The sequence below is a fragment of the Nocardioides jiangxiensis genome (assembly GCF_030580915.1).
Classification (GTDB): domain Bacteria; phylum Actinomycetota; class Actinomycetes; order Propionibacteriales; family Nocardioidaceae; genus Nocardioides; species Nocardioides jiangxiensis.
Map to the genome: position 1 here is coordinate 907,860 of NZ_JAUQTA010000001.1, position 226,354 is coordinate 1,134,213.

General features: G+C 70.8%; 207 protein-coding genes, 4 tRNA genes and 2 riboswitches (1 of these 213 running past the window's edge). Of the genes, 81 read left to right on the forward strand and 130 right to left on the reverse strand.

The window, feature by feature from the left end; translation table 11 throughout:
* The 6 genes from Q5722_RS04500 to Q5722_RS04525 all read right to left on the reverse strand — a co-directional run.
* A protein-coding gene (locus tag Q5722_RS04500; RefSeq protein WP_305027015.1) for an adenylate/guanylate cyclase domain-containing protein crosses the window boundary here: on the reverse strand, positions 1-153 show its beginning. 1,347 nt of this gene lie to the left of the window's left edge; 153 of the gene's 1,500 nt are visible here — the first part of the coding sequence; its start codon is at positions 151-153; the stop codon falls past the left edge of the window.
* A gap of 163 nt (positions 154-316) precedes the next feature.
* Positions 317-1,969 (reverse strand): M4 family metallopeptidase, encoded by a 1,653-nt coding sequence (locus Q5722_RS04505; protein WP_305027016.1) that lies wholly within the window; start codon positions 1,967-1,969, stop codon positions 317-319.
* 89 nt (positions 1,970-2,058) lie between these two features.
* Positions 2,059-2,778, reverse strand: coding sequence for a hypothetical protein (locus tag Q5722_RS04510; RefSeq protein WP_305027017.1), 720 nt, complete (start codon positions 2,776-2,778; stop codon positions 2,059-2,061).
* Positions 2,779-2,908: 130 nt separating this feature from the next.
* Complete coding sequence (locus tag Q5722_RS04515; protein ID WP_305027018.1) at positions 2,909-3,466, reverse strand: DUF6318 family protein; 558 nt, start codon at positions 3,464-3,466, stop codon at positions 2,909-2,911.
* A 109-nt stretch (positions 3,467-3,575) separates the two neighbouring features.
* Positions 3,576-4,847 carry an HNH endonuclease signature motif containing protein gene (locus Q5722_RS04520; protein WP_305027019.1) on the reverse strand — a complete coding sequence of 424 codons (1,272 nt, stop codon included), beginning with the start codon at positions 4,845-4,847 and terminating at the stop codon, positions 3,576-3,578.
* Between the two features lie 105 nt (positions 4,848-4,952).
* The gene (locus tag Q5722_RS04525) at positions 4,953-5,198 is read right to left on the reverse strand and encodes a hypothetical protein (RefSeq protein WP_305027020.1); all 246 of its coding nucleotides are present in this window, start codon (positions 5,196-5,198) and stop codon (positions 4,953-4,955) included.
* Between the two features lie 225 nt (positions 5,199-5,423).
* Between Q5722_RS04525 and Q5722_RS04530 the strand changes: the two genes are divergently transcribed.
* The 6 genes from Q5722_RS04530 (at position 5,424) to Q5722_RS04555 (ending at position 10,560) form a co-directional block, all read left to right on the forward strand.
* Positions 5,424-5,858 (forward strand): (deoxy)nucleoside triphosphate pyrophosphohydrolase, encoded by a 435-nt coding sequence (locus tag Q5722_RS04530; RefSeq protein WP_305027021.1) that lies wholly within the window; start codon positions 5,424-5,426, stop codon positions 5,856-5,858.
* A 254-nt stretch (positions 5,859-6,112) separates the two neighbouring features.
* Positions 6,113-6,658, forward strand: coding sequence for a TasA family protein (locus Q5722_RS04535; RefSeq protein WP_305027022.1), 546 nt, complete (start codon positions 6,113-6,115; stop codon positions 6,656-6,658).
* A 71-nt stretch (positions 6,659-6,729) separates the two neighbouring features.
* The gene (locus Q5722_RS04540; RefSeq protein WP_305027023.1) at positions 6,730-7,296 is read left to right on the forward strand and encodes a signal peptidase I; all 567 of its coding nucleotides are present in this window, start codon (positions 6,730-6,732) and stop codon (positions 7,294-7,296) included.
* Between the two features lie 44 nt (positions 7,297-7,340).
* The gene (locus tag Q5722_RS04545; RefSeq protein ID WP_305027024.1) at positions 7,341-9,131 is read left to right on the forward strand and encodes an Ig-like domain-containing protein; all 1,791 of its coding nucleotides are present in this window, start codon (positions 7,341-7,343) and stop codon (positions 9,129-9,131) included.
* A 35-nt stretch (positions 9,132-9,166) separates the two neighbouring features.
* On the forward strand, positions 9,167-9,859 hold the full coding sequence (locus Q5722_RS04550; RefSeq protein WP_305027025.1) for a response regulator transcription factor: 693 nt from the start codon (positions 9,167-9,169) through the stop codon (positions 9,857-9,859).
* A complete protein-coding gene (locus Q5722_RS04555) occupies positions 9,859-10,560 on the forward strand; it encodes a sensor histidine kinase (protein ID WP_305027026.1) in 702 nt (233 codons plus the stop codon). Before Q5722_RS04550 ends, Q5722_RS04555 begins: the two co-directional genes overlap by 1 nt.
* A gap of 3 nt (positions 10,561-10,563) precedes the next feature.
* Here the strand turns inward: Q5722_RS04555 and Q5722_RS04560 are convergent, their stop codons facing one another.
* From Q5722_RS04560 to nrdR, 3 genes are all read right to left on the reverse strand, one after another.
* Positions 10,564-11,304, reverse strand: a complete 741-nt coding sequence (locus Q5722_RS04560) for an esterase/lipase family protein (RefSeq protein ID WP_305027027.1) — start codon at positions 11,302-11,304, stop codon at positions 10,564-10,566.
* A gap of 65 nt (positions 11,305-11,369) precedes the next feature.
* On the reverse strand, positions 11,370-14,252 hold the full coding sequence (locus Q5722_RS04565; protein ID WP_305027028.1) for a vitamin B12-dependent ribonucleotide reductase: 2,883 nt from the start codon (positions 14,250-14,252) through the stop codon (positions 11,370-11,372).
* A 169-nt stretch (positions 14,253-14,421) separates the two neighbouring features.
* Positions 14,422-14,913: a transcriptional regulator NrdR gene (gene nrdR, locus Q5722_RS04570; protein WP_305027029.1), complete on the reverse strand. Its 492-nt coding sequence runs from the start codon at positions 14,911-14,913 to the stop codon at positions 14,422-14,424.
* Between the two features lie 346 nt (positions 14,914-15,259).
* On the opposite strand from nrdR, the gene Q5722_RS04575 reads away from it, so the two are divergent.
* From Q5722_RS04575 to Q5722_RS04600, 6 genes are all read left to right on the forward strand, one after another.
* Positions 15,260-15,607 carry a hypothetical protein gene (locus Q5722_RS04575; protein WP_305027030.1) on the forward strand — a complete coding sequence of 116 codons (348 nt, stop codon included), beginning with the start codon at positions 15,260-15,262 and terminating at the stop codon, positions 15,605-15,607.
* Between the two features lie 214 nt (positions 15,608-15,821).
* Positions 15,822-16,181, forward strand: a complete 360-nt coding sequence (locus Q5722_RS04580) for a LysM peptidoglycan-binding domain-containing protein (RefSeq protein WP_305027031.1) — start codon at positions 15,822-15,824, stop codon at positions 16,179-16,181.
* Between the two features lie 240 nt (positions 16,182-16,421).
* Positions 16,422-17,141, forward strand: coding sequence for a transcriptional repressor LexA (gene lexA, locus Q5722_RS04585; protein ID WP_305027032.1), 720 nt, complete (start codon positions 16,422-16,424; stop codon positions 17,139-17,141).
* A gap of 12 nt (positions 17,142-17,153) precedes the next feature.
* Entirely contained in the window at positions 17,154-18,059 is a 906-nt protein-coding gene (locus Q5722_RS04590) for a M15 family metallopeptidase (protein ID WP_305027033.1), read from the forward strand.
* Positions 18,060-18,112: 53 nt separating this feature from the next.
* Entirely contained in the window at positions 18,113-18,688 is a 576-nt protein-coding gene (locus tag Q5722_RS04595) for a hypothetical protein (RefSeq protein ID WP_305027034.1), read from the forward strand.
* Positions 18,689-18,724: 36 nt separating this feature from the next.
* On the forward strand, positions 18,725-20,035 hold the full coding sequence (locus Q5722_RS04600; RefSeq protein ID WP_305027035.1) for an oxygenase MpaB family protein: 1,311 nt from the start codon (positions 18,725-18,727) through the stop codon (positions 20,033-20,035).
* 139 nt (positions 20,036-20,174) lie between these two features.
* Here the strand turns inward: Q5722_RS04600 and Q5722_RS04605 are convergent, their stop codons facing one another.
* The 11 genes from Q5722_RS04605 to Q5722_RS04655 all read right to left on the reverse strand — a co-directional run bounded on the left by Q5722_RS04605 (position 20,175) and on the right by Q5722_RS04655 (position 32,537).
* Positions 20,175-22,157 carry an ATP-dependent DNA helicase gene (locus Q5722_RS04605; RefSeq protein ID WP_439652477.1) on the reverse strand — a complete coding sequence of 661 codons (1,983 nt, stop codon included), beginning with the start codon at positions 22,155-22,157 and terminating at the stop codon, positions 20,175-20,177.
* Positions 22,158-22,247: 90 nt separating this feature from the next.
* Positions 22,248-22,574, reverse strand: coding sequence for a hypothetical protein (locus Q5722_RS04610; protein ID WP_305027036.1), 327 nt, complete (start codon positions 22,572-22,574; stop codon positions 22,248-22,250).
* Positions 22,575-22,735: 161 nt separating this feature from the next.
* Positions 22,736-24,919: a putative Ig domain-containing protein gene (locus tag Q5722_RS04615; protein ID WP_305027037.1), complete on the reverse strand. Its 2,184-nt coding sequence runs from the start codon at positions 24,917-24,919 to the stop codon at positions 22,736-22,738.
* A 169-nt stretch (positions 24,920-25,088) separates the two neighbouring features.
* Positions 25,089-25,652, reverse strand: a complete 564-nt coding sequence (locus Q5722_RS04620; protein WP_305027038.1) for a LemA family protein — start codon at positions 25,650-25,652, stop codon at positions 25,089-25,091.
* 60 nt (positions 25,653-25,712) lie between these two features.
* Complete coding sequence (locus tag Q5722_RS04625; RefSeq protein WP_305027039.1) at positions 25,713-27,509, reverse strand: DUF2207 domain-containing protein; 1,797 nt, start codon at positions 27,507-27,509, stop codon at positions 25,713-25,715.
* A 78-nt stretch (positions 27,510-27,587) separates the two neighbouring features.
* Entirely contained in the window at positions 27,588-28,295 is a 708-nt protein-coding gene (locus Q5722_RS04630) for an SGNH/GDSL hydrolase family protein (protein ID WP_305027040.1), read from the reverse strand.
* A 57-nt stretch (positions 28,296-28,352) separates the two neighbouring features.
* A complete protein-coding gene (locus Q5722_RS04635) occupies positions 28,353-28,781 on the reverse strand; it encodes an SRPBCC family protein (protein WP_305027041.1) in 429 nt (142 codons plus the stop codon).
* Positions 28,782-28,830: 49 nt separating this feature from the next.
* Entirely contained in the window at positions 28,831-30,366 is a 1,536-nt protein-coding gene (gene hflX, locus Q5722_RS04640; RefSeq protein WP_439652478.1) for a GTPase HflX, read from the reverse strand.
* Between the two features lie 60 nt (positions 30,367-30,426).
* The gene (locus Q5722_RS04645; RefSeq protein WP_305027042.1) at positions 30,427-30,771 is read right to left on the reverse strand and encodes a transglycosylase family protein; all 345 of its coding nucleotides are present in this window, start codon (positions 30,769-30,771) and stop codon (positions 30,427-30,429) included.
* 3 nt (positions 30,772-30,774) lie between these two features.
* Positions 30,775-30,937: riboswitch (cyclic di-AMP (ydaO/yuaA leader) on the reverse strand.
* Positions 30,938-31,118: 181 nt separating this feature from the next.
* A complete protein-coding gene (gene dapF / locus Q5722_RS04650) occupies positions 31,119-31,961 on the reverse strand; it encodes a diaminopimelate epimerase (RefSeq protein ID WP_305027043.1) in 843 nt (280 codons plus the stop codon).
* A 33-nt stretch (positions 31,962-31,994) separates the two neighbouring features.
* Complete coding sequence (locus tag Q5722_RS04655) at positions 31,995-32,537, reverse strand: dihydrofolate reductase family protein (protein WP_305027044.1); 543 nt, start codon at positions 32,535-32,537, stop codon at positions 31,995-31,997.
* Between the two features lie 64 nt (positions 32,538-32,601).
* On the opposite strand from Q5722_RS04655, the gene Q5722_RS04660 reads away from it, so the two are divergent.
* Positions 32,602-33,408, forward strand: coding sequence for a LicD family protein (locus Q5722_RS04660; RefSeq protein WP_305027045.1), 807 nt, complete (start codon positions 32,602-32,604; stop codon positions 33,406-33,408).
* Here the strand turns inward: Q5722_RS04660 and miaA are convergent.
* Positions 33,400-34,314: a tRNA (adenosine(37)-N6)-dimethylallyltransferase MiaA gene (miaA, locus tag Q5722_RS04665; RefSeq protein ID WP_305027046.1), complete on the reverse strand. Its 915-nt coding sequence runs from the start codon at positions 34,312-34,314 to the stop codon at positions 33,400-33,402. The genes Q5722_RS04660 and miaA overlap by 9 nt on opposite strands.
* A 67-nt stretch (positions 34,315-34,381) precedes the next feature.
* On the opposite strand from miaA, the gene Q5722_RS04670 reads away from it, so the two are divergent.
* From Q5722_RS04670 to Q5722_RS04680, 3 genes are all read left to right on the forward strand, one after another.
* On the forward strand, positions 34,382-34,573 hold the full coding sequence (locus Q5722_RS04670) for an antitoxin (protein ID WP_305027047.1): 192 nt from the start codon (positions 34,382-34,384) through the stop codon (positions 34,571-34,573).
* 202 nt (positions 34,574-34,775) lie between these two features.
* Positions 34,776-35,201 carry a hypothetical protein gene (locus Q5722_RS04675; RefSeq protein WP_305027048.1) on the forward strand — a complete coding sequence of 142 codons (426 nt, stop codon included), beginning with the start codon at positions 34,776-34,778 and terminating at the stop codon, positions 35,199-35,201.
* A gap of 30 nt (positions 35,202-35,231) precedes the next feature.
* On the forward strand, positions 35,232-35,690 hold the full coding sequence (locus tag Q5722_RS04680) for an NUDIX domain-containing protein (protein WP_305027049.1): 459 nt from the start codon (positions 35,232-35,234) through the stop codon (positions 35,688-35,690).
* Here Q5722_RS04680 and Q5722_RS04685 read toward each other — a convergent pair.
* Positions 35,687-36,358, reverse strand: coding sequence for a hypothetical protein (locus tag Q5722_RS04685; RefSeq protein WP_305027050.1), 672 nt, complete (start codon positions 36,356-36,358; stop codon positions 35,687-35,689). The genes Q5722_RS04680 and Q5722_RS04685 overlap by 4 nt on opposite strands.
* Positions 36,359-36,407: 49 nt before the next feature.
* Between Q5722_RS04685 and Q5722_RS04690 the strand changes: the two genes are divergently transcribed.
* Together Q5722_RS04690 and Q5722_RS04695 are read left to right on the forward strand one after the other, a co-directional pair.
* Entirely contained in the window at positions 36,408-36,566 is a 159-nt protein-coding gene (locus tag Q5722_RS04690; protein WP_305027051.1) for a hypothetical protein, read from the forward strand.
* A 101-nt stretch (positions 36,567-36,667) separates the two neighbouring features.
* Positions 36,668-36,793 carry a hypothetical protein gene (locus Q5722_RS04695; RefSeq protein ID WP_305027052.1) on the forward strand — a complete coding sequence of 42 codons (126 nt, stop codon included), beginning with the start codon at positions 36,668-36,670 and terminating at the stop codon, positions 36,791-36,793.
* 69 nt (positions 36,794-36,862) lie between these two features.
* On the opposite strand, the gene Q5722_RS04700 is transcribed toward Q5722_RS04695, so the two are convergent.
* The 3 genes from Q5722_RS04700 to miaB form a co-directional block, all read right to left on the reverse strand.
* Complete coding sequence (locus Q5722_RS04700) at positions 36,863-37,549, reverse strand: hypothetical protein (protein ID WP_305027053.1); 687 nt, start codon at positions 37,547-37,549, stop codon at positions 36,863-36,865.
* Positions 37,550-37,678: 129 nt separating this feature from the next.
* Positions 37,679-37,873: a hypothetical protein gene (locus Q5722_RS04705; RefSeq protein ID WP_305027054.1), complete on the reverse strand. Its 195-nt coding sequence runs from the start codon at positions 37,871-37,873 to the stop codon at positions 37,679-37,681.
* 135 nt (positions 37,874-38,008) lie between these two features.
* Positions 38,009-39,514 carry a tRNA (N6-isopentenyl adenosine(37)-C2)-methylthiotransferase MiaB gene (miaB, locus tag Q5722_RS04710; RefSeq protein ID WP_305027055.1) on the reverse strand — a complete coding sequence of 502 codons (1,506 nt, stop codon included), beginning with the start codon at positions 39,512-39,514 and terminating at the stop codon, positions 38,009-38,011.
* A 150-nt stretch (positions 39,515-39,664) separates the two neighbouring features.
* Here miaB and Q5722_RS04715 point away from each other — a divergent pair, with 150 nt between their 5' ends.
* From Q5722_RS04715 to Q5722_RS04730, 4 genes are all read left to right on the forward strand, one after another.
* A complete protein-coding gene (locus Q5722_RS04715; RefSeq protein WP_305027056.1) occupies positions 39,665-40,441 on the forward strand; it encodes an amino acid ABC transporter ATP-binding protein in 777 nt (258 codons plus the stop codon).
* A 22-nt stretch (positions 40,442-40,463) separates the two neighbouring features.
* Entirely contained in the window at positions 40,464-41,342 is an 879-nt protein-coding gene (locus tag Q5722_RS04720; RefSeq protein ID WP_305027057.1) for a glutamate ABC transporter substrate-binding protein, read from the forward strand.
* 67 nt (positions 41,343-41,409) lie between these two features.
* A complete protein-coding gene (locus tag Q5722_RS04725; RefSeq protein WP_305027058.1) occupies positions 41,410-42,093 on the forward strand; it encodes an amino acid ABC transporter permease in 684 nt (227 codons plus the stop codon).
* On the forward strand, positions 42,090-42,938 hold the full coding sequence (locus tag Q5722_RS04730; protein ID WP_305027059.1) for an amino acid ABC transporter permease: 849 nt from the start codon (positions 42,090-42,092) through the stop codon (positions 42,936-42,938). Before Q5722_RS04725 ends, Q5722_RS04730 begins: the two co-directional genes overlap by 4 nt.
* Positions 42,939-43,007: 69 nt before the next feature.
* On the opposite strand, the gene Q5722_RS04735 is transcribed toward Q5722_RS04730, so the two are convergent.
* A complete protein-coding gene (locus tag Q5722_RS04735) occupies positions 43,008-43,346 on the reverse strand; it encodes a hypothetical protein (protein WP_305027060.1) in 339 nt (112 codons plus the stop codon).
* Positions 43,347-43,411: 65 nt separating this feature from the next.
* Complete coding sequence (locus Q5722_RS04740) at positions 43,412-43,873, reverse strand: hotdog fold domain-containing protein (protein WP_305027061.1); 462 nt, start codon at positions 43,871-43,873, stop codon at positions 43,412-43,414.
* 155 nt (positions 43,874-44,028) lie between these two features.
* Between Q5722_RS04740 and Q5722_RS04745 the strand changes: the two genes are divergently transcribed.
* Together Q5722_RS04745 and Q5722_RS04750 are read left to right on the forward strand one after the other, a co-directional pair.
* Complete coding sequence (locus Q5722_RS04745) at positions 44,029-44,985, forward strand: acyl-CoA desaturase (protein ID WP_305027062.1); 957 nt, start codon at positions 44,029-44,031, stop codon at positions 44,983-44,985.
* A gap of 58 nt (positions 44,986-45,043) precedes the next feature.
* Positions 45,044-45,529 carry a MarR family winged helix-turn-helix transcriptional regulator gene (locus Q5722_RS04750; RefSeq protein ID WP_305027063.1) on the forward strand — a complete coding sequence of 162 codons (486 nt, stop codon included), beginning with the start codon at positions 45,044-45,046 and terminating at the stop codon, positions 45,527-45,529.
* Between the two features lie 14 nt (positions 45,530-45,543).
* On the opposite strand, the gene Q5722_RS04755 is transcribed toward Q5722_RS04750, so the two are convergent.
* From Q5722_RS04755 to rsmI, 7 genes are all read right to left on the reverse strand, one after another.
* Positions 45,544-47,340, reverse strand: coding sequence for an ABC-F family ATP-binding cassette domain-containing protein (locus Q5722_RS04755; RefSeq protein ID WP_305027064.1), 1,797 nt, complete (start codon positions 47,338-47,340; stop codon positions 45,544-45,546).
* 12 nt (positions 47,341-47,352) lie between these two features.
* Positions 47,353-48,267, reverse strand: coding sequence for a 4-(cytidine 5'-diphospho)-2-C-methyl-D-erythritol kinase (locus tag Q5722_RS04760; RefSeq protein WP_305027065.1), 915 nt, complete (start codon positions 48,265-48,267; stop codon positions 47,353-47,355).
* Positions 48,260-49,162 (reverse strand): 16S rRNA (adenine(1518)-N(6)/adenine(1519)-N(6))-dimethyltransferase RsmA, encoded by a 903-nt coding sequence (gene rsmA / locus Q5722_RS04765; RefSeq protein WP_305027066.1) that lies wholly within the window; start codon positions 49,160-49,162, stop codon positions 48,260-48,262. Before rsmA ends, Q5722_RS04760 begins: the two co-directional genes overlap by 8 nt.
* Before the next feature lie 47 nt (positions 49,163-49,209).
* A complete protein-coding gene (locus Q5722_RS04770; RefSeq protein WP_305027067.1) occupies positions 49,210-50,325 on the reverse strand; it encodes a resuscitation-promoting factor in 1,116 nt (371 codons plus the stop codon).
* Positions 50,326-50,609: 284 nt separating this feature from the next.
* A complete protein-coding gene (locus Q5722_RS04775) occupies positions 50,610-51,500 on the reverse strand; it encodes a TatD family hydrolase (protein WP_305027068.1) in 891 nt (296 codons plus the stop codon).
* The gene (locus Q5722_RS04780; RefSeq protein WP_305027069.1) at positions 51,493-52,326 is read right to left on the reverse strand and encodes an alpha/beta fold hydrolase; all 834 of its coding nucleotides are present in this window, start codon (positions 52,324-52,326) and stop codon (positions 51,493-51,495) included. The genes Q5722_RS04775 and Q5722_RS04780 overlap by 8 nt, the downstream gene beginning before the upstream one ends.
* Before the next feature lie 37 nt (positions 52,327-52,363).
* The gene (gene rsmI, locus Q5722_RS04785; protein WP_305027070.1) at positions 52,364-53,200 is read right to left on the reverse strand and encodes a 16S rRNA (cytidine(1402)-2'-O)-methyltransferase; all 837 of its coding nucleotides are present in this window, start codon (positions 53,198-53,200) and stop codon (positions 52,364-52,366) included.
* A gap of 55 nt (positions 53,201-53,255) precedes the next feature.
* Between rsmI and Q5722_RS04790 the strand changes: the two genes are divergently transcribed.
* The 4 genes from Q5722_RS04790 (at position 53,256) to Q5722_RS04805 (ending at position 58,905) form a co-directional block, all read left to right on the forward strand.
* Positions 53,256-54,902, forward strand: coding sequence for a dolichyl-phosphate-mannose--protein mannosyltransferase (locus Q5722_RS04790; protein ID WP_305027071.1), 1,647 nt, complete (start codon positions 53,256-53,258; stop codon positions 54,900-54,902).
* A 70-nt stretch (positions 54,903-54,972) separates the two neighbouring features.
* Positions 54,973-55,662 (forward strand): hypothetical protein, encoded by a 690-nt coding sequence (locus Q5722_RS04795; protein WP_305027072.1) that lies wholly within the window; start codon positions 54,973-54,975, stop codon positions 55,660-55,662.
* 190 nt (positions 55,663-55,852) lie between these two features.
* On the forward strand, positions 55,853-57,433 hold the full coding sequence (locus Q5722_RS04800) for a choice-of-anchor G family protein (RefSeq protein ID WP_305027073.1): 1,581 nt from the start codon (positions 55,853-55,855) through the stop codon (positions 57,431-57,433).
* A gap of 83 nt (positions 57,434-57,516) precedes the next feature.
* A complete protein-coding gene (locus Q5722_RS04805; RefSeq protein WP_305027074.1) occupies positions 57,517-58,905 on the forward strand; it encodes a copper amine oxidase in 1,389 nt (462 codons plus the stop codon).
* 56 nt (positions 58,906-58,961) lie between these two features.
* Here the strand turns inward: Q5722_RS04805 and Q5722_RS04810 are convergent.
* The 7 genes from Q5722_RS04810 to Q5722_RS04840 all read right to left on the reverse strand — a co-directional run bounded on the left by Q5722_RS04810 (position 58,962) and on the right by Q5722_RS04840 (position 64,184).
* Positions 58,962-59,037 (reverse strand) — tRNA-Ala (locus Q5722_RS04810).
* Positions 59,038-59,127: 90 nt separating this feature from the next.
* A complete protein-coding gene (gene sepX / locus Q5722_RS04815) occupies positions 59,128-59,946 on the reverse strand; it encodes a divisome protein SepX/GlpR (RefSeq protein WP_305027075.1) in 819 nt (272 codons plus the stop codon).
* Between the two features lie 60 nt (positions 59,947-60,006).
* A complete protein-coding gene (locus tag Q5722_RS04820) occupies positions 60,007-60,612 on the reverse strand; it encodes a GNAT family N-acetyltransferase (RefSeq protein ID WP_305027076.1) in 606 nt (201 codons plus the stop codon).
* A 7-nt stretch (positions 60,613-60,619) separates the two neighbouring features.
* The gene (locus Q5722_RS04825) at positions 60,620-61,099 is read right to left on the reverse strand and encodes a MogA/MoaB family molybdenum cofactor biosynthesis protein (protein WP_305027077.1); all 480 of its coding nucleotides are present in this window, start codon (positions 61,097-61,099) and stop codon (positions 60,620-60,622) included.
* The gene (gene moaC / locus Q5722_RS04830) at positions 61,096-61,581 is read right to left on the reverse strand and encodes a cyclic pyranopterin monophosphate synthase MoaC (RefSeq protein ID WP_305027078.1); all 486 of its coding nucleotides are present in this window, start codon (positions 61,579-61,581) and stop codon (positions 61,096-61,098) included. Before moaC ends, Q5722_RS04825 begins: the two co-directional genes overlap by 4 nt.
* A complete protein-coding gene (gene glp / locus Q5722_RS04835; RefSeq protein WP_305027079.1) occupies positions 61,581-62,798 on the reverse strand; it encodes a molybdotransferase-like divisome protein Glp in 1,218 nt (405 codons plus the stop codon). The genes moaC and glp overlap by 1 nt, the downstream gene beginning before the upstream one ends.
* A gap of 3 nt (positions 62,799-62,801) precedes the next feature.
* Positions 62,802-64,184 (reverse strand): UTP--glucose-1-phosphate uridylyltransferase, encoded by a 1,383-nt coding sequence (locus Q5722_RS04840; protein ID WP_305027080.1) that lies wholly within the window; start codon positions 64,182-64,184, stop codon positions 62,802-62,804.
* A gap of 57 nt (positions 64,185-64,241) precedes the next feature.
* Between Q5722_RS04840 and Q5722_RS04845 the strand changes: the two genes are divergently transcribed.
* Complete coding sequence (locus Q5722_RS04845; RefSeq protein ID WP_305027081.1) at positions 64,242-64,826, forward strand: 5-formyltetrahydrofolate cyclo-ligase; 585 nt, start codon at positions 64,242-64,244, stop codon at positions 64,824-64,826.
* 91 nt (positions 64,827-64,917) lie between these two features.
* Here the strand turns inward: Q5722_RS04845 and Q5722_RS04850 are convergent, their stop codons facing one another.
* The 5 genes from Q5722_RS04850 to Q5722_RS04870 all read right to left on the reverse strand — a co-directional run bounded on the left by Q5722_RS04850 (position 64,918) and on the right by Q5722_RS04870 (position 67,767).
* Positions 64,918-65,148 carry an FmdB family zinc ribbon protein gene (locus tag Q5722_RS04850; RefSeq protein ID WP_305027082.1) on the reverse strand — a complete coding sequence of 77 codons (231 nt, stop codon included), beginning with the start codon at positions 65,146-65,148 and terminating at the stop codon, positions 64,918-64,920.
* 79 nt (positions 65,149-65,227) lie between these two features.
* Entirely contained in the window at positions 65,228-65,575 is a 348-nt protein-coding gene (locus Q5722_RS04855) for an MscL family protein (protein ID WP_305027083.1), read from the reverse strand.
* Positions 65,576-65,635: 60 nt separating this feature from the next.
* Positions 65,636-66,277, reverse strand: a complete 642-nt coding sequence (locus Q5722_RS04860; RefSeq protein WP_305027084.1) for an SAF domain-containing protein — start codon at positions 66,275-66,277, stop codon at positions 65,636-65,638.
* Positions 66,278-66,328: 51 nt separating this feature from the next.
* Complete coding sequence (locus Q5722_RS04865) at positions 66,329-66,577, reverse strand: hypothetical protein (protein ID WP_305027085.1); 249 nt, start codon at positions 66,575-66,577, stop codon at positions 66,329-66,331.
* Positions 66,574-67,767 (reverse strand): LCP family protein, encoded by a 1,194-nt coding sequence (locus Q5722_RS04870; protein ID WP_305027086.1) that lies wholly within the window; start codon positions 67,765-67,767, stop codon positions 66,574-66,576. The genes Q5722_RS04865 and Q5722_RS04870 overlap by 4 nt, the downstream gene beginning before the upstream one ends.
* A 188-nt stretch (positions 67,768-67,955) precedes the next feature.
* Between Q5722_RS04870 and Q5722_RS04875 the strand changes: the two genes are divergently transcribed.
* Both Q5722_RS04875 and Q5722_RS04880 read left to right on the forward strand, forming a co-directional pair.
* Positions 67,956-68,031 (forward strand) — tRNA-Arg (locus tag Q5722_RS04875).
* Between the two features lie 38 nt (positions 68,032-68,069).
* The gene (locus Q5722_RS04880) at positions 68,070-68,918 is read left to right on the forward strand and encodes a class I SAM-dependent methyltransferase (RefSeq protein ID WP_305027087.1); all 849 of its coding nucleotides are present in this window, start codon (positions 68,070-68,072) and stop codon (positions 68,916-68,918) included.
* A gap of 10 nt (positions 68,919-68,928) precedes the next feature.
* Here Q5722_RS04880 and Q5722_RS04885 read toward each other — a convergent pair whose 3' ends face one another.
* Positions 68,929-70,101 carry a saccharopine dehydrogenase family protein gene (locus Q5722_RS04885; RefSeq protein WP_305027088.1) on the reverse strand — a complete coding sequence of 391 codons (1,173 nt, stop codon included), beginning with the start codon at positions 70,099-70,101 and terminating at the stop codon, positions 68,929-68,931.
* Between the two features lie 66 nt (positions 70,102-70,167).
* Between Q5722_RS04885 and Q5722_RS04890 the strand changes: the two genes are divergently transcribed.
* Positions 70,168-72,096: a beta-propeller domain-containing protein gene (locus Q5722_RS04890; protein ID WP_305027089.1), complete on the forward strand. Its 1,929-nt coding sequence runs from the start codon at positions 70,168-70,170 to the stop codon at positions 72,094-72,096.
* Between the two features lie 65 nt (positions 72,097-72,161).
* Positions 72,162-72,431 carry a DUF2277 domain-containing protein gene (locus tag Q5722_RS04895; RefSeq protein ID WP_305027090.1) on the forward strand — a complete coding sequence of 90 codons (270 nt, stop codon included), beginning with the start codon at positions 72,162-72,164 and terminating at the stop codon, positions 72,429-72,431.
* Between the two features lie 6 nt (positions 72,432-72,437).
* Here Q5722_RS04895 and Q5722_RS04900 read toward each other — a convergent pair whose 3' ends face one another.
* Entirely contained in the window at positions 72,438-73,124 is a 687-nt protein-coding gene (locus Q5722_RS04900; RefSeq protein WP_305027091.1) for an iron-dependent transcriptional repressor DtxR, read from the reverse strand.
* 63 nt (positions 73,125-73,187) lie between these two features.
* Between Q5722_RS04900 and Q5722_RS04905 the strand changes: the two genes are divergently transcribed.
* Positions 73,188-74,804 carry a glycoside hydrolase family 13 protein gene (locus Q5722_RS04905; protein WP_305027092.1) on the forward strand — a complete coding sequence of 539 codons (1,617 nt, stop codon included), beginning with the start codon at positions 73,188-73,190 and terminating at the stop codon, positions 74,802-74,804.
* A gap of 248 nt (positions 74,805-75,052) precedes the next feature.
* Here the strand turns inward: Q5722_RS04905 and Q5722_RS04910 are convergent, their stop codons facing one another.
* The 4 genes from Q5722_RS04910 to pdxH all read right to left on the reverse strand — a co-directional run bounded on the left by Q5722_RS04910 (position 75,053) and on the right by pdxH (position 80,171).
* On the reverse strand, positions 75,053-77,083 hold the full coding sequence (locus Q5722_RS04910; protein WP_305027093.1) for an ABC transporter ATP-binding protein: 2,031 nt from the start codon (positions 77,081-77,083) through the stop codon (positions 75,053-75,055).
* The gene (locus tag Q5722_RS04915) at positions 77,083-78,816 is read right to left on the reverse strand and encodes an ABC transporter ATP-binding protein (RefSeq protein WP_305027094.1); all 1,734 of its coding nucleotides are present in this window, start codon (positions 78,814-78,816) and stop codon (positions 77,083-77,085) included. The genes Q5722_RS04910 and Q5722_RS04915 overlap by 1 nt, the downstream gene beginning before the upstream one ends.
* Position 78,817: 1 nt before the next feature.
* Complete coding sequence (locus Q5722_RS04920; protein ID WP_305027095.1) at positions 78,818-79,423, reverse strand: TetR/AcrR family transcriptional regulator; 606 nt, start codon at positions 79,421-79,423, stop codon at positions 78,818-78,820.
* A 103-nt stretch (positions 79,424-79,526) separates the two neighbouring features.
* Positions 79,527-80,171, reverse strand: a complete 645-nt coding sequence (gene pdxH / locus Q5722_RS04925; RefSeq protein ID WP_305027096.1) for a pyridoxamine 5'-phosphate oxidase — start codon at positions 80,169-80,171, stop codon at positions 79,527-79,529.
* A 163-nt stretch (positions 80,172-80,334) separates the two neighbouring features.
* Between pdxH and Q5722_RS04930 the strand changes: the two genes are divergently transcribed.
* A complete protein-coding gene (locus Q5722_RS04930; RefSeq protein ID WP_305027097.1) occupies positions 80,335-81,459 on the forward strand; it encodes a citrate synthase 2 in 1,125 nt (374 codons plus the stop codon).
* A 57-nt stretch (positions 81,460-81,516) separates the two neighbouring features.
* Here the strand turns inward: Q5722_RS04930 and Q5722_RS04935 are convergent, their stop codons facing one another.
* Positions 81,517-82,176: a DedA family protein gene (locus Q5722_RS04935; protein ID WP_305027098.1), complete on the reverse strand. Its 660-nt coding sequence runs from the start codon at positions 82,174-82,176 to the stop codon at positions 81,517-81,519.
* The gene (locus Q5722_RS04940; protein ID WP_305028335.1) at positions 82,173-82,646 is read right to left on the reverse strand and encodes a GNAT family N-acetyltransferase; all 474 of its coding nucleotides are present in this window, start codon (positions 82,644-82,646) and stop codon (positions 82,173-82,175) included. Before Q5722_RS04940 ends, Q5722_RS04935 begins: the two co-directional genes overlap by 4 nt.
* 72 nt (positions 82,647-82,718) lie before the next feature.
* On the opposite strand from Q5722_RS04940, the gene serC reads away from it, so the two are divergent.
* Positions 82,719-83,837 (forward strand): phosphoserine transaminase, encoded by a 1,119-nt coding sequence (gene serC / locus Q5722_RS04945; RefSeq protein WP_305027099.1) that lies wholly within the window; start codon positions 82,719-82,721, stop codon positions 83,835-83,837.
* 175 nt (positions 83,838-84,012) lie between these two features.
* On the opposite strand, the gene Q5722_RS04950 is transcribed toward serC, so the two are convergent.
* The 8 genes from Q5722_RS04950 to Q5722_RS04985 all read right to left on the reverse strand — a co-directional run bounded on the left by Q5722_RS04950 (position 84,013) and on the right by Q5722_RS04985 (position 93,717).
* Entirely contained in the window at positions 84,013-84,507 is a 495-nt protein-coding gene (locus tag Q5722_RS04950) for a macro domain-containing protein (RefSeq protein ID WP_305027100.1), read from the reverse strand.
* A gap of 8 nt (positions 84,508-84,515) precedes the next feature.
* Entirely contained in the window at positions 84,516-85,601 is a 1,086-nt protein-coding gene (locus tag Q5722_RS04955) for an alpha/beta fold hydrolase (RefSeq protein WP_305027101.1), read from the reverse strand.
* 56 nt (positions 85,602-85,657) lie between these two features.
* The gene (locus Q5722_RS04960) at positions 85,658-86,650 is read right to left on the reverse strand and encodes a DNA topoisomerase IB (RefSeq protein WP_305027102.1); all 993 of its coding nucleotides are present in this window, start codon (positions 86,648-86,650) and stop codon (positions 85,658-85,660) included.
* A gap of 9 nt (positions 86,651-86,659) precedes the next feature.
* Positions 86,660-87,643 carry a hypothetical protein gene (locus tag Q5722_RS04965; RefSeq protein ID WP_305027103.1) on the reverse strand — a complete coding sequence of 328 codons (984 nt, stop codon included), beginning with the start codon at positions 87,641-87,643 and terminating at the stop codon, positions 86,660-86,662.
* Positions 87,636-88,889 carry a class I SAM-dependent methyltransferase gene (locus tag Q5722_RS04970; protein WP_305027104.1) on the reverse strand — a complete coding sequence of 418 codons (1,254 nt, stop codon included), beginning with the start codon at positions 88,887-88,889 and terminating at the stop codon, positions 87,636-87,638. Before Q5722_RS04970 ends, Q5722_RS04965 begins: the two co-directional genes overlap by 8 nt.
* A 124-nt stretch (positions 88,890-89,013) precedes the next feature.
* On the reverse strand, positions 89,014-91,785 hold the full coding sequence (locus tag Q5722_RS04975; protein WP_305027105.1) for an FAD-binding and (Fe-S)-binding domain-containing protein: 2,772 nt from the start codon (positions 91,783-91,785) through the stop codon (positions 89,014-89,016).
* A complete protein-coding gene (locus tag Q5722_RS04980; protein ID WP_305027106.1) occupies positions 91,785-92,669 on the reverse strand; it encodes an NUDIX hydrolase in 885 nt (294 codons plus the stop codon). Before Q5722_RS04980 ends, Q5722_RS04975 begins: the two co-directional genes overlap by 1 nt.
* Positions 92,670-92,679: 10 nt before the next feature.
* Entirely contained in the window at positions 92,680-93,717 is a 1,038-nt protein-coding gene (locus Q5722_RS04985; protein WP_305027107.1) for an acyltransferase family protein, read from the reverse strand.
* A gap of 78 nt (positions 93,718-93,795) precedes the next feature.
* On the opposite strand from Q5722_RS04985, the gene Q5722_RS04990 reads away from it, so the two are divergent.
* Complete coding sequence (locus Q5722_RS04990; RefSeq protein WP_305027108.1) at positions 93,796-94,302, forward strand: hypothetical protein; 507 nt, start codon at positions 93,796-93,798, stop codon at positions 94,300-94,302.
* Between the two features lie 27 nt (positions 94,303-94,329).
* Here the strand turns inward: Q5722_RS04990 and Q5722_RS04995 are convergent, their stop codons facing one another.
* The 22 genes from Q5722_RS04995 to Q5722_RS05100 form a co-directional block, all read right to left on the reverse strand.
* Positions 94,330-94,836, reverse strand: a complete 507-nt coding sequence (locus Q5722_RS04995; protein WP_305027109.1) for a DUF4232 domain-containing protein — start codon at positions 94,834-94,836, stop codon at positions 94,330-94,332.
* Positions 94,837-94,940: 104 nt separating this feature from the next.
* Positions 94,941-98,795, reverse strand: a complete 3,855-nt coding sequence (locus Q5722_RS05000) for a DNA-directed RNA polymerase subunit beta' (protein WP_305027110.1) — start codon at positions 98,793-98,795, stop codon at positions 94,941-94,943.
* Positions 98,796-98,890: 95 nt separating this feature from the next.
* Positions 98,891-102,352 carry a DNA-directed RNA polymerase subunit beta gene (gene rpoB, locus Q5722_RS05005; protein WP_305027111.1) on the reverse strand — a complete coding sequence of 1,154 codons (3,462 nt, stop codon included), beginning with the start codon at positions 102,350-102,352 and terminating at the stop codon, positions 98,891-98,893.
* A gap of 189 nt (positions 102,353-102,541) precedes the next feature.
* Positions 102,542-103,405 carry a J domain-containing protein gene (locus Q5722_RS05010; RefSeq protein WP_305027112.1) on the reverse strand — a complete coding sequence of 288 codons (864 nt, stop codon included), beginning with the start codon at positions 103,403-103,405 and terminating at the stop codon, positions 102,542-102,544.
* Positions 103,402-103,962, reverse strand: coding sequence for a hypothetical protein (locus tag Q5722_RS05015; protein WP_305027113.1), 561 nt, complete (start codon positions 103,960-103,962; stop codon positions 103,402-103,404). Before Q5722_RS05015 ends, Q5722_RS05010 begins: the two co-directional genes overlap by 4 nt.
* Before the next feature lie 27 nt (positions 103,963-103,989).
* Complete coding sequence (locus Q5722_RS05020) at positions 103,990-105,273, reverse strand: MCE family protein (protein ID WP_305027114.1); 1,284 nt, start codon at positions 105,271-105,273, stop codon at positions 103,990-103,992.
* Positions 105,270-106,676 (reverse strand): MCE family protein, encoded by a 1,407-nt coding sequence (locus Q5722_RS05025; RefSeq protein WP_305027115.1) that lies wholly within the window; start codon positions 106,674-106,676, stop codon positions 105,270-105,272. Before Q5722_RS05025 ends, Q5722_RS05020 begins: the two co-directional genes overlap by 4 nt.
* Positions 106,673-107,797, reverse strand: a complete 1,125-nt coding sequence (locus Q5722_RS05030; RefSeq protein WP_305027116.1) for an MCE family protein — start codon at positions 107,795-107,797, stop codon at positions 106,673-106,675. Before Q5722_RS05030 ends, Q5722_RS05025 begins: the two co-directional genes overlap by 4 nt.
* Positions 107,794-108,780: an MCE family protein gene (locus Q5722_RS05035; RefSeq protein ID WP_305027117.1), complete on the reverse strand. Its 987-nt coding sequence runs from the start codon at positions 108,778-108,780 to the stop codon at positions 107,794-107,796. Before Q5722_RS05035 ends, Q5722_RS05030 begins: the two co-directional genes overlap by 4 nt.
* Positions 108,780-109,817 carry an MCE family protein gene (locus Q5722_RS05040; RefSeq protein WP_305027118.1) on the reverse strand — a complete coding sequence of 346 codons (1,038 nt, stop codon included), beginning with the start codon at positions 109,815-109,817 and terminating at the stop codon, positions 108,780-108,782. The genes Q5722_RS05035 and Q5722_RS05040 overlap by 1 nt, the downstream gene beginning before the upstream one ends.
* Complete coding sequence (locus Q5722_RS05045; protein WP_305027119.1) at positions 109,814-111,091, reverse strand: MCE family protein; 1,278 nt, start codon at positions 111,089-111,091, stop codon at positions 109,814-109,816. Before Q5722_RS05045 ends, Q5722_RS05040 begins: the two co-directional genes overlap by 4 nt.
* Before the next feature lie 3 nt (positions 111,092-111,094).
* Positions 111,095-111,922, reverse strand: coding sequence for an MlaE family ABC transporter permease (locus Q5722_RS05050; RefSeq protein WP_305027120.1), 828 nt, complete (start codon positions 111,920-111,922; stop codon positions 111,095-111,097).
* Positions 111,923-111,926: 4 nt separating this feature from the next.
* Complete coding sequence (locus Q5722_RS05055; protein WP_305027121.1) at positions 111,927-112,712, reverse strand: MlaE family ABC transporter permease; 786 nt, start codon at positions 112,710-112,712, stop codon at positions 111,927-111,929.
* A gap of 13 nt (positions 112,713-112,725) precedes the next feature.
* Positions 112,726-113,712, reverse strand: coding sequence for an ABC transporter ATP-binding protein (locus tag Q5722_RS05060; protein WP_305027122.1), 987 nt, complete (start codon positions 113,710-113,712; stop codon positions 112,726-112,728).
* 263 nt (positions 113,713-113,975) lie between these two features.
* The gene (gene rplL / locus Q5722_RS05065; RefSeq protein ID WP_305027123.1) at positions 113,976-114,365 is read right to left on the reverse strand and encodes a 50S ribosomal protein L7/L12; all 390 of its coding nucleotides are present in this window, start codon (positions 114,363-114,365) and stop codon (positions 113,976-113,978) included.
* Between the two features lie 80 nt (positions 114,366-114,445).
* Positions 114,446-115,096, reverse strand: coding sequence for a 50S ribosomal protein L10 (rplJ, locus tag Q5722_RS05070; RefSeq protein WP_305027124.1), 651 nt, complete (start codon positions 115,094-115,096; stop codon positions 114,446-114,448).
* Between the two features lie 241 nt (positions 115,097-115,337).
* The gene (locus Q5722_RS05075; RefSeq protein WP_305027125.1) at positions 115,338-116,177 is read right to left on the reverse strand and encodes an SCO4651 family lipoprotein; all 840 of its coding nucleotides are present in this window, start codon (positions 116,175-116,177) and stop codon (positions 115,338-115,340) included.
* Between the two features lie 93 nt (positions 116,178-116,270).
* The gene (gene rplA / locus Q5722_RS05080) at positions 116,271-116,984 is read right to left on the reverse strand and encodes a 50S ribosomal protein L1 (protein WP_305027126.1); all 714 of its coding nucleotides are present in this window, start codon (positions 116,982-116,984) and stop codon (positions 116,271-116,273) included.
* Between the two features lie 65 nt (positions 116,985-117,049).
* Positions 117,050-117,478, reverse strand: a complete 429-nt coding sequence (gene rplK / locus Q5722_RS05085) for a 50S ribosomal protein L11 (RefSeq protein WP_305027127.1) — start codon at positions 117,476-117,478, stop codon at positions 117,050-117,052.
* 111 nt (positions 117,479-117,589) lie between these two features.
* Positions 117,590-118,399 (reverse strand): transcription termination/antitermination protein NusG, encoded by an 810-nt coding sequence (gene nusG / locus Q5722_RS05090; RefSeq protein ID WP_305027128.1) that lies wholly within the window; start codon positions 118,397-118,399, stop codon positions 117,590-117,592.
* A gap of 60 nt (positions 118,400-118,459) precedes the next feature.
* The gene (gene secE / locus Q5722_RS05095; RefSeq protein ID WP_305027129.1) at positions 118,460-118,702 is read right to left on the reverse strand and encodes a preprotein translocase subunit SecE; all 243 of its coding nucleotides are present in this window, start codon (positions 118,700-118,702) and stop codon (positions 118,460-118,462) included.
* A 36-nt stretch (positions 118,703-118,738) separates the two neighbouring features.
* Positions 118,739-118,811, reverse strand: a tRNA-Trp gene (locus tag Q5722_RS05100).
* 196 nt (positions 118,812-119,007) lie between these two features.
* Between Q5722_RS05100 and Q5722_RS05105 the strand changes: the two genes are divergently transcribed.
* Both Q5722_RS05105 and Q5722_RS05110 read left to right on the forward strand, forming a co-directional pair.
* Positions 119,008-120,285: an aspartate aminotransferase type Ic gene (locus tag Q5722_RS05105; RefSeq protein ID WP_305027130.1), complete on the forward strand. Its 1,278-nt coding sequence runs from the start codon at positions 119,008-119,010 to the stop codon at positions 120,283-120,285.
* Positions 120,286-120,421: 136 nt separating this feature from the next.
* On the forward strand, positions 120,422-121,435 hold the full coding sequence (locus tag Q5722_RS05110) for an adenosine deaminase (RefSeq protein WP_305027131.1): 1,014 nt from the start codon (positions 120,422-120,424) through the stop codon (positions 121,433-121,435).
* 6 nt (positions 121,436-121,441) lie between these two features.
* On the opposite strand, the gene Q5722_RS05115 is transcribed toward Q5722_RS05110, so the two are convergent.
* The 4 genes from Q5722_RS05115 to Q5722_RS05130 all read right to left on the reverse strand — a co-directional run bounded on the left by Q5722_RS05115 (position 121,442) and on the right by Q5722_RS05130 (position 124,353).
* Positions 121,442-121,837 (reverse strand): cold-shock protein, encoded by a 396-nt coding sequence (locus Q5722_RS05115; protein WP_305027132.1) that lies wholly within the window; start codon positions 121,835-121,837, stop codon positions 121,442-121,444.
* A 74-nt stretch (positions 121,838-121,911) separates the two neighbouring features.
* Positions 121,912-122,559, reverse strand: coding sequence for an HAD family hydrolase (locus Q5722_RS05120; RefSeq protein ID WP_305027133.1), 648 nt, complete (start codon positions 122,557-122,559; stop codon positions 121,912-121,914).
* A complete protein-coding gene (locus tag Q5722_RS05125; protein ID WP_305027134.1) occupies positions 122,552-123,418 on the reverse strand; it encodes a DUF2705 family protein in 867 nt (288 codons plus the stop codon). The genes Q5722_RS05120 and Q5722_RS05125 overlap by 8 nt, the downstream gene beginning before the upstream one ends.
* Positions 123,415-124,353, reverse strand: coding sequence for an ATP-binding cassette domain-containing protein (locus Q5722_RS05130; RefSeq protein WP_305028336.1), 939 nt, complete (start codon positions 124,351-124,353; stop codon positions 123,415-123,417). The genes Q5722_RS05125 and Q5722_RS05130 overlap by 4 nt, the downstream gene beginning before the upstream one ends.
* Positions 124,354-124,480: 127 nt before the next feature.
* Between Q5722_RS05130 and Q5722_RS05135 the strand changes: the two genes are divergently transcribed.
* From Q5722_RS05135 to Q5722_RS05145, 3 genes are all read left to right on the forward strand, one after another.
* Complete coding sequence (locus Q5722_RS05135; RefSeq protein ID WP_305027135.1) at positions 124,481-126,424, forward strand: helicase-associated domain-containing protein; 1,944 nt, start codon at positions 124,481-124,483, stop codon at positions 126,422-126,424.
* A gap of 61 nt (positions 126,425-126,485) precedes the next feature.
* Positions 126,486-128,135, forward strand: a complete 1,650-nt coding sequence (locus tag Q5722_RS05140) for a DNA repair helicase XPB (protein ID WP_305027136.1) — start codon at positions 126,486-126,488, stop codon at positions 128,133-128,135.
* Positions 128,136-128,197: 62 nt separating this feature from the next.
* The gene (locus tag Q5722_RS05145) at positions 128,198-129,613 is read left to right on the forward strand and encodes a hypothetical protein (RefSeq protein ID WP_305027137.1); all 1,416 of its coding nucleotides are present in this window, start codon (positions 128,198-128,200) and stop codon (positions 129,611-129,613) included.
* Positions 129,614-129,639: 26 nt separating this feature from the next.
* Here Q5722_RS05145 and Q5722_RS05150 read toward each other — a convergent pair whose 3' ends face one another.
* Positions 129,640-130,365 (reverse strand): GntR family transcriptional regulator, encoded by a 726-nt coding sequence (locus tag Q5722_RS05150; protein WP_305027138.1) that lies wholly within the window; start codon positions 130,363-130,365, stop codon positions 129,640-129,642.
* A gap of 120 nt (positions 130,366-130,485) precedes the next feature.
* Between Q5722_RS05150 and Q5722_RS05155 the strand changes: the two genes are divergently transcribed.
* On the forward strand, positions 130,486-131,112 hold the full coding sequence (locus tag Q5722_RS05155) for an alpha-ketoglutarate-dependent dioxygenase AlkB (protein ID WP_305027139.1): 627 nt from the start codon (positions 130,486-130,488) through the stop codon (positions 131,110-131,112).
* 182 nt (positions 131,113-131,294) lie between these two features.
* On the opposite strand, the gene groL is transcribed toward Q5722_RS05155, so the two are convergent.
* A complete protein-coding gene (gene groL, locus Q5722_RS05160) occupies positions 131,295-132,920 on the reverse strand; it encodes a chaperonin GroEL (protein ID WP_305027140.1) in 1,626 nt (541 codons plus the stop codon).
* Between the two features lie 292 nt (positions 132,921-133,212).
* On the opposite strand from groL, the gene Q5722_RS05165 reads away from it, so the two are divergent.
* Positions 133,213-135,438, forward strand: coding sequence for a calcium-binding protein (locus Q5722_RS05165; protein WP_305027141.1), 2,226 nt, complete (start codon positions 133,213-133,215; stop codon positions 135,436-135,438).
* Between the two features lie 4 nt (positions 135,439-135,442).
* Here Q5722_RS05165 and Q5722_RS05170 read toward each other — a convergent pair whose 3' ends face one another.
* The 8 genes from Q5722_RS05170 to Q5722_RS05205 all read right to left on the reverse strand — a co-directional run bounded on the left by Q5722_RS05170 (position 135,443) and on the right by Q5722_RS05205 (position 142,275).
* Positions 135,443-136,273 carry an SGNH/GDSL hydrolase family protein gene (locus Q5722_RS05170; protein ID WP_305027142.1) on the reverse strand — a complete coding sequence of 277 codons (831 nt, stop codon included), beginning with the start codon at positions 136,271-136,273 and terminating at the stop codon, positions 135,443-135,445.
* 76 nt (positions 136,274-136,349) lie between these two features.
* A complete protein-coding gene (locus tag Q5722_RS05175; protein WP_305027143.1) occupies positions 136,350-137,351 on the reverse strand; it encodes a cytochrome d ubiquinol oxidase subunit II in 1,002 nt (333 codons plus the stop codon).
* Complete coding sequence (locus Q5722_RS05180; RefSeq protein ID WP_305027144.1) at positions 137,351-138,760, reverse strand: cytochrome ubiquinol oxidase subunit I; 1,410 nt, start codon at positions 138,758-138,760, stop codon at positions 137,351-137,353. The genes Q5722_RS05175 and Q5722_RS05180 overlap by 1 nt, the downstream gene beginning before the upstream one ends.
* Before the next feature lie 48 nt (positions 138,761-138,808).
* A complete protein-coding gene (locus Q5722_RS05185; protein ID WP_305027145.1) occupies positions 138,809-139,087 on the reverse strand; it encodes a MoaD/ThiS family protein in 279 nt (92 codons plus the stop codon).
* Between the two features lie 30 nt (positions 139,088-139,117).
* Positions 139,118-140,383 carry a threonine synthase gene (gene thrC / locus Q5722_RS05190; protein ID WP_305027146.1) on the reverse strand — a complete coding sequence of 422 codons (1,266 nt, stop codon included), beginning with the start codon at positions 140,381-140,383 and terminating at the stop codon, positions 139,118-139,120.
* A gap of 11 nt (positions 140,384-140,394) precedes the next feature.
* Positions 140,395-140,525, reverse strand: a riboswitch (SAM riboswitch).
* Between the two features lie 43 nt (positions 140,526-140,568).
* Complete coding sequence (gene otsB, locus Q5722_RS05195) at positions 140,569-141,423, reverse strand: trehalose-phosphatase (protein ID WP_305027147.1); 855 nt, start codon at positions 141,421-141,423, stop codon at positions 140,569-140,571.
* A 52-nt stretch (positions 141,424-141,475) separates the two neighbouring features.
* Positions 141,476-141,976, reverse strand: a complete 501-nt coding sequence (locus Q5722_RS05200; RefSeq protein WP_305027148.1) for a LytR C-terminal domain-containing protein — start codon at positions 141,974-141,976, stop codon at positions 141,476-141,478.
* A 2-nt stretch (positions 141,977-141,978) separates the two neighbouring features.
* Positions 141,979-142,275 (reverse strand): DUF3263 domain-containing protein, encoded by a 297-nt coding sequence (locus tag Q5722_RS05205; RefSeq protein WP_305027149.1) that lies wholly within the window; start codon positions 142,273-142,275, stop codon positions 141,979-141,981.
* A 227-nt stretch (positions 142,276-142,502) separates the two neighbouring features.
* Here Q5722_RS05205 and Q5722_RS05210 point away from each other — a divergent pair, with 227 nt between their 5' ends.
* The 3 genes from Q5722_RS05210 to Q5722_RS05220 are packed head-to-tail and all read left to right on the forward strand — an operon-like array spanning position 142,503 to position 145,395.
* Positions 142,503-142,907 (forward strand): Crp/Fnr family transcriptional regulator, encoded by a 405-nt coding sequence (locus tag Q5722_RS05210; protein WP_305027150.1) that lies wholly within the window; start codon positions 142,503-142,505, stop codon positions 142,905-142,907.
* Between the two features lie 3 nt (positions 142,908-142,910).
* Positions 142,911-143,918 (forward strand): adenylate/guanylate cyclase domain-containing protein, encoded by a 1,008-nt coding sequence (locus tag Q5722_RS05215; RefSeq protein ID WP_305027151.1) that lies wholly within the window; start codon positions 142,911-142,913, stop codon positions 143,916-143,918.
* Between the two features lie 31 nt (positions 143,919-143,949).
* On the forward strand, positions 143,950-145,395 hold the full coding sequence (locus tag Q5722_RS05220; protein ID WP_305027152.1) for an alpha,alpha-trehalose-phosphate synthase (UDP-forming): 1,446 nt from the start codon (positions 143,950-143,952) through the stop codon (positions 145,393-145,395).
* Positions 145,396-145,401: 6 nt separating this feature from the next.
* Here Q5722_RS05220 and Q5722_RS05225 read toward each other — a convergent pair whose 3' ends face one another.
* Complete coding sequence (locus Q5722_RS05225) at positions 145,402-146,955, reverse strand: FMN-binding glutamate synthase family protein (RefSeq protein ID WP_305027153.1); 1,554 nt, start codon at positions 146,953-146,955, stop codon at positions 145,402-145,404.
* Positions 146,956-147,014: 59 nt separating this feature from the next.
* On the opposite strand from Q5722_RS05225, the gene Q5722_RS05230 reads away from it, so the two are divergent.
* The 6 genes from Q5722_RS05230 to Q5722_RS05255 all read left to right on the forward strand — a co-directional run bounded on the left by Q5722_RS05230 (position 147,015) and on the right by Q5722_RS05255 (position 152,364).
* Positions 147,015-148,166, forward strand: coding sequence for an alpha/beta fold hydrolase (locus tag Q5722_RS05230; protein WP_305027154.1), 1,152 nt, complete (start codon positions 147,015-147,017; stop codon positions 148,164-148,166).
* A complete protein-coding gene (locus Q5722_RS05235; protein WP_305027155.1) occupies positions 148,163-148,711 on the forward strand; it encodes a hypothetical protein in 549 nt (182 codons plus the stop codon). Before Q5722_RS05230 ends, Q5722_RS05235 begins: the two co-directional genes overlap by 4 nt.
* Positions 148,712-148,796: 85 nt before the next feature.
* Positions 148,797-150,281, forward strand: coding sequence for a flavin monoamine oxidase family protein (locus Q5722_RS05240; RefSeq protein WP_305027156.1), 1,485 nt, complete (start codon positions 148,797-148,799; stop codon positions 150,279-150,281).
* Positions 150,282-150,324: 43 nt separating this feature from the next.
* Positions 150,325-151,005 (forward strand): uracil-DNA glycosylase, encoded by a 681-nt coding sequence (locus Q5722_RS05245; protein ID WP_305027157.1) that lies wholly within the window; start codon positions 150,325-150,327, stop codon positions 151,003-151,005.
* A gap of 103 nt (positions 151,006-151,108) precedes the next feature.
* Positions 151,109-151,495, forward strand: a complete 387-nt coding sequence (locus Q5722_RS05250; protein WP_305027158.1) for a hypothetical protein — start codon at positions 151,109-151,111, stop codon at positions 151,493-151,495.
* Positions 151,496-151,593: 98 nt separating this feature from the next.
* Entirely contained in the window at positions 151,594-152,364 is a 771-nt protein-coding gene (locus tag Q5722_RS05255) for a dioxygenase family protein (protein ID WP_305027159.1), read from the forward strand.
* Between the two features lie 64 nt (positions 152,365-152,428).
* Here the strand turns inward: Q5722_RS05255 and Q5722_RS05260 are convergent.
* Positions 152,429-152,501, reverse strand: a tRNA-Thr gene (locus Q5722_RS05260).
* A 49-nt stretch (positions 152,502-152,550) separates the two neighbouring features.
* Positions 152,551-154,227, reverse strand: coding sequence for an AMP-binding protein (locus Q5722_RS05265; RefSeq protein ID WP_305027160.1), 1,677 nt, complete (start codon positions 154,225-154,227; stop codon positions 152,551-152,553).
* 145 nt (positions 154,228-154,372) lie between these two features.
* Between Q5722_RS05265 and cysS the strand changes: the two genes are divergently transcribed.
* Complete coding sequence (cysS, locus tag Q5722_RS05270) at positions 154,373-155,773, forward strand: cysteine--tRNA ligase (RefSeq protein ID WP_305027161.1); 1,401 nt, start codon at positions 154,373-154,375, stop codon at positions 155,771-155,773.
* The gene (gene rlmB / locus Q5722_RS05275) at positions 155,773-156,726 is read left to right on the forward strand and encodes a 23S rRNA (guanosine(2251)-2'-O)-methyltransferase RlmB (RefSeq protein WP_305027162.1); all 954 of its coding nucleotides are present in this window, start codon (positions 155,773-155,775) and stop codon (positions 156,724-156,726) included. The genes cysS and rlmB overlap by 1 nt, the downstream gene beginning before the upstream one ends.
* A gap of 40 nt (positions 156,727-156,766) precedes the next feature.
* Here rlmB and Q5722_RS05280 read toward each other — a convergent pair whose 3' ends face one another.
* On the reverse strand, positions 156,767-158,119 hold the full coding sequence (locus Q5722_RS05280) for a C39 family peptidase (RefSeq protein WP_305027163.1): 1,353 nt from the start codon (positions 158,117-158,119) through the stop codon (positions 156,767-156,769).
* A 26-nt stretch (positions 158,120-158,145) separates the two neighbouring features.
* Positions 158,146-159,717: a molybdopterin-dependent oxidoreductase gene (locus tag Q5722_RS05285; RefSeq protein WP_305027164.1), complete on the reverse strand. Its 1,572-nt coding sequence runs from the start codon at positions 159,715-159,717 to the stop codon at positions 158,146-158,148.
* A 32-nt stretch (positions 159,718-159,749) separates the two neighbouring features.
* Between Q5722_RS05285 and ispF the strand changes: the two genes are divergently transcribed.
* Complete coding sequence (gene ispF, locus Q5722_RS05290) at positions 159,750-160,229, forward strand: 2-C-methyl-D-erythritol 2,4-cyclodiphosphate synthase (RefSeq protein WP_305027165.1); 480 nt, start codon at positions 159,750-159,752, stop codon at positions 160,227-160,229.
* A gap of 114 nt (positions 160,230-160,343) precedes the next feature.
* Here ispF and Q5722_RS05295 read toward each other — a convergent pair whose 3' ends face one another.
* The 9 genes from Q5722_RS05295 to Q5722_RS05335 form a co-directional block, all read right to left on the reverse strand.
* Entirely contained in the window at positions 160,344-161,036 is a 693-nt protein-coding gene (locus Q5722_RS05295; RefSeq protein WP_305027166.1) for a sirohydrochlorin chelatase, read from the reverse strand.
* Positions 161,033-162,178 (reverse strand): uroporphyrinogen-III synthase, encoded by a 1,146-nt coding sequence (locus Q5722_RS05300; protein WP_305027167.1) that lies wholly within the window; start codon positions 162,176-162,178, stop codon positions 161,033-161,035. The genes Q5722_RS05295 and Q5722_RS05300 overlap by 4 nt, the downstream gene beginning before the upstream one ends.
* A complete protein-coding gene (gene nirD, locus Q5722_RS05305) occupies positions 162,175-162,516 on the reverse strand; it encodes a nitrite reductase small subunit NirD (RefSeq protein WP_305027168.1) in 342 nt (113 codons plus the stop codon). Before nirD ends, Q5722_RS05300 begins: the two co-directional genes overlap by 4 nt.
* Positions 162,513-165,074: a nitrite reductase large subunit NirB gene (gene nirB / locus Q5722_RS05310; RefSeq protein ID WP_305027169.1), complete on the reverse strand. Its 2,562-nt coding sequence runs from the start codon at positions 165,072-165,074 to the stop codon at positions 162,513-162,515. Before nirB ends, nirD begins: the two co-directional genes overlap by 4 nt.
* A 163-nt stretch (positions 165,075-165,237) precedes the next feature.
* Positions 165,238-166,641, reverse strand: coding sequence for an FAD-dependent oxidoreductase (locus tag Q5722_RS05315; protein WP_305027170.1), 1,404 nt, complete (start codon positions 166,639-166,641; stop codon positions 165,238-165,240).
* Complete coding sequence (locus Q5722_RS05320) at positions 166,638-168,731, reverse strand: molybdopterin oxidoreductase family protein (RefSeq protein ID WP_305027171.1); 2,094 nt, start codon at positions 168,729-168,731, stop codon at positions 166,638-166,640. The genes Q5722_RS05315 and Q5722_RS05320 overlap by 4 nt, the downstream gene beginning before the upstream one ends.
* A gap of 59 nt (positions 168,732-168,790) precedes the next feature.
* Entirely contained in the window at positions 168,791-170,287 is a 1,497-nt protein-coding gene (locus Q5722_RS05325; RefSeq protein ID WP_305027172.1) for an MFS transporter, read from the reverse strand.
* Between the two features lie 201 nt (positions 170,288-170,488).
* Positions 170,489-172,063: an MFS transporter gene (locus Q5722_RS05330; protein ID WP_305027173.1), complete on the reverse strand. Its 1,575-nt coding sequence runs from the start codon at positions 172,061-172,063 to the stop codon at positions 170,489-170,491.
* A gap of 371 nt (positions 172,064-172,434) precedes the next feature.
* Positions 172,435-172,920 carry a CarD family transcriptional regulator gene (locus Q5722_RS05335; RefSeq protein ID WP_131585943.1) on the reverse strand — a complete coding sequence of 162 codons (486 nt, stop codon included), beginning with the start codon at positions 172,918-172,920 and terminating at the stop codon, positions 172,435-172,437.
* A gap of 236 nt (positions 172,921-173,156) precedes the next feature.
* Here Q5722_RS05335 and Q5722_RS05340 point away from each other — a divergent pair, with 236 nt between their 5' ends.
* From Q5722_RS05340 to Q5722_RS05350, 3 genes are read left to right on the forward strand one after another with little or no spacing between them, the layout of a single operon-like run.
* Positions 173,157-173,960: a UbiA prenyltransferase family protein gene (locus Q5722_RS05340; RefSeq protein ID WP_305027174.1), complete on the forward strand. Its 804-nt coding sequence runs from the start codon at positions 173,157-173,159 to the stop codon at positions 173,958-173,960.
* Positions 173,961-174,006: 46 nt separating this feature from the next.
* On the forward strand, positions 174,007-174,681 hold the full coding sequence (locus Q5722_RS05345; protein ID WP_305027175.1) for a hypothetical protein: 675 nt from the start codon (positions 174,007-174,009) through the stop codon (positions 174,679-174,681).
* Positions 174,681-175,418, forward strand: coding sequence for a phosphoglyceromutase (locus Q5722_RS05350; RefSeq protein ID WP_305027176.1), 738 nt, complete (start codon positions 174,681-174,683; stop codon positions 175,416-175,418). The genes Q5722_RS05345 and Q5722_RS05350 overlap by 1 nt, the downstream gene beginning before the upstream one ends.
* A gap of 117 nt (positions 175,419-175,535) precedes the next feature.
* Here the strand turns inward: Q5722_RS05350 and phoU are convergent, their stop codons facing one another.
* Entirely contained in the window at positions 175,536-176,177 is a 642-nt protein-coding gene (phoU, locus tag Q5722_RS05355; protein ID WP_305027177.1) for a phosphate signaling complex protein PhoU, read from the reverse strand.
* 119 nt (positions 176,178-176,296) lie between these two features.
* Between phoU and Q5722_RS05360 the strand changes: the two genes are divergently transcribed.
* Genes Q5722_RS05360 through Q5722_RS05370 form a run of 3 tightly spaced genes read left to right on the forward strand, consistent with a single transcriptional unit; the run spans position 176,297 to position 179,328 of the window.
* Positions 176,297-177,439 (forward strand): sensor histidine kinase, encoded by a 1,143-nt coding sequence (locus Q5722_RS05360; protein WP_305027178.1) that lies wholly within the window; start codon positions 176,297-176,299, stop codon positions 177,437-177,439.
* Positions 177,436-178,116 (forward strand): response regulator, encoded by a 681-nt coding sequence (locus Q5722_RS05365; protein WP_305027179.1) that lies wholly within the window; start codon positions 177,436-177,438, stop codon positions 178,114-178,116. Before Q5722_RS05360 ends, Q5722_RS05365 begins: the two co-directional genes overlap by 4 nt.
* A gap of 54 nt (positions 178,117-178,170) precedes the next feature.
* A complete protein-coding gene (locus Q5722_RS05370; protein WP_305027180.1) occupies positions 178,171-179,328 on the forward strand; it encodes an acyl-CoA dehydrogenase family protein in 1,158 nt (385 codons plus the stop codon).
* Between the two features lie 60 nt (positions 179,329-179,388).
* Here the strand turns inward: Q5722_RS05370 and Q5722_RS05375 are convergent, their stop codons facing one another.
* The 4 genes from Q5722_RS05375 to Q5722_RS05390 all read right to left on the reverse strand — a co-directional run bounded on the left by Q5722_RS05375 (position 179,389) and on the right by Q5722_RS05390 (position 184,833).
* A complete protein-coding gene (locus Q5722_RS05375; RefSeq protein ID WP_305027181.1) occupies positions 179,389-179,913 on the reverse strand; it encodes a type III secretion system chaperone family protein in 525 nt (174 codons plus the stop codon).
* Positions 179,910-181,166 (reverse strand): D-inositol-3-phosphate glycosyltransferase, encoded by a 1,257-nt coding sequence (gene mshA / locus Q5722_RS05380; protein ID WP_305027182.1) that lies wholly within the window; start codon positions 181,164-181,166, stop codon positions 179,910-179,912. The genes Q5722_RS05375 and mshA overlap by 4 nt, the downstream gene beginning before the upstream one ends.
* 146 nt (positions 181,167-181,312) lie before the next feature.
* A complete protein-coding gene (purU, locus tag Q5722_RS05385; RefSeq protein WP_305027183.1) occupies positions 181,313-182,158 on the reverse strand; it encodes a formyltetrahydrofolate deformylase in 846 nt (281 codons plus the stop codon).
* Positions 182,159-182,169: 11 nt separating this feature from the next.
* A complete protein-coding gene (locus Q5722_RS05390) occupies positions 182,170-184,833 on the reverse strand; it encodes an AMP-binding protein (RefSeq protein ID WP_305027184.1) in 2,664 nt (887 codons plus the stop codon).
* An 83-nt stretch (positions 184,834-184,916) separates the two neighbouring features.
* Here Q5722_RS05390 and Q5722_RS05395 point away from each other — a divergent pair, with 83 nt between their 5' ends.
* Positions 184,917-185,606 carry an aspartate/glutamate racemase family protein gene (locus tag Q5722_RS05395; protein ID WP_305027185.1) on the forward strand — a complete coding sequence of 230 codons (690 nt, stop codon included), beginning with the start codon at positions 184,917-184,919 and terminating at the stop codon, positions 185,604-185,606.
* A 79-nt stretch (positions 185,607-185,685) separates the two neighbouring features.
* Here the strand turns inward: Q5722_RS05395 and Q5722_RS14930 are convergent, their stop codons facing one another.
* A complete protein-coding gene (locus Q5722_RS14930; RefSeq protein WP_369415011.1) occupies positions 185,686-186,576 on the reverse strand; it encodes an RNase H family protein in 891 nt (296 codons plus the stop codon).
* A gap of 37 nt (positions 186,577-186,613) precedes the next feature.
* On the opposite strand from Q5722_RS14930, the gene Q5722_RS05410 reads away from it, so the two are divergent.
* From Q5722_RS05410 to Q5722_RS05440, 7 genes are all read left to right on the forward strand, one after another.
* A complete protein-coding gene (locus Q5722_RS05410) occupies positions 186,614-187,939 on the forward strand; it encodes an ABC1 kinase family protein (RefSeq protein ID WP_305027186.1) in 1,326 nt (441 codons plus the stop codon).
* A 138-nt stretch (positions 187,940-188,077) separates the two neighbouring features.
* Positions 188,078-189,967 (forward strand): translational GTPase TypA, encoded by a 1,890-nt coding sequence (gene typA, locus Q5722_RS05415; RefSeq protein ID WP_305027187.1) that lies wholly within the window; start codon positions 188,078-188,080, stop codon positions 189,965-189,967.
* Positions 189,968-190,204: 237 nt separating this feature from the next.
* Complete coding sequence (locus Q5722_RS05420) at positions 190,205-190,750, forward strand: RNA polymerase sigma factor (protein WP_305027188.1); 546 nt, start codon at positions 190,205-190,207, stop codon at positions 190,748-190,750.
* Entirely contained in the window at positions 190,747-191,406 is a 660-nt protein-coding gene (locus tag Q5722_RS05425; protein WP_305027189.1) for a superantigen-like protein SSL4, read from the forward strand. The genes Q5722_RS05420 and Q5722_RS05425 overlap by 4 nt, the downstream gene beginning before the upstream one ends.
* Before the next feature lie 224 nt (positions 191,407-191,630).
* On the forward strand, positions 191,631-192,905 hold the full coding sequence (locus Q5722_RS05430) for an acyltransferase family protein (protein WP_305027190.1): 1,275 nt from the start codon (positions 191,631-191,633) through the stop codon (positions 192,903-192,905).
* Positions 192,906-193,072: 167 nt separating this feature from the next.
* Complete coding sequence (locus Q5722_RS05435) at positions 193,073-194,296, forward strand: acyltransferase family protein (protein WP_305027191.1); 1,224 nt, start codon at positions 193,073-193,075, stop codon at positions 194,294-194,296.
* Between the two features lie 94 nt (positions 194,297-194,390).
* Complete coding sequence (locus tag Q5722_RS05440) at positions 194,391-195,152, forward strand: SDR family NAD(P)-dependent oxidoreductase (RefSeq protein ID WP_305027192.1); 762 nt, start codon at positions 194,391-194,393, stop codon at positions 195,150-195,152.
* A 154-nt stretch (positions 195,153-195,306) separates the two neighbouring features.
* Here the strand turns inward: Q5722_RS05440 and Q5722_RS05445 are convergent, their stop codons facing one another.
* Complete coding sequence (locus tag Q5722_RS05445) at positions 195,307-196,092, reverse strand: N-acetylmuramoyl-L-alanine amidase family protein (protein ID WP_305027193.1); 786 nt, start codon at positions 196,090-196,092, stop codon at positions 195,307-195,309.
* Positions 196,092-197,096 (reverse strand): UDP-glucose 4-epimerase GalE, encoded by a 1,005-nt coding sequence (galE, locus tag Q5722_RS05450; RefSeq protein WP_305027194.1) that lies wholly within the window; start codon positions 197,094-197,096, stop codon positions 196,092-196,094. The genes Q5722_RS05445 and galE overlap by 1 nt, the downstream gene beginning before the upstream one ends.
* A gap of 87 nt (positions 197,097-197,183) precedes the next feature.
* Here galE and Q5722_RS05455 point away from each other — a divergent pair, with 87 nt between their 5' ends.
* The 3 genes from Q5722_RS05455 to Q5722_RS05465 are packed head-to-tail and all read left to right on the forward strand — an operon-like array spanning position 197,184 to position 199,949.
* The gene (locus Q5722_RS05455; protein ID WP_305027195.1) at positions 197,184-198,170 is read left to right on the forward strand and encodes a GDP-mannose 4,6-dehydratase; all 987 of its coding nucleotides are present in this window, start codon (positions 197,184-197,186) and stop codon (positions 198,168-198,170) included.
* A gap of 1 nt (position 198,171) precedes the next feature.
* Positions 198,172-199,128 carry a GDP-mannose 4,6-dehydratase gene (locus Q5722_RS05460; protein ID WP_305027196.1) on the forward strand — a complete coding sequence of 319 codons (957 nt, stop codon included), beginning with the start codon at positions 198,172-198,174 and terminating at the stop codon, positions 199,126-199,128.
* Positions 199,125-199,949, forward strand: a complete 825-nt coding sequence (locus tag Q5722_RS05465; RefSeq protein ID WP_305027197.1) for a hypothetical protein — start codon at positions 199,125-199,127, stop codon at positions 199,947-199,949. The genes Q5722_RS05460 and Q5722_RS05465 overlap by 4 nt, the downstream gene beginning before the upstream one ends.
* A gap of 85 nt (positions 199,950-200,034) precedes the next feature.
* Here Q5722_RS05465 and Q5722_RS05470 read toward each other — a convergent pair whose 3' ends face one another.
* Both Q5722_RS05470 and Q5722_RS05475 read right to left on the reverse strand, forming a co-directional pair.
* Positions 200,035-200,529, reverse strand: coding sequence for a hypothetical protein (locus Q5722_RS05470; protein ID WP_305027198.1), 495 nt, complete (start codon positions 200,527-200,529; stop codon positions 200,035-200,037).
* 59 nt (positions 200,530-200,588) lie between these two features.
* Complete coding sequence (locus Q5722_RS05475; RefSeq protein WP_107698653.1) at positions 200,589-200,969, reverse strand: helix-turn-helix domain-containing protein; 381 nt, start codon at positions 200,967-200,969, stop codon at positions 200,589-200,591.
* 211 nt (positions 200,970-201,180) lie between these two features.
* Between Q5722_RS05475 and cysC the strand changes: the two genes are divergently transcribed.
* From cysC to Q5722_RS05490, 3 genes are read left to right on the forward strand one after another with little or no spacing between them, the layout of a single operon-like run.
* Positions 201,181-202,410, forward strand: a complete 1,230-nt coding sequence (cysC, locus tag Q5722_RS05480; RefSeq protein ID WP_305027199.1) for an adenylyl-sulfate kinase — start codon at positions 201,181-201,183, stop codon at positions 202,408-202,410.
* On the forward strand, positions 202,410-202,949 hold the full coding sequence (locus Q5722_RS05485; RefSeq protein WP_305027200.1) for an arsenate reductase/protein-tyrosine-phosphatase family protein: 540 nt from the start codon (positions 202,410-202,412) through the stop codon (positions 202,947-202,949). Before cysC ends, Q5722_RS05485 begins: the two co-directional genes overlap by 1 nt.
* Complete coding sequence (locus Q5722_RS05490) at positions 202,949-204,205, forward strand: LCP family protein (protein WP_305027201.1); 1,257 nt, start codon at positions 202,949-202,951, stop codon at positions 204,203-204,205. The genes Q5722_RS05485 and Q5722_RS05490 overlap by 1 nt, the downstream gene beginning before the upstream one ends.
* A 78-nt stretch (positions 204,206-204,283) precedes the next feature.
* On the opposite strand, the gene Q5722_RS05495 is transcribed toward Q5722_RS05490, so the two are convergent.
* Positions 204,284-205,273 carry a sulfite exporter TauE/SafE family protein gene (locus Q5722_RS05495; RefSeq protein ID WP_305027202.1) on the reverse strand — a complete coding sequence of 330 codons (990 nt, stop codon included), beginning with the start codon at positions 205,271-205,273 and terminating at the stop codon, positions 204,284-204,286.
* Between the two features lie 208 nt (positions 205,274-205,481).
* Here Q5722_RS05495 and cysD point away from each other — a divergent pair, with 208 nt between their 5' ends.
* From cysD to ppnP, 5 genes are all read left to right on the forward strand, one after another.
* The gene (cysD, locus tag Q5722_RS05500; RefSeq protein WP_305027203.1) at positions 205,482-206,396 is read left to right on the forward strand and encodes a sulfate adenylyltransferase subunit CysD; all 915 of its coding nucleotides are present in this window, start codon (positions 205,482-205,484) and stop codon (positions 206,394-206,396) included.
* Positions 206,396-207,664 carry a sulfate adenylyltransferase subunit 1 gene (locus Q5722_RS05505; RefSeq protein ID WP_305027204.1) on the forward strand — a complete coding sequence of 423 codons (1,269 nt, stop codon included), beginning with the start codon at positions 206,396-206,398 and terminating at the stop codon, positions 207,662-207,664. Before cysD ends, Q5722_RS05505 begins: the two co-directional genes overlap by 1 nt.
* Before the next feature lie 148 nt (positions 207,665-207,812).
* The gene (locus Q5722_RS05510) at positions 207,813-209,471 is read left to right on the forward strand and encodes an MDR family MFS transporter (protein ID WP_305027205.1); all 1,659 of its coding nucleotides are present in this window, start codon (positions 207,813-207,815) and stop codon (positions 209,469-209,471) included.
* Positions 209,472-209,484: 13 nt separating this feature from the next.
* Positions 209,485-209,760 (forward strand): Dabb family protein, encoded by a 276-nt coding sequence (locus Q5722_RS05515; protein ID WP_305027206.1) that lies wholly within the window; start codon positions 209,485-209,487, stop codon positions 209,758-209,760.
* 28 nt (positions 209,761-209,788) lie between these two features.
* Positions 209,789-210,100 carry a pyrimidine/purine nucleoside phosphorylase gene (gene ppnP / locus Q5722_RS05520; RefSeq protein WP_305027207.1) on the forward strand — a complete coding sequence of 104 codons (312 nt, stop codon included), beginning with the start codon at positions 209,789-209,791 and terminating at the stop codon, positions 210,098-210,100.
* 69 nt (positions 210,101-210,169) lie between these two features.
* Here ppnP and Q5722_RS05525 read toward each other — a convergent pair whose 3' ends face one another.
* The 7 genes from Q5722_RS05525 to Q5722_RS05555 form a co-directional block, all read right to left on the reverse strand.
* Positions 210,170-210,442 (reverse strand): hypothetical protein, encoded by a 273-nt coding sequence (locus tag Q5722_RS05525; RefSeq protein WP_305027208.1) that lies wholly within the window; start codon positions 210,440-210,442, stop codon positions 210,170-210,172.
* A 60-nt stretch (positions 210,443-210,502) separates the two neighbouring features.
* Positions 210,503-210,775, reverse strand: coding sequence for a WXG100 family type VII secretion target (locus Q5722_RS05530; protein ID WP_305027209.1), 273 nt, complete (start codon positions 210,773-210,775; stop codon positions 210,503-210,505).
* Between the two features lie 91 nt (positions 210,776-210,866).
* Entirely contained in the window at positions 210,867-215,225 is a 4,359-nt protein-coding gene (locus tag Q5722_RS05535) for a type VII secretion EssC family protein (RefSeq protein ID WP_305027210.1), read from the reverse strand.
* Positions 215,222-217,474 (reverse strand): transglutaminase-like domain-containing protein, encoded by a 2,253-nt coding sequence (locus Q5722_RS05540; protein ID WP_305027211.1) that lies wholly within the window; start codon positions 217,472-217,474, stop codon positions 215,222-215,224. The genes Q5722_RS05535 and Q5722_RS05540 overlap by 4 nt, the downstream gene beginning before the upstream one ends.
* 1 nt (position 217,475) lies before the next feature.
* A complete protein-coding gene (locus Q5722_RS05545; protein WP_305027212.1) occupies positions 217,476-218,795 on the reverse strand; it encodes a DUF58 domain-containing protein in 1,320 nt (439 codons plus the stop codon).
* A gap of 4 nt (positions 218,796-218,799) precedes the next feature.
* A complete protein-coding gene (locus tag Q5722_RS05550; RefSeq protein ID WP_305027213.1) occupies positions 218,800-219,768 on the reverse strand; it encodes an AAA family ATPase in 969 nt (322 codons plus the stop codon).
* A 54-nt stretch (positions 219,769-219,822) separates the two neighbouring features.
* The gene (locus Q5722_RS05555; protein WP_305027214.1) at positions 219,823-226,068 is read right to left on the reverse strand and encodes an Ig-like domain-containing protein; all 6,246 of its coding nucleotides are present in this window, start codon (positions 226,066-226,068) and stop codon (positions 219,823-219,825) included.
* Positions 226,069-226,354 lie beyond the last annotated feature (286 nt).

The window sequence follows — 226,354 nt, forward strand, 5'->3', positions numbered from 1 at the left end:
GAGCAGGTCGCCGATGCCGCGGTGCAGCGAGATGGCCCAGGCGATCATCCCGATGCCGATCACGAAGACCGGCCAGAAGAGCAGCTGGAAGATCAGGAGCCCGGCGTAGTGGGCCCGGTAGCGCGCCCAGAGCCACGGGGCCAGAAACTCCATGGATGCGATTGTGACGGGTCCATGTGACCGCTGTCACCTCGACGGAGGACCGCCGCCCGACCAGGCGACGGCGTCGTAGCCCGCGTGCCGGTGGACGCCGGATCGCCCGGGCGACCGGGCCGTGAGGCGGAGCCGGTCGCCCGGCCCCGCCTCGTCCCCCATGTCAGTGGACGCCGGAGGCGTCCCAGGCTGCTGCGACCGCACCGTGCTGGACGCTCGCCGGGCCGTAGAGGTCCGCGGCGGCGTCGAGCGTCGCGGTGCGCGCAGCGGCGTAGGTCGTGCCGGAGGTCATGTAGGTGGTCAGCGCGCGGTACCAGATCTGGTCGGCCTCATCGCGACCGATGCCGGCCACCTGCGTGCCATCGCAGCTCGGCGCGTCGTACGCGACGCCGTTGATGGTCCGCGCGCCGGTGCCCTCGGACAGCACGTAGAAGAAGTGGTTGGCGATACCCGAGGAGTAGTGGACGTCGAGGCTCTTCGCGGTCGAGGACCAGCAGGTCGCCGAGTGGCCGTCGGTCGCGGGGTCGTCCATCCGGCGCAGTGGCGTGGTGCCGTTGAGCGCGAACTGCTCGCCGATCAGATAGTCGCCGGGGTCGGACGGGTTGGCGGCGTGGAACTCGACCATCGTCCCGAAGATGTCCGACGTCGCCTCGTTGAGGCCTCCAGCCTCCCCCGAGTACGCCAGGCCGGCCGTGTGCTCCGTGACGCCGTGGGACATCTCGTGGCCGGCCACGTCGAGCGACACCAGCGGTCCGTACGTCGTGCCGTTGCCGTCGCCGTACGTCATGCGCGTGCCGTCCCAGAAGGCGTTGACGTAGTTCTTGCCGTAGTGGACCCGGTTGTAGGAGCCCGTGCCGTTGCCGAAGATCCCCTCGCGGCCGTGCACCTGCTCGTAGTAGTCCCATGTGGCATTCGTGCCGTACTGCGCGTCGACGGCCACCGTCTCCGCGCTACCGGTCGTGCCGTCGCCCCAGGACGTGTCCGTGCTGGGCAGCTGGGCCTCCCTGGCGCAGCCGACGCCGAGGTTGAGCAGGCCGCCGCAGAGCGCACCGTCCTGGGTGTTGGCGACCGTCACGGTGTAGGTGCCACCCCTGGTCGGGTCCTTCAGCACGTACGACGAGCCCGACTGCGACACCTGCAGCGGGACGTGGCCCGACCACAGCGACTCGCCGTCGCCGTCGATGGTCTCGATCCTCTCCTCGCGACGGAGTACGTCGCCGGTACGGGCGTCGACGTACGTCCGGAGGGAGCTGGGTGTGCCGTCGACGTACCTGCCGACGCTGGTGACCTCCCACGCGAGCCGCGGTGCCCCTCCGAGGGTGTCGACGACGAGCCGTGCACCGCGGGCGTCGAAGCCGCGGATCCGCGCCGTCGTGGCGTCACGGGCCTCCGCGGCGCGCTCGGCGTCGGCCTGCGGCACCGTCGGCACGACCGGGAGATCGAGGGGAGCGGCGAGCGTCTGACTGGTCCCCCGGTACGCCGCGCCAGGTCCCTCATGGACGACCAGGTCGCCTCCCCGGACCGGCAGGCCCTGGTAGGTGCGGTCGAGCCGCACATGGCGACTGCCGTCGGCATCGGCCTGGACGCGGCCCGCGACGAACCCGATGCCGTCGGAGAGCAACGCCGTGCGCGGGTGGCTCTCCAGCTGGTCGAGCGCGGCGGCGACGACGGCTCGCGCGCTCGCGGTCGGACCGCCGTCCCCGCCAGCAGCGGCGCGGGCGGGGCTCGCCGTGCCGCTGAAGGCGACTGAGGCGAGGGCGGCGGTGGCGAGGCCTACCGCGGCGGACGAACGGGACAGGGCACTGATCCGGTGCATCAAGGACTCCTGGTCTGCCGGCGGCCCGAGTGCCGCCGGTCCCCGCCACTCTGTCCCGGGGCCCTGGATGCGGCAACCCCGGACGCGGCTCAGTAGCCGTTGAGGACCGGCTCACCCTCGACGATCGTCAGGGTCGCGACCGGCCCCTGGCGGGTGACCGTCCCGTCGACCTCCTGCCAGGGGCCACTGCCGACCCGGTACTGCGCCGACCACGTGACCGTGACGCTGGGATGCACTGTCGCCGTGTGGCCGTAGATGTGGGTGATGTAGCCGTCGATGTCCGGGCTGCCGTTGCGCCACGCCTTGCCGGCCCAGTCGGTCGCCTGGCTGGTGCCGTCGCCGTGGTGCCACGTGAAGCCGGTGGGTCGGATGCGCAACTCGACCCGCTTGCCCAGCAGCGTCAGTGTCTTCGTGAAGGCCGTCGCCCGCGTGGAGAAGATCGTCTCGAGGCCGACGAGGGTCTTGCCGTTCGGCGGCTGGATGCGCAGGGCCGAGGTCGGCAGCGGCACACGGCGGAACGCCTGGAATACCAGTGAGGGGAGGCTCGGCTTGGCCGCCTGGGATGCAGTGGGGGTACAGGGCCCGCCGTACTCGAAGTCAGTGGTGCCGGCTTGGAAGGCGAAGACCGTCTGCAGCATGTAGCCGGTCGGCGAGTCAGCCAGAGGAACGCAGGACGTCACCGGCCGGCAGTCCGCGTCGATGTTGGCGGCCCCACACGCCGGCAGTGCTTGATCGTCTTTGATCGACGTCGAAGGACTCCCGGCGGGCTTGGCAACGGTTCCACCGCCGTAATCCTCCGCAGCAGCCACAAAGTCACCGTGGCCCGCCTCCACTGATGCCCCATCGTCGCCGAACGCAGTTGTCGTGCCAGCAATGAAGGCCCCGGGGAAGACCAGAAGCGGGAGCCATCGCTGGCCGCCCTGCCAAAAGGATGCGCGCCTACCCATCGAGTCGGTCCAGCCCCAGGAATTCAAATCCGCCCGACCAACGCGCGCCGGCGTAGAACAAGAACCTTTGACGCGGCTGTCGGTCGCTGGTGCGCTCCCTTCCGCTCATCACAGCTTGCGGAGCTTGCTCGACACGGACCGCGAACCGATAGAGCGGCGGCTCTGTCTTCGGATCAGCTTCAACTGCGCGGACAACCCAGCCACCACCGCGGAGTTGGCCGTCACCATAGATCGCTTCGATCTCCCTCTTGAGATTCGAACACGTCTTGCACTCCTTGACCGACACAGCCATGAAGGGTTCTGTGTCGCCGGTGTGCATGGCATAGGTGACGGCAGCGAACCAGTACTTCACAAACGCCTTCGCGCCGACGGCGTCATTGCGCCGCGCCAGGTCTGGCAGGACCGGCGCCACCGGGCCGGTCGGCGAGGAAGAGACCGTCGGGGTCGGCGCGTCCGACGAGGCAGAGGGCTTCGGGTCGTTGCCGCAGGCAGCGAGTCCGAGCACGAGCACCACCGCAACGGCGGGGGCGGTCAATCGATGAGGAGCCATGAAGGGCCGTCCTTGAGTCCCGAGAAGGCGCGCACCCACGGACCAGGGCGCGCAGCAGCACCGTAGGCCGACCCGCCCCACCTCGGGAAGTGCCTCTCCACAGCAGAGCTCAGCGCCGCAGCACCGCCCGTAGCCCTCCGCCGGGCAGCGCGGTCACCGCATACCGATCGTCGTGGACGACATGATGGTGGCGGGGGCAGATCAGGATGCCGCGAGCGAGATCGGTAGGCCCTCCGCTGGACCAGGGATCCAGATGGTGCGCCTCGCACCACTCCCCCGGCACGTCGCAGCCCTCGAAGCCGCAGGTCGACTGGCGGACCGCCATCGCCCGCCGCTGCGCCTTGCTGAACAACCGCCGCGAACGCCCCAGGTCGAGCACCTCGGAGCGTCCGCCCAGCACCACCGGCAGCACGCCTGCCTGGCACGCCAGGCGACGCACCTCGCCGACAGGGACCGGCTCGCCATCAGCCATGCCGATCCCGACACCAGCGAGGAGCTTCTCCCACTCGATCGTCACGACCACCTGCGTCGCGTCACCGCCGTGGATCGGCAGCCTTGCCGGGTCCGCCGCCTCCAGGAACGCCGCGAACGCCTCGCCCAGCACGCGGTCGTGCGGAAGCCGGCGACCGGTCACCGGGTCGAGGTACCGCGACGCACCCGACCCGGATCCGGCAGCAGCTTCGTGACGCGGGGAGGAAAACGCCTCGAGGCAGGTCCGCAACCGCTGAGCGACCGCGTCCGGCACCTGCCCACTGAACCGGGTCGCGCCGTTGCCCAGCGGCCGGAACGAGAGCCGCGACGCGGCCCGTGCCTTCTCCAGCTCGGCTTCGAGCTTGGCGCGCTCGGCGTCCTCGAACGCATCGGGATCGATCGCGGCCAGCACCCCGTCGCCGAGGCGTCGCAGCTCCTTCGGACTGAAGTCGGCACCCGCATCGAGCAGGTGGCCGAGCGCCTCCGCCCGGACCTCGGCCGAGACCTCGGCCCCCAGCGCATCGACAGCCCGGACGACGACGTCCGCATGCGCGACGGAGATCCGCCCCGCCCGCAGCGCCGCCACGACCTCCGGGAACCGTGCACCATCCGCTGCGAGGCGCTGCAGCACTCCGGTCACTCCGGCCGCCTCGTGCGACGCCGCCGCCAGCCAGGCACCCGCCGAGCGGGCACCGTGCTCGTCGGCCACGTCACCGGCCACGGCGAGCGTGTCGACCAGCAACCCGTCGACCGAACGCTTCACGTGCAGGAGCGTCAGCAGCAGGTCTTCCTTCTCGAGCACGCTGAGGAAGGTCGGGTCATTGCCCGCCACCTGCTTGAGCTGCTCGTCCAGCGCATGCGCCGCCGCCACCAACGGCGGCTCATGCGCGGACCCCGAGAAGAAGTCCATGGGACCATCGTCCTTCGAACATGTGTTCGATGTCAATGGGTGGTCCACACGTTTCCGCAGGTCAGAGAGGCTTTTCTGTGGACAGAAAGGGGGCTGGGGCCAGTCTCAGCGCAGGTCGTCTGGCGCGACCACGCGCAGCCCCACGTCGTTGGCGACGTGCACGGGCCACACCGGCGAGGCCGCCACGAGGGCGCCCACCCAGGCACGGTCAGCACTGCAGAGCGGAGCCGCTCCCGGCCGGCAGTGGAGCAAGGCCACCTCCACTCCCTCGAACGAACCGAACACGTGCCGGAGCCCGTCGACGGCCCCTTCGTCCGGCCGCACCGGCAGCTCGTCGATCTCGGTCACCATCAGCGCCCGGTCTCGCGGGAGTCAGCAGCACCCAGACCCGTGGTCGCCCGAAGCCGAGCTCGCCCATCAGCGCTCGCCAGTGACGCTCGAGACCGGCCTGGTCGCGGATCGGTGGCATCTGGTCGGGCGGCAGCAGCGTCGGTGTCTCCATGGTCCGACCCTGTGCCGACCCACAGCACGGCGCCACTGCGGCGGCGTACGACTGTGGACAACTAGCCTTCCCGCATGCCCACCCCCGAGCCGGTACGCCGCCACGTCGCCGTCGTCGGCGCCGTCATCGTCCGCGACGGGCTGGTCCTCTGTGCCCGGCGCGGTCCGGGCAGCCAGGCGGGGCTGTGGGAGTTCCCGGGCGGAAAGGTCGAGGCGGGCGAGAGCCCGACGGAGGCGCTGGCACGCGAGGTCCGCGAGGAGCTCGGCTGCGCCGTCACGGTCGGCGACGAGGTCACCACGACCACCCACGCCTACGAAGCGGTCACCGTCACCCTCACCACCTACTGGTGCTCCCTCGCGGCGACCCCGGACGCCACGCACGCGACCGTGCTCGAGCCGATTCCCCACGAGCACGCAGAGCTCGCCTGGCTCGCGCCGGCCGAGCTCGACCGCCTCGCCTGGGCGCCGGCCGACATCCCGGCGGTCGAGCTCGTCCGCACGCGCGCCTGACCCAGCGCAGAGGCCGCCACCGCCCGCCTCCGCAGGCGCTTCCACGTCCCTCCCCGTGACGGCCGTCTGGCCGATCGGACAGGTCGGAAGGCCCCCTGCCACCCGGGCCCAGGCCCTGTGCCGGCAGCCCGGAGTTCCCTGTTGCCGAACCGTTGCCCTCCTGTGGGATTCGGGTGGCGAACTCGTGGATCGCCCATTCATAGCGTGAGAACGCCAGCGCAGAAGAGCGCTCCACACCTGGGAGGGAAGCCCCAATGTCCAGCAGCAACCGCACCAAGATCCTCGTCCCCCTGGCCACCCTCGCGATCGCCGGTGGCATCGCGGTCGGCTCGGGTGCGACGTTCACGTCCACGACCGGCAACACGATCAGCGCCGTCACCGCCGGCACGCTGACGCAGACCAACTCGAAGGACGGCAGCGCGATCTTCTCGCTGACCAACATCAAGCCCGGCGACACCGTCAACGGCACCCTGACGCTCACGAACACCGGCTCCCTGCCGGCGAAGTTCAGCCTCACCGAGGTCTCCTCGGCCAACGGCTTCGGCGGCACCAGCGGCGCCGACCTGCAGCTCACGATCACCGACGTCACCAGCTCCACCACGGTGTACGACGGCACGTTCGGCGGCCTCGTCGACGGTGCCGCGCAGCAGCTCGGCACGTACGCCGCGGGCGACGCCCACCAGTACCGGTTCACCGTGAAGCTCGTCCAGGACGCCCCGAACGCCGACCAGGGCAAGACCGCCAACGCGACCTACCGCTGGGACGCCATCCAGCTCGACGGCGCCACCACCAACCAGTGATCCTCCGGAAGGGGGCCGCCCATCCCCCCCCTCGCGCCGCCCCCTTCCGGAAATCCTCCTCAGGAGCCCCGATGACGAACGCACTCCGCCGTCCGGCCGCCTGGCTCGGGGCGGTCGTCCTCCTCCTCGAGCTCGCCGCCGGCCTCTTCCTCGTGGCCCCGGCGCTGCTCGGCTACGACCGCTACGTCATCACGGGCGGCTCCATGACCGGAACGATCGACAAGTACTCGATCGTGTTCGAGAGGGAGGTCCCCGTCGGCGGGCTGGAGGTGGGCGACATCATCACCTACCTGCCGCCCGCCGGCTCCGGGACCGACTCCCTCGTGACGCACCGGATCATCTCGATCGGCACCTCGCCCGACGGACTCCGCGTCCTGCGCACGCAGGGCGACGCGAACCCCGATCCGGACCCCTGGAAGTTCGAGCTCGTGCAGCCTGCGGTCAATACCGTCGCCTGGCACGTGCCGTACGCCGGGTGGCCCCTCATCGCCCTCGCCGACCCACAGGTGCGCCGGTTCGTGATCGGCCTGCCCGCCGTGGCTGTCGCCCTCTTCGCGGCATGGGAGCTGGTGGGAGCCGTGCGTCGGTCCCGTGCAGGGGACGAGACCGACGCCCGACTCCCCCAGACCGCCGCCTGACCCACGCTCCACGTCGGAGCTGCGCCACTCCGAGGAGGAGACCCGTGTACCGCATCCTGGCCCTGTTCTCGCTGCTCAGCCTGCTGCTGGCGGCGACGCTCGGGATGCCGGCGACCTCGGGGGCGACGTACGTCGCGACCTCCTCCGCCACGGCCTCGGTGCAGGCCTCCTCCGACTGGACGCCGCCGACGGCGACGCTCGCTGACCCGGGTTCCCCGGTCAAGGACACGGTCACACTCACCGCGACCGCCTCCGACGGCGAGTCGGGCATCGCCAGCGTGGTCTTCGAGGCACTGCCCAACGGCGGCGCCTGGAGCACGCTCTGCACGGTCACCACGGCGCCGTACACGTGCAGCTGGAACACGAAGCTGGTCGCCGACGGCGGCTGGACGATCCGCGCCCGCGCGATGGACAACGCCGGCTACGCCTCCACGTGGTCTTCGGTCAGCACCGTCGTCGCCAACAACCTCCTCGTCGTGCTCGACAACCCGGGCGACACCCTGCGCGGCACCGTCCCGCTAGCGGCCCGCGTCTACAACTCGGGCGTCCTGTCGCTGACCACGCGCATCGAGTACTCCGTCGCCGGCGCCGACAACTGGAAGACGGCCTGCAGCGGGCTGGGCAGCACGCTCTCCTGCAGCTGGGCGTCGATCGGCGTCACCAGCCAGGACTACGACTTCCGTGCCGTCGCCGTCGTCGGCGTCACGACCTACGCCTCGGCCGTCTGGACCGACGTCACCGTCGACAACGTCGCACCGACGGTCACCATGACCGACCCCGGCACTCCCCTGCGCGGCACCGTCACGCTCGCCGCCACGGCCGCCGACGCCGGCTCGGGCCTGGCCTCGGTCACCTTCCAGTACGCCCTCTCCGGCAGCTCCACCTGGACGCCGGCGTGCACCTCGGGCGACACCGCCACCTGCCGATTCGCGACGACGGCGCTCGCCGACGCGACGTACTCCTTCCGGGCGGTGGCCGCCGACCTCGCGGGCAACACCGCCACCTCCGCCACGATCGCCAACCGGGTCGTCGACAACTCGGTCACGTCGGTCTCCGTCGAGGACCCGGGCGCCTTCCTCACCGGCACCGTCACGGTGAACGCCAACGCCTCCTCGACCGGCGGCATCGTGAACGTCGTCATCCAGCGGGCTCCGGCCGGCGGCTCGACCTGGACCGACCTGTGCACCGACACCACGTCGCCGTACTCCTGCAGCTGGAACACCACCGGTGTGGCGGACGGCCTCTACGACCTGCGGGCGGTGGCGCTCGACGGGCGCGGCGCCACGACGATCTCCAGCGTGGTCAGCAGCCGCCGCGTCGACAACAGCCCCTTCCGGGCCTACGACGTGCAGGCAGTCAACGGCGGCGCGTCGGCCGGCAAGCTCGACGCCGGCGACCAGCTCCAGCTGACCTACAGCAGCCTGCTGCAGACCACCTCGATCAGCGCTGGCTGGAACGGCAGCGCGCTCGCCGTGCAGCTGCGGCTCCGTGACGGCAACGTGCTCGGCCTGGGCAACAAGGGCGACACCCTCGACGTGCTGCGCAGCGGCAGCGTCCTGCCGCTCGGCTCGGTGAACCTGAAGGAGGAGTACGCCAAGTCCGGCAAGACGATCACCTTCAACGCGACCATGACCGCGGTCCAGGTGACCGTGAACGGCGCTCCGGCCACGCAGGTCGTGGTCACCCTCGGATCCGTCGCCAGCGGCACCGGCCTGCGCGGCGGCAACCCCTCCGCGATGGTGTGGACGCCATCGACCGCCGCGACCTCCGCCACCGGTGCGGCCTGCGCAGGCATGCCGGCGACGGAGACGGGAACGGTGGACCGTGACTTCTGACCCGTCGGGACCGTGTGCTCCCTATGCTTCTGCCCATGCCAGCCCGCCTGCTCGTGATGGAGGACGACGACGACGTCGCCGGTCCGCTCCTGCGTGCACTGGCCCGGGAGGGGCACGCGGTCGAGCGTGTGGCCTCCGGAGCCGAGGGGCTGTCGCGAGTTGCCGACGGTGACATCGACCTGGTCCTCCTCGACCTCGGCCTGCCCGACATGGACGGCCTCGAGGTCTGCCGGCTGCTGCGCTCCAGCGGCTACGACGGCGGTGTGCTCATGCTGACCGCCCGCTCCTCCGAGCTCGACCGCGTGGACGGCCTCGACGTCGGCGCCGACGACTACCTCGCCAAGCCCTTCGGGCTCGCCGAGCTCCATGCGCGCACCCGCGCGGTCCTCCGGCGTACGGCGAGGACGGCTGCTCCGGCTCCTGCCGCTCCCGTGAGCCCCGAAGGACTCCGCGTCGACCGCGAGGCCCGCCGCACCTGGGTCCGCGACCGCGAGCTGGTCCTGACCGGGAAGGAGTTCGACCTCCTCGCCCACCTCTGCGAGCGCCGCGGCACCGTCGTGACCCGCGAGGCCGTGATGGACGCGGTGTGGGACGAGAACTGGTTCGGCTCCACCAAGACCCTCGACGTGACCATGGCGCGCCTGCGGCAGAAGCTCGACGACGCGGGCCTCCCGGGCCTGATCACGACCGTGCGCGGCGTGGGCTTCCGGCTCGACGGGAACTCGTGATGGCCGCGTCCTCCGACGCGGAGCGTGTCGCCGAGCTCGACCGGCTCGACGCGCTCTCCCCCACCGGCGAGGACCTCCAGGAGCTCGTGGCCCTCGCGGCCCGCGTGCTCGGCGTGCCCAAGGTCGCGATCAACCTGATCAGCGCCGACGAGCAGCACCAGGTCGCCGCCCACGGGTTCGACCCCGCGATCTGTTCCCGCTCCGACTCGATGTGCGCGGCCGTGCTCGCGGAGCCGGCGCCGGTCGTCGTGCCCGATGCCCGCAGCGACGAGCGCTTCGCCGCCAACCCCTTCGTCACCGGCGAGATCGGCGAGGTGCGGTTCTACGCCTCGGCGCCGCTCGTCACTCTGCGCGGTGTCCACATCGGCCGGCTCTGCGCCTTCGACGACGTGCCCCACGAGGAGCTCGCCTCCCCCGAGATGCTCGCGGTGCTGGCCGACCGGGTCGTCGACCTGCTCGAGCTCCGCGCCCAGGCACGGGAGCTGGCCCGCACCCGCGCGCGGCTGACGTCGTTCGTCACCCAGGTCAACCACGACCTGCGCAACCCGCTGAGCGCCCTGCTGGCCAACGTCGAGCTGCTCGAGTCCGAGCCCGCCCTCGCCGAGGACGCGTCGCTGGAGGAGCTGGTGACCGGCGCCCGGCGTTCGGGTGAGCGGATCAGCACGCTGCTGGACGAGCTGACGCCTCCGCCGGGCGCGTAGGCGTCAGCAGCCTGCGGCGTACGCGTAGCAGCGGAGCTTCGGCTCCGCCTTCAGCATCGGCGCACCCGAGAGCGTCATCAGCGGCACCGGCGTGGTGACCAGCGACGGGATGCCGGTGAGCAGCGGCGCGAACGACACCACGTCCAGCGGGTTGATGCCCGGCATGTAGAGCCGCTTGCACACGCTCCTGTCGACGCGGGTCGCGACGGCCGGTCCGCTGTGGTCGAGCGCGTCCATGACGATGCCGTAGACGGCGGGCGACACCGTGCCCATCATGACGTGCTCGTAGGGGTCGCCCGCGCAGACCGAGTGCACCTCGATGTTGGCGATGCGTCCGGCGCCGGTGGTCAGGCCGCCCGACGCGTAGGGCATCACGACCTCGTCGAGCCGGGTGTAGATGTTCGTGTAGTCGATGCCCGCGAAGGTCTCCGCGCCCGAGTTGAGCGCCTTGATGAACGTCGAGTCGGCCTGCTGCTGCAACACCGCCGGCGTACACGTGGTGAGGCTGGCGACGCCGCAGACGGGCAGCGCCCTGGTGCCGTGGTTGGACGGCGCCATGCCGATGACCTCTGCCACCTTGGTGCGCACGTCGGGCCAGAACCGCAGCGCCCAGCGACCGCTCATCCCGCCCTGCGAGTGGCCGAGGATCGTCACCTTGCGACCGGTCTGCGCGTACATCGTGCGGATCGCGTAGACGATGTACTCCGCCGCCGTCTGGATGTCGCCGAAGGTGTGGAACGGCATCGGACCGACAATGCGCGGAGGCGCGCGGCGCTCCCTCACAGGAGCACCGCGCGCCTCGACGTACGTCAGCTGCAGCCGGAGGTGCTGCCGCAACCCTCGCAGACGTAGCACGAGCCAGCGGGGCGCATCTTCGTGCCACACGTGAAGCAGAGCGGCGAGTCGACGGCGGTGCCGGTGATGATCTCCAGCAGCTCGGCGGAGGTCTTCGCAGCGCGCTCCGGAGCAGCGGGCTCGACGACCTCAGCCTCGACCACGGTCTCCTTCTCGACGACGGCGGGGCGGTCGGCGATGGCCGGCTGCTCGACGGTCTTGAGGGAGTCCGCCTCGGAGATCTCGAGCGGCTCGTAGGAGCCGGTCTCGAGGTGGCGCTGGCGCTCCTCGGCCGAGTAGATGCCCAGGGCGGAGCGGGCGTCGAAGTCGAGGTAGTCCAGGGCCAGGCGGCGGAAGATGTAGTCCATGATCGACTGCGCCATGCGGACGTCGGCGTCGTCGGTCAGGCCGGCCGGCTCGAAGCGGAGGTTGGTGAACTTCGCGACGTAGGTCTCGAGCGGCACGCCGTACTGCAGGCCGATCGAGGTGGCGATCGAGAAGGCGTCCATGACACCGGCCAGGGTCGAGCCCTGCTTGCCGAGCTTGAGGAAGACCTCGCCGAGCGAGCCGTCCTCGTGGGCACCCGAGGTCATGTAGCCCTCGGCACCACCGACGGTGAACGACGTGGTTCGCGAGACGCGCGACTTCGGGAGGCGCTTGCGGGTCGGGGCGTAGACGACCTTCTCCACGACCTTCTCGACGACCTGGGCGTCGGCGTCAGCCGCAGCCTTGTCGGCGGCGTCCTTCTTGGCCTTGCCGCCACCGTCGGCCAGCGGCTGGCCGACCTTGCAGTTGTCGCGGTAGACGGCGGTCGCCTTGAGGCCGAGCTTCCAGGACTCCATGTAGACGTCCTCGATCTCCTCGACGGTCGCCGACTCCGGCAGGTTGACCGTCTTCGAGATCGCGCCGGAGAGGAACGGCTGGCAGGCCGCCATCATCCTCACGTGGCCCATCGGCTTCAGGGCGCGGGCACCCATCGCGGTGTCGAACACCTCGTAGTGCTCGGTCTTGAGGCCCGGGGCGTCGATGACGTGGCCGTGCTCGGCGATGTACTCGACGATCGCCTCGACGGTCTCCTCGTTGTAGCCGAGCTTCTTCAGCGCCCGCGGGATCGTCTGGTTGACGATCTGGAGCGAGCCGCCGCCGACGAGCTTCTTGAACTTGACCAGCGAGAAGTCCGGCTCGATGCCGGTCGTGTCGCAGTCCATCATGAAGCCGATGGTGCCGGTCGGCGCGAGCACCGAGGCCTGCGCGTTGCGGAAGCCGTTGGTCTTGCCCAGGTCGACGACCTTCTGCCACTCGGCCGTCGCGAGCTTGTGGACCTCGGCGTCGGCGATGTGCAGCGTGCGGACCTGGTCGTTGGCCGCCTGGTGCTTGCGCATGACGCGCTGGTGCGCCTCGGCGTTGCGGGCGTAGCCGTTGTACGGGCCGACGATCGCAGCGAGCTCCGCCGAGCGGCGGTACGACGTGCCGGTCATGAGCGACGTGATCGTCGCCGCCATGGAGCGACCGCCCTCGGAGTCGTAGCCGAGGCCCATCGCCATGAGCAGCGCGCCGAGGTTGGCGTAGCCGATGCCGAGCTGGCGGTAGTCGACCGTGGTCTTGCCGATCGCCTCGGTCGGGAAGTCGGCGAAGCAGATGGAGATGTCCATCGCGGTGATGATCACCTCGACGGCCTTCGCGAAGCGCTCGCCGTCGAAGGTGTCGTCGTCCTTGAGGAACTTCAGCAGGTTGAGCGACGCCAGGTTGCACGAGGAGTTGTCGAGCGACATGTACTCCGAGCACGGGTTGGACGCGGTGATGCGGCCGGTCTCGGGGTTGGTGTGCCAGTCGTTGATCGTGTCGTCGTACTGGATGCCCGGGTCGGCACAGGCCCACGCGGCCTCGGCGATCTTGCGCCACAGGGCGCGGGCGTCGACGGTCTCGATGACCTCGCCGGTGGAGCGCGAGCGGAGACCGAACTCCTTGCCCTCCTCCACGGCGCGCATGAACTCGTCGGACACGCGGACCGAGTTGTTGGCGTTCTGGTACTGGACCGAGGTGATGTCCTTGCCGCCGAGGTCCATGTCGAAGCCGGCGTCGCGCAGCGCGCGGATCTTGTCCTCCTCGCGCCACTTCGTCTCGACGAACTCCTCGATGTCCGGGTGGTCGACGTCGAGGACGACCATCTTGGCCGCACGACGCGTGGCGCCGCCCGACTTGATGGTGCCGGCAGACGCGTCGGCGCCACGCATGAAGGAGACCGGGCCGGAGGCGGTGCCGCCGGACTTCAGCAGCTCCTTGGAGGAGCGGATGCGGGAGAGGTTGAGGCCGGCGCCGGAGCCGCCCTTGAAGATGAAGCCCTCCTCCTTGTACCAGTTGAGGATCGAGTCCATCGAGTCGTCAACGGAGAGGATGAAGCACGCGGAGACCTGCTGCGGAGCGGTCGTGCCGACGTTGAACCAGACCGGGGAGTTGAAGGAGAAGTACTGGTTGACCAGCAGCCAGGTCAGCTCCTCCTCGAAGACCTTCACGTCGGCCTCGGAGGCGAAGTAGTGGAAGTCGCGGCCGGCGGCGACGTACTTGCTGACGACGCGGTCGATGAGCTGCTTGAGGCTCTGCTCGCGGTTGTCGGCGCCGACGGCACCGCGGAAGTACTTCGTGGTGACGATCGTCGAGGCGTTGACGGACCAGAAGTCCGGGAACTCCACGCCACGCTGCTCGAACACGGTCTCGCCGGTCTTCCAGTTGGTCTGGACGACGTCGCGACGCTCCCAGTTGATCGCGTCGTAGGGGTGCACACCCTCGGTGCTGAAGACGCGCTCCATCTTCAGGCCCTTCCCGGTTGCCTGCTGTGCGGCGGAAACCGTCTCGGTCATCGTCTCTCCATTTCCCATGATCTGCCGGCGTGATGCTTCTTGGCTGCTGCTGCGTACTGCTGGTGCTGCTGCGTACTGCTGGTGGTGCTGGTGCTGCTGGTGGTGCTGGTGCTGCGTCGTCTGGAGGCCCGGCAACAAGCTTCCCCACTCGATGCCGGGCCGGTCTGTGTCACCCGCTCGGGGTGAGGTCCTTCTCGAACGCCGGATCAGCGGCCGCCCTCTCCAGACGGAGGGCGTCGATCTCCTTGGCGAAGTCCTCGGCGGACTCGAACGCGCGGTAGACGCTCGCGAACCGGAGGTAGGCCACCTCGTCGAGCGCCCGTAGCGGGCCCAGGATCGCGAGGCCGACCTCGTGCGCCGGGAACTCCGCCTGGCCGCTGCAGCGCAGCGCGTCCTCGACGTCGTGGCCCAGGCGGGCGAGCTGGTCCTCGGTGACCGGACGGCCCTTGCAGGCCTTCCGGACACCGCTGATCGCCTTGTCGCGGTTGAACGGCTCGGTCGCGCCGGAGCGCTTGCTGACCATGAGCTGCATCTGCTCGACCGTCGAGAAGCGGCGGTCGCAGGCGGGGCAGACCCGGCGGCGGCGGATCGCGGCGCCGTCGTCAGCGACTCGGGAGTCGAGCACGCGGGTGTCGGTGTTGCGGCAGTGTGGACAGTGCATCGCTCGGCTCCCCTCGTCCGTCGTCTTCGCGCCTGGCGCCTGTGGATTGCTGTGGATAAAGGCGCCCTGGCTGTTGATGGCGCCGGTCACACCTGTTGACTACATGTGGAGAACCACAACGGTGTAACTACTAGATGTAGTGGTAACCGTACGTCGCGACCACCAGCGCCGCAAGCCGCCTCGTCGCCACGGGCGACGCGATCGGCGTGTCGGATGTGGTCCAGGTCGCAAAAGCGCAGGTCAGCACGGAAGAGCCGGTTTCCGGCGCCGAAATCGCAGCTCGGCGTGTCGGGCGTGTCGTCGATTGTTGGTCATGCGGAACGCCCTGCCGTGACAGAATCCCCGCGTGACGAACGGGTCGAAGCACGCAGGCAGCCGCAAGGCTTCCCGCCGGGCTCGCCCCCGCCGCTCGCTCGACACGCGCGTCGCGAAGTACGCCGTGGCCGTCACCCTGTGCGTCGTCGCCTGGGGCTACCTCGTGTGGGCCGCCATCGACTTCGGCGCGACCGCTCGCGGCGGCAACGGCGCCGCGTGGTTCTTCCTGCTGCTCGCCTGCATCGGCGCGGCCTCCTGTCTCTTCGCCGGCCTCATGCTCGGCGTCCGGCTGCTGACGGTGCTGGGCATCCTCGCCCCACCCGCCGGCTCCCCCGACGCCCCTGCGCGGCCCGCCGGCGGACGTCGCGCCGCGCGCTGATCCGACCGGCCGGCCGCGCCGAGCACGTGACGCAGGCCTCGAATCTTTTTTCGAACAGAGCCTTGCGTCATTCGAACACATGATCTAACTTCGATCACGTGTTCGATCGAACGTCTGATCGATCTCCCGACCGGAGCCGTTCCCCCGGTTGTGTCGGGGGCCCTGACTAGACATTCGCTCGTCACCCCGACCGACTCTTCCCCGGAGGTCCCCGATGAGCACGATCAGCTTCGCCCCCACGTTCGAGATCCGTCCCGCCCGCACCGGGCCGGCACCCGCAGGCCAGCTCCGGCTGACCCGCCGTGGCCGCCTCGTCGTCTTCATGGGCGCCGTGCTCGTCGTCTTCGCGCTCGCCTTCGTGATCATGGGCGGCTCGAGCGCCTCGACCGACGCGGGCGGCTCGCCGACCGCGACCGAGCGCATCGTCGTGGCCCCGGGGCAGACCCTCTGGGACATCGCGTCGGCGCACAGCGACGGCGACGTCCGCGCCACCGTCGACGCCATCGAGAAGCTCAACGCCCTCGATGGCGCGATGCTCTACGCCGGCCAGGAGCTCTACATCCCGGTCGACTGACACAGACTGCGGCCACCACTGGTGGGTGGCCGCCCAGGTTCCCGCGCGTCGCCTCGACCCCGGCGCGCGGGATGGGGAAGACGCGGGGCGGGCGCTGCAAGGGAAGGCAGCACCCGCCCCGCCTCACATTTCAGCCCACGTCGGGGCGACACGCGGTTCGAACACATGTTTGAAGCCGTGCGTGATCACGACTACGTTGGACCCATACCGACCAGCCCTCCACGACGTAAGGCGCAGACGATGGCGACTCCTCCTCGCAAGGTCACCGAGCTCCCCGACGGTCCTGCTGACGCGACCGGCCTGACGCCGCGGCAGCAGCGCATCCTCAACGTCATCCGCGACGCCCTCGAGGCGCGCGGCTACCCGCCCTCGATGCGCGAGATCGGCGACGCGGTCGGCCTGACGTCATCCAGCTCGGTGTCACACCAGCTCAAGGTGCTGGAGCAGAAGGGGTTCCTCAAGCGCGACCCCAACCGGCCGCGTGCCATCGAGGTCTTCCTGCCCGAGGTGCTCGCTGCCCGGCGTTCGATCGGCGCGGCCGAGGAGGTCTCCTACGACGAGACCGGCATCGGCGACTCGGTGCCGGCCGCGACCTACGTGCCGGTCGTGGGGCGCATCGCCGCCGGCGGCCCGATCCTGGCGGAGGAGCGCGTGGAGGACGTGTTCCCGCTGCCGAAGAGCCTGGTCGGCGACGGCACGCTCTTCCTGCTCGAGGTCTCCGGTGACTCGATGATCGACGCCGCCATCTGCTCCGGCGACTACGTCGTGATCCGCCAGCAGCCCACCGCCACCAACGGCGACATGGTCGCCGCGCTCCTCGACGGCGAGGCCACGGTCAAGACCTTCAAGAAGAAGGACGGCCAGGTCTGGCTGATGCCGCACAACGACGCCTACGACCCGATCGACGGCACGCACGCGTCGATCCTCGGCATCGTCACCGCGGTCCTGCGCCGCGTCTGACACGCTGGGGCCGTGACGCCCCGACGCTTCCTCACTGCCCTCGTCGCGACCTCGGTCCTGGCGGGGGCAGTGGCATGTGCACCACGCGACGACGCCACCCCTGGCCTCACCACGCACGCGTCGACGCCCAGCTCGACGGCCTCGGCCAGCTCCGACCTCGACGCCCTCGCCTCGTCGGCGGCGGCTGCGGCGTCATCCATCAACGCGCCCCTGCCCGGCACCGTGCCGCCCACCTGGCTCGGCACCCGCCCCCTCCCCCTCCGCGCCGACGGCTACGGCATGGTCCGGACGACACCGAAGGAGCTGCGCGAGCGACGCTTCACGCTGCCCGACACCGTGGCCGAGCTGCCCGGCTCCGGCTTCGCCGCGCGCATCGTCGCGCCCGCGCCGGCCGACGTCATCGCCCGCTCGACGTGGCAGCCCGGGTGCCCCGTCGGCAAGGAGGACCTGGCCTGGGTCCGCCTGACCTTCCGGGGCTTCGACGGCGCCCGCCACACCGGGGAGCTCCTGCTCAACCGGTCGGTGGCGGCGCCGGTGGCATCGGTGTTCCGGGAGCTGTGGCGGCAGCGCTTCCCGCTCGAGGAGATGCGGGTGACCACGCGGGCCGAGCTCGACGCCCCGCCGTACGGCGACGGCAACGACACCAGTGCCTTCGTCTGCCGTCCGGCGGTCGGGTCGAGCCGGTTCAGTGAGCACGCCTACGGCCTGGCCGTGGACGTGAACCCCTTCCAGAACCCCTACACGAAGGGCGACCTCGTCCTGCCCGAGCTGGCCGGCTCCTACGTCGACCGGGACCCGCTCCGGCCGGGGATGCTGACGCCTGGGGCGATCGCCGCGTTCGCCCGGATCGGGTGGGAGTGGGGTGGCGACTGGCACACGCTGAAGGACCGGCACCACTTCAGCCTCCACAACCGATGACTATTACTACCTAATGGTAGCAATGCGTCGCGAACCGGCGTAGAGTCGGCGCCATGGTCGACCAGCACACCTCCCCCGGCACCCCGGCCGAGTGGCATGCGCCCGAACCGGATCCGGCGGAGCTGACCCACGCCATCCACGAGGGACTGGGGCTGCTGGCACTGCCGATGGCGGTGCTGCTGATGTTCGGCGCGTGGTCTCCCACGGTCTTCGTGTGGGCACCTACCTCTCCGCTCGCAGCCGCCGTCACGGCCGCGGGGTTCCTCGCCGCCGCCGTGCTCGCGGTGGCGGGCCGCTCGGCCGGCCGCCGGGCCGTCGACCTCACCTCCGTCGTCGTGCTCGCCGGCCTTGTCGGACTGGCGGTGACCACCGCACTGCACCTGCGGGAGCTCGGCCGGATGGATCCCCTCGGCCCGCTGACCATCAGCCGCACCATCACGCTGGGCTGGGTGCCCGCGATGGTCGTCCTGCCCGTCGTGCTCGTGCGCTGCATCCGCACGGTGCGCAGGGCCGGCCTGCCACCACGCGGACCCTCCTGGCTGCTGCGCGTCGGCGGCACGGTCACGGCAGCACCGCTGCTCGGGCTGGCGCTCGCCAGCCTGGTCGACCCTGCGCGCACGGTCACCTAGCTCCCGTTCGAGGCCAGCCCGCTCGACGTACGCGCGATGGCGTCGATCCAGCTGGCGATCGCCGTCGGCATCGTCCACGCGATGTGGCGTGCGGCCCCGCGCGATCTCGGCGGTGCCCTCCTCGCCCTCGGCACGTACGTCGTCCTGGTCGCCGGCGCCACCGTCGTGTTCCGCGACGACCTGACGAGCGACAGGAACAGCCTGCTCGTGGGCGCGGCATGGCTCGCGCTCCTCGCGGGCGTCACCGTGGCCGGCTTACTCCTGCGGGTGACTGACCGAGACTTCCCCGAGGTCTTCGCCGCGCCGGAGCTCGCACCGGCGGCGGACCACGGCTTCTACGGGCCCGGCTCCGTCACCTGGAAGGTGTGGAGCTACCCGACCAGCCTCACGATCGGCTTCCAGCGCGCCGTCGTCATCGAGGAGCTCGACCCGCACCTGGTCGCCGCGGTCACGAAGACCCACGGCATCTACGACCGGCCCCGCACCCGCTACGACCGGACACTGCGCTACTTCGCGATGGTCGCGTTCGGCGACACCCGGTCGACGACCAAGGCCGCCGACGTCCTGGTGCGGATCCACGCCAAGGGGATCGGCATCGACCCGGTCACCGACACCCGCTACGACGCCAACGACCCAGACTCCCAGCTCTGGATCCTGGTGACGGCCTGGCACTCGATCCTCGCGGCGTACGAGCGCTACGGGCCGGGGCGGCTCTCGGCAGCCGACGAGGCTCAGTACTGGGCCGAGTGCGCGCGGGCGGCCGAGCTGCAGACCTGCGACCCCGACCAGGTGCCGCGCAGCCGCGACGAGGTCCGGGCGTACTTCGAGGCGATGCGCCCGCAGCTGATCGGCTCGGAGTACGCGCGCGACGCGATGCGCCACCTCCTCCAGGCGGAGGTGATGCTGCCCCCGATGTCGCGGCTGCTGTGGCCCCTCACCTTCGTCGTCACCCGTCTGCTGCGCCGCGGCACGCTGGCGACCATGCCCGTGTGGATGCGCGAGGTCGTCGACCTCCCCGTCAACAGGTACGCCGACGCGGCCGTGCGGCCACTCCTCTGCGTGATGTTCTGGGCGGTCAGCCTCAACACGGCGGTGCAGCTCCTGCTGCTGCGGATCCTCTCCCCCATGACGCTGCCGATCGCCGGACCGGTCCTGCGCAGGATCGAACCGCTCGAGGCCCGCACGATGACGCCCCGCGAGGCCCAGGCGGCGTACGGCTTCGAGCCGCCCGCGGCGGCGCACGCCGACTTCCGCGCCACGCAGGTACGCCGGGTCTTCACCGAGGGCGCGGCGCCGCAGGAAGACGGCATCCTCGAGTCGCAGCCGATCCTCGGCAACATCGACTGAGCGCGACCGAGCGCGACTGAGCGCGCCGAGACGAGGCTCGTGCCGGGCACGGGCCCCGTCTCGGCGCGGCACAAGCCCCGTCTCGGCGCGGCACGGGCCCCGTCTCGGCGCGGCACGGGCCCCGTCTCGGCGGGCAGGGTCAGCGGCCGGCGAGGCGCTTCAGGGCGCCGCGGACCATCTGCGGGTCCACGGTGGGCCACATGGGCGGAAGGGACGCCCGCAGGAAGCCGCCGTAGCGTGCCGTGGCCAGCCGCGGGTCCAGGACCGCGACGACGCCCCGGTCGCTCGAGGTGCGGATCAGGCGACCGGCACCCTGCGCCATCAGCAGCGCGGCATGGGTCGCCGCCACCGACATGAAGCCGTTGACACCCGCCTTGTCGGCAGCCTTCTGCCGCGCCGACATCAGTGGGTCGTCGGGGCGCGGGAACGGGATCCGGTCGATCAGCACCAGCGTGCACGTGTCGCCCGGGACGTCGAGTCCCTGCCACAGCGACAAGGTGCCGAAGAGCACGGTGTGGGGGTCCTCGACGAACTGCTTGGCGAGCTCCGGGAGCTGGGCATCACCCTGGGCGAGGGTGGTCAGGTGAGGCAGCCGCGTGCGCACCTCCTCCGCTGCGGCATCGGCCGCCCGCTTGGAGGAGAAGAGCCCCAGCGTGCGCCCGTCGGCGGCATCGATCAGCTCCACGATCTCGTCGAGGACCGCGGGCACCAGGCCGTCACGGCCCGGCTGCGGCAGGTGCCTGGCGACGTACAGGATGCCCTGCTTGCCGTAGTCGAACGGCGAGCCGACGTCGAAGCCGCGCCAGGGCTGGACTCCGTCACCGCGAGGCGGCGCCTCCGCGCCGTCGGCCACCCGCTCGGTCGGCTTGAGGCCGAGGGAGGACGCGACCACGCCGAAGTCGCCGCCCAGCATCAGCGTCGCGGAGGTGAAGACCACGGTCTTGTCCGCCAGCAGCTTGTCGCGGATCTGGCCCCAGACCTGCAACGGCGCCAGGCAGAGCTGCGGGCCTCCGTGCTGCGGGAGCCGGTCGTTGCGCCAGAGCACGTCCGACTCGAGGTCGGCCGCCATCCGCTCGGCCACGGCGAGGACGTCGCCGACCATCGCCTTCGCCTGCGTCCTGGCGGCATCGGCGTCGTCGCCCGCCTTCTCCTTCGGGAACGCCGAGACACACGCGCGCGCCGCGTCGCGCACCAGCGCCAGCGCATCAGCCAGCTCGACCGGCATCCGCTCGATGCGACCGGGAGCGAGCTCGGAGATCGCGTCCGCGAGGGCGTCGGCAGCATCGAGGAGCTCGTCCGCCTCGCGCCCGTCGACCTGGCGTGCAGCACGCCGGCCGGCCCGCTCGACATCGCCCGGCGCCAGTTCCGAGGACGCTGCCTGGGTCACCCGCGCAACGAGCTCGTGCGCCTCGTCGATCACCACCGCGTCGTACTCCGGGATCATCGGGATGCCCTCGATGGCGTCGATCGCGAGCAGGCTGTGGTTGGTGACCACCAGCTGCGACGAGGCGGCCTTCTCCTTGGCGCGCTCGGCGAAGCACTCCTCGCCGAAGGCGCACCTGGCCTTGCCCAGGCACTCGCGCGCACTGACGCTGACCTGCCGCCAGACCCGCTCGGTGTGGCGCGGCGCGTTGTCGCGTTCACCGGAGAGGCCGCGCTTGGCCTCGTCCTCGGCCCACTCGCGCAGCTCGATGACCTGCTCCCCCAGCGACCCGACGGGGGCCTCGACGAGCACGCCCTGGTCGTCCGGCACGCCCTCACGGATCCGGTGCAGGCAGGCGTAGTTGGAGCGGCCCTTGAGCACGGCGTAGGAGGTGTCGATGTCGCGGTGGTGGCCGATCGCGTCCATGAGGCGCGGGAGGTCGCGCTCGACCAGCTGGTGCTGCAGCGCCAGCGTCGCGGTCGCGATGACCACCCGGTCGCGGTGGAGCAGTGAGGGCACCAGGTAGCCGAGTGACTTGCCGGTGCCGGTGCCGGCCTGGACGAGCAGGTGCGTCTGGGACTCGAGCGCCTCCGAGACGGCCTCGGCCATGGCGACCTGCCCCGGGCGCTCGGCACCGCCGAGCGCGCTCACGGCCTCGGCGAGGACCTCGCGGACTCGGGAAGCGGGAGCGTCAGGCACCGGAGAAGCCTACGGGTCGGCACCGACATGCAGTCGCCCGCCCTCACCGGGCGCGCTCCGCGTGGAGGGCGCGCCCTTCCCTCGTCCCCGCTACTCGCCGAAGCAGGCCTCGCCGCTGTCGAGTCCCTTGCCGTCGCAGCCCTTCGCACCGGGTACGACGTAGCCCTGCATCGCCGGTGCGTTGTTGAACGACGTGATCGTCGTGCCGTCCGGGAAGACCACGGCGACGAAGCCGCCGTGCGGGAACTGGGCGCTCGGCACGAACGTGTCCGTGGCGATGTAGTACGTGCCGACCACGCCACCGCTGGTCGGGTCCTTCTGGGTCTGGATGCAGTCGTGGGCGGCAGCCGGTCCGGCTGCCAGGGCGACCGACGCGAGGGCACCGGCCGCGAGGCCGGCACAACGGATCAGGAACATGGCAACTCCTGGGAGGCGACGGGTCTGGACCCGACCACGCTCGTCCTCCGGACGGACGACGCGCCAGCACGGCGCGTCACCTCTGGGGCACGTGGCCCGCAGCGGCGGTGGACGCGACAGCGGCTGCTGGGGTTGACCACCCCAGCAGCCGCCGCCGTCGTTCAGGAGAGCGTCAGCGAGGTGTCGTCCACGACGAACGACGTCTGCAGCGAGAAGTCCTCCGACTCGTTGAAGGAGAGCGTCACCGTCTGCCCGGCGTACGCCGAGAGGTCGAAGCTGCGCTCGACGTAGCCGCCGCCCTTGTTGCGGTTGGAGTACGTCGCCAGCGTCGTCGAGCCGACCTTCACCGCGAGCTTGTCGTAGGTCGCCCAGGTGCTCTCGGCACTGTCGATGGAGAGCCAGAACTTCAGCGTCGCCTTGCAGCCGGCCGGGATCGTGACCTGCTGCGACAGCGTCTCCGTCGAGGTCCGGCCGTTGCCGCCGAGCCACGCGTCCCACGCCCCGGTGTGCGCCGGCTTGGTGGTGCTCGCCGTGATGACGCCCGTGCTGGCCGTCCACGGGGCCGCGCTGCCGGTCTCGAAGCCGGGGTTGCCGAGCTTCTGGCCGGTGCACGGGGTCGGCGCGGGCGCGACGTTCCAGGTGAAGGTGGCGGAGCCGGCGGCACCGGTGGAGTCCTTCGCCGTGACGGTGGTGCTCACGGCGCCGGCGGCGGTCGGCGTGCCGCTGACCAGGCCGGTGGCTGCGTTGAGCGAGAGGCCCGCGGGCAGGCCGGTGGCGGACCAGGTCAGCGTCTCAGCGGCGGCGGAGTCGGTGGCCCGGAGCTGGAGCGACGACGGGCTGCCGACGGTGGCAGCCTGGGCGCCCGGGTCGGTGACCGTCACGGTGTTGGCCGGCGGCGGCGTCACCGACGTCGTGGCACTGATCTGGTAGTTGCCGAGAGAGGCGTAGTCGCTGTACTGACCCCCCACCAGCGGGTCGCCGGTGCCGACGCCGTCGACCTCGGCGGTGTACGTCGCTCCTCCCGCCGGCAGGTTGCCGGTCCAGGTCGCGTCGAGACCGCTGGCCTGGGCGGTGGAGACCCGCGCGGCCGTGGGGTTCACCGTCGCGACGACGGCACCGGCCGCGTCCCGGATGGTCAGCTTCACGTCCAGGTCCGGCACGCCGTCGGCAGGCGTCACCGTGACCGTCGTGCTGCCCGAGCCGGTGACCGTGAAGTCGTCGACGTCGTCGCGCGTGGTGATGACGCCGTTGACCGGAGTGCCCGAGGCGAGCGCGGTCGCCGTGGCCGTGGTGTTGCCGTGGTCGTCCGCGCGCAGCGGCGCACCTCCGGCGATGATCGCGAGGTCGTCCTGCTGCTGGTTGGCGTCGGTGTACTCGCCCTTCGACCACTGGGTCACCGGCTGGTAGTAGCCGACGCCCATGATCGGGGCCCACGGGTTCGCGCCGGCGTAGTAGCCCTGCGTCGAGGTGCCGTCGTGGCTCAGGCCGAAGTTGTGCCCGACCTCGTGCGAGACGGCCTCGCCGACGGTCTTGCCGTCCGTGCCGACGCCGTTGGTGAAGACCCAGGCGGGCTGGTAGTAGCCGTGGTTGGCACCCGCGGTCGTGAAGACGTTGATGTACGCGACGCCGCCACAGCCGCAGCCGTCGTACACCGGGCCGCCCTTGGTGATCAGTGCCCGGGTGCCGAACACCTGGTCGGCGGAGTCGGTGCGGTCGATGGCCGCTGCACCGGGGTCGTGGGTGGTGACGTTGACGTCGAACGGCGCGTAGTCCTCGGCCACCGTCTGCCAGACCCGCTGGATCTGGGTGAGCTCGGCATCGGAGAAGCTGGTGTCGGCCGTCGCGTCGATCGAATAGGGCTCGGCGACGATGTCCGCGCCGTACTTCTGGTTCCACGCGGTGTTGGAGACGGTGTCGCCGGTGAAGTCGAGGTAGATCGTGCGGTTGGACCCGGGCTTCGACGCGAGATCGAACGTCTCCGCGAGCGGCCGGGGCGCGGTGGCCGAGGACACGGCTGCCTGCGCGGCCACCGGTGCCTTCTCCTCGACCATGTAGCGCATGCCGCAGGAGTCGAGCCACAGGTGGCTGTCCCGGGCCTCCCGGCTCAGCTGGGCCGTGGGGATGTGGTTGGCCGCCGCGGCCTTGCGGAGTGCGGCGGCGTCGCCGTGCGCCACGGCGGCCGCGGGCTGCGCGTGGTCCAGGACCTTCTCCGCACATCCCGCGCGTGCCGCGGCGCCGGTGGCACCGGCGGCGAACGCGCCACCCGAGGACAGCTGGACGGCCGAGGTCGCGGCGGTGACCGCGAGCAGCGACCCCACGGCGAGACGCCGTGTGAATGCAGACATGGTGAACCCTCCCGATAGGGGGCGGGCCCCTCTGACCCGCCCTCAGGGCGTCACCGGAGATCTCCCCGCCTCCCGAGACGCACTGCAATTCCTACCCGGCGGTAGCCAGTACGGCCATAGCCCCTTGGGGCTAGTACCCGTCTCACGGGTGCTGCAGGTTTCAACCAGGTCAGAACTGGACGGTCGGCGGAGCCTCCTGGCCCGCGGGGGCCTGGTAGAAGTCGCGCTTCGAGACGCCGGTGACACCCGCGAAGAAGGCCCAGGGCAGCGTCGCGATCGAGGTGTTGAGCGAGGCGGCGGCGTCGTTGTAGTACTGCCGCGCGAAGGAGAGCTTGTTCTCGGTGTCCGAGAGCTCGGCCTGCAGCTGCTGGAAGTTGGCCGAGGCCTTGAGGTCCGGGTACGACTCGGCCACGGCGATCAGGCGACCGAGCGCCTGGTTGAGGACCCCCTCGGCAGCTGCCTTGTCGGCGACCGAGCCGCCCTGCGCCGCCTTCTGCACCCCGGCCCGGGCAGCCGTCACCGCCTCGAGGACGCCGGCCTCGTGGGCGGCGTAGCCCTTGACCGTGTTGACCAGGTTGGGGATCAGGTCGGCGCGACGCGTGAGCTGGACGTCGATGCCACCCAGCGCCTCGTCGACCGCGACGTTCTGCGAGCGGAGCTTGTTGAAGCCGGTGACGAAGAAGGCCAGCAGCGCCAGCACGACGACGACCGCGATGATGATGCCGATGATCATGGAGTCCCCCTGGGATCGGTGTGAGTCAGTTCTACCAGTGACGTGCCGGCACAGCGGGGCTCACCAGGAGCCGCCGCCACCACCACCGCCACCGAAGCCGCCCCCACCGAAACCGCCACCGCCGCCGCTCGAACGGGCCTGGCTGGCCTGGTAGGCGCTGATCGAGGAGCTCACGGCGCTGTCGAAGCTGTCGAAGCTCCCCGAACCGAAGCCGCCGCCGTTGCCACCGACGTAGCCGCCGCCGTACCAGAGCGGCACCGGAGCAGCCGTGCCTGTCGCCGCCTCGTACTTGCGGGCCCACGCCTCCGCGCAGCCGAACGCGACCGCGAACGGCACGAACGCCGTGTACAGGTCCTTGCGCGCAGCGAAGTCGAAGCGCGACTCGGCGCTGTCGGTCGACAGCATGCGCCGGAAGCCGCCGGCCCGCGACCACGTGTCCCGGCCCGCCCGCGTCCGGTACGTCGTCGTCTCGGCGCGGACCAGTCCGACCGCGCCGATCACGAAGGCAGCCGACGGCCACGCGATGAGTCCGAACGCCGACGGCGCGACGAAGCCGGCCAGCAGCGTGACCAGGACAGCCAGGCCGAAGACCACGCGCAGCCACGGCACGTTGCGGGCCATCGAGAGGTTGCCGGACTCGATGCCCCACCGGCGCGCGGCCCCGGGCAGGGAGGAGACCAGGCCGGCCAGCTCCTGGCCTGCTCCCTTGTGACGGTCGACGTGGAAGCTGCCGCCGACGGAGGTGACGCCCAGTGCATGGCCCACCGTCCGGGAGATCTCGTCGAGCTCGGACCAGTCGCTCTCGGGCCGCTTGCCGACGACGGTCCAGGAGTTGTCCTCGTGGTGCTCGAGCTCCACGAAACCGCGTTCCCCGAGGTGAAGCAGGGTCGCGGAGAGGGCCGCCTTGGGCACGCGCTCGTTGGCGACGTACGCCGTCTGGACAGGGCCCAGCCCCGCCGGCGGCTCGAAGAGCACCGGGAAGCCCGGGTCGGACTCGCGGGTCGACCGCTCCACGAGGCGGCCGATGACGAGCGCGACGAGGCCGAGCAGGGCCAGGCCGATCGCCACCCACAGGTTGCGGCCGAGCACCACGTCCCAGCCGGGGCTCCACGGCAGCGTCGACCCGGCGGACGGCTTGGTGTCGAGCCGCGTGCTCAGGGTGACCGCCGTGTCCGGCGGGAGGGGGCCGACCTGCATGCGGACGGTGCTGCCGTCGGTCGTCACGTCGCATGCCACCAGCGCGACGTCGCAGCGCGCGTCGTGGGCGGCGGAGGGAAGGCTCACCGTGACCTCCGCCTTGCTGATCGGCATCCGCCAGCCGCCCGGCACGACGTCCCAGATGAGCTCCGAGCCGCGCGGGGTGCCCGACCAGCTGCCCTGGCCCGTGAAGGCACCGGGCGGTCGCAGCACGTCGTCGACGTCGTAGCTGATCACCCAGGTGTGGAGACCGGGCCGGAGCGTCGTGCCGGCGTCACCGATCTGGGCGACGCGGAAGCGCCGCCCCTGCTGCCACTGCAGGTCGACGGTCGCCGGAGCACCGTCCTGCGTGACCGCGATGTCGTGTGGCACGTTGCGCCGGTGCGGGTCAACGCCGTCGCCGACGTCCCAGAACCGGAAGATGCCGTGGCGACCGTCGGGCATGCTCACCTGCAGCGTCTCCACCGCGTGCAACGTGCCGCGACCATCGACGGTCAGCTCGACCTTGTAGTCCCTGATCGTGGCCGGGTCGTACGCCGAGCCGCCGCTGTCGGGCTGGCTGGCGATCACCGGCCAGGCGACGACCGCGCCGAAGGCGAGCAGCGACGCCAGGATCGTGAGCAGGCCGACCGACAGGTTGGAGAGGTTCTTCCCCCGCATGTCCGCGAGCATAACCACGCGCACCGACGTGCGGGGCGGGTCAGCCGAACCCCTCCAGGCGCCTCCTGGCACCCGCCCTCACAGCAGCGCCGCGACGGCCTTGCCGAACTCCTCGTGGCCCTGCTCCGTGAGATGGAGACGGTCGGGCAGGTAGGGCAGCTCGAGGTCGAGCACCGAGAGGTAGCGGACGTGGTCGCGCGCGGCCTCCTCGGACAGCACACGGTCGACCCGCGGCACCGCACCAGCCCGCGCCGGTGCAGCCACCGGGCCGACGACCACCACATCGCGCATCGGGATCCCTCGGTCGGCGAGGCGCGCGAGCACCCGTCGTACGCCGGAGCGGATGGCGTCGTCGGGACGGTCGTACTCGTTGAGGCCGCCCTCGAGGACCACCAGGTCGGGCTTCGCACCCGTGCGGAGCAGCGCCTGGTCGACCCGGTCGGCGTACGCGCGGCCCGCGCAGGGCGAGGCGCCGCGCGAGAAGCCCGACCCCGAGAAGCCGTCGACGTGGACCCGTCCGGGCAGGTAGCGCGGCCAGGACCGGCCGACGTGCTCCAGCCCGCGTCCGGCCGACCAGGAGTCACCGATGACGAGCACACGCTGCCCCGCGCCGGTGACGATCGCCGCACGCGTGGAGCGCGCCTCCGCGGCGCGTTGGCAGAAGCCACGGTGTCCGTGCGACCACGCCGCCCCCGCGACCACGAGGAAGCCGGACAGCACGACGACCACGACGGCGATGCGCAGCCGTGGCCCGACGGCGCCCACCCGTGGCCCGAGTCCGCTCACGCGGACAATGGTGCGGTCGGTGGTCCCCTCCCCGCAGGCGAACGGGGAAGAAAGGCATCAGCCCCGCTCGACGAGCTCCTTGAGGTTGCCCAGCACGGTCCGCCAGTTCTCCTGGGACGCCTGGGCCTCGTCGGCCGAGCGGTTGTTGTCCTGCTCGAGGTGCACGTGGGTCGTCGTGCCCTCCTCGGTGAGCTCGAACCTCAGCCGGTGATGGTTCTGCGGTTCGTCCGTGAGCCCGGAGAGCGGGCTGAAGTGCGTCATCTCGAGGAGCTGCTCGGGCTTGCAGGTGAGCACCGTGCCGTGGTCCTGGTAGGACCTGCCGTCGTACTCGCCGCTCCAGGTGATCGTGCTGCCCGGCTCCCACGAGGTGTCCACGCGCGCACCGAAGAAGTAGCGCGCGATGAGCTCCGGGTCGGTGAGCGCGTGCCAGACCTGCGCAGGCGAGGCGCTGATGTCGACGTCCGCTGTTGCTGTCTGTCCAGTCATGTCCGGCTCGTACCCGACGGGTCTGCCCGCAAACCGACTGGAGCGGCGCTCAGACGGCGTACGCCGCCAGCTCGCCGGCGAGGTCCTCGTTGGCCCGGCCGGTGACCAGGGTGCCGTCGGCGGTGTGCTCGAGCGTCGCGATCTCGCCGGCCCGGTGGATCCGGTCGACGAGGTCACCACGCGAGTAGGGCAGCAGCACCGCGAACTCGACGCCCGGCCGCGGCAGCTCCGCCTCGATCTGCGCGAGCGCCTCGGAGATGCCCTCCCCCGTCTTCGCGCTCACGACGACGCTGTGCGGCTCGCGACGACGCAGGCGGTCGATGACCAGCGGGTCGGCGGCATCGGCCTTGTTGATGACGATCAGCTCGGGGATCGCGCTGGCGCCCTCGATGTCGGCGAAGACCTCGCGCACCGACGCGATCTGCAGCTCGGGGTCGGGGTGGGACCCGTCGACCACGTGCAGGATCAGGTCGGCCTCACCGACCTCCTCCAGCGTCGAGCGGAACGCCTCGACCAGCTGGTGCGGCAGGTGCCGCACGAACCCGACCGTGTCGCTCATCGTGTACTCGCGACCGTCCGCCGTCGTCGTGCGCCGGGTGGTCGGGTCGAGGGTGGCGAAGAGCGCGTTCTCGACCAGGACGCCGGCGTCGGTGAGCCGGTTGAGCAGCGAGGACTTGCCGGCGTTGGTGTAGCCGGCGATGACCACACTCGGCACCTGGTTGCGGTGACGGCTCAGCCGCTTGGTCTCACGGGTGCCGGTCATCTCCTTGAGCTCGCGGCGGAGCTTGGCGATCTTGTCGTTGATCCGGCGGCGGTCCGACTCGATCTTGGTCTCACCGGGGCCACGGCCACCGATACCGGCACCGCCGGCCACCCGGCCACCGGCCTGGCGGGAGAGGTTGCCACCCCAGCCACGCAGGCGCTGCTTCATGTACTGCAGCTGGGCCAGCTCGACCTGCGCCTGCCCCTCCTTCGACTTCGCGTGCTGGGCGAAGATGTCGAGGATCAGCGCCGTCCGGTCGACGACCTTGACCTTCAGCTTGTCCTCGAGGTTGCGGAGCTGCGACGGCGCGAGCTCGCCGTCCATGATCACGGTGTCGGCACCGGTGACGTCGACGATCTCGCGCACCGCGTCGACCTTGCCGCGGCCGATGTACGTCGCCGGGTCCGGCTTCTGCCGCCGCTGGTAGACGTTGTCGAGGACCTCGGCACCGGCGGTCTCGGCGAGCAGCGCGAGCTCGGCCATCGCGTTCTCGGCGTCCTGCTCGGTGCCCTCGGTCCACACGCCGACGAGGACGACCCGCTCGAGCCGGAGCTGGCGGTACTCGACCTCGGTGATGTCCTCGAGCTCGGTGCGCAGGCCGGCGACACGGCGCAGCTGGTGGCGCGCGGCGAGGTCCATGTCGCCGGTCGAGAGCTCTTCGGGATCGGCGTCACGGAGCGACCGGTCGGCCGCGGGGTCATAGGCCGGGCCGTCGTCGTCTGCATAGCCCGACTCGTAGTCGTCTCCCCAGCCTTCGGTGGCCAGGAGGGCGTCGGAGAGGTCGACCTCAGGGGTTGCGTCGAAGGCGTCTGCGTTACTCATACGCCCTCAAGCGTAGGTCGCCGACGCCGCCGACGGCGAACGGGTTTCGTCAGCGCGGTGTCAGCGCAGGCCGGCGCGGTACGAGCAGCTGCCCCACGCACCCCAGCCCTGGCCGTTCTTGATCCGCTCGGCGACCTTGATCTGCTCGAGGCGGGTCGCCTTGTTCGGCCAGTAGTTGCCGGTCAGCCGCGGACCGCCGTACGCCTTCCAGGTGGAGCGCGAGATCTGGAGGCCGCCGTAGTAGCCGTTGCCGGTGTCGATGTGCCAGCGCTGACCGGACTCGCACTGGGCGAGTCGGTCCCACTGGGAGAGCGTGGCGGCGTCCGACGGGGCGGCGGTGGCGACACCCGCGGCGACGGGCACAGCGGTGAACACGAGGGCAGCGGCGAGCATGCGCATACGCATAGGAGTTCCTCCACGCGCCTGCGAAGTTAGCTGTCGGGCTCGGACTTGAAGGTGTCCGGCCGGCCCCATCGCCGGTGCCGGCTTCGCCCCGAGGAGCAGCCGCTGGTGCTGGCTGCCCCGGAGAACCTGGGTCCTCCGCTCCCGTCCGCGATCTGGTTGTCCTCACCGCGCGGACAGGACTAGGCGTGTCACGGCGAGCCACCCCGGTCATCCGGGGCAGCAAGGACGCTAGCCCGAGCAAGCAGGGCGGGGCTGCGACCGCCCTCACACGTACGACGTGGGCGTCCTCACGTCATTTGTCCGGTTCGGGCCGGCGGCCGCGGCAACCGGTGGACGCGGGCACAGCCTCAGAGCGACGACGTGCCCTCGGCGACGATCAGCGCGGGACCCGCGAGGAGCACGTGGTCGTCGGGGGTCCAGGTGAGCGTGAGCTCGCCGCCCGGGACATCGACGCGGTAGGTCACCGGGGCGTCCGTCGGGCGCACGCCGTCGGCGATCGCGGTGGCGACGAGCACGGCGCAGGCACCGGTGCCGCACGAGCGGGTCTCCCCCGCCCCACGCTCGTGCACCCGCATCGCGACGTGGCGCTCGGCGACCCGTTCGACGAACTCGATGTTGACGCCGTGGGGGTAGACCTCGTGGTCGTAGCCGGGCTCCTCGAGCAGCCGGCCCGCGTCGGCGAGGTCGTCGAGGAAGGCCACGGCGTGCGGGTTGCCCATGTCGACGTTCGTCGCGGGCCAGCCCTGGTGTCCGACGGTCACCGTCGAGCTGGGGCCGAGGGCAGGAGTTCCCATGTCGGTCGTGAACCGCTCACCCTCGCGCGTGACCGTCTTGATGCCGGCGCGCGTCGCGATGCGGACCGGCTGGTCGGCGGGTACGAGGCCCTCCTCGATGAGGTGCCGTGCGTAGACCCGGGTCGCGTTGCCGCACATCTCGGCGACGGACCCGTCGGCGTTGCGGTAGTCCATGAACCACTCCGCGTCCTGTGCCGCGACAGCCGGCTCGTGCGCCGCGAGGGCCTCGGTGCGGATCACCCGGACGACCCCGTCGGCGCCGATGCCGGCCCGTCGGTCGCAGAGGGCGACGACCCGCTCGGGCGCCAGCGCGCCGTGGATCGAGCCGTCGTGGTCGGGCAGCAGCACGAAGTCGTTCTCCGTGCCATGACCCTTGAGGAACCGGTAGCCGCTCACCGGCCCATGGTCCCACGGTGGGACCAGCGGGCCTCACCCGCCGCCGTCGGTGGCCACGGCGTAGCGGACGCAGGCGAAGTCACGGTTGCGCGCCACCTCGAGCAGCTCCAGCTCGACGCGCCGCGGTAGCAGCGGGTGACCGGCACCGAGGGTGACGGGCGCGAGCTGGACCCACACCTCGTCGAGCAGCCGGGCGTCGAAGAACTGGCCGACCAGGTCGCCGCCGCCGACCAGCCAGATCGTGCCCTCACCGGCGGCCTCGCGGGCCGCGCGGTGCACCTCCGTGACGGGGGCGTCGGTGAAGGTGACCCGCCCCGGCGGCTCGCCGAACTCGCGGTGCGTGAGCACCCAGGTCGGCTGCTCGTAGGGCCAGGCTCCGCCCACCTCGTCGAGGTGGTCGAGCAGCCACTGGTACGTCGACGCGCCCATCACCAGCGCTCCCACGCCCGCCGCGAAGGCCTCGTAGTGCATCGGGCCGGCCGGGTCGAGGGCGCGGGTGACCAGCCACGACAGGTCGTGGTCGGGAGTCGCGATGAAGCCGTCGAGGCTCGCGCCGGTGTAGTAGATCGTCGCCATGCGACCAGCGTCGCACCGGCCACCGACAGCCGTCTGCGCCACGGCACCGCCCTATCCTTGCGGGATGCAGACCGTCCCCGGCGCGTACGACGCCGAGCGCGCCCGGCTCGAGGCGATGCCCCTCGCCGACCGCGACGCGGCCTGGCTGCGGGAGCGCGTGCTGCTCGACGTCGCCCACCGCCAGCGGCCCCGCGAGGTGCTCGAGCAGCTCCGCACGCTCCGCAGCGAGCTCGACCCACCGGCGTACGCGGCCGTGCAGGCGGAGGTCGACGCACTGCTCGCCGGGGAGACGGTCACGATCCACGGCTACAACCCGCGTCTGGACGACCTCGAGGTCGACCAGTGGCAGCGCCTGGCCGAGGTCGGCGACGAGCTCGGACGACGCGGCTACACCTGGTTCGTCACCTCCGGGACCTTGCTCGGCATCGTCCGCCACGGCGGCTTCGTGCCGACCGACGACGACCTCGACATCGCGGTGCTGCTCGACGCCACCGACGACGCCTCCGCGGCCAAGGCGTGGCTGACCGCGCGGAGCGACCTCGCGGACCTGCTGCGCGTGCAGGACCACGAGCGGGGCGCGGAGCTCGACCTCGAGGGTCCGACGATCGATCTCTTCCCCGCCTGGATCGCCGCCGACGACCGGCTGCACGTCTGGCCGTGGTGTCGTGGCGAGGTGCCCGGGTCCGCCCTGCTGCCGCTCGAGCACGTGGCGGTCGGCGGGGTCACCGTGCCGGTCGCGGCCGACCCGGCCGCGCTGCTCGCCGTGAACTACGGCCCCGACTGGCAGATCCCCGACCCGCTCTTCGGCTTCGACTGGCCTCGGGCCCACCAGCGCTTCGCGGGCTGGAAGGCCGGCCTGCCCTCAGGCTGAGGCGACCGCGACCGCCCGCTCGACCAGGTCGGGCGCATCCCAGTCGAGCCAGGTCACCCGGGGGTCCTTGAGGAACCACTGGTCCTGCCGCCGGGCGAAGCGCCGCGTCGCGACCACGATCCGCTCCATCGCCTCCGCCTCGGTGAGGTCGCCGTCGATGAACGCCATCGTCTCCGGGTAGCCGATCGCCCGGCTCGCCGTGCGCGTCTCGGCGAGGCCGTCGGCCATCAGACCGCGCACCTCCTCGACCAGGCCCTGCTCCCACATCAGCCCGACGCGTCGTCCGATCCGGGGCAGGAGCGTCGGACGGTCGATCCGTACGCCGACCTGCAGCGCGCCGGGGACGGCGTACTCGAGGACCGGGAGGGAGGCGGAGAAGGGCCTCCCGGTCAGCTCGACGACCTCCAGCGCCCGCACGATGCGGCGCCCGTTGCTGGCGAGGATGCCGGCCGCGGCCTCGGGGTCGAGGCCGGCCAGACGTGCGTGGAGCGCGCCGGAGCCCATCTCCTCGAGCTCGGCCTCGAGGCGCGCCCGCAGCGCGGCGTCGGTGCCGGGGAACTCGAAGCGGTCGAGCACCGCCCGCGTGTAGAGGGCCGAGCCGCCGACGAGAACGGGCACCTTGCCCCGCGCCTGGATGTCGGCGATCGCGGCTCGCGCCAGCTGCTGGAAGTCCGCGACGCTCGCCACCTCGTGGATCTCCAGGAGGTCGATCAGGTGGTGCGGGACACCGCGACGCTCGCCCTCCGGCACCTTGGCGGTGCCGATGTCCATGCCGCGGTAGACCTGCATCGCGTCGGTGTTGACGATCTCGCCGTCGAGCCGCTCGGCGAGGTCGAGGGAGAGTGCGGTCTTGCCCGCGGCCGTCGGACCGACGACCGCGATCACGGGTGTTGCACTTTCCAGCATGGCGTTAGTGTTCCAAAAGCCACGGGGCCGCATCAGGCGGCGCCCACGTTCCTGAGGACGGCAGCACATGGGATTCAACCTCGACGACATCAAGGGCCAGGCCGAGAACGCCCTCTCCGAGCACGGCGACCAGGTCGGCGACGCGATCGACAAGGCGGTCGACTTCGTCGATGAGAAGACCGGCGGCAAGCTCGGCGACAAGGGCGACCTGATCGCCGACAAGGCCAAGGACGCCCTCGGCATCAACGACCAGGCCTGATCTCCGACAGGCTTCCCGGCGGCCCCGGACCAAGGTGGTCCGGGGCCGCCGTGGCGTTTCTCCGGCCCTGCGTCACCATCACCTGAAGGCTCCCTGAAATTGGAGACCGGTGGTTGACATTGTCGGTCGACCGGTTGTTTGAATGGCAGGGACGGCCGGGACCTACCCGGCCGCGGACCTCCATCTCGGGAGTGGTTCAACGATGTCCGACATCCAGAGCAACGCGTTCGACCAGGAGCAGGGCGAGTACGGCGAGCAGCAGTCCGCCGAGCAGGGCCAGTACGGCCAGGAGCAGTCCCAGCAGGGCGGCGCCGACCAGACGGACCAGTCCTACGGCGAGCAGTCGCAGGAGGCCGGCGGCTACGGGGAGCAGCCGTCGGCCGACCAGGGCGAGCAGGCGCCGTACAGCCAGGAGCAGGACGGCTTCGACGGTGCCGCACAGGATGCGTCCCCGCAGGGCGCCTTCGAGCAGGGCGCCTACGTGCAGGACGGCGAGGAGACCTACGGCGAGCAGCCGGCGGCCGACGAGGGTGACCAGGCCCAGTACGGGGACGAGGCGCCCGCCGAGTCGTCGTACGGCGAGCAGACCGGCGAGGCCCTGCAGCAGGCGGAGGGCCAGCAGTTCTGACGCACTGCGGACACCCCTAAGGTGGCGGGCATGACCGAGCGATTCGTGGTCGTGCCCGCCTCCTACGTCTACCTCCTGCGTCAAGGCGCCGCAGGCCCCGAGGTGCTGCTGCAGCTTCGCGGCGACGTCCCCTACATGGCCGGCCACTGGGCGGCCGCGGCCGCGGGCCACGTGGAGCGCGGGGAGACGGCGTACGACGCTGCCCGGCGCGAGGCGCTGGAGGAGCTCGCGATCACCGGGGTGGACCTGACGTTCGAGTTCGCGATGCAGCGCACCGCCAGCGGCGAGGCGATCGACGAGCGGATCGACTTCTTCTTCAGCGCCCGCTCGTGGCAGGGCGAGCCGACCGTCGTCGAGGCGGAGAAGTGCGCGGAGATCGGCTGGTTCCCGCTCGACGCGCTGCCGTCACCGATGGTGCCGCACGAGGCGCACGCGCTGGCGCACCTCGGCACCCCCGAGAAGTACCTGACGTTCGGCTTCGCCGGCTAGCGCCAGCGCTCGCGGGCCGACGGGACCCTGACGCCTTGCTGGTGCGGGCCGCCGACCAGGACCTCGTCACCGAAGGACCAGCCGTTGCGGACCGGCATGTAGGCACCCGACCAGAAGGTGCCCGGGTCGTACCAGTGCGCCTTGCGGTCGTTCTCGAGGATCCCCATGTCCTGGAGGACCATCGCCACGATCTCCGAGCAGAACGCAGCCGACGGCCGGATCGGTCGTCCGCGATGGCGCCGCGGGGCGTAGCCGTCGCGGCCCTTGAACCAGCGGGCGCCGGCCCGGAACATCGACGGGAACGGCACCCCCACGAGCCGGTCGACGGCCGCCAGGGCGGCGTCCTCCTGCGCGGCGCCGACGTCGGGCTGCAGCTGACGGAGCCAGACCTCCTGGCGGTAGTGGTCACGCCAGCGCGTGACGGCGCCGGCCAGGTCGTGCAGCTGGACGCCGCGATGGTTGCCACCGGTCCAGAGGTCCTGCTGCTTGCGGCTCCGCTCGGCGTGGAGCAGCAGCGGCGGGAGGTCCTCGATCACGATCGCCACACCGACGTGGTTGACGGGCGCGTTGGAGATCGTCCGGATCGCGCGGTCGGCGATCGTCCTGCCGCGGAAGAGGAGGAGATCACCCGTGCGCGCAGCCTCGGCGGCTTCGTGGATCTCCAGCATGGGAGCAGTCTGCCGTGCGGCCTCCGCCGGCCTGCCCTAGGGTGACGCCGTGACGTGGTGGAAGTTCGTCGGGCTGGCCGGCTTCTTCGGCACTCCCGAGGGCGCTGCCGCCGTCCGGCGCGCGCCTCGCCCACGTGGCGACTACACGCCGGCCGAGGTCACGGCCCGGCTGCACGAGCGCCTCGCGGAGTCCCGGGCGCAGGGCTGAGGCGTCTCCCCTTCGCGGGCCCCGTGCGCGACGCGACCGCACGCCTGGAGCCCTTCCGGCGCCTGCCCTTGCGCGGGACACTGGACGCGAGAGGAGACACCATGAACCCCACCGATCACCTGCCTGACGTGCACCACGACACCGAGCTCGAGATGGCCGAGGAGTCGAAGCCGGCGATCCAGGCCGAGCACGGTCCCGGGCTGGCGCCGATGATGGACGTGGAGTAGGCCCACCGGCCCCAGCGGAGACTTTTCGTCAGCATGTGACGAAAAGTCTCCGCCCAAGCGTCAGTCCCCTCACGCCGCACTGTCGCCGCGCAGGCGCAGCCCCTCGGGACAGCGCGGGCAACAACGGAACGGGCCCTGCCAGCCGCGGCTGCGATAGAGCCGGGCCAGCTTGATCGCCGTGACACACGGTCGGACGACGGCCTGTCCCCAGCCCAGCCTGACCGTCGTCTGCTCACCAACCGCCGCGTCGAGGTCCCGCTCGAAGTCCGTGTCACGATCGGCCGAGGTCGAGTGGCCCAGCCGTCCGTCGAGCTCGATGAGGAGCCGGAACGCCGGCAGCGCCGCGTCGCGGTAGACGACACGGGCAACCTCCGACGACAGCGACAGACCGCTCGTCACGTCGCGAACCTGCCGCAGGGCGCGCGGCAGCCCGTGCGCGCGCTCGACGTTGCGCAGGAACTCGATCTCGAGCACCGAAGCCGCACCCGACGCGGCATCGGACAGGACGCCGACGATGAGTTCTCGCCTCCGCAGGCGCGTCCGGTCCTCGGTCACGGCGAGCAGTCGTTGCGGAGTCGTACGTCGAGATCGGACCACCTCGCTCAGGATGCCCATCGCGGACAGGTCCGAGGCAGCGCCGGCTGCCGCGTCGATCGCCGCATGCTCGACGCGGACGCGTGGCGGCGAGAGGTTGGCCTGCACCAGCGCTACCCAGTCGTCACGCCGCTCGATGAGGATGCCCTCCTGCTCACGCACCCGCCTGTGCCCGGGGACGGCCACCCTGATGGGTGCAGCGTCATCGTGGTCCCGACGCCCCGGGCCATCGGCCACTCGAAGCGCGGAGGCTCCCGAGAGCGCAGCAGGCTGGGCGTACAGCACCGCCGCTCACGCGCGTTGGCGCCAGGTCCGCACGCCGGTGTGGTCGAGATAGACACCGGGGTGCAGTGTCACCCACTCGCGGCGGCGCAGACGCCGGCGGATCGTCGCGTCCGACTCGCCCGGCAGGAGCAGCACCTGCGCGCGGGCGACGACACCGTCGTGCAGGTCGAGAAGGTCCTCGAGCGGACTCAGCATCACCATGGGGTGACGATCCGTCGTCGGCGAGGGAGCCGCCACCGTCCACGGGCAGGCCTGTGGAGAGACAGCGGAGACTTCCGATCACATGCTGACGAGGAGTCTCCGTTGTCTGCTGCGTCCAGGTCCAGCGGGGAGAGGTCAGCTGCAGCCGGTCACCGGCGGCAGCGGTGCGGGTACGCCGACCGACGGCATGCCGAGACCGACACCGGGCGTCACCTCGGCCGGGGCGCCGTTGCGGCGGTCCCACGCGTCACCCGAGCGGGTACGCCGCAGCGCCAGGATGTCGCCGTCGGCCTCCAGGTAGTGCGGGGCACCCCGCGTGATGGTCACGGTGACCATGTCGCCCGGGCGGATCGCGCCCCGACCGTCGTCGAGCGCGGCCGGCACCGTGCCGTTGAAGTGCACGAGGCGGTTGTCGGGCGCGCGGCCCGACATGCGGCCGGTCGAGTCGTCGCGGCGTCCCTCGCCCGCGGCGACCATGATCTCGAGGGTGCGGCCTTCCTGGGCCTGGTTCTCCTCGAGGCCGATCCGCGTCTGGAGAGCGGTGAGGCGCTGGTAGCGGTCGGCGATCAGCGCGGGGTCGACCGACGGCAGGTCCGCTGCGGGAGTGCCGGGGCGCTTGGAGTACTGGAACGTGAAGGCGCCGGAGAAGCGCGACTCCTCGACGACCTTCAGGGTCTCGAGGAAGTCCTCCTCGGTCTCGCCGGGGAAGCCGACGATGATGTCGGTGGTGATGGCGGCGTCCGGGATGGCGGCGCGCACCTTCGCGATGATGTCGAGGAACTTCTGCTGGCGGTACGACCGCCGCATCTCCTTCAGCAGGCGCGAGGAGCCCGACTGCAGCGGCATGTGCAGCGACGGCATCACGTTGGGCGTCTCGGCCATCGCCTCGATGACGTCGTCGGTGAACTCCGCCGGGTGCGGCGAGGTGAAGCGCACCCGCTCGAGGCCCTCGATCTCGCCGCACGCGCGCAGCAGCTTGGAGAACGCCTGGCGGTCGCCGAACTCGACGCCGTACGCGTTGACGTTCTGGCCCAGGAGGGTCACCTCGGACACGCCCTCGGCGACGAGGGCCTCGATCTCGGCGAGGATCTCGCCGGGACGGCGGTCCTTCTCCTTGCCGCGCAGCGACGGGACGATGCAGAACGTGCAGGTGTTGTTGCACCCGACCGAGATCGAGACCCACGCGGCGTACGCCGAGTCGCGCTTGGTCGGCAGCGTGGAGGGGAAGACCTCGAGCGACTCGAGGATCTCGACCTGCGCCTCCTCCTGGACCCGCGCGCGCTCGAGGAGCGCCGGCAGCGAGCCGATGTTGTGGGTGCCGAAGACGACGTCGACCCACGGAGCCTTCTTGACGACCGTGTCGCGGTCCTTCTGCGCCATGCAGCCGCCGACGGCGATCTGCATGCCGGGCTTCTTCGCCTTGATCGGGGCGAGGTGGCCGAGGTTGCCGTACAGCTTGTTGTCGGCGTTCTCGCGGACCGCGCAGGTGTTGAAGACGACGACGTCCGCCTGCTCCCCCTCGGCGACCGGCACGTAGCCGGCGTCGACGAGCAGACCACCGAGACGCTCGGAGTCGTGGACGTTCATCTGGCAGCCGTACGTCTTGACCTCGTACGTGCGCGGGGAAGAAACCTCAGTCATGGCCGTCCAAGCGTACGGCGCAGCGGGGTGCCGCCCGAATCCGACGATGGGGACGAAGCCAGCAGGGGAGGTCACAGTTCGATAGCAGTCGCCTGGAAAGCATCACTCGCCTGTGGTCTGGACCACATGCGCAGGGCTAGGTTCCCAGACATGACAGCGCTCAGCTCGGAGGCGCCGGCGGCCGCTCAGGGCGAGCCGCTCGTCGTCCTCGACCACGTGGAGAAGTGGTACGGCGACCTGCACGTGCTGCAGGACGTCAACCTCAGCATCAAGCGCGGCGAGGTGGTCGTCGTGATCGGGCCGTCCGGCTCGGGCAAGTCGACCCTGTGTCGCACGATCAACCGTCTCGAGACGATCGGCAGCGGCACGATCACCCTCGACGGACGTGCCCTGCCCCAGGAGGGCAAGGCGCTGGCCCAGCTGCGGGCCGAGGTCGGCATGGTCTTCCAGAGCTTCAACCTCTTCGCCCACAAGACGATCCTCGAGAACGTCATGCTCGGCCCCGTCAAGGTGCGCAAGATGGCGAAGGCGGAGGCGGAGAAGATCGCGACCGAGCTGCTCGACCGCGTCGGCCTCGCCAAGCACGCCTCGAAGTACCCCTCGCAGCTCTCCGGCGGCCAGCAGCAGCGGGTGGCGATCGCCCGCGCGCTCGCCATGGAGCCGAAGGTGATGCTCTTCGACGAGCCGACCTCCGCACTCGACCCCGAGATGATCAAGGAGGTCCTCGACGTCATGGTCGACCTCGCCGGGCGGGGCATGACGATGGTGGTGGTCACCCACGAGATGGGCTTCGCCCGCACCGCCGCCGACCGGGTCGTCTTCATGGCCGACGGGCAGATCGTCGAGGAGGGCACTCCCGAGGAGTTCTTCACCCACGCGAAGTCCGAGCGCGCCCGCGACTTCCTCGGCCACATCCTCAAGCACTGACCACCAGAGAAGGGACAAGCAGATGCACCTCATGAAGACCAAGGCGGTGCTGGCCGCCTGCGGCCTCGCGCTCAGCATGGCCGCCTGTGGCAACGCCGGAGGCGGGGGCACCGGCAAGGACCTGGCGGGCAAGGACGTGAGCTGCGGCGACTTCACCGGCCGCGTCGCGGAGATCTGCAAGGCGGGCAAGATCACCATCGGCGTGAAGTTCGACCAGCCCGGCCTGGGCTTCAAGAGCGCCACCGCCGACGAGCCGGAGGGCTTCGACGTCGAGGTGGCCAAGATCCTGGCGGCCGACCTCGGCATCGACAGCAAGGACGTGAAGTGGGTCGAGACGATCTCGGACAACCGTGAGCCCTTCCTGCAGGCGGGCAAGGTCGACCTGGTCCTCGCGTCGTACTCGATCACGCCCGAGCGGCGGAAGGTCGTCGGGCAGGCGGGGCCGTACATGGTGACGGGCCAGCAGCTCCTGGTGCCCGCCGACAGCACCGTGAAGGACATCGCGGACCTCAAGGGCAAGGAGGTCTGCTCGGTCACCGGATCGACCTCGATCGACAAGATCAACGAGAAGGGCGCCAAGGGCGTCGGCTTCGAGAGCTACTCCGAGTGCGTCCAGAAGGTCCTCGACGGCACCGTGGAGGCCATGTCGACCGACGGCACGATCCTCGCTGGCTTCGCCGCGCAGAACGAGGGCCAGCTGAAGGTCGTCGGCGACCCCTTCTCCGAGGAGCGCATCGGCGTCGGCTACAGCAAGGACGCCCCGGAGATGTGCACGTTCATCACCGACTCGCTGAAGAAGGCGTTCGACGACGGCACGTGGGCCAAGGCGTTCGAGGACACCCTGGGGCCCTCGGGTGTGAAGACCCCCGACGCCCCCATGCTCGACACCTGCCAGTCCTGACCCCGAGACCGGGCGGCCTGCTCGCCGAGCGGGCCGCCCGGCTCCCGTCCACCCCAGGAGGTGACCGGTGGACTTCCTGACCAGCGGCTACGACGCCTACCTGGAGAGCTTCTTCTACACGCTGATGCTCTTCCTCGTCTCCGGCGTCCTCTCGCTCGTGCTCGGCACGGTCCTGGTGGCCTGCCGCGTCGGCCCGGTCGCGGTCCTGCGGGTCGTCGGCGGGTGGTACGTCACGATCGTGCGGAGCACGCCGCTCGTGGTCGTCTTCGCCCTCTTCCAGTTCGCGGCTCCGATGTTGGGCATCCGCTTCGGATGGGTGCAGGTGCACATCGGCACCTTCGACTTCACCTCGTTCTTCGCGGTCGCGGTGGTCTCCCTGACGCTCTACACCTCGACGTTCGTCTGCGAGGCACTGCGCTCCGGGATCAACTCGGTGCCGCTGGGACAGGCCGAGGCGGCCCGGGCGATCGGGCTCACCTTCGGCGGCACGATGTCGCAGGTGATCCTGCCGCAGGCGTTCCGGGCCTCGGTGCCGCCGTTGGCCAGTGCCCTCATCGCCCTGATCAAGAACACCTCGGTCGCCTACATCTTCGGCGTGGGCGAGGCCGTCGCCCAGATGCGGATCATGACCAACAACTACGCCTCGGAGCGTCCCGCCATCTTCCTCACGTACGCCGCGGGCTACATCGTGATCGTCTTCGTCTTCTCCTTCTTCGCCAACCGCCTCGAGAAGCACTGGAGGACCGCATGAGCGCGAGCGTCCTCTTCGACTCCCCCGGGCCGCGCACACGGGCCCGCCACCGCATCTACTCCGTGCTCGCGGCCCTCCTGCTCCTCCTCGCAGCAGCGTGGGTGATCAAGGGGCTCGACGAGCACGGTCAGTTCGCCTACGCGAAGTGGGAGGCGTTCGTGACGCCCTCCTACGTGCAGGCGCTGCTGGTCGACGGCCTGCTGAAGACGCTCGAGATGGCGGTCCTCGCGATCGCCGGCGCCGTCCTCCTCGGTGCGGCCCTCGGGCTCGGCAAGCTCTCCGAGCGCCGCTGGATCCGGTGGCCTGCGGCCGCGATCGTGGAGTTCTTCCGCGCGACGCCCGTGCTGCTGCTGATGATCTTCATCTGGTACCGCCTCGGCATCAACGAGGACAGCTCGGGCTTCCTGGCCGTCGTCCTCGCCCTCACGCTCTACAACGGGTCCGTCCTCGCGGAGGTGCTCCGCGCCGGCATCAACGCCGTCCCGAAGGGCCAGTCGGAGGCGGCGTACGCGATCGGCATGCGCAAGTCGCAGGTGATGTCGATCGTGGTCGTCCCGCAGGCCGTGAAGATCATGTTCCCCGCGATCATCGCCCAGTGCATCGTCGCGCTGAAGGACACCGCCCTCGGCACGGCCGTCCTCGCCCCCGGCCTGATGTACGTCGGCAAGGCGATCTACAACGAGCAGCACAACCAGGTGCCGACCGTGCTCGTGGTGGCGCTCCTCTACGTGACGGTCAACCTCCTGCTGCTGTGGCTCGCGACCTGGGCGCAGAAGAAGTACGTCGGCGAGAAGAAGCTCGTCGTCCCGATGGTGGGTGCCGCGGCGCCGGGCCGCCCCGCCTGACCGGCACACCCGCAGACGCAGCGAGGGCCGCGGAGCACTGCTCCGCGGCCCTCGCCGTACGTCAGGAGATCAGGACGTGAAGCCCTTGACCTTCTCGATCAGGCCTCCGGCGACGCCCTTGGCCTGGGCGGTGGCCTCCTCGGCGAAGGTCTTCGCCTTGGCGGTGGCCTCCTCGGCCAGAGTCTTCGCCTTGGCGAAGTTCTCCTCGGCCTGGGTCTTCGCCTTGCCGTAGGCCTCCTCGGCCTTGGCCTTGGCGACCTCGGCCGCCTCCTTCGCCTGGGCGAGGGCGGCGTCAGCCTGGGACTTGGCCTGGGCCAGCGCGGCGTCGGCCTGCGCCTTGGCCTTCGCCAGCGCCTCCTCGGCCTGCTGACGCGCCTTGTCTGCGGCGTTCGGGGTGGTCTCGCTCATGAGTTCCTCCTCGGGAACGGGAAACGGATACGCGCCTAGTGAAGCGGGGTCGCGTTACGAGCGGATTACTTCTTCTTGCTGCTGATCCACAGCTTGATGACGCCCTCGAAGCACACCGTGCCCGCCGTCGTGACGGCCTTCACGCGGACGTCGAGGTCGCCGTCGTTCTGCCACTGCTCGGGGTCGGTCTCGGCGATCACGGTGATGTCCGAGTCGGCCTTCGCGGTGTAGGCGATCGACATGCCCTTGGGGATCCAGCGCTTGTCGGAGGGCACGGTCACCTCGGCGAGGGCGCCCATGGCCATCTCCGCGCCGTTGCACAGTGCGATCGCGTGGACGGTGCCGATGTGGTTCTGCACCGAACGCCGCTTGGGCAGCTGCAGCTCGGCGTAGTTGGGACGCAGCTCCGTGACGGTCGCGTGGATCGTCGCGAAGTACGGCGCCTTCTGGGAGTACAGCGTCGAGAAGATCTTCTTGCCCATGGGCAGACCGTTGGTCTTGGCCCAGAGGGTTCCAAGTGCGCTCATGACGTGATTATTACCCGCCGGTAACCAACTTTGCATCACCCGTGAAGGGTTGTCTCGGACACATTGTCCACCTGTCTCCGTCACACGGGCCCGGGTTACCCTGACCACGCCGAGACGCCTCCCGGCGTACCCGACTGAGACACCCTGGAGACTCCGTGTCCCTCGCGACCGAGATCGACGACCTGCCCGCCAGCGCTACCCGCGGCGGCGAGACCCAGGGATGGGCCGAGCGCCTCGCCCTCACCCTGTTCATCGCGATCCCGCTGCTGGCGCTCGCCGTTGCGATCCCGGTTGCCTGGGGTGGCTGGCTGAGCTGGGTCGACGTGGCGATCGCGCTGCCGATGTACTTCCTGACCCTGCACGGCATCACCGTCGGCTACCACCGGCTCTTCACGCACAAGTCGTTCAAGCCCAACCGCGCCGTCAAGATCGCGCTGGCCGTCCTCGGCTCGATGGCGGTCGAGGGCCCGGTCGTGCGCTGGGTCGCCGACCACCGCAAGCACCACAAGTTCTCCGACCGCGACGGCGACCCGCACTCCCCCTGGAAGTACGGCGAGAGCCTCGGCGGCCTCGCCAAGGGCCTGTGGTGGGCACACATCGGCTGGCTCTTCGACGCCGAGCAGACCCCGCAGCGGCAGTACGCCCCCGACCTCATGAAGGACCGCGACATCGTCTGGATCTCCCGCAACTTCTGGGCGTTCACCGCGATCTCGCTCGCGATCCCGCCGGTGCTCGGCGGCCTTCTCACCTGGTCGTGGCAGGGCGCCGTGACGGCGTTCTTCTGGGGCACCGTCGTCCGGGTCGGCCTGCTGCACCACATGACCTGGGCGATCAACTCGATCTGCCACGCCGTCGGCGACCGCCCGTTCGTCTCGCGCGACCGGTCGGCCAACATCTGGTGGCTGGCGATCCCGTCGGGCGGTGAGTCCTGGCACAACCTGCACCACGCGGACCCGACCAGCGCCCGCCACGGCGTGCTGCGCGGCCAGCTCGACACGTCGGCCCGGACCATCTGGGTGCTGCAGAAGCTCGGCTGGGTCAGCGACGTGCGGTGGCCCTCGCGCGAGCGCATCGAGTCCAAGCTGGTGAAGAACCAGCCCGTCGCGGCCTGACGCACTCTCTCGACGTCAAGATTCTCGATCGCCCTCGGCATCTGGCAGGATGCTGACCATGCGGGACGAGGTCGACGAGCTGGTCGAGGCGTGGCAGCGCGAGCGTGCCGACCTCGACCTGACGCCCGTCGAGGTCTTCAGCCGCATCGGCCGCCTGGCCCGCCGCCTGGACCTGGCGCGACGTACGGCGTTCGCTGACCACGCGATCGAGTCCTGGGAGTTCGACGTCCTGGCCGCGCTCCGTCGAGCCGGCGGCGACTACGAGCTCTCCCCCGGCCGACTGATCCGGGAGACGCTGGTGACCAGCGGCACCATGACCAACCGCGTCGACCGCCTCGCGGCGCGTGGCCTGGTGGAGCGGCTGCCCGACCCCAACGACCGACGCGGCGTCCTCGTGCGCCTGACCCCGGAGGGCCGCGAGGCCGTCGACGGCGCGTTCGAGGCGCTCGTCGCCGCGGAGGCAGAGCTCCTCTCCGACCTGCCGGCCAAGGACAACAAGCAGCTCGCGACGCTCCTGCGGGCGCTCATGCAGCGCCTGGTCTGAGTCGCTCGCGAGCGTCAGCCGAGGATCTCGGCGGCCTCCAGCCACTCCAGCTCGAGCTCGTCAGCCTGGTCCTGCAGGGCGCCGAGCTCGGCAGCGAGCGCGCCGAGGCGGGCGTAGTCGTCGGCAGAGGCAGCCATCTCGGCCTCGAGGCGCCCCTTCTCGGCCGCGATCTTCGCCAGCTGCTTGTCGACGCGCTGCAGCACCTTCCGCGCCTCGCGCTCCTCCGCGCCGCCGGCACGTGCCTTGGCAGCCGCGGGGGCAGGATCAGCTGCCGACGAGGTGTTCGCGGCAGCGGCGGGCGCGTACGGCGCGGCGCGCAGCCCCGCCTCGCGCCGCTCGAGGTACTCCTCGATGCCGCGCGGCAGGTGCCGGATCTGGCCGTCGCCCATGAGGCCCCAGACCGTGTCGGTGACGCGCTCGAGGAAGTAGCGGTCGTGGGAGACCACGATCAGGGTGCCCGGCCAGCCGTCGAGGAAGTCCTCGAGGACGTTCAGCGTCTCGATGTCGAGGTCGTTGGTCGGCTCGTCCAGCAGCAGCACGTTGGGCTCGTCCAGCAGGGCACGCAGCAGCTCGAAGCGCCGTCGCTCGCCGCCCGACAGGTCGGCCACGCGCGCGGTCAGGCGGTCGCCGGTGAAGCCGAACCGCTCGAGCATGGACGTCGCCGAGATCTCGCCGTCTGCGGTCCGGGTCACCCGACGGACCCCCTCCACCGTGCCCAGCACGCGGGCGTCGGGCGGCAGGTCGTCGCGGGCGGACTGCGCGAGCTGGCGCAGCGCGATCGTCTTGCCGCGCTTCACCCGGCCGGCAGACGGCTCGAGCTCACCGGCGATCAGCCTGAGCACCGAGGACTTGCCCGCGCCGTTGACACCGACGATGCCGACGCGGTCGCCGGGGCCCAGTCGCCACGTCGCGTGCGAGAGCAGTGTCTTGTCACCCCGCACCAGGTCGACGTCCTCGAGGTCGACGACGTCCTTGCCGAGGCGCTGGGTGGCGAACTTCTGCAGCTCGAAGCGGTCGCGGGGAGGCGGCACGTCCTCGATCAGCTGGTTGGCCGCGTCGATGCGGAACTTGGGCTTCGACGTCCGGGCCGGAGCGCCGCGGCGCAGCCAGGCGAGCTCCTTCTTCATCAGGTTCTGCCGGCGCGCCTCGGTCACCGACGCCTGCCGGGCGCGCTCCGCCTTCGCCAGCACGTACGCCGCATAGCCGCCGTCGAAGGCGTCGACCTGCCCGTCGTGGACCTCCCACGTGGTCTCCACGACCTCGTCGAGGAACCAGCGGTCGTGGGTGACGACGATCAGGGCCGACGAGCGCTGCCGTATGTGCCGGGCCAGCCATGCGACGGCCTCGACGTCGAGGTGGTTGGTCGGCTCGTCGAGGACGATCAGGTCCCACTCGTCGAGCAGCAGCGCGGCGAGCGAGCAGCGGCGGCGCTCGCCACCGGAGAGGCCGTCGACGACCCGGTCGAGGTCGAGACCCGCGAGGAGCACCTCGACGATCTCCCGGGTCGAGGTCTCGGCGGCCCACTCGTGGTCGGCCTTGCCGCGCAGCACCGCCTCGCGGACGGTGTGGTCGTCGTGCAGGGCGTCGCCCTGGTGCAGGTAGCCGATGAGCAGGCCACGGTTCATCGCCACGCGACCGGTGTCGGGCTCCTCCAGGCCGGTCATCACCTCGAGCAGGGTGGTCTTGCCCCCGCCGTTGCGGCCGACGATGCCGACCCGCTCCCCCACGGCGATGCCGAGGGAGACCTCGGTCAGCAGCGGGCGGATGCCGTAGGACTTCGAGACCTTCTCGAGGCTGATCAGGTTGGCCATGTGGATCGGACCTCAGATTCCGTGAACGACGTGGGCGCCGGCGACGGGGCCGTTGGCGACGAGTGCGCTGCGCCCGTCCTCCTGGAGTACGCCGGCGAGCGCGCGGGCCTCGTCGGGGCCGGCGCAGAGGAAGACGACGGTAGGGCCGGAGCCGCTGACCAGGCCGCGGAGCGCACCACTGGCCTCGCCCAGGGCGATCAGCTCGCCCAGGTCGGGACGCAGGTCCACCGCCGGCGCCTGCAGGTCGTTGTGCAGGGCCTCCGCCAGCGCATGCACGTCGCCGGCGGCCAGCGCCTCCACGACGGCGGTCGCCGGAGCGGGCACGGGCGACGCCGCGGGCGCGAGCCCGTCGTAGTGGCGGTAGACGGCGGGGGTCGAGAGACCACCGGAGGTCGACGGCACGACGACCCACCAGAGGACCGCGTCGCCGGCGGGCAGCGGCTCCACGACCTCGCCGCGGCCCGTGCCGAGCGCATGGCCGCCGTGGAGCGCGAACGGCACGTCCGAGCCGAGGTCGGCGGCGATGCGGAGCAGGTCGTCGTCGGAGGTCTGCAGGTCGAGGAGCCGGTCCAGGGCGACGAGCGCCGCCGCCGCGTCGGCCGACCCGCCGGCGAGGCCGCCGGCGACCGGGATGCCCTTCACGATCCGGACGGCTGCCACGACGTCACGACCGTGCAGGTCGGCGAGCGCCCGGGCAGCGGCCGCGACGATGTTGGAGTCGTCCAGCGGCACACCGTCGGCGTCGACGTAGGCGGCCGCGTCGAGCGAGAGCGACCAGGCGGTGGCAGGGGTGGCGACCACGTCGTCGTACAGGCCGACGGAGGTGTAGACGGTCTCCAGCGGGTGGAACCCGTCGTCACGGGGGCCGCCCACACCCAGGTGCAGGTTGATCTTCGCGGGTGCCCGGACGGTGACGCGGTCAGTCATCCGACGCCTTCGCGGAGTTGCGGGTCGCGACGATGCCCGGCAGGCCCTCCGCGATCCGGATGAAGTCCTCGATGACCAGCGCCTCGCCACGCGCCAGCGGGTCGATGCCCGCGGCAGCCAGCGCCGCGTCGATCTCCTCCGCGCTGCCGACGACGCCACGCAGGGCCCCACGCAGCGCCTTGCGCCGTTGCGCGAACGCCGCGTCGACCACGGCGAAGACCTGCTCGCGCGTCGCGGTGGTCGCAGGCGGCTCGCGCCGGGTCCACGCCACCAGGCCGGAGTCGACGTTGGGAGCGGGCCAGAAGACGTTGCGGCCGATCGCCCCCGCGCGGCGTACGTCGGCGTACCAGGCCGCCTTGAGGGACGGGACGCCGTAGACCTTCGAGCCGGGCTTGGCGGCCAGGCGGTCGGCCACCTCGGCCTGCACCATGACCAGACCGCGCTCGAGGCTCGGCAGCAGCTGGAGCATGTGCAGCAGCACGGGCACGGAGACGTTGTAGGGCAGGTTGGCGACGAGCGCCGTGGGCGCCGGCCCGGGCACCTCGCGGACCCGCAGGGCGTCGGAGACGACGAGCCCGAAGTTCGCCGCCTGGTTGGGTGCGAACTCCTCGATCGTGCGGTGCAGGCGCGAGGCGAGCAGCTCGTCGATCTCGATCGCCGTCACGTGGCCGGCGACCTCGAGCAGGGCCAGGGTCAGCGAGCCGAGGCCGGGGCCGATCTCGACGACGACGTCGTCGGCCGTGATGCCGGACTCGCGCACGATGCGACGCACGGTGTTGGGGTCGATGACGAAGTTCTGGCCGCGCTGCTTGGTCGGACGGACGTCGAGCTCAGCCGCCAGTGCACGAACCTCCGCCGGCCCGAGGAGACGGGGGCCGGCGGAGGTGTCAGTCATGCGGTGAAGCGTAGTGGGCCGCTGCGGCCCACGACGAAGCGCGGCTGTCAGCCGGCGTAGCCACAGCCCCACGGCGCGAGGCCGGCGGAGTGGTAGTAGTTCATCGCGACCGCGATCTGCTCCTCGCGGGTGGCGAGGTCGGCACGCGGGGCGTACTTGCCGCCGCCCCAGGCCAGCCACGAGTCGTAGGAGAACTGCAGGCCGCCGTAGTAGCCGTTGCCGGTGTTGATGTGCCAGTTGCCACCCGACTCGCACTGGGCGATGGCGTCCCAGTTCGGGCCGCCGGAGTACGACGGGACGGCTGCGGCCTTGGTGCCGACCTTCTCGACCTGGTCCTTCGGGGTGTCGAGGACGTCCTGGGTGACGACCTTCTTCGAGAAGAGCTCGCCGTTGTGGAACTCGAGGCGGTAGGTCACGTTGCGCATGCCGTTGACGCCCGGGGTGGTCACCTTGGTCTCACCCTCGTACATCGAGCTGTCCTCGTGCTTGACCGTGTCGAAGGGCATGACCTCGCCCTTGATGCTCTTGGTCACGACGCGGACCTTGATCACCGAGATCTTCATGCCCTCCTCGAGGACACGGTCCAGCTTGGGCTTCACGATGTCGTTGTCGTCGACCTTGACCGACAGCTGGTCGAGCACGTCGGCGACGGTCGCGCCGGCCAGCTCGTACTTCTTGCGCTCGCCGTCGCCGACCTTCACCGAGAACTTCTTCGGGGTGGCGACGGTGAGCTCCATGCCGGTACGCGGGATGTCCGCACCACGGCTGGCGGAGAGGTCCGCGCCCAGGTAGCGGTGGCCGATCTCCGCGAGCGCGTCGGCGACGTTGGTGGAGTGGACCCAGCGGGTCTCCTCCTTGCCGTCGACGGTCAGGTCGAGCGGACGACCGAACTTGACGGTGATGCGTGCACCGTCGGCAACCTGCTCGTCCAGACCGGGAGCGACGATGTCGTGCTCACCGACCTTGATGCCCTCACCAGCGAGCACGTCGTCGACCGTGCCGCTCATCGTGTGGATCGTCTCGGTCCGACCGTCCAGGGAGAGGGTCATCTGACGCGAGAGGGAGGCGTATCCGACGGCGGTGCCGACGACGGCGACCACGGCGGCGGCCACGAGGGCGATGAGCAGGTGCTTGCTGTTGCTGATCAGCGCGAGGGGGCGCACAGGTCTCCAGACGTTGAAGAGTCCGGTCCTCGGGAGCGCTCCGCCTGACCCGAGTTCAGAGCTGCGGAGCGCGGGGGTGGGCCGTGTGGGCCCGGCCCGATACCGGCCATCGCTGACGACCCTAACCGCCAGCAGGGGCCAATTGCTAACTGTTGCAAGCAGCGTCACACCGGGGTGTGGCAGGGGTCACGGACATACCGGGACATCCGCCCCACGGGTCACATGCGCCCCGAACCAGTCGGCGTCGACCTGTCGAAGGTCACGTCCACCGCCCCCGGGACGGGTCACCAGGAGCCGTAGACCGCCCCCGTGTTGGCGTCCACCGCGGCACACAGCTCGCCCAGGTCGTCCCCGCGCGCCTCGGCCATCACCCTCATCGTCAGCGGCACCAGGTACGACGCGTTGGGACGCCCGCGGTACGGCGTCGGGGTGAGGAACGGGGCGTCGGTCTCGACCAGGATCCGGTCCCGCGGGGTGACGCGCAGGGCGTCGCGGAGACCTTCGGCGTTCTTGAAGGTGACGGTGCCGGCGAAGGACAGGTGAGCGCCGCGGTCCAGGCACGCCTTCGCGAAGTCGGCGTCGCCGGAGAAGCAGTGCATCACCCAGCGCTCGGGCGCTCCCTCGCTGTCGAGCACGCGCAGCACGGCGTCGTGGGCCTCGCGGTCGTGGATCATCAGCGCCTTGCCGTGGCGCTTCGCGATGTCGATGTGCCGCCGGAACGACTCCTCCTGCGCAGCCAGTCCGTCCCCGGACGTACGGAAGAAGTCCAGGCCGGTCTCACCGATGCAGCGGACCCGCTCGTGGTCGCGCGCGAGCGCCTCGATGCCGGCCAGGTGCTCCTCGAGCAGGCCTGCCTCGGCCAGCCGGGGGACCTCGTTGGGGTGCAGCGCGACCGCGGCGAGCACGCGCTCCTGGGTGGAGGCGAGCTCGGCGGACCACTGCGAGCCGGCGAGGTCCACCCCGACCTGCACGATGCGCCCCACGCCGACGGCGTCACCGGCGGCGAGGGCGTCGCCGGGCGCGATCCAGTCGTCGCCGTCGGCGATGTCGAGGTGGCAGTGGTTGTCCACCACCGGGTGCGGGAGCGGCTCCGGGGCCGGCGGACGCTCGCGGTTGCGCCTCTGCCCGGACTTCTCCTCGGTCGCGGAGCGCTGGCGCAGGGGCTGGTCACTCACCGCGGACACGCTCCAGGATCGCGTCGGCCAGGGGCTTCGGGGCCTCGGTCGGGACCCAGTGGGAGACGCCGGTGAGCTCCACGAAGTGGTAGGGCCCGGTGACGTAGCGCTCGCAGAGCTCGGCGGCGTGACGACCGATGTAGAGGTCGGCGTCGGACCAGACGAACGTCGTCGGGGTGACGACCGGGATCGAGGCGTCGCGCGGGTCGTTGAACGGCAGCTGGCGGTACCAGTTGAGCGCGGTGCGCAGCGCACCGTCCTCGACCACCTCGGAACGGAAGCGGGCGTACTGCTCCTCGCTCATGCCGCCGGCGCGGATCCACTTCACGAACGGCGCGGTGCCAACCAGGTGCTCGGGCAGCCACGGGAGCTGGAAGGCGCCCATGTACCAGGACTTCGCACCCTGCCGGGAGGTGAGCATCGCCTTCGTCATCGCACCGAGATGAGGCACGGACACCGCCGTCAGCGTCCGCACCGCGTCGGGGTGGTACTGCGTGGTCGCCCAGGCCGCCGCCGCTCCCCAGTCGTGGCCCACCAGGTGCGCGGAGCCGCCGACGGCGTCGATCAGCGCGCGGGCGTCGCCGGCGACCTTGCGCATCGTGTAGGCGCGGCGGCTCGTCGGCCGGGCACCCCGCGACAGGCCGCGCTGGTCCGGAGCGAACGTCCGGTAGCCGGCGTCGTTGAGCAGGCGCGCGACGGCGTTCCACGAGTTGCCGCGCTCGGGGAAGCCGTGCAGGAGCACGATCGGCTCGCCGTCCAGCGGACCGGAGTCGATGACGTCGAAGGTGAGGCCGTCGTTGGTGAACTGCGTGAGCCGCTCGGTCATGGAGCCCACGCTAGGGCATGCCCGGAACCGCCCCGGGTCAACCGCGGTGGACCGCGTCGTACACCTCACGCTTGGGTACGCCGGCCCGGCGGGCGACCTCGAGGATCGCGTCCTTGCGCGTCACGCCCTCGGCCTCGATCTCCGCCACCAGGTCACGCCAGACGGCGGGATCCGCCTCGACGCTCGCACCGCCGGGAGCTCCCTGGACGACGAGCGTGATCTCGCCACGCACCTCCCCCTCGGCCCACGCGACCAGGTCGGCCAGCGGCCCGCGGATGACCTCCTCGTAGGTCTTGGTCAGCTCGCGGCAGACCGCGGCGGGCCGATCGCCGCCGAACGCCTCCGCGAGCGCCGCGAGCACCGCGCCCGTGCGGTGCGGGGCTTCGAAGAAGACCATCGTGCGCTCCTCCCGTGCCAGCGAGGCGAGGCGGCGCGACCGCTCCCCCGCCTTGCGGGGCAGGAACCCCTCGAAGCAGAACCGGTCGACGGGCAGCCCGCTGACGGCGAGCGCGGTGAGGACGGCCGACGGCCCGGGCACCGCGGTCACGTGCACGCCCTGCTCGACCGCGGCGGCCACGAGCCGGTAGCCGGGGTCGGAGACGGACGGCATGCCGGCATCGGTCACGAGCAGCACACGCTGTCCGGCGAGGAGCCGCTCGAGCAGCTGGGGCGTACGGCCCGACTCGTTGCCCTCGAAGTAGGAGAGCACCCGGGCCCCGGTCTCGACGCCGAGGTCGTGGAGCAGGCGGCGCAGGCGACGGGTGTCCTCGGCGGCGATGACGTCCGCGGCCACCAGCTCCGTCGCGAGGCGCGGGGGCGCGTCCTCCACCCGGCCGATGGGCGTCGCGGCGAGGACGAGGGTGCCGGAAGTCATGGGGAGATCATCGCAGCCGGCCTCCGCACACGAGGCGCCCGACTAGGGTGACGCCGTGCCCACGCCGTTCCCCTCCGCCGCCGAGCGCGGCCGCCACGCGTCGTACCCCGAGGGGCGCCTGGCCGGGTGGGCAGCGAGCCTGGGCGTCTTCGCACTGGCGCTCTTCCTGCGCCTGTGGCACCTCGGCACCCCCCGCGAGTTCGCCTTCGACGAGACGTACTACGCCAAGGACGCCTGGTCGATGCTCCACTTCGGCTACGCGCGCAACTACGCCGACGGAGCCGACGCGAAGATCCTCGCCGGGCACACGATGGACCAGTTCTCCAGCGGCCCCGAGATGGTCGTGCACCCCGACGTGGGCAAGTGGCTGATCGCGCTGGGCGAGAAGGCGTTCGGCATGGACCCCTTCGGCTGGCGGGTCGCCTCGGCGGTCGTCGGGTCGCTGATGGTGCTGGTGATGGTCCGCCTGGCCCGGCGCCTGACCGGCTCCACCCTGCTCGGCGTCCTGGCCGGCCTGCTGCTCTGCTTCGACGGCATGCAGCTGGTGCTCTCGCGGCTGGCGCTGCTGGACATCTTCCTGGCGTTCTTCCTGCTGCTCGCCGTCCACTGCGTGGTGGCCGACCGGCAGTGGTTCCGCGCGCGGGTGATGGCCGCGGGCCGGATGCGCGTGCTGTTCCGCCCCTGGCTGCTCGCTGCGGGGGTCAGCTTCGGTCTCGCCTGCGGCACCAAGTGGACCGCCGTCTGGCCGCTCGCGGCGTTCGGCCTGCTGGTCTGGGTCTGGTCGGCCGGCGCACGACGCGCCACCGGTACGCGGCTGGCGCTGCTGAAGTCGGCGTTCCTCGACGGCATCGGCGCGTTCGTCCACCTGGTCGTGGTCGCCCTCGTCGTCTACGTCGCGAGCTGGACCGGCTGGCTCGTCCACGCCCACACCTTCGAGGAGAACCTCTCCGCCACGCAATACCACCGCTACGTCAGCTGGGACGGCACCTGCACCGGCGAGGGCGACAAGGCCGAGCTCAAGGACGTGCGGTACGACGACAGCCGCGTCTGGTCGACCGCGAAGGCGAAGGACGCCTCGGGGCTGGGCGAGGTCGCCCAGTCCCTTCACTCGCTGTGGCTCTACCACCAGGACGTCTACCGCTTCCACACGACGTTCCTGAACTGCAGCACCCACACCTACGCCTCCGACCCGGGCGGCTGGATCCTGATGAGCCGACCCGTCTCGGCCTCGGTCACCAACGACATCAAGCCCGGCACACACGGGTGCGACGCGGCAGCCGACAGCCACTGCATCCGCGAGGTGCTGATCCTGGGCAACCCCGTGCTCTGGTGGGCCGGCGCACTCGCGCTGATCGGCTCGGTGATCCTCTGGGCCGGCCGGCGCGACTGGCGGCACGGGATCGCGGTCGTCGGCGTCGCCTCGACCTGGCTGCCGTGGCAGCTGAACGACGCCCGACCGATCTTCAGCTTCTACGCGTCGGCGTTCACGCCGTTCCTGGTCCTCTCGCTCGTCCTGCTGCTGGGCGAGCTGCTCGGGCCCGACCGCGGCCCCTCCCGGCGGCGTACGACGGGGACCATCGTGGGCGGCACCTTCCTCGTGCTCGTGATCGCCGCCTTCGCGTGGTTCTGGCCGGTCCTGACCGGCGACCTGCTGACGCTTCGCGAGTGGCAGGCCCGCATGTGGTTCAGCAGATGGATCTGAGCCGCACGGCCCCGCGCAAGGGTCCTGCATAGCGGCCTACGCACAGCCCGCGATGCCCTATGGTCGGCCCATGGAGCACGCGGAGCAGTTTCCCTACGAGGAGTTCGGCCGGCGCTTCTTCGCGCTCGCCGTCACCGAGGAGCGGATCCTCGCCGGCGTCAACACCCTGGCCGGCCAGCCGATCGACGTCGGACCGCTCGGAGTCGGCCCGGGCAAGCTCGCGAAGGTCACCGCGAAGGGCCAGATCGGGGCCGCGACCGCCCGCCCGATCGCCGGCGACGCGATCGCCTACCGGGTGACGCTGCCGGTCGAGCTCACCTTCGAGGTCCACCTCCAGCTGGACCGTCACCGCTTCCAGGCCGAGCTCGAGGTGCCGCTGATCCTCACCGCGCTGGCGATCGAGGAGCTCAAGATCTTCATCGACGTCGCGCCGCCGCTGCCCAACCAGGTCCGCGTGAAGCTGCGGGCAGAGGGCCTGCGGGCATCGCTGCTCAACCGCGTCGTCGGTGTCGACACCGAGCTGCAGCGGTTCGTCGCCAAGTACGTCAAGCGTGAGCTCTCGAAGCCGGCCGTCCTCGCGGCGCGCACCATCGACGTCCTCAAGGCGGTCGAGTCCTCGTGGTCCTCGGTCGCGCCGCAGTCCTCCGTCGAGCCCGCCGCCATCGCAGCCGACCTCAGCGGAGCCCTCGAGCAGGAGATCCAGCACAGCGACCTGATCTCCGAGCTGACCGGCGAGTTCCAGCCTCCCGCCGAGGACTGAGCAGCACGGTCGACTAGCAGAAAACACACCGTCACGAGACCGGAATCGGAAAAGAACAATCCTTTTTCTTTTTCATTGACAGGTGGTCCAGACCGTCGATTGAGTTTCCCCGGACGTGGGGGAATTCGGGTCACCCAACCTGGCCGAATGCGTCCTTTTCTCATCCATGAATCGAGGAAAGGTAGAGCTGATGTTCCGTCGAGCTGAATGGGGCAGTTCTCAGGGCAGCAACCTCGGGCGGCGTACCCTCGCCGTCTGCGCCGTCACCATCACCACCTTCGCCTGCTCGGCCCTTCCGGCCGGAGCGGCGAGCGCCGACACCGAGGGCGACACGGCGCACGCCTCCGCCAGCGTCCTCGGCGACGGCAGCACCGCCGCCGGATACTCCGAGGCCACCTGGGACACCGACCCCGGGCCCAACAGCAGCGGTCCCGTGACGACGCTGCCCTTCAGTGACGTCATCGCCTTCGGCCAGGCCGGTGCCATGAAGTCGGTCTCCACCACGACCAGCCCGGTCGACGGCACCGCCATCTCGGGGCTGGTCGGCTCCGACGGCCAGGTCACCCTCGACTCGGCCGAGGGCGGCTTCGCCCCCGCCACGGTCGACCTGCTCGCCGCGATGCGCAAGGGCGGCGCCGACCTCTCCGACTCCCTCGTCGACCAGGCCCTGCTGCGCCTGGGCATCGGCGGCTCGCAGGTGGTCGCCCACGACGGCGTGATCCTCGACCAGGACGGCGTCGGCGGCCCCGGCCGGTACCGCGTCGGCCAGGCCGACCTCGAGCTGCACTCGCCGAAGATCGACGAGGCCGCTGCGATGATCTACGACGCGGTCGGGCGTGCGGACCGCCTCACCGAGGACACCGTCAACAAGATGCTGTCCCTGACCACGCTGACCAGCAAGCTGCCCGCGGGGGCCTCGCTGACCGCCCGCGTCCACTCCGACATGCAGGACCAGATCTTCCGCGACATCCTCGCCAAGCCGGTCACGACGAAGAACAAGGTGCTGACGGTCGACTTCTCCACCGGACGCGCCACCCTCCACCTCGACCAGCTCATGCACGGCGAGGAGTGGGTCGACGGCCCCCTGCTCCCGGGCCAGTACGTGCGCGAGGGGGACCTGACGGGCATCAACCGCCAGCAGCCCAACACCGAGATCATCGACGACGAGATCTACCCGATGATCGCCGAGACGATCCACGACCTGATCGACGAGGTCACCACGATCGCCGTCGGCGCGATCGACGGCGCCCTCGCCTCGGTGACCGTCGACTTCACCGCCACGCTCAAGTCCGCCCTCGGGACCGGCACGGCGACCTGGAGCACCAACCTGATGACCCCGCAGGTGAAGCCGGCCACCTGCGTCGCGACCGGCGTCGGCGGCCCGGTGATGTGCACCCTGCTGACCACGGCGATCAACACCGTGGTGGCGCCGCTGGCCAACCAGCTGCTCGTCCCGGTGCGCGACTTCCTGCTCGGCGACGACGGCGCCAACCTCTACGGGCTCGCGATCGCCGACCTGAAGACGGGCATGATCACCATCCCGGTCCGCGACGCGATCGACCCGTTCCTGCAGGCCCTCTCCCAGGTCGTCTCGCTGCAGGTCAACAGCCAGCGCCCGTCGTACTGCACGGCGAGTGACGGCACCCGCCGCCTCTCGGGCCTCAAGCTGTCGGCGTTCAGCATCGCGCTCGCCCGCAGCAGCTCCGGGCCGCGTGTCGGCCTCGGCAACTCGGGCGTGACCACACGCTGCGACGGCGTGCTGTCGCACTGAGCGGCGCGCAGGGGCCACGACCACATCGGTGGTGGTGGCCCCTGTGCATGTCCCCTGCCCGCCCCGCCCCCTAAGGTCAGCCCATGCGTCGCCTCATCGTGGCACTCGTCGCCCTGCTCCCCCTCGCGCCGTGCCTCGCCTCGTGCGGCGGTGACGCCGCCGGGTCGCCCGGCGCCGGCGCCACTGCCGCGGCCGGCTCGCTCGGCGGTTCCGGCACCGCCGTCACCACCCGACTGCACTGTGCCGAGGGCGCCGTCGGGCTGACCCGGACGATGTCCAGCGGCGCCACGTGGACGCTGTGCCTCCACGTCGACTCCAAGCGCGGCATGGTCCTCAGCGACGTGTCGCTCGCTGCTCCCGGCGCGAAGGCGCTGACCATCGCGCACGACATCTCGCTCGCCCAGCTGGAGGTGCCCTACGACACCGGCACCCGGCTCACCGAGGACATCACCAGCGCAGGCTTCGGCGGCGTCAAGATGCAGGACCTCGGCACCGAGGAGTGCGCAGGCGAGCTGGTCGCCCTGCCGGTCCCCACCATCGGCGACGGGTCGACGTTCGGCGACATCCCGACCCGGAAGGTCCTCTGCAGCGAGGTGAGCGACGGCGGGCTCGCCTACCGGTCGGCGGCGAACGGCGAGGTGGTCGCCGCCCGCAAGGACCAGTGGACCCTCTCGACCGTCTCCAAGGTCGGCTGGTACGAGTACGTCAGCCGCTACACCTTCGGCGCCGACGGCTCGATCGTGCCCGACCTCGGGGCCACCGGCGACCTCTCCCCCGTCGACTACACCGACGACGCGGCCCGGGGCTCCGCCGTCGGCGGCGGCACCCACGACCGTGCCGCCTCGCACTCCCACAACGCCGTCTGGCGCATCCACTGGGCCCTCGGTGGCGGCCCGCTCGCCGTCGAGCAGTACGACGCGGCCCCGACCGGCCGCCGCGGACCGAAGGCCCCCCTCATCGACGGCCGCCTCACCCACCTGGCCCACGCGACGGAGGCCGAACGGGTCAGCCGGCGCTGGTGGCGCGTTCTCGCTCCGCGCACGACGAACGCCGACGGGCACCCGGTCTCCTACGAGATCGACCTCGGCGCGACCGACCCGTTCGAGCTCGACGAGGACCGCGAGCACGGGGCCCGGCACGGTTACGACGTGGCCTTCACGAACTTCGACGCCTGCCAGGTCTTCGCCACCGGCAACGACCAGAGCTGCGGCGACGGCGTGCCGGACTACGTCGCGTCCGATGCGGCGCCGCTGACCGACCCGGTCTCCTGGGTGGCGGTCGGCTTCCACCACGTGCCGCGCGACGAGGACCAGTCGCCCATGGAGCTGCACTGGCAGGGCTTCCGCCTGGTGCCCCGTGACCTGACCGCGACCCGGATGGACGAGCCGGCGGGGCGCGAGGGCGGCAACGGCAAGCCGAGGACCTACGAGGGCGTCCCGCTCGACGAGCTGACCGACCTGCCGGGCAGCTGAGCCGGAGCACCCGGGAACGGCAGAAGGCCCGGTCCGTGTGGACCGGGCCTTCAGGCTGGTGGAGGTAAGGGGACTCGAACCCCTGGCCTCCTCGATGCGAACGAGGCGCGCTACCAGCTGCGCCATACCCCCAGCCGCCTCACGCTTGCGCGTGTTGCGTGCGAAAACATAGCACCCGGGGCGTGAACGTCGAAAATCGGGTGCGGTCTCCGGCAGCCTGGATCAGGAGCTCTTGCGGATCGACCGCGCGAGCGCCGACAGCTTCGACGCGCGCTCGGCCTCGTCGGCCTCGCGGGCGATCGCGGCGTCCTCCTCGGTGCGACCTGACGTGGTCACGCCGGGCGAGGAGAGGTCGATCGTGCGCACGGTGCGCCGGGCCGCCGGCTCCTTGGTGACGTACGTCGGGAGCGTGATCGGCACCGGGCTCCAGAGGTCCTCCTTGACCGCCGCGATGGTGGTCGTGTCGGCCTCGGAGCCGACCTCGTCGAAGCCCTGGTCGTTGCGCTCGACCAGCGTCTCGGCGGGCACGTCGGAGTCCTGGTCAGCCGGGGAAGCAGTGACCGGGGACTCCTCGACGCGGCGCGGCATGCGGACGCGGGTGGGCGCCCAGACCTCGGCCCGGGCGGCCTGCTCCGAGCGGACCATCAGGCGGCAGGCGACCAGCCAGGCGACGAGCAGCGTCGCCGGCGCGGCCTGCCAGACCCAGCCGATGAGGCCGAGGACGGCCGGCAGCGCGACCAGGAGGTTGAGGACCAGCAGCGTGCCCAGCACGCGGCGACGACGCTGCGCCGCACGACGAGCCGCCTCGCGACGGGCACGGATCTGCGCGGCCGACGGACGGCGCGTGGGCGTGGCGGGCGCAGCGGGCGCGGCCTCCGGAGCAGCGGCCTCCTCGCGACGGGCGAGGACGCGCAGCGCGGACGAGAAACGCTCGACGGAGTGGCTCACCGACGCGTCGTCGGTGTGCTGCAGCGCCTTGGGCACGAGATAGACGGCCCAGGCCACAGCCAGGGCCACGAAGATCAGAGAGGTGACGTCCACGCTCCGAGGTTAGGAGCGTTAGCGCAGGATGAGACGCAAGTCCATAGGTGTGTCGGGAAATCACTCGTGTGACGAGTGGGATTCCCCGCCCAGAAGCCGGGCGACGAGCCCTTCCGGGCACTCCTCGGCGGTGATCCCGAAGAGCACGTGGTCACGCCAGTCGCCGTTGATGTGGAGGTAGCGCGGGGCGTAGCCGCATCGCGGGATGCCGAGCTTCTCCACGACGCGGAGCGAGTTCGAGTTCTCCGGACGGATCGCGACCTCGATCCGGTGCAGCCCCTCGACCCGGAAGCAGTGGTCGACGGCAAGGGCGACGGCCAGCGGCGTGATGCCGCGGCCGGCGTACTCCTGGCCGATCCAGTAGCCGACCGAGGCGAAGAGCGCCGAGCCGCGCACGATGTTGTTCACCGTGACCTGGCCGGCGAACTCCCCGTCGACCTCGATCGCGAACGGCATCGCCTGGCCGTCCCGCGCCATGCGGGTGAGACGGCGGACCAGCCCACGGAACGACGTGGCCCGTCCCCCACCGCCCGGCGGCATGGTCGCCTCCCACGGGCGCAGCCAGTCACGGTTGGCCGCGCGCAGCTCGCTCCATGCCCGATTGTCCCCGAGCACGAGCGGACGCAGCGTCACGTCGCCGTGGCGAAGGGTGACGGGCCAGCTCATCGCGACGTCAGCCGGCCTGCGGGTGGTCGCTGCCGGGGATCTGCTCGACGGCGTGGAGCAGCATCCCGTCGAGCGTGGCGAGACCGTCCTTCACGCCGCCCTTGCTGCCGGGCAGGTTGACGACCAGGCAGTCGCCGGCGACCCCGGCCAGCCCACGCGAGAGCGCAGCGGTCGGGAGGCCCGCCTGGACTCCGCGGAGCCGGATCGCCTCGGCGATGCCCGGGACCTCGCGGTCCAGGAGCGGGCGAGTGGCTTCGGGGGTGCGGTCCGTGGGCGTGAGACCGGTGCCTCCGGAGGTCAGCACGACCCGGGCACCGGCGGCCAGCGCAGCGCGGATCGCCTCCGCGACCGGATCACCGTCGGGGACCACGACCACGGTGGGCTCGAAGCCCCGCTCACGCAGCCAGGCCGCGATCACCGGGCCGGTCTCGTCCTCGTAGACGCCTGCCGAGGCCCGGTTGGAGGCGATGACGACGCCGGCGATCACCGGGACCAGTCCCCCGACGTGCCGCCGGACTTGGTGTCGACCCGGATGTCGGTGATGACGGCGGCCTTGTCGACGGCCTTGACCATGTCGACGACCGTGAGGGCGGCGACGGACACAGCCGTGAGCGCCTCCATCTCCACCCCGGTGCGGTCCGTGGTCTTCACCACCGCGGTGATCTCCACCGCCTCGTCGGTCACGGCCAGCTCGACCTTCACGCCGGAGACAGCGAGGGGGTGGCACAGCGGGATCAGGTCCGGCGTGCGCTTCGCGCCCATGATCCCCGCGATCCGAGCGACAGCGAGCGCGTCGCCCTTGGGCACGCCCTCACCGCGCAGCAGGCCGACCACCTGGGCCGAGACCATCACCCGGCCGGAGGCCGTCGCGACCCGGGTGGTGACGTCCTTCGCCGAGACGTCGACCATGCGGGCAGCGCCCGACGCGTCGACGTGGGTGAGCCGTGCGGCCTCGCCCTCGGGTGCCATCAGTACTCCTCGTCCAGCAACAGGACCTGCACCGTATCGCCCGCGCTCACCTCGGCCGTCTCCTCCGGGACGACGATGAGGGCGTTCGCGGCTGCGAGGTCCCCCAGCAGGTGCGAGCCGTGGCCACCGACGGGAGCGGCCAGCCCCGCGTCGTACGCCGCACGGACGAACTGGCGCTTGCCGACCGGGGAGCCGAAGCCCTTGCTGCACCGCGCCTCGCGCAGGGGGTGCACCAGCCGGCTGCGGCCCTGCAGCTTGCGCAGCGCCGGCACGACGAAGAGCTGGAACGACAGGTACGCCGACACCGGGTTGCCCGGCAGCGTGAAGACCGGGACGCCGTCGACCGTGCCGAAGCCCTGCGGCTTGCCCGGCTGCATCGCGACGTCCCCGAACCACAGCCGGTCCTTCAGCGCCGCCTTCACGACGTCGAAGTCGCCCTGGCTGACACCACCGCTCGTGACGATGACGTCGGCGCGCGAGATCTGGTCCTGGAGCGTCTCCAGGAAGGTGCCGGGATCGTCGGAGACCGACCCCACCCGGAACGCCGAGGCGCCGGCCGCACGTGCGGAGGACGCGAGCAGGGTGGAGTTCGCGTCGTGGATCTGGCCCGGGCCGAGCGGCTGCCCCGGCTCGCGGAGCTCGCTGCCCGTCGACACGATCACGACCCGCGGCCGGGGACGCACGGAGACCCGGCCCTCCCCCGCACCCGCGAGGAGCCCGAGGTGACGCGGGCCGAGCACCGTGCCGGCCGAGACCAGCAGGTCGCCCTCCTCCACGTCGTCGCCGGCGCGCCGGATGTGCTGGCCCGGCACGGGCGGCTGGTTGACCTGCACCTCGTGGGCGCCGCGGTCGGTCCACTCATACGGCACCACCGCCGTGGCACCAGGAGGCACCGGCGCACCGGTCATGATCTTCACCGCCGTGCCCGGCGCGAGCTCCTCGGTGGCCGCGGCACCGGCGCCGATGCCACCGACGACGGGCAGGTGCACCGGCGACTCGGCGGTCGCGCCGACGCAGTCGCGCTGGTGGACGGCGTACCCGTCCATGCCGGAGTTGTCGAAGGCGGGGAGGGGCAGCCGGGCGACCACGTCCGCGGCGGCGACGAGCCCCAGTGCCTCGCTGAGCGGGAGGACCGCGGGCGCAAGCGGCTGCACGGCGTCGACGATCCGTGCGAGGTGCGCGTCGACCGGCGTCGTCGGTCGTCCGTGGTCACCCAAGGGTCAGTCCTCCGCGAGAATCGTGTGGGCAGGTACGCGCTGGGCGGCCGGCTGCCGGGTCAGGGTCACCGCGCCCTTCACCTCCACCCCGCGCTCGAAGGTCCAGTCACCGTCTACCGTGAAGCTCGTCGCCTCCCGCAGCGACGGGGCGCCGTCCGGGAACCGCTGGTCGAAGTCGCCGACCAGCTTGTAGACCGCGCCGTCGAGCGCCACGAACGGCACCGTGTCCGCCGCCTGGTCGAGCACGTAGTCGTCACCGAGAGCGTAGACATCCGACCGCAGGACGAGCAGGTCGTCGGTCGTCTTCACCGGCACGAACCGGTCGCGACCGACCTCGATCGTCGTCGCGCCCTCGAAGATCTCGATCGCCGCGCCCATCGCGCTCTCGATCTGGATCACCTTGGGCGACGTGGGGTCGCCCGGGTCGACCGTCTTCTCGTTGCGGATCAGCGGCAGTCCGAGGACGCCGTCGCGCTCGGCGAGCGCGACCTTCATCGCGGCGAGGTCGAACCAGAGGTTGTTGGTCGACATGTAGCGGTGCCGGCTGAGGTCCGCGAGGGCGTCCTTGTCGGAGTCCAGCGTCTGCGCCGACTCGCGGAGCACGATCCGTCCGTCAGCGATGCGGCGGGCGAAGTGGCCGCCCTTGCGGTCGCTCGGCGTACGCCGCACGGCCTCGATCGCGAACGGCGCGCCCGACTGGGCGAACCAGCCGGCGACGCGGGCGTCGGGAACGGCGCCGAGGTTGTCCGAGTTGGACACGAAGACATGCCGGTACCCGGCCTCGATCAGACGGTCGAGGATGCCGGTGCCGACGAGTGCGGTGTAGATGTCACCGTGTCCGGGCGGACACCACTCGAGGGTCGGGTCCTTCTCCCAGGTGGCGGGGTGCAGCGAGTCGACGAGGAGCTTGGGCTCCTTGTTCTGGAGGAACTCCAGCGGCAGGCCGTCGACCGGCAGGTCCGTGTAGCGCGCCAGGGCGTCCATCGTGTCGGCGCTGGTGCGGAAGCTGTTCATGAAGAGCAGCGGCAGCGTCGCGTCGTACTGCTGGCGCAGGTGGAGCACCTGGCGGGCGATCACGTCGAGGAAGCTGAGCCCCTTGCGCACACAGAGGAGCGACTTGGCGCGGTCCATGCCCATGGACGTGCCGAGGCCGCCGTTGAGCTTGATCACCGCCGTGTGCCGGATCGCCTCGGCCGCGACGTCGTCGGGCACGTGCACGTCCGCCAGGGCGTCCATGTCGTGGGGCTCGATCGTGGACTCCGGGATCATCCCGGTCGCCCCCTCCTCCAGCTGGTGGAAGAAGTGGGTGAACACCTCGATCGCGACCGGGTCGACCCCGGCCTGGGCCATCTTGTCGCGGGCAGCGGCGAGCGCGTCGGTTGCCATGCGGGTGATGGTAGGGGGCTCGGGGCCCGGCCGGGCCACCCCTCGTAGGCTGGCCACATGTCGGAGCCCGCTGCCACGGTCGCCAAGCAGGCCCTGCGTGACCAACTTCTCGCGGCGCGCCGGTCGCTGGACGTCGCCACGCTCGGCGCCGCGGGGCGGTCACTGGCGGCCGTCGTCCTCGAGATGCCGGAGGTACGCCGGGCGGCCACGGTCGCGGCGTACGTCTCCGTGGGCTCCGAGCCGGGCACCGGCGCACTGCTCGAGGGGCTCCTCCACGCAGGCAAGCGCGTGCTGCTCCCCGTGCTGCTGCCGGACAACGACCTGGACTGGGCCGTGCTCACCGCGGTCGACGAGCTCGCGGCCGCACGTCGCGGGCTCCTCGAGCCGACCGGCCCGCGCCTGGGTCGCGAGGCGATCGCCACCGCCGAGGTGCTCCTCGTCCCCGGCCTCGCGGTGGGCGCCGACGGCGCCCGCATGGGCAAGGGAGGCGGCTCGTACGACCGCGCCCTCAACCGCTCGGCGCCGGATGCGTTCGTCTGCGCGCTGCTCCACGACGGCGAGCTGCTGGCGAGCGTGCCGTCCGAGCCGCACGACGTACCCGTGGCAGCGGCAGCGACCCCCTCCGGCGTGACCCGCTTCTGACCGCCTCCTTCGCCGAGACGGGGCCTGTGCCGCCGCGAGACGGCGCTTGTGCCGGGCACAAGCCCCGTCTCAGCGCGGCACGAGGCCCGTCTCAGCTCGAGGAGGAGCTGGACGTCGAGGACGAGGAGCTGGCAGAGGAGGAGCTGGACCGCGAGTCGGTGCGGTAGAAGCCGGAGCCCTTGAAGTGGACACCGGCAGCACTGAAGACCTTGCGCAGCTTGCCGTCGCACTCGGGGCAGACGGTCAGCGCGTCCTCGCTGAAGCTCTGGAACTGCTCGAAGGTGTGGCCGCACGCGGTGCAGGCGTACTGATAGGTCGGCATGGTGCGCACATTCTAGAGGAACGCGCGAGGCCCGCCTCCCTCCTGGGAGACGGGCCTCGAGACGAGGTGCTGCGTCAGATCACTTGGCGAGCGAGTCGCGGATCTGGGTGAGGAGCTCGACCTCGGTCGGGCCGGCGGCCTCCTCCGGGAAGAAGCGCGCCTTCGCCTTCGTGTAGGGCACCACGATGAAGAAGTAGACGACCGCGGCGATGATCACGAACGCGACCAGCGCGTTGATGAACAGACCGACGTTGACACCACCCAGGGTGACCTTGCTGAAGTCGGGCTGGCCGCCCGCCTTGCCGATCAGGCTCATCACGAGCGCGGTGAACTCGGTGACCACCTTGGCGAACGCCGTGGCCATGATGAAGGCCACCGCGAGCTCGATCAGGTTGCCGCGAAGCAGGAAGTTCTTGAAGCCAGACATGGTGATCTCCTTGAAATAACCGGTCCGCCATGCCCCGAGCATGACGATGTCGCAGGCAGACTAGCGGGCCAGAGCGACCGTCAGTAGGCCCCGCGCCGCACGACCGGCGATCTCCACTCCCTGGTCCGCCGTGACCGCGAGGACGAGGAGCCTCCCCCGCTGGCCGTCAGTCGGCGCCTCCGTCTGGCGCGGCAGCGCGAGCACCAGCCCCGCCTGGAGGACGAGCACCCCCGAGGGGGTCGCCGCAGCCGGGTCGGCGGCGAAGAGGTCGACCCGGTCCCCCACCCGGAGCAGGCCCACCACGGCGGCGTCGGCGATCCGGACCGGCATCGCGACGAGGCCGTCGTGGCCCTCCAGCAGTGACGGACCGACCAGCCTCGCCTCGGTGACCACCTCGCCCGGAGCGACGGCACCGGCCAGCGTCCGCCCGACCGGAGCAGCCGCCGCGTCCGACGGCACGACCGCGACCGGCAGCGCCGTGCTCGCGACATCGGCAGCGCCCACCACCTCGCCCGCGGCGAGCGCACGCACCGCGACCAGGACGGCAGCCGTGCGGGGAGGCGGCGGCGCGACCGCCCGCACGGTCGCCAGCACCGCAACGGCCGCACACACCGCGCTCAGCAGCCTCCGGCGCACCAGGATCGCGCGGCGCAGCTCACCAGCGACGGCGCCGAGCCGTCGGCGTACTCCCGAGAAGTCCATGCCGCGACGCTAGGCCGGGTACGCCGGACCCCGCCGGCGTCGTCCACAGCCTCAGCCGTGGTGGGGCGGGACCTGCCGCTTGAGCCACTCCTCCGAGGTGCCACTCGAGCGCTGCTCGTCGCGGTCGTCACCGGTGCTCTCCGGCACGACGTCGCCGAAGACCGCCGCGAGACGCGCCTTGCGCTTCCACGCGGGCTCGGCCGGCTGGGCGGGCTGCGCCGCGGCGGGCGGGTCGCTGGGCTCGGGAGCCGCGACCGGTCCCGCCTGCTCATCCGGCGACGTCGAGGACGGCTCGCTCATGCGCAGAGCCCGTTCTCGCGGGCGATCTCCTCGTGGGTCGCGTCGTCCGCGGTGGAGTCGGCGCCCGGCGACGAGCTCGGCGAGGACGAGGAGGAGGGCTTGCCCTTGCCACCCTTGTCGCTCTTCGAGCCCTCGTCGCCGGCGCTGACCGCGTCGGAGGAGAGCTTCTTCGACAGCGGCTGGTCGTTGCGGATCTTGCGCCAGAGCTTGTCGGCGTCGGAGGTCCACACGAGCCGGTTCGGGTCCGGCTCGTAGCTGGTGAAGGGCACGGTGATGAACTTGATGTCGTCGAGGCTGATGCCCTTGAACTGCAGGCCCAGGTCCGCGATCTTCTTGAGGTTGCCCAGGCCCTTGTCGACGGTCAGCGACTTCGTCGCGGCCTTGAGGAAGTTGATCAGGCGGACCGGGTTCGCCAGGGTGCCCGCGCTCATCACCTTGTTGATCATCGAGGCGATGAAGACCTGCTGGCGCTTCATCCGGCCGATGTCGCCGTTGGCCGAGATGCCGTGGCGCACGCGGACGTAGTCGAGCGCCTCGCGCCCCTTGACCGTGCGGGTGCCGGCCTTGAGGTGGATGTTGCCGACGGTGTCGTCGACGTCCTCGGGCACGCAGATCCGCACGCCGTGGACCGCGTCCACCATGTCCTTGAAGCCGCTGAAGTCGACCACGACGAAGTCGTCGATGCGGATACCCGTCAGCTGCTCGACCTGCTGCACGGTGCAGGTGGGGCCGCCGTAGGAGAAGGCGGCGTTGAACATGGCGAAGCCACCCGGGATGGTGTCGCCGTTGCGCTTCTTGCAGTCGGGCCGCTGCACCATGGCGTCGCGCGGGAGGCTGACGCCGTAGGCGTGCTTCCGGTCCGCCGACAGGTGCACGATGATCGTGGTGTCGGAGCGCTGGCCGTCGTTGGTGAGGCCGTCGATGTTGTTGCCCTTGCCGTCACGCGAGTCCGAGCCCATGACGAGGATGTTGAGCGGACCCTTCGGGCCGGTGTTGACCTTGGCCGGGCGGTTCGTCAGGAGTCCGTTGAGGTCGACGACGTTGAGGTTGGCGTTGAGCGTGCGGTACGTGTAGCAGACGAAGAGCGTCATCGCGACGGTCAGCGTCAGGACGCCGTAGCCGAAGGTCCGGAGCACGTGGTGCTGCCGAGATGCCGCGGCACGGTGCCGCGCTGCGCTCTGCTGCGTCAACGGAATCCTTCGGTCGGAGGCGGCACGGCCTCCTCCCCGACAGAAGACCCTGCGCACATTCCTTGCATTGTGACGGGTGCGGCCCGATCGGACAAAAGCATCCCGCCCCGGGACTCCCGACGCGGCGTGCAAGGATGTACGCCGTCGCGTCGTCGGCCTGCCCCCGTGGTGGCCCGCCGGGCGACGTGGCCCTAGTAGCTCAGGGGATAGAGCACCGCTCTCCTAAAGCGGGTGTCGCAGGTTCGAATCCTGCCTGGGGCGCCACGCACGACGCCTGGTCGCGCGCGAGGAAGGGCACGACCATGACCCTGCGCCGGACCTCGGCCGCGATCAGCCCGACCGCGCACTACACGGGCTACGTCTGGGCCCGGCACGGCGTGGGTCCGGCCGGTCTCGCGACGCGCACCGGCGCCGTCCTCTACAACGCCCTCCGGCCCGCGATGGCTGCCTCCGCGGGCGCGGGCGGCCCGACGCTCGAGGGCCTGCTCCTGGGCCGCCACCGGGCGATGGACCAGCTCCTGTCCGAGGCCATCGACAGCGGCCGCGTCGGCCAGGTCGTCGAGATCGCAGCGGGCCTCTCCCCGCGCGGCCACCAGTACGCCGCGGCGTACGGCGAGCGGCTGACCTACGTGGAGGCGGACCTGCCCGGCATGGCCCGGCTCAAGCGTGAGGCGCTGGAGCGCGTCGGGGGCCCGGGCTCGACGACCCACCACGTCGTCGACTTCGACGCCCTGGCCACGGAGGGTCCGCAGTCGCTCGACGCCGTCATGGCCGGGCTCGACCCCACGGTCGGCACCGCTGTCATCACCGAAGGGCTGCTCAACTACCTGCCGACCGAGGCCGTGACGGGTCTCTGGAGCCGGCTCGCGACGCAGCTGAGCCGCTTCCCGGCAGGGCTCTACCTCTCCGACCTGCACCTGGCCGGCGAGAACAGCAGCACCGTGCTGTCGGCGTTCTCGACCCTGCTCGGCGCGTTCGTGCGGGGTCGGATCCACTTCCACTTCGCCGACGCGGCGGCGGCCGAGGGCGCGCTGCTCGAGGCGGGATTCCGCGAGGCGCGCCTGCACCGTCCCGACGCCGAGCGGTTCGACCTGCCGCCGCACCTGCGGGCCGGTGCCCGCCTCGTGCGGGTCGTCGACGCCCGCATCTGACCGACGACGGTCAGCCGACCACCTGGAAGCGGATGCCCGCCGCCTGCAGGCGCCGGATGAGCGACTCCCCCATCGCCTGGGCGGTGGTGACCATGCCGGCGGTTGGCGGGTTCTCGTCGAAGGCGAGGCAGAGCGCCGACTCCGCGAGCATCTTCGAGGTCTCGGTGTAGCCCGGGTCGCCGCCGGAGACCCGCGTGTGGATCGTGCGGCCGGCCGCCTCGCCGATGAAGTCGACGGTGAACCACGACTTCTTCCGCTTCTTCTCACTCGGGCCCTCGCCCTGCGGCATCCGCCGGCCCATCGCCTCACGCAGCGGCTTGACCTGCGCGGCGGACGCGATGGCGCCGACCACCGCGGCACCGCCCACGGCGTACCGCAGGGTCTTGGTGCCCGCGTAGTGCGAGTAGCGGAAGTCCGGTCCGTACGACGCGAGAGCCGCGCCGCTGCGGGCGACGATCGTCGGGTCGATGGTCGGGAGCGGCACGAGCCAGTAGCCGAGCTCCTTGTCACGGCCCGGCCGTCCGGCGACCGCGCGGCTGCGACGGCCCTGCGGGCGCGGCTCGACGGCCTTGCGCTCCTTCGCCGCCTGCGCCATCTGGCGGGCCCGGCTCGCCGCACCGAGGAACGAGTGGAAGGTGCCGCCCGACGCCATCGCGTCCGAGCGCACGACACCGCGCAGCGTCACCGGGCCGGAGGTGTCGAGCTGCTGCACCGTGTAGTAGGCGCCGAGGTCGTGCGGGATCGAGTCGAAGCCGCAGGCGTGCACGATGCGGGCGCCGCTGGCCTCGGCCGTGGCGTGGTGCTCGAGGTACATGCGGTCCACGAACTCGGGCTCCCCGGTGAGGTCGACGTAGTCGGTGCCCTGGGCCGCGCAGGCGGCGACGAGCGGGCCGCCGAGGGCGAGATACGGACCGACCGTCGTGATGACGACCCTGGTACGGGCCACGACCTGCTCCAGGGCCGCCTGGTCCCCCGCGTCGACAACCACCAGCTCCATCGTCTCCAGGCGCGGGTCGATGGCGCTCAGCCGCTCGCGCACCTTCGCGAGCTTGTCCGCGTTGCGGCCGGCGAGTGCCCACCGCAGCCGTGCGGGTGCGTTGCGGGCGAGGTACTCCGCGGTGAGGCCACCGGTGAACCCGGTGGCGCCGAAGAGGACGATGTCGAACTCGCGATCGGTGCTCATGGCGCCACTCTGCCGCACCACCCGCAGCGACGGGAACCGGTCAGCGGTGCCGCGCGTCACAGGTGCATGACGACCTCGAAGACCCTCGCGATCACCGGTGTCGCGGCCCTGGCCCTCGGCGGCGCGTTCGCCGCCGGCGTCCACGTCGGCGGCACGGACCACCACACGCCGGCGACCCGTGTCGTCGCGCCGCCCGCGGCCGGCCACCGGCTGGCCTCCGGCGACCTCTCGCTCGTCGCCGCGGGCGACTGCGACAGCCTGCTGGGCTGGTACGTCGACAACAGCCGCGACCTGGTCACGGCCTGGGGCTGGGGCGGCGGGCTGGTGGTCGACGACATGGCCATGCGTGGCGCGAAGACCGACTCCCAGCTTCCCCTGGCCGCCTCGGCCGCCGGACGTGAGTCAGCGGCCAGCGGCATCGACAGCCGGTCCTCCAGCGCCACCGGCACGAACGTGCAGGAGGCCGGCGTCGACGAGCCCGACGTGGTGAAGACGGACGGTGCGGTCCTGCTCCGGATGGTCGGCGACGACCTGGTCGTCTACGACGTCACGGGCACGAGGCCCGCGCGGGTCGGGCGCCTGGACCTCCCCGGCAGCCAGAAGGCACAGCCCGAGCTCCTGCTCGTCGGCCACGACGCCGTCGTCCTCTCGCAGCGCTGGGACGCCGACGGCACCCCGAGCACGCGCGTGGACACGGTCGACCTCTCCACGCCGTCGGCGCCGAAGGTCACCGACTCCGCGTCGTACGCCGCGAACCTGCTCTCCGCCCGGCAGTACGGCGACACCGTGCGGCTGGTGCTCGGCACCGGCCTGCCGATGCTCGACTTCGTGTCCCCGCACGGCGGCCTGACCGAGAAGAAGGCGCTGGAGAAGAACCGCGAGGTACTCGCGCGCTCCACGATCAGCGACTGGCTGCCGTCGGTCACGGAGGGCGACCGCACGACGCAGGTCGTCGACTGCGCGGACATGGCGCGCCCGGAGGACTTCACCGGGGCGGGCACCGTCTCGGTCGTCGGCTGGTCGGGCGCGACGCCGGAGGAGCGGTCGTCCACGGGGGTGGCGACCGGCTCCGACATCGTCTACTCGTCGGCCGACCGGCTCTACCTGGCGACGTCCGGCTCCGGTCGTGGCTGCTTCGACTGCGTCGGTCCACTCGTCGACCGGACCGTGCCCGGCCCCTGGCCGGGCGGCGGCGGGGAGGACGGCACCACCCAGATCCACGCCTTCCGGCTCCACGGCACGACCGCGTCGTACCTCGGGAGCGGCGAGGTGGAGGGCCGGGTCGACGACCGCTGGGCGATGGACGCCGTGGACGGCACGCTCCGGGTGGCGGTCAGCCCGACCCAGCAGACCGGGGACTGGAACTCGATCGTCACCCTCCAGGAGGGCGCGGGGGCCCTCGAGCCGCTGGGTCGCGTCGACCGGCTCGGCGTCGGCGAGCAGATCCAGTCGGTGCGCTGGTTCGACGACCTCGCGGTGCTGGTGACCTTCCGCCAGGTGGACCCGCTCTACGCGATCGACCTGTCGCACCCGGCCCACCCGAAGGCCCTCGGTGCCCTGAAGGTGCCCGGCTACTCCGACTACCTGCACCCGATCGGCGACCACCGGGTCCTCGGGCTCGGCGTCGATGCGGACGGCCGCGGGATGAGCCGCGGGGGCAAGGTCGCGGTCTTCGACCTCAGCGACCCGACCCACCCCGTCCGCCAGGGGCAGAACACCTACGCGCGCAACATCCAGGTGATGGCCGGCCAGGACCCGCGGCAGTTCACCTGGGTCCCGGCCAGCCACACGGCGTACACCGTGATCGCGCGCTACGGCCGGACCGGCGGCATGACCGGCTGGGTCTCGGTGCTGGAGGTCGGCGCGGACGGATCGCTGCGGCGCCACAACGTCAAGGGCACCGAGGGGTACGACGACGTCGCCGCGCTGCGCACGGTCCCGCTGCCCGACGGTCGGGTCGCCCTGGTGACGGAGGACAGCGCCCGCTTCCTCTGACGTCCTCCGCCCGGGGCCCGTCCTTCCGCCGCCCCGGGCGGACGAGCGCGGGCTACCGTGAAGACATGTGCCGCAACATCCGTCCGCTCAACAACTTCGAGCCGCCCGCGACCTCCGACGAGGTGACCGCCGCCGCGCTGCAGTTCGTCCGCAAGGTCTCCGGCACGGTGAAGCCGTCGCAGGCCAACCAGGCCGCGTTCGACGAGGCCGTGCACGAGATCGCGCACATCACCCAGCACCTGCTCGACCGGCTGGTGACCAGTGCGCCGCCCAAGGACCGTGCGGTCGAGGCGGCGAAGGCGAAGGCCCGGGCCCAGCTGCGCTACGGCAGCTGAGCGCGATCAGCGGCGGCTGACGAAGATGTGGTCCGCCGAGTCCAGCATGACCTCGGCGGTCTCGCCGCCGGAGCCGACCAGGACGCCCTCGCGGGTGGGGGCCGCGGTCACGGTCTGGCCGGGCAGCGCACCGACGCGACGCAGCGCGGACATCAGCGCCTCGTCCTTCTGGGTCTCCTCGGAGATGCGGCGGACCAGGACGCGCACCTCACCGGGACCGGTGATCGCGGCCAGCGGCTCGACGCCCTCCATGAACCCGTCGACGTCACCGGACTGGCCGAGCTCGTCGAGGCCGGGGATCGGGTTGCCGTAGGGCGACTCGGTCGGGTTGCCCAGCAGCTCGAGCAGGCGCCGCTCGACCTGCTCCGAGATCACGTGCTCCCAGCGGCAGGCTTCGGCGTGCACGAGCTCCCAGTCGAGGCCGATGACGTCGGTGAGCAGCCGCTCGGCGAGGCGGTGCTTGCGCATGACCCGGGTGGCCAGCTGGCGGCCGGACTCGGTGAGCTCCAGGTGGCGGTCACCCTCCACAGTGAGCAGCCCGTCGCGCTCCAGACGGGCGACGGTCTGCGACACGGTGGGGCCACTCTGGTGCAGGCGCTCCGCGATACGGGCCCGCAGCGGGACGATCCCTTCCTCGATCAGCTCGTAGATCGTGCGGAGGTACATCTCGGTGGTGTCGATGAGGTCGCTCACACGTCCCATCATCCCTTATCCCCCGGACACGCTTCGTTCACAGGTCTCTGGCACAGTCGGGGCATGAGCGCTCCGACCGCACCCCGGACCGACCCGTGGTGGCTCCACGGTGTCGTCTACCAGGTCTACGTCCGCTCCTTCGCCGACTCCGACGGCGACGGCGTCGGCGACCTCCCGGGCATCACCTCGCGCCTCCCCTACCTGCGCGACCTCGGTGTCGACGCCCTGTGGGTCACGCCCTTCTACGCCTCCCCGCAGGCCGACCACGGCTACGACGTCAGCGACTACTACGCCGTCGACCCGCTCTTCGGGCAGCTCGCGGACGCCGACGACCTGCTGGCCCGCGCGCACGAGCTCGGGCTCCGGGTGATCGTGGACCTGGTGCCCAACCACACCTCGAGCCAGCACCCGTGGTTCCAGGCGGCCCTGGCCGCCGGACCGGGCTCCTCCGAGCGCGAGCGCTACCTCTTCCGCGCAGGGCGCGTCGGACCCGACGGCGTGGAGCAGCCGCCCAACAACTGGATGTCCCGCTTCGAGGGACCGGCGTGGACCCGCGTCCCCGCCGACCCGGACCTGCCCGGCGAGTGGTACCTCCACCTCTTCGACACCTCGCAGCCCGACCTCAACTGGCACCACCCCGACGTGCCCGCCGAGTTCGAGCGGATCCTGCGCTTCTGGCTCGACCGCGGTGTCGACGGCATCCGCATCGATGTCGCGCACGGGCTCTTCAAGGCCGCCGGCCTTCCCGACCAGCGCCTGGCACCCGGGGAGTCGGCGGACCCCGGCGAGTCGCTGATCACGCAGCGTCCCTCGCACACCCCGATGTGGAACCAGCCGGAGGTGCACGAGGTCTACCGCCGGTGGCACCGGCTCCTCGCGTCGTACGACGGCGACCGCATGGCGATCGCCGAGGCGTGGGTCCGCGACCCGCAGGACCTCGCCGACTTCGTGCGCCGTGACGAGCTGCAGCAGGCGTTCAACTTCCACTGGCTGGCGGCGCCGTGGTCGGCCGAGGCGTTCCGCGGGGTGATCGAGCAGACGCTGGCCGTGGTGCCCGCACCGACCTGGGTGCTCGGCAACCACGACGTGGTCCGCCCGGTCACGCGGTACGGGGGCGGCCCGCTCGGGCTGGCCCGCTGGCGGGCCGCGCTGCTGACGATGCTGGCGCTGCCGGGGTCGGCGTACATCCACCAGGGCGAGGAGCTCGGCCTCCCGCAGGTCGACGTGCCCCGCCACCTCATGCAGGACCCGCGGGCCAACGTGCCGGGCCGCGGCGGCCGCGACGGCTGCCGCGTGCCGATGCCGTGGTCGGGCACCAAGCCGCCCTTCGGCTTCGGCCCGGGCGAGGGGCAGCCATGGCTCCCCCAGCCCGAGGAGTGGGCCGACCTCGCAGTCGAGGCCCAGACCGGCGACGAGACCTCGACCCTGGAGTGGGTGCGCCGCGTGCTCGCCACACGGCGCGGACTGCAGGACCGCCTCCGTGACGCCGACCTGCAGATCGAGGGAACGCCGTCCGAGCTGGTGCTGCGCCGCGGCCCGCTCACCTGCCACCTCAACACCGGCGGATCCCCCGTCGCCCCGGACCGGATCGACGAGCTGCTGGCCGGCGGCGAGGTGCTGCTCTGCAGTGGCGACGAGCCCGGTGGCGCGGACACCGCCACCTGGATCCTGCGGCTCTGAGCCGGCCCGGGATGCGCACGACCCGCAGGCCATCAGAGCCGGCCAGGACGAGGGCCGGGGCCTGCGGGTCGCGGTGACCGCGGTGGATTCGCCAGCGACAGATGCCACGGCAGCGACGCCACCCTGTGTGCGCTAGCGCGCAGCCACCTCACGCGTCCTTGCAGAAATCATCGGTCGGACCACCTCCTCTCTCGTGTCCTTCGACGGTACGCCGGGGTCGGCGTACCGTCGAAGGGTTTTCCGGAGCGTCAGGCGGCGTCGACGGCCGACTCGAACTGCGAGCGGTAGAGGGCGGCGTAGGCACCATCGGCCTCGAGCAGCTGCGCGTGCGAGCCCTGCTCGACGATCCGGCCGTCCTCCATGACCAGGATCAGGTCGGCGTCGCGGATCGTCGAGAGCCGGTGTGCGATGACGAAGCTGGTCCGGTCGGAGCGGAGCGCCGCCATCGCCTGCTGCAGCAGCAGCTCGGTGCGCGTGTCGACCGAGGAGGTCGCCTCGTCGAGGATCAGCAGGGCGGGGTCGCTCAGGAACGCCCGGGCGATGGTGATCAGCTGGCGCTCGCCCGCCGACACCGAGCCGCCGTCACCGGAGATCACGGTGTCGTAGCCGTCGGGCAGCGAGTGCACGAAGCGGTCGACGAACGTCGCCCGGGCGGCCTCGAGGATCTCCTCCTCCGTGGCCTCGGGGCGGCCGTAGGCGATGTTGTCGCGGATCGTGCCCTCGAAGAGCCAGGTGTCCTGGAGGACCATCCCGATCCGGTCCCGGAGCTCGCGGCGCTGCATCCCGGCGATGTCCACACCGTCGAGGGTGATCCGCCCGCCGTCGAGCTCGTAGAAGCGCAGGATCAGGTTGACCAGCGTGGTCTTGCCCGCGCCCGTGGGACCGACGATCGCGACCGTCTGGCCCGGCTGCACGTCGAGCGACAGGTCCGTGATCAGCTCACGGTCCGGCTCGTACGAGAAGGCGACGTCCTCGAACCGGACCGCGCCCCGGGTGACGCCCCGGTCCGTCGAGGCCTCCGGCTCCTCGGACTCCTCCTCGGCGTCGAGCAGCTCGAAGACACGCTCGGCCGAGGCCACGCCGGACTGGAGCAGGTTGGCCATCGAGGCGACCTGGGTCAGCGGCTGGGTGAACTGGCGGGAGTACTGGATGAACGCCTGCACGTCACCGAGGCTCATCGAGCCCGACGCCACCTTCAGGCCACCGACGACGGCCACGATGACGTAGTTGAGGTTTCCGACGAACATCATCAGCGGCATGATCAAGCCGCTCACGAACTGCGCGCCGAACGAGGCCTTGAAGAGCGCCTCGTTCTGCTCGGCGAAGCGCTCCTCGGCCTCCGGCAGGCGGCCGTAGACCCGGACCAGCGCGTGCCCCGAGAAGGTCTCCTCGATCTGGGCGTTGAGCGCACCCGTGCGCCGCCACTGCTCCACGAAGAGGCCCTGCGAGCGACCCATCACCTGCTTGCTGATGATCATGGTCAGCGGCACGGCAGCGAGCGAGATGACCGCCAGCAGCGGCGAGATCCAGAACATCATCCCGAGCACCCCCACGACGGTGAGGAGGGAGGTGAGCAGCTGCGCCAGCGTCTGCTGGAGCGACTGCGACAGGTTGTCGATGTCGTTGGTGACCCGGCTGAGCAGCTCGCCGCGGGGCTGCCGGTCGAAGTAGCCCAGGGGCAGTCGGTGCAGCTTCTGCTCGACCTCCTCGCGCAGGCCCGACACCGTCCGCTGCACGACGTCGGTGACGAACCAGCCCTGCAGCCAGCCCGCGAACGCCGAGGCCAGGTACACGCCGAGCACGATCAGCAGCGTGGTGCCGACCGCGCCGAAGTCGACGCCGACGCCCGGGACCACGTCGAGCTTGTCCAGCATCGAGGCGAGCGAGTCGTTGCCGGTCGCGCGGGCGTGCTCGACGGCCTGGGCCTTGGTCGCGTGCTCGTCACCGAGCATCCGGCCGAAGAGGCCGTTGAAGATCAGGTCCGTCGCGTGGCCCAGGATCTTGGGCGCCACCACGGAGAAGGCGACCGAGAGGACGCCGAGGAGCACGACCCCGGCGATGCGCACGCGGTCGGGCGCCATCCGGCGCAGCAGCCGCTTGAGCGACGGCTTGAAGTCGTTGGCCTTCTGCCCGACCTGGCCCCCGCCGAACGGGCCACCGCGGCCGGGGCCGCCGCCCATGACGACGCGCTCGGTCTGCTTCATCCGGCCGGGCTGCGCGGGCTTGCCGCCGGGCGCGGCACCAGCGGCACCCGGCTTGTTCTCTGCAGTGGTGCTCATCAGGCCACCTCCTCCTCGGTCAGCTGGGACCGGACGATCTCCTGGTACGTGGGGCACTCCTCGAGCAGGGAGTGGTGGGTGCCGATGCCGACGATGCGGCCGTCGTCGAGCACCACGATCTGGTCGGCGTCGAGGATCGAGCTGACGCGCTGCGCGACGAGCAGGACCGTCGACTCCGCGGTCACCTCGGGCAGGGCACGGCGCAGCCGGGCGTCGGTCGCCACGTCGAGCGCCGAGAACGAGTCGTCGAAGACGAGGATCTTCGGCTTCCGCACCAGGGCCCGCGCGATCGCGAGGCGCTGGCGCTGGCCGCCGGAGAAGTTGCTGCCGCCCTGCGCCACCGGGGCGTCGAGGCCCTCGGGCAGGGCCCGGACGAAGTCCTCGCCCTGGGCGACACGCAGCGCCGCCCACATCTCCTCATCCGTCGCATCGGGCTTGCCGACCACCAGGTTGCTGCGGACCGTGCCACTGAAGAGGAACGACTTCTGCGGGACGATGCCGATCAGCGACCACAGCACGTCGGGGTCGAGGTCGCGGACGTCGACGCCGTCGACGCGGACCGCACCGGCGGTGGCGTCGTACAGGCGCGGGACGAGGTCGACGAGCGTCGACTTGCCGGCACCCGTCGAGCCGACGAACGCCGTGGTCTGGCCCGGCAGGGCCGTGAACGAGATGTCGCTGAGCACCGGGTCACCGGCACCCGGGTAGGCGAAGCCCACGCCGTCGAAGGTGACCACCCCGCGCGGCTCCGCCAGCGCCACCGGGACGGCGGGCGGACGGACCGAAGCGTCGGTGTCGAGGACCTCCGCGATCCGCTCGGCGCAGACGGCGGCACGCGGCACCTGGACCAGCATGAAGGTGGCCATCATGACGCTCATCAGGATCTGCATGAGGTAGCTCATGAACGCCGTCAGCGAGCCGATCTCCATCTCGCCGCTGTCGATGCGGTGGCCGCCGAACCAGTACACGCCGACGATCGAGACGTTCATGATCAGCATGACGGTGGGGAACATCGTGCCCATCCAGCGCCCGGTGCTGCGGGCGACGACGGTGAGGTCCTGGTTGGCGGCAGCGAAGCGCGCCTTCTCCTCCGGCTCCCGCACGAAGGCGCGTACGACGCGGATGCCGGTGACCTGCTCGCGCAGGATCCGGTTCACGGTGTCGATGCGGACCTGCATGACCTTGAAGCCCGGCACCATGCGGCTGATGATGAAGCCGACCGTGACCAGCAGCGCGGGCACCGTGATCGCGAGCAGCCAGGCGAGGCCGAGCTCCTCGCGCATCGCCATGATGATGCCGCCGGCCATCATGATCGGGGCACTGACCAGCATCGTCAGGCCCATCAGCACGAGCATCTGCACCTGCTGCACGTCGTTGGTGCCGCGCGTGATCAGCGACGGGGCACCGAACTGCGCGATCTCCCGGCTGGAGAAGGAGCCGACGCGGTGGAAGACCTGCCGGCGGACGTCGCGGCCGAAGCCCATCGACGTGCGGGCGGAGAACCACACGGCGATGACCGAGCAGAGGATCTGGCCGAGACTGACGGCGAGCATCACGCCGCCCATGCGCCAGATGTAGCCGACGTCGCCCCGGGCCACGCCCTGGTCGATGATCTTGGCGTTGATGTGGGGCAGGAAGAGCATCGCGAGGGTGCTCAGGAACTGCAGCGCGACCACGAGGGCGAGCCACGTCCGGTAGGGGCGCAGCTGGGTGCGCAGGAGCTGGATCAGCAACTCACTTCTCCGTCTGGGTGGGGGTCGTCTGGGCGGGGACCGGGGCGAGGGTGCCGTGCAGGACGACATCGACGATCTGGTCGGGTGAGAGCAGCCGGCCCTCGGTGATGTGGGGGTGGCTGCCCGAGAAGGTCAGGAGGCGCAGGGTGTGCGCGACCTGGGGGACGTCGACACGGAAGGCATCGGCGTCGGGCGCGAGGAGCGCCTCGATGGCGGCGAGGCCGCGGGCCCGGAGCTCCTCGGTGTGACGGCGGGCGCGGGGCGGCTGGAGCATCCCCATGCGCGACATCAGCGTGAACATGCTGGTGAACCGCTCGGAGAGCAGCGTCACCGCCGCGACCATGCGCTCCCGCAGCGGCAGCGACAGGTCGATCGCCTCGGTGCGCTCGATCAGGTCGGTCGGGTCGAACGCCTTCTCCAGGGCGCAGAGGAAGAGCTCGTCCTTGGTCTCGAACGCGCGGAAGATCGTGCCCTCGGCGATGCCGGCAGCCTCGGCGATCTGCTTGGTGGTGGTGGCACGGCCGTGCTCGCGGAGCAGGGGCAGCGTCACGTCGATGAGCTGGGCCCGCCGGTCGTCGGCGGTCATGCGGGCGGCACGTCTGGACATGCCGACGAGTCTAAGTGAGTGAGCACTCACTCACAAGTGGGTTCCGTTACGACCAACGTCGTATTTCCCGGCCTCCGCCTCGTCGCATTTCCCGGCCTCCGCCTCAGGGGGCGAGGCGGTGGACCGACCACGTGCCGGCGTCCGTCAGCTCGTAGCGGAACCGGTCGTGCAGGCGGTTGACCCCGCCCTGCCAGAACTCGATCGCGTGCGGACGGACGGCGTACCCGCCCCAGCCCTCGGGCACCGGCACCTCGTCCGGGTACGCCGCGTCGGCCTCGGCGAACCTCCGGGCCAGCTCCTCCTGCGTGACCGGCTGCGACTGGGGCGAGGCGAGCGCCCCGAGCTGCGCCCCGCGCGGACGCTGGTGGAAGTAGGCCTCGACCGCGGCCCGCGAGAGCGGCGTCGCGACCCCCTCGACCCGCACCTGGCGCTGCAGGCCATGCCAGGGGAAGAGCAGCGCGCACCGCGGGTTGGCCGCCAGCTCCTCCCCCTTGCGGGAGCGCTGGTTGGTGAAGAAGTGGAAGCCCTGCTGGTCCAGGCCCTTGAGGAGCACGATGCGGCTCGATGGCTGCCCGTCCGGCGAGACCGTCGCGACGACCATGGCGTTGGGCTCGGTCAGCACGCGCGCCTCGGCGAACCAGTCCCGGAAGAGGTCCATCGGGTCCGCAGGAAGGTCTGACTCGGCCACCGCACGGACGGGACGGTCCACGCCGTACTCGGACCGGAGGGAGGGCAGCTGTGCGTCCATGGCTCCATCATCGCGCGCAGGCGCCAACCAACCGACGAGCAGCCGAGGGCCCGCAGGGTGGGCAGTTGTCCCGGCCGGACGGCATGGTGCTTGAATGCGGAAGGCCGCCTTTCCGATCAAGGCGCGGCCACACAGTCCAGACCGCGTTGAGCAAGGAGCACCCATGACTGCCGCGGAGAACACCGGCCCCGTCGTCCACGAGGGCCTCGAGGGCGTCGTCGCCTTCGCGACCGAGATCGCCGAGCCCGACAAGGAGGGCTCCGCGCTGCGCTACCGCGGCGTGGACATCGAGGAGATCGCCGGCCGCATCCCGTTCGAGAAGGTCTGGGGCCTCCTCGTCGACGGCACCTTCGACCCGGGCCTGCAGCCCGCCGAGGCGTACTCGCTCCCGGTCCACACCGGCGACGTGCGCGTCGACCTGCAGTCCGCCATCGCGCAGCTCGCGCCGGCGTTCGGCATCACCTACACCTACGACTCGACGCCGGAGAAGGTCCGCGAGGACCTCGGCCGCGCCGCCGTCATGGTGCTCGCCTGGGCCGGCCAGTCGGCCCGCGGCCTCGGCCTCCCGGTCGTGCCGCAGCGCATCGTCGACGAGGGCCAGACCCTCGCGGAGAAGTTCCTCCTCCGCTGGCGCGGCGAGGCCGACCCGCGGCACGCCAAGGCGATCGACGCCTACTGGAGCTCGGCCGCCGAGCACGGCATGAACGCCTCGACGTTCACCGCCCGCGTCATCACCTCCACCGGCGCCGACGTCGCGGCCGCCCTCTCGGGTGCCATCGGCGCGATGTCCGGCCCGCTCCACGGCGGTGCCCCCTCGCGCGTCCTCGGCATGATCGAGGAGGTCGAGCAGCAGGACGACGCACGCACGTACGTCAAGAACCTCCTCGACTCCGGCGAGCGCCTCATGGGCTTCGGCCACCGCGTCTACCGCGCCGAGGACCCGCGTGCCCGCGTCCTGCGCCGCACGGCGAAGGAGCTCGGCGCCGAGCGCTACGAGGTCGCCGAGGCCCTCGAGCAGGCCGCCCTCGCCGAGCTGCGCGAGCGTCGTCCCGACCGGGTGCTCGAGACCAACGTCGAGTTCTGGGCGGCCATCGTCCTCGACTTCGCGCAGGTCCCGGCGAACATGTTCACCTCGATGTTCACCTGCGCCCGCACCGGTGGCTGGTCGGCGCACATCCTCGAGCAGAAGAAGACCGGTCGCCTGATCCGGCCGTCGGCCGTCTACACGGGTCCGGCCTCGCGCCCGGCCTCCGAGGTCGCCGGCCACCAGGCCGCGTGGGCCAAGTAGGCCAGCAGCACCTCACGGGGCCGGTTCCGCTTCGGCGGGACCGGCCCTGCGTGCACCTCAGGGCACGTCGCCCCTGAGCTCCTCCGCCGCGTCGGCGGCGCGCTCCTCGGCCCGCTCACGCGCCTTGCTGCGCAGGTGCCAGGCGATCGCACCCAGCACGACGACCACCCCGAAGCCGATCGCCACCCAGTGACCGGCCCGCTTCTCGATCTGGTGGTACGACGCGCCCGCGACGTGGCCGAGCATCACGAAGGTGACACCCCAGGCGATGCCGCCGACGCCGTTCCAGATGACGAAGGTCCGGTAGCGCATGTGGGAGGCGCCCGCGAGCGCCGGCATCAGGGCCCGCAGCAGGGCCGTCCACCGGCCGATGAAGACCGCCAGTCCCCCGCGTCGCCGGATCAGCCGCTGGGCACCCTCGATCCGGTGCCGGTGCCGGTCCAGGAAGGGCCGGGCCAGCACCTTCGGGCCGAGGAAGTGCTTGCCGACCTCGTAGCCGACCGTGTCGCCGAGGACTGCCGCGACGACCACCACGACGATCGCGACGGGGAGCGAGACGTGGTCGAGTGCGGAGGCCACACCGGCGATGACCGCGGCCGTCTCCCCCGGGATCGCGAACCCGAGGAAGAACGCGTCCTCGGCGAAGACCAGCAGCCCCACGACCAGCAGGACCCAGGTCGGGTCCAGGTGCAGGAGCCAGTCGGCGACCCCGCTCACGCAGCGACCCGCTTGGCGAGGAAGACCGCCTCGGGGTGGCAGGCGTACACGCCCCAGCCGGGAACCGGCTGGTAGCCGGCCGACTCGTAGAGCGCGATCGCCTCGGGCTGGAGCGGTCCGGTGTTGAGGACGACGACGTCGTGGCCCGCAGCCGCCGCCGACCGTTCGAGGTGGGCGAGCATCAGCCGCGCCAGCCCGCGACGCTGGACCTGCTCCACGACGTACATCCGCTTGACCTCGGCGGTCGCGGTCGAGCCCAGCCGCTCGAGGCCGACGTGCCGCCACGCTCCGGTGGCGACGGGCTGCCCGTCGAGGCGGCCGAGGAAGAACTCCCCGGCCGGCGGCGTGAACTCGGCCGGGTCCATCGGGGAGGCGTCCGGCCCGCCGTAGCGCTCCACGTAGATCTGCTGCACCCGGGCCATCAGCGCGACGGCGTCCGGATGGTCATACGGAACCCGGACGATCTCCATCACGCTGTCACAATAGGACCCTGACAACGGGGTCAGGTGCCGCGACAACCACAATCGTGAAAGGCTCTCGCCGTGACCGAGATCCAGATCCCCGCTGACCTGCTCCCCAAGGACGGCCGCTTCGGCGCCGGCCCCTCGAAGATCGCCCCCGGCGCACTCGACGCGCTCGCTGCGACGGGCACCTCCCTGATGGGCACGTCCCACCGCCAGGCCGCCGTGAAGAACACCGTCGGCCGCGTCCGCGAGGGCCTCGCGACCTTCTTCGACCTGCCCGAGGGCTACGAGGTCGTCTTCGGCAACGGCGGCGCGACGGCGTTCTGGGACATCGCCACGTTCGGCCTGATCCGCTCCAAGTCGCAGCACCTCGCCTTCGGTGAGTTCTCCTCGAAGTTCGCCACCGCGGCCAAGGACGCGCCGTGGCTCGAGGAGCCCTCGATCATCAAGTCGGAGCCCGGTACCCGCCCGGTCGCGGTCGCCGAGGAGGGCGTGGACGTCTACGCCTGGGCCCACAACGAGACCTCCACCGCCGTGATGGCGCCCGTCGTGCGCCCCGAGGGCGCCGCCGACGACGCGCTGGTCCTCATCGACGCCACCTCCGGTGCCGGCGGCCTCCCGGTCGACCTCAACGAGGTCGACGTCTACTACTTCGCCCCCCAGAAGTGCTTCGCCTCCGACGGCGGCATCTGGTTCGCGATCATGTCGCCGAAGGCGATCGCCCGCGTCGCCGAGATCAAGGAGTCGGGTCGCTTCATCCCGGCCTTCTTCGACCTGCAGACCGCGATCGACAACTCGCGCCTCAACCAGACCTACAACACCCCTGCGATCGCGACCTTCTTCCTGATGGCCGAGCAGCTGGACTGGATGAACGCCAACGGCGGACTCAAGGGCATGGTCGAGCGCACCACCGCCTCGTCCACCGCGCTCTACGGCTGGGCCGAGGCCAACGCCGCGACCACGCCGTACGTCGCCAAGCCGGAGGAGCGCTCGCTCGTCATCGGCACGATCGACTTCAACGACGACATCGACGCCGCCCAGGTGGCCAAGGTGCTCCGCGCCAACGGCATCCTGGACACCGAGCCCTACCGCAAGCTCGGCCGCAACCAGCTGCGCATCGCGATGTACCCGGCGATCGACGCCAGCGACATCGAGCTGCTGACGAAGTCCATCGACTTCGTCGTCGACGCGCTCTGAGCCGACCGCGCCGGCGTACGTCGGGCCCGTCACCGCGAGGTGGCGGGCCCGACGCGTGTCCGGGTGCCGCACGACCCCTGGGGCAAGATCTCCACCCAGGTGAGGATCTGCGCGCCTCTTCCCGCACGAAGGCGGAGAGATCTTCACCCGGGCGAAGACCTTCGTCGCCCGGGGCTCAGCTCAGTAGACCCGCCACCACGTCGTACGCCGCGTCGCTGAAGGCCACGAGCCGGGCGACCTCGACGTCGGTCGTCGCCGCCGCGAACGCCTCGAGCGCCGCCGTCACCGACTCCGCCACGGACCAGCCGTAGACCCCGGCCCCCACGAGAGGGAAGGCGAGGCTGCGCGCACCGAGCTCGTCGGCGACCTCGAGGCAGCGCCGGTAGCAGGAGACCAGCAGTCCCCGGTCGGTCTGGCCCGCGTGCCGGTCCGGACCGACGGTGTGGATCACCCAGCGGGCGCGCAGGTCGCCGGCGGTCGTCCAGCCGGCGTCGCCGGTCGCGAGCCCGTGCGGGAAGCGGGCGACACAGTCCGCGAGGATCGCGGGCCCACCGGCCCGGTGGATCGCTCCGTCGACTCCCCCACCGCCGCGCATGCGGGTGTTGGCGGCGTTGACGACCGCGTCGACGTCCTCGGCGGTGATGTCACCCCGGACGACCTCGACCCGCACCGTCGGCCCTAGTTGTAGTCGTTGAGGAAGGCGTCGAGCTGCTTCCAGCTCGTCGTCGCCGCCGACGTGCCGGTGAGGAGACCCAGGTGACCGCCGGGCACCGTCGCGAGGCGCACCTCGGGGCTGCCGGTCAAGATCTCCGCGGCGTGGTGGACCGCGGGGATCGGCGCGAGGACGTCGGAGGTGCCCGCGATCGCGAGGACGGGCACGTGGACGTCGGCGAAGTCGACCAGGCGGTTCGGCCCCTGGACCTTGCCGGTCGCGACCTCGTTGCGCATCGCCATCTGCAGGTACACCTGCAAGGTGGCCTTGCCCGGGTAGGCGAGCATGTTGTTCATCAGCGCGTCGACGGCCTGGATCTGCCCGAGGAAGTCGCGGTCGTCACGACGACTCCAGACCTTCATCGGCTTGCGGAGGTACGTCGGGATGGCCGTCGCCTTGAAGCCGAGGCTGACCAGCGGCGACGGGATGGAGCCGATCGCCTTGATGCCGGTGCCCAGGATCCGCCCACCGGTCGCCTTGCCGATCATCCGGAACGGCATCAGCAGCGGCACCTTCGACATGTCGAAGGGGCTGCCGAAGACGGTCACCGTGTTGACCGGCAGCTCCGGGTGGGTCGCGACCGTGCCGGTCGCGATCAGGCCGCCCAGCGACCAGCCGATGAGGTTGACCTTCGCGCCCCCGTGCTCCTCGGAGACCCGCCGGATGGCGTGGGGGATGACGTCGTTGATCCAGAACTCGATGCCCACGCCCTTGTCGTTGCCCGCGTGCACCTCGTCGTAGTCGACCAGGTAGGCGTGGCGGCCGGTGAGCACGAGGTGCTCGGCGAGCGAGCAGCCCTGACGCAGGTCGAAGCAGAGCGACTGGGCACCGAGCGGCGGGACCAGCAGGACGGGTCCGTCGACCTGCGGGATGCCGGGCTTCGGGGTGTAGCGCGTGAGCCGCCGCAGCCGTCCGGTGTCGATGACCTCGCCCGGCGTCCGCGACAGGTCGGCGATGCCGCCGCGCACCAGGAAGTCCCAGAGGTTGGTGACGGCCTGGCGACGCTGCTCGAGGGTGCGCTTGGGGCTGAAGAGGGCGGGGGTGTTGCTCACGCGGGCAACCTACTCCTCCGGCGGGCCGGATGTAACCGCTCCGACCCGCCGCGAGATCACCCGAGCAGGCGTGCTGTCGCGCGCTCGACGGCCGCCTGCCGGGCATCGTCGTCGGCGTACGGACGGCGCAGGGTGGCGGCGATCGTCCGTCCCTCCTCGAAGGCGTCGAGAACCCCGGGCGCGACGTAGGAGGACCGTGCGACCGCCGGCGTGTTGCCGAGGTAGGACGCCACCTCCCTCATCGCCGCCGCGACGGTACGCCGCCGGGCCGCCGCCGTCTCCGCGGGCGGCGCCTCCGCCAGGGCCACGGCCGCGAGCACGGTCGCGTGCCAGGTGCGCAGGTCCTTCGCCGTGACGTCGAGGCCGGTCACGTCCCGCACGTAGGCGTTGACGGTGGCCGGGTCGAGCGTGCGCCACCGCCGGCCGTCGCGCCAGGCGAGGAGCTGGCGCGCGCCCCGGCGCCGTCGCATCGCGAGGACCGCATCGACCACGGCCGGGTCGGCGATCTCGATGGCGTGCTCCACCCCGGACTTGCCGGTGAACTCGAAGAGCAGCGCGCCGTTGCGCCGACGTACGTGCTCCACCTGGAGGGTGGTCAGCCCGAAGCTCCCGTGGGCGTCCGCGTAGACGTCGTTGCCGATCCGGAAGTAGCCCAGGTCGATCAGCCGGAACGCGCACGCGCAGGCCCGCTCGAGAGGCAGGCCGTCGCCGGCGAGGTCGACCGCGACCCGCTCGCGGGTCCGCGCCATCCGTTTCCCGAGCGCGACCGCGCGACGGAACTTCTCGGCATCACGTCGTTCCCGCCACGCCGGGTGGTAGAGGTACTGCCGGCGTCCGGCGTCATCGGTGCCGACCGCCTGCAGGTGGCCGTTGGCGGCCGGGCAGATCCACACGTCGGTCCATGCGGGCGGGATCACCAGGGCCACGCACCGCTCGACCTCGTCGTCGGCCAGCCGCTGGCCGTCGGCATCGACGTAGACGAAGCCGCGTCCCGCACGCCGACGGGTCCAGCCCGGCTCCGCTGGTGAGGTACGACGGAGTCGGGTCATGCCCGGGCATTACCCCCGCAGGAGCTTGACGATGCCGCCGAGGAGCAGCACGCCGAGTGCGCCGAAGAGGGCGAGCACCCAGCCGCCACCGGAGCCGGAGTCGTCGTGTTGCGCGGCCTTCGCCGGGGCGGGGTCCGCAGCCGTGGCGGTGGGCACCGGGGCGCCGGGTGGGGCGGCGATGGCCGCGCGTGCCTGCGCCGGGAGGTCGAGACGCAGCACCGGCTGGTCGGCGCCCTCGGAGGAGAGGAAGACCGTGCCGTCCGCACGGACCCCGAGTCCCTCGCCCTGCTTCTGCTCCGGGAGCCGGAACGCCGCGACCGGCTGCCAGCCCGGGACGGTCAGCACGGTCGCCATGACGTAGTTGCGGACCAGGACGTGGTGGCCGTCGGGCAGGAAGGATCCGTCGGTGGCCAGCGCGGGCGCGGTGGCGACCTTCACGAGCTGGTTCTCGCCCGTGGACCTCAGCTCGGCCGGCGCCGCGTAGACGGCTCCACCGAGCGGGCTCTTGCTGACCACGAAGAGCCGGCCGGTGCGCGGCTGGGCGAGGAGCGTCTCGGCGTCGTGCGGACCGTCGGGATAGGTCAGGTGGAAGGTCTCCCCCGTCACGGTGCGGTCGCCGCGGCCCACCGGCACCCGGGTGACGGTGATGTCCGGGCGGTCCTTGCCGTTGTCCCCGGTGTCTCCGACCCAGACGTGGCCCGCGTCGGCCGGAGCGAGCGACTCGAGGTCGTCGGCCGCTCCGTCGAAGCGGGTCACGCCGACGGTGTCGCCGGTGGCGAGGTCGACCGTGAACACCCGGGCCGTGTCGCCGGAGTCGTTCATCGTCACGGCGAGGTCGTCCCCGAGCACGACGAGGCCCGACGACTCGATGATCGCCGGGTCGGTGAAGCGCGTGACCTCGTGGCCGACCGCAGCGTCGTCGGCGGGCGCGGCGACGGCTGCGCCCAGCGCGAACGGCGCCGCGACGAGCGCGGCCACGAGCAGGCTACGCATCGGCCGCGGTCTCCTCCTCGTGTGCAGCCTCCGTCGCGGCGATCCCGGCGAGCACCGCCAGGTGGGGCCGGATCGCCCAGGTGGCGACGAGGTCGTCGTACTCCTTGCGGACCGAGCCGCCCTTGACGACGCCGCCCGTGCGCACGGCGCGCAGCAGGGTGTTGCGCGGGGTGTGCTCGGACTCGACGAACTCGACCACGTCGACGCGGTAGCCGAGCAGGCGCAGGATCGCCGCGCGGACGGCGTCGGTCAGCGTGTCGGCGAACCGCTCGCGCAGGATGCCGTGCCGGGTGAGCATGGCGTACGGCGCCGGCGTGCGGGCCTTGCGCAGCTGCGCGGCGATGTCGTGGTGGCAGCAGGGGGCGGCCAGCACCAGGGCGGCCTGCCACTCGTTGGCCCGGGCGAGGGCCTCGTCGGTGGCGGTGTCGCAGGCGTGCAGTGCGAGCACGACGTCCGGGGCCTGGTCGAGCTCGGCATCGGCGATGGTGCCGACGACGAAGTCCATGTCGAGGCCGAGGCGCTCGGCGACGGCGCTGTTGTGGTCGCGGGACTGCTGCTTCACGTCGACACCGGTGAGGTGGACCGGCAGCGTCGCCCCGAGGTGGGCCTGCGCGGCGAAGGTGAGGTAGGCGTTTCCGCAGCCGAGGTCGACGATCCGCAGCGGGTCGTCCTTCGTCGGGCGGCGCAGGCTGCCTGCCTTGATCGCGTCCTGCACCGAGGAGTCGAGGAGGCGGAGGAACTCCTCGACCTGGCGGTACTTCGCCTGGCGGCTCGGCTTGATCCGGCCCTGGCTGTCGGAGATGCCGAGCGCGACGAGCACCGGATGGTCCTCGGCGAGCAGCCGCTCCTTGGGCTTGTCGTGTCCGCGGACCACCTGCGTCGCGTCGACCGGCGTCGAGCGCGCGGTGGTGTGGATCAGCGCCTCGTTCTTCTTGGTGACCCGCATCTGGTGCTGCTCGGCGAGCGTCTCCACGTGCCAGTTGCCGAAGGGCACCTCCAGCAGGGCGTCGACAGCCGCGCGTGCGGCGTCGCCCACGGCGTGGTTGTGGGTGTGCGCCTGGGTCGCGTCGTACGTCGTGATCTGCAGGTGGCGGCCGGCCTTGAGGTCGACGTAGCGGAGCTCCGCGCGCCGCCAGGCCGGCTCGGTGCCGCGCTGGCGCCCCGAGGCGACGGCCCGCACCAGCTGCTGGTCGTCGAGGAGCAGCGTGCGCACCCGCATCTGCGCGCGGAGGAGCGGCTCGGCCATCAGTTGACGAACTTGGCGACGACCGCGATCAGGATCAGCCCCACGAGGAGGGAGGGGATGACCAGACGGCGGTAACGAGGATGCATGCGGGCAAGTCTAGGGACACGGCACCGTCGCGCCCGCCTCAGTGCCCGGGACCGGCCAGCAGCTCGGCCAGGTGCAGCGCGCGGACCCCCGCGAGGTCGTCGAGCTGGTAGCGGCAGGAGAACCCGTCAGCCAGGACCACGGCGTCCGGGCCGGCCGCTCGGACGGCCGGGAGCAGAGCGGTCCCGGCGATCGCCACGCTGACGTCGTGGTGCTCCGGTGTCACACCGAAGCTGCCGGCCAGTCCGCAGCAGCCCTCGACCCGGGTCAGCGTCGCACCGGCCCTGCGGAGCAGCGCCTCGTCGGCTGCCCAGCCGAGCACCGATGCGTGGTGGCAGTGCGGCTGGGCGACGACCTCCACCCCGGTCATGTCGCGCGGCTGCCAGTCGTCCAGGCTGCCGAGGAGCTCGGCGAGCGTGCGGACGCCACGCGCCACCACGGCCGTGCGCTCCCCCGGAAGCACCCTCTCGGCGTCGTCGCGCAGCGTCGCGAGGCAGCTCGGCTCGAGGCCCACGACCGGAACACCGCCGGCGACGTAGGTGTGGAGCCGCTCGACGGCCCGGGCGAGCGTCCGCCGGGCACCGTCGGCCTGTCCGGTGGCCAGCCAGGTGAGGCCGCAGCAGGCATCGGCCGGGATCACCCGCGCGCGCAGCCCGGCCTGCTCGAGCACGCGCAGCGCAGCGAGCCCTGCCGACGGCGTGAAGCGGTCGGTGAAGGTGTCGGCCCAGATCCAGACGTCCGGCTCGGGCGATCCGGCCGGCTCGGTCGCGGCATCGCGCAGCCGTTGCGGCGCGAAGCGCGGGAGTGCCCGACGCACGTCGACACCCGCGGCGCGCGCCGCGAGCCGCGCGAGCAGCGGCTGGTCGAGCACCCGGTTCACCAGTGCCGGCGGCGACACCCGCGCCCACCGCGGCAGCCACCCCAGGGTGCGGTGCTCGCGCGGACGGCGGACGGTACGCCATCCGGCGTACTGCTGCTGCAGCGCCTCCACCTTGTACGCCGCCATGTCGACGCCGGCAGGACAGTCGCTGCTGCAGCCCTTGCAGGCCAGGCAGAGGTCGAGCGCCGCGTGGACCGCCGGGTCGTCCAGGCCGGTGACGAGCGAGCCGTCCAGCGCCTCCTGGAGCACGCGGGCCCGTCCGCGCGTCGAGTCCTTCTCGTCGCGGGTGGCCCGCCAGGACGGGCACATGACGCCGCTGCCTCCGGTCGCGACGCACTTCCCGACGCCGGTGCAGCGGTGCACGGCCTCGCCCAGCGTCTCGCCGAGCTGGAGACGGGCGCGGACCGGCGTCACCGGGCGGGCCGGACGCAGGTCGGCGTCCACGGGGGCGGGGTCGACGAGGACGCCGGGGTTCAGCAGGCCTTCGGGGTCGCAGATCCGCTTGACCTGCCCGAAGAGGTCCAGCGCCGCGTCGTCGTACATGAGGGGCAGGAGCTCGGAGCGGGCGCGGCCGTCGCCGTGCTCGCCGGAGAGCGATCCGCCCAGCGCCGCGACCGCCCGCGCCGCCTCGGAGAGGAAGGCGCGGAAGCGTGCACCGCCGTCGTCGAAGGTGAAGTCGATGCGCGCGTGCACGCAGCCGTCGCCGAAGTGACCGTACGGCACACCCTGCAGGCCGTGACCGGCGAGCAGCTCGTCGAACTGCCGCAGCCACGTGCCCAGCCGTTCGGGCGGGACGGCCGCGTCCTCCCACCCCGAGTACGCCGGCCGGCCGAGGGAGCGCCCGGCCAGCCCGGCTCCGTCCTCGCGGATCTGCCACAGGCGTGACTGCTCGGCCGGGTCCACCACCATCCGGTGCTCCAGACCACGGGCCGCGCGAGCGACCTGCGTGGCCCGCGCAACCGCCTCGGCGAGCGAGTCCGCCGCGAGCTCGGCGAAGAGCCAGCCACCACCGCGCGGCAGCGCCGGCACCGCGCCACCGCGGGCCCTGACCACGTCGACGATGCGCGCGTCGAGGCCCTCGAGGGCGAGCATCCCGACGGGGGCGGCGACGAGCACGGCGGGCACCGCGTCGGCGGCCTCCGCCATCGTCGGGTAGCCGACCAGCAGGAGGACGCGCGCCGCCGGCTCCTCGACCAGCGCCACCGTCGCGGACAGGACGACCCCGAGGGTTCCCTCCGAGCCGACCAGCAGGCGGTGGGGAGCGAGCCGCTCGGGGAGCAGGTGCTCCAGGGCGTAGCCGCTCCCCTGCCGGGCGAAGTGCCCGAACTGCGTGCGGATCGGGCCGAGTGCTGCGGCACCCAGGGCAGCGAGGCGCTCCGCGGTCGGCCCGGCCGACCCCGGGCCCAGGCTCTCCACCGAGCCGTTGCCGAAGGCCACCTCCAGGCCGAGTACGTTCTCCGACGTGCGCCCGAAGCCCAGCGCCCGCGCCCCGCACGCGTTGTTGCCGATCATCCCGCCGAGGGTGCAGCGGGTGTGCGTGGACGGGTCGGGGCCGAACCGCAGCCCGTGCGGCACGACCACCCGCTGCAGCGACGCCTGCACCAGCCCGGGCTCCACGCGTGCTGTCCGCTCCTCCCGGTCGACCGCGAGCAGCCGATCCAGCCGGGAGGTGTCGACGACGAGGCCCGGACCGACCGCGTTGCCGGCGATCGACGTGCCGGCACCGCGCATCGTGAGCGGCACCCCCGCCTCGCGGGCGACGGCCAGGCAGGCGAGCAGCTCCTCGCGCGAGCGCGGCTTCGCCACGGCCTGCGGGACGACGCGGTAGAGCGAGGCGTCGCCGGCGTACAGCGCGCGGTCGAGCGTGGCGTCCGACGCACCGGCCACCCCTGCACGCCGGAGCGCCGCGACGAGGTCCCGCGCGTGGGTCATCAGCCCGTGACGGCCAGGCTCAGTGCGTGGCGGACCACGTCGAGCACCTCGCGGCGTCCCTCGAGCACCTCGGCGACCGGCACCCACTCCACGGCGTCCGTGGTGCCGTCGACCTCGACGACGCGCGGCGGCGTGTCCCCGGCGACCGTGGCCGCGTACAGCAGGTGGACGCCGTGGTAGTCCTGCGTGCGGCCGTCAGGGGCCGTGCCGACCAGGTGCACGTCGTGCACGTCGAGCAGCGGACCCACCTCGCAGGTGACGCCACACTCCTCCTCGACCTCACGGGCGAGGCCATCGGCAGGACGCTCGCCGTGCTCGATGCCGCCGCCCGGGAGCGTCCACACGCCCGGCAGGTGCGCTCGGGCGGACAGCCGCGTCAGCAGCACCTCGTCGGAGCGGAGCACGACTGCGTAGGCAGCCAGGCGCTGGTGCCGGTTGTGCTCGTGGTCGCGCAGCGCCTCGAGGACGAGCGACGTCGTGGGCACCGCACCCGAGAGCACCTCGGCGAGCGGCAGCCAGGCCGCCTCGGCCGTCGAGCCGTCGACCTCCACCACCCGCGGCTCGGGAGCATCGGCAGCCACCCAGCCCTCGAAGACGATGCGCAGCGCGTGGTAGTCGGCCTTGCCCTTGCCGAAGCGGGCCCGGCGGTTGTGCATCGAGTAGACCCGCGCCTCGCGGGAGACGGTGGCGACGAGCCCCGTCTCCTCCCGGACCTCACGGATCACCGCGTCGCGCGGGTCCTCGCCGTGGTCGATGCCGCCACCGGGCAGCGTCCACAGCTCCTCGCTGGTCACGCGGGCGGCAAGGCGGGACATCAGGATCCGGCCGTCGCGGATGATCACGGCGTACGCCGCGACGCGCTGGCGCTGCGGCAGTCGTCCCATGGCCCCGATCCTAGGCGGTGGACGAGGCAGCGGCGTCGGCCGCCGCGCCTCGCGCCCGCAGGTGGCGCCGCCACGACCCGACCGGGTCGGCGAGCCAGATCAGCCGGCTCGCGACGGGCCGCGACGCCAGGAAGAAGGCCAGCGCGACGGACCCCAGGATCGTCGGCCACATGGTCCACGCACCGTGGTCGTGGGCCCAGTCGGGGTAGCCGAGGTACATGAACGCACGCACGACGAAGCCGTGGAAGAGGTAGACGACGAGCGAGGCCGAGCCCATCCGGGCGTACCAGGAGTCCTGGCGCGGGACCACCATCAGGATGCCGAACGCACCGGCGGTCGCGATCAGCAGCAGCCCGGCCCTGATCCAGATCCCCTCGGTCGGGGAGACCCCGAAGTCGGCGTACGCGTCGGAGTAGTAGAGCCAGCTGGTGGAGGTCCAGTCGTCGGTCCACGCGGCGAGGACGAAGATGCCCACGAGGAGGCCGGCCCCGACCTCGCGCCCGTGGCTGCGCCGGAGGAACTCCAGCACCTTCGGCGGAGCGTCGTGGAGGTAGAGGCCGATGGTGAAGAAGGGCAGCATGCCCAGGGTGCGGTTGAGGTCGAAGAACGCCGACCCCTCCGTCCCGAACCAGAGCGACGCGGCGACGCTGAGCGGGAGCGCGATCCAGTGCTTCTTGAGGATCGGCGTGACCAGCCGCCACTGGAACAGCGCGGCGAGGTACCACATCGGCCAGTGCGGGTTGAGCCAGACGTCGTGGATGCCCTGCTCGTGTCCCACCTCGATGCGGAAGAGGGCGAGCAGGCCCTCGAAGATCACGTACGGCAGGGCGATGCCGGTGACCAGGTTCGTGAGGTTCTTGCGCGACCAGGTGAAGCCGCGCGAGAGGTAGCCGCTCACGAGGACGAACGCCGGCATGTGCCAGTAGTAGACGAAGTCATAGATCCGTTCGGTGATCGGCTCCTTCGGCATCATCGTCAGGGCGTGCCCGATGACCACCAGTGTCACCAGTGTCATCTTGAGGTTGTCGAGCCAGGGATCCCGAGTCATCGACTCGACCGTAGCCGATCAGGCCGACACGACCGGCGCGCAGCGGACGGGAGTCCGCTCACACCGCAGAATGGGCGCATGCCGAACCCCGCACCCACGGCCACGTGGCAGTCCCTGCGCATGCTCTCGCTCACCCTGGCCGGAGCCCCTGTCGTCATCCTCGTGGCGCTGGCGACGATCCTCGGACCGCAGGAGCGGGCGTTCGAGCCGCCGCTCTGGGCGCTGGCCGCACCGCTGGCGCTGGCCGTCGTCGCCCTCGCCCTGGTCTCCGCGGTCGGCTACCGCACCGCCGCGATCGACCCCACCGTCCCGACCGAGGAGGCACGCACGACGGCCGCTGCCCGCTTCCAGTCGCTGACCATCCTGCGCTTCACGCTCGTGGACGCGGTCTTCATCGTCTCGATCGCCCTCGCGTTCGTGGTCGACCACGGCGGCCTCGCCGTGACCGTGGTGGGCGCCGCCCTCAGCGAGGTGCTCATCTGGATGCACGTCGTCCCCAACCCGGCGCAGCTGCAGAAGGTGCAGGCGGCGCTCGGTGCCCGGGGAGCCGCGGTGTCGCTGCGCGAGGCGCTGCAGGCCCCCTGACCCGCGTGCCCCGCCGGCCCCACGGCCTCAGAAGCGGCGGAACGCCTTGTGCGAGAGCAGGTGCACGGCCGTGTTGCGGCACCCGGTGGTCGCGTGGACCACGAACTTCGAACGGGTGGCGTTCGGGATGTAGACGCGGAAGCCGTCGACTGAGGCGGGTCGGCAGGTGGCCTTGGGGTAGTTCTGGGCGACCACTTCGTCGACAGGGCTGTAGGCCCGCTGCCCCGGCTGCAGGGTGAACGCCTGCCAGCTGCCGACGCGGTCGGCGGCTGCCCCGATCTGGGTGCCGTCACCGCCCCCGACGTACGACAGGCCACCGAAGCCGCCCGACCTGCACGCATGGCTGCTGATGTTCCTCATCACGATCCGGCCGTAGCGGTGCCCGGCCCCGCTGTCGGTCGCCCGGTAGTGCACCGCGACATCGGCGGCGTGACAGGCCGGCAGCGTCGAGGCCGCGGCCGGGGTGGCGGCGGGCACGGCGGCCACGCCGGTCGCCGCGAGCACGGCGATCACGAGTGCGGGAATCCTGGTCATGCCTGTACGACGCACGGGGCCGCACCACGGTTGCGTCCGCTCCCCCACGAAATGGCCAGAGGCCCCGACCGCGCACGGGGCGCGGCCGGGGCCTCTGGTCTGACTCAGTTCTGGTACGACCCGAAGTCGAAGTCGTCCACCGCGACGACCTGGCCACCAGCGCCGAAGTCGTAGTCGTAGGAGTCGTAGCCGGTGACGGAGTACGCCGCGGCGCGGGCCTCCTCGGTCGGCTCCACACGGATGTTGCGGTAGCGCTCCAGACCCGTACCGGCCGGGATCAGCTTTCCGATGATCACGTTCTCCTTCAGACCCAGCAGGGAGTCCGAACGACCGTTGATCGCCGCGTCGGTGAGGACGCGGGTGGTCTCCTGGAAGGAGGCCGCGGAGAGCCACGACTCGGTCGCGAGCGACGCCTTGGTGATACCCATGAGCACCGGGCGACCCGAGGCGGGCTTGCCACCCTCGGAGACGACACGGCGGTTCTCGGTCTCGAAGAGCGTGCGGTCGACCAGGTCGGACGGCAGCAGGTTGGTGTCACCGGACTCGATGACCGTCACGCGACGGAGCATCTGACGCACGATGATCTCGATGTGCTTGTCGTGGATGGACACACCCTGCGAGCGGTACACGTTCTGGACCTCGTCGACCAGGTGCTCCTGCGCCTTGCGGATACCGAGGATGCGCAGGACGTCCTGCGGGTCCTCCGTACCGACGGTCAGCTTCTGACCGACCTCGACGTGCTGGCCGTCGGCGACGAGCAGACGCGAGCGCTTGGAGACGGGGTACTCCTGGACCTCGGAGCCGTCGTCCGGCGTGAGCAGGACCTTGCGCGCCTTGTCCGTCTCCTCGATCTCGATGCGGCCAGCCGCCTCGGCGATCGGGGAACGACCCTTCGGCGAGCGGGCCTCGAAGAGCTCGACGACACGCGGGAGACCCTGCGTGATGTCGTCCGCGGAGGCCACACCACCGGTGTGGAAGGTACGCATGGTGAGCTGCGTGCCCGGCTCACCGATGGACTGGGCGGCGATGATGCCGACCGCCTCACCGATGTCGACGAGCTTGCCGGTCGCGAGCGAGCGGCCGTAGCACTTGGCACAGGTGCCGGTCTTGGCCTCACAGGTGAGGACCGAGCGGACCTTGAGCTCGGTGATGCCCGCCTCGACGAGCTGGCTGATCTTGACGTCACCCAGGTCCTCGCCGGCCGCGACGATGAGCTCGCCGGAGGCCGGGTCGGCCACGTCGACGGCCGACGTACGGGCGTACGCGGCGACCTCGACGTGCTCGTGCTTGACCACACCGTTGTCGGTCTGGACGCCGATCTTCTTGGGCAGGCCGCGCTCGGTGCCGCAGTCCTCCTCACGGATGATGACGTCCTGCGAGACGTCCACCAGACGACGGGTCAGGTAACCCGAGTCGGCGGTACGCAGCGCGGTGTCGGCGAGACCCTTGCGGGCACCGTGCGTCGAGATGAAGTACTCGAGGACGGAGAGACCCTCGCGGAAGTTCGACTTGATCGGGCGCGGGATGATGTCGCCCTTCGGGTTCGCCACGAGGCCACGCATGGCGGCGACCTGACGGATCTGCATCATGTTTCCGGAAGCACCCGAGTCGACCATCATGTAGATCGGGTTGGCCTTGTCGAAGTTGACCTCCATGGCCTTCGCGACCTCGTTGGAGGCCTGCGTCCAGATCTCGATGAGCTCCTGACGACGCTCCTCGTCGGTGACCAGACCACGGTCGAACTGCTTCTGGACCTTGGCGGCCTGCGCCTCGTAGCCCGAGAGGATCTCCGGCTTGTTGGCCGGCGTCACGACGTCCTCGATGGAGACCGTGACACCCGAGCGGGTCGACCAGTGGAATCCGTTGTCCTTGAGGGCGTCGAGCGAGGCGGCGACCTCGACCTTGGTGTAGCGCTCCGCGAGGTCGTTGACGATCGCGCCGAGCTGCTTCTTGCCCACCTCGTAGTTGACGTACGGGTAGTCGTTCGGCAGGGCGTCGTTGAAGATGACGCGACCCAGGGTCGTCTCGAGGAGGAACGTGTCGCCCTCGATGTCCGAGCCGAGCGGCGGCACGACGCCGGTCAGGCGGATCTTGACCTTGCTCTGGAGCGAGATCTCCTTGCGGTCGAAGGCCATGATGGCCTCGGCCGGCGAGGAGAAGACGCGACCCTCGCCCGGACCCTGACGGTCCGTGGTGAGGAAGAACAGGCCGATGATCATGTCCTGGGTCGGCATGGTCACGGGGCGACCGTCCGACGGCTTCAGGATGTTGTTCGTCGACAGCATCAGGATGCGGGCCTCGGCCTGCGCCTCCGCGGAGAGCGGCAGGTGGACGGCCATCTGGTCACCGTCGAAGTCAGCGTTGAACGCCGAGCAGACGAGCGGGTGGAGCTGGATGGCCTTGCCCTCGATGAGCTGCGGCTCGAAGGCCTGGATACCCAGGCGGTGGAGCGTGGGCGCACGGTTGAGCAGGACCGGGTGCTCGGTGATGACCTCTTCGAGGACGTCCCACACGACCGGGCGAGCACGCTCGACCATGCGCTTGGCCGACTTGATGTTCTGCGCGTGGGACAGGTCCACGAGGCGCTTCATCACGAACGGCTTGAACAGCTCGAGAGCCATCTGCTTGGGCAGACCGCACTGGTGCAGGCGCAGCTGCGGGCCGGAGACGATGACCGAACGACCCGAGTAGTCGACGCGCTTGCCGAGGAGGTTCTGACGGAAGCGACCCTGCTTGCCCTTGAGCATGTCGGAGAGCGACTTGAGCGGGCGGTTGCCCGGACCCGTCACCGGACGACCACGACGGCCGTTGTCGAACAGCGAGTCGACGGCCTCCTGGAGCATGCGCTTCTCGTTGTTGACGATGATCTCCGGCGCACCGAGGTCGAGCAGACGCTTCAGTCGGTTGTTGCGGTTGATCACGCGGCGGTACAGGTCGTTGAGGTCGGAGGTCGCGAAGCGGCCACCGTCGAGCTGCACCATCGGACGGAGGTCCGGCGGGATGACCGGGACGGCGTCGAGGACCATGCCGATCGGCTGGTTGCCGGTCTTGCGGAACGCGTCGACGACCTTGAGGCGCTTGAGCGCGCGCACCTTGCGCTGGCCCTTGCCGGTGGCGATGGTCTCGCGCAGCGACTCGACCTCGGCCTCGATGTCGAAGTCCTGGAGGCGCTTCTGGATCGCCGCGGCGCCCATGTGGCCCTCGAAGTACTTGCCGAACCAGTTCTTCATCTCGCGGTAGAGCAGCTCGTCGCCCTCGAGGTCCTGGACCTTGAGGTTCTTGAAGCGGTTCCACACCTCGTCGAGGCGGTCGATCTCGCGCTGGGCGCGGTCGCGGAGCTGCTTCATCTCGCGCTCGGCGGCGTCCTTGACCTTGCGCTTGGCGTCGGACTTGGCGCCCTCGGCCTCGAGCGCAGCCAGGTCCTCCTCGAGCTTCTTGGCGCGGTCCTCGATTGAGGTGTCGCGACGACCCTCGAGACGCTTGCGCTCGAGGTCGACCTTGCCCTCGAGCGAGGACAGGTCGCGGTGACGCGCGTCCTCGTCGACGGAGGTGATCATGTACGCCGCGAAGTAGATGACCTTCTCGAGGTCCTTCGGGGCGAGGTCGAGCAGGTAGCCCAGGCGCGACGGGACGCCCTTGAAGTACCAGATGTGGGTGACGGGAGCGGCGAGCTCGATGTGGCCCATGCGCTCACGACGGACCTTCGAGCGGGTCACCTCGACGCCACAGCGCTCGCAGATGATGCCCTTGAAGCGCACGCGCTTGTACTTGCCGCAGTAGCACTCCCAGTCCCGGGTGGGACCGAAGATCTTCTCGCAGAAGAGACCGTCGCGCTCGGGCTTGAGCGTGCGGTAGTTGATGGTTTCCGGCTTCTTGACCTCGCCGTGGCTCCACCCGCGGATCTCGTCCGCGGTGGCCAGGCCGATCTTGAGCTGGTCGAAGAAGTTAACGTCGAGCACTTTGGCTGCTGTCCTTCGTTAGTACTGAAGAAAAAAGATGATGGACCGAGGGAGGCGGTACGCCGACCGGTGAGGCCGGCGTACCACCGTCACGCTCAGACTTCCTCGACGCTCGGGTTCTCGCGGCGGGACAGGTCGATGCCCAGCTCCTCCGCAGCCCGGAACACGTCCTCGTCCGCGTCGCGCAGCTCGATCATGGAGCCGTCCTGCGAGAGGACCTCCACGTTGAGGCAGAGCGACTGCATCTCCTTGACGAGAACCTTGAACGACTCCGGGATGCCCGAGTCGGGGATGTTCTCGCCCTTCACGATCGCCTCGTAGACCTTCACGCGGCCCGGGACGTCATCGGACTTGATGGTGAGGAGCTCCTGCAGGGCGTAGGCGGCGCCGTACGCCTCCATCGCCCAGACCTCCATCTCACCGAAGCGCTGGCCACCGAACTGGGCCTTACCGCCGAGCGGCTGCTGGGTGATCATCGAGTACGGACCCGTGCTGCGCGCGTGGATCTTGTCGTCCACGAGGTGGTGCAGCTTGAGGATGTACTTGTAGCCGACCGAGACCGGCTCCGGGAACGGCTCGCCCGAGCGGCCGTCGAAGAGACGGGCCTTGCCGGTGCCGTCGATCAGGCGGACGCCGTCGCGGGTCGGGGTCGTCTGGCCCAGGAGGCCGATGATCTCGTCCTCGCGCGCACCGTCGAAGACCGGCGTGGCGACCTTCGTGCCCGGGGCGGCCTCGTCGGCACCGATCTCGATGAGGCGCTTGGCCCACTCCTCGTCCCGCAGGTCGGCGTCGATGTGCCAGCCCTGCTTGCCGAGCCAGCCGAGGTGGAGCTCGAGGATCTGGCCGATGTTCATACGACGCGGAACACCGAGCGGGTTGAGGATGACGTCGACCGGGGTGCCGTCCTCCATGAACGGCATGTCCTCGACCGGCAGGATCTTCGCGATGACGCCCTTGTTGCCGTGACGGCCGGCGAGCTTGTCACCCACGGAGATCTTGCGCTTCTGCGCCACGTAGACGCGGACCAGCTGGTTGACGCCCGGCGGCAGCTCGTCGCCGTCCTCGCGGTCGAAGACGCGGACGCCGATGACCGTGCCGGACTCGCCGTGCGGGACCTTCATCGAGGTGTCGCGGACCTCGCGCGCCTTCTCACCGAAGATCGCGCGGAGCAGGCGCTCCTCCGGGGTCAGCTCGGTCTCACCCTTCGGGGTGACCTTGCCGACGAGGATGTCACCGGTGGTGACCTCGGCGCCGATGCGGATGATGCCGCGCTCGTCGAGGTCGGCCAGGCCCTCCTCGGAGACATTCGGGATGTCCCGGGTGATCTCCTCGGGGCCGAGCTTGGTGTCACGGGCGTCGACCTCGTGCTCCTCGATGTGGATCGAGGTGAGGACGTCCTCCTGGACGAGGCGCTGCGACAGGATGATCGCGTCCTCGTAGTTGTGACCCTGCCAGGTCATGAACGCGACCAGGAGGTTGGAGCCCAGCGCCATCTCGGCGTTGTCCGTGCAGGGGCCGTCGGCGATCGGCGAGCCGACCTCGAGGCGGTCACCCTCGCTGACCAGCGGGCGCTGGTTGATGCAGGTGCCCTGGTTGGAGCGCTTGAACTTCGCCATGCGGTACGACGAGTACGTGCCGTCGTCGTTCATGACCTCGACGAGGTCGGCGGAGACGTCCTTGACGACACCGGCCTTCGAGGCGACGACCACGTCACCGGCGTCGACGGCGGCGCGGAACTCCATGCCGGTGCCGACGATCGGGCTGTCGCTCTTGATGAGCGGGACGGCCTGACGCTGCATGTTCGCGCCCATGAGGGCACGGTTGGCGTCGTCGTGCTCGAGGAACGGGATCAGCGCGGTGGCGACCGACACCATCTGGCGCGGCGAGACGTCCATGTAGTCGACGTCGGCGCCGGGGACCTCGGAGACCTCGCCCTGGCGCAGGCGCACGAGCACCCGGTCCTCGGCGAAGGCGCCGTTGGCGTCGAGCACGGCGTTGGCCTGCGCGATGACGTAGCGGTCCTCGTCGTCAGCGGTGAGGTAGTCGATCTGGTCGGTGACGACACCGTTCTCGACCTTGCGGTACGGCGTCTCGACGAAGCCGAACGGGTTGATCCGTCCGTACGACGCGAGCGAGCCGATCAGACCGATGTTCGGGCCTTCCGGCGTCTCGATCGGGCACATGCGGCCGTAGTGCGACGGGTGGACGTCTCGGACCTCCATGCCGGCGCGGTCGCGGGAGAGACCACCCGGGCCGAGCGCGGAGAGGCGACGCTTGTGCGTCAGGCCCGCGATCGGGTTGGTCTGGTCCATGAACTGCGAGAGCTGCGAGGTGCCGAAGAACTCCTTCAGCGCCGCGACGACCGGACGGATGTTGATCAGGGACTGCGGCGTGATCGCCTCGACGTCCTGCGTCGTCATCCGCTCACGGACCACGCGCTCCATGCGGGCCAGACCCGTGCGGAGCTGGTTCTGGATGAGCTCGCCGACCGTGCGCATGCGACGGTTGCCGAAGTGGTCGATGTCGTCCGCGAGGACGTCGATCGGCTCGTCGTTGAGGCCCGGCAGCTGGGTCTCGCCGGCGTGCAGCGCCACGACGTACTTGATGGTCGCGACGATGTCGTCGATGGTCAGCGTCTGCTGGTCGAACGCCTCGTGCTGGCCGAGCTTCTTGTTGATCTTGTAGCGACCGACCTTGGCCAGGTCGTAGCGCTTGGGGTTGAAGTAGTAGTTGTTCAGCAGCGTCTGCGCAGCCTCACGCGTCGGCGGCTCGCCCGGACGCAGCTTGCGGTAGATGTCGAGCAGCGCGTCGTCCTCGCCCTGGGTGTTGTCCTTCTCCAGGGTGAGCATCATCGACTCGTACTGGCCGAACTCTTCACGGATCTGCTCGTTGGTCCAGCCGAGGGCCTTGAGCAGCACGGTGACGTTCTGCTTGCGCTTGCGGTCGAGGCGGACGCCGACCATGTCGCGCTTGTCGATCTCGAACTCGAGCCAGGCGCCACGCGACGGGATGACCTTGGCCGTGAAGATGTCCTTGTCGGACGTCTTGTCGGCGGTGCGCTCGAAGTAGACACCCGGCGAGCGGACGAGCTGGGAGACGACGACACGCTCGGTGCCGTTGATCACGAAGGTGCCCTTGTCGGTCATGAGCGGGAACTCGCCCATGAAGACCGTCTGGCCCTTGATCTCGCCGGTCTCGTTGTTGGTGAACTCGGCCGAGACGTAGAGCGGCGCGGAGTAGGTGAAGTCCTTCTCCTTGCACTCCTCGACCGTGTACTTGGGGTCGTAGAAGACCGGGTTCTCGAACGAGAGCGACATCGTCTCGGAGAAGTCCTCGATCGGGGAGATCTCCTCGAAGATCTCGGTCAGACCCGACTTCGTGGAGACGTCCTCGCCAGCGTCGATGCGACGCTGGACGACGTCCTGCCACTTCTCGTTGCCCACCAGCCAGTCGAAACTGTCGGTCTGGAGGGCGAGGAGCTGCGGGACCTCGAGAGGTTCGGTGATCTTCGCGAAGGAGATGCGACGGGGGTTACCAGCGGAGCTGCGCGCGGCCAAGAGGTGTCCTTCTGAGGGAACGCGTGATTTGGCGGCGTCAACCGACCACGAACCAGCCACCGTGCAGGCCGGACGCATATGAGGGCAGACGCAAAGAAGCAGACTACCTGACGCGCACACGCGTCTCAAACCCTCAACCGGGAAAATTCCGGGAAGGTACGACGATGATGAACGCCGAGGGCGCCCGGGTCAAGCAGGAGGGGCGGCCTTGAGCGAGTCGACGAGCCAGCGGCCGCCCTTCTCGCGCATCGTGAGGGTCACGAAGTCCTTGTAGACGACCGGCTCGGACTGGCCCTTCTTCGTCGTCGGACGGTTCACGAAGAGCAGCACGTCGACCGTGTCCGCGGTGGACGCAGCGAGCGCCGACCCGATCACCTGGACGGTCACGACCGACTGCGTGGCCGGAGCGTTCTGCTCGATGAGCGCGAAGAGGCTCTCGAACCTCTTCGCGAACGCCGGGGTCATCTGCGCCGTCGCGGCCTTCTCGTCCTGCGCCATGTGGCGGTAGTCGTAGGAGAGCACCGGGACGGCGGCCTTCTCGGCTGCGGAGACAGCGTCACCGAGCCGCTGCTCGGAGGCCGGCACGCCTCGGTCGGGCAGGGCCCGGCCGATCGGGCCTGCGGCGAAGATCGCCGCCAGCACGGCCGCGACCACCAGTGCGCCGACGAGCGCGAGCAGGCCGGTCGAGACCTCCCGCGGCGCCTGCTGCCCGGCCGCGTCGACCGGCATCGTGGGCACCGGCTGGGCCACCGCGGCGTCCCGCGTCGGCATCGGCGTCGGCGTCGGCTCGGACGGTCCCGAGGACACCTCGCGGTCCTCGGGTGCGCCGCCCTCGGGCGCATCGTCGGCGTCCGCCGCAGCAGCCGCCACCTCGGCGTCGTAGCGGGCGCGCCGCTCGTCGTCGAGGAGGACGGCGCCGGCCTGGTTGAAGACGTTGAGCTTCGGGTCCGTCGGGTCCAGGTCGGCGACGGCGCGCTTCCAGGCCGCCCGGATCTCGTCGGTGGACGCGTCTGCGGCCACCCCCAGCACGGCGTACAGGTCGATGGTGCTCACTGGCCCTCCCCCGTCACCGTCGTGAAGTCGTCGACCAGCCACTGGCCCTTGACCTTGACGAGCGTGATGGACGCGCGCTTGAGGACGGGGGCTGCGGCCGCGGTCTTCGGATAGCTGGCCGTCCGCTCCCACGCGGCGAGGACCGTGGCCCGGTCACCGTCGATGGAGACGACGCCGGTGGCGTCCAGGCGCGAGGTGACCTCGATCCCGGTCTGGGCGACCGCCTTCTCCGCGAGCTCGACCTCCTGGTCGAAGGCCGTGCGGAACTTGGTGGTCAGGATGCTCCCCAGCTCCTTGCGGTACGCCGGCATCGTGCCGTCGGGGCCGAGATCGGACGCTCCGTAGCTGTCGATCTCCCTGGCGAACCGTCCGGCGACGGCGAGGACCGCCGCGCGCTCGGCCGTGGTTCCGTGGCCTCCCCCCGCGGGCTGCTCGGAGCCGCGGGCGTCGAGCGACCGGACCACCAGCACCGCGAGCGCGGCAGCGAGGGCGAGGCAGAGGGCGACGAACAGGATCCGTCGCCCCGGGCGCGCGGCAGGGCCGTGCTCGAGCGTCATCTGGTCACTTCCTGTGCAGCGGGGGCATCACTGGCCGAGCGGCTGCAGGTAGAGCCACTTCCACGAGTCGTCGCCGAGTCCGGCCGGTGCCGGGACGAACGGCGCCTCGGCCGGTGCGTCATCGGTCCAGGTGACCTTACCCGTGGACATGTCATAGGTGGCGACGACCGGCGAGCCGTCGGTCGCCGGCGCGACGCGGTCGCGCGGCGCGTTCTGTGCACCGCGCGGGTCGGACTTGGTGGCCGGCTCGGAGCAGTGGGCGTCCATCACCATCGGACGGTTGCTGCCGTCGAGGGCACCACGGCGGTCGGTGCTCTCATAGCCGTGGTGGCACACCGGCGGCTTCAGGGTGAAGACCAGGCCGAAGTGGGCAGCGTAGCCACCGGCGCCGGGGTCCTTGGCGATGACGGTGAAGCCACCCTCGATCACGTGCGGGTAGGCCACGAGGAGCGTCTGGACGCCGCGGAGGTGGGCCGTGACGACCTCGCCGGTGGTGACCAGGTTGTTGATCAGCTCGGAGAGGTCGACGCCGTAGTGGTGCAGGAACTCCTTCAGCGTCTGCGCCGTGACGATGCCGCGGTCGATGAGCGTGCGGATGTCCTTGTCGCTGCCACGGACGGTCGTCGAGAAGAGCGACAGGTCGCGCGCGAAGCCCCTGATCGCGTCGGCGGAGGCCAGCTGGCCGTCGAGGACCGTGCGTCCGTCACGGATCAGCGCGGTGGTGACGTCGAAGTTGTCCGTCGCGGTCTGCAGGAAGCGGTCCGAGGTGTCGATGAGCTGGCCGAGGTCGTCGCCGGTGTCCTTGAACGCCAGGCCCAGCTCGCTGACGGTCGTCTTCAGCGCGTCCTGGTCGACGCCCCCGACGGTGCGGGTGACGTCGGCGAGCAGCGTGGCGGTGGCGATCGGCGTACGCGTGTCTGCTTCGACGACCTGGCTGCCGTCGTGCAGGAACGGGCGCCCGTCGACGCGCGGCTGCAGGTCGACGTACTGCTCGCCGAGGGCGGAGCGGTTCGCGACCACCGCGAGCGTGTCCGCCGGGATCGTGTCGTGGCCCTTGTCGATGGACATGACGACGTCGACGCCGTCGCGCGTGGCGACGAGCTTCTCGACCTGGCCGACCTGGACGCCCCGGTAGGAGACCTCCGCGCCGGCGTAGATGCCACCGGACTGCGCGAAGTGCCCGGTCACGGTGTACGCGCTGTCGTAGAAGAACCGGTCCAGGCGGGCGTACTTGGCGCCGACGAACGTGCAACCGAGCAGCGTGATGAAGGCGAAGACGATCAGCTGGATCTTCGTGCGTCGCGTGATCATCGGGCCACCCCCGGTACGAGCAGCCGCACCAGGTCAGGGTCGTAGTGCTTCATCAGCTCCCCGTACGTCGTGCTCTCCGTGCCACCGGACCCGGGTGCGGCCCGCTTCAGCAGGCCACCCAGGGTGTTCTGCAGGTCCTGCAGCGGCGTGGTGCTCGTGGTGCCGCCGGCGGTGCCCGACGTCGTGCCGCACAGCAGCGGGAGCGGCGCAGAGGAACACAGCGTGGTCTGGAGCCCACCGTTGATCAGGTTGCAGTTGGCCAGCGACGGACTGGAGTAGCACTTCTGGATGGTGTCGAGCGCTCCCTGGCACAGCTTCGAGAGGTCGATCAGGCCACCGGACTTGCTCGCGTCCGCGAGCTTGATGCACTGCTCACCGGGCGTCAGCGGACCGTTGGTCAGTACACCGGCGCCGATGTCGAGCCGCACCGACAGGTCGACGAAGTCGCCCATCTGCAGGTCGCGCGCGGCCTGCGGGTCACGCGAGACGAGCGAGTCGGTGAACGGGTAGGTGAAGAGGAGCTGCAGGCTGTTGGGCAGCGCGTCACCGGCGTCGGCCAGGTTGCGGAGCACGGGCTCCAGGTCGTGCAGCGACCCGAGGGTCGCCTCCTTGGACGCCTTGATGACGCGCACGCCGACGTCGCTCAGGTCGGCCAGCGCCCTGAGCATCTTGACCAGGTCGTCGCGCTGGCGGTCGAGCGAGTCGAGTGCGCCCGGCAGCTGCTCGAGCGCCGCGTCGATCGCCGGGAGCTGCTTCTGCACGTTCACGGCGAGACGGTTGACCGACTCGATCGCGTGCACGATGTCGCCCTTGTGCTGGTTGAGCCGGCCGATCAGCGCCGAGAGCTGGTCGAGCACCGAGCGGGCGGACCCCTCATGACCTTCCAGCGCCAGGCTCAGCTCGTGGGAGATCGTCTTCAGCTGCGCGACACCGCCGCCGTTGAGGATCAGGCTCAGCGCACCGAGCACCTCCTCGACCTCAGGGTTGCGGCCGGTCCGCGACAGCGGGATCTCGGCGCCGCTGGTCAGCCGCTCGTCGCTGGCACCGGTCGCCGGCGGCGCCAGCGACACGAACTTCTCGCCCAGCAGGCTGGTCTGGCGGATCGAGGCGACGGCGTTGGCCGGGAGGTCGACGTCACGGTTGACCTCGATGGTCACCACCGCGTGGGTGTCCCGGAGGTCGACCTTGGTCACCTTGCCGACGCTCACGTCGGCCACCTTGACCGTCGACTCGGGCACGAGGTCCAGGACGTCGTCGAAGTCGACCTTCAGCGTCATCGGCTTGTCACCGGTGTCGGCGCCACCTGGCAGCGGAAGGCTGTAGATGTCGAAGCGACAGCTCGTGAGGGCGAGCATGCTCGCGGCGAGCAGGACCACGAGGCGCAGGAGGCGGGGCATCGTCATCGGGCCTCCTCCACGAGACCGCCGAGGGTCAGGTCGTAGGGCTGCGGGGACGGGACCCCCCGCAGCGCGCCGGCCCTGAGGAGACCCGGCAGCTGCAGGCCGCCGCCCTTGACCAGGTTGCAGACCGTCTTGCTGTTGGTCAGGGCGCAGAGCACCGCACTCGGGCTGGCGGTCAGCTGGTTGAGCACCTCGCCGAGGTTCGTGCGGGTGTCCAGCGTGCCCGCCTGCGGGTTGTAGGCGTGGCCCAGGTTGACCAGCGCGACGGGAGCGTTGGTGAGGGTCTCGTCGAGTGCCGCGCGCTGGCGCACGAGCACCTTCGCGACCTTGTTGAGGCCCTTGATGTTGCGACCCAGGGCAGCCTGGTTGTCCTTCACGAACGTCGACACCTGCCCCATCGCGACGGCGAGGTTGTGCAGCGAGGACGCCAGGTCGGTGCGCTCGCCGGCCAGCAGGGCCGAGACGTCGGAGAGGGACTGGTTGAACTTGCGCACCGTGCCGTCGTTCTTCGCCAGGGTGTTGACGAACGCCTCGAGCTTCGCCGCCGCCCCGAAGAGCTCCTCGCGGTTGTCGTCGAGCGTGCCGGTCAGCTTCGAGAGGTCGTGGACCGTCTGGTTGAACTTCTCTCCCTGGCCGCTGAAGTTCTTCGCGGTCTGGACGAGGAGGTCGCTCAGCGCGCCGTCCTTGTTGGCACCGTCCGGACCGAGCGCGGTCACCAGGTTGTCGAGGCTCTGGTAGATCTGGTCGAGGTCGAGCGGGATCGAGGTGCGCGACTCGTCGAGGACGGCGTGGTCCTTCAGGGTCGGGCCACCGTCGTACGCCGGGGTGAGCTGGACGAAGCGGTCGCCGACGACCGACGGGGCGATGATCACGGCCTTGGCGTCCGCGGGCACCTTCACGTCGGAGGGGTAGGACATGGTCACGACGACGTCGGTGCCCGAGGGCTCGACCTTGTCGACGGTGCCGACACCGACGCCGAGGACGCGGACGTCGCTGCCCTCGTAGACGGAGACGGTGCGCGGGAAGTGGGCGACCAGCGTCTTGCGGTCGGAGCCGCTGAACATCACCAGCGCCGTGGAGAGCACCAGCAGCGCGATGATGCCGGGGATCAGGAACTTCTTCATCGGCCCTCCCCCGGAGCGACGCGCGGGAGCTGCGGACCCGGCGGCAGGTTCTGGACGTAGTTGTCGAACCAGGGGCCGTTGCCGAGCGTGTTGGCGAAGACCCGGTAGAACGGCGCCATCAGGCGCAGCGACTGGTCGAGGTTCTTCTGGTTCTTGTTGAGCACGTCGAGGACGTTCTCGGTGTGGCTGAGCGCGGGAGCGAGGTCGGCGCGGCTCTCCTTCACGAGTGCGGTGAGCTCCTTGCCAAGGGACGCGGTCGACACCAGCAGGTTGTGCACGGCCTCGCGCCGGGCGACGACGGCACGGAAGAGCACGTCGGCGTCCTTCATCAGCCCGATGATGTCCTGGTCCCTGTCGTCGAGGACGCCGGAGACCTTCTTGAGGTTCTTCAGCAGCGTGTTGAGCTGGTCGTCGCGCTTGGCGACGTTCTGCGAGAGGGCCGAGACGCCGGCAAGCGCCTTCTGGAACTCCTCCGGGGTGTTGCGGGTCAGGTCGGCGATCGTGCGCAGCGACGCGGCGAGCTGGTCGGTGTCGATCTTGTCGCTGGTGTTGGCCAGGCCCTCGAACGCATCCACCACGTCGTACGGCGAGCTGGTGCGGTCGACCGGGATCGTCGTGCCCTCCTTCATCTGCCCCGAGCCTGCGGGCAGGAGGGCGAGGTACATCTGCCCGAGGATCGTCTTGACCTTGATGGCGGCGGCCGTGTCGGGGCCGAAGTCGGCGCCGGAGGAGACCTTGAAGGAGACCTTGACCTTGTTGCCGTCGAGTTCGACGGAGCCGACCTTGCCGACACGCACACCGGCGATGCGGACCTCGTCGTCGGGCTTGAGGCCACCGGCTTCGGAGAAGCTGGCGTAGTAGGTGTCGCCGCCACCGATGATCGGCAGGTCGTCGGCGCGGAAGGCCGCCACCATCGCGGTGGCGATCACGGCGAGGCTGACCGCACCGATCGTGACGGGGTTGCGCTCACGGAACGGGATCATCAGAGGTCACACCTCTTCGCGGCCGTGGTGTAGTCGATCGGCAGCTGCGAACCACCCGGAAGGCTCACCCGTGCGCGGAACTCGCACAGGTAGAAGTTGAAGAAGGAGCCGTAGGTGGCCGTGCGGCCGATCTTGGTCAGCTTGATCGGGAGGACCTGCAGGGCCCGGTCGATCTCGCCCTTGTTGCTGTCGAGGTTGGTGCTCAGTCGGCGCAGCTGCTTGAGGTCAGCGACCAGGTCCGGGCGGAGGCCCTGGACCAGCGAGGCGGTCTGCACCGACAGCTCGGAGATCTTGTCGAGCGGGCCGAGGATGGCGTCGCGGTCCTTGTTCAGGCCGCCCACCAGGGTCCGGAAGCTCTTCAGCAGGCTGCTCAGCTGCTCGTCGCGGTCACCCACGTGGGCGAGCACGGTGTTGAGGTTGTCGACGAGCTGGCCGATGATCTCGTCGCGGTCGGCCAGCGTGGACGTCAGCGACGCGGTGTCACCGAGCAGACCCTCGAGCGTGCCGCCCTCGCCCTGGAAGACCTGGACGATCTCGTAGGACAGCTTGTTGATGTCGCGCGGGGAGAGCGCGGCGAAGAGCGGCTTGAAGCCGTTGAAGAGGACGGTCAGGTCCAGGGCCGGCGTCGTGCGGTCGAGCGGGACCGTCGTGCCGGCCTTCAGCGGCGCGGTCGCGCCGTCCTCCTGCGTCATCGAGATGTAGCGCTGGCCGACGAGGTTGCGGAACTTGACCGTGAGGTGGGTGCCGTCGGTGACCGGCACGTCGTTGCTGACGGTGAAGTCGACCTCGGCGTGCGTGCGGTCGACGATCCTGACGTCCTTGACGCTGCCGATCTTGACGCCGGCCATGCGGACGTCGTCACCCTTGTTGACGCCGGTCGCGTCGGAGAAGACGGCCTTGTAGTCCTCGGTGGGCTGGAACGACAGGTTGCCGATCGTCACCGCGAGCAGGCCGGTCGCCAGCGCTGTGATCACCATGAAGATGCTGAGGCGGACCAGGTCCTGGGCCGTGCGCTTGTCGAGTCCCTTGCGGCTCACTGGACGCTCACCTCCGAGCCACGCGCCATCGGCGCGAGCAGGAAGACCGCGAGGTCGGGGACGTCGGCGGCATCCGTGCCGACGACGGGGCTGAGCAGCGAGCGGAGCAGCGCAGCCTCGGCCGAGGTGCCGCTGTAGGCGTCGCCGTCGGTGGCGGGCGCCACGCGCATGGTGCCCTTTCCGGTCGGGGTGTCGACGCCGTCGTCGAAGTTCGGCGGCGCCGGCATCATGTGGGACTGGTCCGTCGTGTCACGCGGGAGCGGCCCGCAGTACGGGCTCCCGACGAGGCCGTTGACCGGCTTGTCCGCCGGGGTCCAGCCGCGGGGCTGGTGCGGGATCAGCTCGGCGTTGATGTGCAGCATGTGTCCCCGGAACATGTCCTGGATCTGGGAGTTCTGCAGCTCCATGCCCTTGAGGAAGCACGGGTACTGCGGGGCGTACTTGGCGAGCAGGCGGAGCTGGACCTGGCTGAGCTGGCCGAGGCGGATGATGTTCTTCTCGTTGGCGGCCAGGAAGCTGCGGGCGGTGTCGGAGAACGCCGAGACCTCCCCGAAGAGCTTCTGCAGCTTGGCCTCGCGGGTCTTCAGGGTGTTGCCGGTGTAGACCGTGTTGCGCAGGATCGTGGCGATCTGCGGCATCACGTCGGCGTACAGGTCGGAGACCTGCGCGGTCTTGCGGATGTCGGTGATGAAGTCGTCGACCTCGGGGTTGAAACGCTTGAGGTAGTTGTCCAGGTTGGTCAGGCCCTGGCCGAGCTTCGGGCCGCGGCCCTCCAGGGCCGTCGCCAGCGCGTTGAGCGTGTAGTTCAGCTGCTCGGGCTGGACCGCGCGCAGGAGCGGGAGCAGGTCGGAGAGGACTTCCTCGACCTCGGTCGCCACCTTCGTGCGGGCGATCACGTCGTGCGGCTTCAGCGGGCTCGAGGTGTCGCCGGCCGCAGCATCGAGCGAGACGTACTTCTCGCCGAAGAGCGTCTTGGGGAGGATCGAACCGGTGACGTCGGACGGGATCGTCTTCATCTGGTCCGGCTCGATGCCGAGCGTGAGCTCCGCTCCCCCGTCGACGGGCTTGAAGTCGAGCACCTGGCCCACGATGACGCCGCGGTACTTCACGTCCGCGCGCTGGGGCATCTGGAGACCGATCGACGACGACTTCAGCGTCACCTCGTCGAACGACGTGAACTTCTGGCTGAAGACCGCGTAGGTGAACCACAGCGAGGCGGCGATGAGCGCCAGGAAGACGATGCCGATGACGCGGTGGCTGCGCAGGATGGACATCGCTCACCCCGCCAGTCGCACGGTCGTCGATGCGCCCCAGATGGCCATCGAGAGGAGCAGGTCGAGCACGTTGATCGCCACGATGGAGGTCCGGACCGCCTTGCCGACCGCGACGCCGACGCCCGCCGGACCGCCGGAGGCGGTGTAGCCGTGATAGCAGTGGATCAGGATCACCACGACGGCGAAGACGAGGACCTTGCCGAAGGACCACAGGACGTCCCCGGGCGGCAGGAACGCGTGGAAGTAGTGGTCGTAGACGCCGCCGCTCTGGCCGTAGGCCTTCGTGACGACCAGCCGCGTCGCGAAGTACGACGACAGCAGGCCGACGACGTACAGCGGGACGATCGCGGCGAGGCCGGCCAGGATCCGCGTCGTCACCAGGAACGGCAGCGACGGGATGGCCATCACCTCGAGGGCGTCGACCTCCTCCGAGATCCGCATGGCGCCGAGCTGGGCGGTGAAGCCGCAGCCGACGGTCGCGGCGAGGGCGATGCCCGCCACGAGCGGCGCGATCTCGCGGGTGTTGAAGTATGCCGAGACGAAGCCGGTCAGCGCACCGGTGCCGAGCTGGTTGAGGGCCGCATAGCCCTGGAGACCGACCTCGGTGCCGGTGAAGAAGCACATCGACACGATGACGCCGACGGTGCCGCCGATGACGGCGAGGGCGCCGGTGCCGAGGGTCACCTCGGCCAGGAGGCGCATGATCTCGCGCGACCAGCGCTTGATCGCCACCGGCGACCACGCGAGGGCGCGCAGGTAGAAGGCCAGCTCGCCACCGAGGTGGTCGAGGAAGCCGAGGAGGCGCTGCGGGAGCGCGAGCAGGGCACCCATCACGTCAGCCTGTCTTCGGTGGAACGAGCTGGATGTACAGCGCGCTGAGGACGAAGTTGACCAGGAACAGCAGCATGAAGGTCACGACGACGGACATGTTCACCGCGTCACCGACGCCCTTCGGGCCACCGCCGGCGTTCATGCCCATGTAGGACGCGACGATGGCTGCGATCAGGCCGAACACGAGGGCCTTGACCATGCCCTGGTAGAGGTCGGGCAGCTGAGCCAGGGCCGTGAAGCTCGACAGGTACGCACCCGGGGTGCCGTGCTGGAGGATCACGTTGAAGACGTAGCCGCCCATCACGCCGACGACGCTGACCAGACCGTTGAGGAAGACCGCGACCAGCATGCAGGCGAGCACGCGGGGCACGACGAGACGCTGGATCGGGTCGATGCCGAGCACCATCATCGCGTCGAGCTCCTCGCGGATCTTGCGCGCGCCCAGGTCGGCCGCGATCGCCGATCCGCCGGCACCCGCGATCAGCAGCGAGGTCGCGATCGGGCCGGCCTCACGGACGACCGCGAGGACCGACGCCGATCCGGTGAACGACTGGGCGCCGAACTGGGCGATCAGGCCACCGACCTGGAGCGCGATGACGGCGCCGAAGGGGATGGCCACCAGTGCCGTCGGCACGATGGTCACCGACGCGATGAACCACGCCTGCTGGAAGAACTCCCGAGTCTGGAACGGTCGACGGAACAGCCCCCGTGCAACATCAAGCGCGAACGCGAAGAGTTTGCCTGCCGTGCCGATCGGCGCGAGAGCCCTGGAAGCGGTGAGTGCTGCCATGGGCTGCTCCGACTCAGAGCTTCGCGATATCCGACTCGCCCTTCGCCGACGCGTTCGCGGCGAGGATCGAGTCGGCACGGAAGGAACCCGGAGGCGGGGTCACGCCGTTGAGGCGGCACCACTCGCCCGGCGGACGCTGCGTCTTGCGCGGGATGCCGTTGGACGGCTCGAGCTGCAGCGGGATCGGCGGCAGCGGCGGAAGGTCCATGTCCTTCTCGGCCGCGAGCTGGTCGGCGTCCTTCTCCTCGGACATGCCGATCGGGCCGACGGTCTGCGCGTTGAGGAACTGGCGCACGACCGGCTCGTCCGAGGACAGCAGCATCTCGCGGGGACCGAACATGGCCAGGTGCTTGTGGTACAGCAGGCCGATCGAGTCCGGCACGACGCGGACCGAGTGGATGTCGTGCGTGACGATCATGAACGTCGCCTCGATCTGCGCGTTCAGGTCGACGAAGAGCTGGTTGATGAACGAGGTGCGCACGGGGTCGAGGCCGGAGTCCGGCTCGTCGATGAGCAGGATCTCGGGGTCGAGGACGAGGGCACGCGCCAGGCCGGCACGCTTGCGCATACCGCCGGAGATCTCGCCGGGGAGCTTGTACTCCGCCCCGATCAGACCGACCAGGTCCATCTTCTCGAGGACGATCTTCTTGATCTCGGACTCGGACTTGCGGGTGTGCTCACGCAGCGGGAAGGCGACGTTGTCGAAGAGGTTCATCGAGCCGAACATCGCGCCGTCCTGGAAGAGGACGCCGAAGAGCTTGCGAACCTCGTAGAGGTCCTTCTCCGAGCAGTTGGCGATGTCGGTGCCCTCGATGATGACGGAGCCACGGTCGGGCTTGATCAGGCCGATGAGGGTCTTGAGCATGACCGACTTGCCGGTGCCGGACGGGCCGAGCATCACGCAGATCTCGCCAGCGGGCATCGTCAGCGTCACGTCGTTCCAGATCAGCTGCTTGCCGAACGACTTGGTCAGATGCTCGATCTTGATCTCAACACCCATGAGGGTCCCTCTTCCTTACGTGCGTCTCGGGGCCGACCGGAGCCGACTGCCTCACGGTGCACTCAACGTGACCGACACCGCAAAGTTACGGCCTTTCGTGGCACACGTCACCCGATGCCCAGTATTTGTACTGACGAGTAATCCACGCGTCCGGTTTTGTACCGGCGACACGAGCGGTGGCCTCCGGACAGGGCCGAAAATGCAGGCCGGGCGGCCACCCCGCAGGGTGACCGCCCGGTCGCGAACGACTCAGAGAGTCAGGGTCACTTGAGGGTGACGGAGGCGCCGGCGCCCTCGAGGGCCTCCTTGGCCTTCTCGGCAACGTCCTTGGCGACGTTCTCGAGGATCACCTTCGGGGCGGCCTCGACGAGCTCCTTGGCCTCCTTCAGGCCGAGGTTCGTGAGGGCGCGCACCTCCTTGATGACGTTGATCTTCTTGTCGCCGGCGGCGGTGAGCTCGACGTCGAACTCGTCCTTCTCCGCGGCGGCGTCGCCACCGGCAGCGCCACCGGCGGCCGGGGCAGCAGCAACGGCAACCGGAGCAGCGGCGGTGACGCCGAAGGTCTCCTCGAACTCCTTCACGAACTCGGAGAGCTCGATGAGGGTCAGCTCCTTGAACGCGTCAAGCAGCTCGGCGGTGGTGAGCTTCGCCATGATGGCGGTCCTTTCGTAGCTGGCCGTCTCCGGGACGGAGCAGGCCAAGGTTTCAGGTGGTGTGGTGCGTCAGCCTGGAATCAGGCGTCGGCGGACTCGGCCTCGGTCGCCTCGGCGGGGGCAGCCTCGTCGGCAGCCTCCTCCGCAGCGGCCTCGACGGCCGGGGTCTCCTCGGCGGCAGCCGGGGCACCGGCACCACCTGCGAGGATCGAGGGGTCGTTCGCGGCCTTGGCCTCGAGAGCGGCAGCGAGCTGCGCGGTCTTCGACGGCAGGGCGTTGAACGCGTAGAGCGCCTGGGCCATGGTGGCGGTGAGAGCACCGGCAACCTTGGCGAGCAGCACCTCACGCGACTCGAGGTCAGCCAGCTTGGCGACATCGGCAGCGTCGAGGAGGTTGCCGTCCAGGAAACCACCCTTGATGACAAGGGCGGGGTTCGCCTTGGCAAAGTCACGCAGACCCTTGGCCGTCTCGACGACGTCGCCCTTGATGAAGGCGATGGCGGTCGGACCGGTCAGCAGGTCGTCCAGACCCTCGATGCCCGCCTCCTTGGCGGCGATCAGGGCCAGCGTGTTCTTGACCACGGCGTAGTCAGCGTTCTCGCCGAGGGAGCGTCGCAGCTGCTTCAGCTCCGCAACGGAGAGACCGCGGTACTCGGTCAGGACGGCGCCGTTCGAGGCGTTGAACGTGTCAACGACCTCGGCAACAGCGGCTGCCTTGTCTGCCCGTGCCATGGGTCTCCTTCCGATTGGTGAGGCCACCGCGGAGGATCATGCAAAAAACGCCCCGGCGCAGGCGCTCAGGGCGTTGATGGACGAGATGTCCGGCTCTGAACCTGCGCAGGTCGTCCGCTTCGCGGATCCTTCGGTCACCCTGCTGGGCAGGGAGACGACCGGCGGTCTCGGGTTTCAGTGGGAGAGACTACGCGCCGCTCCCCCGCGTCACCAAATCGAGGGACGCGGGGGCCGGGCGTGGTCAGCGGTCGGCGCCGGGCGCCGCCGTCTTCGTGGCCTTCGGCCGCGCGACGACGGCGGCGACACGGGTCTCGCCGGCCGGCGGGACGTCGATCTCGACCTTGTCGCCGTAGCCGCTGAAGGTCCGGATCTCCTCCGAGGTGACGGCACCGATGTCGGTCGGGATGGTCAGCTTGACGATCTGGTCCTTGTCGTTGACCCAGACGTCGTACACCTGGTGGTCACCCGGGTTGCCGACGACCGGGTTGCTCGTGACCTCCTTGACCTTCTCGATCGAGACGGTCACGCGGTAGTGCACGGCCTCGGCCACACCGACGTTCTCGACGCCGACGACCTGGAACCCGGCGGGGTCCTCGAAGATGGCCAGCTGGCGGCGCGGGTCGGCCTCGTTGTCGAGGGCGTCGACCAGCACCTTGGACTTGGCGCGGTCGAGCTTGAGCCACGGCTTCTTCGCGTCGTCCTTGGGGTTGTAGTAGTACCAGTCGCCGTCGACGTACCGGAACTCGCCCGCACCGTCGGTCGATCCCTGCGGGGCGAAGGCCAGGTTGACGTGGGTGCCGTCCCAGGTGACCTTGCCGTTGACGACGCCGTTGGGCTTGCCGTTGAGGGTCTGCGCCTCGAGGTAGGTCCAGGAGCCGGCCTTCTCGCGGGCGTTGATGAGGGCGGTGGCGAACTGGTCGCGGCGCAGCTCGTGGAGGCTCCCCGCGGCCTCGTCGGTCTCGTCGTCACCCTTGTTGAGCAGGAGCAGGGCACCCACGAGGACCGCGAGCACCGCGATGGCGCTGAGGACGATCAGGAGGTTGCGGCGGGTGCGGCTGGCGGGGCTCACGGCGTTGGACATGGGCGGTAGTCAAACACGACGAAGGCCCCACCCGCCGTGCGGGTGGGGCCTTCGCGGCTAATTCTCAGGAACCCTGAGAACTCAGGCCTTCGATCAGGCCTCGTCCTCGACCGCGACGTTCTTGGTGCGGTTCGGGTCGACCTGGACGCCGGGGCCCATGGTCGTGGAGACGGTGACCTTCTTGATGTAGCGACCCTTCGAGGAGGCCGGCTTGAGACGCAGGATCTCCTCCAGGGCGGCGGCGTAGTTCTCGGCGAGCTGCTGCTCGGAGAAGGAGGCCTTGCCGATGATGAAGTGGAGGTTCGCGTGACGGTCCACGCGGAACTCGATCTTGCCGCCCTTGATGTCGGCGACAGCCTTGGCGACATCGGGGGTCACGGTGCCGGTCTTCGGGTTCGGCATGAGGCCACGCGGACCGAGGACGCGGGCCACGCGGCCCACCTTGCCCATGAGGTCCGGCGTCGCGACAGCGGCGTCGAAGTCGGTCCAGCCGCCGGCGACCTTCTCGATGAGCTCGTCGCCACCGACGAAGTCGGCGCCGGCCTCGCGGGCGGCGTCAGCCTTCTCGGCGTTCGCGAAGACGAGGACGCGGACCGTCTTGCCCGTGCCGTGCGGCAGGGAGACGGTGCCACGGACCATCTGGTCCGCCTTGCGGGGGTCGACGCCGAGCGACATCGACACGTCGACGGTCTCGTCGAACTTCTTCTTGGAGGCACCCTTGGCGATCTTGATCGCGGCGAGCGGGGCGAAGATCTCGTTCTTGTCGAACGACTCCGCCGCGGCGCGGTAGGTCTTGCTGCGCTGCATGATTCTTCCTTCGGTTGTTAAGAGGAGATGTGGTCAGCGGGCCAGCGCGGCCCTCCCACGGGGTTTCAGTCGGTGGTGACGCCCATCGAGCGGGCAGTGCCCTCGACGATCTTCATCGCGGCCTCGATGTCGTTGGCGTTGAGGTCAGGAAGCTTGGTCTGCGCGATCTCGCGGACCTGGTCCTTGGTCAGCTTGGCGACCTTGTCCTTGTGCGGGACGGAGGAGCCCTTGGCGATGCCGGCAGCCTTCTTGATGAGCTCCGCCGCCGGCGGGGTCTTCGTGATGAAGGTGAACGAGCGGTCCTCGTAGATGGTGATCTCGACGGGGATCACGTTGCCGCGCATGGCCTCGGTCTGGGCGTTGTACGCCTTGCAGAAGTCCATGATGTTGACGCCGTGCGGACCGAGGGCGGTACCGACCGGCGGGGCCGGCGTCGCGGCGCCAGCCTGGAGCTGCACCTTGACGAGTGCGGCGATCTTCTTCTTGGGAGGCATTTCAATCTCTTTCTGTCTCGTGGTCGTTAGCGAGGCGCCTCACGCCTCTGCCACCTGCGTTGCGCCTGCCCCGTCGTACGACGGGGCGGGCAGGCAACCGTCTCCGGAAGGTCAGACCTTCTGGATCTGGTTGAAGCTGAGCTCGACCGGGGTCTCCCGGCCGAAGATCTCGACGAGCGCCTTGACGCGCTGCGACTCCGCGTTGATCTCGGTGATCGTCGCGTGGAGCGTGGCGAACGGGCCGTCGACGACCATGACCGAGTCGGTCACGTCGAAGTCGGCGACCTCGACCGGCTTGCGTGCTGCCGGGGTGGCACCCGCGGGGGCCGGCGTGCCGGCGGCAGCAGCCTCGGCCTCGGCGGCAGCCACGACGGCCGGCGCCAGCATGTCCTCGACCTCGGACATCGAGAGCGGCACCGGCTGGTGCGAGTGGCCGACGAAGCCGGTCACGGACGGGGTGTGGCGGACCGCGGCCCACGACTCGTCGGTGAGGTCCATGCGGACCAGGACGTAGCCAGGGAGGACGGTGCGCTTGACCAGCTTGCGCTGGCCGTTCTTGATCTCCGCGACCTCCTCGATGGGGACCACGATCTCGTGGATGTAGTCCTCCATGTTGAGGGAGATGATGCGGTTCTCGAGGTTCGCCTTCACCCGGTTCTCCATGCCGGAGTAGGTGTGGATGACGTACCAGTCGCCGGGCTTGGCCCACAGGTCGCGACGGAACTGCTCGAGCGGGTCCGACTCCTCGGCAGCGGCCTCGTCCTCGTCGGCGGCGTCCGCCTCGGGGGCGTCGCCCTCCTCGCCGAGGTCACCCTCGACGTCGACCTGCTCGGCCTGCTCGCCGTCGACAGACTCCGGCGCCTCGACGATCTCGTCGCCTGCTGCCTCGTCGTACTGGTCCGACACGTGCTGCTCCGTCATCTTTCGTGTTCCTGGATCCGGGGCGGGAGGACCCGCACCGGGGTGTGGTGCTGGTGGTGCTTACTGCGTGGACGGCCCGTTGAAGATCGAGAAGACCAACTTGCCGAACCCGAGGTCCAGCACCGACACCAGCGCGCACATCACGACGACGAACACCAGGACCACGAAGAAGTACGTGACCAGCTGCTCGCGCGTCGGCCAGACGACCTTGCGCAGCTCAGCCAGGACCTGGCGGTAGAAGGTGACCGGTCCCGTACGCGGCCGGGCCGGAGCCTGGTCCTGCACGGCGTCGTTGTCCGACACTTACCTCTCACCTTCTGCTGAGTGCGATGCGTCTTGCAGGGCATGAGGGACTCGAACCCCCAACCCCCGGTTTTGGAGACCGGTGCTCTGCCAATTGAGCTAATGCCCTCCGATGCTGCCCGACTCCTCCAAACCCCTCGAAGGGCATGGCGAAGTTTTGGTGGGAAACACCAAACCGGAACCTTACGGGGTCGGCCGATCCGATGTCGAACCGGGGCCGTCTCCACACACCTCACGCCCTCACTACCCGCGGGTACGCGGACACGGGGTCGAGGAGTCACGACGCCCGTGGAAACATGTGCCACGTGACCGCTCAGACCCCCCTTGCTGACCGCACCCCCGACGAGCTCGCCGCCTTCCTCGCCGAGCAGAAGGCGGCGTACGACGCGCTGCAGGCCCGTGGCCTGAAGCTCGACCTCACGCGGGGCAAGCCGGCCCCCGAGCAGCTGGACCTCTCCAACGCGCTGCTCACGCTGCCGACGTCGTTCACGGACGCGGACGGCGTCGACGTCCGCAACTACGGCGGCCTCGAGGGCATCCGCGCGATCCGCGAGATGTTCGCGGAGCTGCTCTGGGTGGAGCCCGAGCAGATCGTCGCCGGCGGCAACGCGTCGCTGGTGATGATGCGCGAGGTCCTCACGGACCTGTGGCTCCACGGCGCCGTGGACGGCGTGAAGCCGTGGGGCAAGGAGGAGAAGGTCACCTTCATCTGCCCGGTGCCCGGCTACGACCGCCACTTCACGCTCCTCGACTGGTTCGGCATCGACACCGTCACGGTGGCGATGAACGCCGACGGTCCCGACATGGACGAGGTGGAGCGCCTGGCCGCCTCCGACCCGAGCATCAAGGGCATCTGGATCGTCCCCACCTACGCGAACCCGACCGGCTCGGTGGTCACGCAGGAGGTCGCCGCGCGCCTGGCCTCGATGGAGACCGCGGCCCCCGACTTCAAGATCCTGTGGGACAACGCCTACGCGCTGCACCACCTCACCCAGGACGAGGCCAAGACCGCCGACATCCTCGGCCTCTGCTCGGCTGCCGGCCACCCGCACCGCCCGATCCAGTTCGCGTCGACCTCGAAGATCACCTTCGCGGGCGCCGGCGTCGCGTTCCTCGCGGCCTCCGTCGAGAACGTGACGTGGTACACGAAGCACCTCGGCGCCGGCGCGATCGGCCCCGACAAGGTCAACCAGCTGCGCCACGTGGAGTTCTTCGGGTCCGCGCAGGGCGTGCGCGACCACATGGCCAAGCACCGCGACATCCTCGCGCCGAAGTTCGCCGCGGTCCTCGAGGTCCTCGAGCAGCGCCTGGGCGGCCTCGACGTCGCCACGTGGACCGACCCGACCGGCGGCTACTTCGTCTCGCTCGACGTCGTCGACGGCACCGCCTCCCGCGTCGTCCAGCTCGCCAAGGACGCCGGCATCGCGCTGACGCCCGCGGGTGCGTCGTTCCCGGGCGGCAACGACCCGCGCGATCGCAACATCCGCCTGGCACCGTCGTTCCCGTCGCTCGAGGCGGTGCGCGACACGATGGAGGCCGTCGCCACCTGCGTGCTGCTGGCCGCCGCGGAGAAGCTGAGCTGACCTGAGGGACGCCGGGTCGGGCTCGCTCGATCTGGATCGCCGAGACGGGCCTCGTGCCGCAGCTGTCGGGTAACAGCTTCGGCACGGGGCCCGTTTCGCTGCGGCACGAGGCCCGTGCCGGCGCTAGGTTCTCGTCATGGCACGGCCGCTCGACGTACTCCCGAAGGCGCACCTGCACCTGCACTTCTCCGGGTCGATGCGGCACGCGACGCTCCTCGAGCTCGCGGAGCGCGACGGGATCCAGCTCCCCGATGCCCTCGTCGAGGAGTGGCCGCCCCGGCTCTCGGCCGCCGACGAGAAGGGCTGGTTCCGCTTCCAGCGCCTGTACGACGTCGCACGGTCCGTGCTCCGCTCGGAGGACGACATCCGGCGCCTCGTGCGCGAGGCTGCCGAGGACGACGTGCGCGAGGGCGGCCGATGGCTGGAGATCCAGGTCGACCCCTCGGGCTACGCGGCACGGTTCGGCGGGATCACGGAGTTCACCGACCTGGTGCTCGACGCCGTCGCCTCCGCCTCCCGCGAGACCGGCCTCGGCATCGCCGTGGTGATCGCGGCCAACCGGACCCGCCACCCCCTCGACGCCCGCACGCTGGCCCGCCTGGCAGCGCAGTACGCCGGGCGCGGAGTGGTCGGCTTCGGCCTCTCCAACGACGAGCGGCGCGGCACCACCTCCGAGTTCGCCCACGCCTTCGCCATCGCCGACCGGGCCGGGCTGCTGCTCGCTCCGCACGGCGGCGAGCTGCGCGGCGCGGACAACATCCGGGCCTGCCTCGACGACCTGGGCGCACACCGCCTCGGCCACGGCGTGCGGTCCGTCGAGGACCCGGCCCTGCTGGAGCGGATCGCGGAGGCGGGGGTCACCCTGGAGGTCTGCCCGGTCTCCAACGTGGCGCTGGGGGTCTACTCCGACCTCAGCTCGGTGCCGCTCCCCCAGCTGCTCGCCGGCGGCGCACAGGTCGCCCTGGGAGCGGACGACCCGCTCCTCTTCGGCTCACGCCTGGAGGGCCAGTACGCGACGATGCGCGCCGCCCACGAGCTCAGCGACGAGACGCTGGCCGAGCTGGCGCGGATGTCCTTCCGCGGGTCACGGGCTCCATCGGACGTGGTCGAGGCGGCGATGCAGGACATCGACGCCTGGCTCGCTGGCTGACGCGCGTCAGAGCTCCAGCTCGTCGGCCAGCGCGCGCAGCGCCTTGGCGACCGGGCGGGCCGCCTTCGGGTCGGGACGACGGCCGTGGCGGTAGCCCTCGCCGATGCCGTCGAGCAGCACGATCAGGTCCTCGATGATGGTCGCCATCTCGTCGGGCTTCTTGCGCTGCGCGTCGCGCTGGTTGCGCGAGACAGACGACGGGGCGTCGAGCACGCGGACCTGGAGCGCCTGGTCGCCGCGACGACCCTGGGCGATGCCGAACTCGACGCGGGTGCCGTTCTTGAGCGACTTCACGCCCTCGGGCAGTGCCTCGGCGTGCACGTAGACGTCGGGCCCGCCATCGTGCGACAGGAAGCCGAAGCCCTTCTCGGCGTCGTACCACTTCACCTTGCCAACGGGCACTGCTCTGACCTCTTCCGTGTGCTGCTGCGCGACCTGACGCCGAACGCGACGCCCACAGGGTAGTCGGGCGGTGCTCAGCCGGGCGAGCCGGTTTGCCGCCCCAGGTGCTCCTCGAGCCAGGCGGGGAACGCCGTCAGGTCCGGGAGCACGACGTGCGTGCCGGCCTCCTCGAGCTCCTCGCGGGTGCATCCGCCGGTGAGCACCGAGACGCTCGTGATGCCGGCAGCGAGCGCGCCCTCCACGTCGTGGACGTGGTCGCCGACGTAGATCGTGGCGCCCTCGCGGCGGAGCACGTCGGCCTTGCCGACGCCCCACACCGCCCCTTCGAGGTGGTCGATGTCGAACCCGACGTGGTCGACGTGGAGCTGGGCGTTGGGAGTGAACTTGCCGGTCACGACGACCACGCGCCCGCCATGGCGGCGTACCGCCTCGATGGCGTCGTGCGCCCCGCCGAGCGCCGGCACGGGCACGATCGCGTGGTCCGGGTAGAGCGCACGGAACCGCTCCACCGCCGGCATGATCGCCTCCTCGGCCAGGTGCGGCCGCAGGGTGTGGTCGAGCGGCGGACCGAGCTTCGAGGTCAGGTCGTCGACCGGGAGCTCGATGCCGAGCTCCTCGCCGAGCGCCACGAGCGTCCGCGCGAAGCCGGGGACGGTGTCGATCAGCGTCATGTCGAGGTCGAAGCCGACCACGAGTCGGGGGCGGTCGCGCGGGTCAGGCATCACGTGTCGTGAAGGCCGCGAAGGCAGCGGCGGTGAGCAGGGCGGCGAAGCCTCCGAACACGACCAGACCACCGACCAGGCTCAGTGGGTCACCGAAGACGCTCAGGTCCTGCTGACGGCCGAACGTGCCGTCGGGCAGCGCACCGAAGGTCTGCATGATCCTGCCGCCGGCGTTGAACGGCAGGAAGCGCATCACGTGCACGTAGTCCTTGTTGCCGGTGAAGGCGCTCACCATGACCCCGAACGCCTTGAAGAGCGTCTCGATGCCCATGGGCCACAGGAAGAGCATCACCAGGGCGAAGGTCTGGTGACGGACCAGGACGGTGAGCGACATGGCCACCCAGGTGACCAGGACGCTGTAGACGACATGCCGCACGACGGTGCTGAGGATGTCACCGGCGTCGTACTGCACGTCGAGGCCCGTGAAGAACACACCCGCCACGAGGAGCGACAGCAGGCAGCTGGTCACCACCAGCACACTCACCCAGAGGGCGACGACGGCGTACTTGGCGGTGAAGACGGCCCAGCGCTTCGGGACGGCGGTGAGGGTCGCGCGGATCATCCCGTGGCGGTACTCGTGGCCCCACCCGAGGATGCCGACGATCGCTGCGACGAAGGCGACCAGGTAGAACATCGGGTCCACGACCGAGAACTGGGTCATCGCGGCCTCGACGTAGAAGCGCGCCATGTCGCCGTCGAGCGTGCTCCCGTTGATCTGGTCGGCGTGGACGTTGACCCGGACGACGAGCGCAGCGATCGCGGTGAACCCGACGCCGACGGCGAGCACCCCGAAGGTCAGCCACCAGGTCGACCGGAGCGTGCGGAGGCGGGTCCACTCGTAGCGGAGTGCGGCGGTCATCGGGTGCCCTCCTGCGAGGCGGTCGGCGCGTGGGCGGTGTACTCGGCAGCGTTGCCGGTCATCTCGAGGAAGGCCTCCTCGAGGGTCGCGTGGTGCGTGGAGAGCTCGTGCACACGGATCCGGTTCTCGAAGGCGAGGTCGCCCACGGCGACCGCATCCAGCCCCGTCACGGCGAGCTCCGCGTCTCCGGTGCGCTGCACCGTGCCGACGCCGGCGAGCTCCGCACCGATGAGGGAGGCGAGCTCACCCGCCTGCGGGGTGCGCACCACGACGTGGTTGCGGACGCTCAGCCTGGTGAAGTCCCCGACCGGGCCGTTGGCGATCATCCGGCCCTTGCCGATGACCACGAGCTCGTCGGCCATCAGGGCCATCTCGGAGAGCAGGTGGCTGGAGACGAAGACCGAGCGTCCCTCTCCCGCGAGCGCCTTGAGCAGCTCACGCAGCCAGTGGATGCCCTGCGGGTCGAGGCCGTTGGCCGGCTCGTCGAGGATCAGCGTGTGCGGGTTGCCGAGGAGGGCCGCGGCCAGGCCCAGACGCTGGCCCATGCCCAGCGAGAACGTGCTCGGCTTCTTGCCGGCCACGTCGGAGAGGCCGACCAGGCCGAGCACCTCGTCGACGCGCTGCGCCGGGATCCGGTTGCTCGCGGCGAGCATCAGCAGGTGGTTGCGGGCCGTCCGGGTCGGGTGGAAGGGCTTCGCCTCGAGCAGCGCGCCGACCTCGCGCATCGGCTCCGCGTAGGCCGTGAAGGGCTTGCCGTCGAAGGTGCACGTGCCCGACCCGTTGTCGAGACCGAGCATCAGGCGCATCGTGGTGGACTTGCCGGCTCCGTTGGGGCCGAGGAAGCCGGTGACGGTGCCGGGCCGGACGTCGAAGGACAGCCCGGAGACGGCCGCCTTCCCGGCGTACGACTTGGCCAGGTTCCTGGCCTCGATCATGGCCACCAGCGGGCCCCCTTTCGCCAAAGGTTCCGGCCGCGCTGGCGACCGGTGGTCTCGGAGCAGTGTGGCGTGCGTTCCCAAGCAGGCGCTGAGAAACGCCGGGGCCGAGTAGTTTTGGGTCCAAATGACTGCCGCTCCCGCCCCGCGCTCGCTCGCCGACCAGCTGCGGCTGTGGTCCGAGGAGCGCCTCGCGCACCTCCTGCGGCTACGTCCCGACCTCGCGACGCCCCCGCCGCAGGACTCCACCCAGCTCGCCTCACGGGCGGCGACGCGTGCCTCCGCGCTCCGGGCGCTGGACCGGCTGACGCTGGCCGACCTCGCGGTGCTGCACGACCTCGTCGGGCGTGGCGCGACGCCGCGGGCCGACCTCGAGGGAGCTTCCGCCTCCGTGGCACGCCTCGAGGAGCTGGCCCTCGTCTGGGAGGGCTCCGACGGACTGCGTGCGGTGACGGTCGTCGCCGAGCTGCTCGCCCGGGCGACCGCGCCCACCGGCGCGGTGCCCGAGCCCGAGCTGGTCACCTCTGACCAGTCGCCCACGCTCGTGGCCCGCACGGCGGCCGGCGCGGCGTTCGACGTCGTACGACGGATCGAGGTGCTGCTCGACCACTGGGGCACGCATCCGCCGGGGGTCCTGCGCACGGGCGGCCTGGGGGTGCGCGACCTCAAGACCGCCGCCCTCCTCCTCCACGTCGACGAGCGCGAGGCGGCCCTGCTCGTCGACGTGGCAGCGTCGGCGTCCCTGCTCGCTCCCGGCTCCGTCGGCGAGACGGAGTGCTGGCTCCCCACCGACGCGTACGACGCGTGGTGCCGGCTCGAGGCGGCCGAGCGCTGGCAGCGGGTCGCCCGCGCGTGGCTGACCTCGGCACGGACGCCGGCGAAGGTCGGGGGCAAGGACGCCTCGGGCAAGGCCGTCAACGCCCTCGCGCCCGCGCTCGTCGACCCGCACCAGGTGGACACCCGCACCGTCGCGCTCCACCAGCTCGCGGAGCTCGGGCCGGCGACCGGGCTGGCGACCGGCACCGGCCTGCCCTCGCTGGTCGCGCGCGTCCGCTGGCTGCGCCCCCGCCGGCCTGCCGACCAGGCGAGCCTGGTCGCCGCCGCCGTCGAGGAGGCGACCGTGCTGGGGCTCGTCGGGATGGGCGTGCTGTCCCCCGCAGGCCGGGCCCTCCTCGCGGGCGACGACGCTGCTCCGGTGCTCGCTCCCCTGCTGCCGGAGCCGCTGGACCACGTGCTCGTGCAGGGCGACCTGACCGCCATCGCCCCCGGGCCGCTGCTGCCTGCCCTCGCCGCACGCCTCCAGCAGGTCGCCGACATCGAGTCGCGGGGCGGCGCGACGGTCTACCGGTTCGGGGCGGGGTCGATCCGCCGAGGGCTCGACGCGGGCTGGTCCGCGGCCGAGATCCACACGTTCCTCGCCTCGGTGTCGCGCACCCCGGTGCCCCAGCCGCTCACCTACCTCGTCGACGACACGGCCCGCACCTACGGCACCGTCCGGGTCGGCTACGCGGAGGCGTTCCTGCGCTCCGACGACGAGGCCGCGCTCGCCCACCTCGTCGCCGACCCGAAGGCCGCCTCGCTCGGCCTGCGGCTCCTCGCCCCGACGGTGGTCATCAGCACCGCGCCCATCGACGTCCTGCTCTCCCGGCTGCGCGAGCTCGGCCTGGCCCCCGTGGTCGAGGCATCCGATGGCAGCGTGCACGTCGCGCGGCCCGATGCGCTCCGGGCCCGTACCCCGAAGGCGGCCCCGTCCGGCCGCGACGCGGCCCGCGAGGCGGCGCAGGTGACCGCGGCGGTGGCAGCCGTCCGTGCGGGCGACCGGGTCGCCAGCTCGCGCGGGCGCGACGTCATCGCCAACACCCCTGCCGGGGCGCTGGCGGCCCTCCGCGCCGCGATCGAGGGCCGCACCAGCGTCGTCATCGAGTACCTCGACAACCACGGCACACGCTCCGAGCGGATCGTCGACCCGCGGCGGGTCGAGGGCGGCCAGCTGACGGCGTACGACCACCGGAGCGAGGACGAGCGCTCCTTCGCCGTCCACCGGATCGGCTCGGTGCGGCCCACCGACTGAGGTCGTCCGCCTGAGGCCTAGCCATAGCTAGGGCTCAGGCGGACGACCGTAGACTCGCGCGGTGAACGACGGCCCCCTCATCGTCCAGTCGGACAAGACCCTCCTGCTCGAGGTCGACCACCCGAAGGCCGCCGAGGCGCGGCGCGCGATCGCGCCGTTCGCGGAGCTCGAGCGCTCACCCGAGCACATCCACACCTACCGGCTGACCAACCTCGGCCTGTGGAACGCACGCGCCGCCGGTCACGACGCCGAGCAGGTGATCGACGCCCTGCTGGCGCACAGCCGCTACGCCGTGCCCCACGCGCTGCTGGTCGACGTCGCCGAGACCATGGCCCGCTACGGTCGCCTGGCCCTGGAGAAGCACGACGAGCACGGGCTGGTGCTCACCTCCACGGACCGCCCCGTGCTCGAGGAGGTGCTGCGCAGCAAGAAGGTCGCCGGCATGCTCGGTGCGCGGGTCTCCGACGACATGGTCGTCGTCCACGGCTCCGAGCGCGGCAACCTCAAGCAGGCGCTGCTCAAGCTCGGCTGGCCGGCCGAGGACTTCGCCGGGTACGTCGACGGTGAGGCGCACCCGATCGAGCTCGACCAGGACGGATGGGAGCTGCGTCCCTACCAGTCCGAGGCGGCGGAGTCGTTCTGGCACGGCGGCTCGGGCGTCGTCGTGCTGCCCTGCGGTGCCGGCAAGACGCTGGTCGGCGCCGCTGCGATGGCCCACGCGAAGGCCACCACGCTGATCCTCGTCACCAACACCGTCAGCGCACGGCAGTGGAAGGACGAGCTCGTGAAGCGCACGAGCCTGACCGAGGACGAGATCGGCGAGTACTCCGGCTCGGTCAAGGAGATCCGGCCCGTCACCATCGCGACGTACCAGGTGCTGACCCTGCGCCGGAAGGGCGCCTACCCCCACCTCGAGCTGCTCGACGCCCGCGACTGGGGCCTGATCGTCTACGACGAGGTGCACCTGCTCCCGGCGCCGATCTTCCGGATGACGGCCGACCTGCAGGCGCGCCGCCGCATCGGCCTCACCGCGACGCTCGTGCGCGAGGACGGGCGCGAGGGCGACGTCTTCTCGCTCATCGGGCCCAAGCGCTACGACGCCCCGTGGAAGGACATCGAGGCGCAGGGCTACATCGCGCCGGCTGACTGCGTCGAGGTACGCGTCACGCTGCCGCAGGGCGAACGCATCGCCTACGCGACGGCGGAGCCTGAGGAGCGCTACCGGCTCGCCGCGTGCACGCACCACAAGATCGACGTCGTCCGCCAGCTCGTCCGGCAGCACCAGGGACAGCCGACGCTGGTGATCGCGCAGTACCTCGACCAGATCGAGGAGCTCTCCCGTGCGCTCGGGAGCGCCGACGAACCCGCACCGACGATCACCGGCGAGACGACCGTGAAGGAGCGGCAGCGCCTCTTCGACGGGTTCCGTGCCGGTGAGATCGGGCTGCTCGTCGTCAGCAAGGTCGCGAACTTCTCGATCGACCTGCCGTCGGCCGAGGTCGCGATCCAGGTGTCGGGCTCCTACGGGTCGCGTCAGGAGGAGGCCCAGCGCCTCGGCCGCCTGCTGCGACCCGGCCGGGACGGCAAGGTCGCGCACTTCTACACGATCGTCAGCCGCGACACGGTCGACGCCGACTTCGCCCAGAACCGTCAGCGCTTCCTCGCCGAGCAGGGCTACGCCTACCGGATCGTCGACGCGGACGACCTCTGACGAGGTCCCCGGCCAGGCGGATTCGGGGGACGACACCACCGCAGCGCGGCTAGCCTCCGGCTGTGAAGCCCGCGTTCCGGCGTACCGCCGCCCTCGTCTGTGCCGCCGCACTGCTGCCGGTGGCGGGGTGCTCCCTCCCGCACGGCGCCCAGGCCGACCCGGGGCCGACGTTCCCGAAGGCATGGGACCCGAAGGTCCTTCCGTACGTCCACCTCGCCTCGAAGCTCCGCGACCTCGACTTCGAGCACCCGGTCGAGGTCGACTTCCAGACGCCCAAGGAGTTCGAGAAGGGGCTGAAGAGCGACAAGGGCGACCTCACCAAGGAGGACCTCGCGGACCTCCAGCACTGGACCGGGATGCTGCGTGCGCTGGGCCTGGTCCACGGCGACGTCGACCTCTTCGACGAGCAGGAGAAGCTGACGGCGGGCGGCACGCTGGCCTACTACTCCTTCGACGACCAGCTGATCCGGGTGCGCGGCACCCGGATCACCCCGGCGGTGAAGTCGACGCTGGTGCACGAGCTCGTGCACGTCCTCCAGGACCAGAACTTCGACGCCGGCGCTCACAGCCGCAAGCTGGAGAAGGCCGACGACAGCTCGGGCCTGGCCTATGACGCTCTCGTCGAGGGCGACGCCTCCCGCATCCAGACGAAGTACGCCGCGCAGCTCTCGCCGAAGGCACGTCGCGCGCTCCGGCGCGACCAGGCCCGCCAGAGCCACGGCGCCAGCGACTCGGTCGAGGGCGTGCCGGAGGTGCTGCGCACGATGATGGGCGCGCCGTACTCCCTCGGCGAGGCCCTCCTCGACGTCGCCACGCTCGACGGCGACGACGAGGTCGACAAGCTCTTCCGGAAGCCGCCGACCACCGAGGAGAACCTCGTCGACCCGTTCACCCTGACCTGGGACGGCCAGAAGGCGGTCCACGTCGCCAAGCCGAAGCTCCCCTCCGGCGCCAAGGAGTTCGACAGCAACACCTTCGAGTCGACCGGATGGCTCTTCACCCTCGCTGCACGCCTGCCGGTGCGCCGGGCACTGACGGCGACGGACGGCTGGGGCGGGGACCGGTACGTCGCGTACACGAACGCGAAGGGCACGACCTGCGTCGACATCAGCTACGTCGGCGACACCGCGCGCGACGCCGATGAGCTGGCCAGCACGCTCACCGCGTGGATCCGCAGGGGACCGAAGGGCGTCGCCTCCGTGACGCGCCAGGGCGACAAGGGGCTGCTGTTCTCCTCGTGTGATCCGGGCACCGCCGCGAAGGGCAGCGGCGAGCACTCGGACGAGGCGCTGAACATCGCCCTCTACCGCACCTACCTGACGCGCAGCCTGATCGAGGACCACTGGACCCACGACCGCGCCCGCTGCTTCGGCACCGCACTGGTCGAGAACTTCACCCGGGCCCAGATCGAGGAGCACAGCGTGGCGCCCGAGGTCGTCGCGAAGGTGCGGCGGCTGGCCCAGGGCTGCGCCGGCTGAGGCAGGCGGCTACGGGCCGCGCCCGGTCAGCGCTCGGTGTACTGGATGTGCGGGGAGTGCAGCGCGGCGACGTACACGCTGCGGGAGACGGCGATCGGCCGGTTGCGGTGGAGTGCCCGCCGGCTGACGTGGAGCACCGGGTCGCCCGGCTCCACGCCGAGCAGCGCGGCGTCGTCCTCCGTCGCGAGGGCGGCGGTGAAGACGTCCTCGGCCCAGGTCGGCCGGAGCGCCCGACGGTCCAGCACGGCGTACAGGCTCGGCGGCATGGCGGGCTGGAGGAAGCCGGGCAGCATGACCTCGTTGAGGTAGGTGTCCTCGACGCAGACGGCACTGCCGTCGGCACGGCGGATGCGACGCCAGTGGATCACCGGGTCGCCCGCGGTGAGACCGAGCGCCCGCGCGATGCCGGCGTTGGCCTTCTCCACCCGTGCCATGAGGGTGATCGAGTCGGTGTCGACGCCTCGACGGCGCATGTCCTCGGTGAAGCCCTGGATGCCGGTCGCCGGCAGGACGGGCTCCGCGACGAACGTGCCCCGGCCCGGACTGCGCTCCAGCAGGCCCTCGGCGACGAGGGCGTCGACGGCCTGGCGCACGGTCATGCGGGCGACGCCGAACTGCTGGACGAGCTCACGCTCCGACGGCACCGCCATGCCCGGATCGGCGTCGGCGAGCAAGGCACGCAGGTGGTCCCGCACCTGCACGTACTTCAACTTCGGCGTCTCCACGCGCTGCTCCCCCACCGTCGAAACCACGGCTCGATTCTGGATGAAATAGCAACCACTTGCGTTTGCCTTCGTCCCAAATGGCCCGTTTGGACTAGACGAAGCCCCGGGCCATCGAATCTCTGTTCGACAAACTGCTAGCCTGTCGCCATGAGCGTCGAGTTCCAGGGCGACCTCTTCGACCTCGCACCCGAGGCGTCGCTCGCCCGGCTGCGCGGATCGGTGGAGCGCACCATCCTCGGCGACGGCGCGTGGGTGGACGTGCGCCGGTCGTGGGTGCGTGGCGCCTCGGAGGTGTTCCGGTCGCTCGTGCGCGACGTCCCGTGGCGCGCCGAGCAGCGCGAGATGTACGACCGCGTCGTCGACGTCCCCCGCCTCGTCCACACCTACGCCGGCGACGACCGGCTGCCGCACCGGCTGCTGACGAGCGCGCGCCAGGCCCTGACCAACCACTACCTCCCCGAGCTGGGCGAGCCGTTCGTGACGGCCGGCTGCTGCTACTACCGTGACGGCCGCGACTCGGTGGCCTGGCACGGCGACCGCATCGGCCGCGGCGCCAGCGAGGACACCATGGTGGCGATCCTGTCGTTCGGGGATCCGCGCCGACTGCTGCTCCGCCCGGAGTCCGGCGGGGCGTCGATCGCCTTCACCATGGGACACGGCGACCTCCTCGTCATGGGCGGCTCGTGCCAGCGCACGTGGCAGCACGCCGTGCCCAAGGTGGCGGCCGCAGGCCCGCGCATCTCGGTGCAGTTCCGCCCGTCCGGCGTCAGCTGAGGCGGACAACGGCACCGAAAGGCGAAGGGCCCGGGAAGACACCCGGGCCCTTCTTCCCGCTTTCAGGGTGGAAGCCCCGTTCAGCGGAATACGACGATCCTCCCACGCCCCGCGCCGGAACCGAAATGCACGAAGGGCCCCGGCCGGAGCCGGGACCCTTCGGTCGCTCAGTGAGGCGATGGTCAGAAGTCCATGCCGCCCATGTCGCCACCAGCCGGCGCGGCGCCAGCCTTCTCCGGCTTGTCGGCGACGACAGCCTCGGTGGTGAGGAAGAGCGCCGCGATGGAGGCGGCGTTCTGCAGGGCCGAGCGGGTGACCTTGGCCGGGTCGATGATGCCGGCGGCCAGCAGGTCGACGTACTCGCCCGTGGCGGCGTTGAGGCCCTGGCCGGCGGGAAGGTTCGCGACCTTCTCCGCCACGACGCCACCCTCGAGGCCGGCGTTGATCGCGATCTGCTTGAGCGGGGCCGAGATGCCGACCTTGACGATGTTGGCACCGGTGGCCTCGTCGCCCTCGAGCTCCAGCTTCTCGAACGCGGTCGCGCCAGCCTGGACGAGCGCGACACCACCGCCGGGGAGGATGCCCTCCTCGACAGCAGCCTTGGCGTTGCGGACGGCGTCCTCGATGCGGTGCTTGCGCTCCTTGAGCTCGACCTCCGTGGCCGCGCCGACCTTGATGACGGCCACGCCGCCGGCCAGCTTGGCGAGGCGCTCCTGGAGCTTCTCGCGGTCGTAGTCGGAGTCCGACTTCTCGATCTCGGCGCGGATCTGGTTGACCCGACCCTCGATCTGCGCAGCGTCGCCGGCACCCTCGACGATGGTGGTCTCGTCCTTGGTGATGACGACCTTGCGGGCCTGGCCGAGCAGCTCGAGACCGGTCGACTCGAGCTTGAGGCCGACCTCCTCGGAGATGACCTGGCCGCCGGTCAGGATCGCGATGTCCTGGAGCATGGCCTTGCGGCGGTCACCGAAGCCCGGAGCCTTGACGGCGACGGACTTGAAGGTGCCGCGGATCTTGTTGACGACCAGGGTCGACAGCGCCTCGCCGTCCACGTCCTCGGCGAGGATGAGGAGCGGCTTGCCCGACTGCATGACCTTCTCGAGGATCGGCAGCAGGTCCTTGACGTTGGAGATCTTCTGGTTGGCGATGAGGACGTACGGGTCCTCGAGGACCGTCTCCATGCGCTCCGGGTCGGTCACGAAGTACGCCGAGATGTAGCCCTTGTCGAAGCGCATGCCCTCGGTGAGCTCCAGGTCGATGCCGAACGTGTTCGACTCCTCGACCGTGATGACGCCCTCCTTGCCGACCTTGTCCATCGCCTCGGCGATGGCGTCACCGACGGTGGCGTCGCCACCGGCGGAGATGGTCGCGGTCGCGGCGATCTCCTCGCGCGACTCGACCTCCTTGGCCTGCGCGAGCAGCTGCTCGGAGATGGCGGCGACGGCCGCCTCGATGCCGCGCTTGAGACCCATCGGGTTCGCACCGGCAGCAACGTTGCGGAGGCCCTCGCGGACCAGCGCCTGGGCGAGGACGGTGGCCGTCGTCGTGCCGTCACCGGCGACGTCGTCGGTCTTCTTCGCGACCTCCTTGACGAGCTCGGCACCGATCTTCTCGTACGGGTCCTCGAGCTCGATCTCCTTGGCGATCGAGACACCGTCGTTGGTGATCGTGGGGGCGCCCCACTTCTTCTCCAGGACGACGTTGCGGCCCTTGGGACCGAGGGTGACCTTGACCGCGTCGGCGAGGGTGTTCATACCCCGCTCGAGGCCGCGGCGGGCCTCCTCGTTGAAAGCAATCAGCTTCGCCATGACTCTGCGATTCCTTCGCCATGAGTTGGTGTGTGGGGACCTGGGCGGGCTGCCCGCGACGGACGATCCTCGAGACCCGCCGGACCCTTCCCGACGGACTCGCTGACCTCAGCTGGCGCCCGGTCTGCGTTGTCACTCTCCTGAGGAGAGTGCCAGCGTCATGTCTAGCACTCGACCCAAGCGAGTGCAAAGCCCCTGGACGCTGCTGACAGGCCGTCAGCCGCGGCTTAGGCTGCTCCTGGTCGGCTCGGCGGCTGCCTCACGACACCGTCCCGCAGCCCTGGAGCCCGCCATGACCGCCCGCCGTACGCCGTTCCGCGTCCTCGTCGCCACCGCTTCCGGCGCCCTCGGCTTCCTGCCGCTGGCGCTCACCAGCCCGGCCCACGCCGCCACCCTGTCGTGCAGCGCCAGCTCCGGCACGCTGACCGTCAACGCGGCGAACTACGCCTACGACCAGCGGTTCTCCGTCGAGGGCCCCTCGCACCACCTGTGGATCCACGACGGCTCGGGGGCGGTCAACGGCGACGAGTGCTCCGTCGACGTGCGGACGGTCAACACCATCGACGTGCAGTCGGACGCCTACGCGGACGACTGGGTCGTCGACCTCGGCTCCGACTGGACCGGCCTCGACGGGACGGACGCCCTGCTCAAGCTGCCCGTGAGCCAGTACGACACGGTGAAGCTCGACGGCACCTCGGCCGGCAGCCCGGTGAAGGTCGACTTCGTCGGCACCGGCACCCCCCTGCAGTTCACGACGGACAACGACCAGACGCCGGACATCCAGTTCGACAACCAGTGGGGCGCACTCCGCGCGGTCAAGGGAGGCAGCAGCACCGACACGATCGACCTGTCCGGCCTGCCGTTCCAGACCGCCACCATCAGCGTCCTCGGCAACGACGGCAGCGACGTGATCACCGGCTCCGACGGCTCCGACACCATCAGCGGCGGAGCCGGGAGCGACCAGCTCAGCGGCGGACCCGGCTCCGACACCGTGGATGGCAACGACGGCGATGACCAGCTCTACGGCGGAGGCGGCTGGGACGTGATCCACGACGGTGACGGCTCCGACGTCCTCGACGGCGACTGGGCCGACGGCGAGGACGGTTACGGCGACCAGATCGACGCCGTCTGGGACTTCGGCTACCCCGACCAGATCGGCGATGCGACGGCCAGCTACGACGAGGTGGTCTTCTACACGGAGGGGGCGCCGGTCACCGCCACCCTCGACGGCGTCCAGAACGACGGCGCTTTCGGCGAGGACAACCTCCTGGGAGCCGACTCGATCCAGACCTTCGCCGGGGACGACGTGATCGGCGGCGACGACTTCCACGCGATCGACACCGGAGCCGGCAACGACACCCTGACCCTGGGCCCGGCCTTCCACGGCATGCTCGACTGGCAGGCCGGCGACGGCACGGACACCCTCGACGCCTCGGCGTTCAACGGCTCCCTCCACGGCGCGTTCTACCCCGGCGGCTCGATGCTCATGACCGAGGGCGCAGCGCCCGGCAACATCGACGGCGGTGGCTGGGAGACCGTCAAGGGCGGCCTCCTCGGTGACGACCTCACCGTCGGATGCGCCTGCACGATGATCCCCGGGCAGGGCAACGACACGATCCGCTTCAGCGGCAGCATCAGCGGCGGCACGTACGTCGCCGGCCCGGCCGGGGACGGCGCGGACACGGTGACCGTCGACGACGGCATCTCGGGTGTGAAGGCCGACTACTCGATCCGGTCCGCAGCCGTCTCCCTCACCATCGACGGTGAGGCCAACGACGGTGCGACCGGCGAGGGCGACGACCTCGACTTCGGCATCACCGCGCTGGTCGGCGGCACCGGCAACGACACGCTCGCCGGCTCGACGTCCGCCGACACCCTCGACGGCTTCGCCGGCGACGACCGCCTGCTCGGCCGAGGTGGCAACGACCGGCTGATCGGCGACGTCGGCATCGACACCCTCGACGGTGGCTCGGGCAACGACGTCCTCCTGGGCCAGGACGGTGCCGACAAGCTGTACGGCCGCGACGGCGACGACGTGCTGCGCGGCGATGACAAGTACGGCACTGCAGGCAATGACACCCTCGACGGCGGGGCCGGCGACGACGACCTGTTCGGCTACGGCGGCAACGACACCTTCACCGAGGGGGCGGCAGCCAACGGGTCCGACCTCATCGCGGGCGGCGCCGGCGTCGACACGGCGTCGTACGCCGCGCGGACCGCCACCGTGACGCTGTCGCTCAACGGCGTGTACGACGACGGCGCCGCGGGCGAGGGAGACCGGATCGGCACCGACGTGGAGAACCTCACCGGAGGCAAGGGAGGCGACACCCTCACCGGCAACGATGCCGTGAACACGCTGACCGGCGGCGCCGGCAAGGACAAGCTCTACGGCAAGGGCGGCAACGACACCTTCCAGACGGTCGACAGCACCGCCGACACGCTCGACGGCGGGACCGGCACCGACCGTGCCCACCGCGACTCGATCGACACGACGACCTCGGTGGAGCAGCGCTTCTAGACCATCAGCGCACCAGCGGCACGTGGTGCCCGAACGGCACCTCCACCTCTCCCCCGAAGGCAGCCACGACGCTCGGCAGCATCGCCTTCGCCGTACGCCGATAGCCCAGCGAGGAGGGATGGAAGCGGTCGACGCTGAACATCTCGTCGGGGTTGGTGACGAAGAAGGGGCCGGCCACCTGGGCGAGGTCGACGACCCGCGCGCCCAGTGCCAGCGCCGCCTCGCGCTGTGCCGACGCCAGCTGGCGCGACGCGATCGACCCCAGCGTGCGCAGCGGCTGGGGCACGGCGCGCAGCATGCCGAGGTCGGGGCACGTGCCGACGACCACCTCGGCCCCGAGTCCCTGGAGCGTGCGGATCGCGTCCTCCAGGTGGGCGACGCTCGCGGCGGTGGCGTGGCGGTGCGTGATGTCGTTGCCGCCGACGACGATCACCGCGACGTCCGGCCGGCATCCCTCTGGGAGCCGGCCGATCTGCTCCATGAGCTCGCTGCTGTGGTTGCCGACGCGCGCCACGGTGGTCAGTCGGACCGACCGCTTGATCCGCTTGGCGGCGCCCTTGGCCAGGCGCGCGCCGAGGGTCTCGGAGGGAAGGTCGGCCCCGAGGCCGGCGGCCAGCGAGTCGCCGAGCATCACCAGGTCGACAGCGTCCCCGAAGCGCTTGCGGTAGACCTTGTCGGCCTTCGGCGCCTTCTCACCCAGGGGCTTGCCGATGACACCGCGGGCGATGTCCGCCTGCCGGTGGAGCAGCTCCCGCCCGCCGTAGGTCAGGCCCCCGACGGCGGCACCCACCGCTCCGATGACCACGCCTGCCCCGATCCAGCCCTCGCGCCTCATGCGGCCAGTTGTGCCACAGGCGCGTGAACCGGAGCCCAACCCGCCATGGACGCGAACGGAAGGGTCCTGCGCGACCTCAGTGCTTGGTCCAGCGCTCCGTCTGGGTCAGGTAGAGCAGGTAACCGAGGGCCGGGAGCACGATCACGGCAGCGAGCGCCACCGCCACGGTCAGCGCGGTCAGTGTCGCCGGTGCACCCGCCGCGTCGGCGAAGGTCACCTGGTCGACCAGCATCCAGGGGTACTGCGCCACGCCCCAGCCGAGCACGACGGTCGCGACCGCCGCGACCGCGGTGAAGCGGGCCAGCGCGTAGCGGCGGCGGGCGATCAGGACGAGGGTCGCGACGCCGGTCACCGCCGAGAGCAGCACCAGCGGGAGGGCACGGCCCGAGAGACCGTCGTAGAGCGTGGGGGCGTCGTGCATGAGGGGGACCAGGCCGGCGAAGACGACCAGACCGGTCACCATGCCGACGCCGAGCGTGCGGATCCGGAGCACCTCGGCCAGGTCGGCCTGCTCCGCCCGCGCCGCGTCGGCGACCAGGAAGGACCCGGCGAGGAACGCGCAGGTCCCGCCGGCGACGAGACCGCCCACGACCCCCGTCGGGTTCAGCCAGCTCGTGAGGAGGTCGCCGTGGCCCTCCGCGGGCACGCGCCCGGACGCGATCGCGCCTGCCGCGGCCCCGAGGAAGAACGGCGTCACCAGCGAGGACAGGGCGAACACGATGCCGAACACGCGCGCCTGGCCCAGGGTGCTGGCGTACTTGCGGAAGGCGAAGCTCGCGCCGCGGAGCACGATGCCCAGCAGGCCGAGCATCAGGGGCAGCCACAGCGTCGTCATCGCAGCAGCGAAGGCCGACGGGAACGCCGTCCACCAGGTCACCAGCACGAAGATCAGCCAGACGTGGTTGGCCTCCCAGACCGGACCGATGCTGTGGTCGACCAGGGTGCGCAGCCGCGCTCCGCGACGCGCTCCACCGGCGGTGAGGTCGAAGAAGCCCGAACCGAAGTCGGCGCCGCCGAACACGGCGTACGCGAGGACTCCGGTGAAGAGGGCCGCGGCGACGACGGTCTCGATGCCCATCAGTGCGCCTCCACCTCGTCGAGATGGGCCGGACCGTACGGCGAGGGCAGGTCCGTCTCGCCCTCCCGCCAGCGTCGCGCCATGCCCCGCAGGACGACGTACGCCGCAGCCGTCAGGCCGGCGTAGAGGGTCGCCACCCCGGCGAGCGAGAACCACAGCCACGGGTTGTCCGTCGCCGCCTCGGAGGTCCGCATCACGCCGTAGACGATCCAGGGCTGACGGCCGACCTCGGTCGCTATCCAGCCGAGCTCCATCGTGAGGATCGCGAGCGGGCCGGAGAGGGCCATGAACCGGAGGAACCAGCGCTTCTCGAGGAGGTCGCGCCCACCGAGCACCGGGAGACGCCGCCAGCGGAGCAGCCAGTAGCCGGCGACGCTGGCCGCCAGCAGCGAGCCGAACGCGACCATGAGCTGGAAGGACCAGCGCGTCATGTTCACCGGCGGACGGTCCGCTTCGGGCACCGTGTCGAGGCCGGGCACCGGCTTGTCGAAGGAGTTGCGGGCGATCAGCGAGCCGATCGCAGGGATCTCGAGGTCGCCGTGCACCTCGCCGTCGGACCCGAGCCAGCCACCGATCCGGAGCGGCGCAGGCGCCTCCTCGGTCGTGGTCGCGAGCTCGAACGCAGCCAGCTTGGCCGGCTGGGCCTCCGCCAGGCGGAGGCCGAGGACGTGCCCGACCAGCGGCTGCGCCAGCGCGAAGACCGTCGCGAAGACGAACGGCACCATGAACCCGAGGCGGTGGTGCGCGTCGCGCCGGCCACGCAGCATCCCGACGGCGTAGACACCCGCGACCGTGAAGCCGACGACCACGAACGCCGCCACCCACATGTGGGCGAACATCAGGTACACGCCGTCGTTGAACATCGCCGCCCACGGTCGTACGTCGACGACGTCTCCCGCGGCGTTGATGCGGAACCCGGCCGGGTTGTTCATCCAGGCGTTGACCGCCAGCACGCAGAAGGTGCCGACCACGCCAGCCACCGCCATCGGCACCAACGTCAGGAGGTGCACGCGCGCGGGAAGGCGCCCCCACCCGTAGAGGTAGATGCCCATGAAGATCGCCTCGATGAAGAAGGCGAGGCCTTCGAAGGCGAAGGGCAGGCCGAGGACGTCGCCGAACCGGCCCATCAGCCTGGGCCAGAGCAGGCCCATCTCGAAGGAGAGCACCGTGCCGGAGACGGCACCGATCGCGAAGAGGACCGCCGAGACCTTCGACCACCGCTTGGCCAGCTCGAGGGCCGTCGCGTTGCCGCGGAGCCCCAGCCAGTGCATCACGAAGATCATCGACGGGAACGCGACACCGAAGCAGGCGAGCACGATGTGCCAGCCGAGCGACAGCGCCATCTGGTCGCGGGCCGGCAGCAGCCCGGAAGGCGCGTCGGCGGCGAGCTGGAGTACGACAGAGGCCACGCTGCGAATCTACGCAGCGTGGCCTCTCAAGACACTGTGACGATCGCCTCAGCAGCCGCCCGCGACCGCCGGGATCACCGAGATCTGGGTGCCGGCCGGGGTGGCCGTCGCCAGGTTCTCGAGGAACCGGACGTCCTCGTTGCCCACGTAGACGTTGACGAAGCGGCGCAGCTCGCCGTTGCTGTCGAGGATGCGGTCCTTGATGCCGGCGTGGTTGGCCTCGAGGTAGTCGAGCACCTCCGCGAGGGTCGCACCCTCGGCGGTCACCTCGGACGCGCCACCGGTGTAGGTGCGCAGGATGGTGGGGATGCGGACGGAAATGCTCATGTGCTGCTGCTCCTGATCAGATGAGGCCGGTCAGACGAGGCCGGCGGCCTTGAAGGCATCGTAGGACGGATCGATGGTCGCCGCGGCGCCCACCTTGTCCGCGATGGCGTCGAGGGTCTTCAGGCCGTGGCCGGTGTTGATGAAGACGGTCTCGAGCGAGGTGTCGAGCTGGCCGGTCTCGACGAGCTTCTTGAGCACGGCCGTGGTCGTGCCACCGGCGGTCTCGGTGAAGATGCCCTCGGTGCGCGCGAGCAGGACGATGCCGTCGCGAATCTCGTCGTCGGTGACCTCCTCGACCGCACCGCCGGTCTCGCGGCAGATGTCGAGGACGTAGATGCCGTCGGCCGGGTTGCCGATCGCGAGCGACTTGGCGATCGTGTCCGGCTTCACCGGCCGGATCGCGTCGACGCCGGCCTTGAACGCCGTGGCGACCGGGCCACAGCCCGTGGCCTGGGCGCCGTAGATCTTGTAGGGCTTCTCCTCCACCAGACCGAGCTTGATCAGCTCCTGGAAGGCCTTGTGGACCTTGGTCAGCTGCGAACCCGAGGCGACGGGGATGACGACCTGGTCGGGCAGGCGCCAGCCGAGCTGCTCGGCGATCTCGTAGCCGAGCGTCTTGGAGCCCTCGGCGTAGTACGGCCGGACGTTGACGTTGACGAACGCCCAGCCGTCCTCCTCGCCGGCGATCTCCGACGCCAGCTTGTTGACGTCGTCGTAGTTGCCGTTCACGGCGACCAGCGAGTCGGTGTAGATGGCCGAGTTGATCTGCTTCGGCTTCTCGAGGTTGGCCGGGATGAAGACGACGGTCTTGATGCCCGAGCGGGCACCGGCGGCGGCGACGGCGTTGGCCAGGTTGCCGGTCGACGGACAGGCGAAGACCTTCGCGTGGAGCTCGGTCGCGGCCGACAGGGCGCAGGCGACGACACGGTCCTTGAAGGAGTTGGTGGGGTTGGTCGAGTCGTCCTTCACCCACAGGTTGTCGATGCCGAGCTCACGACCGAGGTTGTGCGCCTTCAGCAGACGGGTGAAGCCGGGCTCCATGTTGGGGCTCTGCTCGATGTCCGACGGCACGGGCAGGAGCGCCTTGTAGCGCCAGATGTTGGCGGGGCCGGCCTCGATCTCCTCGCGGGTCACGGCCGGGAAGTCGTAGGAGATCTCCAGGGGACCGAAGCACTCCGGACAGGCGTAGAACGGACCGAGGGCGACCTGGTGGCCGCACTCGCGGCACGACAGTGCGGTGGCGTGGCCGAACGCGCCCTCGCGCAGGACCTGACCGGCAGTCTCTACAACGCTCATGAGGAACCTCCCTCTCATCTTCCCCACGCCGTCTTTCGCCGCGGGCCGGAATTAGCACCTTTTCCACGACTGCCGAAGCAGGAGGTTCGTGGCGGTTGCCGGGACTTCGTCGGGCCGTTCCCTCAGTCCCTCTCGATGAGCAGGCTCAAGAGTACGGGCAGGGCGAAGCGTCGCGCGAATCCGTTTCACTCCTCGGATCGGGCACTGGCAGCGGCGTCGCGGGCGAGCGTCGCCAGGAACTGCAGCACCCCGTCGGGACCGGCGACGACGACGTCGCTCAGCGGCACCAGCGCACTCTCCTCGTCGGAGGCCGAGCAGACCAGCAGCGTGGTCATCCCGTCTTCGCGCAGCGCCTGGACGGCGTGGAACGCGTCGAGGTCGCCGAGGTCGTCGCCGACGAAGCAGACGCCGAGGGCGCCGAGGTCGTGCGCCAGCTTCTGGACGACGTCACCCTTGTCGGCGCCGGGAGCGCGGATCTCGATGACCTGCCGCCCGGGCTCGACCTTCATGCCGTGGCGCTCGGCCGCGATGGCGAGCTCCGGCAGCAGGCGCTGGAACGCCGCCTCGGGCGCCTCGAGCCGCCGCGTGTGGACGGCGACCGCCAGCCCCTTGTCCTCGACATAGGCGTCGGCGGCATCGCACCGCCGCAGGATCCGCGGCAGCTCACCGAGGAACGACGCCAGGCCGTGCGGTGGGCGGGGCCCGAGCACCCGGCGGTCACGCGAGCTCCAGCGCTCGTTGCCGTACTGCCCGAAGACCTGCAGCTCGCGTCCCTGGTCCGAGAAGGCGGTGCCGAGGTCGTCGAGTGCCCCGAGCGCGACGACCTGACGCGCGGGACGCCCGGTGACGATGGCGATCCCCCGCACCTGCGCCGCCAGGTCGAGCAGGATGCCCGGACCACGCGGGTGGATCCGGGCCTTCTCCGGGTCCTCGACGATCGGCGCGAGCGTTCCGTCGAAGTCGAGACCGACCACGGTGCCCGCAGCCACCCGCGCCAGCGCGGCGTACCGCTGCATGGCGTCGGGCGAGGTGAACCGCATGCCCCTACTCAACCACGGGACGCGTCACGCACCCCCGGTCGGGCCGCGCTCGTCAGCCCTCGACGTAGGTCCGGTCGAGGATGACGGTGATGCGGTCGGGCTTCATCGGGTCGACGGCGGGCCGGATCCGGCGGATGCCGAGGTCCTGGCCGAGGAGCTTCGCGGCTGCCTCGAGGCGGGGTCCGTAGTAGACCGTCGGCGCGGGGACGCTGCCGGGCCAGTTGTCGGTGCCGAGCACCTGCCAGCCGAGGGTCGACGCCTTCTCCGCGGTGCGCGCGGCCAGCTTCTTGATGCTCGAGGTGTTGTAGACCTCGACGTTGACCTCGTTGCGCTTGACCGGCTTCGGCGCCACCGAGGCAGTGGGGGCCACGCTGGGGCTGCCGGACTCCACCACGGTCGTGGAGGTGGTCGGCCTGGCCACCGGCTCGAGGTCGTCGCCGGAGTCGTGCTTGGCGATGAGGGCGATGCCGGCCATGGCCACGGCGACGACGCTCAGGACGACGACGAACGACGGGGCGGCTGCGCCCTGCTCGTCACGGGTGCGACGGGCCACGCTCAGAGCTCGAATCCGAGTCGACGGGCGGACCGCTGGCGCTGACGCGCGGCGCGCAGTCGGCGGAGGCGACGGACCAGCAGCGGGTCGGCCTCGAGCGCCTCGGGCTTGTCGATCAGGGCGTTGAGCACCTGGTAGTAGCGCGTCGAGGACATGTCGAACTTCTCGCGGACCGCCTGCTCCTTGGCGCCGGCGAACTTCCACCACTGGCGCTCGAACTCGAGGATGGCGCGATCGCGCTCCGTGAGCGAGGCGCCCTCGGCACCCTCGCCCTGGTTGACCGTCTCGGCGGCGTCCATGCGTTTCGACCCCTTCGCGCTGAACCCAGAACTGCGTCCGACTGACCGGACGCACCCATCCTGACACGTAATCACAGGCATGTCATTCGCTCCGGCGGCGTGCCTGGAGACGCCCGGAAACGCCTGTGAACAGTTGTGACGAATGGGGCGCGATCGCTGGACAGGACCGGTCAACCACGCGAAGATCCTGCTGGGAGGTACGTCACATTCCTGAGAGGACCCTGCCCGTGACCGACACGAACACGGTTGCCGCACTGCGCGCACTCGACCGTTTCTCCGGCCTGACCGACGCCGAGCTCAAGCTGATCGCCGACCACGGCACGGCCGTCCACATCCCCGCCCACTGGGGCCTGATCTGGGAGAAGACCCCGGCGGACAAGGCGTACATCATCCTGTCGGGCGAGGTCTCGGTCCGGAAGGGCCGCGAGGAGATCGCCCGCCTCGGCCCGGGCGACACCGTCGGCGAGTCCGCCATCGTCGGCCACCGCCTGCGCACGGCGTCCGTCGTATCGGTCACCGACCTCGAGGTCCTGCACTTCACCAACGAGGCCGTCGCCGAGCTCATGGCGAAGTCGGCGACCTTCAAGAACGCCCTCGAGACCACGACCGCCGAGCGCCTCGGAGACAGCTGAGCCTTGGACGAAGACCACGCGGAGGCCGGGGACCACGGGTCCCCGGCCTCCGGCATGTCGCGGACGATCTACGACGACGTCACCCGGGCGATCCTCGGTGAGGACGCTCTCTACACGCGCACCCAGGTCTCCGCGGCCACGGGCATCGCCATGGAGCGCCTCACCGCGCTCTGGCGAGCGCTGGGCTTCCCCTCCACCGATGACGACGCCGTCCTGTTCACCGACGCCGACATCGCCGTGCTCGAGCTCCTCCCCCGGTTCCTCGAGCCGCTCGGCATGGAGGAGGGCGACGAGCTCACCTCGGCCCGCAGCATGGGCCGGTCGTTCAGCCGCCTGGCGGACTGGGAGGTCCGGCTCATGGCACGGGCACTCGCCGACGTGCCCCCCGACCAGCTCGGTGACGCCGTCGGCGAGATCCTGCCCGTGCTCCAGCAGCTGCAGGACTACGTCTGGCGCCGCCACCTCGCCCGCGCGGCGGGCCGCGCCCTCCTCGCCGCCGAGTCGGGCGCCGTCGAGAGCGGCGTCGGCTTCGTCGACATGGTCGCCTTCACCCGCACCAGCCGCGAGCTCTCGATGGGCGAGCTCGCCGCGCTCCTGGAGCGCTTCGACAGCACGGCCAGCGCCCTCGTCGCCTCCCACGGCGGCCGGGTGGTCAAGACCATCGGTGACGAGATCCTCTTCGTCGTCGACGACCCCCACGCGACCGCCGAGATCGCCAGCACCCTCGCCCTGCTCCACGAGGCGGACCCGAGCTTCCCCCAGGTCCGGGCGGGCGTCACGTGGGGCCCCGTGCTGCACCGCCTCGGCGACGTCTTCGGCGAGACGGTCAACATCGCCTCACGCCTCACCTCGCTCGCGCGGCCGGGCACGGTGCTGGCCAACCCCGCACTGGCCGAGCTCGTGGGCGACCGCTGGACGGTCCGCCGCATCCCGCCCGAGGCGGTGCGGGGCTACAGCCGCCTCGAGGCGTGGGTCGTCCGGCCCCCGGCGGCACGGCACGCCGCCGACTGAGCGGCGTACGGGCATGCCCTAGGGTCGAGGCATGACCGCCTCCGGATCCGCCGACCTGGTCATCGTCGCCAACCGACTCCCGGTCGACCGCGTCGTCGACACCGACGGCACGCTGCGGTGGCGGCGTTCGCCGGGCGGCCTCGTCTCCGCGCTCGAACCGGTCATGCGCGTCCACCAGGGCGCCTGGATCGGCTGGCCCGGTGGCACCGACGAGGAGCTCGAGCCGTTCGTGGAGGACGGCCTGCAGCTCGTGCCGGTCACCCTCAGTGCTCGTGAGGTCGAGGAGTTCTACGAGGGCTTCTCCAACGCCACGCTGTGGCCGCTGTACCACGACGTGGTCGCCAAGCCGCTGTTCAAGCGTGAGTGGTGGGAGGCCTACAAGCGCGTCAACCAGCGCTTCGCCGAGCGGGCGGCCGAGGTGGCAGCGCCGGGCGCGATGGTGTGGGTGCACGACTACCAGATGCAGCTCGTGCCGCAGATGCTGCGCGACCTCCGGCCGGACCTGAAGATCGGCTTCTTCCTCCACATCCCGTTCCCGCCCGCGGAGCTCTTCAACCAGCTGCCGTGGCGGCGCCAGGTCCTCGAGGGACTGCTCGGCGCCGACATCGTCGGCTTCCACCTCCCCGGCGGCGCGCAGAACTTCGTCCGCCTGGTCCGGACCCGGGTCGGGCACAAGACGCACCGCGACCTGATCACGCTGCCCGACGGCCGTCCGGTGCGTGCGGGCGCCTACCCGATCTCCATCGATGCCTCCGACTTCGAGGACCTGGCCCGCTCCCCCGAGGTGACGCGCCGGGCAGAGGCGATCCGCAAGGCCCTCGGCAACCCCAAGCGCGTACTGCTGGGTGTCGACCGGCTCGACTACACCAAGGGGATCTACCCCCGCCTCCGCGCGTACGCCGAGCTCGTCGCCGACGGCACGTTCGACGTCGAGGCCACGGTCTTCGTGCAGGTCGCCACGCCGTCACGCGAACGGGTCGACGAGTACCGACGGATGCGCGACGAGATCGACATGCTCGTGGGACGCGTCAACGGAGACCTCGGCCGCATCGGCCGTCCCGCGATCTCCTACCTGCACTCCTCGTACCCGCGCGAGGAGATGGCTGCGCTCTACCGCGCCGCCGACATCATGGTCGTCACTCCCTACCGCGACGGCATGAACCTCGTCTGCAAGGAGTACGTCGCCTGCCGCTACGACAACGACGGCGCCCTGGTGCTGTCGGAGTTCGCCGGCGCGGCGCACGAGCTCAGCCAGGCGTGGCTGGTCAACCCCTACGACATCAACGGCATGAAGGCCGCGATCGTCGAGGCGGCGACCGCGGACCCCAAGGAGATCACCCGCCGGATGAAGGCGATGCGGAAGACCGTCAGCGAGCACGACGTCGACCGCTGGGCGACCGGCTTCCTCGACGAGCTCGACGCGGTGAAGCCGATGAAGCCGCCGATCCGTCGGCGCCCGCGCCGTACGGCGGGCTGACCCGGATCACCTGCCCGGCACGGCGACGTCCTCGGGCAGTCGCGGCTTCATGATCTCGGTGATCTCCTCGCGGATCATCTGCGACGGGACGCCCCAGCCCGGCTGGTAGCCGTACACGTCGTCGAGAGGACGCTTCGTGTGCAGGCCGTCCACCAGGTCGATGTCGTGCACGCTGAGCAGACCGGGGTGGGCGACCCCGCAGGCCTCGGCGACCTTGAGCAGGTCGCGGCGCATCGTCTTGAGGTAGTTGGCGACCCGGACGGACTTCAGCGCCGGGTCGAGGCCGTGGGCCAGCCACTTGTTCTGCGTGGCGACACCCGTCGGGCAGTGGTCCGTGTGGCACTTCTGCGCCTGGATGCAGCCCAGGGCGAGCATCGCTCCACGTGCGGTGTTGACCATGTCGGCACCCAGCGCGAAGGCGACGATCGCGTTCTCCGGGATGCCCAGCTTGGCCGAGCCGATGAAGGTCACCTCGTCGGTACGGCCGGCCTCGGCGTACAGCTTGTAGACGTTGGTGAACCCGAGCCGGTACGGCAGGGACACCGAGTCCGTGAAGACCAGCGGCGCGGCGCCGGTGCCGCCCTCGCCGCCGTCGATCGTGATGAAGTCGACGTTGCGGTCCGGGCCCGACTTGTCGAGCAGGTGGTGCCAGAAGTCCATGTGCCCCACGGCCGACTTGATGCCCACCGGCAGCCCGGTCTCCGAGGCGACCATCTCGACGAAGTCGAGCATCGAGTCGACATCGGTGAACGCCGTGTGGCGCGACGGGCTCGAGCAGTCCTTGCCCATCGGGATACCGCGGATCTGGGAGATCTCCTCGCTGATCTTGGCGGCCGGCAGCATGCCGCCCAGCCCGGGCTTCGCGCCTTGGCTGAGCTTGATCTCGATCGCCTTCACCGGCGCGGTCTGGACGACCTCCTTGAGCCGCTCGATGTCGAAGCGACCTCGTTCGTCACGGCAGCCGAAGTACGACGTACCGATCTGGAAGGTGATGTCACCACCCTGGCGGTGGTGGTCGGAGAGCGCCCCCTCGCCGGTGTTGTGGAGGACGCCGGCGAGCGCCGCGCCCTTGTTGAGGGCCTCGATGGCCGCCCCGGAGAGCGACCCGAAGCTCATCGCGGAGATGTTGACGACCGAGTTGGGACGGAAGGCGTGCCTGCGGCCGCGGGGGCCGCCGAGCACCTTCGCCGACGGGATCGCGACCTCCTCGCCCGCGTGGATCGCCGTGCTCGGCGCGACGTGGGAGAAGGTGCGGTGCTTGATGATCGGGTAGCCGACGTTGTTCTCCATGTCGTTGCCGGTGCCGAAGCCGAAGTAGTTGTTCTCGAGCTTGGAGGAGGCGTAGACCCAGCGGCGCTGGTCGCGGCTGAACGGCCGCTCGACGTCGTCTCCCGTCACGATGTACTGGCGCAGCTCGGGGCCGATGCTCTCGAGCCAGTAGCGGGCGTTGGCGACGACGGGGAAGTTGCGCTTGAGCGCGTGCGTCTTCTGGGTGAGGTCGCGGGCGGCGAGCGCCCCGACTCCGGCCGCGCCGGCTGCTACCAGTGCTTTCCAGTTCATGGTGACGTGTCTAGCGTCACGCCTGTTCCCTGTCGAGCGATTCCCGCTAGGTTTTCCGCATGGATCTGATCCCCAAGCCCGATCAGGTCGCCTCCGCGGCGAGCAACGTCGCCAACAAGGTCCTCCACGGCGGGGTGGCCGACCTGCGACCGATGCCGCGCACGCTCATCGACGAGGGCCCGCTGCGCTTCGTCTACCGCTACGACCGGGCCGAGGGCGTGGACCCGTTCGGCGACCCGGTGCTGCTGGTCATGCCGCTGGCGGCGCCGTCGAGCTGCTACGACCTGCGGCGCTCGTGCTCGCTGGTGGAGCACTTCGTCAACGCCGGCCGGCCGACGTACCTCGTCGAGTACGGCGAGGTCGCCTTCAAGGACCGCGCGCTCGGCTTCGAGCACTGGGTCGACGAGGTGCTGCCCTCGGCCATCGACGCCGTGCACCGCGACACCGGTCGGCGCCCGGTCCACCTGGTCGCGTGGAGCCTGGGCGGCATCTTCTCGGTGCTCACGCTCGCGGCGCACACCGATCTCCCGGTCGCCTCGCTCACCACGCTCGGCTCCCCGTGGGACGTCGCGAAGGTGCCGCTCCTGGCGCCCGTGCGCCCGCTCCTCAACGCCAACATCCCCGAGCCGCTGCGGGTGATCACCAAGGGCTACCAGGTGCTCGGCGGCGCTCCGAGCACCCTGGTCCGCTGGGGCTTCCAGCTCTCGGCGGTGGACAAGCTGGTGACCAAGCCGCTCGTCACGGTGCAACACCTCGACGACACCGACTTCCTCGCCCAGCTGGAGGCGGTCGCGGCCTTCACGCGCGACATGACGGCCTACCCCGGCCGCACGTTCGGCCAGCTCTACCACCGGGTGATCCGCAACAACGAGCTCCGCACGGGACGCCTCGACCTGGGCGACCGCACCATCGACGTGCGCGACGTGAAGGTGCCGGTCCTGGTCATGGGAGGCCAGACCGACGGCATCGCACCGCTGGGAGCGGTTCGTCCGATCGTGGCCATGCTGAAGTCGGCTCCTGCGGTCCGGTGGGAGGCCGTCCCGGGCGGCCACCTGGGCATGGTCACCGGCCGGGCGGCGCGCGGCACCACGTGGCCGCTGATCGACGCCTGGCTCGACCAGTGGGCCTCGGCCGGCACCTCGCGCATGGGGATCGGGGCCAACCCGAGGCGTCGCCACTCCTCCGCCGGTTCGCGGGCCCTGAAGTCGTGACCGCCCGCACCGCGCTGGTCCTGCTCGCCGTCGGCGCCCTGGTCGGCGCCTCCTGCGGCCTGTACGCCGTCCCGGCCGTCGCGCTCGCGGGAGCCGCCGTGTGTGCGGTCGCCTGCACGGTGCTCGCCCGCGACACCGACGGCCGGCGTGCCGCGGACGGCGTGGTGGCGACGGATGCGTTCAACGTGGCCCGCATGGGCGCGGTCCTCGGCGTCGCCGGCACCGCGATGGCGCTCGCGGGCGTCGGCTCGTCGACGGTGCTCGGGAGCCTGGGCGTCGTGGCCGTCCTGCTCGTCGTGCGGAGCGGGGCGACCGGGCTGCACGCGGCCCTGCCGGAGGGCTGGCGCTCCGCCGCGGCCTCCCGGATCGCCCGCACCGCCTTCGTGGTGGTGCCGCTGCTCGGTCTCGTCCTCGCCCTCGACACCTCGGGCAGCGGCCCCGCGTGGACCGGATCGCTCGTGGACCCGGCGCGGGTCGCCACCCTCGTCGTCGTGGCGTGGTTCGCCGCGTTCTGTGTCGCCTCACGCGACGCGGTCACCGCCTGACTCACCGGTTTCCGGCACCGATTCACGCAGAACCGGCTGCACCGACCCGTGGACCGCGACAGGGCGGTCGGTGTTCCATCGGGGGATGTCTCCCGACCTGAACCGACGACACCTCCTCGGCAGCACCGCGGCAGCCCTCGGCGTACTCGCTCTGGAGGGGCTCACCGCACAGGCCACCGCCGCGACGCTCCAGGGCACGCTGCCCGCGCGCGTCGACACCGTGGTGGTGGGCGGCGGCCTCTCCGGCCTCGTGGCGGCCCGCGAGGTAGCGCGGTCCGGGCGCTCGGTCCTGGTCGTCGAGGCACGCTCGCGCGTCGGCGGTCGCCTGCTCAACCACCAGCTCGCCACGGGTGGCACGATCGAGGCCGGCGGTGCGTTCATCGGCCCCACCCAGGACCACGTGGCGGCGCTCGCGGCAGAGCTCGGCATCGCGACCTTCCCCGAGTACGTCGACGGCAGGAACGTCTACGTCTCGCAGCTGCTGGGCCGGCAGACGTACACCGGCACCGTCCCGCCCGACCCCACGATCCTGCTCGACGCGCTGCTCCTGCTGAAGACGCTCGACGGCTGGGCCGCCGAGATCGACGTCGCCGCTCCCTGGTCGCACCCGAAGGCGAAGCAGTGGGACTCGATGACCCTCGCGGGCTACATCCGCGGGCACGCGGTCAACGCCGCAGGCATCATCAACCTGCTGAAGTCGTGGACCCAGCCCGGCTTCGGCGCCGACCCCGACCAGCTCTCGCTGCTCTTCGTCGTCCACTACATCGCCTGCTCCGGCAACGAGACGACGAAGGGCACCTTCGACCTGAACGCCGACACGGCCGGCGGCGCCCAGGAGCGGCGCTTCGTCGGCGGCTCGCAGCGCCTGCCACTGGCCCTCGCGCGCCAGCTGGGCGACCTCGTCGCCCTCGACGCGGCGGTGACCCAGGTCGACCAGACCGCGACGGGAGCGCTCGTCCACACCACCCGCGGCAACGTCGCGTGCCGCCGGGTCATCGTGGCCGCTCCCCCGCCACTCGTCCTCGACATCGTCTGGAACCCGGGCCTCCCCGTCGCCCGCGCCCAGCTCCTGCAGCAGATGAAGATGGGCCGGCTGATGAAGTGCGATGCCGTCTACGAGACGCCGTTCTGGCGCGAGGCAGGCCTGTCGGGCATGGGCGTCAGCGACTCGGGGGCGGTGCGCGTCGCCTTCGACAACGGCGTCCCGTCGACGGGCCACGGCATCCTGCTCGCCTTCGTCGGCGGGACGACGTGGGCGCAGTACGGCACCCTCTCGCCGGAGGTGCGGAAGCAGGCGGTGCTGGCCGGCTTCGCGCGGATGTTCGGCAAGCAGGCGCTCACCCCGATCGACTACACCGAGCACGACTGGACCCACGAGCGATGGACCCGGGGAGCGCCGGTCGCGGTCATGGGCCCGGGCACGATGTCGACGGTCGGCTCCTCCATCCGTACGCCGCACGGCCGCGTCCACTGGGCCGGCACCGAGACCTCGACGTACTGGACCGGCTACATGGACGGCGCAGTGCGCGCCGGCCAGCGTGCGGCCGCGGAGGTCATCGCGGCGCCGTGACGGATGAGGCCGGCCGGGGCGGACGTGGCCTAGGTTGGCGGCCGTGACACTCGAGGTACTCGTGGAGAAGGGCCTGGTGGCGCCTGACTGGGCCGCGGCGCTCGCGCCCGTGGAGGCGCAGATCGCGGCGATGGGCGACTTCCTCCGAGCAGAGCTGGCCGCCGGCCGCCGCTACCAGCCCACCGGTGACCGCGTGCTGCGCGCGTTCCAGCGGCCGTTGGCCGAGGTGCGCGTGCTCGTGGTCGGCCAGGACCCCTACCCGAACCCCGACCACCCGGTCGGGCTCTCGTTCTCCGTGCCGCGCCATGTCGCGCCACTGCCGCCCAGCCTGGCCAACATCTACGCCGAGCTGGCGACCGACCTCGGCATCCCGCCGGCGGCGCACGGTGACCTGTCCGCCTGGGCCGACCGAGGGGTGATGCTTCTCAACAGGGTCCTCACCGTCGAGCCGGGCCGGTCCAACAGCCACAAGGGCAAGGGCTGGGAGGCGGTCACCGAGCATGCGATCCGCGTCCTGGCCCAGCGTGGCGGTCCGCTCGTCGCCGTCCTCTGGGGCAACGACGCGCGGCGACTGCGCCCGTGGCTCGGAGACGTGCCGGTCGTCGAGTCGGCGCACCCCTCGCCCCTGTCTGCCTACCGGGGCTTCTTCGGGTCGCGGCCCTTCAGCCAGGTCAACGAGCTGCTGGTCGCCCAGGGCGGCGAGGCGGTGGACTGGCGGCTCTGAGCGAAGGTCGACAGAGTCGTTGACCGATCGGTCGGCGCGGCCTTAGGTTTCCGGTGACGCCGTGGGAGTGGCGTCGACCACAACGGATTCTGGGAGGGATTCAATGAAGCTCACGCATGCCCTGACGACGGTTGCGACGACCGCTGCGATCGCGGGCGGCTCGCTCGCCCTGGCCACGCCGGCCGACGCCGCGACGCGCACCTTCGGCTCGACGACGTACGGCCTGACCTGCACCTACGACCTCGACCAGGCGGCCGGCACCCTGGCCGGCCACTGCCTGGGCCGGACGCCGCTCGGCTCCGCGACCGCGGACTTCAGCGGCTCCTTCTCCGGCGACTCCGCCACGGGCACGATCTCGGTCGCGACCTGGTTCGGCAGCTTCAACGGCACGTTCTCCGGCACCGGCTGGTCGACCGGCACGGCCTCCGGCTCGTACACGATGGTGACGCCGCTCGGCAGCCTGTCGGGCACGTTCACGGCCACGGCCTGACCCAGGTCCACCGGGAGGCGCGACCCCACCCGGGGTCGCGCCTTCCGTCATCTCCGGGGCCGGGGAATATTGTTGAAGTGTCAACCATTGGAGACGACATGACGACGATGCCTGCCCTGTACATCGGCCACGGCTCCCCGATGCTCTTCGAGGACCCGGTGTGGTCCGCGCAGCTCACCTCGTGGGCGCGGGACCTGCCCCGCCCGAAGGCGATCCTGATCATCTCCGCGCACTGGGAGAAGGCGCCGCTCTCGCTGACCGCGAACCAGGCACCGCTCGTCTACGACTTCGGCGGCTTCGACCCGAAGTACTACCGGATGACCTACCAGACGCCGGACTCCTCGTGGCTCGCCCAGCGCATCACGAAGGCGATGCCCGACGGCCTCGAGGTGCACCAGCACACCAGTCGCGGGCTCGACCACGGCGCGTGGGTGCCGCTCAAGATCATGTATCCCGCCGCCGACATCCCCGTGCTGCAGATGTCGATGCCGACCCGCGACCCCTTCCAGCTGCTCGGCCTGGGCCAGCGCCTGCGCGAGCTCCGCGAGGAGGGCGTCATGGTCATCGGCTCCGGCTTCATGACACACGGCCTGCCCTTCCTGCGCGACTGGTCGATCGACGCCGCCGCCCCGGGCTGGTCCTCCGACTTCGACCTGTGGGCGAAGGAGGCACTGGAACGCGGCGACATCGACGAGCTCGCGGCGTACCAGTCCAAGGCGCCGGGCATGCCCTACGCACATCCCACCGTCGAGCACTTCACGCCGCTCTTCCTGACCCTCGGCGCTGCGACCGACCCCACCGCCGCCCCCGACCAGCGCATCGACGGGTTCCATGTGGGGCTGTCCAAGCGGAGCTTCCAGGTCGCCTGAGGCCCGCCCGGCGAGCCTGTGTGGGTGGGGGTCACTCACTGCCCCTCACCCCCCACAGGGTGCGAGCCGCCTAGGGGACTTGAACCCCTAACCTTCGCATTACAAGGGCGCTGCGCTACCAATTGCGCCAAGGCGGCATGCGTCTGCGACGCGAGTGCCAGCCTAGCCATGCGACAGGGCCTGCACTCACTCGGCGTACAGCGCCTCGATCACGTCGGCGTACTTGGCATCGATCGGCTTCCGCTTCAGCTTCATCGTCGGCGTGAGCTCGTCACCGCCCGGCAGCCAGTCGACGTCCAGGATCCGGTGTCGCTTGACCTGCTCCACCCGCGAGAGCCGGCCGTTGGCCTGCTCGACGGCCATGGCGACCGCCGCCACCACCCCCGGGTCGACCGACAGCGCCGCCGCGGACGCGTCGGCCAGCCCCGCCTGCGCGGCGTACGCCGCGCAGGCGTCGGGGTCGAGCACGAGCAGCGCGACGTTGTAGGGGCGCCTGTCCCCGATGACGACCGCCTGGCCGATCAGCGGATGGGCCGCCTTCACGACCTGCTCGATGTTGGCGGGCGACATGTTCTTGCCGGCCGCGTTGATGATCAGCTCCTTCTTGCGGTCGACGATGGTCACGAAGCCCTCGGCGTCGATCGTCGCGATGTCGCCGGTGTGCAGCCAGCCGTCCGCGTCGATCGCCTCCGCGGTCTTCTCCGGCAGGCCGCGGTAGCCGTGCATGAGCGTCGGTCCGCGGAAGAGCAGCTCGCCGTCGTCTGCCAGGGACACCTCGCAGCCGGGCAGCACCTGGCCGACGGTGCCGATCCGGATGTCGTCGGTGCGGTTGACCGTGCCGATGCAGGAGATCTCGGACATGCCCCACAGCTCGCAGATCGGCAGCCCGAGGTCGAGGAAGAACCGCAGCACCTCCGGTGCGATGGGTGCCGCGCCGGAGACCGACCACTTCACCTGGTCGAGGCCGAGCAGCTGCAGGACACCCGCCCGCATCTCGGCCGGCAGGGCGGCCGGATCGGTGATCCCCTTCGCCTCGAGGGCCGCCTTGATCTTCTCCCAGACGCGGGGCACGGCGCCCCACAGCGTCGGCCTCGCATCGGCGAGCGCACCCACGATCGCCTTGGGGTCGTCGACATAGGTCACCTGGATCCCGAAGACCAGGTGGTTGTAGTGCGAGGCCCAACGGTCCGCGACGTGCGCGAAGGGCAGGTACGACGCCGCCCGGTCCTCCGGCGTCGCCGGCAGGATCTGCTGGACGCCGCGGAGCTGCGCGAGGATGCCGCCGTGCGTCAGCTCGACGCCCTTGGGCGGCCCCGTCGTCCCCGAGGTGTAGATCAGCGTGAGCACGTCGTCAGGACCGACCGCGCGCCACGACGCCTCGAAGTCGAACCCGGCGTCGCCCTTCTCCTCGAGGTCGGCCAACGAGAGCGTCCCGTCGCCGCCGTCCACGCTGATGACGGTCGCCACGTCGACTCCCGACGCCCGCACCGCGCCGAGAAACCCCTGCTGGGTCGCCACGACGCTGCACCCGGCGTCTTCCAGCAGGTAGGCCAGCTGCTCGGGCGAGGAGGTGTTGTAGACCGAGAACGGGATCGCTCCCAGGTGCAGCGCAGCCGTGTCGATCATGGCCGCCTCGGGCCGGTTCACCATCATGATGCCGACGGTGTCGCCCGGGCCGACACCGCACGCGGCCAGCCCCGCCGCCAGCCGCCGTACCCGCTCGCCGTACTCGAACCACGTGATGGAGAAGGCGTTCCCCGGGGTGCGCAGCGCGACCGCATCGGGGCGCTGGCGGACGGTGTGCTGGAAGGCCTCGCAGAGGCTGGAGCTGTCGAGCGCCGAAGTGGCCTGGGTCACGTCCATGCGCGCATGCTCGTCGCCCTGGCCGCGCTGCGCAAGGGATACCGCCAGGTCGGTCCGGCGTCGACGGCGGCGCGACAGATGACCCGGCACCGGTCGGCTGTCGCCGAGAATCGCCGCAGCCTCCGGCGTTCCCTAGACTTCGCGGGTGGCCCTCAGGATCTATGACACCGCCCGACGTGACGTCGTCGACTTCGTGCCCCTCGTCGAGGGCCGGGTCGGCATCTACGTCTGCGGCCTGACGGTGCAGTCGGAGCCCCACGTCGGCCACATCCGCTCCGGCGTCAACTTCGACGTGCTGCGCCGCTGGCTCGAGGCCACGGGCCACGAGGTGACGTTCATCCGCAACACCACGGACATCGACGACAAGATCCTCACCAAGGCCGCGGAGCAGGGCCGGCCCTGGTTCAACCTCGCCTACGACATGCACCGCGAGCTCACCAGGGCCTACGCCGCCCTCAACGTCGCGCCGCCGACGTACGAGCCCGCCGCGACCGGCCACATCCCCGAGATGGTCGAGCTGATCGAGCTGCTCATCGAGCGAGGCCACGCCTACGCCGCCCCCGACGGCAGCGGCGACGTGTACTTCGACGTGCAGTCCTTCGCTGACTACGGCGCCCTGACGCACCAGAAGACGGCCGACATGGAGCCGGCCACCGACGCCGACCCCCGTGGCAAGCGCGACCCGCGTGACTTCGCCCTGTGGAAGGGCCGCAAGGAGTCCGAGCCGGAGACCGCGTCGTGGCCCTCCCCCTGGGGCCGTGGCCGCCCCGGCTGGCACATCGAGTGCTCGGCGATGGCCGGCAAGTACCTCGGCGAGGCCTTCGACATCCACGGCGGCGGCGTCGACCTGCGCTTCCCGCACCACGAGAACGAGCAGGCCCAGTCCCGCGCGGCCGGCCACGGCTTCGCGACGTACTGGATGCACAACGCGTGGATCACCACCGCCGGCGAGAAGATGAGCAAGTCCCTCGGCAACTCGCTCGTCGTGCCCTCGGTGCTCGAGCGCGTGCGGCCGATCGAGCTGCGCTTCTACATGGTCGCCGCGCACTACCGCTCCAACGTCGAGTTCAGCTTCGAGGCACTCGACGAGGCCGCTGTCGGGTTCCAGCGGATCGAGGGCTTCCTTGAGCGCGCCGGCATGCCCGCCGCCTCCGACGAGCTGCGTGCGGCGTTCGTCGACGCGATGGACGACGACCTGGGCACCCCGGCCGCCGTGGCCGCGATCTACGACGCGGTGCGCGACGGCAACAAGCTGCTCGGAGACGGTGACACCGCCGGTGCCGCCGGCGTCGCCGCAGACGTCCGGGCCATGCTCGACGTGCTCGGGCTCGACCCGCTCGACCCGGCCTGGGGCACCTCCGCCTCCGGCGCGACCGACAAGCTGACCGCCGCCGTCGACGCCCTCGTCGCCGGCCTCCTGGAGCAGCGCACCGCTGCCCGCGCGGCGAAGGACTTCGCCGCCGCCGATGCCATCCGCGACCGGATCAAGGCAGCCGGCATCACCGTCGAGGACACCCCGCAGGGTGCGAAGTGGAGCATTGACTGATGGCTGGCAACTCCCAGCGCAAGGGCGCGATCAAGAAGTCCGGCAAGGGCAACCCGACCGCCGGCTCCGGCGGCCGCGTCCGCCGCGGGCTCGAGGCCAAGGGCCCGACCCCGAAGGCGTCCGACCGCGAGTACCACAAGCAGTACAAGATCAAGCAGGCCAAGGAGAAGGCGGAGGCCCGTCGTCCCCAGCAGCGCAAGCGCTCCGCCGGTGACGCCGAGTGGATCATCGGCCGCAACCCGGTGGTCGAGGCGCTGCGCGAGGGCGTGCCGGTCAACGCGCTGTACGTCGCCGAGGGCGCGGAGCGCGACGGTCGACTGCGTGAGGCCTTCCAGCTGGCGGCCGACCTGGGCATCCCGCTCCTCGAGGTCACCAAGCCCGAGCTCGACCGCATGTGCGGCTTCGGCGGCAACCAGGGCCTCGCCGCCCGCGTGCCGGCGTACCAGTACGCCCACCCCGAGGACCTGCTCGACGTCGCGAAGGACGCCCAGGAGCCGGCGCTCATCGTCATGCTCGACCACATCACCGATCCGCGGAACCTGGGCGCCATCGTGCGCTCGGCCGCGGCGTTCGGTGCGCACGGCGTCGTGATCCCCGAGCGTCGCTCGGCGAGCATGACGGCTGCCGCGTGGAAGACCTCCGCCGGCGCCGCGGCCCGGTTGAAGGTCGCGCAGACGGTCAACCTGAACCGCCAGATCAAGGAGTACCAGGACGCCGGCTGCACGGTGATCGGCCTGGACATGGACGGCGACCTCACGACCGGTGACATCCACGAGGTGGCCGACGGTCCGCTCGTGGTCGTCGTCGGCTCCGAGGGCGACGGCCTCTCCCGGCTGGTCGCGGAGAACTGCGACCGGATCATCTCGATCCCGATGGTCAACAGCGTCGAGTCGCTCAACGCAAGCGTCGCGGCCTCCGTGGTGCTCTACTCCGTGGCCCAGTTCCGCGCCTGACGCCCGAACGGGGCCCTTCCGGAGGAAAGGGCCGCGGGCGTCAGCTCAGGCCGTAGCCGCTCGGGAAGGCGTGGGCGGCGTCGCGCATCACGTACGCGAGGCCGTGCGACCTGCGCAGCCACGCCGCCTCGAACTGGGCGCGGTCGTAGGTGCGCTTCACCGTGGAGTCGCTCGACGCTGCGGGGTCGTTGACGAGCACGTTGCCCGACGCCGTGAAGCCGGTGACCACGACCAGGTGGCCGCTGGTACTGCTGATCGGCGCCCCCGAGAGCTGCCCCGACGAGAACGAGATCGACACCTCGACCGGGATCCCGGCCGCGATGAACTTCTCGACGTCACGCAGCGAACCGAAGCGGGTCACGGCCGTGTGGGTGAGGCGGGTGCCGGCATAGGCGGTGTTGAAGGGCCAGTTGCCCGCGCCGTCGTACGCGAAGTCGAAGACGCGCCGCGCGACCTCGTCGACCCAGGGGTCGGCGTAGGAGGAGCTGACCCAGGCGTACTCGCTCGCAGCGGGCTTCACCCCGTAGTAGCCGAGCACCATCGCGAGCGAGGTCGGCGAGCACCAGGCCTGGCCCCCACCCCCGTACTGCGGGTACTGCCCGCGGTGGATCATCTGGGAGTACGCCGGCACGGCCAGCGCGTGCGCTCCGAGCAGCGGGGCGGACACGGGCGGGACGGCCGAGGCCAGCTGCGAGGCGACCGCGCCGAGCGAATGGACCGACGGCGTCGCCGTGCTGCCGCTGGCCCGGTACAGCTGCACCTTGAGCGTGTACGACGAGAAGACGACGCCGCTCGCCGCACGGAGGGTGTCCGTCGCGACCGTGGAGAGCCCGTCATCCTGGGTGCCGCCGCTGCGCCGCAGGTCCGAGCTGGTGGCCAGGGTCCAGCGGCCGAAGCTCTGCCAGCTGGTCAGCTGCCCACTCGCGGTCTTCGCCCGTACCTGGATCGCGAGGAACGTGCCCGCCGGGGTGGTCGCCCGCCACGAAGGCACCAGCTCGGTGAACCCGTGCCCCGGCGTGACCCAGGGCGACTGCCAGGCCGCCCAGTCGTAGGAGCGGCCACCGACGCTGACCGACCCCGCGCGGGTCGCCAGACGGATCGATCCGCTGCTCACCACGGTGCCGCGGCCGGCACCGGCCTCCCAGTCGGACTGGCTGGTGGTCTCGCGGTAGCTGTTGCGCGCCGGCGTCGACGCCGCGAGCTCCGCGCGTGCACTGCCGGTCGGACTGGCCGCAGTGCTCGGGCCGTGGGCACGCTCCGCGGCCTGACGTGAGGCGACCCCGTCGAGGAGTGCGACGTAGGCGAGGAGGGCCATCAGCACGGTGACCGCGACCGCGAAGCGGAGCCGGACCCCGTCGAGTCGCGGGTCGAGGATCAGGCGTCGCAGCTGCACCTCTCGACTTTATCGAGCAGCGGGCCTCAGCCGACGGTGAATCGCCGCGTGTGCCAGCCGGTCGCTCCGGCCGGTGCCACGTCACGCTCGACACCGGTCTGGACGGTGCCGTCCACACCGACGGCTCGGACCCGCACGACGTGGTCTCCCTCGGACAGCTCCGCGGTGGCCGCCCACTGCACCCAGGTGTCGCGGTTGGGGGTCCCGTCGGGACGGACCGCGGCGCCGCCGGTCTCGGCGGGTACCCACGGACCGCCGTCGACGGCGTACTCGACCCGGGCGATGCCGGTGTGCTGCGCCCAGGCGACGCCGCCGATCCGCACCGGACCCTTCGGCACCTCGGCGCCGTCGCGCGGCACGTCGATGCGTGAGCTCATCTGCAGCGGGGCCTGCTCGGCCCAGCCGAGCCCGACCCAGTACGCCGAGATCCGGTCGAAGCGGGTCACCTCGATGTCGACGACCCACTTGCACGCCGAGACGTAGCCGTAGAGGCCGGGGACGATGACGCGGGCCGGGAACCCGTGCTCGATCGGCAGCGGCTCGCCGTTCATCGCGAAGGCGATCATCGCCTGCCGGTCGTCGGTCAGCGCCTCGAGCGGCGTACCGCAGGTCCAGCCGTCCTCCGAGGTCTGGAGCACCGCGTCGGCCCCGGGCTTCACCCCGGCCTCCGCGAGCAGCGGTGCGATCCGTACGCCGCTCCACCAGGCGTTGCCGATCAGGTCACCACCGACGGGGTTGGAGACACAGTTGAGCGTGATCCAGTCCTCGGTGACCTCGCGGTCCAGGAGGTCCTGGTAGGTGAGGACCACCTCGCGCTCGACCATGCCATGGATCCGGAGCCGCCAGGTGTCCGGGTCGATGGCGGGTTTCGTGAACGCGGTGTCGATCAGGTAGAAGTCGGAGTTCGGTGTCTGCCAGCGCGTCACGCCGGGGACGCGCAGGCCGACCCGCTTCGGCACGACGGGCCGGGTGACCGGCAGGTTGAGCAGCCGCCTGGCCTGCTCCACCCGGCGGCGACCGTGACCGACCACCGGACCGACGACGGCCGTGCCCACGCCGATCACCGCGATCACGCCGGCACGGATCAGGACCGTGCGTCGCGACGCGTCCGCGAGAGCAGCCCGTGACGGCCCCTCGCTCGGCTCGGGGCCGCGCAGGACGGCGCGTTCCTCGTGCATCGGCTCGGTGAGCCAGGACAGGGCGAGCACCCAGGTGACCACGCCGAGCGCGACGGGCAGCGCGTCGTCGATCCGGCTGTCCTCCCGCGTCAGTGCCGCGGTGGCGGCGATGCCACCCAGCACGGCGTACACCGGGAGCGGGGCCCACCAGGAACGCTCCGCGAGCCGTCCGGCGGCGAGCAGCGCGAGGAGCGCCACGACGGCGATGACGATGCCCAGGATGGTCCTGTCCCAGGTGCCGACGCGCTGGATGAACCAGTGCGACACGGGGCCGGGGGTCAGCGAGATGACCAGCTCGGCGACCGCGTCGAACGGCGAGAGGCGACGGCCGAGGTACTGCGCCGCCCCGTAGGAGACGCCCAGGCCGGCCAGACCGGCCACCAGGCCGGCCGTGCCCCAGGAGAGACGGACTCTGCTCACGCGCCCATGCTCCCATCCGCCATGATCTTCCCGTGAGCACTCTCCCCCGGATCGGCATCGGCACCGACGTCCATCGCTTCGCCGACGGGGTCCCCATGCACCTCGCGGGGCTGCACTGGCCCGACGAGCCGGCTGGCCTGGAAGGCCACTCCGACGCCGATGTCGCCTGCCACGCCGCGTGCGACGCGCTGCTCTCGGCGGCAGGGCTCGGCGACCTGGGCAGCAACTTCGGCACCGCCGAGCCGGAGTGGGCCGGCGCCGCGGGCGCCACGCTGCTCGCCGAGACGGTACGCCGGGTGCGCGCCGCCGGCTTCGAGGTCGGCAACGTCGCGGTGCAGGTCATCGGCAACCGCCCGAGGATGGCCGCGCGGAAGGCCGAGGCGGAGCAGGTCCTCAGCAGGGTCGTGGGCGCTCCCGTGTCGGTCTCGGCCACCACGACCGACGGCCTGGGCCTCACCGGCCGGGGCGAGGGCGTTGCGGCGATCGCCACCGCCCTCGTCCACCTGCCCTGAGACGGGCCTCGTGCCGCGCTTTCTCCACAGGAGCCACTGCACAGGCCCCGTCTCGGCGCGGCACAGGCCCCGTCTCGGCGCGGCACAGGCCCCGTCTCGACGCAGCGGATCGGGTCAGGCGGCGATGCGCAGGGCGCTGCGGGCCTCGCGGTAGCGGTCCGCGATGAGGCCGGCGATGGCCTCGTCCGCACCCAGCACGTCGGAGACGACCGTGGCGCCCGCCTCCGTGGCCGCCGCGGCGACCTTCCGGGCGAAGAAGCCGGGCGAGAGCAGGTAGGTCGACACCGCGACCTCGCCGTACAGCGAAGCCTCGGCGACGGCGCTCTCGATCGACCGGCCGGCCCCGGAGACCGTGGCGGTGAGCACCGGCCCACCCCACACACCGGCCAGCAGGCACGCAGCCCGCTCCAGGTCCGGCACTGCGTCGGGATCGTTGGAGCCGGCCGCGACGAGGACGACGGGGTTGCCGGGGGTCGCACCGGCCTCGAGCAGGCGCTTGCGCTGCACGCCTGCCAGCACCGGGTCGGGCCCGAGCGGGCGCGTGAGCGCAGCCGGGCCGGCGCCGCCGCGCAGGGCCGCCGGGATGTCGACCTTCACGTGGTAGCCCGTCGAGAGCAGCAGCGGGACCACCACCGTCGGGACCGACGAGGCACCGAGCACGTCGCCGACGAGAGGCGTGCACAGCTCGACGTACGACGTCGTCGCGCTGGCGCCGAGCAGCGCCGAGGCCTGCCGGGTGAGCTCGGCCGCGACGAGGTTCCCCGCCGCGACCCGCGTGCCGTGGGCGACGGTGACCAGGCGGCTCACGAGTCCACCACCAGGCGGTAGCCGCGCTTGACGACCGTCTGCACGAGCCGGGTGCCGATCGCCGCCCGGAGGCGTGCCACGGCCATCTCGACGGCGTGCTCCGACGATGCCTGGCCCGTGGGCAGGCAGCTGAGCAGGTCGCGCCGCGAGACGACGTGGCCCGGGTTGACGACCAGGGCGTGCAGCACCGACAGGGGCGCGGGCGAGAGTCGGACCTCGACCCCGTCGACGAGGATCACGTCGCCGTGCAGCAGCAGGGTGTGACCGGCGACCTCGAGGGCGGTGCCCTCGCGCCGCGAGGGCAGCTCCGTCTCGAGGAGCTTCACCATGGCCGCGAGCCGGTTGCGCTCGGGCTGCACGGTCGGCACGCCCCACATCTCGAACGCCGCGGCCGTCACCGGCCCCACGCAGGTGGCGACGACGTCGGCCTGGAAGGCCGCGACGACGTCCTCACGGCGACCGACGACGCCGGCCATCTCCATGAAGGTCGCGACCGCAGGAGCGGACGTGAAGGTCACCGCGTCGAGCTTGCGGTCGGCGACGTGCTCGACCATCCGGAACACCGGCTCCGGGTCCCCGACGCCCTCGATCCGGTAGATCGTCACCACGTGGACGTTGGCGCCCTGCCGACGGAGCGCGTGCGCCACGTTGTTGAGCGACTGGCCGTGCTCCTGCACCACGATCCGCTTGCCCGTGAGGTCACGGCCGCGCAGGTGGGCCAGGACGTCCTCGAACGTCTCCGACGCAGGCGACCAGAGCTCTCGCAGGCCGTGGGAGCGGAGGGCGCCCACGGACTTCGGACCGCGGGCCAGGATCTCCGCGGAGCCGAGCGCCGAGACCAGCAGGTCCAGCAGGCCCCATGACTCCGCCGCGGTGAACCACGACCTCAGGCCGATGCCGGTGGTGGCGACGAAGAGGTCGACCGGACCACCCAGCACCTCCAGGGTCGCCTGGCGCAGCGCGTCCTCGTCGATCTGGTACGGCTCGATCGACAGCACCGGGGCCGTCTCCACGATGGCTCCACGCCGCTCCAGCAGCGCCACCTGCTCCTCGACCTTGCGGGCAGCGGTGACGCCGATGCGGTAGCCCTCGAGCGGCCGCACGGCCTCCTCGAGGGTCGCCTCGGCGACCTGGATGCTCATCGCTTCCTCGGACCCACCAGCACGACCCCATCCTCCACCATGACCTCGTACGCCGGGACGCTGACGCCCGCGTCGTCGAGGCAGGCGCCGGTGCGGAGGTCGAACGCCTGCTTGTAGACCGGCGAGGCGACGAAGGGGATGTCGCCGCGCGTGCCCACGATGCCGCGGGCGATCACGCTCGACTTCGAGAACGGGTCGTAGTTGCCCAGCGCGTAGACCTGGTCGTCGTACGTCCGGAAGATGGCGACGGCGTGGCCGGCGACCAGCGCCGTGGCGCCACGCTCCCGTTCGAGCTGCTCGAGGCGGCAGACGGAGGTGAAGTCAGCGGTCTTCGTCACTGGGGCGCTCCAACGGGGATGGACGAGCCGAGGGAGACGGGCTCGTCGAACGTGACAGGGCGGATCTGACCGCGGTCCTCGGTGAACGAGATGTTCGGGTCCGGGGTGCCGGGCGCGTTGATGAAGGAGACGAACCGGGCGACCTTCTCGGGGTCCTCCAGCGTCGCCTTCCACTCGTCGAAGTAGGAGTCGACGTGGCGGCTCATCTCACGCTCGAGCTCCTCGCCGAGGCCGAGGGCGTCGTGGACGACGATCTCCTTGACCCGGTCCAGGCCGCCGTCGAGCTGCTCGATCCAGGTCGAGGTCCGCTGCAGGCGGTCCGCGGTCCGCACGTAGTACATGAGGAACCGGTCGAGGTACTTGATCAGGTCTTCCTTGGACAGATCCGAGGCGAGCAGCTGGGCGTGTGCCGGAACGGCACCACCGTTGCCCCCGACGTAGAGGTTCCAGCCCTTCTCCGTCGCGATCACGCCGAAGTCCTTGCCGCGGGCCTCGGCGCACTCGCGGGCACAGCCCGAGACACCGCCCTTGAGCTTGTGCGGGGACCGCAGGCCGCGGTAGCGCAGCTCGAGCTCGATCGCCATGGCGACGGACTCCTGCACGCCGTAGCGGCACCACTCGGAGCCGACGCAGGACTTCACCGTGCGCAGCGACTTGCCGTAGGCGTGGCCGGACTCGAAGCCGGCGTCGACCAGGCGCCGCCAGATCTCGGGGAGCTGCTCCATGCGGGCGCCGAACATGTCGATGCGCTGACCGCCGGTGATCTTCGTGTACAGGTTGAAGTCGCGGGCGACCTCGCCGATGACGATCAGCTTCTCCGGGGTGATCTCACCGCCGGGGATGCGCGGGACGACGGAGTACGTGCCGTTCTTCTGGAGGTTGGCCAGATAGGCGTCGTTGGTGTCCTGCAGGGCACCCACCGTCGCCTTGTCGAGCACGTGGCCGTTGAACTGCGAGGCGAGGATCGAGGCGATCGCGGGCTTGCAGATGTCGCAGCCACGGCCCGTGCCGTGCGCCTCGACCACGGCGTCGAAGCTCTTGAGCTCGCCGATCTTGATCAGGTCGAAGAGCTCCTGGCGGGAGTAGGCGAAGTGCTCGCAGATGGACTTGTCGACGGCCTTGCCCGACTTCTCCATCTCCTCGGTGAGGAGGTTCTTCAGGATGTTGGTGCAGGAGCCGCAGACGGTGCCGGCCTTCGTGCACTGCTTGATCGACGGGACGTCGGTGAGCTCCTGCTCGTGGATCGCCGTGCAGATCTCGCCCTTGGTGACGTTCATGCAGGAGCAGACCTGCGCCTCGTCGGGCATGCCGATCTGGGCGGTGCCGCGCGACGCCGGGAGGATCAGGTCCTCGGGGTTCTCCGGCAGCGCGATGCCGCTGGAGACCATCGGGCGGAGGATCCCGTACGACGAGGCGTCGCCGACGAGGATGCCACCGAGGAGCTTCGTGCAGTCCTCGGAGATGACCAGCTTCTTGTAGATGCCCGCGACCGCGTCGGAGTAGACGAGCTCGAGCGAGCCCTCGGTCGTCGCGAACGCGTCACCGAAGGAGGCGACGTCGACGCCCATCAGCTTGAGCTTGGTCGACATGTCGGCGCCCAGGAACTCGCCCGGGCCGTCGAGCAGCGCGTCCACGGCGACCTCGGCCATCGTGTAGCCCGGAGCGACCAGGCCGTACATCCGGCCGCCGGGGGCGGCGCACTCGCCGATCGCGTAGATCGACTCGTCGGAGGTCTGCATGTTCGGGGAGACGAGGATGCCGCCACGCTCGGCGACCTCGAGGCCGCAGTCGCGGGCCAGCTGGTCGCGGGGTCGGATGCCGGCCGAGAAGATGACGATGTCGGCCGGGAGGACCTCGTCGACGTCCTTGAACTTGAGGCCCGAGACCTTGCCGTCCTCGACACCGTCCTGGTCCGCGTCGATGAACTCGGTCATCACGCCGGTGTGGACCGTCAGGCCGAGCTTCTCGATGTGGCGCTTCAGGGTCGCACCGCCGGCGTCGTCCACCTGGACCGCCATCAGGCGCGGCGCGAGCTCCACGACGTGGGTCTCGACGTCGAGCTTGTGCAGGGCGTTGGCCGCCTCGAGACCGAGGAGACCGCCACCGATGACCACACCGGCCTTGGCGGTCTTCGCCGCCTCCTCGATCGCCTGGAGGTCCTCGATGGTGCGGTAGACGAAGACGTTCTTCAGGTCCTTGCCCGGCACCGGCGGCACGAACGGCGCGGCACCCGTGGCGAGCACGAGGACGTCGTACGCCTTCGTGGTGCCGTCGGAGAGCGCGACCGTCTTGGCGGCGCGGTCGATCGCCGTGACCTGGGTGTTCAGCACGACGGTGGCCCGCGGGTCCTCGTACGTGCCGCCAGGAAGGAAGGACAGCGCGTCCGCGCCGACCTCGTAGTACGACGTCAGGGCGACGCGGTCGTACGCCTCACGCGGCTCCTCGCCGTAGACGACGATGTCGTACTGCTCGGTGAGGCCGCGCTCGATGGCGGCGTCGACGAAGCGGTGACCGACCATGCCGTGACCGGCGACGACCAGGGTCTTGCGAGTGCTCATGGGGACCTGCCTTTCAGCTCGTCCCCAACGCTAAGCAGGCCGTGTGGCCCGCGAGTTTCCCAATGTTTCGCGCAGGAAACAGATCACTCACCCTCGCGACGGAACGGTGCGACGCCGCTCCCGGAGGCGACCGAGGTGACCGATGCCACACCCCACCTGGCCCTCAGACGGGGAGCCTGGCCGCCTCGATCAGCTCCTTGACCACGGAGGCGCAGCCACCGCAGCCGGTGGTCGCACGGGTCTTCTCGCGCGCCTCCTCGAACGTCCGGCAGGCACGGATCCGGCCAGCGCTCACGCCGGCGCAGGCGCACACCTCGGCCTCGTCCGGGAGCAGGATGGAGCTGTCGCCCTCGGGGCGGTCGTTCATCAGCAGCTCGCCCGGCTCGGAGTCGGCCAGGATCGTGCGGCGGTCGAAGAGCTGCGTGATGAGCCCGATCCGGGACAGGTCGCCGATCAGCGTGCCCGCGACGATGACGTTGCCGTCGACGACGAGCTTGCGGTGCGTGCCGACGATCGGGTTCGTGACCTCGACGATGTCGCCCTCGGTGTGCTCCGGGTCGCCGAGCACGGCGACGTCGAGCCCGGTGGCGCGCAGTCGTGCGACGGAGCGGGAGCCCTCGTACTTCACGTCCTCGCCGGTCAGGTGGGCCGCGAGCAGGGACGCCTGCTCCCAGGCGGGCGGGACGAAGCCGGTGACCTTGCCACCGTGCTCGGCGCAGTCGCCGATCGCGAAGATCGCGTCGTCGTCGACCGACTGGAGCTGGTCGCCGACGACGACCCCACGACGCACGGTGAGGCCGGCGCGACGGGCCAGGGCGGTCGACGGACGGCCACCGGCGGTGAGCACGACCAGGTCGGTCTCGAGGGAGAAGCCGTTGTCCAGCTTGAGTCCCTCGTCGGTCAGCCGCACTGCACGGGCGCCCGTGTACACCTCGGTGCCGAGCTTCTTGAGGTGGCGCTTGAGGACGACGCCACCGCGACGGTCCACCTGCTGCGAGAGGAGGTGCTCGGTGCCCTCGACCACCTCGGTCGCGACACCGCGCACGCTCAGCGCGCGGGCGACCTGCAGGCCGAGGAGGCCACCGCCGACGACGACGGCGCGCGAGCCCTCGGGCAGGGCCTCGACTGCCTCGATGAGCCGCTCGCAGTCGGCGAGGCTGCGGAAGGCGTGGACCTTGGGGTGGAGCGAGCCGTCGAGCTGCACGAGGCCGCGGATCGGGGGAAGGGTCGGGATGGCGCCGGTGGCGAGCACGAGCTTGTCGAACTCGATCTTCGTGCCGTCGACGAGCATGACGTCGCGCAGCTCGCGCTCGATCTCCAGGACGCGGGCGCCGGTGCGCAGCTCGACTCCCTGGGCGGCGTACCACTCCGGCTGGCGCAGGGTCAGCGCGTCGATCGGGTGCGTGCCCTCCAGCACGGCCGACAGCAGGATCCGGTTGTACGCCGGGTGCTCCTCGTCGCCGAGCACGATGATGTCGCCGTCGTACCGGCGCGCGACGAGCTCCTCGACGAGGCGGGTCGTGGCCATGCCGTTGCCGACGATGACCAGCCGCTCACGCTTGTTCATGCTGTTGCCGCACCTTCCGACGTCGCGATCCGGGCCGCGCAGACCTTGAACTCCGGCATCCGGGAGTAGGGGTCGAGCGCGTCGTTCGTCAGCTTGTTGGCCCCCACCCAGTGGAACGGCACGAAGACCGTGTCCGGGCGGATGGTGGTCGTGACCCTGACGGGAGCCACCATGACACCACGACGCGTCTCCAGCGTGACCGACATTCCGTCGACCAGACCGGAACGTCGCGCCAGCGACCGGTGCATCTCCACGAAGGCGCCGTCGTCGGGGAGGTCCTTGATCCGGCGGGTCTGTGCACCGGACTGGTACTGCGCGAGCACGCGGCCGGTGGTGAGGTAGAGCGGGAAGTCCGCGTCCGGTTCCTCGGCGGGACCCCCGTGCTCGACGGCGATGAAGTTCGCACGCCCGTCGGGCGTGAAGAAGCGGTCGGCGAAGAGGCGCTCGGTACCGACGGTGCCGTCCTCCCCGGCGACACCCGCGGGCGCCGGCCAGAAGACACCCTTCTGCGAACGGATCAGGTCGTAGGTGATCCCCGAGTAGTCGGCCTTGCCACCGGCGCTCGCACGACCCAGCTCGGCGAAGATCTCCTCGACGTCGGTCGAGAACGTGACCGGTGACTTCAGCCGCTCCGCGAGGCCGCTGATGATCTCGAGGTCGCTGCGTACGCCGGCCGGCGGCGTGATCGCCTGCTGGCGCAGGATCACCCGGCCCTCGAGGTTGGTCATCGTGCCGCTCTCCTCCGCCCACTGCGTGATCGGCAGGATGACGTCGGCACGGGCCGCGGTCTCGCTCATCACCATGTCGCACACGACCAGGAGGTCCAGGGCGTCCAGGCGCTCCCCCACGTGGTTGGCGTTGGGCGCACTGACGATGATGTTGGAGCCGAAGACGAGCAGCGCCTTGGGACCGTCCTCCTGGCCCAGCGCGTCGAGCAGCTCGTACGCCGAGCGGCCCTTGCCCGGGAGAGTGGCCGGGTCGACGCCCCACACGCCGGCGACGTGCTCGCGCGCGGCCGGGTCGTCGATCATCCGGTAGCCCGGGAGCTGGTCCGCCTTCTGGCCGTGCTCGCGACCGCCCTGGCCGTTGCCCTGCCCGGTGAGGCAGCCGTAGCCGGCGTACTTCTTGCCGGGCATGCCGAGAGCCAGCGCGATGTTGATCCAGGCCACGACCGTGTCCGCGCCCTGTGCCTGCTGCTCCGCGCCACGGGCGGTCAGGATCATCACCTTCTCGGAGGTGCCGAGCAGCTCGGCGACCTCCCGCAGCTCGTGCGCGGAGATGCCGGTGACGCGCTCGCCCCGCTCGGGCCACCAGGCCATGACCGACGCCTTGACGGCGTCCCAGCCGGTGGTACGCGCCGCGACGTACTCCTCGTCGACGTGGCCGTTGCCGATGACGAGGTGCAGCAGCGACTGTGCGAGCGCGAGGTCCGAGCCGGGCACCGGCTGCAGCACGATGTCGGCGTTCGTGGCGGTCGATGTCTTGCGCGGGTCGATCACGATGACCTTGCCACCGCGCTCCCGCAGGGCGTTGAGGTGTCGCGCCGCGGGCGGCATGGTCTCGGCCATGTTGGAGCCGACCAGGACGAGCACGTCGGTCTGCTCGATGTCGGCCAGCGGGAAGGGCAGGCCGCGGTCCACGCCGAAGGCGCGGATGCCGGCATTGGCCGCAGAGCTCATGCACCAGCGACCGTTGTAGTCGATCTGTGACGTGCCCACCGCGACGCGCGCGAACTTGCCGAGCTGGTAGGCCTTCTCGTTGGTCAGGCCGCCTCCGCCGAAGATGCCGACCGCGTCCGGGCCGTGCTCCTCGCGGAGGTCCGCGAGACGACCGGCGACGTAGTCGAGGGCGTCCTCCCACGACGCCCCGCGGTACTCCCCCGTGACCTCGTCCCGGATGAGCGGCGTGGTCAGGCGCTCGGGGTTCTTCAGCAGCTGGGCCGAGGTGAAGCCCTTGCGGCACATGGCGCCCTGGTTGACCGGGAACTCCGCCCACTCCGAGACCTCGACCGAGGCACGCTTCCCCTCCGGGCGGGTCAGGCGCATGCCGCACTGCAGCGAGCAGTAGGGGCAGTGGGTGGTGGTGCTCATCGGGTTCTCCTCGCGGGTGGCGGGATCGTGGCTCGGCCGGCAGGGACCGGCGTGTGCAGTCAGATGCGGGCGTGCGCCAGGCTCGGGATGCGGTCGGTGAGGACGTGCTTGCGCGTGAACACGAACCAGGTCAGGGCGAGGCAGAACACGTAGTAGCCCGCGAAGGCCACGAACGCCGTCCGGACCGCCGCGAACGGGTCAGCCACCCACGGCGCGCCGAACGCCATCGGGATCAGGAAGCCGCCCAGGGCACCGACCGCACCGGCGATCCCGATGACCGCGGAGGCCTCCTTGGTGGCACGGACGACGCCGGCTTCGTGCTCCTCCGGCGTCTCGGCGCCGGCGGTGTGCTTGTGGCGCCAGATGAGCGGGATCATCCGGTACGTCGAGCCGTTGCCGATGCCGGTCGCGGCGAAGATGAAGGTGAAGCTCGCCAGGAACCACACGAACAGGTGCTGGTTGCCGAGCGCGATCGCGGGGTCCTTGGCCGGGTTCGGCACGACCTGCGCGAGCGTCGCCAGGACGCCGACGGTGCCGAGGATCATCGCCAGGAACGCCCACAAGGTGACCCGTGCGCCGCCGAGGCGGTCGGCGAGCCAGCCGCCGACCGGGCGGAACAGCGCGCCCACGAGGGCGCCGATGAACGCGTACCAGGCGAAGTGGATGCCCACGACCTGAGCGGTCGCGGGGTCGATCACCGAGAAGTTGAGGCGGATCAGCAGGGGCATCGCCGCGGCGTACCCGATGAACGAGCCGAAGGTGCCGATGTACAGCAGCGCCATCACCCACGTGTGCCTGTGGCCGAAGAGGGCCAGCACCGCCCGCGGGCTCGACTTCACGTCGCGGAGGTTGTTCATGTTCCGGTACGCGAGCACCGCCGCGAGCGTCGCGAGGCCGGCGTACAGGTAGGCCGCGACCTGCAGGTGCAGCACGCCTCCCTTGACCAGGCCGAAGCAGCCGCCCGCGCCGACCACCATCGGCACGACGAACTGCATGACGGCGCCGCCGAGGTTGCCACCCGCCGCGTTGAGGCCGAGCGCGAGGCCCTTGGCGCTCGCCGGGAAGAAGAAGTTGATGTTGGCCATCGAGGAGGCGAAGCCGCCGCCACCGAGGCCCACCAGCAGAGCGATGCCGACGAAGGCGATGTATGGAGTGCCCGGGTGCTGCACGGCGTACGCGAAGGAGAGCGTCGGCAGGAGCAGCAGCGCGGTCTTCACGGTGGTCCAGGTGCGACCGCCGAGACGGCCCAGGAGGAACGTGTACGGCAGGCGGAGCAGCGCGCCGACCAGGTTCGGCAGGGCGACCAGGCCGAAGAGCTGGGCGACCGAGAAGTCGAACCCCTGGAACGGCAGGTAGGCCGCCAGCACCGAGAACAGCAGCCAGACCGAGAAGCCGACGTGCTCGGCGAGGATGGAGCAGGCGAGGTTGCGGCGCGCCACCGTGCGGCCGACCGCCGCCCAGTAGGCCTCGTCCTCGGGGTGCCACTCGTCGATCCGCGTGCCACCAGCGGGGACGGCCGCACGGGCCTGCGGCGGGCTGAGCAGCGACGGCGTCACGACGAACTCCTCGAAATCGGGTACTCGTTCACGCTAGGAGCCACGGATTTCGGCGCCGTTCCCCCATGTAACGGGCAGGTGACAAGGTCCGCTCACCGCACACACCTCCCTCAGGAGCACCCGCCGTGCCCGCGGCAACACGAACGCCGCACGCCGCCGGGGAGCTGGCCCGGCGACGTGCGGCGTGGTCAGGAGGTCACATCAGATGTCGGCGTGACCGAGGGACTTGCCACCCTTGCGGATGTAGTTGAACCAGGTGACGACCAGGCAGACCGCGTAGAAGGCCGTGAAGATCAGGAAGGCCGTCTTGCAGGCCGCGACCGGGTCGGTGACCCACGGCGAGCCGAAAGTGATCGGGATCAGGAAGCCACCGATGGCACCGATGGCGCCGGCGATGCCGATGACACCCGAGGCCTGCTTCGTCGCCTTGAGCAGCGCCGCGTGACGCTCCGGCGTGCCCTCCTCGGTGGACTCGACCGCGTGGTGCTTCTGGATGAGCGGGATCATCCGGTACGTCGAGCCGTTGCCGATACCGGTGGCGGCGAAGACGAAGAGGAAGAAGCCGAGGAAGAGACCGAAGTGGTGCTTGTTCTCGTTGACCGCCGCCACGACCTCCGGCTTGTAGCCCGGGAAGGTCGACGGGTCGGCGACCCAGCCCGCGAGGACGTCGGCCGGCGGGACCGGGACCGGCGTGAGTCCGGTGAGCGACCAGTAGATGCCGAGCGTGCCCAGGATCATCGCGATGAAGGTGTAGAGCGTGACCTTCGCGCCACCGAACTTGTCGGCCAGGACGCCGCCGACGGGGCGGGCGACGGAGCCGACGAGCGCACCGAGGAAAGCGTAGTAGACGAAGTTGATGCCGAGCGGCTCGGCGGTCGGCACCGGCTGGCGGAAGAAGTTGATCTTGATCAGCAGCGGCATCGCGGCGGAGTAGCCGATGAACGAGCCGAAGGTGCCGATGTAGAGGAACGACATCACCCAGGTGTGCTTCTGCTTCAGGACCGGCAGGAGGTCCTTCGGCGAGGACTTCGCCTCACGCAGGTTGTTCATGAAGAAGAACGCAGCGCCGGCAGCGACGAGCGCGAGAGCGATGTAGAGGAAGCCGGCGTACTCGAGGTGGACGTCCGGGACCTTCTTGCCGTCGACCATCTTCGTGGCCAGCTTGAAGAGGCCGAACGCACCGCCCGCACCGACGATGATCGGCAGGAAGAACTGGATGATCGCGACGCCGAGGTTGCCGCCGGCCGCGTTGAGGCCGAGGGCCTTGCCCTTCTCCGCCGCGGGGTAGAAGAAGTTGATGTTCGCCATCGACGAGGCGAAGTTGCCGCCACCGAAGCCGGCGGTCGCGGCGATCAGGATGAACGCCCAGAACGGCGTGTCCGGGTTCTGCACCGCGACGACGTACAGGACGGTCGGGATGAGCAGCAGGAGCGCGCTGATGACGGTCCAGTTGCGACCGCCGAACTTGCCCACCGCGAAGGTGTAGGGGATGCGGATCAGGGAGCCGACGAGGTTCGGCACCGCGACCAGGAAGAACAGCTGCTGCGGCGTGAACACGAAGCCCTGCTTCGCGAGGAGCGCCGCACTGACGCTCCACAGCAGCCAGACCGAGAAGCCGAGGTGCTCGGCGAAGATGGACCAGAGGAGGTTGCGCTTGGCGATGGCCTTGCCACCGTTGGCCCAGAAGGACTCGTCCTCAGGACGCCAGTCCTCGATCCAGGTGCCGCCCTTGGCGGTCACGACGGCCGGCGGGGCCGTGTATTCGGTAGTGCTCACGTCAGACTCCAGACGCTTTGCCGGCGATCCGCAGCGGCAGCTCTGACGCTGCGGCTTCCCCGGGGGTGGGTCTCCGGTGCTGTCCACCGGGTTGGCAGAAACGTAGGAAGCGGACGTTGCGGCGGGCGTCACCTGTCGCACGGCCCCGGGTCAAGAAATCCTCACCGCTTCACTGACCCCCGGTGACGGCGGTGTTTCGCCGCATTACAGGCCGGAAAACCGGCATTCACCTCACGCTTGTGCCTGCCTTCACAAGCGTGAGGGCGTCGCCTCACGCAGCGTGAGGCCGTGCGTCCGCCGGCGAGGTCGCACGAAATGCAACAGGCCCCCGGCACAAGCCGGGGGCCCGTCAGCGCATCGTGCGCAGGGACTCAGGAAGCGAGCACCTCGTCGAGGAGGGCCTCGGCCTTGTCCTCGTTGGTGTTCTCGCAGAGCGCCAGCTCGGAGACGAGGATCTGGCGCGCCTTGGCCAGCATCCGCTTCTCGCCGGCCGACAGGCCGCGGTCACGCTCGCGGCGCCACAGGTCGCGCACGACCTCCGACACCTTCATGACGTCGCCCGAGTGCAGCTTCTCCAGGTTGGCCTTGTAGCGGCGCGACCAGTTGGTCGGCTCCTCCACGTGCGCCGCACGCAGGATGCTGAAGACGCGGTCAAGACCCTGCTTGTCCACGACGTCACGAACGCCGACCAGGTCCAGGTTGCACGACGGCACGCGGACGACGAGGTCCTGCTGTGCGACGATGCGAAGGACCAGGTACTGCCGCTCTTCACCCTTGATGGTGCGGTACTCGATGTCCTCGATGACGGCCGCCCCGTGATTCGGGTAGACAACCGTTTCGCCGACGGTGAAAGTCATATGTCAGGTACCCCTTCCTAGGTGACTAGTCTAACACGTGTCGCGGACACGTCTTTCCTGCGTTTTCGCTGGTCAGCGCGGTAATGAAGGCTTGACAGATGGACGGGCCCTGTGGTGGGGCCCTGGTTTCGAACAGGTGTGCGCTTCCGGTTCCGGACCGGGCCGTGTCCCCCGATCGGCTCGAACCGGCGTGACCCAGCGCACGTCCACCCCCTGCTCGGTGAATACTGGGGCGCATGTCCGCCAAGTCGATCCGGCTCCCCCGCAAGCGTGCTGCGGCACCGCGTCCCGGCCGCGCCACGCGGCGCCTGCGCCTGCCCGCGCGCGCCGACCTCGCTCGCAGCCTCCCGGTCAGCCTGTTCCGCGCCAGCCACCCCCGGCAGGCCGGCCTGACCGCACTCTTCGTCGCCGCTGGAGCAGCCCTGGCCGGCCGCTCGTTCGGCCAGGTCTTCCTTGTCTTCGTCACCGTGCTCACGGGCCAGGCGATCCTCGGCTGGCACAACGACCTGGTCGACGTGGCCCGCGACCGACGCCACCAGTTCCCCGGCAAGCCGATCGCCCAGGGCGTCGTCGACCACGGCTCGGTGTGGTTCGCCCTCACCGTCGCCGTGCTGCTCGTCGTCCCCCTGTCCGTCGCGAACGGTGTGATCGCGGGAGCGACCCACCTGTTCATCATCGGCATCGGCCTGGTGACCAACTCCGGCGTGCTCCGGCGTACGCGCTTCTCGTACCTGCCCTGGATGCTGAGCTTCGCCCTCTGGCCGGCCTTCCTCTCCTACGGCGGCGCCCACGGCACCGAGGGAGGCGACCCTCCGTCGATCCTGCTGACCGTGCTGGCCGCCCTGCTCGGACTGGGGGTCCATGTGCTCGTCTCGCTGCCCGGCCTGGTGACCGACAACGCCGACGGGATCCGGCACTTCCCGCTCGTCGTGGCCCTGCGGACCGGGGCCCCGCGCCTGCTCCTGATCGCGGGCATCTGGACCGGCGTGGTCGGAGTGGGCATTCTCATCACGGGCGCCACCCTCGGCGTGGCCCGCTGAACGCTACTCTTAGCCCGCACTGACGACTTTGACGAAGGCCTCATCGATGCTGATCAGCAACCGGACCGCGCGCCTCATCGGCGCTGGCGCGCTCCTTCTCGCCGCCCCCGCGCTCGCTTCCTGCACGGAGCAGGCGACCGACCACATCTACACGGCGGCGGTGGGCACCAACGACCGCGACGCGTCGGTCGACGTCCTCAACGCGGTGATCGTGGCCAACGACGCCACGCCCGGCAAGGGCACCCTCGTGGTCACCCTCGTCAACAACCGCGTCGTCCCGGCGGGCTCGACCGAGGACGCCACGGACAAGCTCGTCGCCGTCACGGGCGACGTGAAGGGCACGGTCGCCGAACCCGTCGCGATCCCGGCCGGCGACCACGTCGTCCTCGCCACCGCGACGTCGACGGTCCCCGCGACCGCGCCGGGCATCCCGGTGACCGGCACCTTCAAGCTGGGTGACTTCGTCGACGTCGAGTTCGACTTCGCCGACGCCAAGGCCGTCACCCTCCAGGTGCCCGTCGTCGAGAACCGCGCCGGTTCGCAGTTCGCCGGCCAGAACGGCGCTCCCGACGCGGCCGTCCCCATGCAGGGCGAGACCTTCGAGCAGTTCGACGAGAACGCCGTCAAGGCGGCCGGCGAGGCGCCCGCGTCCGAGGAGGCCACCCCGGCCGCCGAGGGCGAGCAGGGCACCAAGGCCGGCAAGGCCAAGGCCAACGACTGATGACGTACACCCTCGTCCTGCTCCGCCACGGCGAGAGCGAGTGGAACGCGCTGAACCTGTCCACCGGCTGGGTCGACGTACCGCTCAGCGAGAAGGGCTTCGCCGAGGCCGTCAACGGCGGCCAGCTCCTCGCTGACGCCGGCGTCCTGCCGGACGTCGTCCACACGTCGCTGCTGCGCCGCGCCATCGCGACGGCCGCGGTCGCCCTCGACAAGGCCGACCGCCACTGGATCCCGGTCCGCCGCGACTGGCGCCTCAACGAGCGTCACTACGGCGCGCTCCAGGGCAAGAACAAGTCCGAGACGCTCCAGAAGTTCGGCGAGGAGCAGTTCCAGCTGTGGCGCCGTTCCTACGACGTCCCGCCGCCGGAGCTCGCCGACGACGACCAGTACTCCCAGGTCGGCGACCCGCGCTACGCGGACATCGACGTGCCGAGGACCGAGTGCCTCAAGGACGTCGTCGCGCGCCTCGTGCCCTACTGGGAGGAGGCGATCGTCCCCGACCTGAAGGCCGGCAAGACGGTCCTCGTCACCGCCCACGGCAACTCCCTGCGCGCGCTGGTGAAGCACCTCGACGGCATCTCCGACGACGACATCGCGGCGCTCAACATCCCGACGGCCCAGCCGCTGGTCTACCGCCTGGACGAGTCGCTGAAGCCGCTGGTCCCCGGTGGCGAGTACCTCGACCCGGAGGCCGCTGCCGCCGCTGCTGCGGCGGTCGCGAACCAGGGTCGCTGATCACCGCTGCGATCACTGAACCACCTCGAAGCGGGGCTTGCGCGTTGCGCAAGCCCCGTTTTCGCGTCAGCCCTCCTCGTCTCGGCGCGGCACAGGCCCCGTCTCGGCGGGGTGGCCTCAGGGGCGCTCGCCGGTGATCACGTAGTCGACACGCTTGGCGACGGAGACGGCGTGGTCGCCGATCCGCTCGTAGTAGCGGCTCAGGAGCGCGAGGTCCACGGCGGGCTCGACACCGTGGCTCCAGCCCGGACCGACGATCTGCTGCAGCAGCGTGGCACGCAGGTCGTCCATCTCGTCGTCGAGCGCCCGCAGCGCGACGAGGCCCGCGATGTCGCGCTCGGCGACGATCGACGCGGTCCGGCCCATCATGTCCACGGCGATCTCCGACATCCGGAAGACCACGGGCGTCAGCTCGTCGGGCACCGCGACACCGGGGACGCGGAGCCGGGCCACCTTCGCGACGTGCACGGCGAGGTCGCCGGACCGCTCGATCTCGGAGCCCATCCGGAGCGCGGCGACCACCGTCCGCAGGTCGCCGGCCACGGGCTGCTGCAGCGAGAGGATGCGGAAGCAGCGGTCCTCGACGCGGTCGCGGCGCTCGTCGACGTCGAGGTCGCCACTGATGACGCGCTCGGCAGCGGCGCCGTCTCCTGCGAGCAGTGCCTCGGTGGCCTGGCGGACGGCGATCTGGACGGTGACGCACAGCTCGGCGAGCTCGTCGAAGACGAGGTCGAGCTGCTCGGAGAAGTGGTGACGCATCCGAACAACCTAGCGACAGCGGATGACCAGCCGGGGTCATGCGGTGAACGCCGGGCGAATTCTTGCGAGCAGGCGTCCAGACGGGCAACACAGGGTGACGCGGTGCGTACGATCGCGACGTGAATCCGGAGCTGCTGCAGGCGATCCTCGCCGCATCCGCGGGCTTCGCCGTCGGCGGCGGCGGCGTCCTGGCCTGGCACTATAGCGAGCGGGCCCAGTCGCGCGAGCCGCAGGCGCCGGCCCTCGTCGTCCCCCCGGGGGTGACGTCGGTGCTCTCCGTCCTGCGGTCCAGCGCCGTGGTCGTCGACGACCAGGACGTCGTCCTCAAGGCCAGCGCGCCGGCGTACGCGTTCGGGCTCGTGCACGGCAGCGGCATCAGCGACGAGCAGCTCGCGGACCTGATCCGCCAGGTCCGGCGCGACGGCCAGATCCGCGAGGCCGAGCTCGAGCTCCGGATGGGCACCCGCAACCAGGTCCGCCACGTCACCGCCCGGGTCGCCCCGCTCGGCTCCCGCCTCGTGCTGGCGCTGCTCGAGGACCGCACGCGCGAGCGCCGCGTCGACTCGATCCGCCGCGACTTCGTCGCCAACGTCAGCCACGAGCTCAAGACCCCCGTCGGCGCCATCAAGCTGCTCAGTGAGGCGGTCCACGACGCATCCGACGACCCGGAGGCGGTCGAGCGCTTCGCGGGCCGGATGCTCAAGGAGAGCGACCGGCTCACGCACCTGGTGCAGCAGATCATCGACCTGTCCCGCCTCCAGGGCGACGAGCCGGTCGCGCAGCCCGAGCCGGTGTCGGTCGACGAGATCATCGCGGTCGCCATCGACACCAGCGCGATCGACGCGCAGGCCAAGGGCATCTCGGTCGTGGCCGGCGGCGACGCGGGCCTGCTGCTCAGCGGCAGCAAGGACCAGCTCACCATCGCCGTGAGCAACCTCGTCGCGAACGCCGTCAACTACTCCCGCGAGGGCTCGACCGTCGCCGTGGCTGCCCGTGGCCTGGCCGACACCATCGAGATCTCCGTGACCGACCAGGGCATCGGCATCCCCGCCGGGGACCTGGACCGCATCTTCGAGCGGTTCTACCGCGTCGACCCGGCACGGCACCGCTCCACCGGCGGCACCGGACTGGGTCTGTCCATCGTCAAGCACGTCGCCGCCACCCATGGCGGCGAGATCAAGGTCTGGTCCGTCGAGGGGCAGGGATCCACCTTCACCCTGTCCCTCCCCCGTTCCGTCCCCCACCAGGAGGAGAGCTCATGACCCGCGTACTCGTCGTCGAGGACGAAGAGAGCTACATCGACGCCCTGACGTACATGCTGCGCAAGGAAGGGTTCGAGGTCGCCGTCGCCACCAACGGCAACGACGCGCTGACCGAGTTCGACCGCAACGGCGCCGACATCGTCCTTCTCGACCTCATGCTCCCGGGGCTGCCCGGCACCGAGGTGTGCCGCCAGATCCGGCAGACCTCGTCGGTGCCGGTGATCATGGTCAGCGCCAAGGACGACGAGGTCGACAAGGTCGTCGGGCTCGAGCTCGGCGCCGACGACTACGTCACCAAGCCCTACTCGCCACGCGAGCTGGTGGCGCGCATCCGCGCGGTCCTGCGCCGTGGTGCCGACACGGGAGACCTCGCTCCGCAGACCCTCGAGGCCGGCCCGGTCCGGATGGACGTCGAGCGCCACGTCGTCACGGTCGACGGGGTCGACACCCGGCTGCCGCTCAAGGAGTTCGAGCTGCTCGAGATGTTCCTGCGCAACCCGGGGCGCGTGCTCACCCGCGGTCAGCTGATCGACCGGGTCTGGGGCTCCGACTACGTGGGCGACACCAAGACCCTCGACGTCCACGTCAAGCGGCTGCGCGCCAAGCTCGAGCCCGACCCGTCCGAGCCGAAGTTCCTGGTGACGGTCCGCGGCCTGGGCTACAAGCTCGACCTCTGACCCGACCCGGGGCTGCCCTGACGGCGCATGGACACGAGGTGTAGACCTGTGTCCATGCGCCGCACTGTCTTCGACGAGGACCACGAGTCCTTCCGCCAGACCCTCCGCTCGTTCATCGAGGCCGAGGTCGTCCCCCACTACGACGAGTGGTTCGCCGCCGGCATCGTGCCGCGCGAGCTCTACACGAAGCTGGCCGACCTGGGCCTCTTCGGCATCTCCGTCCCCGAGGAGTACGGCGGGGCCGGCATCGACTCGCACAAGTTCGAGGCGATCCAGTACGAGGAGACCACGCGCGCCGGCGTCCTCTTCGGCGGCTCGGGCGTCCATGTCCTCCTCGCCCTGCCCTACATCAAGATGCTCGCCACCGAGGAGCAGAAGCAGCGCTACCTGCCGAAGTTCGTCACCGCGGAGGAGATGTGGGCGCTCGCGATGACCGAGCCGGGCACCGGTTCCGACGTCGCGGGCATGCGCAGCACCGCGAAGCTGTCGGAGGACGGCACCCACTACGTCCTCAACGGCGCGAAGACCTTCATCACCGGCGGCGTGCACGCCGACCGCGTGATCGTCTGCGCCCGCACCAGCCCGCCGAAGGAGGACGACCGCCGCTTCGGCATCTCGCTCTTCGCGGTCGACACCTCGCTCCCCGGCTACTCCGTCGGCCGCAAGCTCGACAAGCTCGGCCTGCGCACCTCCGACACCGCCGAGCTGGCCTTCGTCGACGTCAAGGTGCCGGTCGAGGACCTGCTGGGTGAGGAGAACAAGGGCTTCGCCTACCTCGGCGTCAACCTCGCCTCCGAGCGCTGGGGCATCGCCTACGGTGCCTACGCCCAGGCGGCCGCCGCGGTCCGCATGGCGCAGCAGTACGTCGAGCAGCGGCAGATCTTCGGCAAGCCGGTCGCGTCGTTCCAGAACTCCAAGTTCGAGCTCGCCGCCTGCAAGGCCGAGGTCGATGCGGCCCAGGCCGTCGCCGACCGTGCCCTCGAGGCACTCGACGCGGGCGAGCTCACGCCCGCCGAGGCGGCCTCCGCGAAGCTCTTCTGCACCGAGGTGGCCCACCGGGTGATCGACCGCTGCCTGCAGCTGCACGGCGGCTACGGCTACATGAACGAGTACCCGATCGCCCGGCTGTACGCCGACAACCGCGTCAACCGGATCTACGGCGGAACGTCCGAGGTGATGAAGACGATCATCGCCAAGGACATGGGCCTCTGAGCCACCCACGGCACGACGAAGGGGCCTGCGCGATCGCGCAGGCCCCTTCGCCGTCGGGCCTCAGGCCTCCGTCGGCCGCAGGTGCTCGAAGGCGGCCAGGTTCGCCGTGGGCTCGCCGTGGCTGAGCCGCCACTCCCATTCCTTGCGGATGGAGGAGGCGAAGCCCAGCTCGAGGATGGTGTTGAAGCTGTTGTCGGCGACGGAGAGCACCGTGCCGAGGATGTTGTCGAGGTCGTCGGCCGTGACCGCGCTCAGCGGGAGGCGCGCGTCGAGGTAGATGTCGCCGTCCTTGTCGACGGCGAACGCCACCGCGAAGAGCCGGAGGTTCTTCTCGAGCAGCCAACGGTAGACGCCGACGTGGTTCTCGTCGGGGTTGCGGCAGACGAAGGCGTGGATGCCGAGCGCATGGGGGCCGAGGTCCAGGCGGACCGGGGTCTGCAGCTTCTTCTCTCCCGGCAGGGAGAACGACAGCTGGCCGGGCGTCTTCTCGTCGTACTCCAGGCCGTTGTCCTCGAGCCAGGTGCGGACGACGGCGAGCGCCTCCGCCGGTACCGGGTTCTGCAGGTCGTCGTGTGCGTCCGTCATCGGATCGCCAGCTCCTCACGCATCAGGCGGGCCGCCTGCTCGTAGACCTCGAGCGTGCGGTCGGCGGTTCGTTCCCAGGAGAAGTGTCGCGCCTGCTCGCGCGCACCGATGGACAGGTTCAGCGCGAGGACCGGGTCCTCGATGATCCGGCGCAGGGCGTTGGCCCAGTCACGCGCCTCGTGCGTCGGCACGAGGAGTCCCGAGTGCCCCTGCCGTACGACGGTCGGCAGGCCGCCGACGTCGGCGGCCACGACCGGCGTGCCGGTCGCCTGCGCCTCGACGGCCACCAGCCCGAAGGACTCGTTGTAGCTCGGCACGGCGACCAGCGTCGCGGCGGCCATCCACAGCGCGAGCTCGGACTGCTCGACCGGCGGCACGAAGCGGACCACGTCGGCGATGCCGAGGTCGCGCGCCAGGTCGGCGAGTGCCGTGGGGTGCTCCAGGCCGGAGCCCGAGGGTCCACCGACCACGGGCACGACCAGCCGGGACCGCAGCGCGGGCGTCTCGGCGAGGAGGACGGCGACGGCACCGAGCAGGACGTCGGGTGCCTTGAGCGGCTGGATCCGGCCCGCGAAGAGCAGGATGTGCGCGTCGAGCGGCAGCCCGAGCGCCTCGCGCGCCGCGGCCTTGTCGACCGGGACGAAGCGGTGCAGGTCGACGCCCGGGTGGACCACCTCGACGCGCGCGGGCTCGGCGTCGTACAGGTTGATGAGCTGCTTGGCCTCGATGTCGGTGTTGGCGATGAGCACGTCGGCGGCCTCGACGACCTGCTCCTCGCCGATGACGCGGGCGGCCGGCTCCGGGGTGTCGCCGGCGGCGAGCGACTCGTTCTTGACCTTCGCCATGGTGTGCATCGAGTGGATCAGCGGCACGCCCCAGCGGTCGCGGGCGAGTGCGCCGACCTGCCCCGAGAGCCAGTAGTGCGAGTGGATCGCGGCGTAGTGGCCCGGGCGCTGCGACGCCTCGGCACGCATCACCTCACGCGCGAACGTGCACATCTGGCCGGGCAGCTCGGTCTTGCCGAGCCCCTCGAACGGACCGGCGTGGATGTTGCGCACGAGGATCCGGTCGCCCGCCTCCACGACCTGCGGCGCGCGGGAGGAGGTGGCACGGGTGAAGACGTCGACGGCGATGCCGCGCTCCGCGAGGCGGCGCGAGAGCTCCAGGACGTAGACGTTCATGCCGCCCGCGTCACCGGTGCCGGGCTGGTCGAGCGGCGAGGTGTGCATGCTGACCATCGCGATGCGGGTCATGCAGCCTCCTTCGTCTCGTCCGGGCCCTGCTGCCCGGGGCGTCCCGGTCTCTGCCGGGGCCCCAGCCGCGACAACGACCGGTGTGGTTCAACCATTCCCGTTCCGTCGCCGGCGCACGCATCGGGCGCGCGCGGCCGGAGCGGCGGTCAGGCGAAGACGATGGTGCGGGCGCCCGTCATCAGGACGCGGTCCTCCGCGTGCCGGAGCACTGCCCGCGACAGGACCAGTCGCTCGACGTCGCGCCCGTGGGCGACCAGCTGCTCCGCGGTCCACGCGTGGTCGACGCGGGCGACGTCCTGCTCGATGATCGGGCCCTCGTCGAGGTCGGCCGTGACGTAGTGGGCGGTCGCGCCGATCAGCTTCACGCCGCGGGCGTGGGCCTGGTGGTAGGGCTTCGCGCCCTTGAAGCCGGGCAGGAACGAGTGGTGGATGTTGATGATCCGGCCGGGCAGCGCCGAGCAGAGGTCGTCGGAGAGGACCTGCATGTAGCGGGCCAGGACCACGAAGTCGACGGCGTGCTCCTCGACCAGCGCCAGCAGTGCGGCCTCCGCGGCGGGCTTCGACTCCTTCGTCACCGGAATGTGCACGAAGGGGATGCCGTGGCGCTCGGCAATCGGCTGCAGGTCGGTGTGGTTGGAGACGATCACCGGGATGTCGACCGGGAGCTCGCCGTTCTCCCAGCGGTAGAGGAGGTCGAGCAGGCAGTGGTCCGCCTTGCTGACCATGAGCAGGACCCGTCGGCGCTGCGCCTCCGGGCGCAGGGTCACCGTCGTGTCGTACGCCGCGAGGGCGTCGTCGAGGAGGCTGCGGACCGCGCCGAGGTCGCTGATCGGCGAGTCGAACTCGGTGCGCATGCTGAAGGTGCCCGTGTCCGGGTCGGTGTACTGCTTGTTGTCGACGATGTTGCCCTGCGCCTGCACGACGCCTTCGGCGAAGGCGCGGATGATGCCGGGCTGGTCGGGGCAGCTGAGGGTCATGACGTAGCGCTCCATGGTGCGCACCATCATCGCCTACGTGCCTGCAGCCCTCTCAGGCGCGCCTCGCCCCGGGTCCAGGCCTGCCACGCCATGACACCGGCAAGGAGCGAGAGCAGCGTCGCGAGGAGAGGGATCCGGTTCTCCAGGTGCGGGTAGATCTCCCAGTGCACCAGGTAGATCCACATCGACGACGAGGCGAGCGCACCCACCAGCGGCACCACGCGCGCCGGCAGGCGGACCTCGCGCAGCCAGAGCAGCGCGAGCACGCCGAGGATCACGTAGGCGTCGCGGGCGGGCTCGTGCTCGAAGAAGCTCCAGACGCTGCCGACCGCGAGGGCGCTGACCACGAGGCGCTGCCGCACCGTCGCCGCACGTGCCGCAGCCCACCCCAGCGCGAAGAGGAAGAAGACGACCTGCGCGCGGTGCATGTAGTCACCGCCGCCGAGGTGCCATGCCCCGATCGTGAAGACGCGCTGGTCGAGGTCTCCCCCGGGCCAGGCACGCAGGCCGTAGCGCGGGACGAGGCCGACCAGCACGAGTGCCACGGGGAAGGCGAAGCGGTGACGGCGGCTGATCCGGTCGAGTGCGGGCACCGCGAGCAGCGCCGTCGCCGCGAGCATCAGCAGCAGCGCGACCTCGATGAACCAGTAGCGCCACTGCGGGTTGACCCAGTGGCCGGGACCGAGCAGCCAGTTGAGCAGGAGCACCTGCTTCCAGCCGACCCCCTGCTTGTACGTCGCCACCACGCCGATGACGAGGACGGCCGGGAGCGCGATCCGGCCGACGCTGCGGAGCGCGGCGCGGGTCCGCTCGGCACGGGGCAGGTCGACGTGGAACCGCGAGTAGTTGAACCCGAGGACGGCGAAGAGGGTGTGCGCGCCCCCGAGGAGGACGAAGAGGTTGGCATGGCTGCCGACGATCGTGACGATCGCCAGCGCCCGCAGCAGCACGGTCGTCTCGACCGTCCGGGCGGCGCCGAGCCACCGCGCGACGGGCCCGGCCGGCCGCGCCGCCAGGGACGCCCGGGCACTGGCCGGGAGGGCACAGCCGGCGAGCTCCTCGGCCGTGCGCGCGGTCCAGTCCGATGGCAGCGTCCCGAGCAGCGCCTCGAGCCGCAGCGACGCCTCGACGTAGGAGAGGGAGTCGCCGCCGAGCGACCGGAACGAGTCCCCGGGCCCTGCCGCCTTCCCGAGCAGGGCGGCGAAGAGCGCAGCCACACCGGCACCGTCGACGGTCTCCGGCTGCTCGGTCTCCGGCTGCTCGGTCTCCGGCTGCTCGTTCTCCGGAGGCGCGGCCTGGGCGACCAGCGCGCGGTAGTCGACCTTGCCGCTGGCCAGGCGCGGCAGGTCGACGGGCGTCAGCAGGCGTACGCCGGCCGGCGGCAGCCCCGTCGCCTCGCGCACCGCACGGAGGACGGCGGGCACGTCGACGCGGGCCGCGCCGGCGGCGACGGCGACCACGAGGTCGTCGCCCCCGTCGGCGACCGCGGCCACCACGCCGTTCGCCGCGAGAGCGCGCTCGACCCGGTCCAGGTCGACCCGCAGGCCGAAGACCTTCGCGATCCGTGCGCACCGCCCGACCACCTCGAAGAGGCCGTCGTCGCGCTGCCGGCCGAGGTCACCGGTCCGCAGCTCGTGGACGGTGCGGCCGAGGGCCAGCTCGGCGGTGGACGTGGCGTAGCCGAGCATGACGTTGTCCCCGCGGTAGACGAGCTCCCCGACGTCGGGGTCGCCGGTCAGGTCGGGCCGGGGCTCGATGGCGAGCGAGCCTCCCGGGATCGGGATGCCGATGGTGCCCGCGGCGTCGGCGGCGAGGTGCGGCGGCAGGAACGCCATGCGGGCGGTGGCCTCCGTCGCGCCGTACATGACCACGAGGTCCCAGCCGTGGGCCGCGCCGCGGGCGGCGTGCCGGCGTACCGCGTCGGGGGCCAGCCGACCTCCGGCCTGGGTGAGGTAGCGGAGGGTCGGCAGCTCGGTGCCGGTGAAGCCGAGGGACTCGAGCATGTCGAAGGTGTGGGGCACCCCCGGGAAGGTGGTGACACCGGCGGCCCGGGCCTCGTCCCAGAAGCGGGGGTCGGTGACCGAGCGCTCCGTGAGGTGCACCGTGGCGCCCGCCACGAGGTGGCTGTGCACCACGCTCAGGCCGTAGCAGTAGTGCACCGGGAGGGTGGTCGCGGCGACGTCGTCAGGGCGGATGCCGAGGTACTCGGCGATGGCCCGCGCGTTGGAGAGCAGGTTGTCGTGGCTGAGCCGCACCAGCTTCGGGCTGCCCGTGCTGCCGCTCGTGGAGAGGAGCAGCGCGAGGTCGGGGTGCAGGTCGTGCGCGCTGGTGGCGCGGTGCTCGACCAGCCCGGCCGGACCCCACTCCACGTCCGGGTCGTACGCCGCCGCCAGGCCGTCGCGGGCAGCGCCCGGACCGGTGAGCAGCACCGGCGAGCCCGCAGCCAGCGCCCCGAGCCAGGCGACGAGCGCGTCCGCGTCGTTGGCTGCTTCGAGGAGCAGCAGGCGTGGCGCGGGCCCGAGCCGCCGGGCGAACGCCGCGACACGCCCGGCCAGCTCGGCGTAGGTGATGCCGTCGGCCGTGCCGCTCCCCGTCAGCGCCGTGCAGTCGCCGTGGCGGGCGAGCAGGCGCACGAGCCCCGCGCCGCGGCGTTCGCCGGCCGGGAGGTCGTGGGGGTGGATGACGGACACCGGAGGAGTGTATTAGGCAAGCCTTACCTGTGTCGCCGCGATCTGCGTCACGCGGGTCACGTGCGATCTGGCAGACTCCCCGCATGCAGACGATCGGTCTTGTCGGTGGCATGAGCTGGGAGTCCAGCGCGGAGTACTACAAGCTGCTCAACACGGGCGTCGAGTCACGCCTGGGTGGCCTGCACTCGGCCCGGACCGTGATGGCGTCGGTCGAGTTCGCGGAGCTCACCGCCCTCCAGGAGGAGGAGCGCTGGGACGACGTCGCGGAGATCCTCGCCAAGGCCGCGCGCGGCGTCGAGGCCGCCGGCGCCGACTTCCTCATGCTCTGCACCACGACGTTCCACCGCGTCGCCGAGCAGGTCGAGGCCGCGATCGACATCCCGCTGCTGCACCTGGGCGACGTCGTGGCCGAGGCCGTGAAGGCGCAGGGCATCGAGAAGGTCGCCCTGATCGGCACCATGTTCGCGATGTCGCGCACGTTCTTCACCGACCGGATCGCCTCCCACGGGCTCGAGGTGATCGTGCCGTCGTCCGAGTACCACGACCAGATCAACGCGGTCATCTACGACGAGCTGGTCCACGGCAAGGTCCTCGACTCCTCACGCAAGCGCGCGGTCAGGCTCGTCGAGCACCTGTGGGACCAGGGCGCCGGCGGCGTGATCCTCGGCTGCACCGAGCTCGAGCTGCTCGTGAAGCAGTCCGACGTCGACCTCCCGATCTTCCCCTCGACCACGCTGCACGTGAGCGCCGCGCTCGACCGCGCGCTCGCCTGACGCCTGCGACGTCACGTGGCCCGCCGGAGCCCCTTGGGGTGCGGGCCACATGACGTGTGCGGGCGCGGGCCGTCGCCGGTCAGGACTCCGGCGTGGACTGGTGGAAGCGCTGCACCCAGGTGTGGCCGGCACGCAGCCAGAGCGAGCTGGTCAGCACCGAGCCGCCCCCGCCACTGACCCGCCCGAGCACGAGCAGCGCTCCCGCAGCCAGCCGCTCGACCCGGGTCAGGTCGAAGCTCACGGGCTCGTCGTAGGGCGCGATCGCCTCGACCGCGTCGTCGCGCGACCACAGCACACCCGAGGCCGGGATACCCGACCAGTCGGCAGCGAGGAGGCCGGCGACGGCGGCCGGGTCGCGGCGTACCTCGTCGGTGAGGAGGGAGCGCTCGAGGGCGACCACCTGCTCCTCGTCGCTCATCGCGGCGTCGCCGAAGAGGTCCGGCTCGGGCTGCACGACCGTAGGCGCGTACGCCGCGTGGGCCTCACCGCGCGCCACCTCGGGCACGCCGGTGCCACTGAAGCCAGGGCCCGGGTCGGGGGCGATGCCCTCCTTCCAGGAGGCTGCGGCGGCGTTGGCGAGCTTGTCGGCGGCCTCGTTGAGCTCGTGGCCGGCATGACCCTTGACCCATTCGAAGCGCACGTTGGGGCGCATGGCGGCGTCGAGGGCCTTCATGATCTCGACGTTCATGACCGGCTTGCCGTCGGCCTTCTTCCAGCCCTTGCGCTTCCAGCCCGGCATCCACTTGGTGATCGAGTCGATCGCGTAGCGGCTGTCGCAGTAGATCAGCAGGTCCTCGTCGAGGTGCGCGGTCTGCTGGAGGAGGTCGAGGACGCCGGTGAGCTCACCCATGTTGTTGGTGCCGTGCGCCCAGCCGCCGCACGCCCAGTGCTGCTCGTCGACGTACCAGGCCCAGCCGGCGGGGCCGGGGTTGCCGAGGGCAGAACCGTCTGCAGCAGCGATGATCGTCACGGCCCGGATCCTTTCATTTGTCGCTACCGTCGAGGACATGGCGAACGACGACGGTCCCCGGATGCGCCGCAGCGCGCTCGGCCGCTCCGCGCGCCTGGCTGCCCTCCCCGCGGCGTACGCCGGCCGCACGGCGCTCGGCGTCGGCAAGCGGATCGGGGGCAAGCCGGCCGAGGCGGTCATGAGCGAGGTGCAGCGGCGCACGGCCGACCAGCTCTTCACCGTGCTCGGTGAGCTCAAGGGCGGGGCGATGAAGCTCGCCCAGGCGCTCTCCATCTTCGAGTCCGCGCTCCCCGAGGAGATCGCAGGCCCCTACCGCGACGTCCTCACCAAGCTCCAGGACGCCGCTCCCCCGATGACCCTGCGGGTGCTGTCCGAGGTACTCGAGGAGGACCTCGGCCCGGCCTGGCGGCAGTCGTTCGCGGTCTTCGACGAGAAGCCCGTCGCGTCCGCGAGCCTCGGCCAGGTGCACCGCGCGACGTGGGCCGACGGCACCGACGTCGCGGTGAAGATCCAGTACCCCAACGCCGCGAAGGCCCTGCAGAGCGACATCCGCAACCTCTCCCGCATCGCCCGCCTGATCGGCCTGCTGGCACCCGGGGTCGACATCAAGCCGCTGCTGGCGGAGATCGCCGACCGGGTCCGCGAGGAGCTCGACTACGAGCTGGAGGCATCCGCACAGCGGGTCTTCGCCGCCGAGTTCGACGGCGACCCCGAGATCGCGGTGCCGCACGTCGTGCACGCGACCAAGCGGGTGCTCGTGACGACCTGGCTGGACAGCCCCCACTCGCTCGCCCGCGTGATCAAGGACGGGAGCCGCGAGGAGCGCCAGCGCGTCGGCGACCTCTACGCCCGCTTCCTGATCAGCGGCCCGGCCCGCACCGGCCTGCTCCACGCCGACCCGCACCCGGGCAACTTCCGGGTGATGGCCGACGGCCGGCTCGGCGTCGTGGACTTCGGCGCCGCGGCCCGCCTGCCCGACGGCCTGCCGGTCCCCCTCGGCTGCCTGCTGCGCCTGGCCTCAGACGACGACTGGGACGCGGTCGCGGTCGAGATGCGCGCCCAGGGCTGGTTGCTGCCCCAGACGAGGTTCGAGACCGAGGCACTGCGCGACTACCTGCGGCCGCTGCTGGCACCCGCGCGCGAGGAGGTCTTCGGCTTCAACCGCGCCTGGCTGCGCGCCGAGGCCGCGCGGGTCGCCGTACCGACTCCGGAGAACCTGTCGAAGGCGTTCAGGATCAACCTTCCCCCGGAGTACATGCTGATCCACCGGGTCTGGATGGGCGGCATCGGCGTGCTCTGCCAGCTCGAGGTGGACCTGCCCTTCCGGGCCCTGCTGGAGGAGCACGCGCCGGGGTTCGCCTGAGGTTCACCGGCGAGGGGCCGATCTCACACGTACGACGGTTCGGAGCACCGCTCGCGCGCCGATAGAATCGCGAGGTTGCCCGTGTGTCTTCGGGCACCCACGTTCTTTGACGCCCACTCGAAAGCAGGCTGCCTCCGCATGGCCGCAACCACCCGCAACGACATCCGCAACGTTGCCATCGTCGCGCACGTCGACCACGGCAAGACGACCCTCGTCGACGCGATGCTCAAGCAGGGCGGCGCGTTCTCCGCCCACCACATCGAGTCGGGCGTCGAGGACCGCGTCATGGACTCGGGCGACCTGGAGCGCGAGAAGGGCATCACGATCCTCGCGAAGAACACCGCGATCGCCTACAACGGTGAGCACGCGCCCGAGGGCGGCATGGTCATCAACATCATCGACACCCCCGGCCACGCCGACTTCGGTGGCGAGGTCGAGCGCGGCCTGTCGATGGTCGACGGCATCGTCCTCCTCGTCGACGCCTCCGAGGGCCCGCTCCCCCAGACCCGCTTCGTGCTGCGCAAGGCGCTGAACGCCGACATGCCGGTCATCCTGGTCGTCAACAAGACCGACCGTGGCGACGCGCGCATCGACGAGGTCGTCGACGAGTGCTACGAGCTCTTCATGGACCTGCTCGACGACTCGCACTCGCACGACGCGCTCGACTTCCCGGTCATCTACGCCTCGGGCAAGGCCGGCATCGCCTCCACCGAGAAGCCGGAGAACGCCTCCCTCCCGGCCGGCGACAACCTCGAGCCGCTCTTCAAGACGATCCTCGAGACGATCCCCGCCCCGGCGTACGACGACGAGGCGCCGCTGCAGGCTCACGTCACCAACCTCGACGCCTCGCCGTTCCTCGGCCGCCTGGCGCTGCTCCGCATCAAGCAGGGCACGCTGAAGAAGGGCCAGCAGGTCGCCTGGATGAAGGCCGACGGCACCATCAAGAACATGAAGCTCACCGAGCTCCTCGTGACCGAGGGCCTCGAGCGTGTCCCGGGCGAGCAGGCCGGCCCGGGCGACATCGTCGCCATCGCCGGCATCCCGGACATCATGATCGGCGAGACCATCGCCGACCCGGAGAACCCGATCGCGCTCCCGCTGATCAAGGTCGACGACCCGGCCATCTCCATGACGATCGGCACCAACACCTCGCCGCTCGTCGGCAAGGTCAAGGGCTCCAAGGTCACCGCCCGCATGGTCAAGGACCGCCTCGACTCCGAGCTCATCGGCAACGTGTCGCTCAAGGTCCTCCCGACCGACCGCCCCGACGCGTGGGAGGTCCAGGGCCGTGGCGAGCTCGCGCTCGCGATCCTCGTCGAGCAGATGCGCCGCGAGGGCTACGAGCTCACCGTCGGCAAGCCGCAGGTCGTCACCCAGGAGATCGACGGCAAGCGCCACGAGCCCGTCGAGCGCCTCACGATCGACGCCCCGGAGGAGTACCTCGGCGCGATCACCGAGCTCCTCGCGATCCGCAAGGGCCGCATGGAGAACATGACCAACCACGGCACCGGCTGGGTCCGCATGGACTTCGTCGTCCCGGCGCGTGGCCTGATCGGCTTCCGCACCGACTTCCTCACCGAGACGCGCGGCACCGGCATGGCGTCGTCCATCTCCGAGGGCATGATGCCGTGGGCCGGCGAGATCCGCGCCCGCAACAACGGCTCGCTCGTCGCCGACCGCGCCGGCTCCGCCACCGCGCACGCGATGACCTCCCTGCAGGAGCGCGGCGTCATCTTCGTGAAGCCGGGCACCGAGGTCTACGAGGGCATGATCGTCGGCGAGAACTCCCGCCAGGACGACATGGACGTCAACATCACCAAGGAGAAGCAGCAGACCAACATCCGGTCCGCGACCTCCGACAACTTCGAGAAGCTGACCCCGCCGCGCGAGCTGTCGCTCGAGCAGTGCCTGGAGTTCTGCCGCGACGACGAGTGCGTCGAGGTCACCCCGGAGATGGTCCGCATCCGCAAGGTGATCCTGGACAAGAACGAGCGCGCGAAGATCGCGAGCCGAGCGCGTAAGGCGTGAGGGAGAGCCTCGTAGCGAGGGACGAGCGGAGGGGTTCTTCCGCACGTCTTCTGCGACGCGAGGGGCAGCTCGCGAGCCGGGCACGCCCGGCCTGACGCCGAGACGGGGCGCCGCATCCAGCCGGATGCGGCGCCCCGTCGCACATCCTGGACGGGCCGTAACCCCGGGGATGGTCCAGCCGATGACACGAGTGGAGGCACCACGCCTCAACGACCATGCCGAAGACCCGGGAGTGCGATGAGCCTGGACGACGACCTGGTCGCGCGAGCGCGCGACGGGGACGCCGACGCCGTGGGTGTCATCTACAGCACCCTGGCCCCGAAAGTCCTCGGCTACCTCACGATGCGCGGCGCGGAGGACCCCGAGGCCCTGACCAGCGAGGTCTTCCTCGCCGTCATCCAGCAGCGCCGCCAGCTGCACGGCGGCGCGGACGGCGTACGCCGATTCGTCTTCTCCGTCGCCCACCACCGTTACGTCGATGACGTGCGTCGGCGCAACCGACGCCCGGCGACCCTGGCCTACGAGCCCAGCGACGACCCGCGCACGGACAGTCCTGCCGAGGACGTCGCGATCGAGCAGGTCTCGCTCGCCGAGGTGCGCGCCCTGCTGCGTCAGCTCACCCCCGACCAGGCGGCAGTCATCTCCCTGCGGATGATGGGCGACTTCTCGCTGCAGGAGACCGCGGACCTGCTCGACCGCAGCGTCGGTTCGGTCAAACAGCTCCAGCGACGTGCTCTTGAAGCACTCCGACAGATGATCACGAACGAGGTGGACGCGGGATGACCGACGAGACGATCCAGGCGATGCTGCATGAGGCCGCGCTCGACGACGCGGAGTACGCAGCCGTCGGCGCCCTGCTGGCGGCGGCACGCGTCGAGGCATCGGCCCTGAGCATCCCGCCGTTCGATGCAGTTTCCGGCCTCGCCCGCGCGCGCACCGGCCGTGCGCGCCGGCTGGCAGCCGCGGCGATCGGGGCGACGTTCGTGCTCGGCGGCGTGGCGGGAACCGCGGCAGCGCTCGGTGTCGTTCCGGAGCCGGCACGCGACTTCCTTGACCACATCGTCACTGCGCTCACCCCGGACCACCGCGATTCCCCCGGCTCCGTCGGCGACAGCAGCACCCCCACTCCCGCGACCTCCGCCCGACCGGGGACACCCGCGTCGAAGGCACCGCAAAGCGTGGGTGGGCGCCTTCCCGGAGCCATCCCGACCACGGACCAGCCGCAGGTGTCCTCCCGGCCCGACAACCAGCGGGAGGACAGCACAGCTGCGGCTCCGACTGCTCCCTCCGTGGCCCTGCCCACCCCGAACGCGGTGGCGACCACGCCTCCCGCCCTGGACCCCGACGTGCCGGACCTGCCGGTCCTGCCCACACCCACCGGTCTGGCGCCCGGCGAACGCCTCGTGACGGGATCGCAGGAAAGTGGCCTCCTGCCGTAACCCCCGGGACATTCCGGACGATCACCCTCATGAAGCCCCACCTTCCAGCAACACCAGGAGAGCCCCGAGACACCTGATTCCCCCGCAGGCCTGAGCCTGTCACCTCGCGTCCGAACAGGGGCGGCGAGGTGGTTGTGCTTGCCGTCGGCATTGCCGCCGGGCACACCGATGCCCCATGCTGTCCCTGCGGGAGCATGGGGCAGACCGCAGGGCAGGGGCTTCAGGTGGCAGACCATCGGGTCGACGGCATCGAGGGCGTGCGTGGCATCGCAGCCCTCTCGGTCATGGGCGGTCACGTCCTCCTCTTCATGCTCGGCGGCGCGTTCGCCGGCTCGGCGCTCCTCGGCCCACTCGCCGTCGTGCTGCTCAACGGAGTGACGCTCTTCTTCGTCCTGTCCGGCTACCTGCTCTACCGGCCCTTCGTGTCGGCTGTGGTCGACGCACGCCCGTCTCCCCGCGTGACGACCTTCTACCGCAACCGCCTGCTCCGCATCTTCCCGGCGTACCTCGTGGTCTTCGCCGCCTCCGCCTTCGTGCTCGGCGTCGCGGTCGTGCAGACGACCGATCCGGCGGCACCGACGCGCATCGAGGAGCGGCTCGGCTACCTGACCGACCCGGTCCTCGTCCTGCTCAACCTGACGCTGACGCAGGGCTACGTGCCCCGCGGCAACCTCACCGGCATCAACGTCTCCTGGTCACTGGTTCCGGAGCTCGCGTTCTACGCGGTCCTGCCCGTGCTGTACCTGATCGGGCGTGCCCTCAGCCGAGGCCGTCGTTCCCCGCTGGCCATGGCCGCGCCGGCTGTGCTGCTCCTGGTCGTCGGCGCCGTGGGCCGCCTGACCGCCCGGTCGATGCTACTCGCGGACGGCCCCGAGCACGTCGAGGGACGCCTCGACGGCTCGACCTGGGCCGGCGTCCTGACGCACTCCTTCCTCGGTGTGTGCGACCTGTTCGCGATCGGCATGCTGGTGGCCGTCGCCGCCGCTGCGTGCCAGCGCACCTCGCACCGACGAGGCGTCGCACTCCTGCGACTCGCCGTGGGAGCCGGAGTCCTCGTGGCCGCGCTGTCGACGTTCGCCCTCCGGCCGCTGTTGCTCGACCCTCCGGCGTGGGCCGCCACCTTCGCCGGCCTGCTCTTCCTGGTCGTGGCGCCCGGCGGCGGACGCCTGCGCCGACTGGCAGTGGCCGTGCTCGACTCGCGTCCGCTCACGCACCTCGGCGTGATCTCGTACAGCGTGTATCTGTGGCAGATGCCCGTTCTCCTGATGCTTCTCAAGCACTGGCCCGACGCGAAGTTCCACAGCGCGGGCGGTCTGCTCCTGGCCGCGGCCATGGTGCTCGTGCCCACGCTCCTGCTGAGCGAGCTCTCCTACCGGTTCGTGGAGAAGCCCGCACTCGACCGGAAGCGGCCGATGGTGGCGGTGTCCGGTCCTGTGGTGTCGGTGCCGGCGCAGCGGACGACCGAGCGAGCTCCTGCAGCCGAGGACGTCCGCGTCTGAGAGGGGTCGACACCCTCCCCCGCTCGTGACGCCCGGCACGAGCCGCGAATATTCGGGGACGATTCGCCCATACCCGTACCTGGGGCTGGCGCAACGCCCTGCTCGTGGTCCACGATGCTGGCCTTCGGGGGAAGTGCCACTATCCACAAACTGCAATGGGGTGCAGCGTGGGATCTTCTCGGGTCTCGGAAATCGACGGTGTGCGCGGCCTGGCCGCCGCAGCGGTGTTCACGGCAAACGTCCTCGTGCTCGCCTCCGCGGGCCGCTGGACCGGCCCCGGGGATCCGGCGCGGCTGGCGTCGACCCTCGGGCACGCCACGACGCTCTTCGTCGTCGTCTCGGGCTTCGCCCTCTACCAGCCGTACGTCGGAGCCGTACTGCGCCGGGACCGGCCTCCCGGGACCTCGGCGTTCCTGTGCGACCGGGCCCTGCGGCTCGGGCCGGCTCTGGCAGGGACCGCACTCGCGGTCCTGCTGGCCGGCGGCGCTGCCACGGGCAGCGAGTCGCTGGCGACCCCCGGCGCCACCTGGCCCGTCGGCACCCTCCTCGGGCTCAACCTCGCCGTGCCGGCCATGGCCCGTCGCGCTCGTCGCGCGCTTCGCCGCCAGCGCGGGCTGGCGTGGGCGAGCTGGTGCATGGTGGCGGGCCCGCTCGCACTGACGGTCCTGGCCACGGTCGGGATCCTCGCGCTCACCGATCCCCGTGCCGCCCGCCTGACGACCCCGCTGCACCAGTGGGAGGGCGCCGCATCCACCGCCCTGGCGGTCTCCCAGGCCTTCGCCCTCGGCATGGTCGCGTCCGCGCTCATCGCGGTCCTGCGGGTCGCACCGCTCTTCCGCGGCACGCGCGAGCTCGCCCGGCATGCCACCGCCGCCGTCGTCGTCACGGCGGTCGCCGCAGGCCTCACCGCCCCTTCCCCGCTGGACGCCATCGCGTGGACGGTCGCCTGCGCCGCGGGCATCACCCTGCTCGCCCAGCCGGGCGGCCCGCTGCTGCTCACCGGCATGCGCGCCGCGTTCCGGAACCGGGTGATGGCCCACCTCGGACGGATCTCACTCGGCATCTGGCTCTGGCACGCGCCGGCGGCCGTCCTGCTCGTCCGCCTCGTGCCCACCTGGCGGTACGCCGACCCGGGCCAGCTCACCCTGGACCTCGCCCTGGTCGCCGCGCTCACGCTCGCCGCCGCCGAGGCGACCCAGTGGCTGGTCGATCGCCCGCTGCGTCGGGCAGCAGCCCACTGGCTCCGGCCGGCCCAGCGCCAGGCCGTCCCCCGGCTGCCGGCGTTCCTGCCGGACGAACTGGTGCTCGACCTGCCGCCCGTCGGCCGCATCGCCTCGCCCCGGGTCGCACAGGAGCAGGCCGGCAGCGTGTTCGGCGGCCTCCCCGGCTGATCTCCGCGCGGTCGTCTCAGCGACGGGGTACGTCATGTACCCAGCACGCCGTACGGCGAGAATGTCCCCACACGACGTCAAGAGGAGACATCAGATGCACGTAGAGAACACCGCCGCGATCGTGACGGGCGGCGCCTCGGGCCTCGGAGCCGCGACCGCCAAGGCACTCGCCGAGAAGGGCGCGACGGTCTTCGCGTTCGACCTGGCCGGCTCGATCGAGAAGGCTCCCGCGGTCGCCGGTGTCCACTACGTCGCCGTCGACGTGACCGACGTCGAGCAGGTCCGCGAGGCGGTCGCGACCGCAGCCAACGCCGGTGTTCCGCTGCGCACGGTCGTCAACTGCGCCGGTGTCGGCACCGCCGGCCGCATCCTCAACAAGGACGGCTCGGTCGGCGACCTCGCGAAGTACGCGATGGTCGTCAACATCAACCTCGTCGGCTCGTACAACGTCCTGGCGCTGGCCGCCGAGGCGATCGCGAAGACCCCCGAGCTCGAGCACGGCGCGCGCGGCATCATCATCAACACCGCCTCCGTCGCGGCGTTCGAGGGGCAGGTCGGCCAGGCGGCGTACTCGTCGTCCAAGGGCGGCGTCCTGGGCCTGATGCTTCCGGCGGCGCGCGACCTGGCCACCTACGGCATCCGGGTCTGCACGATCGCCCCGGGCATCGTGGAGACCCCCATGCTCGCAGGCGTCAACGAGGAGTTCCAGAAGACCCTCGCCGCCGGCGTTCCGTTCCCGAAGCGCCTCGGTCGCCCGGAGGAGTACGCCCAGCTCGCGACCTTCCTGGTCGAGCACGACTACATCAACGGCGAGGTCGTCCGCATGGACGGTGCGCTGCGCCTCGCGCCGCGCTGACCCGCGCCGAGACGGGGCCTGTGCAACGCCGAGACGGGGCTCGTGCCGACGTTCTCCACAGGAGGACGGGCACGGGCCCCGTCTCGCTTCTCCCGACGGCCCCTCGGCGCGGCACGAGGCCGGTCTCGGCGCGGCACGGGGCCCGTCTCGGCGCTCAGGTGAGGCGGGCGACGATCGCGGCCGTGAGCGCGTCGGCGTAGAGCCGACGACCGCTGCGGTGCGTCATGCGGTAGGCGTCCGCACGCGCCCTCATGTTGCCGAGCTCCACCATCGCGATCGGCTTGTCGGACCAGTTCAGCGTGCCCAGGTCCCCACGCACGTCGAGACCGCTCCCCCCGTTGACGTACGGCGCGTACGGCAGCCCTGCCTGGTGCAGGCGCGAGCGGAGCGTCCTGGCGAAGGCGAGCGAGGACGCCGCGATGTCGTCGGTCCAGCCGGTTCGTGACTGCGGCGCGATCACGTGGAAGCCCGAGCCACAGCCCACGCAGCCGTCTCCGTGCAGGGAGATCTCCAGGTCGGCCCGGCCACCCGTCGCCAGCGTGTTGCCCCGCCGTCCCCGGGCGTCGATGCAGGGGCCCCAGCGATCCTCGCGGTTCGTGCTCCGGGTCAGGATCACCCGCGCTCCGCGGTCCTCCAGGCGCGCCTTCAGGAGCAGGCTGACCTGCCAGGCGAACGTCGCCTCGGGGTAGCCGCCGTTGGTCGCGGTGCCCGTGGTGTTGCAGGCCTTCTGGAACCCGCCGGCGTCGACAGGGCGGGCGGTCTCGTCGGGGAAGTTGTGGTTGCCGAGCTGGTGACCGGGGTCGATCACGATCGTGCGGCCGGCCAGCGGTGCCGTCGTCGCCGCAGCAGGCCCCTCGACAGGAGCGTGCGGGAGCGCGACGAGCCCGGCCGCCATCACGAGGGCCGTGGTGCGGACCGCTGCCCGGGCCAGCCGTCGCATCACTCGTAGCCCAGGACCTGGGAGCGCTTCTCCGCCCAGGCCAGCGCCGAGGCGATGGCGTCGTCGATCGACAGCTCGGCCTTCCAGCCCAGCAGGGCGGCCGCCTTGTCGGCGTTCGCGAAGGCCCCGACGGCGTCACCGGGACGCGGCGGCGCCTCCGTGACCGGAACGGAGCGACCGAAGACCCGCTCGAAGGCGGCCACCAGCTCGCGCACGGTGACGCCGTCACCGGTGCCGAGGTTGATGATCGTCGAGGGCGACGCGGCCGCGGCGAGGACCTCGTCGAACTTCTCCACCGCACGGACGTGCGCACGGGCCAGGTCCCAGACGTGGATGTAGTCACGGATGCCCGTGCCGTCGCGCGTCGGGTGGTCGACGCCGGTGATCGTGAACGTCTCGCGCACCCCCAGCGCCGCCTCCGTGAGGATCGGCAGCACGTGGGAGACCTCGCGCAGGTAGTAGCCGGTGTCGAGGTCCGGGTCGGCGCCGATGGGGTTGAAGTAGCGCAGGATGATCGCCCGCAGGTCGGAGGCCGCAGCCATGTCCTCCAGCGCCTGCTCCATCATCCGCTTCGTGCGGGCGTACGGCGACTGCGGGTCGAGCGGGTCGCCCTCGACGACCTCGAAACCGTCCTTGGGCGCGTACAGGGAGGCGGTGGAGGAGAAGAGCAGCCGCGGCTTGCCGAGGGCCACGAGCTCGTCGAACAGCTCCAGCGACTTGGCGACGTTGTCCCGGTAGTACTCGTACGGGAGGTCCACCGACTCCGGCACCAGGATGCGGGCAGCCATGTGGATGGTCGCCTCGATGTCGGGGTGCTCCTCGACGATCCGGCGGACCAGCGCCCGGTCGGCGATGTCGCCCTGGTAGAAGATCCGGTCGCCCACGAAGGAGCGGGGTCCGGTCAGCAGCGAGTCGAGGATGACCGGCGTGTGCCCGCTCTCCTCGAGCGCCTTCGCAGTAGTCGAACCGATGTAGCCGGCGCCGCCGGTGACCAGGACCTTCACCCGGCCCACCCTAGATGCTCGGACTCACCTGTGCCGCGATGTGGGGCAGGCCACGCATCGGGGTCGACCTCTGGCAGACTGCGCGCCATGCCTTCTGCCCTCATCACGGGAATCACCGGTCAGGACGGTCCGTACCTCGCCGAGCTTCTGCTCGAGAAGGGATACGACGTCTACGGCCTCATGCGCGGGCAGAACAACCCCAAGCGCGCGATGGTCGAGCGGGAGCTGCCGGACGTCAAGATCCTCACCGGCGACCTGACCGACCAGTCGAGCCTGATGCGGGCGCTCAACGACAGCAGCCCGACCGAGGTCTACAACCTGGGTGCGATCTCGTTCGTGGCGTACTCCTGGGAAAACGCCAAGGTCACCTCGGACGTGACCGGCATGGGCGTGCTCAACCTCCTCGAGGCGGTCCGCCTCCACGGTGGCGACGACCCGCGCGCCGTCCGCTTCTACCAGGCCTCGAGCTCGGAGATGTTCGGCAAGGTGCAGCAGGTCCCCCAGACGGAGGAGACGCTGCTGTGGCCCCGCTCGCCGTACGGCGTGAGCAAGGTCTACGGCCACTACATGACGATCAACTACCGCGAGTCCTACGGCATGCACGCCTCGAGCGGCATCCTGTTCAACCACGAGTCGCCGCGCCGCGGGCCGGAGTTCGTGACGCGCAAGGTCTCGCAGGCGGTGGCGCGGATCAAGCTCGGCCTGCAGGACGAGCTGGTCATGGGCAACCTGGACGCGCAGCGCGACTGGGGCTTCGCCGGCGACTACGTCGAGGCGATGTGGCTGATGCTCCAGCAGGAGAACGGCGACGACTACGTGGTCTCCACCGACGAGACCCACACGATCCGCGAGCTCCTCGACCTCGCCTTCGCCCACGTGGGCATCGAGGACTGGGCACGCTACGTGCGCCAGGACCCGGCGTTCATGCGTCCGGCCGAGGTCGACCTGCTGATCGGCGACTCCTCCAAGGCGCGCGACGTCCTGGGCTGGAAGCCGAAGGTCAACTTCCCCGAGCTCGTCGCGATGATGGTCGACGCCGACCTCGCGGAGCAGAAGAAGCTCGCCGGCCTCTGACATGCCGGCGACTCGGGCATTCGTCACCGGCGCGTCCGGCCAGGACGGCAGCTACCTCGCCGAGCGCCTGATCGCCGACGGCGTCGAGGTGCACGCCCTCACGCTGTCCGGCGAGGTCCCGGCGTTCCTGCCCGCCGACGTGGTCGTCCACCGGGGTGACCTCACGGACGTCGCGGCGACCCGTGCCCTGCTGGCCGACCTCGCGCCGGACGAGGTCTACAACCTCGCAGCCCTGAGCTCGGTCGCGGCGAGCTGGGAGGACCCCGACCGCAGCGCATCGGTCAACGGGGGCGCGGCGGTCGCTCTCCTCGAGTCGGCCTGGCAGGTCTCGCAGGCCCACGACAAGCAGGTCGCCTTCATCCAGTGCTCGAGCGCGGAGATCTTCGGCGAGCCCGCACAGTCCCCACAGTCGGAGGACACCCCTCTGCGACCCGTGAACCCGTACGGCGCCGCGAAGGCCTACGCACACCTGATGACCGGCGTCTACCGCTCCCGCGGGCTGCACGCGTCGAGCATGGTCCTGTACAACCACGAGTCACCGCGCCGTTCGCCGCGCTTCGTCACCCGCAAGATCACCTCCACGGTGGCCGCGATCGCCCGCGGGCGGGCCGACAGCCTCGTCCTCGGCAACCTCGACGCACGACGCGACTTCGGCTGGGCTCCGGACTACGTCGACGCGATGGTGCGCGCGGCACGCCACGCGCAGGCCGACGACTACGTCGTCGCCACCGGCAAGAGCCACAGCGTGCGCGAGTTCGTCGCGGCGGCGTTCCAGCACGCGGGCGTGCGTGACTGGGAGCCGATGGTGCACACGGATCCCTCGCTGCTGCGTCCCACGGACCCGACCGACCTGACCGGTGACTTCAGCCGGGCACGTACGGTTCTCGGGTGGAAACCCTCCGTCTCCTTCCACGAGATCGTCGCGCGCATGGTCGACGCCGACCTGGTCGAGCCGTGATCCGCCCACGGATCGCGGCCGCCGCCGTGCTCGCGCTGACCCTCGTCGGCTGCGCGTCCGAAGCTCCTCCGGCCGAGCCGGAGGTCGTGCCGACGACGTTGGCGGCCCAGCCGAAGCCCAAGCCGCAGCCAAAGGCGCACATCGTGGTGGACGCCGCCCCGGCCCGCCTCCTCAACGGCTACGCCTCGTCGTCCGCGGACGCTGCCTGGCAGATGTCGCTCGACTACGTCCGCGACTGGCTCTTCAACCCCGTCCTGATGCAGCAGCACGTCGTGAAGGACGTGCACGAGCTGGACGGGCTCGCCGACGAGATGACCCCCGCGGGCGCAGCACGATGGCTCCCGGCTGCCCACAAGGCGCTGCGGCGCTACACGATCAAGCCGTGGGAGACGTTCCGCAAGAACAAGAAGGCCGAGGCCGAGGTCGCCCAGCTCGCCCTGTGGAACCTCGACCTGTCGAACCAGCGCGGCTGGGACAACCCGATGCTGGGGACCGTCCACGTGAGCGATGCCAAGATCATCGGCGCCGACGGCCTGGGCGTGATCATGCGGCTCAAGACGCGCATGCGCTTCATCGGCCAGGGCAACCACTACGCGATCCCGTACGAGACGGTGCTCACCCTGGTCTGGCACTCCAGCGAAGGCACGTGGAAGCTCGATGCGTGGCAGCGCGTCGGCCGCGTGGAGGCAGAGCGGATCGTCGGCAAGGGCGCGACCCCGAGCGCCGGCGAGTCGCCCTCTCCCCGCGCGACGGACACCGACGGGGCCTCCCCGCAGCCGACGGACGGGCCCACCCTGGACCCCTCGCTCGCCCCGGACTGATCCGCACACGACGACGCCCAGCGGCAACGCACGAAGCCCCCCGCACCTTCACAGGAGCGGGGGGCTTCGTTACGTGCCAGGAAGGTCAGGCCTTCTTCGCGGCAGCCTTCTTGGCCGGAGCCTTCTTCGCGGCAGCCTTCTTGGCCGGAGCCTTCTTCGCGGCAGCCTTCTTGGCCGGAGCCTTCTTCGCGGGGGCAGCAGCCTCCTCGACCGGAGCCTCGACGGCCTCGACGGCCTTCTTCGGGAGGTACTTCTCGACGAGCTTCTGCGCCTTGGCGGTCAGGTCCTCGACCGACTTGGTGAGCTCGGCGAGGCGGGCGTTGACCTGCTCCTGGGCCTTGGCCGGGAGGGCCTTGGCGGCAGCCTGGAGGTCGGCGACCTTGGCGAGGATGTCGGCCTGGGTCTCCTTGACCGACGCCTCGATCTTGGCCGGAGCGGCCTCGATGGCGGCCTGCAGGTCCTTGACCTGGGCGGCGACCTTCGCCTGGGCGTCCTTGGCGGTGGAGGTGGCGTCCTTCTGGACGTCCGCGACCTTCTCCTGAAGGTCAGCGACAAGCTTCTTCACGTCGAACTTGGCCATGATGGGCTCCTTTTGGTTGGTTCCGGTGGGGCGAGGCCGCCGCACCCGGGGGGTGTTGGTCAGCTCTCGCCCTCGTCGCTCTCCGCCGCGTTGATGGCGAGGAACGACGCATAGACGTCGAGCAGAGACTGCTTCTGCCGCTCGGTCAGGCCCGGGTCGGCCAGCACGGCCAGCTCCACGGATCCGCCCAGGCCGTCCTCAGGGCTGAGGATGCCGGCACGGATGTAGAGCTGCTCCGCGGAGATCCGGAGAGCCTTCGCGATCTGCTGAAGCACGTCGGCGGAGGGCTTGCGCAGGCCACGTTCGATCTGCGACAGGTACGGGTTCGACACACCAGCAACCTCGGAGAGCTGGCGCAGCGACAGCTTGGAAGCCGTCCGCTGCTCCTTGAGGTACTCCCCCAGGTTGTCGACCGTCTTGCCGACCACGCCCTTTGCCATGCCGCAAGTATCGCTAACTTTTGTTAGCGATAGCAACCGCAAGCAGTGTGAACTGGCGCACGGATCTATGGGATTCCCCTTGTCGATAAGGAGAAACCCGACTCGATACCGGTGCTAACCACTGCATGCAACACGGCGTTGCAAACAACTGGCAAGCACCGCTCCCCGTGGTGCACGAGGCAGGGGTGCGGCGCATGGGAGGATGACGGCCGTGTCCAGCACCGCTCCTCAGCCCTTGCCGCAGCACTGCCCCACGCCGCGGGAGCTCGACGACCTCGAGCTGCTCCTCTCGGGGGCCCTCGCCCCGCTCACGGCGTACGACGAGCCCGGCTCGCCGGTGACGCTCGGCCTCCCGGCCGACCTCGCCTCGGCAGCAGCGTTCGAGCTGGTGGACCCGGAGGGCCTGCCCCTGGCCACCGTCACGCGCGACGGCGGCCGCCTCGTCCCCACGGCACTGGCCACGCCGGCGTACGGGCCGTTCCGGCGGCTGCACCTGAGCCCCGCCGAGGCCCGGGCGGCGTACGCCGGCGCGACGTGGATCCCCGTCGCCGACGCCCTGACCACCACCGAGGTCGCCGACCTCGCCGCGATCGAGGGCCCGAAGGTGCTCGTCGCCCTGACCGGCCACGGCTTCGCCCCGTCGCTCTCCCCGGTCGGCCTGATCCGGGCCACGCTGGCCGCCGCCGAGGAGATCGGGGCCGAGGTCATCGCCGTGCCACTGGCGAGCCACGGTGACACCGGAGCCGACGAGGACCTCGCACTGCAGGTCCTGGACACCTACGCTGCCGACGACGCCCAGCTGCCGCTGCGCGTGGCGCCCACCAGCAGCACGGGGGTCCGCGAGGACCTCGGCGCGAAGGTGGCGGCGATCGTCGACTTCGACCGACCGCCGCTCGACGAGCGCGGGCTCGTCCTGTTCTTCACCGGCCTGTCCGGATCCGGCAAGTCCACCCTCGCGCGGGCACTCGTCGACAAGCTCCTCGAGCAGGGCAAGCGGACGGTCACGAGCCTCGACGGCGACGTCGTGCGCCGCAACCTGTCGGCCGGCCTGACCTTCTCCAAGGAGGACCGTGAGACCAACATCCGCCGGATCGGCTGGGTGGCCGCCGAGATCGCCCGCCACGGCGGTCTCGCGGTGGTCTCCCCCATCGCCCCGTTCGACTCCACCCGCCAGGACGTGCGCCGGTACGTCGAGGAGGCCGGTGGAACCTTCTTCCTGGTCCACGTCGCGACGCCGCTCGAGGAGTGCGAGCGCCGTGACCGCAAGGGTCTCTACGCCAAGGCCCGCCAGGGCCTGATCCCGGAGTTCACCGGCATCTCCTCTCCCTATGAAGTGCCTGAGGACGCCGACGTTCGGGTCGACACCACCGGCCGCACGGTCGAGGATGCCCTCGCGGATGTCGAGAAGGCCCTCGCCGCCGCCGGACTCCTGGAGGTGTGATGGTCAGCGTCCTGTTCGTGTGCTCGGCGAACATCTGCCGTTCGCCGTACATGGAGCTGGCCGGACGCGCGATGCTCAGCCAGGGCTCGTCCCTCGAGCTGAGCTCGGCCGGCACGCTGGGCTTCCTCGACAAGCCGATGGACCCGACCATGGCGACCGCCTTCGAGCACAGCCCGGAGGTGACGGAGGCGGACATCGCTGCGTTCCGCAGCCGACGGCTGACCGCCGCCCACCTGGAGGCCGCCGACCTCGTGCTCACCGCCGAGTCGGAGCACCGCCAGTTCATCCTGACCGAGTTCCCCGCGGCGTTCCGGAAGGTCTTCTCGCTGGGCCAGTTCGCGGCCGGGGTGCGGCGCGTGGACTCCACGCTCAGCGGCGTGGACCTCGTACAGGCTGTCGCGACCACGAGCGGAGTCGCGCAGCTCCGTGCCGACATCGCCGACCCGTATCGGCGGGGTCGCCGGGCGGCCGCAGAAGCGGCCGCGCAGATCGACGAGCTGCTGGTGACCGTGATCCCGGCACTTGAGGAGCGGAACTGATGGACAACGACGGCCCGCTGCTGCCGGAGGGCATGCTGTTCGACCAGCCAGCCCGGCTGCGCGTGCGCAAGAGGCGACGCCGGTTCAAGCGGCTCCACAAGGTCTACGAACGCGTCGTCCCCGCCCGCATCCGGAAGTGGATCGACGACAACCCGGCCCTGGCCGCGATCGTCGGGCTGCTGCTCCTGCTGCTGCTGATCATCCTGCTGTGGCTGCTCTGGCTGTGGCTGCACCTGCACAAGGCGCCCGGCTTCAACCCCGACCTCGGCGACAACCGCCCGCCGTTCCTCGGCGGCCAGAACATCCTGCTCGTCGGACTCGACTGCGACGAGGCCGCGCCCACGGGCGACAAGCTCCGCACCTGCAACGACAACGACGGCAACATCGACCTGTCGAAGCTCACCGGCAGCGGCTTCTCCGACCTGGGCAACGGATCGGCAGGTGCGCCGGCCGACCCCCAGGATCCGACCGGGAGCAAGGCCTTCGAGGCCACCGGGGTCCGCAGCGACGTGATCATGGTCGTCCACGTCGCCGAGGACGGGCAGCACGCCCAGGTCGTCTCGATCCCGCGCGACTCGTACGTCGACATCGAGGGCCACGGCAAGAGCAAGATCAATGCGGCGTTCTCCTGGGGCGGCCCCAACCTCCTCGGTCGCACCATCGAGCAGAACTTCAAGATCCACCTCACGCACATCGTGGTCACCGACTTCGACGGCTTCCGGGGCATCACCGACGCCCTCGGCGGCGTCCAGGTCTACGTGCCCGAGGACGTCATCGACGAGCGGTGCAACTGCGTCACCTGGCACAAGGGCTGGCAGACCATCAAGGGCGAGACCGCCCTGGACTACGTCCGGACCCGCCACGGCCTGGCCCGCGGCGACTTCGACCGGGTCCAGCGTCACCAGAACTTCCTGCGCGCGGTCGTGCAGCGCACGCGCGCCATGGACGTGCTCGTCAACCCGGTCAAGCTGACCAGGCTCGTCGACGCGGCGACCAGCCACGTGGCGATGGACGACGGCATGAGCGACGCCGAGGTCATGAAGCTGACCTACGCGGGCCTGCGGATGGGCATCGGCGACATGGCGTTCGCCACCGTGCCCTTCGAGGGCGCGGCGATGGTGGGCGACCAGTCGGTCGTCCTCCTGAAGATGAAGGAAGCGGTCGAGCTCTTCAACGCCATGCAGCGCGACAAGTTCATCTCCTACGTCGCCGACCACCAGGTCGAGCAGCTGCCGGCCGAGAACACGGTCAAGTAGAACCCCTCCTGCACGACAGCCCCCGACGCCGCGGCGTCGGGGGCTGTCGTGCAGGAGGGCGCGCTGCGCCCGCGGGGATCAGACGGCTCGGCGCGGCGGCGTCTGCTCGAGCTCGGCCACGGTCGGCGCACCGAACGCGGGAAGGCCGTTCTGCTTGCGCAGCAGTCCCCACACCAGCGGCACCAGGAAGAGCATGGCCAGGCCGATCGCGGCGACGGTGATCGCCTCGAGGTTCTCCTTGCCTTCGCCGTAGGGGTGCAGGCCGGCCTTGAAGAGGAGTGCGGTGCCCGACATCGTCAGGACGATGACGATGCCGCGACGGATGATCGACTGGGCGACGCGGGGCGCCAAGCGGGAGCCGAGGATCGTGCCGGGGACCGAGCCGAGGACCAGCGGGAGCAGCAGGTCCCACTCGAGGCCGTGGATCGCGATGTTGGACAGGGCCGCAGCGAGCACCAGCGGGACCGCCTGCATGAGGTCGGTGCCGACGAGCTTCACGGCGGGAAGGCCCGGGTAGAGCATGAGCAGCGCGATCATGATCACCGAGCCGGAGCCGACCGACGTGACGCCGACCAGGAGGCCACCGAGCATGCCGACGAGCACGGTCGGGACCAGGCGGATGTGGGGGTTGGCTTCCGGGTCCCCGCCACCGCTGTTGACGTTGCGCATGTTGATGAAGAGGCGCAGCGCGTAGGTCGAGGCCGCGAAGAGCAGCGCGATGCCGATGCACATCTTGAGCGTGTTCTCGAGCTGCGTCGGATCGTCGATCAGCCCGTTGAGCAGCCAGGGCCCCAGGAACGCCATCGGCACGGACCCCGCGATGAGGTACGTCGCGAGGCGCACGTGCGGCGAGCCCTGCCGCCAGTGGGTGATCGCACCGCCCGACTTGTAGATGGCCGCCGCGGTGAGGTCCGCGGTGACGATCGCCGTGGTGTGCCCCACGCCCAGGAAGATCAGCGCCGGCGTCATGAGCGCACCGCCGCCCATGCCGGTCAGGCCGACCACGATGCCGACCAGGAAGCCGGCGACCAGGATGGAGAAGAACTGGTCGGAAATGAGCTCGCTCACAGGTGCATCCTCGTTCGCCGTGCGACATGGTGCGCGGACAGCCACGGTCCCGGCTTGTCGCGCATGGTCACAAACCTTAGGGGTTCAGTCGGGATTATGGGCAAGTACGAGGGGCCGTCCGCAGCGAGACGCGGACGGGCGCGGGCATTGGGCGCGCGCACCGTTACGATGCTGGTTGCCATAAGCGACGAGAGGTCACCCCAAGCTCATGACAGAAACGCACGCCGACTACCAGCTGAGTCAGCTCGACCAGCTGGAGGCGGAGTCGATCCACATCTTCCGTGAGGTCGCCGCCGAGTTCGAGAAGCCGGTCCTGATGTTCTCCGGCGGCAAGGACTCGATCGTCATGCTCCGCCTGGCGGAGAAGGCGTTCTACCCCGCGAAGATCCCGTTCTCGATCCTCCAGGTCGACACGGGTCTCGACTTCCCCGAGGTCACCGAGACCCGCGACCGCTGGGTCGAGCGCCTGGGCGTCAACCTCGTCGTCGCGAGCATCGACGACGCGATCAAGAACGGCATCATCCCCGATGCCGCGAAGATCAGCCGCAACCGCCTGCAGATCCCGACCCTGCTCAACGCCATCGAGGAGAACGGCTTCACCGCCGCCTTCGGCGGTGGCCGCCGCGACGAGGAGAAGGCGCGCGCCAAGGAGCGCGTCTACTCCCACCGCGACGAGTTCGGCCAGTGGGACCCGAAGAACCAGCGCCCCGAGCTGTGGAGCCTCTACAACGGCCGCCTGCACGAGGGCGAGCACATGCGCATCTTCCCGATCTCCAACTGGACCGAGCTGGACGTCTGGGACTACATCGGCCGCGAGCAGATCGAGATCCCGTCGATCTACTTCAGCCACCAGCGCCGCGTCTTCGAGCGCGACGGCATGCTCATGACCGAGACCCCGCTGAACCCGATGCGTGAGGGCGAGGTCGCCGAGGAGCGCACCGTCCGCTTCCGCACGTGCGGTGACATCACCCTGACCGGCTGCGTCGAGTCCACCGCCTCGACGATCGAGGAGATCATCGAGGAGGTGGCCGTCGCCCGGAAGACCGAGCGTGGCGCCACCCGCGGTGACGACCGCTTCTCCGAGGCCGCCATGGAAGACCGCAAGAAGGAGGGCTACTTCTGATGGCCACTGCTGAGAAGAAGCCCATGGACCTCCTGCGGTTCGCGACCGCCGGCTCCGTGGACGACGGCAAGTCGACCCTCATCGGTCGCCTGCTGCTCGACTCCAAGTCGATCTTCGAGGACCAGCTCGAGGCCGTCGAGGCGACGTCGGAGGCCAAGGGCTACGACTACACCGACCTCGCGCTGCTGACCGACGGTCTCCGCTCCGAGCGCGAGCAGGGCATCACGATCGACGTGGCGTACCGCTACTTCGCCACCCCGAACCGCAAGTTCATCATCGCGGACACCCCGGGCCACGTGCAGTACACGCGCAACATGGTGACCGGCGCCTCCACGGCCGACCTGGGTCTCGTCCTGGTCGACGCGCGGCAGGGGCTCACCGAGCAGTCGCGCCGCCACGCGCTGATCCTCTCGCTGCTCCGTGTCCCGCACCTCGTGCTCGCGGTCAACAAGATGGACCTCGTCGACTACTCGGAGGAGGTCTTCCAGAAGATCCACGCCGAGTTCACGCAGTTCGCGACGAAGCTGAACATCCCCGACCTCCAGGTCATCCCGATCTCGGCGCTCTCCGGCGACAACGTCGTCAACCGCTCCGAGAACATGGGCTGGTACCAGGGGCCGACGCTCATGCACCACCTCGAGCACGTCCACGTCGCCTCCGACCGCGACCTGATCGACGCCCGCTTCCCGGTGCAGTACGTCATCCGCCCGAAGTCGGACGAGTTCCACGACTACCGCGGCTACGGCGGCCAGGTCGCCGGCGGCGTCCTGAAGCAGGGCGACGAGGTCGTCGTGCTCCCGTCGGGCATGACCTCGAAGATCGCCGGCATCGACCTCTTCGACAAGGAGATCGACATGGCGTTCCCGCCGATGTCGGTCACCATCCGCCTCGAGGACGACGTCGACGTCTCCCGCGGCGACATGATCGCCCGGGTCAACAACGCCCCGACCGCCACCCAGGACATCGATGCGATGGTCTGCTGGATGACGACCGCGCCGCTGCTGCCGAAGGCGAAGCTCGCCATCAAGCACACCACGCGCACGGGCCGGGTCATGGTCAAGGACATCCAGTACCGCCTGGACGTCAACACCCTGCACCGCGACCAGGAGACCAAGCAGCTCGGCGTCAACGAGATCGGCCGCGTGCAGCTGCGCTGCACCGTTCCGCTGCTGGTCGACCCGTACTCGAAGAACCGCACCACGGGTTCGTTCATCCTGATCGACGAGACCACCGGCGTCACCGTCGGCGCGGGCATGATCAACGGCTGATCCCCCTCGGTCACGGCAGCGGCGGTCACCCTCACGGGTGGCCGCCGCTGCTGCATCTCCCCGCGGCGGTGCACGCCGGTATTGCGGCTCGGGCTCTCCCCGGCCGGCCGGACGTGAAGTGCTTGGCGATTCCCACTAACCTTGACGGGTGACTGACGTGCAGCAGGAGACCGCTCCCGGCGAGTACTCCCACCAGCAGATCCTGTCGATCCTCACCGGACTGATGGCGGGCATGCTGCTCGCGGCGCTCGACCAGACGATCGTCGGCACGGCCATCCGCACCATCGCGGACGACCTGTCCGGGCTGAGCATCCAGGCATGGGTCACCACGGCGTACCTGATCACCTCGACGATCGCGACGCCGATCTACGGCAAGCTGGGTGACCTGTTCGGCCGCAAGTCGCTCTTCTCGTTCGCGATCACGATCTTCGTCATCGGGTCGGTGCTCTGCACCTTCTCGACCTCGATGTACCAGCTCGCGGCGTTCCGCGCGGTGCAGGGCATCGGTGCAGGTGGCCTCTTCACCCTCGCGCTGGCGATCCTCGGTGACATCGTGGCGCCGCGCGAGCGCGCGAAGTACACCGGCTACATGATGGCCCTGTTCGCGACCTCGAGCGTGGTCGGCCCGATCATCGGCGGACTGTTCGCGCAGGCCGACACGATCGTGGGCATCGCCGGCTGGCGCTGGATCTTCCTCATCAACGCGCCCATCGGCGCGATCGCGCTGGTCGTCGTCAGCCGCACCCTCCACCTCCACCACGTACGCCGGCAGGCGCGCATCGACTGGTGGGGCGCCGTCCTCCTCGTCGCGGCGCTCGTGCCGCTGCTGACCGTCGCCGAGCAGGGCCGGACCTGGGGCTGGGACTCCGGCCGCAGCCTCTCCTGCTTCGCCGTCGGCGCGGTCGGCGTCCTCGGCTTCGTCTACACCGAGCACCGCATGGGCCGCGACGCCCTGATCCCGCTCGGCATCTTCAGGATCCGCGCCGCGGCCGTCACCATCGTCGGCAGCGTCGTCGTCGGTGTGGCCATGTTCGGTGGCATGACGGTGCTCCCGCAGTACATGCAGATCGTCCACGGGGCCTCCCCCATGACCTCGGGCCTGATGATGCTGCCGCTGGTCCTCGGCATGATGAGCGCCTCGATGGCCTCCGGCATCGTCGTCAGCCGCACCGGCCGGGTCCGGGAGTTCCCGATCATCGGCGTCGCCGTGATGAGCGTGGGCCTCTTCCTGCTCGCGACGATCAGCGCGGACACCGCGCTCTGGGTCGTGATGCTCTTCATGCTGGTCACCGGCCTCGGCCTGGGCAACTGCATGCAGCCCCTGATGCTCATCGTGCAGAACGCCGTGCCCCCGCAGGCGATCGGCGTCGCCACGAGCTCTGCCACGTTCTTCCGGCAGATCGGCGGCACGATCGGCGTCGCCGTCTTCCTCTCGGTGCTCTTCAGCACCGTCGGCGACAACATCTCCTCCGCCTTCAAGGCTGCGGCGCGGACGCCGGAGTTCCAGGGTGCACTCGCCGACCCGAAGGTCCTGGCGAACCCCGACAACGCCGCCGTCGCCCACGCGATGACCGGAGGCAGCTCCGGCGTGCTGCAGGGCGTCCAGGACGACTCCTCGATCATCAACCGGCTCGCCGACGTCTTCGCCCACCCGTTCAAGGTCGGCTTCGCGCAGTCGATGGACGTCGTCTTCCTCGCGGCCGGCTGCGTCGGCGTCCTCGGCTTCCTGGTGCTGCTGCTGATGCCGAAGGTGACGCTGCGCAGCCAGTCGGCCAGCGCCGCTGCGCGCGCTGCGATGGCCGAGTGACTACCCTCGCGCCGTGACCTACCGCCACGTCGTCCTGTTCCGGCTCCACGAGGGCGCCTCCGCCGACGAGGCGGTCGCCGTCCTCGAAGCCGCCCGCCCACGGCTCGGCGCGAGCCGCTGGACGATCACGACGAGCCTCGACGACCGCAAGGGCACCGTGGTGGTCGAGGACTCGACGTTCGACGACGAGGCGTCCTTCCAGGCATGGCGGGTCTCCGAGCAGCACGTGCGCGCGGTGGCGCACATGCGCGACCACGCCGACTGGCTGGTCGGTGACTGGGTCGAGTGAGCCCGGCGCCCTGCCCTAGGATCACGCCGTGACCCAGTTCGACAACGTCTCCGTGACCAAGCAGGCCAACGTCTACTTCGACGGCAAGTGCGTCTCGCACAGCATCGTGCTGGAGGACGGCACGAAGAAGTCGGTCGGCGTGATCCTGCCCTCGACCCTGCTCTTCACCACGGGCGCTCCGGAGGTCATGGAGCTCCTCGCGGGCGCCTGCCGGGTCCGCCTCGCCGGATCCGAGGAGTGGACCGAGTACACCGGCGGCCAGTCCTTCCAGGTGCCGGGCGACTCGTCGTTCGACATCGAGACCACCGAGACCCTGCACTACGTCTGCCACTTCGGCTGAGACCACCTCCGTACGCCGAAGGCCCGCTGCTCCTCGTGAGCGGCGGGCCTTCGTGGTTCCGGAAGCCGATCAGGCGTTGGAGGTCGCCTCCTGCTGCGAGGCCTGGTTGGTGGCGTCGGTGGCCATCTGGCCGATCGCGGTGGCGGCCTGCTGGAGGGCCGCCTTGTGGGCGCTGTTCCACTCGTCGGCGAACGCCGTCGCGTCCGCGCCGTGCCAGTTCTGCTCAGCCGTCTGGATCTGGCCGTCGACGACCGAGATGACGTTGTTGAGCGCGTCCGACTGCTGGGTGAGCTGCGTGGCGACGTTCTTGATCGCCTCGATGTTCATACCGGTGAAAGCCATGGTGCTTCTCCTTCCGAGGGCGGGTCAGCGGGACCCGAGAGATGGTGGGGGTGCCGCCGGTCAGCTGGCGGAGGTCTGCTCCTGCTCGTCCGCCTGCGTGGTCGCCTTGGTGGCGAGCTGGCGGAGCGCGTCCTCGGCCTGCGTCAGACCCGGCTTCTGGGCGTTGTTCCACTGGTCGATGAATGCGGTGGCGTCGTCACCGTCCCAGTTGGTGTCCGCGTCGGCGATCTGCGCGTCGACGGCGGTGATCACGGTCTGGATCTCGTCCGCCTGGGCGGTCAGCTGCTGCGCGACGCCACGGATGACCTCGACGTCCATTCCCATCATGCTCATGGATCTGTTCCCTTTCCTTGGTGGGGCGGTCCCCCAATGCCGAGAAACCTAATTTCGTTGTGCTGTGCAGTCGATGGGGAGAACTACCCACTCACGAGGAGCGGGCGACCTGCACCATCGACGAGCGACCCGACCCGACGAGCAGTCCTCGTCCGACCGGGAAGTCGTTGCGGTTGATCCGCGGGAACGCGGTGTTGAACATGCCGGCACCGCTCTCCTGGTCCGGCTGGAGCGCCAGACCGCGCCGCGCGCTCTTGACCAGGCCGAGGTAGCCCATGCCGGTCTTCACCGTGCTCACCTCGCCCTCGGCCACGAACCACTGCTCCTCCGCGACGCACGCCTTCACCAGCTGCTGGAACGCCGCGTCGGCCGGGGTGTTGACGAAGTCACCGGCCGCCTCCACGACGACCATCACCGGCGGGGCACCCGCCGCGCGGGCCTGGAGCTGCGCGGTCAGCTCGTTGGCGTTCTTGACGGTCTCCTCGACGGTAGTCGACGACGACGCCCAGAACGGCTGGCCGGCGAGCGCGGAGCGACGCGGGCCGAACCAGTGCAGCTCTGCCTCCGGATGCGTGCGCCGCATGGACGCGACCAGCGTCGCGAGGGCCGTCGAGCGGCCGCTGCCCGGCGGGCCGATGAGCAGGAAGGCCCCGGTCGGATCGATGTCGGCCGGCGCGAGGGTGTCGCCCGCGAGGCCGACCGTGACCAGGCCGTGCGCCGGCACCGGCAGGTCGGCGAGCGCGACCTCGGACTGCAGGCTCACGATCGGAGGCGCTGTCGCCACGCCGGCGTCGCGCATGGCACTGGCCAGCGCCCGGACCTGCTCGGCCTGGCTGAGCGCGTCGGCCTTCTCCCCGAGCACCGCGACCTGGACCTGGCGGTCGCCGTCGATCCCCCGGCCGGCAGGCGTGGTCTCGTCGAGGACGTCGTTGGCGACCCCGAGCATCGCGTAGTCGTCGGGCGTCGCCATGCGGAGCACGACGCGACGCTGCACCGCCGACGACATCGCCGTCGTGAGGCCGGTGCGGATCTCGGCCGCCATCACCACGTGGACGCCGACCGGGCGGCCCTCGCTGGCGATCGCGGTCAGCAGGTCGACGTACTTGAGGCGGTCGGCGGTCTCGTAGGCGGACCGGAACGCCGCGATGCCGTCGACCAGCAGCAGGATCCGGGTCTCGTCGGGTGCACCGGCGAGACGGCGGTAGTCGGTGATCGTCGCCGCGTTGACGGCTGCGTAGCGGCCCGCGCGCTCGTCGACGACCTGGCGCAGCCAGGTGAGCAGGCGGACGATCCGCTCGTGGTCGGAGCCCGGGATGATGCTGCCCACGTGGGGCAGGTCCTCGAGCATCGCCAGGCCCCGCGAGCCGACGTCGATGCCGTAGACGTGGCACGGTCCGCCGCGGTGCGAGAAGCCCGCCGCCAGGGCGAGCGACCGCAGCAGCGTGCTCTTGCCGGAGCCACCCGTGCCGTAGACGGCCAGGTTGCCCTCGCGGTCGGGCCGGAAGGCGACGGCCGGCTGCGACTGCCGCTCGGGGTCGTCGGCGATCGCGAAGGTCAGCTCGTCGTCGCGGCGGCGCGTGGGCAGCGTCGCGATGTCGTAGACGGGACGCAGCTCCGGAAGCCAGGCCTTCCGCGGAGGGCGGAGCTCGGCGAGCTCGTTGGCCGCGATGATGTTCTGGACCAGCTTCTTGATGTCGGTCTCGGCGCGGTCCTTGTGGGCCGCGGGCGGCTTCTCCACCTCCCAGCGACGGCGCGAGCCGAGGCCGAGCTCCTCGACCACGATCTCGGGCGGCTCCGGCTCCGACGACGTCCAGCCGCCGGCGTACGCGGTCTGGAAGGAGGTGAGGCGGCGCGGCCCGGACTTCGACATCGCGCGGCCCGGGATCGCCGGGTCGAAGTGCGCGGCGGCGTCGGTGCCGAGGACGTCGGTGGAGTCCATCTCGTCGGCCATGCGCAGCGCGACGCGGAGGTTGGTGTTGGCGCGGAGGTTGTCCTTGATGACACCGGCCGGTCGCTGGGTGGCGAGGATCAGGTGCAGGCCGAGCGACCGGCCGCGCTGGGCGACGTTGACGACGCCGTCGACGAACTCCGGCACCTCCTTGACCAGCGCCGCGAACTCGTCGACCACGATCACCAGCGAGGGCGGTGCGCCGACGATGCCGTGCTTCTCCATCTCCTGGAGGTCCTTGACGCCGTGCTCGGCGAAGAGCTCCTCGCGGAAGTGCAGCTCGGCGCTGAGCGACGTCAGCGCGCGCCGCACCATCGCCGGCGAGAGGTCGGTGACCAGGCCGATCGTGTGCGGCAGCTCGGTGCAGTCGGCGAACGCCGCGCCGCCCTTGTAGTCGACCAGCAGGAACGTGACGCGCTCCGGGCTGTGGGCCGCTGCCAGCGAGGTGATCCACGACTGCAGCAGCTCGGACTTGCCGGCACCCGTCGTGCCGCCGACCAGCGCGTGTGGGCCGTCGGCACGCAGGTCGAGCGCGTGCGGCCCTGCGGCCGTCTGGCCGAAGACCGCGCGGAGGTTGCCGGCACGCTTCGGGCGCTCGGCGGGGGCCTTGGGGCCGGAGAGGAGCGAGTTGTTCTCCAGCCAGCGCTCGACGATGACCTCGGGGTGGTCCTTGAGCTCGTGGCCCAGCAGGGCGAACTGCGTGACCGATCGCGGCAGGTCGCTGGCGTCCTCCGAACGTGCGCCCGCGTCGACCACCGGCGCGAGCGTGCGCGCCACGGTCATCGCCGACGCGGCGTCGAGGCCCTCGGCGGTCACCGGGCTGACCGTGTCGCCCTCGACGACGAAGCCCACGTGCGAGGTGCCGTCGGACGGGATGAGCTCGAGGAAGACCCGGCACGCCGCGGGCAGCGTGCGCGCCGAGGTGGCCAGCCAGATCACGTGGACGCCGAGCTCCGGGCCGCGCTCGGCCAGGTGGACCAGGCGCGCGTGGTCGGCCGTCGTGCCGGGCTCGACGAGCACCACGACCGCGGGGCGCTTCTCCTCGTCGGTCCGGGCACCGGTGCGGCTCTCCAGCAGCGACTCGAGCTCGGCGAGCAGGGTGCCCGTGCCGACCGGGGTGCTGGCCAGGTGGTCGCAGCTGAGCGGGCTGCTGGCCGGCATCGTGTGCGGGAGCCAGGTCATCCAGGACCAGTCCGCGGCGTTCTCCGCAGCGAGGAAGCCGGTGACGACCAGCTCCGAGGGCGCGTGGAGGGTGACTGCCTGCACCATGAGCGCGCGGACCACCTCGAGCAGTCGCTGGCGCGGCCCGGCGACGCCGATCGCGGTCTCGCCGAGCACACCCACGACGGGAACGCCGCCGACCAGCCGGTGCTCCTCGACGAGATCCTCGTACTGCTGCACGAGCTCGTACGGCGCCCGGCCGACGCGCGCGGTGGCGAACGACGAGCGGGTCGCGAGCGCCCCGACACCGAGCCGCAGCTCGGCGAACCGGGGCTGGTCGGGGCGGCGCGACCAGACCAGCGGGCCGAGCTCGCGGACCGCCTCGGTGCAGTCGACGACCGAGGGGTGCTCGGCCAGCCGGGAGGCGACCTCCTCGGCCTGCACCCCGTCGATGTGCGCGGCCAGTGCCGCGAGCTCGGAGGCGAACTGCGCCTGGAGGTTCCGCCACTCCCGCTTGGCCGAGATCCTCGACTCGATGACCGACAGCGTCGCCATGAGCGGCGACATCACGATGAAGATCAGCGCACTGACCCGGTGGGTGACCAGGTAGAGCAGGGGGCCCATCAGCAGCGGTGCGACGTAGATGATCGGCGACAGCTTGCGCGGCGAGGGCTTCTCGGGCGCCTCGACGACGTCGAAGGTGTGGCCCTCGTGCACCTTCAGCACGACGGGCGACCGGATGAAGTCGACCTGGCCGGCGGTCTGCGCCGGCGTGACCAGCTGCGTGACGGTGAACTCCGTGTCACCGACCCGCACCCGGTCGGTCGGGCCGAGGATTGCGCGGACCGACGGGTCGCCGTCGATGTGGAGTCCGTTGGCGGAGCCCTGGTCGATCACCTCGATGACGTCGGAGACGTTGACGCGGACGTGGCGCCGGGAGACCAGCGGGTCGGACAGCACGATGTCGCAGTCGGCCTCGCGCCCGATCATCACCGAGCCGACCGCCAGCGGGAACTCCCGGCCGGCGTCGGGACCGGCGACGACCTTCAGCTTCGCGGCGGCGTTCTGCACCGTGGCCGCGGAGTAGCGGTCGCTGGCCGGAGCCAGCGTGAGGGTGACGCCCGAGGCCAGCCCGGCCTCGCCCACGTGGAGGGTGGGGTCGAGCAGCCGGCCGTGGTCGGCGAGCGCGAGCGTCACCGCGCGGTCGGAGACCCGCCCGCCCTGCGGGTCGGAGGCCGCGAGGTGGTTGGCGAGGTCGCCGATGGTGGCCGTCGCGTCGAGGTGCGCGACGAGGTCGGTCGCCGACCCTCCGGGGCGTCGCAGGGTGAACTTGAGCTTCACGAGGATCCCTCCATGCGGCGGAAGCTGGCCAGGTTGAGCGCGACCTTCCAGCGGGCCAGGCGCGAGAGCGGAGCGTCCATCCGGGCGCGCTGCTCGTCGACCTGCCTCCACAGGTGCTCGGCCTGCTCGTCGGTCGGCTCGGTGCGCCCGAAGACGCCGGCGTCGGCGCTGCGGGCGACGTCGCCGAAGCCCTCGACCGGGATGGCGGCTGCCTGCTCCCGCCGGGTCGCGCGGCCGCTCACGGCGTGGCCGTGGTCGCGGGCGTGGTCGAGCAGGTCGCGCCAGGCGGCGGCCACGCGCGCGGCGGCCGTGCCCGTCGTACGCCGCAGGCGGGTGCGGCGGCGCTTGAGGAAGAGCACCAGGCCGACGAGGGCGGCGGCCACCAGCAGCGGCAGCACGACCCACTTGAGGATCCACCACACGAACCCGGGCACCTGGAACGACGAGCCGTGGTGCTGGTCGAGGCGGTCGAGGCTGTCCTCGACCGGGTCCCCCGCGCTGGACGGCGGGCGCACCGGGGCCGGCGGCGGGATCACCTTGCCGGCGACCAGCTTCTGCAGCTGTGGCGCCTCCTGCTGCGGCGGCGTGTCGCTCATGAACCGGTCCTGGGGCAGCGTGCGCCAGGTGCCGTCGGCCGCCCGGAGCTCGACCCAGGCGTGGACGTCGCTTCCCTTGATGATGCCGCCGGGAGGGACCTTCGCGCCCATCACGACGCGTGCGGGCACACCGGCCTGGTTGGCCAGGATCGCCATCATCGCGGCGTACTGCTCATCGTCGCCGGCCATCTGCCGGTCGGCGGCGGTGAACTCGGTGAGGCGCGACAGCGAGTGGCCGGGGCGGAACTGCTCCGCGCCCGCTCCCCCGTCGGTGTACTTGCCGGTCGTCTTCATCTCGTCGGCGATCGCGAGCACCCGCTCGAGGGGCGAGGTGGCGGACTGGCCCGCCATCTGCGCCGCGAGGCTCTGGAAGCGGCTGGCGGCCTCGACGCCGGGCAGCGAGCCGGACCACGTGGTCAGCCCCTTGTCGAGCCCGTCGTCGGGCAGGACCGCCTGGAACGTGTAGGTGTCGCCCGGCGCGATGCCGCCCGGCACCACACCGGTGTTGGTGGCCAGGTTGTAGCGGAAGGAGTCGGTCTGGTCGGCCAGGCCCGTGCCGAGCCTGATGCCGGTCAGGGCGCCCGCCTCCGGGAGCCAGACGCCGCGGTAGCCGTCGAGCACCTTGACCCGGGCGGTGACCTTGCGGCCGGTGGCCGGGTTGGCGATCACCGAGCCGACCTTCTGGAAGGTGTCGGCGTTGCCCGGCTCCAGGCCGGAGTCGTTGGCCGCGCCGAAGACGATGCCGTTGTAGCTGTCCATGCCGGCGAACCGGATCCGGGTGCCCTCCGGCAGGCCCTTCACGTCGAGCAGCGGCTTGTCGTTGAGCTTGTACTGCGGGGGGCCGTCGTAGCCCTTCGTGTACTTCCGGAACGACGCCAGCGGCGACGGGTACTGCCCGACGTCGAACGGCGGCTCGACCCAGGTCCGCAGGACCGTGCGCTCCTCCGACGTGCCCGGGAGGTGCGGGCCGACCGCGACGGCGCCGAGCGCCGCGAGCCCGCACAGGCCGGCGCCGAGGAGGACGCGGCTGCGGTTGCGGCTGCCGATGGTGACCGTGGCCGAGCGCCACCGGGCCCGGATGACCACCCAGGCGACGCCGAGGACGGCGACCAGGAGCCCCGTGACGGCCAGGTGGCTGGCGTCCTTGACGCCGAGCAGGATCACGGCGGCGACGAGGGCGAGCGCCCCCACCGGCGGCACCCATGCCGAACGCAGCCGGCGCGCGAGGGTCAGCGTGCCGGCGCCCGCGACGAGGCCGAGGAGGTAGGGCAGGGCGAGGAGCGGTCCGCCGTCGACCGGCGGAAGCGTGGTGAGCAGCTCCTTCCAGCCGTGCACGGACTTGTCAGCGAGGTCGACGAGGGTGCCCGGCAGCGGCAGCGCCGAGGCAGCGCTGTCGGGCCCGGCGACCGCACCGCCGAGCAGGAAGAACGCGACGACCACGAAGAGCGCCAGCACCACCACCGGCTGGGCGAGCTCGACCGCCAGGTGGGCCAGCAGGGCACCGAGCAGCAGGCCGAGCACGCCGGCGAGCAGGAAGGACCAGCCGTGGAAGGTGTCCTTGAACCCGTACATCGCGATGGTGCCGAGGCCGAGCACGAAGAGCAGGTCGACGAGCGCGCGACCGGTCGGGACGAGCGATGCCTTGCGCGCCATGTCAGAGACCCCACTTCAGCAGGCCGGGGAGCTCGGACAGGGCGCCGAGCGTGAGCAGCGGCAGGTCCGCGACCGCCTTCAGCGACGCGGTGGCCTGCGGGTCGATGATCATCGCGATCTTGCCGACCTCGATCGGGAAGTGGGCGGCCGCCCGCTGCAGCGTGGTGAACGGCGCGTGGGGGCCGGTCACGAGGCAGACCAGGCTGGTGTCCGGGGCCAGGCGCGCACCGCGGCCGGCGACGTCCATGATCCGGTCGCCGGACAGCTCGGCGCGCGAGCAGGCGTCGAGGGCCGAGCGGCCCGTGCCCCGCGTCATCGCGTGCTGTCCGCTCAGGAACGTCGCGTCGAAGCCGTCCATGATGGCGCGCACCAGCAGGGAGGCGGCGGCGCTGATCGCGAGCTCGTAGTCCTCCGGGTCCCGGTACGACGCAGGGTCGCTGTCGACGATCACGTTGATGTGGGAGCGCCGGGTGTCGAGGAACTGCCGCACGAGCAACTGGCCGTGGCGGGCCGACGAGCGCCAGTGGATGTGGCGGAGGTCGTCACCGGGGAGGTACTCGCGCAGGGCGTGGAAGGCGAGGTCGGACTGCGAGACGTTCTCGGAGACGTTGCCCTCGAGGTCCCGGATCAGTCCCGCCCCCAGCGGCTCGAGCGGTGTGATCACCGGGTGCACGAAGATCTCGTGCACGTCGGACCAGGTCACCTCGCGGCGGAACAGGCCGACCGGGTCGCCGCGGCCGGTCGTCACGGGGCCCACCTCGATGACGCCACGACGCTCGGTCGGCACGACGAAGAGCTCGGCGTGCGTGCTGCCGGGACGCAGTGCGGGCAGATCGAAGGCGACACCGCCCTGGCCCACCGGCAGGTCCAGCCGGACCGGTAGCAGCGGCGACTTCGCCTTGTTGCGGACCTCGACCTCGCCCGTGACCGGGTTGCCCACGGTCACCCGCGGCGGCTCGGTGGTCAGCCGGACCTCGAGGTGGGTGTGGCCGATCATGAAGAGGGCGGCGAGGACCAGCAGCGTCAGGATGCCGGCGGCAACGACCGCCATCTCGCGCCAGCCACCCCACGCGGCAGCGAGCCAGGCGATCGCGCCGATGACCAGCAGCGCCCGCGCGGCCGGGGTGAACGTCGCCCACGCCGGCCCGACCCTGCGGGCCACCGGTGCGGCGACCTCGGTCGCACGCTCCCGCGCCGTGCCGAGGAGGGGCACCACCCTGCCCGCCGCCGTGCGCAGCGCGTCCGTCATGCCGCGCGCGGCACCGGCCGCCCGGCGTTCACCGGACGGCGCCTCCGCGCGCCTTCGCTTCACTCGGGCCATGGGTTCAGGCGACCCGCTCGCTCGGCGGCGCGACGTCGTCGAGGAGCTGGCTGATGACCTGCTCGACCGTCACGCCGTTGAACTGCGCCTCGGCGTCGAGGAGGAGCCGGTGACAGAGCACCGGGACCGCGAGGTCCTTGATGTCGTCGGGGATCAGGTGGTCACGGCCGTCGGCGAGCGCCCAGACCTTGGCGACACGCACGAACGCGAGGCAGCCACGGACCGACAGGCCGAGCTTGACGTGGGGGTGGCGTCGCGACTCCTCGGCCAGCTGGGAGACGTAGCGGACGATCGCGGCGTCGACGTGGACCTTGTCGCCGAGCTCGGCCATCTGCGCAACGGTGGCCGAGGTGATGATCGGCTCGACGAGCGTGGCGCGGTCACGCACGGAGGCGTTGAGCAGCAGGTCCACCGTGGAGGCCTCGTCCGGGTAGCCGACCGAGGTCTTCATCAGGAAGCGGTCGAGCTGCGCCTCGGGCAGGCGGTAGGTGCCGGCCTGCTCGATGGGGTTCTGCGTGGCGATCACCATGAACGGCTTGCCCACGCTGTGGGTCGTGCCGTCGACGGTCACCCGGCCCTCCTCCATGACCTCGAGCAGGGCCGACTGGGTCTTCGGCGAGGCGCGGTTGATCTCGTCGGCGAGCACGATGCTGTGGAAGATCGGGCCGGGGTGGAACTCGAAGCCGCCCTTGTTCTGGTCGTACACCGTCACACCCGTCACGTCGGACGGGAGGAGGTCCGGGGTGAACTGGATGCGCGAGTTGGTGCCCTGGATGGTGTTGGCCAGGGCACGGGCCATCTGCGTCTTGCCGGTGCCCGGGTAGTCCTCCAGCAGGAGGTGGCCCTCGGCCAGGAGGCAGGTCAGCGCGAGCTTGACGATGTGGCGCTTGCCGAGGACGGCCTTCTCCACGTTGTCGGCCATCTTGTCGAAGGTCTGGCGGAACCAGTGGGCCTGGTCGGTGGTGAGGGACATCGGTTTCTCCTGAGGTGAGCGACGAGGGATGGCTGTTCGGGGTGGGGGCCTGGGTCACCAGGCGTTGGCAGATCTGGCGTACTCGCCGGAGCGTGAGCAGGTGGCGTAGAACCCGTTGGTCTTGCCGTTCCAGGCGCCGCTGTTCGCGGTGGTGTTGCCACCCTGCGACCAGCTCCACCAGACGGATCCGTCGGAGACGTTGTGCAGGTCGCACGAGACGCCGCCACTGAAGCCGCTGGTCGTGACGTCGATCCACCAGCAGGTGGCGGCACAGGCGCTCTGGGCGCCCGGGCAGCCCGAGCCGGAGCACGACGCGCCCTTGCTGACCGACACGCTCAGGGGCGGCGGTGGGTTGGCGCCGGTGCGTGCCCCGTCGGAGTCGCTCCTGCCGGCACGTCCGTGGCCGCTCGCGTCGGTGACCGTCACGGTGTAGGTCACGCTCTGCGAGTAGCCGAGGGTCTCGCCGCCGGACTTGTTGAACGGGCCGTTGCCCGAGTCGCCCTGCGCGATCACGCCGTTCACCGAGCTGCGGACGGTCCAGTGCACGGGAGCACCGTTGGGATCCACCGAGATCGACCAGTTGGTGGTCCGGTCGCCGGTCGCCGGGCTGTCCGGGGTCGCGTTGATCGACACCGCACCGATCGGCCCGTACGTGACCACCTGCGCGGAGTTCGAGGTCGCGCACATGTTGGCCGCGCCGCCGTTGCACTCCCGCAGCGTCACCGTCGTGGTGCTGCCGTCCGGGAATCCGCTCAGGGTGCGGGTGACACCGCTCTGGCCGGCGGTCGGGAACGTCCAGGTGCCACAGGCGCCCGCGCTCGACTCACACGTGACCGTGTTGGACCTGCCGTGCGAGGCACCGACGTCGAAGGTGATCGTCGCCGTGCCGTCCTGGCCGGTCGGCTTGAGGCTGGTGATCACCGGTGCGTTGGGCGGGGCCGAGGCCTCGATCTGCGAGGCGTTGCCCCAGTCGGAGATGTGCGTGGCCTTGCCGGCTGCCGTGGTCTCCCGCGGGGAGTCGGCCTCGGCGTTCTTGGCCTGGACCCGGTAGCTGTAGACCGTGCCGTCGTTGGCGACCTCGTCGTTGCAGGAGGTGCCGGTGGCCCAGGCACAGACGATCGTGGTGCCGGGGCCACCGCTGCGCTCGACCTGGTAGGCGACCGGACCGGGGCCGTTGGCTCCGACCGGGGACCACGAGATGTTGATCGCCTTCGACGCGTTGCCCGGGCGGTTGGTCGGCGACAGCGAGGGGGCGCCCGGCGCGGCCGGCTTGCCGGCACCGGTGCCCGTGACGCTGGTCGACGGGCCGTTGTTGGTCTGGATGCCCTTCTTGTTGAGCGCCATGATCCTGACCGTGATCACGTCCCCGTTGGGGGCCGGGACGGTGGTCTGGAGCGTGCCCGCGGACAGGTCGCGCACGCCGCCGGGCCACGAGACGCGGTACTTCTGCACGTCGGAGCAGTCACAGGGAGCCGGCTTCGACCACTTCACCGTCAGCGCGTTGTCGCGCTGCAGGACGACGGCCGGGTCGAGCGGCGGGCCGGTCAGCGCGTCGGGCGTCGCCTTGGCGGTGTTGCTCCACTCCGACCAGCCGCCGTTCTGCTGCGTGGCGTTGTGGGCGCGGACCTTGAACGTGTAGGGGTCGCCGTTCTTGAGCCCGGTGACGCGGCACGGCGTGCCGGAGCAGTGGAACGTGCCGCTGGAGGGTCCGGAGTACTGGACCTCGTAGCCGTCGATCCGCTTGCCGTTGTTGTCGGGGGTGTGCCACGTGAGGGCGACCGTGTTGGCGAGCATCTCCTGTCCGGCCGCGAGACCCGACGGTGCGTCGGGGCGGGCGACGACGGCGAGCTCGACCTCGCCGGTCGCCTTCGGACGGCCGCTCGTGGTGCTGCCGCCGACGTCGCTGACCTCGAGGCGGTAGCGCATGACGCCATCGGTGTCGGGCTGCGGCGTGAAGGTGACCTTGCTTCCCTCGACGGAGCTCGTCGCGGAGGCACCGCCCTGGGCGGACACGGACGTGACCTTGATGTCCCGGCTGCTCGACGGCAGCGGCGAGGTGACGTAGCGCGCGACGTCGACCGTGACCGGCTTGCCGGCCTCGGTGTCGAGCTGGATCGGGGCGAGCTTCGGTGCCGGCAGGGCGACCACCCGCACCAGCAGCTTGCCGGAGGCGCTGTATCCCTTGGCGCCCACGGCGATGACGCCGGTGTCGCCACGGTGCGCATCGGCGCTCGCCTTCAGCTGCACGGAGCCGCCGTCGGTCGAGACGTCGACGCCCGTGACCTCCTGCTTCCAGTCGGCCGTGAAGGTCAGGTCGCGGGCCTGGCGCGGGTCGCTCGTCCACACGTGGCAGACCGAGGCGATGTCGATCGACTTGCTCACCCCGCCCTCGGGGACGTCGATCGGCAACGACGGACAGTTGATCACCGGCTTCAGCTCACCGACCTGCACCGGCACCGAGATGAACGCCGTGTGCGCCTCGGGGTCCGTCAGCTTCGCCCGGTCCGACACCTCGAACACCACCGAGCCGGGGCCCTCGCTCTTCGTCGAGGTCAGCGTCAGCGTGTCCTTGTCCTTGCCCTTCACCGACAGGCGGTCGGCCGGCGACGCGCTGATGCCGTCGACCGTGGTCAGCACCACCGGGTCACCCTCGGGATCCTCCACCAGGTCGCTCAGGTCGACGTCCGTGGTCGAGGAGGGATCCATGGAGATCGACGCACCCGGCTTCAGGTACGGAGTGCCCGTCGGCTTCGCCGGCACGTAGATCGCACCCGCCGCAGCGGCACCCTCGTCGTCCAGCACCCGGTAGGCGAGCACCTGCGCCACGTCCTTGACGGGGATGGTGACCTTGCCGTCGTGGATGGGCGGCTTCTCGCCGTCCTTCGACTCGCCGACGCCGGTGACCTCGTCGAGCTTCATCTTGTCCTCGGGTCCGTCCACGTCGAAGACGGCAGCGAGGACGTTGACCTCGACGGTGTCCGCGCCCGCCTTGGGGGTGGCGAAGAGGTCCCGGGTGACGGGCGGGTTGTCGTAGCCCTTGCGTCCCTCGATGGAGACGACACCGCGCGACTCGGCGAGGCCGTTGCTGATCGTGTAGATGACGTTGCGGGTCTTGCCGTCGTCGGGAGCGTGCACGCTCACGGGGCCCTGGTCGGACTGCAGCTTCGCGTCGGTGCCGTGGTCCTCGAGGGGCAGGATGTCGACGCGCGTGCCGGGCGTGCGCAGGTCGTTGCCGAGGGCGTCGACGTCGACGGTGCGCGAGGGGTCGGCCAGCCAGGAGTCGTTGACCGCCACCGGGGCCTGCGGCTCGCCGGCCTGCACCACGCCCACGCGGGCATGGCCGATGGCGGACTCGCCGAACTGGTCGGTCACCTCGTAGGTGAAGTCGTCGGTGCCGCTCGCATCCGGATACGCCTGGTAGGTCAGCGAGTTCGCACCGAACGCCAGGATCCGTCCCAGCTTCGGCGCCGTGGCCACGCCCGTCACTGCCACGGAGTCACCATCCGGGTCCGACCCGGTCGGCGGCAGCTTCAGCGTCACCAGGTCGCCCTGCACCACACGACCCTCCAGGGCCCGCGGGGTCGGCGCCAGGTCCGGGTTCTTCGCCGACGGCGCCGGCGTGATGTGCACCTTGAGCGTCCCCACCGCGGTCTCCGCGGTCGGGTCGCCGGTGTTCTCGACGACGTACTGGACATCGACATCCGTCGGACCGCTCACGTCAGCCGGGGCGACGTAGCGGACCTGGCGGCCCGACACGTACGCCGTGCCCACCTTCGGCAGCACCCGGAGCTCACCGATCGGCTCGACCGACGCGTCCAGCACCAGGCCCACCGGGTCACCCGACGGCGTCGCGTCGTTGTCGAGGACCGGCGCGGCCGCCGTGTCGCCGGCCCGCACCGTGATCCGGTCCGTCTGCGGGATCGGGGCGTTCTCCTTGCCGGAGAGGGCGTCGCGCTGGGTGACGTTGATCGACCCCTCAGCGGTCGCGTCGCCGTTGCTGATCGTGTAGGTCACCGACTGGCTCTTCGGCGACATGGTGCCGTCGACGGCGTTGACCCGGACCCAGCGGCCGTCGATGACAGCCACCTCGAGCTGGCTGTCGGGGCTGGACGGCTCGGCGTTCTGCACGACGAGCATGCGGCCGCGCGGGTCGAAGTCGTTGGCGAGCACGTCGATCGTCACCGGCGACAGGCCGTGCACCGCTGAGACGTCGGGAGTGGCCACCGGGCGGTTGCCCTCGGGGGTCGGGGCGGTGATGTCGACGCGGATCTTGCCGTCGGCGCGCGCGGCCGCCCCGAAGCCGGCGCGGTAGTCGAGGAAGTACGTGCCGGGCCGCGAGCCGGTGATGGTGACCTCGCCGGACTCCAGGTCGGTGTCGACGTCGAGGCCACCGGTCGGCGCGACGCGTCCGGCGAGCGCGAGCTTCGCCCCGGCATCGGAGCCGTCGGCACCCGGGATGTCGTTGTCGAGCGGCTTGAGCGTGATCGGGCCGCCGGCCTCGCCGGAGACGACGTCCGGCTCCGCCGTCGCCGGCTCGGTGCGGGTGCCCGCCGGGACGACGTCGACCTTCACCGAGCCGGGCACGGTCACCCCACCGGTGGTGACGGAGTAGCTGATCGTCTGGACGCCGCCCTTGCTTCCCGCCGACGCCTCGGCGCGGATCAGGCCCAGCGCGGTGGTGCTCACGTCGAGGTCACCACTCGCCTTCACGGACTGGACGACGACCGGGTCGCCGTACTGCTTGTCGCGCCAGTCGGGGGTCACCGCCATCTCCACCACGCCGCCGGCTGCGACGGGGTAGGTGTGCGCCTCGGCGTGCTCACGGAGCGCGGGCTTGCCGCTGCCGTTGTCGTTGCGCAGGGTCAGCCTGACCTCGCCGTCGTCCTGCGAGGTCTTCTTCCCGGTGCCGTCGCTGATCGTGTAGCGGAAGCTCGCGACGCCACTCGCGCCCGGGTCGACCGTCGCGAGCAGCGACTGGCGGTCCGGAGCGATGCGCACGTGGACGTCATCACGGGTGACGCCCTTGACGTCGACGATCGAGAGGATCCCGTCGGAGGCGATCAGGTCGTTGTCGAGGACGTTGAGCACCGTCGTACGGCCGTCGCGGGCGCCGAGCTCGTCGGTCTTGGCCTGCGGTGGCTGCGTGGTCTTCGACTCGGTCTTGTGCGACTTGTCGTCGTCCTTCTTGCTGGTCTCCTGGCGGAACGCCTCCCAGTTGGAGATCAGCTGCGGCTCGGAGTCGGTGACCGTCCAGGTCATGCCGCTCTTCTCGTCGTTGAGGACGATCTGGTTGCGGTTCACCCGGAAGACCAGCTCGGAACCGTCGTGGATGTCGAACGTGTTGACCGACGCCTTGGCGTCACCGCACGCCGAGACCAGCGTGCCGGTCTCGCCGCTCCCCCAGGCCGCGAACGCGCACCCGTTGGCCATCTCGACAGGGGCCGCGACGGAGGTCTGGGCACCGACCTTGGCTACCTCGCGCTTGCCGCCGCCGTCGACCGCGACGGCGACCAGCGCGTCGGGCGTCGCCACGAGCACGTCGTCGCTCCCCGGACCGGACTGCTGGAGGCGGGCGCCGGCGCCGACGTTGCCGAGGGAGTCGGAGGGCGTGAGCAGGTTGCCCTTCTCGTCGACCAGCACCGGCGTGCCGCCGACCACCGTCATCTGTGCGAGGCCACCCTCGTGGTCGCCGGAGAGGTCGTCGACCTCGGGCTTCTCGAACGTGTCCGCCGCGCGGCGCAGCGTGACGACCTTGCCGTCCTCGCCGGACGCGGCGTAGAGGGTGCCGTCGGTGCCGGCGGCACCGATCGCTCCGCCGCCGACGGTGGCCACCGGCTTGGCGTCCTTGGTGAGTCCCGTGAGCTGGGCGGTGCCACTGTCGGGGTCGACCGTCGAGGCCCAGAGCGTGCCGGTGGAGGGGTCGAGGGCACCGATGCTGCCGCCGCCGAAGAGGGTGTCCGAGCCGGCGGACGTGACCGCCTGCTCGTCGAGGCCCGTCGCCATCGCAGCGTCGATGGGGAGCAGCAAGCTGGAGGCCCGGTTCACCGAGATGACCGCCGAGCCGTCCTGGAGGACGTCGAGGTTGGGGTTGGAGGTGAACTCGCTGCCGTCGAAGACGCGCCCGTCGATCTGCGCGACCGGCACGTTCTGCCGACCGACCGCGCCCATCGCCTGGTTGGTCACCCAGACGCCGCCGTCGTTCAGCTCGGCCTTGTGCACCGGGTAGCCGTCAGCGTTGACCGCGTAGGTGACCAGGACGCCCGAGACGACCGCCAGCGCCGTCCACGACGCGACCGTCACCCTGTGGCGGCGAAGAAATGCCCGAGTACCAGCCCGAGAGCGCACGTCCATCCCCCTTGTGCGTTGCAAGTTCTGGGTCAAGGTATCTGCAAGCGGACTAGACGTCGATGGCGGAACGGTGAATTCGCCACGATCCGGATGGGGAGAACTACCCGGTCGCCCCGCGGCCCACGTGTGTCATGCAAGGCTCAGGCCCACATATAGTCCAACTGGACTAGACGGCGGTGGGGTGAGCACGGAAGCCTGTCTGTCCCGAACGGACGAACGACGGGGATCCGCACCGGCC

What these genes read in the sequence shown, in the direction of transcription:
- Q5722_RS04505 (WP_305027016.1), bottom strand. Translation starts at nt 1,969, where the DNA reads ATGCACCGGATCAGTGCCCTGTCCCGTTCGTCCGCCGCGGTAGGCCTC.
- Q5722_RS04515 (WP_305027018.1), bottom strand. Translation starts at nt 3,466, where the DNA reads ATGGCTCCTCATCGATTGACCGCCCCCGCCGTTGCGGTGGTGCTCGTG.
- Q5722_RS04520 (WP_305027019.1), bottom strand. Translation starts at nt 4,847, where the DNA reads ATGGACTTCTTCTCGGGGTCCGCGCATGAGCCGCCGTTGGTGGCGGCG.
- Q5722_RS04525 (WP_305027020.1), bottom strand. Translation starts at nt 5,198, where the DNA reads ATGGTGACCGAGATCGACGAGCTGCCGGTGCGGCCGGACGAAGGGGCC.
- Q5722_RS04530 (WP_305027021.1), top strand. Translation starts at nt 5,424, where the DNA reads ATGCCCACCCCCGAGCCGGTACGCCGCCACGTCGCCGTCGTCGGCGCC.
- Q5722_RS04535 (WP_305027022.1), top strand. Translation starts at nt 6,113, where the DNA reads ATGTCCAGCAGCAACCGCACCAAGATCCTCGTCCCCCTGGCCACCCTC.
- Q5722_RS04540 (WP_305027023.1), top strand. Translation starts at nt 6,730, where the DNA reads ATGACGAACGCACTCCGCCGTCCGGCCGCCTGGCTCGGGGCGGTCGTC.
- Q5722_RS04550 (WP_305027025.1), top strand. Translation starts at nt 9,167, where the DNA reads ATGCCAGCCCGCCTGCTCGTGATGGAGGACGACGACGACGTCGCCGGT.
- Q5722_RS04555 (WP_305027026.1), top strand. Translation starts at nt 9,859, where the DNA reads ATGGCCGCGTCCTCCGACGCGGAGCGTGTCGCCGAGCTCGACCGGCTC.
- Q5722_RS04560 (WP_305027027.1), bottom strand. Translation starts at nt 11,304, where the DNA reads ATGCCGTTCCACACCTTCGGCGACATCCAGACGGCGGCGGAGTACATC.
- Q5722_RS04565 (WP_305027028.1), bottom strand. Translation starts at nt 14,252, where the DNA reads ATGACCGAGACGGTTTCCGCCGCACAGCAGGCAACCGGGAAGGGCCTG.
- nrdR (WP_305027029.1), bottom strand. Translation starts at nt 14,913, where the DNA reads ATGCACTGTCCACACTGCCGCAACACCGACACCCGCGTGCTCGACTCC.
- Q5722_RS04580 (WP_305027031.1), top strand. Translation starts at nt 15,822, where the DNA reads ATGAGCACGATCAGCTTCGCCCCCACGTTCGAGATCCGTCCCGCCCGC.
- lexA (WP_305027032.1), top strand. Translation starts at nt 16,422, where the DNA reads ATGGCGACTCCTCCTCGCAAGGTCACCGAGCTCCCCGACGGTCCTGCT.
- Q5722_RS04595 (WP_305027034.1), top strand. Translation starts at nt 18,113, where the DNA reads ATGGTCGACCAGCACACCTCCCCCGGCACCCCGGCCGAGTGGCATGCG.
- Q5722_RS04600 (WP_305027035.1), top strand. Translation starts at nt 18,725, where the DNA reads ATGGCGTCGATCCAGCTGGCGATCGCCGTCGGCATCGTCCACGCGATG.
- Q5722_RS04610 (WP_305027036.1), bottom strand. Translation starts at nt 22,574, where the DNA reads ATGTTCCTGATCCGTTGTGCCGGCCTCGCGGCCGGTGCCCTCGCGTCG.
- Q5722_RS04615 (WP_305027037.1), bottom strand. Translation starts at nt 24,919, where the DNA reads ATGTCTGCATTCACACGGCGTCTCGCCGTGGGGTCGCTGCTCGCGGTC.
- Q5722_RS04620 (WP_305027038.1), bottom strand. Translation starts at nt 25,652, where the DNA reads ATGATCATCGGCATCATCATCGCGGTCGTCGTCGTGCTGGCGCTGCTG.
- Q5722_RS04625 (WP_305027039.1), bottom strand. Translation starts at nt 27,509, where the DNA reads ATGCGGGGGAAGAACCTCTCCAACCTGTCGGTCGGCCTGCTCACGATC.
- Q5722_RS04635 (WP_305027041.1), bottom strand. Translation starts at nt 28,781, where the DNA reads ATGACTGGACAGACAGCAACAGCGGACGTCGACATCAGCGCCTCGCCT.
- hflX (WP_439652478.1), bottom strand. Translation starts at nt 30,366, where the DNA reads ATGAGTAACGCAGACGCCTTCGACGCAACCCCTGAGGTCGACCTCTCC.
- Q5722_RS04645 (WP_305027042.1), bottom strand. Translation starts at nt 30,771, where the DNA reads ATGCGTATGCGCATGCTCGCCGCTGCCCTCGTGTTCACCGCTGTGCCC.
- Q5722_RS04655 (WP_305027044.1), bottom strand. Translation starts at nt 32,537, where the DNA reads ATGGCGACGATCTACTACACCGGCGCGAGCCTCGACGGCTTCATCGCG.
- Q5722_RS04660 (WP_305027045.1), top strand. Translation starts at nt 32,602, where the DNA reads ATGCAGACCGTCCCCGGCGCGTACGACGCCGAGCGCGCCCGGCTCGAG.
- miaA (WP_305027046.1), bottom strand. Translation starts at nt 34,314, where the DNA reads ATGCTGGAAAGTGCAACACCCGTGATCGCGGTCGTCGGTCCGACGGCC.
- Q5722_RS04670 (WP_305027047.1), top strand. Translation starts at nt 34,382, where the DNA reads ATGGGATTCAACCTCGACGACATCAAGGGCCAGGCCGAGAACGCCCTC.
- Q5722_RS04675 (WP_305027048.1), top strand. Translation starts at nt 34,776, where the DNA reads ATGTCCGACATCCAGAGCAACGCGTTCGACCAGGAGCAGGGCGAGTAC.
- Q5722_RS04680 (WP_305027049.1), top strand. Translation starts at nt 35,232, where the DNA reads ATGACCGAGCGATTCGTGGTCGTGCCCGCCTCCTACGTCTACCTCCTG.
- Q5722_RS04685 (WP_305027050.1), bottom strand. Translation starts at nt 36,358, where the DNA reads ATGCTGGAGATCCACGAAGCCGCCGAGGCTGCGCGCACGGGTGATCTC.
- Q5722_RS04695 (WP_305027052.1), top strand. Translation starts at nt 36,668, where the DNA reads ATGAACCCCACCGATCACCTGCCTGACGTGCACCACGACACCGAGCTC.
- Q5722_RS04705 (WP_305027054.1), bottom strand. Translation starts at nt 37,873, where the DNA reads ATGGTGATGCTGAGTCCGCTCGAGGACCTTCTCGACCTGCACGACGGT.
- miaB (WP_305027055.1), bottom strand. Translation starts at nt 39,514, where the DNA reads ATGACTGAGGTTTCTTCCCCGCGCACGTACGAGGTCAAGACGTACGGC.
- Q5722_RS04715 (WP_305027056.1), top strand. Translation starts at nt 39,665, where the DNA reads ATGACAGCGCTCAGCTCGGAGGCGCCGGCGGCCGCTCAGGGCGAGCCG.
- Q5722_RS04720 (WP_305027057.1), top strand. Translation starts at nt 40,464, where the DNA reads ATGCACCTCATGAAGACCAAGGCGGTGCTGGCCGCCTGCGGCCTCGCG.
- Q5722_RS04730 (WP_305027059.1), top strand. Translation starts at nt 42,090, where the DNA reads ATGAGCGCGAGCGTCCTCTTCGACTCCCCCGGGCCGCGCACACGGGCC.
- Q5722_RS04735 (WP_305027060.1), bottom strand. Translation starts at nt 43,346, where the DNA reads ATGAGCGAGACCACCCCGAACGCCGCAGACAAGGCGCGTCAGCAGGCC.
- Q5722_RS04740 (WP_305027061.1), bottom strand. Translation starts at nt 43,873, where the DNA reads ATGAGCGCACTTGGAACCCTCTGGGCCAAGACCAACGGTCTGCCCATG.
- Q5722_RS04750 (WP_305027063.1), top strand. Translation starts at nt 45,044, where the DNA reads ATGCGGGACGAGGTCGACGAGCTGGTCGAGGCGTGGCAGCGCGAGCGT.
- Q5722_RS04755 (WP_305027064.1), bottom strand. Translation starts at nt 47,340, where the DNA reads ATGGCCAACCTGATCAGCCTCGAGAAGGTCTCGAAGTCCTACGGCATC.
- Q5722_RS04760 (WP_305027065.1), bottom strand. Translation starts at nt 48,267, where the DNA reads ATGACTGACCGCGTCACCGTCCGGGCACCCGCGAAGATCAACCTGCAC.
- rsmA (WP_305027066.1), bottom strand. Translation starts at nt 49,162, where the DNA reads ATGACTGACACCTCCGCCGGCCCCCGTCTCCTCGGGCCGGCGGAGGTT.
- Q5722_RS04780 (WP_305027069.1), bottom strand. Translation starts at nt 52,326, where the DNA reads ATGACCGAGCGGCTCACGCAGTTCACCAACGACGGCCTCACCTTCGAC.
- rsmI (WP_305027070.1), bottom strand. Translation starts at nt 53,200, where the DNA reads ATGACTTCCGGCACCCTCGTCCTCGCCGCGACGCCCATCGGCCGGGTG.
- Q5722_RS04795 (WP_305027072.1), top strand. Translation starts at nt 54,973, where the DNA reads ATGGAGCACGCGGAGCAGTTTCCCTACGAGGAGTTCGGCCGGCGCTTC.
- Q5722_RS04800 (WP_305027073.1), top strand. Translation starts at nt 55,853, where the DNA reads ATGTTCCGTCGAGCTGAATGGGGCAGTTCTCAGGGCAGCAACCTCGGG.
- Q5722_RS04805 (WP_305027074.1), top strand. Translation starts at nt 57,517, where the DNA reads ATGCGTCGCCTCATCGTGGCACTCGTCGCCCTGCTCCCCCTCGCGCCG.
- Q5722_RS04820 (WP_305027076.1), bottom strand. Translation starts at nt 60,612, where the DNA reads ATGAGCTGGCCCGTCACCCTTCGCCACGGCGACGTGACGCTGCGTCCG.
- moaC (WP_305027078.1), bottom strand. Translation starts at nt 61,581, where the DNA reads ATGGCACCCGAGGGCGAGGCCGCACGGCTCACCCACGTCGACGCGTCG.
- Q5722_RS04840 (WP_305027080.1), bottom strand. Translation starts at nt 64,184, where the DNA reads ATGGCAACCGACGCGCTCGCCGCTGCCCGCGACAAGATGGCCCAGGCC.
- Q5722_RS04845 (WP_305027081.1), top strand. Translation starts at nt 64,242, where the DNA reads ATGTCGGAGCCCGCTGCCACGGTCGCCAAGCAGGCCCTGCGTGACCAA.
- Q5722_RS04850 (WP_305027082.1), bottom strand. Translation starts at nt 65,148, where the DNA reads ATGCCGACCTATCAGTACGCCTGCACCGCGTGCGGCCACACCTTCGAG.
- Q5722_RS04855 (WP_305027083.1), bottom strand. Translation starts at nt 65,575, where the DNA reads ATGTCTGGCTTCAAGAACTTCCTGCTTCGCGGCAACCTGATCGAGCTC.
- Q5722_RS04860 (WP_305027084.1), bottom strand. Translation starts at nt 66,277, where the DNA reads ATGGACTTCTCGGGAGTACGCCGACGGCTCGGCGCCGTCGCTGGTGAG.
- Q5722_RS04865 (WP_305027085.1), bottom strand. Translation starts at nt 66,577, where the DNA reads ATGAGCGAGCCGTCCTCGACGTCGCCGGATGAGCAGGCGGGACCGGTC.
- Q5722_RS04880 (WP_305027087.1), top strand. Translation starts at nt 68,070, where the DNA reads ATGACCCTGCGCCGGACCTCGGCCGCGATCAGCCCGACCGCGCACTAC.
- Q5722_RS04885 (WP_305027088.1), bottom strand. Translation starts at nt 70,101, where the DNA reads ATGAGCACCGATCGCGAGTTCGACATCGTCCTCTTCGGCGCCACCGGG.
- Q5722_RS04890 (WP_305027089.1), top strand. Translation starts at nt 70,168, where the DNA reads ATGACGACCTCGAAGACCCTCGCGATCACCGGTGTCGCGGCCCTGGCC.
- Q5722_RS04895 (WP_305027090.1), top strand. Translation starts at nt 72,162, where the DNA reads ATGTGCCGCAACATCCGTCCGCTCAACAACTTCGAGCCGCCCGCGACC.
- Q5722_RS04905 (WP_305027092.1), top strand. Translation starts at nt 73,188, where the DNA reads ATGAGCGCTCCGACCGCACCCCGGACCGACCCGTGGTGGCTCCACGGT.
- Q5722_RS04910 (WP_305027093.1), bottom strand. Translation starts at nt 77,083, where the DNA reads ATGAGCACCACTGCAGAGAACAAGCCGGGTGCCGCTGGTGCCGCGCCC.
- Q5722_RS04920 (WP_305027095.1), bottom strand. Translation starts at nt 79,423, where the DNA reads ATGTCCAGACGTGCCGCCCGCATGACCGCCGACGACCGGCGGGCCCAG.
- pdxH (WP_305027096.1), bottom strand. Translation starts at nt 80,171, where the DNA reads ATGGACGCACAGCTGCCCTCCCTCCGGTCCGAGTACGGCGTGGACCGT.
- Q5722_RS04930 (WP_305027097.1), top strand. Translation starts at nt 80,335, where the DNA reads ATGACTGCCGCGGAGAACACCGGCCCCGTCGTCCACGAGGGCCTCGAG.
- Q5722_RS04940 (WP_305028335.1), bottom strand. Translation starts at nt 82,646, where the DNA reads ATGGAGATCGTCCGGGTTCCGTATGACCATCCGGACGCCGTCGCGCTG.
- Q5722_RS04960 (WP_305027102.1), bottom strand. Translation starts at nt 86,650, where the DNA reads ATGACCCGACTCCGTCGTACCTCACCAGCGGAGCCGGGCTGGACCCGT.
- Q5722_RS04965 (WP_305027103.1), bottom strand. Translation starts at nt 87,643, where the DNA reads ATGCGTAGCCTGCTCGTGGCCGCGCTCGTCGCGGCGCCGTTCGCGCTG.
- Q5722_RS04970 (WP_305027104.1), bottom strand. Translation starts at nt 88,889, where the DNA reads ATGGCCGAGCCGCTCCTCCGCGCGCAGATGCGGGTGCGCACGCTGCTC.
- Q5722_RS04975 (WP_305027105.1), bottom strand. Translation starts at nt 91,785, where the DNA reads ATGACCCACGCGCGGGACCTCGTCGCGGCGCTCCGGCGTGCAGGGGTG.
- Q5722_RS04980 (WP_305027106.1), bottom strand. Translation starts at nt 92,669, where the DNA reads ATGGGACGACTGCCGCAGCGCCAGCGCGTCGCGGCGTACGCCGTGATC.
- Q5722_RS04985 (WP_305027107.1), bottom strand. Translation starts at nt 93,717, where the DNA reads ATGACTCGGGATCCCTGGCTCGACAACCTCAAGATGACACTGGTGACA.
- Q5722_RS04990 (WP_305027108.1), top strand. Translation starts at nt 93,796, where the DNA reads ATGCCGAACCCCGCACCCACGGCCACGTGGCAGTCCCTGCGCATGCTC.
- Q5722_RS04995 (WP_305027109.1), bottom strand. Translation starts at nt 94,836, where the DNA reads ATGACCAGGATTCCCGCACTCGTGATCGCCGTGCTCGCGGCGACCGGC.
- Q5722_RS05015 (WP_305027113.1), bottom strand. Translation starts at nt 103,962, where the DNA reads ATGACGCTCGAGCACGGCCCTGCCGCGCGCCCGGGGCGACGGATCCTG.
- Q5722_RS05020 (WP_305027114.1), bottom strand. Translation starts at nt 105,273, where the DNA reads ATGATCACGCGACGCACGAAGATCCAGCTGATCGTCTTCGCCTTCATC.
- Q5722_RS05025 (WP_305027115.1), bottom strand. Translation starts at nt 106,676, where the DNA reads ATGACGATGCCCCGCCTCCTGCGCCTCGTGGTCCTGCTCGCCGCGAGC.
- Q5722_RS05030 (WP_305027116.1), bottom strand. Translation starts at nt 107,797, where the DNA reads ATGAAGAAGTTCCTGATCCCCGGCATCATCGCGCTGCTGGTGCTCTCC.
- Q5722_RS05035 (WP_305027117.1), bottom strand. Translation starts at nt 108,780, where the DNA reads ATGATCCCGTTCCGTGAGCGCAACCCCGTCACGATCGGTGCGGTCAGC.
- Q5722_RS05045 (WP_305027119.1), bottom strand. Translation starts at nt 111,091, where the DNA reads ATGTCCATCCTGCGCAGCCACCGCGTCATCGGCATCGTCTTCCTGGCG.
- Q5722_RS05050 (WP_305027120.1), bottom strand. Translation starts at nt 111,922, where the DNA reads ATGGGTGCCCTGCTCGCGCTCCCGCAGCGCCTCCTCGGCTTCCTCGAC.
- Q5722_RS05055 (WP_305027121.1), bottom strand. Translation starts at nt 112,712, where the DNA reads ATGGCAGCACTCACCGCTTCCAGGGCTCTCGCGCCGATCGGCACGGCA.
- Q5722_RS05060 (WP_305027122.1), bottom strand. Translation starts at nt 113,712, where the DNA reads ATGGGTGTTGAGATCAAGATCGAGCATCTGACCAAGTCGTTCGGCAAG.
- rplL (WP_305027123.1), bottom strand. Translation starts at nt 114,365, where the DNA reads ATGGCGAAGCTCACCACCGCCGAGCTGCTTGACGCGTTCAAGGAGCTG.
- rplJ (WP_305027124.1), bottom strand. Translation starts at nt 115,096, where the DNA reads ATGGCACGGGCAGACAAGGCAGCCGCTGTTGCCGAGGTCGTTGACACG.
- Q5722_RS05075 (WP_305027125.1), bottom strand. Translation starts at nt 116,177, where the DNA reads ATGTCCAACGCCGTGAGCCCCGCCAGCCGCACCCGCCGCAACCTCCTG.
- rplA (WP_305027126.1), bottom strand. Translation starts at nt 116,984, where the DNA reads ATGCAGCGCAGCAAGACCTACCGCGCCGCGGCGGAGTCGTTCGACAAG.
- rplK (WP_305027127.1), bottom strand. Translation starts at nt 117,478, where the DNA reads ATGCCTCCCAAGAAGAAGATCGCCGCACTCGTCAAGGTGCAGCTCCAG.
- nusG (WP_305027128.1), bottom strand. Translation starts at nt 118,399, where the DNA reads ATGACGGAGCAGCACGTGTCGGACCAGTACGACGAGGCAGCAGGCGAC.
- Q5722_RS05110 (WP_305027131.1), top strand. Translation starts at nt 120,422, where the DNA reads ATGGCACGGCCGCTCGACGTACTCCCGAAGGCGCACCTGCACCTGCAC.
- Q5722_RS05120 (WP_305027133.1), bottom strand. Translation starts at nt 122,559, where the DNA reads ATGCCTGACCCGCGCGACCGCCCCCGACTCGTGGTCGGCTTCGACCTC.
- Q5722_RS05125 (WP_305027134.1), bottom strand. Translation starts at nt 123,418, where the DNA reads ATGACCGCCGCACTCCGCTACGAGTGGACCCGCCTCCGCACGCTCCGG.
- Q5722_RS05130 (WP_305028336.1), bottom strand. Translation starts at nt 124,353, where the DNA reads ATGATCGAGGCCAGGAACCTGGCCAAGTCGTACGCCGGGAAGGCGGCC.
- Q5722_RS05135 (WP_305027135.1), top strand. Translation starts at nt 124,481, where the DNA reads ATGACTGCCGCTCCCGCCCCGCGCTCGCTCGCCGACCAGCTGCGGCTG.
- Q5722_RS05155 (WP_305027139.1), top strand. Translation starts at nt 130,486, where the DNA reads ATGAGCGTCGAGTTCCAGGGCGACCTCTTCGACCTCGCACCCGAGGCG.
- groL (WP_305027140.1), bottom strand. Translation starts at nt 132,920, where the DNA reads ATGGCGAAGCTGATTGCTTTCAACGAGGAGGCCCGCCGCGGCCTCGAG.
- Q5722_RS05165 (WP_305027141.1), top strand. Translation starts at nt 133,213, where the DNA reads ATGACCGCCCGCCGTACGCCGTTCCGCGTCCTCGTCGCCACCGCTTCC.
- Q5722_RS05170 (WP_305027142.1), bottom strand. Translation starts at nt 136,273, where the DNA reads ATGAGGCGCGAGGGCTGGATCGGGGCAGGCGTGGTCATCGGAGCGGTG.
- Q5722_RS05175 (WP_305027143.1), bottom strand. Translation starts at nt 137,351, where the DNA reads ATGGGCATCGAGACCGTCGTCGCCGCGGCCCTCTTCACCGGAGTCCTC.
- Q5722_RS05185 (WP_305027145.1), bottom strand. Translation starts at nt 139,087, where the DNA reads ATGAGCATTTCCGTCCGCATCCCCACCATCCTGCGCACCTACACCGGT.
- thrC (WP_305027146.1), bottom strand. Translation starts at nt 140,383, where the DNA reads ATGAGCGTTGTAGAGACTGCCGGTCAGGTCCTGCGCGAGGGCGCGTTC.
- otsB (WP_305027147.1), bottom strand. Translation starts at nt 141,423, where the DNA reads ATGCGGTTCACCTCGCCCGACGCCATGCAGCGGTACGCCGCGCTGGCG.
- Q5722_RS05205 (WP_305027149.1), bottom strand. Translation starts at nt 142,275, where the DNA reads ATGGACGCCGCCGAGACGGTCAACCAGGGCGAGGGTGCCGAGGGCGCC.
- Q5722_RS05220 (WP_305027152.1), top strand. Translation starts at nt 143,950, where the DNA reads ATGACCGCCTCCGGATCCGCCGACCTGGTCATCGTCGCCAACCGACTC.
- Q5722_RS05225 (WP_305027153.1), bottom strand. Translation starts at nt 146,955, where the DNA reads ATGAACTGGAAAGCACTGGTAGCAGCCGGCGCGGCCGGAGTCGGGGCG.
- Q5722_RS05230 (WP_305027154.1), top strand. Translation starts at nt 147,015, where the DNA reads ATGGATCTGATCCCCAAGCCCGATCAGGTCGCCTCCGCGGCGAGCAAC.
- Q5722_RS05240 (WP_305027156.1), top strand. Translation starts at nt 148,797, where the DNA reads ATGTCTCCCGACCTGAACCGACGACACCTCCTCGGCAGCACCGCGGCA.
- Q5722_RS05250 (WP_305027158.1), top strand. Translation starts at nt 151,109, where the DNA reads ATGAAGCTCACGCATGCCCTGACGACGGTTGCGACGACCGCTGCGATC.
- Q5722_RS05255 (WP_305027159.1), top strand. Translation starts at nt 151,594, where the DNA reads ATGACGACGATGCCTGCCCTGTACATCGGCCACGGCTCCCCGATGCTC.
- Q5722_RS05265 (WP_305027160.1), bottom strand. Translation starts at nt 154,227, where the DNA reads ATGGACGTGACCCAGGCCACTTCGGCGCTCGACAGCTCCAGCCTCTGC.
- rlmB (WP_305027162.1), top strand. Translation starts at nt 155,773, where the DNA reads ATGGCTGGCAACTCCCAGCGCAAGGGCGCGATCAAGAAGTCCGGCAAG.
- Q5722_RS05300 (WP_305027167.1), bottom strand. Translation starts at nt 162,178, where the DNA reads ATGAGCATCCAGGTCGCCGAGGCGACCCTCGAGGAGGCCGTGCGGCCG.
- nirB (WP_305027169.1), bottom strand. Translation starts at nt 165,074, where the DNA reads ATGAGCACTCGCAAGACCCTGGTCGTCGCCGGTCACGGCATGGTCGGT.
- Q5722_RS05315 (WP_305027170.1), bottom strand. Translation starts at nt 166,641, where the DNA reads ATGAACAAGCGTGAGCGGCTGGTCATCGTCGGCAACGGCATGGCCACG.
- Q5722_RS05320 (WP_305027171.1), bottom strand. Translation starts at nt 168,731, where the DNA reads ATGAGCACCACCACCCACTGCCCCTACTGCTCGCTGCAGTGCGGCATG.
- Q5722_RS05335 (WP_131585943.1), bottom strand. Translation starts at nt 172,920, where the DNA reads ATGACTTTCACCGTCGGCGAAACGGTTGTCTACCCGAATCACGGGGCG.
- Q5722_RS05340 (WP_305027174.1), top strand. Translation starts at nt 173,157, where the DNA reads ATGTCCGCCAAGTCGATCCGGCTCCCCCGCAAGCGTGCTGCGGCACCG.
- Q5722_RS05345 (WP_305027175.1), top strand. Translation starts at nt 174,007, where the DNA reads ATGCTGATCAGCAACCGGACCGCGCGCCTCATCGGCGCTGGCGCGCTC.
- Q5722_RS05350 (WP_305027176.1), top strand. Translation starts at nt 174,681, where the DNA reads ATGACGTACACCCTCGTCCTGCTCCGCCACGGCGAGAGCGAGTGGAAC.
- phoU (WP_305027177.1), bottom strand. Translation starts at nt 176,177, where the DNA reads ATGCGTCACCACTTCTCCGAGCAGCTCGACCTCGTCTTCGACGAGCTC.
- Q5722_RS05365 (WP_305027179.1), top strand. Translation starts at nt 177,436, where the DNA reads ATGACCCGCGTACTCGTCGTCGAGGACGAAGAGAGCTACATCGACGCC.
- Q5722_RS05370 (WP_305027180.1), top strand. Translation starts at nt 178,171, where the DNA reads ATGCGCCGCACTGTCTTCGACGAGGACCACGAGTCCTTCCGCCAGACC.
- Q5722_RS05375 (WP_305027181.1), bottom strand. Translation starts at nt 179,913, where the DNA reads ATGACGGACGCACACGACGACCTGCAGAACCCGGTACCGGCGGAGGCG.
- mshA (WP_305027182.1), bottom strand. Translation starts at nt 181,166, where the DNA reads ATGACCCGCATCGCGATGGTCAGCATGCACACCTCGCCGCTCGACCAG.
- purU (WP_305027183.1), bottom strand. Translation starts at nt 182,158, where the DNA reads ATGGAGCGCTACGTCATGACCCTCAGCTGCCCCGACCAGCCCGGCATC.
- Q5722_RS05395 (WP_305027185.1), top strand. Translation starts at nt 184,917, where the DNA reads ATGCAGACGATCGGTCTTGTCGGTGGCATGAGCTGGGAGTCCAGCGCG.
- Q5722_RS05410 (WP_305027186.1), top strand. Translation starts at nt 186,614, where the DNA reads ATGGCGAACGACGACGGTCCCCGGATGCGCCGCAGCGCGCTCGGCCGC.
- typA (WP_305027187.1), top strand. Translation starts at nt 188,078, where the DNA reads ATGGCCGCAACCACCCGCAACGACATCCGCAACGTTGCCATCGTCGCG.
- Q5722_RS05420 (WP_305027188.1), top strand. Translation starts at nt 190,205, where the DNA reads ATGAGCCTGGACGACGACCTGGTCGCGCGAGCGCGCGACGGGGACGCC.
- Q5722_RS05425 (WP_305027189.1), top strand. Translation starts at nt 190,747, where the DNA reads ATGACCGACGAGACGATCCAGGCGATGCTGCATGAGGCCGCGCTCGAC.
- Q5722_RS05440 (WP_305027192.1), top strand. Translation starts at nt 194,391, where the DNA reads ATGCACGTAGAGAACACCGCCGCGATCGTGACGGGCGGCGCCTCGGGC.
- Q5722_RS05445 (WP_305027193.1), bottom strand. Translation starts at nt 196,092, where the DNA reads ATGCGACGGCTGGCCCGGGCAGCGGTCCGCACCACGGCCCTCGTGATG.
- Q5722_RS05455 (WP_305027195.1), top strand. Translation starts at nt 197,184, where the DNA reads ATGCCTTCTGCCCTCATCACGGGAATCACCGGTCAGGACGGTCCGTAC.
- Q5722_RS05460 (WP_305027196.1), top strand. Translation starts at nt 198,172, where the DNA reads ATGCCGGCGACTCGGGCATTCGTCACCGGCGCGTCCGGCCAGGACGGC.
- Q5722_RS05470 (WP_305027198.1), bottom strand. Translation starts at nt 200,529, where the DNA reads ATGGCCAAGTTCGACGTGAAGAAGCTTGTCGCTGACCTTCAGGAGAAG.
- Q5722_RS05475 (WP_107698653.1), bottom strand. Translation starts at nt 200,969, where the DNA reads ATGGCAAAGGGCGTGGTCGGCAAGACGGTCGACAACCTGGGGGAGTAC.
- Q5722_RS05485 (WP_305027200.1), top strand. Translation starts at nt 202,410, where the DNA reads ATGGTCAGCGTCCTGTTCGTGTGCTCGGCGAACATCTGCCGTTCGCCG.
- Q5722_RS05490 (WP_305027201.1), top strand. Translation starts at nt 202,949, where the DNA reads ATGGACAACGACGGCCCGCTGCTGCCGGAGGGCATGCTGTTCGACCAG.
- cysD (WP_305027203.1), top strand. Translation starts at nt 205,482, where the DNA reads ATGACAGAAACGCACGCCGACTACCAGCTGAGTCAGCTCGACCAGCTG.
- Q5722_RS05505 (WP_305027204.1), top strand. Translation starts at nt 206,396, where the DNA reads ATGGCCACTGCTGAGAAGAAGCCCATGGACCTCCTGCGGTTCGCGACC.
- Q5722_RS05525 (WP_305027208.1), bottom strand. Translation starts at nt 210,442, where the DNA reads ATGGCTTTCACCGGTATGAACATCGAGGCGATCAAGAACGTCGCCACG.
- Q5722_RS05530 (WP_305027209.1), bottom strand. Translation starts at nt 210,775, where the DNA reads ATGAGCATGATGGGAATGGACGTCGAGGTCATCCGTGGCGTCGCGCAG.
- Q5722_RS05540 (WP_305027211.1), bottom strand. Translation starts at nt 217,474, where the DNA reads ATGGCGCGCAAGGCATCGCTCGTCCCGACCGGTCGCGCGCTCGTCGAC.
- Q5722_RS05545 (WP_305027212.1), bottom strand. Translation starts at nt 218,795, where the DNA reads ATGGCCCGAGTGAAGCGAAGGCGCGCGGAGGCGCCGTCCGGTGAACGC.
- Q5722_RS05550 (WP_305027213.1), bottom strand. Translation starts at nt 219,768, where the DNA reads ATGTCCCTCACCACCGACCAGGCCCACTGGTTCCGCCAGACCTTCGAC.